This is a genomic window from Halomonas sp. LS-001 (assembly GCF_052983955.1).
Genome location: NZ_CM129816.1, coordinates 458,375 through 689,060, shown reverse-complemented (window position 1 = coordinate 689,060; position 230,686 = coordinate 458,375). Strand labels below are relative to the sequence as shown.

At 54.9% G+C, this 230,686-nt stretch carries 181 protein-coding genes, 2 tRNA genes, 6 rRNA genes and 1 pseudogene (2 of these 190 cut by a window edge); 88 read left to right on the top strand and 102 right to left on the bottom strand.

Annotated features, from left to right (window positions below; genetic code table 11):
* A protein-coding gene (locus ACU6TU_RS02975) for an efflux RND transporter permease subunit (protein WP_447143107.1) crosses the window boundary here: on the bottom strand, window positions 1-2,702 show its 5' portion. 418 nt of this gene lie to the left of the window's left edge; 2,702 of the gene's 3,120 nt are visible here — the first part of the coding sequence; the start codon lies at window positions 2,700-2,702; the stop codon falls past the left edge of the window.
* Window positions 2,699-3,940 carry an efflux RND transporter periplasmic adaptor subunit gene (locus ACU6TU_RS02970; RefSeq protein WP_447143106.1) on the bottom strand — a complete coding sequence of 414 codons (1,242 nt, stop codon included), beginning with the start codon at window positions 3,938-3,940 and terminating at the stop codon, window positions 2,699-2,701. Before ACU6TU_RS02970 ends, ACU6TU_RS02975 begins: the two co-directional genes overlap by 4 nt.
* A 126-nt stretch (window positions 3,941-4,066) precedes the next feature.
* Here ACU6TU_RS02970 and ACU6TU_RS02965 point away from each other — a divergent pair, with 126 nt between their 5' ends.
* The 4 genes from ACU6TU_RS02965 (at window position 4,067) to ACU6TU_RS02950 (ending at window position 10,248) form a co-directional block, all read left to right on the top strand.
* Window positions 4,067-5,854 carry an ABC transporter transmembrane domain-containing protein gene (locus ACU6TU_RS02965; RefSeq protein ID WP_447143105.1) on the top strand — a complete coding sequence of 596 codons (1,788 nt, stop codon included), beginning with the start codon at window positions 4,067-4,069 and terminating at the stop codon, window positions 5,852-5,854.
* Between the two features lie 97 nt (window positions 5,855-5,951).
* On the top strand, window positions 5,952-6,617 hold the full coding sequence (locus tag ACU6TU_RS02960) for an ABC transporter ATP-binding protein (protein ID WP_447143104.1): 666 nt from the start codon (window positions 5,952-5,954) through the stop codon (window positions 6,615-6,617).
* Window positions 6,614-9,103 (top strand): FtsX-like permease family protein, encoded by a 2,490-nt coding sequence (locus ACU6TU_RS02955; protein ID WP_447143103.1) that lies wholly within the window; start codon window positions 6,614-6,616, stop codon window positions 9,101-9,103. The genes ACU6TU_RS02960 and ACU6TU_RS02955 overlap by 4 nt, the downstream gene beginning before the upstream one ends.
* The gene (locus ACU6TU_RS02950) at window positions 9,100-10,248 is read left to right on the top strand and encodes a lipocalin-like domain-containing protein (protein ID WP_447143102.1); all 1,149 of its coding nucleotides are present in this window, start codon (window positions 9,100-9,102) and stop codon (window positions 10,246-10,248) included. The genes ACU6TU_RS02955 and ACU6TU_RS02950 overlap by 4 nt, the downstream gene beginning before the upstream one ends.
* 16 nt (window positions 10,249-10,264) lie before the next feature.
* Here ACU6TU_RS02950 and ACU6TU_RS02945 read toward each other — a convergent pair whose 3' ends face one another.
* From ACU6TU_RS02945 to ACU6TU_RS02915, 7 genes are all read right to left on the bottom strand, one after another.
* On the bottom strand, window positions 10,265-11,311 hold the full coding sequence (locus ACU6TU_RS02945) for a threonine aldolase family protein (RefSeq protein WP_447143101.1): 1,047 nt from the start codon (window positions 11,309-11,311) through the stop codon (window positions 10,265-10,267).
* 175 nt (window positions 11,312-11,486) lie between these two features.
* Complete coding sequence (locus ACU6TU_RS02940; RefSeq protein WP_447143100.1) at window positions 11,487-12,068, bottom strand: nucleoside deaminase; 582 nt, start codon at window positions 12,066-12,068, stop codon at window positions 11,487-11,489.
* A 101-nt stretch (window positions 12,069-12,169) separates the two neighbouring features.
* The gene (locus ACU6TU_RS02935; RefSeq protein ID WP_447143099.1) at window positions 12,170-13,336 is read right to left on the bottom strand and encodes an MFS transporter; all 1,167 of its coding nucleotides are present in this window, start codon (window positions 13,334-13,336) and stop codon (window positions 12,170-12,172) included.
* Window positions 13,337-13,525: 189 nt separating this feature from the next.
* Window positions 13,526-13,900, bottom strand: a complete 375-nt coding sequence (locus tag ACU6TU_RS02930; RefSeq protein WP_447143098.1) for a thiol-disulfide oxidoreductase DCC family protein — start codon at window positions 13,898-13,900, stop codon at window positions 13,526-13,528.
* Between the two features lie 10 nt (window positions 13,901-13,910).
* A complete protein-coding gene (locus tag ACU6TU_RS02925; RefSeq protein ID WP_447143097.1) occupies window positions 13,911-14,828 on the bottom strand; it encodes a cation diffusion facilitator family transporter in 918 nt (305 codons plus the stop codon).
* 87 nt (window positions 14,829-14,915) lie between these two features.
* Window positions 14,916-16,085: an alpha-hydroxy acid oxidase gene (locus ACU6TU_RS02920; protein ID WP_447143096.1), complete on the bottom strand. Its 1,170-nt coding sequence runs from the start codon at window positions 16,083-16,085 to the stop codon at window positions 14,916-14,918.
* A gap of 100 nt (window positions 16,086-16,185) precedes the next feature.
* The gene (locus ACU6TU_RS02915; protein WP_447143095.1) at window positions 16,186-17,151 is read right to left on the bottom strand and encodes a zinc-binding metallopeptidase family protein; all 966 of its coding nucleotides are present in this window, start codon (window positions 17,149-17,151) and stop codon (window positions 16,186-16,188) included.
* A 269-nt stretch (window positions 17,152-17,420) separates the two neighbouring features.
* Between ACU6TU_RS02915 and ACU6TU_RS02910 the strand changes: the two genes are divergently transcribed.
* Genes ACU6TU_RS02910 through ACU6TU_RS02895 form a run of 4 tightly spaced genes read left to right on the top strand, consistent with a single transcriptional unit; the run spans window position 17,421 to window position 21,829 of the window.
* Window positions 17,421-18,755 (top strand): diguanylate cyclase, encoded by a 1,335-nt coding sequence (locus tag ACU6TU_RS02910; RefSeq protein ID WP_447143094.1) that lies wholly within the window; start codon window positions 17,421-17,423, stop codon window positions 18,753-18,755.
* A 3-nt stretch (window positions 18,756-18,758) separates the two neighbouring features.
* Window positions 18,759-20,078: a sensor histidine kinase gene (locus ACU6TU_RS02905; protein ID WP_447143093.1), complete on the top strand. Its 1,320-nt coding sequence runs from the start codon at window positions 18,759-18,761 to the stop codon at window positions 20,076-20,078.
* A complete protein-coding gene (locus ACU6TU_RS02900; RefSeq protein WP_447143092.1) occupies window positions 20,078-21,388 on the top strand; it encodes a sensor histidine kinase in 1,311 nt (436 codons plus the stop codon). Before ACU6TU_RS02905 ends, ACU6TU_RS02900 begins: the two co-directional genes overlap by 1 nt.
* Before the next feature lie 3 nt (window positions 21,389-21,391).
* Window positions 21,392-21,829, top strand: a complete 438-nt coding sequence (locus ACU6TU_RS02895; protein WP_447143091.1) for a response regulator — start codon at window positions 21,392-21,394, stop codon at window positions 21,827-21,829.
* Window positions 21,830-21,910: 81 nt separating this feature from the next.
* On the opposite strand, the gene ACU6TU_RS02890 is transcribed toward ACU6TU_RS02895, so the two are convergent.
* From ACU6TU_RS02890 to ACU6TU_RS02880, 3 genes are all read right to left on the bottom strand, one after another.
* Window positions 21,911-22,825 carry a GGDEF domain-containing protein gene (locus ACU6TU_RS02890; RefSeq protein ID WP_447143090.1) on the bottom strand — a complete coding sequence of 305 codons (915 nt, stop codon included), beginning with the start codon at window positions 22,823-22,825 and terminating at the stop codon, window positions 21,911-21,913.
* A gap of 180 nt (window positions 22,826-23,005) precedes the next feature.
* The gene (locus tag ACU6TU_RS02885) at window positions 23,006-24,070 is read right to left on the bottom strand and encodes a 2,3-butanediol dehydrogenase (protein WP_447143089.1); all 1,065 of its coding nucleotides are present in this window, start codon (window positions 24,068-24,070) and stop codon (window positions 23,006-23,008) included.
* A gap of 18 nt (window positions 24,071-24,088) precedes the next feature.
* Complete coding sequence (locus tag ACU6TU_RS02880; protein WP_447143088.1) at window positions 24,089-25,903, bottom strand: NAD(P)-binding domain-containing protein; 1,815 nt, start codon at window positions 25,901-25,903, stop codon at window positions 24,089-24,091.
* A gap of 357 nt (window positions 25,904-26,260) precedes the next feature.
* On the opposite strand from ACU6TU_RS02880, the gene ACU6TU_RS02875 reads away from it, so the two are divergent.
* Both ACU6TU_RS02875 and ACU6TU_RS02870 read left to right on the top strand, forming a co-directional pair.
* Window positions 26,261-28,246 carry a sigma-54-dependent Fis family transcriptional regulator gene (locus tag ACU6TU_RS02875; protein ID WP_447143087.1) on the top strand — a complete coding sequence of 662 codons (1,986 nt, stop codon included), beginning with the start codon at window positions 26,261-26,263 and terminating at the stop codon, window positions 28,244-28,246.
* 25 nt (window positions 28,247-28,271) lie between these two features.
* Window positions 28,272-28,421 (top strand): annotated as a pseudogene (locus ACU6TU_RS02870) (IS30 family transposase); the annotation flags it as partial.
* A gap of 33 nt (window positions 28,422-28,454) precedes the next feature.
* Here the strand turns inward: ACU6TU_RS02870 and tnpC are convergent.
* The 8 genes from tnpC to ACU6TU_RS02830 form a co-directional block, all read right to left on the bottom strand.
* Window positions 28,455-30,059, bottom strand: coding sequence for an IS66 family transposase (gene tnpC, locus ACU6TU_RS02865; RefSeq protein ID WP_447143086.1), 1,605 nt, complete (start codon window positions 30,057-30,059; stop codon window positions 28,455-28,457).
* A gap of 44 nt (window positions 30,060-30,103) precedes the next feature.
* Window positions 30,104-30,460 (bottom strand): IS66 family insertion sequence element accessory protein TnpB, encoded by a 357-nt coding sequence (gene tnpB, locus ACU6TU_RS02860; RefSeq protein ID WP_447143085.1) that lies wholly within the window; start codon window positions 30,458-30,460, stop codon window positions 30,104-30,106.
* Window positions 30,457-30,669 (bottom strand): hypothetical protein, encoded by a 213-nt coding sequence (locus ACU6TU_RS02855; RefSeq protein ID WP_447143084.1) that lies wholly within the window; start codon window positions 30,667-30,669, stop codon window positions 30,457-30,459. Before ACU6TU_RS02855 ends, tnpB begins: the two co-directional genes overlap by 4 nt.
* A gap of 193 nt (window positions 30,670-30,862) precedes the next feature.
* The gene (locus ACU6TU_RS02850) at window positions 30,863-35,407 is read right to left on the bottom strand and encodes a BspA family leucine-rich repeat surface protein (RefSeq protein ID WP_447143083.1); all 4,545 of its coding nucleotides are present in this window, start codon (window positions 35,405-35,407) and stop codon (window positions 30,863-30,865) included.
* A gap of 316 nt (window positions 35,408-35,723) precedes the next feature.
* Window positions 35,724-37,406, bottom strand: coding sequence for a dihydroxy-acid dehydratase (gene ilvD, locus ACU6TU_RS02845; RefSeq protein ID WP_447143082.1), 1,683 nt, complete (start codon window positions 37,404-37,406; stop codon window positions 35,724-35,726).
* Window positions 37,407-37,584: 178 nt separating this feature from the next.
* Entirely contained in the window at window positions 37,585-37,839 is a 255-nt protein-coding gene (locus ACU6TU_RS02840) for a DUF1127 domain-containing protein (protein ID WP_447143081.1), read from the bottom strand.
* Entirely contained in the window at window positions 37,817-38,527 is a 711-nt protein-coding gene (locus ACU6TU_RS02835) for an anti-sigma factor (protein ID WP_447143080.1), read from the bottom strand. Before ACU6TU_RS02835 ends, ACU6TU_RS02840 begins: the two co-directional genes overlap by 23 nt.
* The gene (locus ACU6TU_RS02830) at window positions 38,506-39,069 is read right to left on the bottom strand and encodes an RNA polymerase sigma factor (RefSeq protein WP_447143079.1); all 564 of its coding nucleotides are present in this window, start codon (window positions 39,067-39,069) and stop codon (window positions 38,506-38,508) included. Before ACU6TU_RS02830 ends, ACU6TU_RS02835 begins: the two co-directional genes overlap by 22 nt.
* Window positions 39,070-39,315: 246 nt before the next feature.
* On the opposite strand from ACU6TU_RS02830, the gene ACU6TU_RS02825 reads away from it, so the two are divergent.
* Window positions 39,316-39,864, top strand: coding sequence for a fasciclin domain-containing protein (locus ACU6TU_RS02825; protein ID WP_447143078.1), 549 nt, complete (start codon window positions 39,316-39,318; stop codon window positions 39,862-39,864).
* Window positions 39,865-39,910: 46 nt separating this feature from the next.
* Here ACU6TU_RS02825 and ACU6TU_RS02820 read toward each other — a convergent pair whose 3' ends face one another.
* On the bottom strand, window positions 39,911-40,525 hold the full coding sequence (locus tag ACU6TU_RS02820; protein WP_447143077.1) for a DNA-3-methyladenine glycosylase I: 615 nt from the start codon (window positions 40,523-40,525) through the stop codon (window positions 39,911-39,913).
* A gap of 91 nt (window positions 40,526-40,616) precedes the next feature.
* On the opposite strand from ACU6TU_RS02820, the gene ACU6TU_RS02815 reads away from it, so the two are divergent.
* Entirely contained in the window at window positions 40,617-41,066 is a 450-nt protein-coding gene (locus tag ACU6TU_RS02815; protein ID WP_447143076.1) for an N-acetyltransferase family protein, read from the top strand.
* Between the two features lie 241 nt (window positions 41,067-41,307).
* Here the strand turns inward: ACU6TU_RS02815 and ACU6TU_RS02810 are convergent, their stop codons facing one another.
* Window positions 41,308-41,928: a TetR family transcriptional regulator gene (locus tag ACU6TU_RS02810; RefSeq protein ID WP_447143075.1), complete on the bottom strand. Its 621-nt coding sequence runs from the start codon at window positions 41,926-41,928 to the stop codon at window positions 41,308-41,310.
* A gap of 260 nt (window positions 41,929-42,188) precedes the next feature.
* Between ACU6TU_RS02810 and ACU6TU_RS02805 the strand changes: the two genes are divergently transcribed.
* From ACU6TU_RS02805 to ACU6TU_RS02765, 9 genes are all read left to right on the top strand, one after another.
* Complete coding sequence (locus ACU6TU_RS02805) at window positions 42,189-43,286, top strand: efflux RND transporter periplasmic adaptor subunit (RefSeq protein ID WP_447143074.1); 1,098 nt, start codon at window positions 42,189-42,191, stop codon at window positions 43,284-43,286.
* A 1-nt stretch (window position 43,287) separates the two neighbouring features.
* On the top strand, window positions 43,288-46,335 hold the full coding sequence (locus tag ACU6TU_RS02800; RefSeq protein WP_447143073.1) for an efflux RND transporter permease subunit: 3,048 nt from the start codon (window positions 43,288-43,290) through the stop codon (window positions 46,333-46,335).
* A 128-nt stretch (window positions 46,336-46,463) separates the two neighbouring features.
* On the top strand, window positions 46,464-50,081 hold the full coding sequence (gene recC, locus ACU6TU_RS02795) for an exodeoxyribonuclease V subunit gamma (RefSeq protein WP_447143072.1): 3,618 nt from the start codon (window positions 46,464-46,466) through the stop codon (window positions 50,079-50,081).
* 102 nt (window positions 50,082-50,183) lie between these two features.
* Window positions 50,184-50,474, top strand: coding sequence for a hypothetical protein (locus ACU6TU_RS02790; RefSeq protein WP_447143071.1), 291 nt, complete (start codon window positions 50,184-50,186; stop codon window positions 50,472-50,474).
* 3 nt (window positions 50,475-50,477) lie between these two features.
* A complete protein-coding gene (locus tag ACU6TU_RS02785; protein ID WP_447143070.1) occupies window positions 50,478-50,765 on the top strand; it encodes a type II toxin-antitoxin system RelE family toxin in 288 nt (95 codons plus the stop codon).
* 81 nt (window positions 50,766-50,846) lie between these two features.
* A complete protein-coding gene (locus ACU6TU_RS02780; protein WP_447143069.1) occupies window positions 50,847-51,155 on the top strand; it encodes a nucleotidyltransferase domain-containing protein in 309 nt (102 codons plus the stop codon).
* Window positions 51,152-54,859, top strand: coding sequence for an exodeoxyribonuclease V subunit beta (gene recB / locus ACU6TU_RS02775; protein WP_447143068.1), 3,708 nt, complete (start codon window positions 51,152-51,154; stop codon window positions 54,857-54,859). The genes ACU6TU_RS02780 and recB overlap by 4 nt, the downstream gene beginning before the upstream one ends.
* Window positions 54,856-57,165 carry an exodeoxyribonuclease V subunit alpha gene (gene recD / locus ACU6TU_RS02770; RefSeq protein WP_447143067.1) on the top strand — a complete coding sequence of 770 codons (2,310 nt, stop codon included), beginning with the start codon at window positions 54,856-54,858 and terminating at the stop codon, window positions 57,163-57,165. The genes recB and recD overlap by 4 nt, the downstream gene beginning before the upstream one ends.
* Complete coding sequence (locus ACU6TU_RS02765; protein ID WP_447143066.1) at window positions 57,149-57,493, top strand: hypothetical protein; 345 nt, start codon at window positions 57,149-57,151, stop codon at window positions 57,491-57,493. Before recD ends, ACU6TU_RS02765 begins: the two co-directional genes overlap by 17 nt.
* 77 nt (window positions 57,494-57,570) lie before the next feature.
* Here the strand turns inward: ACU6TU_RS02765 and ACU6TU_RS02760 are convergent, their stop codons facing one another.
* The 3 genes from ACU6TU_RS02760 to ACU6TU_RS02750 form a co-directional block, all read right to left on the bottom strand.
* Window positions 57,571-59,502, bottom strand: a complete 1,932-nt coding sequence (locus ACU6TU_RS02760) for a UvrD-helicase domain-containing protein (protein ID WP_447143065.1) — start codon at window positions 59,500-59,502, stop codon at window positions 57,571-57,573.
* A gap of 9 nt (window positions 59,503-59,511) precedes the next feature.
* Window positions 59,512-61,674: an ATP-dependent nuclease gene (locus tag ACU6TU_RS02755; protein WP_447143064.1), complete on the bottom strand. Its 2,163-nt coding sequence runs from the start codon at window positions 61,672-61,674 to the stop codon at window positions 59,512-59,514.
* 166 nt (window positions 61,675-61,840) lie between these two features.
* Entirely contained in the window at window positions 61,841-62,161 is a 321-nt protein-coding gene (locus ACU6TU_RS02750; RefSeq protein WP_447143063.1) for a DUF427 domain-containing protein, read from the bottom strand.
* 242 nt (window positions 62,162-62,403) lie between these two features.
* On the opposite strand from ACU6TU_RS02750, the gene ACU6TU_RS02745 reads away from it, so the two are divergent.
* The 4 genes from ACU6TU_RS02745 to ACU6TU_RS02730 all read left to right on the top strand — a co-directional run bounded on the left by ACU6TU_RS02745 (window position 62,404) and on the right by ACU6TU_RS02730 (window position 63,887).
* Window positions 62,404-62,649, top strand: a complete 246-nt coding sequence (locus tag ACU6TU_RS02745; protein ID WP_447143062.1) for a type II toxin-antitoxin system CcdA family antitoxin — start codon at window positions 62,404-62,406, stop codon at window positions 62,647-62,649.
* On the top strand, window positions 62,649-62,966 hold the full coding sequence (locus ACU6TU_RS02740) for a CcdB family protein (RefSeq protein ID WP_447143061.1): 318 nt from the start codon (window positions 62,649-62,651) through the stop codon (window positions 62,964-62,966). The genes ACU6TU_RS02745 and ACU6TU_RS02740 overlap by 1 nt, the downstream gene beginning before the upstream one ends.
* A 419-nt stretch (window positions 62,967-63,385) precedes the next feature.
* Window positions 63,386-63,607, top strand: a complete 222-nt coding sequence (locus ACU6TU_RS02735) for a TA system antitoxin ParD family protein (protein ID WP_447143060.1) — start codon at window positions 63,386-63,388, stop codon at window positions 63,605-63,607.
* The gene (locus tag ACU6TU_RS02730; protein ID WP_447143059.1) at window positions 63,600-63,887 is read left to right on the top strand and encodes a type II toxin-antitoxin system RelE/ParE family toxin; all 288 of its coding nucleotides are present in this window, start codon (window positions 63,600-63,602) and stop codon (window positions 63,885-63,887) included. Before ACU6TU_RS02735 ends, ACU6TU_RS02730 begins: the two co-directional genes overlap by 8 nt.
* A 212-nt stretch (window positions 63,888-64,099) precedes the next feature.
* Here the strand turns inward: ACU6TU_RS02730 and ACU6TU_RS02725 are convergent, their stop codons facing one another.
* The 5 genes from ACU6TU_RS02725 to ACU6TU_RS02705 form a co-directional block, all read right to left on the bottom strand.
* Entirely contained in the window at window positions 64,100-64,384 is a 285-nt protein-coding gene (locus tag ACU6TU_RS02725) for a type II toxin-antitoxin system RelE family toxin (RefSeq protein ID WP_447143058.1), read from the bottom strand.
* A complete protein-coding gene (locus ACU6TU_RS02720) occupies window positions 64,374-64,625 on the bottom strand; it encodes a type II toxin-antitoxin system Phd/YefM family antitoxin (RefSeq protein ID WP_008984295.1) in 252 nt (83 codons plus the stop codon). The genes ACU6TU_RS02725 and ACU6TU_RS02720 overlap by 11 nt, the downstream gene beginning before the upstream one ends.
* A gap of 217 nt (window positions 64,626-64,842) precedes the next feature.
* Window positions 64,843-65,190, bottom strand: coding sequence for a DUF3024 domain-containing protein (locus ACU6TU_RS02715; protein WP_447143057.1), 348 nt, complete (start codon window positions 65,188-65,190; stop codon window positions 64,843-64,845).
* A 183-nt stretch (window positions 65,191-65,373) separates the two neighbouring features.
* Window positions 65,374-65,868, bottom strand: coding sequence for a hypothetical protein (locus tag ACU6TU_RS02710; protein WP_447143056.1), 495 nt, complete (start codon window positions 65,866-65,868; stop codon window positions 65,374-65,376).
* A gap of 213 nt (window positions 65,869-66,081) precedes the next feature.
* Window positions 66,082-66,633: a hypothetical protein gene (locus tag ACU6TU_RS02705; RefSeq protein WP_447143055.1), complete on the bottom strand. Its 552-nt coding sequence runs from the start codon at window positions 66,631-66,633 to the stop codon at window positions 66,082-66,084.
* A gap of 297 nt (window positions 66,634-66,930) precedes the next feature.
* Here ACU6TU_RS02705 and ACU6TU_RS02700 point away from each other — a divergent pair, with 297 nt between their 5' ends.
* Window positions 66,931-67,986, top strand: coding sequence for a nucleoside monophosphate kinase (locus tag ACU6TU_RS02700; protein ID WP_447143054.1), 1,056 nt, complete (start codon window positions 66,931-66,933; stop codon window positions 67,984-67,986).
* A 56-nt stretch (window positions 67,987-68,042) separates the two neighbouring features.
* Here ACU6TU_RS02700 and ACU6TU_RS02695 read toward each other — a convergent pair whose 3' ends face one another.
* Both ACU6TU_RS02695 and ACU6TU_RS02690 read right to left on the bottom strand, forming a co-directional pair.
* Window positions 68,043-68,378, bottom strand: coding sequence for a zinc ribbon domain-containing protein YjdM (locus ACU6TU_RS02695; protein ID WP_447143053.1), 336 nt, complete (start codon window positions 68,376-68,378; stop codon window positions 68,043-68,045).
* Between the two features lie 134 nt (window positions 68,379-68,512).
* Complete coding sequence (locus tag ACU6TU_RS02690; RefSeq protein ID WP_447143052.1) at window positions 68,513-68,740, bottom strand: hypothetical protein; 228 nt, start codon at window positions 68,738-68,740, stop codon at window positions 68,513-68,515.
* A 338-nt stretch (window positions 68,741-69,078) separates the two neighbouring features.
* On the opposite strand from ACU6TU_RS02690, the gene ACU6TU_RS02685 reads away from it, so the two are divergent.
* The gene (locus ACU6TU_RS02685) at window positions 69,079-70,515 is read left to right on the top strand and encodes an alanine/glycine:cation symporter family protein (protein ID WP_447143051.1); all 1,437 of its coding nucleotides are present in this window, start codon (window positions 69,079-69,081) and stop codon (window positions 70,513-70,515) included.
* Window positions 70,516-70,595: 80 nt separating this feature from the next.
* Here the strand turns inward: ACU6TU_RS02685 and ACU6TU_RS02680 are convergent, their stop codons facing one another.
* The 4 genes from ACU6TU_RS02680 to trpB form a co-directional block, all read right to left on the bottom strand.
* Entirely contained in the window at window positions 70,596-71,273 is a 678-nt protein-coding gene (locus tag ACU6TU_RS02680) for a hypothetical protein (RefSeq protein ID WP_447143050.1), read from the bottom strand.
* 45 nt (window positions 71,274-71,318) lie between these two features.
* On the bottom strand, window positions 71,319-71,885 hold the full coding sequence (locus tag ACU6TU_RS02675) for a pyridoxamine 5'-phosphate oxidase family protein (RefSeq protein WP_447143049.1): 567 nt from the start codon (window positions 71,883-71,885) through the stop codon (window positions 71,319-71,321).
* A gap of 70 nt (window positions 71,886-71,955) precedes the next feature.
* Entirely contained in the window at window positions 71,956-72,792 is an 837-nt protein-coding gene (gene trpA / locus ACU6TU_RS02670; RefSeq protein WP_447143048.1) for a tryptophan synthase subunit alpha, read from the bottom strand.
* Between the two features lie 14 nt (window positions 72,793-72,806).
* Window positions 72,807-74,036 (bottom strand): tryptophan synthase subunit beta, encoded by a 1,230-nt coding sequence (gene trpB, locus ACU6TU_RS02665; RefSeq protein ID WP_447143047.1) that lies wholly within the window; start codon window positions 74,034-74,036, stop codon window positions 72,807-72,809.
* A 149-nt stretch (window positions 74,037-74,185) separates the two neighbouring features.
* Between trpB and ACU6TU_RS02660 the strand changes: the two genes are divergently transcribed.
* Window positions 74,186-75,079 carry a LysR family transcriptional regulator gene (locus tag ACU6TU_RS02660; protein WP_447143046.1) on the top strand — a complete coding sequence of 298 codons (894 nt, stop codon included), beginning with the start codon at window positions 74,186-74,188 and terminating at the stop codon, window positions 75,077-75,079.
* A gap of 31 nt (window positions 75,080-75,110) precedes the next feature.
* Here ACU6TU_RS02660 and ACU6TU_RS02655 read toward each other — a convergent pair whose 3' ends face one another.
* Window positions 75,111-75,713, bottom strand: a complete 603-nt coding sequence (locus tag ACU6TU_RS02655) for a glutathione S-transferase N-terminal domain-containing protein (RefSeq protein ID WP_447143045.1) — start codon at window positions 75,711-75,713, stop codon at window positions 75,111-75,113.
* The gene (locus ACU6TU_RS02650; protein ID WP_447143044.1) at window positions 75,713-76,927 is read right to left on the bottom strand and encodes a YbfB/YjiJ family MFS transporter; all 1,215 of its coding nucleotides are present in this window, start codon (window positions 76,925-76,927) and stop codon (window positions 75,713-75,715) included. The genes ACU6TU_RS02655 and ACU6TU_RS02650 overlap by 1 nt, the downstream gene beginning before the upstream one ends.
* A gap of 121 nt (window positions 76,928-77,048) precedes the next feature.
* Between ACU6TU_RS02650 and ACU6TU_RS02645 the strand changes: the two genes are divergently transcribed.
* On the top strand, window positions 77,049-77,276 hold the full coding sequence (locus ACU6TU_RS02645) for a LysR substrate-binding domain-containing protein (protein ID WP_447143043.1): 228 nt from the start codon (window positions 77,049-77,051) through the stop codon (window positions 77,274-77,276).
* Window positions 77,277-77,299: 23 nt separating this feature from the next.
* Here the strand turns inward: ACU6TU_RS02645 and ACU6TU_RS02640 are convergent, their stop codons facing one another.
* A complete protein-coding gene (locus tag ACU6TU_RS02640) occupies window positions 77,300-77,929 on the bottom strand; it encodes an SDR family oxidoreductase (RefSeq protein WP_447143042.1) in 630 nt (209 codons plus the stop codon).
* Between the two features lie 211 nt (window positions 77,930-78,140).
* Between ACU6TU_RS02640 and ACU6TU_RS02635 the strand changes: the two genes are divergently transcribed.
* Entirely contained in the window at window positions 78,141-79,073 is a 933-nt protein-coding gene (locus ACU6TU_RS02635; RefSeq protein WP_447143041.1) for a glycerophosphodiester phosphodiesterase family protein, read from the top strand.
* A 67-nt stretch (window positions 79,074-79,140) separates the two neighbouring features.
* Window positions 79,141-79,695 (top strand): gamma-glutamylcyclotransferase family protein, encoded by a 555-nt coding sequence (locus tag ACU6TU_RS02630; protein ID WP_447143040.1) that lies wholly within the window; start codon window positions 79,141-79,143, stop codon window positions 79,693-79,695.
* Here ACU6TU_RS02630 and ACU6TU_RS02625 read toward each other — a convergent pair.
* A complete protein-coding gene (locus ACU6TU_RS02625; protein WP_447143039.1) occupies window positions 79,666-79,986 on the bottom strand; it encodes a hypothetical protein in 321 nt (106 codons plus the stop codon). The two genes, ACU6TU_RS02630 and ACU6TU_RS02625, sit on opposite strands and share 30 nt — an antisense overlap.
* A 257-nt stretch (window positions 79,987-80,243) precedes the next feature.
* Between ACU6TU_RS02625 and ACU6TU_RS02620 the strand changes: the two genes are divergently transcribed.
* Entirely contained in the window at window positions 80,244-81,011 is a 768-nt protein-coding gene (locus ACU6TU_RS02620) for a class I SAM-dependent methyltransferase (protein ID WP_447143038.1), read from the top strand.
* Between the two features lie 67 nt (window positions 81,012-81,078).
* Here ACU6TU_RS02620 and ACU6TU_RS02615 read toward each other — a convergent pair whose 3' ends face one another.
* Window positions 81,079-82,140, bottom strand: coding sequence for an NAD(P)-dependent alcohol dehydrogenase (locus tag ACU6TU_RS02615; RefSeq protein WP_447143037.1), 1,062 nt, complete (start codon window positions 82,138-82,140; stop codon window positions 81,079-81,081).
* Window positions 82,141-82,384: 244 nt separating this feature from the next.
* On the opposite strand from ACU6TU_RS02615, the gene ACU6TU_RS02610 reads away from it, so the two are divergent.
* Together ACU6TU_RS02610 and ACU6TU_RS02605 are read left to right on the top strand one after the other, a co-directional pair.
* Window positions 82,385-83,329 (top strand): AraC family transcriptional regulator N-terminal domain-containing protein, encoded by a 945-nt coding sequence (locus ACU6TU_RS02610; protein ID WP_447143036.1) that lies wholly within the window; start codon window positions 82,385-82,387, stop codon window positions 83,327-83,329.
* Between the two features lie 4 nt (window positions 83,330-83,333).
* Entirely contained in the window at window positions 83,334-83,546 is a 213-nt protein-coding gene (locus tag ACU6TU_RS02605) for a DUF3820 family protein (protein ID WP_447143035.1), read from the top strand.
* Here ACU6TU_RS02605 and ACU6TU_RS02600 read toward each other — a convergent pair.
* Window positions 83,543-84,832 (bottom strand): ArgE/DapE family deacylase, encoded by a 1,290-nt coding sequence (locus ACU6TU_RS02600; RefSeq protein WP_447143034.1) that lies wholly within the window; start codon window positions 84,830-84,832, stop codon window positions 83,543-83,545. The genes ACU6TU_RS02605 and ACU6TU_RS02600 overlap by 4 nt on opposite strands.
* 358 nt (window positions 84,833-85,190) lie before the next feature.
* On the bottom strand, window positions 85,191-86,129 hold the full coding sequence (locus ACU6TU_RS02595; RefSeq protein WP_447143033.1) for a LysR family transcriptional regulator: 939 nt from the start codon (window positions 86,127-86,129) through the stop codon (window positions 85,191-85,193).
* A gap of 122 nt (window positions 86,130-86,251) precedes the next feature.
* Here ACU6TU_RS02595 and ACU6TU_RS02590 point away from each other — a divergent pair, with 122 nt between their 5' ends.
* The 8 genes from ACU6TU_RS02590 (at window position 86,252) to ACU6TU_RS02555 (ending at window position 96,263) form a co-directional block, all read left to right on the top strand.
* Window positions 86,252-87,514: a Zn-dependent hydrolase gene (locus ACU6TU_RS02590; RefSeq protein ID WP_447143032.1), complete on the top strand. Its 1,263-nt coding sequence runs from the start codon at window positions 86,252-86,254 to the stop codon at window positions 87,512-87,514.
* 107 nt (window positions 87,515-87,621) lie between these two features.
* Window positions 87,622-89,175 (top strand): ABC transporter substrate-binding protein, encoded by a 1,554-nt coding sequence (locus ACU6TU_RS02585; protein WP_447143031.1) that lies wholly within the window; start codon window positions 87,622-87,624, stop codon window positions 89,173-89,175.
* Between the two features lie 63 nt (window positions 89,176-89,238).
* Window positions 89,239-90,216 (top strand): ABC transporter permease, encoded by a 978-nt coding sequence (locus tag ACU6TU_RS02580; RefSeq protein ID WP_447143030.1) that lies wholly within the window; start codon window positions 89,239-89,241, stop codon window positions 90,214-90,216.
* Complete coding sequence (locus tag ACU6TU_RS02575) at window positions 90,213-91,049, top strand: ABC transporter permease (protein ID WP_447143029.1); 837 nt, start codon at window positions 90,213-90,215, stop codon at window positions 91,047-91,049. Before ACU6TU_RS02580 ends, ACU6TU_RS02575 begins: the two co-directional genes overlap by 4 nt.
* A gap of 14 nt (window positions 91,050-91,063) precedes the next feature.
* On the top strand, window positions 91,064-92,692 hold the full coding sequence (locus ACU6TU_RS02570) for an ABC transporter ATP-binding protein (RefSeq protein ID WP_447143028.1): 1,629 nt from the start codon (window positions 91,064-91,066) through the stop codon (window positions 92,690-92,692).
* A gap of 44 nt (window positions 92,693-92,736) precedes the next feature.
* Window positions 92,737-94,161 carry an FAD-binding oxidoreductase gene (locus ACU6TU_RS02565; protein ID WP_447143027.1) on the top strand — a complete coding sequence of 475 codons (1,425 nt, stop codon included), beginning with the start codon at window positions 92,737-92,739 and terminating at the stop codon, window positions 94,159-94,161.
* Window positions 94,158-95,099, top strand: a complete 942-nt coding sequence (locus ACU6TU_RS02560; protein ID WP_447143026.1) for a DMT family transporter — start codon at window positions 94,158-94,160, stop codon at window positions 95,097-95,099. Before ACU6TU_RS02565 ends, ACU6TU_RS02560 begins: the two co-directional genes overlap by 4 nt.
* A gap of 45 nt (window positions 95,100-95,144) precedes the next feature.
* The gene (locus ACU6TU_RS02555; RefSeq protein ID WP_447143025.1) at window positions 95,145-96,263 is read left to right on the top strand and encodes a pyridoxal phosphate-dependent aminotransferase; all 1,119 of its coding nucleotides are present in this window, start codon (window positions 95,145-95,147) and stop codon (window positions 96,261-96,263) included.
* Between the two features lie 13 nt (window positions 96,264-96,276).
* On the opposite strand, the gene ACU6TU_RS02550 is transcribed toward ACU6TU_RS02555, so the two are convergent.
* The 7 genes from ACU6TU_RS02550 to ACU6TU_RS02520 form a co-directional block, all read right to left on the bottom strand.
* Window positions 96,277-98,949, bottom strand: a complete 2,673-nt coding sequence (locus ACU6TU_RS02550; protein ID WP_447143024.1) for an AAA family ATPase — start codon at window positions 98,947-98,949, stop codon at window positions 96,277-96,279.
* Entirely contained in the window at window positions 98,949-100,100 is a 1,152-nt protein-coding gene (locus ACU6TU_RS02545) for a metallophosphoesterase family protein (RefSeq protein WP_447143023.1), read from the bottom strand. Before ACU6TU_RS02545 ends, ACU6TU_RS02550 begins: the two co-directional genes overlap by 1 nt.
* A gap of 46 nt (window positions 100,101-100,146) precedes the next feature.
* Complete coding sequence (gene nfsA, locus ACU6TU_RS02540; RefSeq protein ID WP_447143022.1) at window positions 100,147-100,881, bottom strand: oxygen-insensitive NADPH nitroreductase; 735 nt, start codon at window positions 100,879-100,881, stop codon at window positions 100,147-100,149.
* Between the two features lie 43 nt (window positions 100,882-100,924).
* A complete protein-coding gene (locus tag ACU6TU_RS02535; protein WP_447143021.1) occupies window positions 100,925-102,709 on the bottom strand; it encodes a GGDEF domain-containing protein in 1,785 nt (594 codons plus the stop codon).
* 293 nt (window positions 102,710-103,002) lie between these two features.
* Window positions 103,003-103,440, bottom strand: a complete 438-nt coding sequence (gene trxC, locus ACU6TU_RS02530) for a thioredoxin TrxC (RefSeq protein ID WP_447143020.1) — start codon at window positions 103,438-103,440, stop codon at window positions 103,003-103,005.
* A gap of 87 nt (window positions 103,441-103,527) precedes the next feature.
* Window positions 103,528-105,927: a putative inorganic carbon transporter subunit DabA gene (locus ACU6TU_RS02525; protein ID WP_447143019.1), complete on the bottom strand. Its 2,400-nt coding sequence runs from the start codon at window positions 105,925-105,927 to the stop codon at window positions 103,528-103,530.
* Window positions 105,924-107,522, bottom strand: coding sequence for an NADH-quinone oxidoreductase subunit L (locus ACU6TU_RS02520; RefSeq protein WP_447143018.1), 1,599 nt, complete (start codon window positions 107,520-107,522; stop codon window positions 105,924-105,926). The genes ACU6TU_RS02525 and ACU6TU_RS02520 overlap by 4 nt, the downstream gene beginning before the upstream one ends.
* A 206-nt stretch (window positions 107,523-107,728) precedes the next feature.
* On the opposite strand from ACU6TU_RS02520, the gene ACU6TU_RS02515 reads away from it, so the two are divergent.
* Window positions 107,729-108,637 (top strand): LysR substrate-binding domain-containing protein, encoded by a 909-nt coding sequence (locus ACU6TU_RS02515; protein WP_447143017.1) that lies wholly within the window; start codon window positions 107,729-107,731, stop codon window positions 108,635-108,637.
* A gap of 473 nt (window positions 108,638-109,110) precedes the next feature.
* On the top strand, window positions 109,111-112,185 hold the full coding sequence (locus tag ACU6TU_RS02510) for an EAL domain-containing protein (RefSeq protein WP_447143016.1): 3,075 nt from the start codon (window positions 109,111-109,113) through the stop codon (window positions 112,183-112,185).
* Window positions 112,186-112,239: 54 nt separating this feature from the next.
* Here the strand turns inward: ACU6TU_RS02510 and ACU6TU_RS02505 are convergent, their stop codons facing one another.
* The 4 genes from ACU6TU_RS02505 to ACU6TU_RS02490 all read right to left on the bottom strand — a co-directional run bounded on the left by ACU6TU_RS02505 (window position 112,240) and on the right by ACU6TU_RS02490 (window position 117,915).
* On the bottom strand, window positions 112,240-112,683 hold the full coding sequence (locus tag ACU6TU_RS02505; protein ID WP_447143015.1) for a response regulator: 444 nt from the start codon (window positions 112,681-112,683) through the stop codon (window positions 112,240-112,242).
* Between the two features lie 185 nt (window positions 112,684-112,868).
* Window positions 112,869-112,984, bottom strand: a 5S ribosomal RNA gene (gene rrf / locus ACU6TU_RS02500).
* 147 nt (window positions 112,985-113,131) lie between these two features.
* Window positions 113,132-116,022: ribosomal RNA gene (locus tag ACU6TU_RS02495) — 23S ribosomal RNA — on the bottom strand.
* A 360-nt stretch (window positions 116,023-116,382) separates the two neighbouring features.
* A 16S ribosomal RNA gene (locus tag ACU6TU_RS02490) occupies window positions 116,383-117,915 on the bottom strand.
* The 16S, 23S and 5S rRNA genes sit together here, the layout of an rRNA operon.
* A 642-nt stretch (window positions 117,916-118,557) precedes the next feature.
* Here ACU6TU_RS02490 and ACU6TU_RS02485 point away from each other — a divergent pair.
* Genes ACU6TU_RS02485 through ACU6TU_RS02475 form a run of 3 tightly spaced genes read left to right on the top strand, consistent with a single transcriptional unit; the run spans window position 118,558 to window position 122,595 of the window.
* Window positions 118,558-119,328: a GntR family transcriptional regulator gene (locus tag ACU6TU_RS02485; RefSeq protein WP_447143014.1), complete on the top strand. Its 771-nt coding sequence runs from the start codon at window positions 118,558-118,560 to the stop codon at window positions 119,326-119,328.
* Window positions 119,325-121,220: a sensor histidine kinase gene (locus ACU6TU_RS02480; RefSeq protein WP_447143013.1), complete on the top strand. Its 1,896-nt coding sequence runs from the start codon at window positions 119,325-119,327 to the stop codon at window positions 121,218-121,220. The genes ACU6TU_RS02485 and ACU6TU_RS02480 overlap by 4 nt, the downstream gene beginning before the upstream one ends.
* Window positions 121,213-122,595: a sigma-54-dependent transcriptional regulator gene (locus ACU6TU_RS02475; protein WP_447143012.1), complete on the top strand. Its 1,383-nt coding sequence runs from the start codon at window positions 121,213-121,215 to the stop codon at window positions 122,593-122,595. Before ACU6TU_RS02480 ends, ACU6TU_RS02475 begins: the two co-directional genes overlap by 8 nt.
* On the opposite strand, the gene ACU6TU_RS02470 is transcribed toward ACU6TU_RS02475, so the two are convergent.
* From ACU6TU_RS02470 to ACU6TU_RS02460, 3 genes are all read right to left on the bottom strand, one after another.
* Window positions 122,571-123,242 carry a metal-dependent hydrolase gene (locus tag ACU6TU_RS02470; RefSeq protein ID WP_447143011.1) on the bottom strand — a complete coding sequence of 224 codons (672 nt, stop codon included), beginning with the start codon at window positions 123,240-123,242 and terminating at the stop codon, window positions 122,571-122,573. The two genes, ACU6TU_RS02475 and ACU6TU_RS02470, sit on opposite strands and share 25 nt — an antisense overlap.
* 129 nt (window positions 123,243-123,371) lie before the next feature.
* Window positions 123,372-123,917 carry a gamma carbonic anhydrase family protein gene (locus ACU6TU_RS02465; protein ID WP_447143010.1) on the bottom strand — a complete coding sequence of 182 codons (546 nt, stop codon included), beginning with the start codon at window positions 123,915-123,917 and terminating at the stop codon, window positions 123,372-123,374.
* 40 nt (window positions 123,918-123,957) lie between these two features.
* A complete protein-coding gene (locus ACU6TU_RS02460) occupies window positions 123,958-125,298 on the bottom strand; it encodes a sodium-dependent transporter (protein WP_447143009.1) in 1,341 nt (446 codons plus the stop codon).
* Between the two features lie 150 nt (window positions 125,299-125,448).
* Between ACU6TU_RS02460 and prlC the strand changes: the two genes are divergently transcribed.
* The 5 genes from prlC to ACU6TU_RS02435 all read left to right on the top strand — a co-directional run bounded on the left by prlC (window position 125,449) and on the right by ACU6TU_RS02435 (window position 133,364).
* A complete protein-coding gene (gene prlC, locus ACU6TU_RS02455) occupies window positions 125,449-127,497 on the top strand; it encodes an oligopeptidase A (protein WP_447143008.1) in 2,049 nt (682 codons plus the stop codon).
* A gap of 53 nt (window positions 127,498-127,550) precedes the next feature.
* A complete protein-coding gene (locus tag ACU6TU_RS02450; RefSeq protein WP_447143007.1) occupies window positions 127,551-127,802 on the top strand; it encodes a YheV family putative zinc ribbon protein in 252 nt (83 codons plus the stop codon).
* 126 nt (window positions 127,803-127,928) lie between these two features.
* A complete protein-coding gene (locus ACU6TU_RS02445) occupies window positions 127,929-129,701 on the top strand; it encodes a Na/Pi cotransporter family protein (RefSeq protein WP_447143006.1) in 1,773 nt (590 codons plus the stop codon).
* 376 nt (window positions 129,702-130,077) lie between these two features.
* Entirely contained in the window at window positions 130,078-131,058 is a 981-nt protein-coding gene (locus tag ACU6TU_RS02440; RefSeq protein ID WP_447144165.1) for a TAXI family TRAP transporter solute-binding subunit, read from the top strand.
* Between the two features lie 107 nt (window positions 131,059-131,165).
* Window positions 131,166-133,364: a TRAP transporter permease gene (locus tag ACU6TU_RS02435; protein WP_447143005.1), complete on the top strand. Its 2,199-nt coding sequence runs from the start codon at window positions 131,166-131,168 to the stop codon at window positions 133,362-133,364.
* A 157-nt stretch (window positions 133,365-133,521) separates the two neighbouring features.
* On the opposite strand, the gene metF is transcribed toward ACU6TU_RS02435, so the two are convergent.
* Entirely contained in the window at window positions 133,522-134,364 is an 843-nt protein-coding gene (metF, locus tag ACU6TU_RS02430) for a methylenetetrahydrofolate reductase [NAD(P)H] (RefSeq protein ID WP_447143004.1), read from the bottom strand.
* A 156-nt stretch (window positions 134,365-134,520) separates the two neighbouring features.
* Here metF and ACU6TU_RS02425 point away from each other — a divergent pair, with 156 nt between their 5' ends.
* Window positions 134,521-135,459 carry an AEC family transporter gene (locus tag ACU6TU_RS02425; protein WP_447143003.1) on the top strand — a complete coding sequence of 313 codons (939 nt, stop codon included), beginning with the start codon at window positions 134,521-134,523 and terminating at the stop codon, window positions 135,457-135,459.
* Window positions 135,460-135,471: 12 nt separating this feature from the next.
* Here ACU6TU_RS02425 and ACU6TU_RS02420 read toward each other — a convergent pair whose 3' ends face one another.
* The 3 genes from ACU6TU_RS02420 to metK all read right to left on the bottom strand — a co-directional run bounded on the left by ACU6TU_RS02420 (window position 135,472) and on the right by metK (window position 140,462).
* Window positions 135,472-137,112, bottom strand: coding sequence for a GMC family oxidoreductase (locus ACU6TU_RS02420; protein ID WP_447143002.1), 1,641 nt, complete (start codon window positions 137,110-137,112; stop codon window positions 135,472-135,474).
* Between the two features lie 276 nt (window positions 137,113-137,388).
* Complete coding sequence (gene ligB / locus ACU6TU_RS02415; RefSeq protein ID WP_447143001.1) at window positions 137,389-139,080, bottom strand: NAD-dependent DNA ligase LigB; 1,692 nt, start codon at window positions 139,078-139,080, stop codon at window positions 137,389-137,391.
* A 161-nt stretch (window positions 139,081-139,241) separates the two neighbouring features.
* A complete protein-coding gene (gene metK / locus ACU6TU_RS02410; protein WP_447144164.1) occupies window positions 139,242-140,462 on the bottom strand; it encodes a methionine adenosyltransferase in 1,221 nt (406 codons plus the stop codon).
* 274 nt (window positions 140,463-140,736) lie between these two features.
* Here metK and tkt point away from each other — a divergent pair, with 274 nt between their 5' ends.
* The 9 genes from tkt (at window position 140,737) to ACU6TU_RS02365 (ending at window position 149,436) form a co-directional block, all read left to right on the top strand.
* Complete coding sequence (gene tkt / locus ACU6TU_RS02405) at window positions 140,737-142,734, top strand: transketolase (RefSeq protein WP_447143000.1); 1,998 nt, start codon at window positions 140,737-140,739, stop codon at window positions 142,732-142,734.
* Window positions 142,735-142,745: 11 nt separating this feature from the next.
* Window positions 142,746-143,099, top strand: a complete 354-nt coding sequence (locus ACU6TU_RS02400) for a CidA/LrgA family protein (RefSeq protein WP_447142999.1) — start codon at window positions 142,746-142,748, stop codon at window positions 143,097-143,099.
* Entirely contained in the window at window positions 143,089-143,802 is a 714-nt protein-coding gene (locus ACU6TU_RS02395; RefSeq protein ID WP_447142998.1) for an LrgB family protein, read from the top strand. Before ACU6TU_RS02400 ends, ACU6TU_RS02395 begins: the two co-directional genes overlap by 11 nt.
* Window positions 143,803-143,835: 33 nt before the next feature.
* Window positions 143,836-144,876, top strand: coding sequence for a type I glyceraldehyde-3-phosphate dehydrogenase (locus tag ACU6TU_RS02390; protein WP_447142997.1), 1,041 nt, complete (start codon window positions 143,836-143,838; stop codon window positions 144,874-144,876).
* A 50-nt stretch (window positions 144,877-144,926) separates the two neighbouring features.
* Window positions 144,927-146,096 (top strand): phosphoglycerate kinase, encoded by a 1,170-nt coding sequence (locus ACU6TU_RS02385; protein WP_447142996.1) that lies wholly within the window; start codon window positions 144,927-144,929, stop codon window positions 146,094-146,096.
* 71 nt (window positions 146,097-146,167) lie between these two features.
* The gene (gene fba / locus ACU6TU_RS02380) at window positions 146,168-147,232 is read left to right on the top strand and encodes a class II fructose-bisphosphate aldolase (protein WP_447142995.1); all 1,065 of its coding nucleotides are present in this window, start codon (window positions 146,168-146,170) and stop codon (window positions 147,230-147,232) included.
* A gap of 173 nt (window positions 147,233-147,405) precedes the next feature.
* A complete protein-coding gene (locus ACU6TU_RS02375; RefSeq protein ID WP_447142994.1) occupies window positions 147,406-148,107 on the top strand; it encodes an HAD-IA family hydrolase in 702 nt (233 codons plus the stop codon).
* Between the two features lie 2 nt (window positions 148,108-148,109).
* The gene (locus ACU6TU_RS02370; protein ID WP_447142993.1) at window positions 148,110-148,484 is read left to right on the top strand and encodes a translation initiation factor Sui1; all 375 of its coding nucleotides are present in this window, start codon (window positions 148,110-148,112) and stop codon (window positions 148,482-148,484) included.
* A 40-nt stretch (window positions 148,485-148,524) separates the two neighbouring features.
* A complete protein-coding gene (locus ACU6TU_RS02365; RefSeq protein WP_447142992.1) occupies window positions 148,525-149,436 on the top strand; it encodes a nuclease-related domain-containing protein in 912 nt (303 codons plus the stop codon).
* 9 nt (window positions 149,437-149,445) lie between these two features.
* On the opposite strand, the gene ACU6TU_RS02360 is transcribed toward ACU6TU_RS02365, so the two are convergent.
* The 5 genes from ACU6TU_RS02360 to tyrS all read right to left on the bottom strand — a co-directional run bounded on the left by ACU6TU_RS02360 (window position 149,446) and on the right by tyrS (window position 157,608).
* Window positions 149,446-150,780 carry a deoxyguanosinetriphosphate triphosphohydrolase gene (locus ACU6TU_RS02360; protein WP_447142991.1) on the bottom strand — a complete coding sequence of 445 codons (1,335 nt, stop codon included), beginning with the start codon at window positions 150,778-150,780 and terminating at the stop codon, window positions 149,446-149,448.
* Between the two features lie 104 nt (window positions 150,781-150,884).
* Window positions 150,885-151,000, bottom strand: a 5S ribosomal RNA gene (rrf, locus tag ACU6TU_RS02355).
* 165 nt (window positions 151,001-151,165) lie between these two features.
* Window positions 151,166-154,056, bottom strand: a 23S ribosomal RNA gene (locus ACU6TU_RS02350).
* Between the two features lie 360 nt (window positions 154,057-154,416).
* A 16S ribosomal RNA gene (locus tag ACU6TU_RS02345) occupies window positions 154,417-155,949 on the bottom strand.
* 459 nt (window positions 155,950-156,408) lie between these two features.
* A complete protein-coding gene (tyrS, locus tag ACU6TU_RS02340) occupies window positions 156,409-157,608 on the bottom strand; it encodes a tyrosine--tRNA ligase (RefSeq protein WP_447142990.1) in 1,200 nt (399 codons plus the stop codon).
* Window positions 157,609-157,789: 181 nt separating this feature from the next.
* On the opposite strand from tyrS, the gene ACU6TU_RS02335 reads away from it, so the two are divergent.
* The gene (locus ACU6TU_RS02335; protein ID WP_447142989.1) at window positions 157,790-158,965 is read left to right on the top strand and encodes an anhydro-N-acetylmuramic acid kinase; all 1,176 of its coding nucleotides are present in this window, start codon (window positions 157,790-157,792) and stop codon (window positions 158,963-158,965) included.
* A 22-nt stretch (window positions 158,966-158,987) separates the two neighbouring features.
* On the opposite strand, the gene ACU6TU_RS02330 is transcribed toward ACU6TU_RS02335, so the two are convergent.
* Both ACU6TU_RS02330 and ACU6TU_RS02325 read right to left on the bottom strand, forming a co-directional pair.
* Window positions 158,988-160,145 (bottom strand): PilT/PilU family type 4a pilus ATPase, encoded by a 1,158-nt coding sequence (locus tag ACU6TU_RS02330; protein WP_447142988.1) that lies wholly within the window; start codon window positions 160,143-160,145, stop codon window positions 158,988-158,990.
* Between the two features lie 92 nt (window positions 160,146-160,237).
* Window positions 160,238-161,275: a type IV pilus twitching motility protein PilT gene (locus tag ACU6TU_RS02325; protein ID WP_447142987.1), complete on the bottom strand. Its 1,038-nt coding sequence runs from the start codon at window positions 161,273-161,275 to the stop codon at window positions 160,238-160,240.
* A 33-nt stretch (window positions 161,276-161,308) separates the two neighbouring features.
* On the opposite strand from ACU6TU_RS02325, the gene ACU6TU_RS02320 reads away from it, so the two are divergent.
* From ACU6TU_RS02320 to ACU6TU_RS02295, 6 genes are read left to right on the top strand one after another with little or no spacing between them, the layout of a single operon-like run.
* The gene (locus ACU6TU_RS02320; RefSeq protein WP_447142986.1) at window positions 161,309-162,013 is read left to right on the top strand and encodes a YggS family pyridoxal phosphate-dependent enzyme; all 705 of its coding nucleotides are present in this window, start codon (window positions 161,309-161,311) and stop codon (window positions 162,011-162,013) included.
* Window positions 162,014-162,071: 58 nt separating this feature from the next.
* Window positions 162,072-162,899, top strand: coding sequence for a pyrroline-5-carboxylate reductase (proC, locus tag ACU6TU_RS02315; protein WP_447142985.1), 828 nt, complete (start codon window positions 162,072-162,074; stop codon window positions 162,897-162,899).
* Window positions 162,900-162,938: 39 nt separating this feature from the next.
* Window positions 162,939-163,532: a YggT family protein gene (locus ACU6TU_RS02310; protein ID WP_447142984.1), complete on the top strand. Its 594-nt coding sequence runs from the start codon at window positions 162,939-162,941 to the stop codon at window positions 163,530-163,532.
* A gap of 30 nt (window positions 163,533-163,562) precedes the next feature.
* Window positions 163,563-164,777 carry a homoserine O-succinyltransferase MetX gene (gene metX / locus ACU6TU_RS02305; protein WP_447142983.1) on the top strand — a complete coding sequence of 405 codons (1,215 nt, stop codon included), beginning with the start codon at window positions 163,563-163,565 and terminating at the stop codon, window positions 164,775-164,777.
* On the top strand, window positions 164,777-165,373 hold the full coding sequence (metW, locus tag ACU6TU_RS02300) for a methionine biosynthesis protein MetW (protein WP_447144163.1): 597 nt from the start codon (window positions 164,777-164,779) through the stop codon (window positions 165,371-165,373). The genes metX and metW overlap by 1 nt, the downstream gene beginning before the upstream one ends.
* Window positions 165,374-165,392: 19 nt before the next feature.
* Window positions 165,393-165,887, top strand: coding sequence for a DUF4426 domain-containing protein (locus ACU6TU_RS02295; protein WP_447142982.1), 495 nt, complete (start codon window positions 165,393-165,395; stop codon window positions 165,885-165,887).
* On the opposite strand, the gene sfsA is transcribed toward ACU6TU_RS02295, so the two are convergent.
* Window positions 165,884-166,633: a DNA/RNA nuclease SfsA gene (gene sfsA / locus ACU6TU_RS02290; protein ID WP_447142981.1), complete on the bottom strand. Its 750-nt coding sequence runs from the start codon at window positions 166,631-166,633 to the stop codon at window positions 165,884-165,886. The two genes, ACU6TU_RS02295 and sfsA, sit on opposite strands and share 4 nt — an antisense overlap.
* Window positions 166,630-167,790 carry a pyridoxal phosphate-dependent aminotransferase gene (locus tag ACU6TU_RS02285; RefSeq protein ID WP_447142980.1) on the bottom strand — a complete coding sequence of 387 codons (1,161 nt, stop codon included), beginning with the start codon at window positions 167,788-167,790 and terminating at the stop codon, window positions 166,630-166,632. Before ACU6TU_RS02285 ends, sfsA begins: the two co-directional genes overlap by 4 nt.
* Before the next feature lie 242 nt (window positions 167,791-168,032).
* On the opposite strand from ACU6TU_RS02285, the gene dksA reads away from it, so the two are divergent.
* The 11 genes from dksA (at window position 168,033) to ACU6TU_RS02230 (ending at window position 180,605) form a co-directional block, all read left to right on the top strand.
* Window positions 168,033-168,470, top strand: a complete 438-nt coding sequence (gene dksA / locus ACU6TU_RS02280) for an RNA polymerase-binding protein DksA (RefSeq protein WP_447142979.1) — start codon at window positions 168,033-168,035, stop codon at window positions 168,468-168,470.
* Between the two features lie 102 nt (window positions 168,471-168,572).
* Window positions 168,573-169,463 (top strand): tRNA glutamyl-Q(34) synthetase GluQRS, encoded by an 891-nt coding sequence (gene gluQRS / locus ACU6TU_RS02275; protein ID WP_447142978.1) that lies wholly within the window; start codon window positions 168,573-168,575, stop codon window positions 169,461-169,463.
* Window positions 169,464-169,484: 21 nt separating this feature from the next.
* A complete protein-coding gene (locus tag ACU6TU_RS02270) occupies window positions 169,485-169,661 on the top strand; it encodes a hypothetical protein (RefSeq protein WP_198518317.1) in 177 nt (58 codons plus the stop codon).
* The gene (locus ACU6TU_RS02265; protein ID WP_447142977.1) at window positions 169,651-172,617 is read left to right on the top strand and encodes an ATP-binding protein; all 2,967 of its coding nucleotides are present in this window, start codon (window positions 169,651-169,653) and stop codon (window positions 172,615-172,617) included. The genes ACU6TU_RS02270 and ACU6TU_RS02265 overlap by 11 nt, the downstream gene beginning before the upstream one ends.
* Window positions 172,595-173,989: a sigma-54-dependent transcriptional regulator gene (locus ACU6TU_RS02260; protein WP_447142976.1), complete on the top strand. Its 1,395-nt coding sequence runs from the start codon at window positions 172,595-172,597 to the stop codon at window positions 173,987-173,989. The genes ACU6TU_RS02265 and ACU6TU_RS02260 overlap by 23 nt, the downstream gene beginning before the upstream one ends.
* Before the next feature lie 1,066 nt (window positions 173,990-175,055).
* A complete protein-coding gene (pcnB, locus tag ACU6TU_RS02255; RefSeq protein WP_447142975.1) occupies window positions 175,056-176,405 on the top strand; it encodes a polynucleotide adenylyltransferase PcnB in 1,350 nt (449 codons plus the stop codon).
* Entirely contained in the window at window positions 176,398-176,913 is a 516-nt protein-coding gene (gene folK, locus ACU6TU_RS02250; RefSeq protein ID WP_447142974.1) for a 2-amino-4-hydroxy-6-hydroxymethyldihydropteridine diphosphokinase, read from the top strand. Before pcnB ends, folK begins: the two co-directional genes overlap by 8 nt.
* A gap of 140 nt (window positions 176,914-177,053) precedes the next feature.
* Entirely contained in the window at window positions 177,054-177,845 is a 792-nt protein-coding gene (gene panB, locus ACU6TU_RS02245; protein ID WP_447142973.1) for a 3-methyl-2-oxobutanoate hydroxymethyltransferase, read from the top strand.
* A 46-nt stretch (window positions 177,846-177,891) separates the two neighbouring features.
* Window positions 177,892-178,794 carry a pantoate--beta-alanine ligase gene (gene panC / locus ACU6TU_RS02240; RefSeq protein WP_447142972.1) on the top strand — a complete coding sequence of 301 codons (903 nt, stop codon included), beginning with the start codon at window positions 177,892-177,894 and terminating at the stop codon, window positions 178,792-178,794.
* 14 nt (window positions 178,795-178,808) lie between these two features.
* Entirely contained in the window at window positions 178,809-179,189 is a 381-nt protein-coding gene (gene panD, locus ACU6TU_RS02235) for an aspartate 1-decarboxylase (protein ID WP_066316103.1), read from the top strand.
* Window positions 179,190-179,426: 237 nt separating this feature from the next.
* Window positions 179,427-180,605, top strand: coding sequence for an acetyl-CoA C-acetyltransferase (locus ACU6TU_RS02230; RefSeq protein WP_447142971.1), 1,179 nt, complete (start codon window positions 179,427-179,429; stop codon window positions 180,603-180,605).
* 343 nt (window positions 180,606-180,948) lie between these two features.
* On the opposite strand, the gene ACU6TU_RS02225 is transcribed toward ACU6TU_RS02230, so the two are convergent.
* The 16 genes from ACU6TU_RS02225 to rlmE all read right to left on the bottom strand — a co-directional run bounded on the left by ACU6TU_RS02225 (window position 180,949) and on the right by rlmE (window position 197,202).
* The gene (locus ACU6TU_RS02225; RefSeq protein WP_447142970.1) at window positions 180,949-182,118 is read right to left on the bottom strand and encodes an MFS transporter; all 1,170 of its coding nucleotides are present in this window, start codon (window positions 182,116-182,118) and stop codon (window positions 180,949-180,951) included.
* A gap of 69 nt (window positions 182,119-182,187) precedes the next feature.
* On the bottom strand, window positions 182,188-182,406 hold the full coding sequence (locus tag ACU6TU_RS02220) for a DUF2970 domain-containing protein (RefSeq protein ID WP_447142969.1): 219 nt from the start codon (window positions 182,404-182,406) through the stop codon (window positions 182,188-182,190).
* A gap of 125 nt (window positions 182,407-182,531) precedes the next feature.
* Window positions 182,532-184,697, bottom strand: a complete 2,166-nt coding sequence (gene pnp / locus ACU6TU_RS02215; protein WP_447142968.1) for a polyribonucleotide nucleotidyltransferase — start codon at window positions 184,695-184,697, stop codon at window positions 182,532-182,534.
* A gap of 193 nt (window positions 184,698-184,890) precedes the next feature.
* Window positions 184,891-185,160 (bottom strand): 30S ribosomal protein S15, encoded by a 270-nt coding sequence (gene rpsO, locus ACU6TU_RS02210; protein ID WP_100819140.1) that lies wholly within the window; start codon window positions 185,158-185,160, stop codon window positions 184,891-184,893.
* Window positions 185,161-185,262: 102 nt separating this feature from the next.
* Complete coding sequence (truB, locus tag ACU6TU_RS02205) at window positions 185,263-186,180, bottom strand: tRNA pseudouridine(55) synthase TruB (RefSeq protein ID WP_447142967.1); 918 nt, start codon at window positions 186,178-186,180, stop codon at window positions 185,263-185,265.
* Window positions 186,180-186,635 (bottom strand): 30S ribosome-binding factor RbfA, encoded by a 456-nt coding sequence (rbfA, locus tag ACU6TU_RS02200; RefSeq protein ID WP_447142966.1) that lies wholly within the window; start codon window positions 186,633-186,635, stop codon window positions 186,180-186,182. Before rbfA ends, truB begins: the two co-directional genes overlap by 1 nt.
* A gap of 18 nt (window positions 186,636-186,653) precedes the next feature.
* Window positions 186,654-189,236 (bottom strand): translation initiation factor IF-2, encoded by a 2,583-nt coding sequence (infB, locus tag ACU6TU_RS02195; protein WP_447142965.1) that lies wholly within the window; start codon window positions 189,234-189,236, stop codon window positions 186,654-186,656.
* A gap of 27 nt (window positions 189,237-189,263) precedes the next feature.
* Complete coding sequence (gene nusA / locus ACU6TU_RS02190; protein WP_447142964.1) at window positions 189,264-190,778, bottom strand: transcription termination factor NusA; 1,515 nt, start codon at window positions 190,776-190,778, stop codon at window positions 189,264-189,266.
* Between the two features lie 69 nt (window positions 190,779-190,847).
* Window positions 190,848-191,309: a ribosome maturation factor RimP gene (rimP, locus tag ACU6TU_RS02185; protein WP_447142963.1), complete on the bottom strand. Its 462-nt coding sequence runs from the start codon at window positions 191,307-191,309 to the stop codon at window positions 190,848-190,850.
* A gap of 283 nt (window positions 191,310-191,592) precedes the next feature.
* Window positions 191,593-191,669, bottom strand: a tRNA-Met gene (locus tag ACU6TU_RS02180).
* A gap of 120 nt (window positions 191,670-191,789) precedes the next feature.
* Window positions 191,790-191,876 (bottom strand) — tRNA-Leu (locus tag ACU6TU_RS02175).
* Window positions 191,877-191,905: 29 nt separating this feature from the next.
* Window positions 191,906-192,274 (bottom strand): preprotein translocase subunit SecG, encoded by a 369-nt coding sequence (secG, locus tag ACU6TU_RS02170; RefSeq protein WP_447142962.1) that lies wholly within the window; start codon window positions 192,272-192,274, stop codon window positions 191,906-191,908.
* 4 nt (window positions 192,275-192,278) lie between these two features.
* Window positions 192,279-193,028: a triose-phosphate isomerase gene (tpiA, locus tag ACU6TU_RS02165; protein ID WP_447142961.1), complete on the bottom strand. Its 750-nt coding sequence runs from the start codon at window positions 193,026-193,028 to the stop codon at window positions 192,279-192,281.
* A gap of 162 nt (window positions 193,029-193,190) precedes the next feature.
* Entirely contained in the window at window positions 193,191-194,084 is an 894-nt protein-coding gene (gene folP / locus ACU6TU_RS02160) for a dihydropteroate synthase (protein ID WP_447142960.1), read from the bottom strand.
* Between the two features lie 144 nt (window positions 194,085-194,228).
* On the bottom strand, window positions 194,229-196,274 hold the full coding sequence (ftsH, locus tag ACU6TU_RS02155; RefSeq protein WP_447142959.1) for an ATP-dependent zinc metalloprotease FtsH: 2,046 nt from the start codon (window positions 196,272-196,274) through the stop codon (window positions 194,229-194,231).
* 280 nt (window positions 196,275-196,554) lie between these two features.
* Complete coding sequence (gene rlmE, locus ACU6TU_RS02150; protein ID WP_447142958.1) at window positions 196,555-197,202, bottom strand: 23S rRNA (uridine(2552)-2'-O)-methyltransferase RlmE; 648 nt, start codon at window positions 197,200-197,202, stop codon at window positions 196,555-196,557.
* Window positions 197,203-197,302: 100 nt separating this feature from the next.
* Here rlmE and yhbY point away from each other — a divergent pair, with 100 nt between their 5' ends.
* Complete coding sequence (gene yhbY, locus ACU6TU_RS02145) at window positions 197,303-197,641, top strand: ribosome assembly RNA-binding protein YhbY (protein WP_447142957.1); 339 nt, start codon at window positions 197,303-197,305, stop codon at window positions 197,639-197,641.
* A gap of 79 nt (window positions 197,642-197,720) precedes the next feature.
* Here yhbY and greA read toward each other — a convergent pair whose 3' ends face one another.
* The 7 genes from greA to grpE all read right to left on the bottom strand — a co-directional run bounded on the left by greA (window position 197,721) and on the right by grpE (window position 207,872).
* Entirely contained in the window at window positions 197,721-198,197 is a 477-nt protein-coding gene (gene greA, locus ACU6TU_RS02140) for a transcription elongation factor GreA (RefSeq protein WP_447142956.1), read from the bottom strand.
* A complete protein-coding gene (gene carB / locus ACU6TU_RS02135) occupies window positions 198,194-201,424 on the bottom strand; it encodes a carbamoyl-phosphate synthase large subunit (protein WP_447142955.1) in 3,231 nt (1,076 codons plus the stop codon). The genes greA and carB overlap by 4 nt, the downstream gene beginning before the upstream one ends.
* Window positions 201,425-201,495: 71 nt before the next feature.
* Window positions 201,496-202,653: a glutamine-hydrolyzing carbamoyl-phosphate synthase small subunit gene (carA, locus tag ACU6TU_RS02130; RefSeq protein WP_447144162.1), complete on the bottom strand. Its 1,158-nt coding sequence runs from the start codon at window positions 202,651-202,653 to the stop codon at window positions 201,496-201,498.
* A gap of 324 nt (window positions 202,654-202,977) precedes the next feature.
* On the bottom strand, window positions 202,978-203,784 hold the full coding sequence (gene dapB / locus ACU6TU_RS02125; protein WP_447142954.1) for a 4-hydroxy-tetrahydrodipicolinate reductase: 807 nt from the start codon (window positions 203,782-203,784) through the stop codon (window positions 202,978-202,980).
* Between the two features lie 107 nt (window positions 203,785-203,891).
* Window positions 203,892-205,034 carry a molecular chaperone DnaJ gene (dnaJ, locus tag ACU6TU_RS02120; protein ID WP_447142953.1) on the bottom strand — a complete coding sequence of 381 codons (1,143 nt, stop codon included), beginning with the start codon at window positions 205,032-205,034 and terminating at the stop codon, window positions 203,892-203,894.
* 127 nt (window positions 205,035-205,161) lie between these two features.
* A complete protein-coding gene (gene dnaK / locus ACU6TU_RS02115; RefSeq protein WP_447142952.1) occupies window positions 205,162-207,096 on the bottom strand; it encodes a molecular chaperone DnaK in 1,935 nt (644 codons plus the stop codon).
* Window positions 207,097-207,239: 143 nt separating this feature from the next.
* Entirely contained in the window at window positions 207,240-207,872 is a 633-nt protein-coding gene (grpE, locus tag ACU6TU_RS02110) for a nucleotide exchange factor GrpE (RefSeq protein ID WP_100819121.1), read from the bottom strand.
* 196 nt (window positions 207,873-208,068) lie between these two features.
* On the opposite strand from grpE, the gene recN reads away from it, so the two are divergent.
* The gene (recN, locus tag ACU6TU_RS02105) at window positions 208,069-209,742 is read left to right on the top strand and encodes a DNA repair protein RecN (RefSeq protein ID WP_447142951.1); all 1,674 of its coding nucleotides are present in this window, start codon (window positions 208,069-208,071) and stop codon (window positions 209,740-209,742) included.
* 110 nt (window positions 209,743-209,852) lie between these two features.
* Here the strand turns inward: recN and ilvN are convergent, their stop codons facing one another.
* From ilvN to rluD, 5 genes are all read right to left on the bottom strand, one after another.
* Window positions 209,853-210,344 carry an acetolactate synthase small subunit gene (gene ilvN / locus ACU6TU_RS02100; protein WP_447142950.1) on the bottom strand — a complete coding sequence of 164 codons (492 nt, stop codon included), beginning with the start codon at window positions 210,342-210,344 and terminating at the stop codon, window positions 209,853-209,855.
* On the bottom strand, window positions 210,344-212,068 hold the full coding sequence (locus tag ACU6TU_RS02095) for an acetolactate synthase 3 large subunit (RefSeq protein ID WP_447142949.1): 1,725 nt from the start codon (window positions 212,066-212,068) through the stop codon (window positions 210,344-210,346). The genes ilvN and ACU6TU_RS02095 overlap by 1 nt, the downstream gene beginning before the upstream one ends.
* Window positions 212,069-212,567: 499 nt before the next feature.
* On the bottom strand, window positions 212,568-215,174 hold the full coding sequence (gene clpB, locus ACU6TU_RS02090; RefSeq protein WP_447142948.1) for an ATP-dependent chaperone ClpB: 2,607 nt from the start codon (window positions 215,172-215,174) through the stop codon (window positions 212,568-212,570).
* Between the two features lie 145 nt (window positions 215,175-215,319).
* Window positions 215,320-216,075: a peptidoglycan editing factor PgeF gene (gene pgeF, locus ACU6TU_RS02085; RefSeq protein WP_447142947.1), complete on the bottom strand. Its 756-nt coding sequence runs from the start codon at window positions 216,073-216,075 to the stop codon at window positions 215,320-215,322.
* 10 nt (window positions 216,076-216,085) lie between these two features.
* Window positions 216,086-217,045, bottom strand: a complete 960-nt coding sequence (gene rluD, locus ACU6TU_RS02080; RefSeq protein WP_447142946.1) for a 23S rRNA pseudouridine(1911/1915/1917) synthase RluD — start codon at window positions 217,043-217,045, stop codon at window positions 216,086-216,088.
* A 147-nt stretch (window positions 217,046-217,192) separates the two neighbouring features.
* On the opposite strand from rluD, the gene ACU6TU_RS02075 reads away from it, so the two are divergent.
* From ACU6TU_RS02075 to ACU6TU_RS02065, 3 genes are all read left to right on the top strand, one after another.
* Window positions 217,193-217,990, top strand: coding sequence for an outer membrane protein assembly factor BamD (locus ACU6TU_RS02075; RefSeq protein WP_447142945.1), 798 nt, complete (start codon window positions 217,193-217,195; stop codon window positions 217,988-217,990).
* Window positions 217,991-218,268: 278 nt separating this feature from the next.
* Window positions 218,269-220,053 carry a methyl-accepting chemotaxis protein gene (locus tag ACU6TU_RS02070; protein WP_447142944.1) on the top strand — a complete coding sequence of 595 codons (1,785 nt, stop codon included), beginning with the start codon at window positions 218,269-218,271 and terminating at the stop codon, window positions 220,051-220,053.
* 131 nt (window positions 220,054-220,184) lie between these two features.
* Window positions 220,185-222,323 (top strand): putative bifunctional diguanylate cyclase/phosphodiesterase, encoded by a 2,139-nt coding sequence (locus ACU6TU_RS02065; RefSeq protein WP_447142943.1) that lies wholly within the window; start codon window positions 220,185-220,187, stop codon window positions 222,321-222,323.
* Between the two features lie 14 nt (window positions 222,324-222,337).
* Here ACU6TU_RS02065 and ACU6TU_RS02060 read toward each other — a convergent pair whose 3' ends face one another.
* Window positions 222,338-223,987 carry an NAD+ synthase gene (locus tag ACU6TU_RS02060; protein ID WP_447142942.1) on the bottom strand — a complete coding sequence of 550 codons (1,650 nt, stop codon included), beginning with the start codon at window positions 223,985-223,987 and terminating at the stop codon, window positions 222,338-222,340.
* Window positions 223,988-224,100: 113 nt separating this feature from the next.
* Between ACU6TU_RS02060 and ACU6TU_RS02055 the strand changes: the two genes are divergently transcribed.
* Both ACU6TU_RS02055 and ACU6TU_RS02050 read left to right on the top strand, forming a co-directional pair.
* Window positions 224,101-224,406, top strand: coding sequence for a PP0621 family protein (locus tag ACU6TU_RS02055; RefSeq protein WP_447142941.1), 306 nt, complete (start codon window positions 224,101-224,103; stop codon window positions 224,404-224,406).
* 174 nt (window positions 224,407-224,580) lie between these two features.
* Window positions 224,581-225,093: a GspH/FimT family pseudopilin gene (locus ACU6TU_RS02050; RefSeq protein WP_447142940.1), complete on the top strand. Its 513-nt coding sequence runs from the start codon at window positions 224,581-224,583 to the stop codon at window positions 225,091-225,093.
* On the opposite strand, the gene ACU6TU_RS02045 is transcribed toward ACU6TU_RS02050, so the two are convergent.
* The 3 genes from ACU6TU_RS02045 to trxB all read right to left on the bottom strand — a co-directional run bounded on the left by ACU6TU_RS02045 (window position 225,090) and on the right by trxB (window position 229,954).
* Window positions 225,090-227,867, bottom strand: coding sequence for an ATP-binding protein (locus ACU6TU_RS02045; protein ID WP_447142939.1), 2,778 nt, complete (start codon window positions 227,865-227,867; stop codon window positions 225,090-225,092). The genes ACU6TU_RS02050 and ACU6TU_RS02045 overlap by 4 nt on opposite strands.
* Entirely contained in the window at window positions 227,867-228,667 is an 801-nt protein-coding gene (locus ACU6TU_RS02040; protein ID WP_447142938.1) for a response regulator transcription factor, read from the bottom strand. The genes ACU6TU_RS02045 and ACU6TU_RS02040 overlap by 1 nt, the downstream gene beginning before the upstream one ends.
* 336 nt (window positions 228,668-229,003) lie before the next feature.
* On the bottom strand, window positions 229,004-229,954 hold the full coding sequence (gene trxB, locus ACU6TU_RS02035) for a thioredoxin-disulfide reductase (protein ID WP_447142937.1): 951 nt from the start codon (window positions 229,952-229,954) through the stop codon (window positions 229,004-229,006).
* 242 nt (window positions 229,955-230,196) lie between these two features.
* Between trxB and acnA the strand changes: the two genes are divergently transcribed.
* On the top strand, window positions 230,197-230,686 hold the 5' end (the start) of the coding sequence (gene acnA / locus ACU6TU_RS02030) for an aconitate hydratase AcnA (RefSeq protein WP_447142936.1). It continues 2,246 nt past the right edge of the window; 490 of the gene's 2,736 nt are visible here — the first part of the coding sequence; its start codon is at window positions 230,197-230,199; its stop codon lies off the right edge, out of view.

The window sequence follows — 230,686 nt, the reverse complement described above, 5'->3', positions numbered from 1 at the left end:
ATCGCCATCACAATCAACGGTAGAGTCCAGGAGGCAAATACCCAGGTCAGCACGCCGTACATCAGGCCCAGGCCAATCACCAGTCCGGTGCGCATATCAGCCAGGGTTTCACGCTGGTCCGCCGCACGGCCTTCAAAACTGGCTTGCAGAAAATACTCACGCTCCAGCTGGGGAATCAGCTCAGCAGAAAGGCTATCCAACACTTGCTCAGCGGATGTGGCCTGGCTATTGATCTCTGCGGTGACTTCCACGGCAAGCTGGCCTTCCGCATGTCGCAGGGTTTCAAACCCCTGACGATGAGAAAAATCCACCACCTGGGAAAGCGGCACCTGACGCCCATCCGCCAGCGTTATCGCCAGCTGTGACAGCGTCGACAACCGTTCCCTTTGATACCTTGGCAACTGCACCCGAACTTCAATTTCTTCGGCGCCCGCCTGATGAATCTGCACGATCTGGCCATCAAACGCCCTGCGTAACTGACGCCCCAGGTCCTCGGTGGTCAACCCCAGCGCTTCACCGTAAGCGTTTACCTGATAGATCAGCTGTTCGCGACCCCAGGGCATATCATCTTCCGTACTGAGCACACCGGGCAACCCCGCCATTGCCTGGCTCAGACGATCAGCGGCGTCTCTCAGACCCAGCGCATCATCGCCAGTCAGGCGGACGTTGACATCTTTACCCGGCGGGCCAGCGACACGCTCAGTGATGTTCAGGCTATCCAGCCCGGCAGGTGTCTGAATGCGCTCACGCCAGGCGCTGATAAAGGCCGCGTTACGCACGTCACGCACATCCGGAGAAATCATCTCGACCATCAGCGAGCCTACTCCATCCCCCGTGCGGGCAGCAGCCCCGCCGGATTGCGTGGCCCCATAGTGCGCCACTGCAACACGCACCAGGCCACCTCCCATGGCCTCGTCGGTGTCTGTCAGGGTAGTTTGCAGGTGATCCACAAAGGTTGTGACGTCAGACTCTTCAGTGCCTGCCACAAAACTCGCATTCGCGTAGATAATGCTGGATTCCGGCGAGGGGAAAAAGTTGAACCCCATCCGCCCACCGGCTAGCAGCCCAGCCGTCACCAGGGCAACCGCCAACGCTGCTGTCAGGGTGACACCGCGGTAGCGCAGCGTCAGCCGCGAAAAGCGCCGGAAAGGGCCTTCGCGGAAACGGTCGAAACGCGCTTCAAAGCCAGCGCGAAGTTTGCCGATACCGCGTACCCTGCGCGACGTTTTAGTGTGCGGCAGAAAAGCATTGCGCAAATGGGCAGGCAGCACGATAAAACATTCCAGCAACGAGGCAATCAGCACACAAATCATGATGACCGGAATATCCCCCAGGATATTGCCAATGATGCCCCCCACCATCAATAACGGCATAAAAGCCGCCACTGTGGTCAGCGATGATGCCACAACCGGCCATAGCATTCGTCGTGCAGCGCCAGCCGAGGCCAGCCGTGGGTCTTCTCCCATGCGGTAGTGGGCATCCGCGTCCTCGCCCACCACAATGGCATCATCAACAATCACCCCAAGCGCCATGATCAGCGCAAACAGGGAAAGCATGTTGATCGAACCGCCAATCAGCCAGAACACGCCTAACGACGCCATAAAGGCAGTGGGAATGCCTACCGCGACCCAGAACGCCACCTGGGCCGGCAGGAAGAAATACAGCAGCACCACCACCAACAGCAGGCCGCCAACACCATTGACCAGCAGCAACGAGATACGCTCGTCAATCAGCTGCCAGGATTCATCAAAGACTTCCAGTTCGACGCCCGGAGGCAAGGTCGGACGCACGTCTGCCAGCCAGGCTTCCAGGGTTTTGGCGGCCTGCAGCGAATCGCCGCTTTCCGCCCGCTGAAGAATCAATTCAGACGCCGGTTGACCGCGATAACTCAGCTCGACCTGGCCATCACGCGGCTCCTGTCGAATGATCGCAATATCCCCCAGGCGCAGCTGCAGGCGGTCGCTGCTCAGCACATTAAGGTCTTCAAACCCCAGCACATCCCGGCGCTGCTCAAGCGAGCGCAGTTCGCGGGTGCTGTCCTGCTGGCCCAGCAACCCGGCGGGCAAATCACGCGACATGCCCTGCACTCGGCTGGCAATGTCACCCAGCGATATTCCCAGGGTCTGCAGGCGCTCCATCGGCACTTCAATGCTGATCTGCTGAGCAGGCAGGCCGTTGATCTGGACACGGTCAATGCCGGTCATCAGCAGTTCATCTTCAAAGCGGCGGGTAATCTGACGCAGTTCCTGGGGGGCAAAATCACCATGTACCAACAGACGGGCCACCGGCTCATAGCGTGCCACACGAGACACTTCCGGGGCTTCAGCATCGGCAGGCAGGTTGGTGAAGGTATCCACCTGCTGACGCACATCGTCCAGCACCAGTATCGGGTCACTGCCTTCATCAAACTCAAGGGTGATACTGGAGATTCCCTGTGCCGAGGTAGACGTCATGCGCTTGAGGCTATCCAGGCTGCGCAGCCGCTGCTCCAGCGGGTTGGTAATACCCTGCTCAATGTCCTCAGCCGAGGCACCGCTCCAGACGACGCGAACGTTGACAATATCCAGCGCGAAAGTAGGGAAAAACTGGATATTCATGCGCGCAATACCCAGTGCGCCGCCCAGCAGCATAACCAGCATGACAAGGTTGGCGGCCACCTTGTGATGGACAAAAAAGCCAATCAGGCCATTACGCTGGGTCATTGGCTGACCTCGTTGTCGGCCGGTGGATTGGTGATTTCAACCTGCAGCCCGTCAACCGCGTTGGGTAGATGAGTCGCCATCACCTGATCGCCGTCGTTCAGCGTTTCCGCCCGCACCAGCAGCCAGCGCTCGCCTTCTTGCTGGCGAACTTCACCCAGCCGCTCGATACGTAAGCGTTCCAAACGATTATCGCGATTAATCCGATAGATCAGATCAGCACCGTGCAGGGCGGAATAGGGCACGGCGAGAACATCGTCTACGGCGGGGCGAGACAGCCGGAGCGTCACCATGGCCCCCGGGCGCAGCTCACCAGCTTCAAGCGCAAAAATCGCTTCAATGCCCGAGGGATCGCTTTCGCCCGCCAGGCGGTCAAGCCTGAAACGCTGATTGCCGGTTTCGTCTACTGCCATTAATGCCTTACCCGCGGCTAGCTGAGTTTCCATTTCCTGCTGGTAACGCGCGGGCAAACGGGCACGGATCTCAAGCCCTTCTGCTGGGTACAAGGATAACAAGGCGGCCTGTGCGGATACTTCATCACCCGGGGCCACCTGTACGCGCGTTACCCGACCCGCAAAAGGCGCCTGAAACCGCCCGCGCTGCAAGTCACGCTGAGCATTATCAAGTACCACTTGAGCACGGGCCAGACGCGCCTCCAGGCTGGCCAGCCGCGACGGAAATTCGGCAATTGCGCTTTCCCGGCTGGAAACATTCAGCTGGGCCCGGGCCACCGCATCCCGCGCGGTATCAACATCGGCCTGAGAGGTCAGATTGCGCCCTGCCAGCGAGCGGCTACGTTCAAGTTGCCGATTGGCACTGGCCAGAATGTCGCGCTCTTGCGTTAACACCCGGCGGTTGTTCTCATGGCGTATCCGCTCGTTTTCCAGCTGAGCGTCCAGGTCGGCCACCTCCGCCTCGGCCTGACGAACCGGTGACATCAGGTCGCGCTCATCAAGAGTGAGCAGTAGGTCGCCCTCTGCCACTTGCTGGCCATCGCTGACCGGGCGGGTCGCCACTCGAGCCGCAATAGGCGCTACCAGATGCACCATATCCGGTGCGACCACTTCGCCATACAACGGCAGTAGCGGAACATGTTCGCCAAGGGAAACCGCCAATGCCTCGACCGGCCAGCTGCGTTCCTGAGCCTCAACAGGAACCGGCTCAGGACGGGTCAGGCGCAGCGCCATAAAGCCAGCAACACCAAGGGCAAGAATCAATACGGGGATTAAGCGTTTAAGCATAAGGATATCTATGTATAGAATAAGGCAGCCCCATCTTAACGCATGCCAGCGTTGTAGGTCCTTATCTCGTGTGGAAAGTTCTATCATACAACCTGCGTCATACCCGCCCAGTCCAACAGGTGCCTCATGAATCAACGCCCCAACCATCGTGTACTGTTCCGGTTACTTCGCCTGTTGCGCCCTTATCGCTGGCGGCTGGTGCTGGCCGGGCTGGCGTTGTTGCTGGCTTCCGGCAGCGTGCTGGCACTTGGCAACGGGTTACGTCTGGTGATTGATAACGGTTTTCTTGCTGAAGACTCACAGGCACTGGCAAAAACCCTCGGCCTGATGCTTGGCGTAGTCAGCCTTCTGGCCATGGCGTCGGCGCTACGTTATTACCAGGTTTCCTGGATTGGTGAGCGCCTGGCTGCGGATCTGCGACAACAGGTATTCGACCACCTGCTGACGCTGGAACCGAGCTTTTTTGAAAGCGCCAGCCAAGGCCGCGCAGCAGGCGAAATTGCCTCGCGCCTGACCGCCGACACCAGCGTACTGCAAAGCCTGTTTGGCTCCTCCATCTCACTGGCGTTGCGTAATCTGGTGATGCTGACAGGGGCGGTGGTGCTGATGCTGATCACCCAGCCCTGGCTTTCCGCCATGGTGCTGATTGGCATTCCCACCACCCTGCTGCCGATTGTCTGGTATGGGCGCCGAGTGCGGCGGCTGTCGCGTGCCAGCCAGGACCGTGTGGCCGAACTTGGCCGCTATGCGGAAGAAGCGCTGCGCGGCCTTCAGACACTTCAGGCGTTTTCCCATGAAGCGCAGGATAAACGCCATTATGGCCAACGCGTCGAACAGGCCTTTGGCAGCGCTGTCGCGCGAACTCGCCAGCGCGCCTGGCTGACCGGGGTTGCGCTGCTGGTGGTGTTCAGCGCCGTGGGGTTAATGCTCTGGCAAGGTGGCCAGGCGGTGTTGGCTGGCACCTTGAGCCCTGGTGAGCTGTCTGCCTTTATCTTCTACGCCCTGCTAGCGGCCGGTGCCGTGGCGACGCTGGCGGAAGTCGCGGGGGATGTGCAGCGCGCGGCCGGTGCTGCCGAACGGCTGTTGGAACTGTTAGATACCCAGCCAACCATTCAGTCTCCCGCCCAGCCACAACCGCTGCCAAGCCCAGTGCGTGGTGATATCGCGTTAACCGCGGTTTGCTTCACCTACCCGGGGCGCACGGCACCGGCGCTAAACGGTCTGGATCTGACGATTCGGGCGGGGGAACGCCTGGCCGTCGTGGGGCCATCCGGGGCAGGCAAAAGCACCTTACTGGGGTTGTTGTTGCGTTTTTATGATCCGGGTGCGGGTGCAATCACCCTCGACGGTGTGGATATCCGAAAGCTTGACCTGGCCAGCCTGCGCAACACCATGGGCGTGGTCGCCCAGTCGCCTGTCTTGTTCAGCGGCTCGGTGGCCGACAACCTGCGCTATGGCGACCCCTCGGCCAGCATTGAGGCGTTGCGCGACGCGGCCCGTAACGCCAACGCACTGGATTTTATTGATGCGATGCCTGAGGGCTTTGATACACCGCTTGGCCCCGGCGGTATCCAGCTCTCCGGCGGCCAGCGCCAGCGTCTGGCAATTGCCCGAGCGCTGCTCAAAGACCCCGCCGTTTTGCTGCTGGATGAGGCCACCAGTGCGCTGGATGCCGAAAGCGAGCGTCTGGTTCAGCGCGCCCTCGACCGCTTGATGCAAGGGCGCACCAGCATTGTGATTGCCCACCGCCTGGCCACGGTGGTCAACGCTGACCGCTTGCTAGTGCTTCAGGAAGGGCGTCTGGTGTCCTCAGGCACTCACACTGAGCTGCTCGCAAGTAATGCACTTTATCGCCACCTGGCAGCGCTGCAGTTTGGTGCCGAAGCCTCGGAAACAACACTCGCTGAGACCTGACGGCCAAAAAATCAAACTTAATCACTACAAACTACCCACCAGCGTATAATTTACGTACAATATTTGTATCGTTTTCTTTTTCCTTCAGGAGCCATGCATGCTAACCCTGCACAATGTTCATAAAGTGTTCAGCACGCCGCAGGGGCAATTGACGGTACTGAATGGCATTGACCTTGAACTGGGTGAAGGTGAAAGCCTGGCATTGATGGGCGAGTCGGGCAGTGGCAAATCCACCCTGCTACATCTGGCGGCAGGGCTGGATGTGCCGGACCAGGGCACCATCAGTATTGCCGGGCGACCACTTTCCGAGCTTAACGAGACAGCGCGGGCAGAGTTACGCTGCCATCAGCTGGGGCTGGTGTTTCAGCAGTTTCATCTGGTGCCGAGCCTGAATGTTATCGACAATCTACGCTTACAGGCCCGGCTGGCCCAGCGCGAATCATCAGAGTGGACCGCGCACCTGATCGAACGCCTGGGGCTTGGCGGAAAGGAAAACGTTTACCCCGAACAGCTTTCCGGTGGCCAACAGCAACGCCTGGCCATTGGCCGCGCGCTTGCCGTGCGCCCTCGCCTGCTGCTCGCCGATGAGCCTACCGGCAACCTCGACGAACACAGCGCGGATACTGTGCTTGCACTACTGCTGGATCTGGTGGCCGAAACCCGCTGTGCCCTGTTGATGGTGACGCACAGTGCCCGGGTCGCGGCACCCCTTGACCGGCAACTGCGTCTGCAACGCGGTCACCTGCAGAGTAAACCGGCATGATCTGGCGCGTGCTACTCACCCTGCTGGGCCATTACCGTCGCCATCCTGGCCAGTTGGCCATGCTGCTGCTGGGTCTGTGGGTCGCCAGCGCCCTGTGGAGCAGTGTGCAGGCGGTGAACGCAACGGCCAAGGACAGTTACGCCCGTGCCAATGCGCTGTTCAGCGCCGACGTTGACCAGCTCACCCGCCGTGATGGCGCACCCCTGACCCGTGAAGACTACCTCACCCTGCGGCGGGCAGGCCTACCCGTATCCCCCCTTCTGGAAGGTCAACTGTCCGTTGGCGAGCAGCGTCTAACCGTCATCGGCATGGATGCGTTCAGCCTGCCCAGCGACAACCTGCTGGGTGAAAGCAGCGTCGATAATTCACTGACGGCCTTTCTGAGCCCACCCTGGCAAACCCGGCTGGCACCCGACACCTTAACGGCCTTTGGGCTTTCTTCCACACAAGCCACAGGGGCACAACCTGCGTTGAAGGATGGACGCAGGCTGCCGCCACTGGCGTTAAACCCGGACTTACCGCCGGATACCCTGGTGATGGATATTGCCGCAGCCGCGCAGCTGTTGGGCAGTGGCAGACAGATAAGCCAGCTGATCACTCCACCAGAGGCTCTGGTCAGCGCCCCGGACGGTTACCGCTTGACCCGGGCAGCGGCCATTGCATCCCCAGGCCAGCTGACTGACAGCTTTCATCTTAATCTCACGGCGCTGGCGCTACTGTCTCTTGTCGTGGGGCTGTTTATTGTCCAGGCGGCACTGGGCCTGGCCATGGAGCAGCGCATGGCTACGCTGCGCACGCTGCGGGCACTGGGTGTTCCCGCCAAAGTTCTGGTGACGGCGATTGGCTTGGAGTTATTGCTGCTGGGGATGCTGGGCGCAGGGCTAGGGCTGGTCAGCGGCCTGTGGCTGGCTGGTCTGCTACTGCCTGATGTTGCGGCAACGCTGGCATCGCTTTATCAGGCCGATGTCAATCGCCACCTGGCGCTACCCTGGCATTACTGGCTTGGCAGTATCGGCGTAACGCTGGGCGGTTTGTTGCTGGCAGGAAGCAGCACCCTGTGGCGGGCGGCACGCCTTAACATTCTGGCCCTCGGCCAATCTCAGGCCTGGCGACAAAGCTATCAGCGCCAGCTAAAGCACATGCGACAGGCCAGCCTGGTAGTGGCGTTACTGGCGGCGGGTTTGTTGGTATGGCTCGGTCTTCAGCCACCGGGGGAAGGCCTTCTCGGCAGCTTTGCGCTGGTCGCGACACTGCTGTTACTCAGCGCCCTGACCTTGCCTCCGCTGCTCAACGGCCTGTTGCACCTTGCGCAGAAAGGCCTGGCCAAACGCCCGCTGGCGCACTGGGCGGTGGCAGATTGTCAGCTACAGCTGCCGCGGTTATCGCTGGCCATGATGGCACTGCTGATTGCCCTGGCCACCAACCTGGGGGTAAGCAGTATGGTCGGCGGGTTTCGCCTGACCTTTCTGGATTGGCTGGACCAGCGTCTGGCCGCTCCGCTTTACGTTAACGCCTCGCCAGCAACGCTTGCTCCTCTGCTTGATTGGCTGGAGGCTCACCCCGAGGTGGCAACCACCTTGCCCACGGCAAACGGAAATGCCCTGCTGACGCAGCACAACGCCCAGGCAGGACAGGCACGTGAAGTGGCACTTTTTGGCATCGCGCCAGCCCCCTTTCTTACCGCCCAATGGCCGCTGCTGGAAAGTGCTGACGGGCAGGCCAACGCCTGGGCCGCTTTTTCTTCCGGCAGCGTATTTATCAACGAGCAACTAGCTGTATCTGCACAACTGGCACCGGGCGATCGGGTGTCACTGGAAGGTCCATACGGGCTGGTCGATACCACCATCGCGGCGATTTATCCGGATTACGGCAACCCCAGTGGTCAACTGCTGATGCCAACAGCACGGTTACTTAGCGAGTTTGACGGTGAACTGGCGTCTATTGGCCTTGCCACCCGTGAAACGACCGACTCAGCGGCCTTTCGAGAGGCTCTGACTGAACGCTTTGACCTGAGCCCACAAGCCATTATCGACCAGCAATCCGTCAAACAGCTGGCCACCCGGATATTCGAGCGCACTTTTAGCATCACCCGCGCGCTGAATGTATTGACGCTGGGCGTAGCCGCGCTGGCACTGCTGGCCACCTTGCTGGCTCAGGCCCGCGAGCGCCAACGGCAGGTGGCACCGCTATGGGCCATGGGGGTTAACCGGCGCACCCTGGCCTGGATTCCCCTGTATCAACTCGGCGGCATGGCGCTGTTAACCGCCATGGTGGCCATGCCACTTGGCATCGCCATCACCTGGGTGCTGGTCGCCAAAATCAACGTCGCCGCCTTTGGCTGGCAGCTGCCGTTAACCCTGTTTCCCTGGAGCTTTGTCATCACCCTGGCAACCGCCGTGGGGGTTGCCTTGCTGGCCGCAGCGCTACCAGCCATCAAACTATGGCGCACCTCACCCCGCGCCGTTCTTAACGAGGCAGGCGCATGACATCGCTTTATCGAAGGCTATTATTCACAGCCGCTGGCATGGTGCTATTATCCGGCTGTCAGGAGCCTCAGGACAGCAGCGCACCGCAAGGGTTTGCCGGCCTTGGCGCCGATGCCCAGAACTATGCCGAGGCCAGCGCCACGACGCCGCTGACTTTCCCCGCTGACCACGGCCCTCATCCGGATTACCGGATTGAATGGTGGTATCTCACGGCAAATCTTGAGGATGAACAGGGAACGCCGCTGGGCCTGCAGTGGACGCTCTTTCGTCAGGCGCTGATGCCTCCCGAGGAACGCCCCGACCCTGCCCCCTGGGCAATCGATCAGGTCTGGATGGCGCATATGGGGATATCCCAGGGTGCTACCCACGTCGCTGCCGAACGCTTTGCGCGCAGCCACAGCGCCTTTGACGACGGCCAAGCAGGAGTTGTAGCGGCACCCTTTGAGGCCTGGATTGACGACTGGACATTGCATACCCCGGCGAATCGCTCGCCCGCTGACAACTTCACTACCTTTGAGTTGAAGGCTTATCAGGGCGAAGGTGAACAGCGCAGCGGGTATCACCTGCATCTGCAGGCTGAGGGCCCGCTAGTGCTCCATGGGGAAAACGGTTTCAACGCCAAAACGGTGCAGGGCCAGGGGTCTCATTACTACAGTCAGCCATTTTTACGCATTACCGGGCAGGTCACTCTGGCGGGAGAAACGCGGAATGTCAGCGGGCAGGGCTGGCTGGACCGCGAATGGAGCAGCCAGCTGCTATCCGCCGAACAAAGCGGTTGGGACTGGTTTTCGCTGCACCTCAACGATGGCCGCAAGCTGATGGCCTACCAGCTAAGAGGTGGCGGTGAGCAAGGCGGTGACTATACCTTTGCTCACCTGATCCAGGCAGATGGCAGCACCCAGCTGAAAGGTGCTGGGAAAGTGACATTAACGCCGCAGGCAACCGATACCGTTGCAGGGCGCGAGGTACCCACACGCTGGACGATGCACCTACCGGAAGGCAACCTGCACCTGGAGATTCAGGCGCGCCACCCTGACCGCTGGATGTCGACCTCCGTGCCTTACTGGGAGGGCGACGTGGTGGTTCGCCATGCCGACTCCCAGGCCACCATGGGAGTTGGCTATCTGGAAATGACCGGCTATTAGGTCCGTTGACAGGCAACTAGGCGTTCAAGGTTTCGCGAATATCGCTTAATAGCTGATCAAGGAGTTCTGTGGTCGTATTCCAGGCACAGACGAAACGTGCCCCTCCCGCCCCAATAAAGGTGTAGAACGTCCACCCTTTGGCTCTGAGCGCATCAATGGCGGTGAGAGGAAGCTCCACAAAGACACTGTTCGCCCGTACGGGAAACATGAGAGAAACGCCTGGCAGGTCACGCAAACCATCGGCCAGGTAACGCGCCATGGCATTCGCGTGTTGAGCGTTGCTCAGCCAGGCGCCACTTTCAATCAAACCTAGCCAAGGGGCAGCGACAAAGCGCATTTTGGACGCCAGCTGCCCGGCCTGCTTGCAACGGTAGGCAAAATCTTCCGCCAGATCGCGGTTAAAAAATAGAATCGCCTCGCCAAACGCCAGGCCGTTTTTAGTGCCCGAAAAACACAGCACATCGACGCCCACCTTCCAGGTCAACTCTGCCGGCGACATATCCAGCCCCGCGCAGGCATTGGCAAAACGTGCGCCATCCATATGCACGCGCAGGTCATGCTTATCGGCCACGGCACGAATGGCAAGCAACTCTTCACGAGAGTAAACCGTCCCGACCTCAGTAGCCTGGGTCAGCGATACCACCTTGGGTTTGGGGTAATGGATATCACTGCGTCTTGTGACCAGAGATTCAATACCTTCGGGTGTGAGCTTGCCGTTCGCCCCAGGGGATGTCAGCAGCTTGGCACCGTTGGAGAAAAACTCTGGCCCGCCGCATTCATCGGTTTCGATATGGGCCAGTTCGTGACAGATCACACTGTGGTAGCTGCGCCCCATGGCGGATAGCACAAGTGAGTTGGCTGCGGTGCCGTTAAAAACAAAAAACACGTCGCAGTCGTAATCAAACATCTCTCGGAAGCGGTCGGCAGCGCGCGCAGTCCAGCGGTCGTTACCGTAGGCAAGGTCATCATCCTGGTTCGCTTCAAGCAAATACTCCATCGCCTCGGGGCAGATACCTGAGGTATTATCACTGGCTAAAAAACGCGGGGTACACTCCGAAGACATAGCGATATTCCTTTATAAACAGATCATTGTTTTAGCATCGGCTGGGTGCCACCGTTACCAAAACGCCAAGCGAGATTGTCACTTGGCGTTAAATCAGTCTATCGCTATTCAGGCACCTACGTCACCCAAGCCCTTTAAACAGCAAGGCGGCAGAGCTCTGCGAACGTTACACGATCTACCTTGCCCGCACACCTTGCCAGTCTTCACGTTCCAGCGCTGGGTTCTCTGCTCGAAAGCCTGCGTAGAGCGCCACCCCTTGCTCATCTTCCAGAAGTTCGACGTGTACGCCCTTTTCACGCAGCAACGCTTCCGTTCCGGAGGCGTTGGTTACATCGCCGATCACCACGCGTGACACCCCACGCATATATAACAGCGTGGCACAGACCTCACAGGGGCTTAGTGAGGTGAACAGTGTGGTCTGAGCAAAGTTAACCCGCCCGGCATCCCGCATGGCGGATGTTTCGCCATGGTTATAGGGGTGGCTTTCCTGAACCAGCGTATTATGCCCTTTGCCCACAATCCGGCGTGTTTCATTATCAATAATGACAGCCCCAATCGGGCAGCCGCCCTCATTGGCACTTTTCTGCGCCAGTATCACCGCCATACGCATCAGATCGGCATCAGTCAGGCGCTGCGCAAAACCATCGTCCATTAACGCATCAAGATGCTCAGTCGGCATATAAGCAACCGCTTTTAATGCCGCCTCATTCATCATCGTTGTCGTGTTTAATAAAACGCCGTCCGGTGTCGCGGCCATAAGCTACCCCCTTTTGGTGATCTGTCATTTTGGCGGATCATCTTCAAGAATCTGATAAAGCGAATCTGATAAAACTAAAAAATCATAGCGTCAGCAAGGCATTATGACGCCTGGGCCAGACGCGTGCGGTGCTGCCACATCAGTAATACCAGTGGCAAAAGAGATAGCGGTATCAACCAGAGATTCAGAGCGGCCCAACCAAAAGCACTCACCAGAGGGCCTGACATTAGCGCGGTTAAGGCAACGGTGCCAAATACACAGAACTCGTTAGCCGCCTGCGTACGGGCTTTTTCTACCGGTTGGTAGCTTTCGGTCAACAACCCCGTTGCGGGCAGGAAGGTGAAGTTCCACCCTAAGCCAAGCAGGATCAGCGAGATATTAAACCCTGCGAGGCCCGCCTCAAACTGGGCGGCGAAAGCGCTTCCAATCAGCAATAAACATCCCGCCGCAATAACCCGTTTGGCACCCAAGCGCGCACTTAAATGCCCGGTAAAAAATGACGGTAGAAACATGGCAACCACATGCCACTGAATCGTCATGGACACATGATCAAAGTGATGCCCGGCACCCGCCATGGCCAAGGGTGTTGCCGTCATGGCCAGGTTCATCACACCGTACCCCACCATGGCAGTCACCACGGCGATAATAAACGCGGGCTGTTTGAGTATTTCACCCAGTGGTCGAGGTACGCCGTCGGCATGCGTGGCACGTAACGTCGGCAATCGGGTGACGCTAAGTATGATCAACGCCAGACAATATAAAGCCGCCAGCCCGATAAAACTGCCTAAAAAAGGCACATCCCCCACTTCGCGGCTGATACGCGCAAGCCAAGGGCCAGCAAAGGCGGCAATCACACCGCCTCCCATCACCAGGCCAATGGCCTTATCACGCAATGGGGCAGGCGCCGCCTCAATCGCCGCAAAACGATAAAGCTGACCAAAGCCAATACCGACCCCAATCAGCCAGGTGGCCAGGAGAAACAATCCAAAGTGCGACAACACCAGCGCCTGAGCCGCCAGCAGCGCCCCCGCAAGCCCAATGAGATTGCCCAGCAGAAAGCCACGCTTACGCCCCAGGCGCCCCATGATCAACGACGCCGGAATCGTCGCGCACATCAGGCCCAGCCACTGGGTGGCCACCGGCGCGGTTGACCAGGTAGCACTGGGCGCCAGCGCAGCACCAATCAGCGGAGAAATCGCTATCAGCAGGATATTGCCACACACTAATAGTGCCTGGCACAACGACAACAGCATCACGGTGACGGGCATACATCGGCCTCTGTTTTCTCTATGAAAGGAGAAATACCTGATTGCAGGTTGTTGTTTTACAAAACGCCTACATAAACATCAGCACGTTTTAAAATAATTTAGCATCTTAAATTATTCACCAGATCGTTTATCGCCCTGTATCGACGCTACGCGTTCGGAGTGACTCTGCGGTGAAGAAGATAAGAAAGCTTACTCTGGCAGTCTCCCCTCCCGCTTTAGTCGCCGCCTTACCCAGTGATCATAGGCGTAGCGCAAGGTGTGCCGGATACCCGGCAGGCCAATTACCCAGGCCAGCGGTTTCAGGCGGGGAACCCGGCGCATCAAGGCGATATAGGCAGGGATGCCTTCCTTTATCTCGCCGTTGGCTTCTTCAATATGCAGTGACATCAGTGCGGCTTGCGGGTCAATGCCTTTGCGGCTCAGCTCGTCGTAGTGTTCGTTCAGGTCGCACCAGATAACGTCACGCCCCGTTTCTCCTGCCCAACGTTCATAGCGAGCCCGGTCTCGTCGGCAGCCTGGGCAGGCACCGTCGTAATAGACCTTCAGGCGAGGTAAATCGGGCATAATCAACTCCTCAGGAAATATCCTGGTGGCCGTAGAGCCTGGCGTCCTGGTGCGCACGGTCAACATGTTCAAATTCCAGGCTGGAATGGCCAATACCAAAATGTGCTTTTAGCTGCGTTTTAATATCCGTCTTGATGCCTTCCAGATTTCGCCAGCTCGCCTCACTGATAACCACATGACAATCAAGCGCCGCCTCATGTTCCTGCATCTGCCATAAATGAACATGGTGAACATCTTCCACGCCATCCAAGCAACGCATCAACTCAATCACCGCCTGACCGTCAATCTCGGGCGGCGAACCCAGCATCAGGGTTCGAATCGGCCCGCTAATTTCACTCAGTGCCAGATAGAGGATGTAGAGCGCAATGCCGATAGTAATGGCTGGGTCAACCCAGCGCAGATCAAAAAGCAGAATCAGGCTACCGCCGATAATGACAGCAATCGAGGCAAAGGCATCCGACAGGTTATGCAGGAAAAGCGCTCGAATGTTGACGCTGTTTTTCTGCATCGACCAGGTCAGCCAGGCCGTCAAGGCATCTATCAGCAGCGCAACACCACCGATAATGACGATGGGCCAGCCCTGAATCGCCGGCGGGTCGACCATACGCATCACCCCTTCGACCATCAAATAAGCACCCATCAGAATCAGCGTGGTGTAGTTGATCAGCGCAGCGACGATCTCGATACGGCCATAGCCGAAGGTCATCTGCGCATCCGGCGGGCGTCGCGCAATTTTACGTGCGGCAAAGGCAATGACCAGCGCGGCCATATCAGAAAAGTTATGCAGCGCATCGGCGATAAGCGCCAGACTACCCGACATTATGCCACCGACAACCTGAGCAACGGTCAGAAGCCCGTTCGCCCAGATGGCAATGCTTACACGGCGGTCCCCCGAGTGGGGGTCCAGATGAGGGTGATCGTGTTCCATTAAATACCTGACGAGTGGTTAACATTAAGCCGCGTTAACGCGGCTTACCATCATGATGGTAAGCCGCTTGTTACTGTTGGCGCAGGGTTACAGCTTAACGGTAGGGTCGCCAAAGCCCTGGGGCACATAGAGATTATGCTCGCCCAGGTTTTTTACATCGGTTTCGCCACAAAGCCCCATGGTGACATCCAGCTCTTTATGAATGATTTCCAGCGCCTTGGTGACGCCCGCTTCCCCGGCAGCGCCCAGGCCATAGGTGAAGGCGCGGCCAATGTAAGTGCCTTTGGCCCCTAGCGCGAGCGCTTTCAGCACGTCCTGGCCGGAGCGAATCCCGGAATCCAGATGCACTTCAACGTCATTGCCAACGGCATCCATAATGGCTGGCAACATGCGAATAGAGCTGACCGCACCGTCCAGCTGGCGTCCGCCGTGGTTAGACACAATGATCGCATCCGCACCAACTTCCACCGCGCGCTTGGCGTCGATTGGGTCCATGATGCCCTTGACGATCAGCTTGCCGCCCCACCATTCCTTGAACTGCGCAATGCGCTTCCAGTCCAGGGAGACATCAAAGGCCTCTGATGTCCAGGTCGACAGTGACGACGGATCGGTCACCCCTTTGGCATGGCCGACAATATTGCCAAACGAACGGCGCTTGGTTTTCAGCATTTCAAGCCCCCAGGGGATCTTGGTGGCCATATTGGCAATCGAACGAGCCGTCAGCTTGGGCGGTGCAGACAGCCCATTCTTGATGTCTTTATGTCGCTGGCCCAACAGCTGCAAATCAACAGTCACGACAATCGCCGAACAATTGACCGCCTTGGCGCGCTCAAGCAGTCGGCGCATGAAATCGTCATCCTTGAGCGTATAAACCTGGAACCAGAACGGCTGGGTGGTGTGCTCAGCCACATCTTCAATGGAGCAGATCGACATGGTGGAAAGCGTGAACGGAACGCCAAATTTCTCGGCAGCTCTCGCCGCCTTGATCTCACCGTCAGCGGATTGCATGCCGGTCAACCCTACCGGCGCCAGCGCCACCGGCATGGCCACGTCTTCACCAATCATCTGGCTGCGCGTGGTACGCCCTGACATATCCACGGCGACACGCTGTTTGAGATGGATATGCTGGAAGTCGCTGGTATTCTCGCGAAAGGTCTGCTCTGTCCAGCTACCGGATTCTGCGTAGTCGTAGAACATCTTGGGCGTACGGCGTACATAGTGACGTCGCAGATCTTCAATATTGGTGTAGACCGGCATGATTCGCTCCTGTTAATCATAATTCATGAAGTATATCCCACACCCAATGGCTCATGAATCGTAAGTTGGGCGACGTCTACCATTGGCTAGGTGCTAGCCGTTAAAGCCCGATAGCGCCACGCCTTAGCCAGTCATGCACAAACGCCAACTTATGCCGCGCATGATTGGAAAGCACAAACGGATAAATATCCGATAACCCCATGGAACGATTTACATGATTGATGCCAACGGTCAAGGATGCGGCAATCGACACCAGCCGGTCAGTATCGGGTTCGGAATAGGGATGCCAATTGGTGTCGGGGATCTGCGGCGATGTCAGCCCCGTGGCAACAAAGCTGTCAGCGATATCCGTCAGGTGCAGCAGATGGGCAACAGTCTCCGCCCAGTCCTCATGCGGGTGAGCCGACGCATAACTGGTGAGGTAATACTGATTCCAGCCACTCGGCGGGCCGTTTTCGTAGTGATGACGCAACGCTGCCTGGTAGTCGATTCGCTCGTCACCAAACATGGCGCGAAACGCATCCAGAAAATCTTCACGCAGGCTTAACCGCCACCACAGCATATGGGCAATTTCATGGCGCATATGGCCCATCATGGTGCGATAAGGCTCGTCCAGCGCCTCGCGACGCGTAGTCACCAGTACAGGGTCTACTTCCGCCACACTGATGGTTACCACACCTTCAGCATGGCCCATGGGCACCGGTGTCGGCCCCTCAGCCAGAAGATGAAAAACGGGCGGCGCACCGGGGTCTTCAGGACGAAACCAGTGCCAGTTGCCCAGATTATCCAGCACCCAACGCTTGGCCATCTCGGTCTGTGCCCAATTCGGAATGGCATTGTGAATCGATGGGTCCGGCGCCAGCGCCGTCATCGCACAGGCGCGGCAGAACTCACCTTCTTTTGGGGCTATCCAGTTACAGCCAATACGTTCCCGATTGGCACAAAACGGTGGCATGGGCAGAAAAGCACGCGCCTGAGGATCATAGGCAACGGGCGCGCCATCTCCCGTGGCAAGGTTATCGAACCAGAGCATACCGGTTCCTAACGGGTTGTCAAAAACGCGCATGTGAGGCATCCGTAAAAAACATGAATTTTCATGATGTGCGGTCAATTCAATTTGTACAAGCGCTTTTCCCTGCTCGGTGTGCGTTTCTCTCGAGTAGCGGCGAATAGCATGACAAAAGATTCCATTTAAACGCTTGCCGCCTGGTCATCCTTTCGAATAACGCCTGATACAACTAGCGGATCAAACGTTTCTTTATGTTAATATTAGTTTCCATTGCAGTTGTCATATCATTACCCAGGGTTAACACGACTTAACCCAAGGATATTTTTATGCAGTCACTTGCCATTGTTCTGGTAGAAGACGACGAAGGCGATGCAGGGTTGATCCGCTATCGCCTGAAATTCAGTGGCAACGACCATCAACTGACATGGGTTAAAAGCCTGGCGGCGCTGGGTGAGCATCTTGAACGTACTGAGAATGCGGCTGATGTCATTCTGCTAGACCTCAACCTGCCCGACTCGACAGGACTGGAAACGGTTTCCCGCTGTAAAGCGTTGGTTCGCGACATTCCTATCGTGGTGTTAACCGGCCATGACGATATGAAGTTTTCGCTGAAAGCGCTGGAAGCCGGTGCTCAGGATTACCTGATCAAGCATAAGCTTGAAGACGCCGACCTCCTGCGCGCCATTCGCTATGCGATAGAGCGTCATCAGCTGGAACGTCGCCTGCAACAATCAGAAGAGTTGATGACCGCTGCGATCGAAGGCGGCAACCTCAGCATATGGGAATGGAACCTTAAGTCCGACCGCTATTTTAATAGTGAACGCCTGCTGGAAAACCTGGGGTTCCGAGTGGACGATCCCGACTGCCCAACACTGGCCTCACAGTGGATGGACAGAATTCACCCTGACGACAGGCCTGCCCTTCAGCAAGCGCTTGAGCAACATTTACAAAAAGGGGCCAAACGTTATCAAAGCGAGTTTCGCTTCCAACATAAAAAAGGCCACTGGATCTGGCAGTTTGCTTCCGGTCATGTGGTTAGTCGTGATGTTGAAGGCAATCCTGAACGTATGGTGGGCATTCAACAGGATATTTCTGAACGTAAGGCGATGGAAGAGCAGCTACGTGATCTCGCCATGCACGACCCTCTCACCGGGTTGCTCAACCGACGCAGTTTTATGGAAACAATGGATCGGGAATATGGCCGAGGCAAGCGCAATGAGGATCACGTCGTAGGCATTCTGATGCTTGATATTGACCATTTCAAGCAGGTCAATGACACCTATGGCCATTCCATTGGCGACGACATTCTCCAGGTATTCGCTACCACCATTAGCGATAACCTGCGTGAAACAGATGTGTTTAGCCGTCTTGGTGGTGAAGAGTTTGCCATCTTGCTACCGGATACCGACCCCGAAGGGGCCATGCATGTGGCTGAAAAGCTCCGCGCATGCGTTGCCGCCATTCAAGTACCGATAAATGGCGAGCAAATCAGCATCACGACCAGCATCGGCGTGGATCAATTACAACCCAGTGACAAGCGGCCCGATGGTGCATTAATTCGCGCTGACGCTGCGTTGTACATGGCCAAACAAAGTGGTCGTAATCGTGTTTGCCATCAGCACTTGGAAGCCGATGGGGCCCCCGCCGCAGTGGCTAATTAAGCGATGTTAGAGTCATTGTGGCACGCATTGGAACAGCAATACGCTAGTAGCCTCTGGCTAATAGCAGGCCTGATAGCGGCCTTGCTGCTGACAAATTTATTACTGTTGATTTTCTGTCTACGTAAGTCACGCTTATTCAAGCGTTTCGGTTCTTTATTCTACTTTTCTTCCAGCGCCAAAAAAGCACAAGCACATGCCGACGACGCGATTGCGCAGACCCGCAAACACGCGGCACTGCTGCCTGGTATGTTGTACCAGTACTGGCTTCATCCAGACGGACGATCCACCTTTCCCTATGCGAGCCGAGGCATTGAAGACATCTATGGGGTAACGCCGGAACAGGTCAAAGACGATGCCAGCGTCGTCTTCTCAGTCATTGACCACGAGGATTTTGATCACGTTGCCGCCACTGTTCATCAATCCGCAGAAACGCTGACCACCTGGCATGCCACTTATCGAGTCAATCATCCCCGCGGCCATCAGCTTTGGGTAGAGGGTATCGCCACACCCGAGCGGCTGGAAGATGGCAGCACTGTCTGGCATGGCTATCTGCGCGACGTCAGTGAGGAATACTCCACTCAACTCCAGCTGGAGCAATACCGTATCTCGCTGGAGCGCTCCAACAAGGAATTTGAACACTTCGCCTATGCAGCTTCCCACGATTTACGCCAGCCACTGCGCATGGTGACAAGCTACGCCCAGCTGCTGGAACGCCATCTGGGCAACGAACTGGATGAAGAGGCTAACGTGATGCTGCACTACATGCGTGATGGAGCGACGCGCATGGATAACATGCTGCTCTCACTGCTTGATTACTCCCGCGTGGGTCGCAAAGGTCAGCCCATGCAGCAAATGTCGCTCAAAATGGCCATTGACGAAGCGCGACATTTTCTTCGCCCCGCCATCGAAGACGCCAATGCGCAGCTAACTATCGATAAAGAGTGGCCTGAGATATATGCCAGCCCGGACGAAATGACCCGGCTGTTCCAGAACCTGATCTGCAATGCCCTCAAATATCGGGCACCGGATCGCGCCGTGGATGTTGGCCTGCACATTGCCCCGCTTTCGGATCAAGACGCCTGGCAAATCACCGTCAGCGATAACGGGATCGGTATTGCCCCCGACCAGATTAAACGCCTGTTCAAGGTCTTCCAGCGCCTACATACTCACGACCAGTACGACGGTACCGGCGTAGGCTTGGCCATCTGCCGCAAGATCGTTGAGCGTCATGGCGGTGAGATCAGGGCGGAATCCGATGGCGAAGGCCGAGGCAGCCGCTTTGTCTTCACTCTTCCCAAGCTGATTCAACAGGGTAGCAGTTGATGCGCTACTGGAAGCGGTTTTGGCAAGCCTTGACGGCCATTCTCAGCCTATCGATTGTCTCCCTCAGCTGGGCCGCTTCACTGGATTTCGATACGTTTTTCGAAGAACACTCTACGCCGATGTGGATGATTGCGGTCGACAGCGGCGAAATTCTCCGCGCAAACGCCGCCGCGAAATCGTTTTATGGTTTTGAACGTCTGGAAGGCAGGAATATCAACGAGATAAATATGCTCTCGGCGCAGCAGATCAATGCAGAAATCAAACGTACGGCCGAGACAGAGCGCAATCACCTGTATTTTCGCCACCGGCTAGCCGATGGTTCCGTCAAGGTCATGGGGGTCTATACCGACCGTTTTAACGTCAATGGACGCAATGTACTGATCTCATCACTTTATGATACCAGCGACTTTGAAAGCTCTGCCGAACGTCATTATATCGAACGCGTTGAAGAACAGGTCGATTTGCAAACCGAACAGCTTCAGGCCTCCCGCCAACGCATCTTCTGGCTGGCCGCGATCGCAACCTTATTACAGCTCGGCGTTATTAGCGTACTTATCATCATCCTGCTACGCCTGCACCATTCACAACGCGAAAATCGTCACTTGATTGATGAGCTGTCATTTCGTAACCAAGAACTACAGCGTTTAAACCATGTCATGGCACATCATTTTCAGGAACCCAGCCGACGGCTGGTAAGTTTTGCCCAGCAACTAAAACGCCAGGAAGGTGACTTCTGCAATGAAACCACCCGAACCGCCGTGGGCTTTATCGATAGCCAGGCACGCCGACTAAGTAATCTTGTCAATGATGTTCAGCATTACCTGAGCCTGGATAGTATCGAGCCAAGCATGCAGAACCTTAGCTCTAATGCCTTGATTGAAGAGGTTTACCGTTCGGCGCCTCAGCTAAAGGATGCCTACAAGGCCGATGTTCTGGAAATTTCTCCTTCACTACCTGACGTGCACGCCGACCCACGTCAACTTAAGATGATTTTCCGCGTGTTATTGCATAACGCCTGGCTTTACCGTCATGAAAGCCGTTCCCTGAAAGTACGTATTTCCGCCCGCTGCATTCATGACCGGGTAAAGTTCTGGGTTGAGGATAATGGCAGCGGTATTGCACCGGAATACCGTGCCCAGGTCACGGATATGTTTTCTCGCCTGATGCCCAACAATGAGCAGTATCCAGGAACTGGCATGGGGCTGGCTCTGGTGGTGAAAGCGCTACGTAGTGTCAACGGTCAAATGTCTATCGAAGATGGGCTGCAAGGCGGCACCGCCATCATTTTTGACTTACCCGCAACGAGGTAATGTATGCCGGATGAAACGAATCAATTCGTTGTATTGCTGATAGAAGACGAACCTGCTGACGTACATTTGACTCGCATGGCTTTCAAAGAGGGGCGCCTGCCAATAGAAGTACATGATGTCGGCGACGGCGTGGAAGCGTTAGCTTTCCTGCAGCAAGAAGGTAAATACCAGGACGCTCCGAAGCCTGACTTGATCCTGCTTGATCTCAATATGCCCCGAATGGATGGCAAGACCTTTCTCGAACGCTTCAAGCAGCTTGATAAAATCAGCCGTATTCCAGTGGTTGTACTGACCACCTCTGAAGCTGAAAGCGACATTCTGGAATCTTATGACCTGGGTGCTTGTGGCTTTATCGTCAAACCCGTGGATATCGACCAGTTCATCAACTCCATACAGGCATTGGAAGATTACTGGTTGACGCTGGTTGAACGCCCCCAATGACACACACCAGGTCATAACCGAACTAAACCGACGAAATAAAGAGTGAGGAGTGAGGAGTGAACCAAGTGTTTATACAGGCACTTACGCTTTACACACTCGATTACGCCCTCCCTCTTTGGCCTGGTATAACGCACGGTCAGCACGCTTGACCAGGTTCTCCGCATCTTCGCTATCACACTGGCATTGCGCCACGCCAGCAGAAAAACTAACCGTTAACCGCTCATCCGCAAAGCGCTTGGTATTTACCTTATGACGTAGCCGGTCCAGTGTCTCAAAGGCATCATCCAGATTGATACCAGGCATCACCAGAAGAAACTCCTCGCCTCCAAGCCGTGCCAGGGTGTCAGTCTCACGCACCGAATCATTCAGAAGTGTGCACATTTCCACTAGCACGCTATCACCCGCGCCATGCCCATAGGTATCATTAATTGCCTTGAAGTGATCAATATCAAAAATTGCTATACACAAAGGCGTCGTATATCGCTCACACCGCTTGCGTTCTTTTTGAAGATATTTCAACCCTGCCCAGCGATTTAACAACCCGGTCATCTCGTCATGATGGGCAAGATACTTCAGACGTTTTTCTAACGTTTTACGCTGAGTAATATCATTAACATAAGTCACCTTGTAAGGCTTTTCGTCTTTCCCGTATATCAAGGTGGCGTAGGCGAGAATAGTCAGATAGCTGCCATCCCGGTGGCGAACCTGCCATTCCTGACTAAGTTCATGATTTTCAGAACCTTGCATGAACTTATCGTGCAAGGCAGACAGTACCTCGCGATTGGCATCGGTTGTCACCATGCTGAAATGCTGCCCGAGCAGTTCTTTTTCACTGTAACCGTAAAAACTGCAATAGGCTTTATTGACCATCACGAAATGCCCGATTCTATCTGTCACACAGATACCAATCGGAGCCGCGTGAATCATCCGGCTCATATTGTCGTCAGCAGGGGAAAAGTCCGCATTCCGGGCTGTTTTTTGTGTTTGTTTACTCATTACAGACTCGTTTCCCTGAAGACAACCAAAACTCACGTTAGCATATATAACCCTAGCACAAACAATCTTAAAGAAATTTAAGATCTGTTAGGTATTCAGCGCTCAATTATCACCATTCAATGGTCGAAAAAAGGCCACTCAAAAGAGTGGCCCAAAGCTCGTGCAGCGAGTCTTCTTGCTTTACGGCGTCACTATAATCTTCACTTGCGCCTTGTCATTAAGCAGCGCTTCAAACCCTTGATCGACTATCTCCTTCAGCGGGATGCGCTGGGTCACCATATCCTCAGCGCGGAAGTATCCTTTTTGCATTAATGCCATCACTGCCGGATAGATATGCCGATAGGCAATAATGCCTTTCATGGTGCGTTCCTGAATGACCAGATCATTCGGCTGGAAACTGGCCTCTCTCTCCCAGATGCTAACCACCACGGTTTCACCACCGGCGTGGGTACTATGCAATGCTTGATTTAGCACTGCCGGAATACCGGTCACTTCGAAGGCTACATCCACGCCGCCATTGCTGAGTGATTGTAGCCTGGCAACGGCATCCTCCTGCTCGGGGTCGATGACCACAGCGCCCAGCGCTTCCGCCTTGGCTTTGCGCGAGGAAGATATTTCCACCGCGTATATCTGCGCGGCACCGGCCGCTTTCAGCGCTTCAATGGTCATCAGGCCAATCGGCCCTGCACCGAACACAGCAGCGCTATCGCCCGCTTTCAGGCAACTCTGGCGCACCGCATGCAGCCCCACGGCGGCAGGCTCGACCAAAGCGCCCTGTTCAAAGCTCAGGTCATCCGGCAACACATGCACCATGTGCTCGCCCATTACGGTGAACTCGGAAAACCCGCCACCACCGCCGGAAAGACCGTGAAAACCCAACAACGGCGTCAGGTTATAGCGATCCATCAAATAAGCGCCATCCTTATTGGGAGAAAGAATCGGCTCGATGGCCACGCGGTCACCAACCTTGACGCGGGTGACCTTATCCCCCACTTCAACCACTTCACCGGCAAACTCATGCCCCATGATAATCGGTGCTTTGTCACCGCTAATTGGGTGTGGCTCATCCACCGGAATAAAAATCGGCCCCGCAGCATACTCATGCAAGTCGCTGCCGCAAATACCACACGCCGCCACCTTGACCTTGACTTCATGGGGGTCGCGGATGCCTGGAACCTCGACGGACTCAACGCGAAGATCTCTGGCAGCGTACCAAACGGCTGCCTGCATGCTGGTTTGACTCATATCAATATTTCCTCACTGTTACGCTGTGTGATGGACGGGCTGAAGGCCATAGACAGGGGTATCAATCCCTTCCATCCGCGCCTTCAGCTGCAGGGCCAGGTAATGCGAGTAATGGCGAGACTGATGCAGGTTGCCTCCGTGGAACCACAGCGCCTCCTGCTGGGTCGGCTTCCACATATTGCGTAACTCGCCTTCCCAGGGGCCGGGGTCTTTCGTCGTGTCGGAGCCCATTCCCCAGCATTTACCCACTTTGTCAGCCACGTCCTGGGAAATCAGGCGTGCCGCCCAGCCGTTCATGGAGCCATATCCAGTGGCATAGACAATCAGGTCAGCCTCCAGCTCGCTGCCATCGCTCAGGGTAATCGAGTGCGGGTTGATACGCTCAATACCCACGCCGCTGCGCAGCTTGATATCACCGCTGGCGACCAGATCACAGGCACCTACATCAATATAGTAGCCTGAACCACGGCGCAGATATTTCAGAAACAGGCCGGAGTCGTCATCGCCAAAATCAAGCATAAAGCCGGCATTTTCGAGCTTTTGATAAAACTCGGCATCGCGTTTACGCACCGTATCAAAAGCCGGGCGCTGAAAGTCCGGCAGCACCTTGTAGGGGATCGAAGCAAACAGCAGGTCCGCCTTCTCATGGGTCAGGCCGCTTTCTACGGCTTCTTCAGAATACAGCGGCCCCAACACCTCCTCCATCAAGGAGTCAGACTTGACGATATGCGTCGATGAGCGCTGCACCATGGTCACATCGGCACCGTGTTCCCAAAGCGCAGCGCAAATATCATGGGCCGAGTTGTTGGCCCCAATGATCACGCATTTCTTGCCTTGATAAGCATCCGGCCCCGGGTGCTGGCTGGAATGCTGCTGTTCGCCTTCAAAGGTCTCGGCCCCTGGAAAATGAGGCACATTCGGCATCCCTGACATTCCCGTAGCCATCACCAGCTGCTGGGGGCGAAGCGTAATTTCCTCGCCATCACGGTTAACCTTGACGACCCATTCACCTGCCGCTTCATCGTAATGCGCACCCTGGCACTCCGTGGAACTCCAGTAATTCAGCTCCATCACCTTGGTGTACATTTCCAGCCAGTCGCCCAACTTGTCCTTGGGTGTAAATACCGGCCAGTTTTCAGGGAAGGGAATATACGGAAGGTGGTCGTACCAGACTGGATCGTGCAGGCAGAGTGACTTGTAACGATTGCGCCAGGAGTCGCCTGCTCGTGGGTTGCGTTCGATGATGATAGTGGGAATATCCATCTGCTTGAGGCGTGCCCCCAAGCCTATACCGCCTTGGCCGCCGCCGATCACCACACAATAGGGCTGGCGGGTATAGCCTAACTCGGCCTCTTCACGCGCGCGGCCTTCCTGCCAGGTTTCACGCTGTTTATTGGCGCCATGCTCAGCCCCTTTCGGGCGATCGTGCTTGCGCGGCTCAGGGAAGTCATTTAGCGCCTGCATGGTGGTCAGTAACGTCCAGCATTTGCCATCTTTCAGGCGCAGATAACCTTTGCCCGTCGCCACGGCGGTTTTGAAACTCACCCAGCCTTCGCAAATTGTGTCGTTTTGGGTCGCCTCACCTTCCAGCTGCCAGGCGGAGGGTTGCGTATGGGCGAGCGTTGCTTCCAGCATGGCTTGTATTTTTTCCCGACCTTCACTGGTTTTCAAATTCCAGGTAAAGGTCAGAAAATCCCGCCAATAGCACTCATCTGCAAAAAGGGCGGCAACGCGGGGAATATCTTCTGCCTGAAGGGCATTGTCGAATTCGCTTAACCACGCACGAACCGTTTCAGTGGCATCTTGTTGTGTTATGGATTGTTGTTGAGACATTGGGCGTACTCCAGTGGAATATTATTGTTGTTTGGGAAAAACGTTATTTGGCAAAGCGCTGTTAAAAATGCGTCGTGTGAAACCACACCATGCACTAAGCAGCTAGCGTGCCAACTCACTAATAAAACAAGTAACCCATTGAAAAATTAACGTTTAACTTCCCTTCACCCAGTTCTCCAACTCCCCTGCAGTAGTGAACACCTGTCAAACTGTTTACACCCAGCTGTTACAGGTGTAACTCCCCGACTAACGGCGTAACGCCTGTCCGTTGACTCCTGCGCTAGAGCGCATAGGCTGATCGGATACCAATAACAACAAATGCCACCCACTGCAGTGAGCTTTCCGAGGCAAACGTCTATGCATACGCCCATGCCAGCTCGTCTTCATGCTGAACAACGCCAGCATATAGAACACATCTTTCAGCTTGGCGAAGGGTTAGCGACTTCCAATGCGCCCGCTCAATCTACTATTCGCCGTTCATGGCTACGCTGCCTGAATGAATACCGCCTGGACCCTACCCAGCCGCGCCCGGCACGTGTGGTGCCTCAGCAAACCCTGATTGAGCATCGTGAATCGGTTGATGAACTCTTGCATGTGGCGCGCGCAGGGGTAGAACAGCTTTATGGTCAGGTCGCCCAGCTCGGCTATGCCCTGCTGCTCACCGACCACCGTGGCATTACCGTCGAGTTCCGCGGCGACCCGAATCAAGATACACAGCTACGTCAGGCAGGCCTTTACCTGGGCGCGGACTGGGATGAACGCTTTGCGGGCACCTGTGCAGTAGGCACCTGCCTGCACGACCGCCAGGCGATTATCTGTCACCGCCAGGAACACTTTGATGCTTCGCATATTTCGCTGACCTGCACGGCCGCACCCATCACCGATCCTCAGAATAATGTGATGGCCGTGCTGGATATATCCAGCCTGCACTCCCCCACCCAGCATGAAAGTCAGAACTTCAGCCTGTCGCTGGTGACGCTTTATGCAAGAATGATCGAAGATGCCTACTTTCTGCAGTGTTATCGTGACTGCCTGATCCTTCGTCTGGACACCTCAAGAGAGTTTGTTCACGTCAACGGGCGCGGGCTGATCGCCATTGAAGAAGATGGCCAGGTGATTGCCGCCAATGCAGTAGGGCGCGAACTGATACAACGTCACCAGCAGCGCTGGCCGCCCTGGTCGGCGGGCCAACCTTCGATGCTGGAAGCCTTGTTTGAATGCGATATCAGCGATGTGCTCAGTATTAACAGTGCTACCCATGATCAGGTGCGTGCCTTTCGTGCCCGTGCCGACGACACCATTCACTTTATCAGCCTGCTGGAACCACGCCGCCCACGCCCCCTTCAGCCATTAAAGAGCGCACAAGCTGAGCTGCCTGAACCATTAGCCCGCCTGGGGGATGACGACCCAGCCATCCGCAAGGTGCAGAAACTGGCCGAACGGCTACGTAATGAAAGCAGCGTCAATGTCCTCATCAGCGGGGAAACCGGCACCGGCAAAGAAGTCGTTGCTCGTGCTCTGCATGACAGTGGCCAACGCGCTCATGGCCCCTTTATCGCCGTTAATTGCGCTGCCATTCCCGAAGCGCTGATTGAAAGTGAGCTATTTGGTTACGAAGCCGGCGCTTTTACCGGCGGGCGGGCTAAGGGTATGCGTGGATTGATTCCGCAAGCCCATGGCGGCACTCTGTTTCTGGATGAAATTGGCGATATGCCGCTGGCGTTACAGACCCGCCTGCTCAGAGTACTGGCAGAAAGAGAAGTCATGCCGCTAGGTGCCAATGCACCTATTCCTATTGATGTTCGCGTGATTACCGCCACCCACCGCGACATTGATGCCATGATCCAACAAGGCAGCTTTCGTGAAGACCTTTACTACCGTCTAAACGGTGCACAATTGCGCCTTCCCGCCCTGCGTGAACGTGCTGACAAACGCTACGTTATCCGCCAGATTTTCGATGAACTCGCCGCTGAACGCCCCCATGAAACACCACCGCGCCTGCGTGCCGACGCCATCAGCGCCCTGCTCGCCTACGCCTGGCCAGGCAATATCCGCCAGCTGAAAAACGCCCTGGGGTTTGCATTAGCCACCGCTGAAAATGCGGAAATCACCGTTAACGACTTGCCGGAACAATGCCTGAGCCAACGCATCACCCAGCAAATGGCGTTTCAAGAAGAAACCATAGCGGCTAGCGAACAAGCGCCAGATGCCGAGCTGACTGCACTGCTGCGCGAACATCAATGGAACATCAGCGCCGTAGCCCGTGTACTTAAGGTTTCCCGCCCCACCATTTACCGGCGTATGCAACGCTTAGGGGTGACACCACCCAACTGGCATGGATAACAACAAGCGGTGGATTGCACAGAGCCTAATACGGCAGTATTTCCTTAAGGGAGCGAACTTCGAAAAGATCAGAGATGCCGAGGTGCGATGAGAGGTCAACAAGTTAAATGACCGACCTAGAAAACGTCTCGGCTATAGAACACCGGCACAGATGCTTTTGGTTGAATATTCGTAAGCGATCCAGTAACGACATCTAGGCAGGCACTTTTCAAGCAGGTAACGTTTCCTTCCAGTGCCAGGGGAGCAGCGTACTGAGTTCATCATCATTGAGCGTGGGCAGCGTTTCGAAGACGTACTGCAGGTAGTCATAAGGCGAGAGGCCGTTGGCTTTGGCTGTTTCGATCAGGCTGTAGATTGCCGCGCTCGCTTGCGCTCCGCTTGGCGTGTGGCTGAACAGCCAGTTCTTGCGGCCGACCACGAAGGGGCGGATGGCATTTTCGGCCGGATTGTTATCCAGCAGGATGCGACCATCATCAAGGAAGCGGGTCAAGCGCGGCCACTGGCCATCCAGGTAATACAGGGCTTTCCCTAGCGTGCTTTTGGGCAACACCTGAGCTAAGGACTTATCGAGCCAGGTACGCAGTTGGGTGATCAAGGGTCGGCTCTGTTTGTCGCGTAGCGCCTGACGCGCCTCCGGCTCCAGTGACCGGGCCTGTTTTTCAACGCCATAGAGTTTGCTGATCTGGTTCAGCGCCCACCCGGCCTTGCCGGTTTTATTCTTCGGCTGCGCTTTCTGAGCCTCGATGAACTTGCGGCGAGCATGCGCCCAACACCCGGCATGAGTGATGCCATTACGCCGCACGACTTCGGCATAACCTTCATAGCCGTCGGTGACCAGGCAGCCGTTGTAATCACCCAACAGGCGTAGGGGCACGCGCCCGGCACGGCTGGGGTCATAGTCGAACAGCACTACCTGTTGTTCAGGTGGCCCACCGCGTTGCACCCACATGTAGGAGTTGGCACTGGCCTTACGGCCTTCTTCCTGATTGACCTGCAGGGTGGTCTCATCCATGTGGATCAGCGGGGCGTTCAACAGTTGCTTACGTAACGTCTCTATCAGCGGTAAGAGGCGCTCGCCTGTCTGCACCATCCAGCGCGCCAGCGTGTTGCGCGGCAGATGGGCACCGTGGCGGGTAAATATCTGGCTCTGCCGGTAAAGCGGCAAGGCATCCTGGTATTTGGCCGTGGCCACGTACGCCAACAAGGTAGCACTGGCATTGCTTTTGGGCAGGAGTTTGGCCGGTGCCGGGGCGGTCTTGACGTTTTCTTCGCAGGTTGGGCAGGCATATTTACGCCGCACATGACGGATCACTTCCACCCGGGCGGGTACCACGTGAAGCTCTTCACTGACCTCTTCACCGATGACCTTAAGCTCGGTACCGTCCTCAGTGCAGCAACGTTCGGTGTCGCCCAGCTCATGAACCACCTCGACGCGAGGCAGTTCAGGCGGCAAGGCGACACGTCCGCCGCGGGTACGCTTTTTGGCCGTGGCCGTGGCATTATCGGCCGATATGTCATCAAGAGTGGCGTCCTGCGCCTGAGCATCATTAGCTTCCGCGCCGTCTTCATCGACGATGAGTTCGGCCTCATTGATCAGCAGATCTCCCTGCTGGATGCCGTACTTTTCTGTGGAAGGGCCGAACGTGCGTTCCAGCGCCAGTCGGAACTGCTCATAAAGGGACTGCTTCGTCGCTTCCCACTGCGCCTCTTTTTTCTCCATCAGGCGATGAAGTTGAGCGTTCTCATCTTGCAGCGCCTGTATTTGGCGCTGCAGTTGAGAGACGTTTTGGGCGGGGGAAGCGGTGTTTTTCATGCGTTAAAGTGTATCAAAAAGCCCGTTGAAAGTAGAGCAAAAAATCAGCCAACACGCTGAAAATCCAGTGCTTTATGAGGCTGCATGACGTTCAGGTCATAGCCGTCCAGTAACCAGTTGAGTTCTTGTCCGCTAAGTGTCACGGACTCTCCTTCCAGGTGCGTTGGCCACTTGAATCGCTCACGCTCCAGGCGCTTATACCAGACCACAAAGCCATTACGCTCCCAGAACAGGAGTTTAATTTTGTCTCGCTGGCGATTACCAAAGACAAACAGCGCCTTATCAAACGGGTTCAGTTCCATTGCCTCCTGAACCAGCAACGCCAGGCCATCCATCTGCTTGCGCATATCGACGGGCTCGCGGCAAAGGTATACGGTCAGGTCAGTACTGGGGCGGATCATGGCGTCACTGCCACTTGCACAAACCGGGCAGGACGATGACGAGGTGGCACCGGCAAACCGCGTACGTTCAAGCGTTTTTCCCAGAGCAACAGATCGGCTAAGGTGAGTCCCTGTTGTGTCGCGTACTCGCTGAGGGGAGTCTCCCGAACAGAGGCGTGATAAAGATGCCCGAGCCAAAACGCCTGCATGGCATTGAGTTCTTGGACCATGAGGATCTCCTGGATAAAGAAAGCCTCAGTGTGATCAGCAAAACTCAGGTTGAGAAGATGTGGTTAGTGGCGCGCTTACGAATATTCAGGGGCCTTGAATACCTCTAGTATAAAAAACCCGAAAGTTGGATTAAGTCTCCAACTTTCGGGTGCAGTTCAACTTATAAATGAGGCTTTACGGCTAACAGAAATCTCAGATAAGCCAGTCACTCCATGCATCAGGATAGAAATCCTCATCCAGATTATTCGCAAAATCTTCTGGAAGAGCATTCAGGGATGGCGTATTCCAGGCGGAAAGGTCCTGATTAAACGTGCCCGCGTCCAAGAACATTCGGTTCATGTCGACAACACTTGAGGTATCCCAGCCACCAATATCCTGATCAAAGACCGGTGCTTCATTGAACATGCTCGTCATATCCGTGACATTCGAGGTATTCCAGCTTCCGATATCCTGATTGAACATCTCAGCCAAAGAGAACATAAATCGCATGTTTTCCACGCTGGACGTATCCCAGTTACCAATATCCTGATTGAAGACCGTGTTAGAGAAAAACATGGCGCTCATATCAACCACACTGGAGGTATCCCAGCCGCCAATATCCTGATTAAAGGATTCCGATCTGGAGAACATGGATCGCATGTTTTCGACATTCGGCGTATCCCAATCCCCAATATACTGGTTAAAGGCAGTCGTTCTTATAAACATGGCCTCCATATCAATCACACTGGAGGTGTCCCAGCCGCCAATATCCTGATCAAAGGCATCGTTGGCAGAGAACATATAGTCCATCGCAGTTACATTGGACGTATCCCAGTCGCTGATATCCTGGTTAAAACTGTCGGCATTCCAGAACATGCTGCCCATATCGGTCACATTCGAAGTATTCCAACCGCCAATCGCCTGATCAAAGGCACTGGCATCCCGGAACATGGCGTCCATACTGACAACATTGGACGTATCCCAGTAGCCAATGTCGCCGTTGAAATCGCTTGCTGTAAACAGTGACGACATATCCGTTATTTGCGACGTGTTTATATTATTTTCCGAGTCTGCAAACGTATAGACAACGCCTTCACTTTCGATGGCATAGCTTCCGTCTTCGACCGCTTCACGTATCTGCTGCTCGGTAACCACCAAAAAATCATCTGATAACGGCTCATAAGTCGGCTGGGCTGCTGCATTTGTGGCATTTCCGGCACTGTCGGTCGCGGTCAGACGAACCGCCGGAAGCGGTGCATTGGCCAAAACGGCATCGACGCCGATTTGCGTGAGCACCACATCTTCACCCTCAAAGCTATAATAACCATTGTCATTGGAACCGGGGGTAAAGCCCACGTTGCCATCGGTAGCTGTCAGGGTACCATCTTCAGCGTCATCGGCAGCAAAGGTTGCCACTGTTACACCTGGCACAACCTCACTTTCGGCAAGGTCGGTGACGGCGGTTACCTGAAGGCTCGGTGGGGTATCATCAGAACCTGCACCAAAATCAAACACCGGCGTACCACTGACACTCAATGAAAGCCCTTCACTGTCAGTTGCCGTCAGCTCAATTGGGGGTAATGGTTCACTGGCCGAAAGAGCATTCAGACCGACCTGCGTTAGTACCACATTCATTCCAGAAAACGCGTAATAACCATCATTATTGGTACCAGCAGTAAAATCGACCTGCCCATTTGCTACTGAAAGCGCACCTTCCTCAGCATCATTGGCGGTAAAGCTCGCCACAACCGTTCCGACGTCAGCGTCACCGACTGATATATCGACAAGCGCTGTGATATCCAGCACCGGAGCCGTATTTTCGGGTTCGGGCACAAACTCAATCAGAGAATCACCTTCCACTACATAGCTTGTCGTACCCAGGAATTCGCCGTTAACCGTCAAGCCTTGTACTTGAACGCTGAAGTCATCAGCATTTTCTTCGCTCACAGTAAAGTCAAATTCAAGCGTGCCATTTTCAGCACCATTGGCGGCGGATATCGAGTAACTGGCTGTGGTTTGCCCCCCCAGAGTGCTGCTAGATGACGATAGTGACAAGGCACCGCCACCCTGCAATGAAACGTCTTCCAGCGTAGCCACCGAGGAGAACACCAGCTCAAAATTGATGCTATTGCTATCTGATATCCACCCTTCACCTAATGGCAGTTCCAGGCGCAGTTGGTATGGCTCTGGCTCTGGCTCTGGCTCTGGCTCTGGCTCTGGTTCTGGTTCTGGCTCTGGTTCTGGCTCTGGTTCTGGCTCTGGCTCTGGCTCTGGTTCTGGCTCTGGTTCTGGTTCTGGTTCTGGCTCTGGTTCTGGCTCTGGCTCTGGCTCTGGCTCTGGTTCTGGTTCTGGTTCTGGTTCTGGCTCTGGTTCTGGCTCTGGTTCTGGCTCTGGTTCTGGCTCTGGCTCTGGCTCTGGCTCTGGCTCTGGCTCTGGCTCTGGTTCTGGTTCTGGTTCTGGCTCTGGTTCTGGCTCTGGATTCAACCAGACATCCCAGGCATCTGGATAGAATTCTTCATTTAAGTTATTGGCAAAATTTAGTGGCAGTTCATCAATTGAACCGGTATTCCATACAGATAGATCCTGGCTAAAAGAATCAGCATCAGCAAACATACTATCCATAAGTGTGACATTGGAAGTATCCCAGCCACTTATATCCTGATTAAAGGAATTGGCTCGAGTGAACATCCCACTCATATTCGTAACGTTTAAGGTATCCCAGCCGCTTATGTCTTGGTCAAAGGCATAAGCTTCGTAGAACATGGCAGTCATATCTACAACGTTGGACGTATCCCAGTCACCTATACTCTGATTAAACACATCGGCATTTCGGAACATCCACCACATATTCGTGACGCTAGAGGTATCCCAGCCACCAATATCCTGATTAAAAGCATCTGCATCTCGGAACATGCTACGCATATCCGTAACGCTAGAGGTATCCCAGCCACCAACATCCTGATTAAAGACATTCGCGTTTTGGAACATGCTACGCATATCCGTAACGCTAGAGGTATCCCAGCCACCAACATCCTGGTTAAAGACATTCGCGTTTTGGAACATGCTACGCATGTCCGTAACGTTAGAGGTATCCCAGCTGCCAATATCCTGATTAAAGGCATCCGCATCGCGGAAAATACTCTGCATATCCGTAACATTCGAGGTATCCCAACTGCCGATATCCTGATTAAAGGAATCAGCACCGGTAAACATGGCACCCATACTCGTAACGTTTGAGGTATCCCAGCCACCAATGTCCTGATCAAAAGAAACAGCACCTCTGAACATCGTGGCCATATCTGTGACGCTTGACGTATCCCAGTAACTTATATCTTCGTTAAAAGAATTATCGCCATAAGTAAAGCCGTTAAACAAATCTGACATATCCGTCACTTGCGACGTGTCTATATTGTATTCTGAATTTCCAAAAGTATAGGTTATACCTTCATCTTCAATGGCGTAGCTACCATCGGCCACTGCATCACGCAACTGCTGCTCCGTCACCATCAGATAAGTATTCGATATTGTTTGATACGTCGGCGTGCCGGTAGCATTAGACGAATGTCCGTCACTATCTGTTGCCGTCAGTTCGACAGTGGGCAGTGACTCACTGGCCATAACGGCATCAACACCCGCCTGTGTCAGCACCACATCTTCACCGTCAAAGGCGTAATAGCCAGCATCATTGGTGCCAGAAGTAAAGTCGACCCGCCCATCCGCCACTGTCAATGATCCATCTTCAGCATCGCTTGCGGTAAAGCGTGCCACCACCGTGCCAACCTCAGCCTCACTGACTGTAATACCAGTGACGGCAGTCACATTAAGAGTTGGAGAAGTGTTTTCGGGTTCGGGTTCGGGTTCGGGTTCGGGTTCGGGTTCGGGTTCGGGTTCGGGTTCGGGTTCGGGTTCGGGTTCGGGTTCGGGTTCGGGTTCGGGTTCGGGTTCGGGTTCGGGTTCGGGTTCGGGTTCGGGTTCGGGTTCGGGTTCGGGTTCGGGTTCGGGTTCGGGTTCGGGTTCGGGTTCGGGTTCGGGTTCGGGTTCGTTTAAGGTTTGAATAGTGCTTTCCAGTGCATCCCTGTCATCTGCGGATGCAGACTGCGAAAGTATAAAGGCCAGAGAAGACAACGTTAATGCACCACTGTTCAACTGCTCGGCCCAGTAAGCAGCACCCTCCGCCTCAGGGTCACGGTTAAACAGATTGTTATAAAGCGCTGCAATCTGCGCATCAGTATCAATACTGCCATACTGTTCAATATATTCATCCGAATTACCAAAGGCATCAATAATACTACCCAGCTCTCCCTCTGCGGATTGCATGGCATCCAACCAGAATGCTCTACCTTCTTCGTCCGCTGCTCGCCCGTAATAACCGGCATACAGGGTATCAATCAGCTCGCCATAAGTTTGATCAAATGCACCTTCAAGGCGCTGAGTAGCGCTAGCCTGATCCTCACCCTCAGCTGCATCCGCAATAAAGCGTGCTACCTGCACGATACTCGCCCCTTCTTCCACCTGAGCTGCCCAGTAAGCCCTTCCCTCAGGGTCAGCATTGCGGCCAAACAAATTTTGATAAAGACTATCAATTTGTTGCTGAATGCTCTGAGTGGCATCAAATTCAGGAGATTGTGTAAAGGCTTGGCTAACTGCTTCGAAACCATTGACCTCAACCTGTTCAGCCCAATAAAGCAATCCTTCCCAGTCAGCGGGACGGTTATAGACAGTAAGATAAAGCGTTTGGATATCGGTATACGTAGACATAAAAACCCTGTTGTTTTTATTATAGCGAGGATAAAAAACGCTACATGGAAAGCTCACCACCTTCTAATTAATAAAGACAAATGTAAGATTTTGCAAATTAGATAAATAACATGACCTAAAGAACGATGACGCCTGCAGCCATTAACCAACCTATTTATTTTTAATTAAAATAACTCAAAATCATTGATAAATTAATGACTTACAATAAAAAACCGCCCGAAGGCGGCTATATGATCAATAGGCTAAAAACAACCTGTAAGTAATAGCTTACAAAAATAAGCCATTAAAATTACATGGATTGCGCGTTTCTCCCATATCACTCACCATCTGTTACCGCGCCGGTGCTCGCAGAACTGACGAGTTTGGCATATTTGGCCAGCACGCCCTTGGCGTAGCGGGGTGCTGGCTGCTGCCAGGCAGCTCGGCGGCGCATCATTTCTTCATCACTGATATCCACATCAATGGTGTCAGCTTCTGCATCAATGGTAATGGCATCACCGTCTTCCACCAACGCCAGCGGGCCTCCTTCAAAGGCTTCCGGTGACACATGCCCCACCACGAACCCGTGGCTGCCGCCGGAAAAACGGCCGTCGGTAATCAGCGCGACATCGTTACCCAGGCCACGGCCCATAATTGCTGAAGTAGGCGTCAGCATTTCACGCATACCGGGGCCGCCTTTCGGGCCTTCATAACGGATCACGACGACATCACCCGCTACCACGGTGCCATCGTTGATTCGTGCTTGTGCTTCTTCTTCCGAGCCAAACACCCGCGCCGAGCCGCTAAAGCGTGTGCCTTCCTTGCCGGTAATCTTGGCCACGGCACCTTCCGGCGCCAGGTTACCAAACAGGATGCGCAGGTGGCTTTCGGCCTTAAGCGGGTTGCCCAGCGGTGCGATAATCTGTTGATCCATCGGGTAAGGCTCAACGTCAGCGAGGTTTTCCGCCAGCGTCTTGCCCGTCACCGTCAGGCATTCGCCGTTGAGCAGACCAGCATCGAGCAGAATTTTCATCAGCGGCTGAATGCCACCGATCGCCACCAGCTCACTCATCATGTAGTGACCGCTGGGGCGCAGGTCAGCCAGTACCGGCACACGCTTACCGATTTCGGTAAAGTCGGCCAGGGTCAGGTCGACGCCAATGGTGCGCGCCATGCCAATCAGGTGGAGCACTGCGTTAGTGGAACCACCGAGAGCGATGACGATAGTAATCGCATTTTCGAAGGCAGCGCGGGTCATGATATCGGAGGGTTTGATATCCTTGGCCAACAATTCCAGCACCGCTTCACCGGCGGCTTTACAGTCGTCGCGCTTATCCTGGGAAATGGCATTCTGCGCAGAGCTGCCCGGCAGGCTCATGCCCAGCGCTTCAATCGCAGAGGCCATGGTGTTGGCGGTGTACATACCGCCGCAGGAGCCCGGGCCTGGAATTGCGGTTTCTTCAATATTTTTCAGTTCGATCAGGTCGATATCGCCACGCGAATGCGCCCCCATGGCCTCGAACACCGAGACAATATCGGTATGCCCCTTGCCAGGCATGATGGTGCCGCCGTAAACAAACACGCTGGGGCGGTTCAGTCGCGCCAGGCCCATCACGCAGCCCGGCATGTTTTTATCGCAGCCGCCGATGGCCACAAGGCCATCAAAGCCTTCACAGCCCGCCACGGTTTCGATGGAATCCGCGATAACTTCGCGCGACACCAACGAGTACTTCATGCCCTCGGTGCCATTGGCAATACCATCAGAAATGGTGATGGTATTGAAAATCACGCCCTTACCGCCTGCCGCATCGGCACCGTCACGGGCGAATTCCGCCAGCTCACCGATATGGCTATTACATGGCGTCACCATGCTCCATGTGGAGGCAACGCCTACCTGGGGCTTGGTGAAATCATCATCATTAAACCCCACCGCCCGTAACATGGCGCGGCTGGCCGCTTTGCCGGGGCCATCTACCACCTGGGCAGAATGGCGGCGGGAATGATTTGTCGACTCGGTCATGGGGGTATTCCTCTTTACTTGACTAACTTAGCTTGGATCACGGTATCCGCATAGCTTGGGGGTGGTGAGACATTGACGCAAGAAGATATCATAATGGTCAGGTGCGTCTCGCGCATTCTCCCAGAGGCATCAGGACATCACCGCGAGATCGCACCGGCATTATTCCCCTTGCCATTGGTTATTTATCTTTTGTCTGCGAATGCTGCCAAAACCCTCTATGCGCCTCTTTTTTCGCCTGAGCACGAGTGATGCCGATATCTTCCAGCAGCCGATCATCAAGCGACAGTAACTGGCGGCAGCTGTGACGACGCTGAAGATAGTGGCACAACTGGCAGAGAGGCGGGGGTAGAGTAAACGCCGCCGCTGGCAGCGCTTCTCTACGCAGGAGAACACCCTCTGATAAGAAGGGGCTATAAACTGAAGGTACTGCCACGTACCAGCGTCAGACGGCCATGATCAATAATAGGACCGGTCGGTTGGCCGTCAGGTGCGCCGCCTTCAGGCTCGACACTAACGGCCAGGTCTGCATTGAATAGCTGCGCACGCAACGCGTCACTGGGTTGCAGACGCTGGCTACCCTGTGCGGGGAGCAGGCCGAGCGAAACAGGCGTGCCATTGTCGATCAGCCACAGCTCGCCGGTCTGGTTCTGGCCAACCTGAGAAGGCTGAACCGCCTGAACAATCAGCTCACCTTGCTCGGTTGCGCTAATAATCCAGCCGGGGGTGCGTGATTCATCCTGAACCACAAACACCGCCTCTCCCTGAGGAAGAGTACTCAATTCAGCTTGCTGCCAAAGCGCCCCAAGCACGATGGCTATCGCCCCAAAGCTGGCAGCCACGGCCTGCCATGCCCCCAAACGCTGCCACCATGGCAAAGGCAAGGAACCGGTCGCTTGGGCAATCCGCCGCCAGACCTCTTTAGGGGGCGTTTTGGGGTCCAGTCGTTCATTGAACAGTTGCAGGTGCTCTCGCCAGCTATCCACGTCATTCTGCAGATCATGGCTAACCGCCAGCAAGGCTTCAAAGCGCGCTTTCTGATCGCGATTCAGCACCCCCAGCACATATTCACCCGCCGCGAGATGGCGTTCTTCTGGGTTAGTTAAGTCCCACTGGTCAGACATGCCTTCAACCTCTCAAGTCCTCGACGAATCCAGCTTTTCACGCTGCCCAGTGGCTGAGCAAGAGTGTGGGCAAGTTCACTGTGTGTAAGCCCCTGAAAATAAGCCATTTCCATTAACTGTCGCTGTTGACTGCTCAGTGTGTCCAAGCAATCGTTCAGCTTGCCATTCTGCTGGGTATTGATGCTGTCGTCTTCAGGATCGTCGGTGCTTAACAGAGCGTCCAGCAGCGGTTCGTCTGTTGTCGCATCTTGTGGTTTCTGGCGCCGCAGCCAGTCAATGCCGATATTGCGCGTGAGCCTTGAAAGCCAGGTCATCGGCTTTGCGCGTGTGGCGTCATACTGGTCAGCGACATACCAGACCCTGATGAACACCTGCTGCAGGCAATCCTGTGCGGCACCCTCGTCTCTTACTATACGCAGCAACTGCGCATATAGATGCGCGCAAGAGGCATGATACAGACGTTCCAATGCGTGATGCTCCCCATTAGCACAACCGGCGAGCTGATCGATCAGATACTGTTGGCGCTGTGTGGTATCTAGCATTCAGGCATCTCTACGGTAGGTCGAGGTGTCAGTTTTCGCGAATGCCGCGTTGAAGGCAACCGTAGCGCGGCTCGGTTTGTAAAAACGGTTCATAAAAACAGTTTGTAAAAAACAGCTCGTAAAAACGGTTGTGAAAAAAGATTTGAAAAAAGGGTTTGAAAATTTGCATCCAGTCGGTCGGTACGCACGTAAGTATCAATGAGCCTCGATTAATGAGGTCATAATGACAATCCAGGAGATACTCCAATGAAAAAACTACTTACTGCCAGCCTGTGTGCGACCGCCCTATGGACCGGTATTGCTGTTGCCGATCATGGCCCAACCACAGTGGGCGGCGCCAGCATGCTGCCTGAGCGCAATATCATTGAAAATGCCGTTAACTCTGGCGATCATACAACGCTAGTGGCAGCGGTTCAGGCGGCTGGGCTAGTCGACGTTCTGCAGGGTGAAGGCCCCTTTACTGTCTTCGCACCGACGGATGATGCTTTTGCGGCACTGCCAGCAGGCACCGTTGAGACCCTTTTACAGCCTGAAAACCTGGAACAGCTACAAACGATCCTGACCTACCACGTCGTACCCGGCAACCTGAACAGGGATGCACTGTGGGAAGAGGTCATGGAAAAAGAAGGCACCGTCGCGTTCAAGACCGTACAGGGCGAGCACCTGACCGTGACGCGCAATGGCAACAACCTGATGGTCATGGACGCCCAAGGTAATGGCGCCAATATCACAGTCGTTGATGTCGCACAGGAAAACGGCGTCATCCACGTCGTGGACCGCGTACTGATGCCCTGATCCCTAACGCCGATTTTTAAGCGTTGTCAGGTATTAACCCACCGCCTCATTGCAGGCGGTGGGGACGTTTAAAGACCCGCCGCGCCTGTTCAACCCGTTCGCGCGAAAGACAGGTCAGCGAGTGATCATTAACCAGCCCCATGGCCTGCATAAAAGCAAACACCGTTGTCGGCCCGACGAATTTCCAGCCGCGCCTTTTCAATTCTTTGGCAAGCGCTACCGATTCAGGTGACGTTGTCTGGGTTTCCGGCTCAGCCAAATTGCTAGCGTCTGGTTCATAGCTCCACAGAAACGCCGCCAGTGATCCTTCCTGCTCAATCATTGCCAGCGCCCGCTGGGCATTATTAATGACCGCTTCGATTTTGCCACGATGACGAATAATACCGGCATCCTGCAGCAGACGTTGCACGTCCTCTTCACTAAACCGGGCGACCTGATGAAAATCAAAGTGATGAAAGGCGGCACGAAAATTCTCGCGCTTATTAAGAATGGTGCGCCAACTCAAGCCTGACTGAAAACTCTCCAGGCAAAGCTTTTCAAAAAGCCGCTGATCCTCCGCCACCGGAAAGCCCCACTCATTATCATGGTAGGGTAGAAATTCCGGCGCGCCGCCGCACCACTGGCAGCGCGGATGCCCATCGGGGGCAATAAAGTCAGGCATGGAAACACCTCCGTTTATGTGGCATTACTGTACTCCAATGCCAATTCGTTTAAAGCATTGCAACACAACCCAACGACCAGGAGGCTCATCCATGCCCACCATCCGCCCCGCAACCCTTAACGACCTTGATGCGTTAACCCAGCTATTAGACGGCTATCGTCAGTTTTATAAGCAGCCGAGTGATGTTGATGCGGCGCGTGATTTTCTGCGCCAGCGATTCGGGCAGGCAGATTCACGCATTCTGGTGAGTGAGAATGAGGAAGGCACACTGACCGGCTTTGTGCAGCTTTTTCCGGGCTTATCGACCGTGGGCTTGAATACCCGCTGGACACTAAACGATCTTTTCGTCCTGCCGGATTGTCGTGATAAAGGCACAGGCAGAGCACTAATGGAAGCAGCCAGCCAGCTTGCCCGCGAACATGGCGTAGCGCGGCTGATGCTGATGACGCAGGTAGAAAACGAGCGCGCCCAGCACCTTTATGAATCCCTGGGCTGGCAGCGCAACACCGCTTTTTACGGTTATTTGCTGGATATTAAATAACTTAGAGCATTTGAGGGAGCTTTAGCTTGAGATGGTTAAGGCGCTGTTGCTTGGCTATAAACCAGTGCGTCTGCGCCGCCATCGCCCGATAAATCGGCCTTCTACCGTAAAACGCCGCCACAATATTTGTAGGGTGGCTTCGCGAAGCAAGCCACCAGATGCTGATTCTAAAGATCGAACCACGGCGTCAGAATCATCTTTCGACATTTTCCGCTTACTGTTTTCCACTAACGATTTTCCACTAACGGCTTTCTACTAACAGGCCGCGTATCAGGGTTTCTCCGATGCTGCTGCATTCATCTGCCAGAGAGTATTGCTGCGGGTCTTTAAGCCAGTCAAAGCAGATACCGATCATAAAGCTGTGGAACTGTCGGCGGGCACTGGCGGGCGTCAGGTCCGTACGCAGGTGCCCGGCTTGCCGCGCCTTTTCAAACAGTTTTTCCACCTGTTCTTCGGCATGTTCCGAAAGCTGCGTGATCATACAGATGCGCGGGTGATCATCTTCCAGCTTTTCGCAGCGGTGCAGCACAATCGTGGCGGCACGTTGCAAAGGAAGATTATGGCAGATGGCCCCCAGCGCATTATTGGCAATATCACGGAGACACTGACTGGGCGTATCCCCCAGGCGCTGCACGCTGTCATCGACAATTTCATCAAGCGGGATACGCACACGTTCCAGCAGCGCATCGAATACCGCTGTCTTATCTTCAAAGTGCCAGTAAATCGCCCCACGGGTCACACCCGCGGCAGCGGCGATATGAGCCAACGTGGTGCGCGACACCCCTTGAGCAAGAAACTGGATTTCTGCAGCATCGAGGATAGCCTCGCGGGTACGTTCAGCCTCAGCTTTGCGGCGCGACATAGTAACTCCTGACAGGAAAATACGCTGAATCAGCAAATGATGAATGCGGCTTGTAAATAGTATCTGTAAATAGTGCTTATAAAATAACGCATGGCGGATGTGGCCAATTCACCGATAGCGTATTAGTATACATCAATACTGACATTCATGAATGTCAGTGAAAGAATTGAAAGAGACGTTATATATCAAACCGTTTATATCAGACTTTTCGTATCCACTTTCATGTCCGTGTGTTGATCCATGCCGCCAAGGAGTTTGCCGTGCGCAACCCTGTGATTCGATTACTTCCAGCGCTGCTGGCCTTGTTGCTGGTATCGGGTAATACCTATGCCGAAAATCACAATGAACCGCCTCCTCGGCCGGTGAAACTGATGACGCTGGAAGCCTCTGCCGCTGGGCTGCAACGCCAGTTTCCGGCACGGGTTGCCGCGACGACTCGCAGCAACCTGTCGTTTCGCATGCCGGGAGAACTCCTGGAACTCAACGTCAGCCCAGGTGAGCGGGTAACACAGGGCACCCTCATTGCGCGGATCGACGATCGTAATGTCCGTAGCGAGCTGGACAGTGCCCGTTCACGCCTGGAACTGGCACGGGCAACCCATGAACGCATGCGCTATACCCTGGAACGCGGCGCAATCAGCCAGGCACGCTTTGATGAATCAGAGGCTGAACTTCGCGCTTCGCGGGCCACGTTTGAGCAGGCTGAAGAACAGCTGGAAAACACCCGGCTGCGCGCGCCTTACGATGGAGTGATTGCCCAGGTGCCGGTGGATAACCGCCAGATTGTACAGGTAAAAGAAGTTGTTGCTGTCATCCAACAGCCGGGGCAACTTGATGTCGTCTTCCATCTTCCCCAGCAGATTGTGCAGCAGATACCGCGTAGTGACGGCGAGTCATCGTTTGAAAAAGACATCATCTTTGAGGTGCGCTTTGGCAACAGTGAAACGTCCTACCAGGCAGAGCTTGCCTCTTACACCACGCAGGCCAGCGCCCAAAGCCTGGCTTATGAGGTCACACTGCGGCTGCCGCAACCTGACAACATCACCCTTCTTGATGGTATGAGCGCCACCGTCCAGCTTGATCTGGGTCAGCTATTCCCCGCCTCTGAAAACCCTGTCTGGCATTTACCAACCGAAGCTATCAGCTACCCTGGTGACAACCCGGAACAGGCCGTGGTGTGGCGTTTTCAAGCTCCGGACCGCCTGGAAGCCGTGCCGATTGAAGTCGGGCGCTTAACCTCCAAAGGGCTGGAAATAATCGGTGCACTCGCCGCAGGTGACCGCCTTGTCGCCGCGGGTGCCCATCGCATCAGCCCCGATATGCGCGTTATGCCATGGAAAAAGGAACAGGGGCTCTAGGATGGTTGATTATTTCTTGCGTCACCGAGCCGCCAGCTATCTGATGACCATGGTGCTGCTGATAGGCGGTGCCTTCGCGTTCACTGGCATGGGGCAGCTGGAATTTCCCGAGTTCACCATCCGCAATGCCATGGTGGTCACGCAATACCCCGGCGCGACGCCCGAAGAGGTAGAGCAGGAAGTGACCTCAACGCTGGAAGAAGCCATTCAGGGCATGCCCGCGATCAAGCGCATCAGCTCGATCAGTTCTGACGGGTTATCGCAGATCGTCATCGAGCTGCAAAGCACGGTGCAAAACGAAGAGCTTCAGCAGCTATGGGATTCATTACGCCGCAAAGTCGGCGATGCCCAGGCTGGCTTGCCACCCGGCGCCAGCCAGTCGCGGGTTAATGACGATTTTGGCGATGTGTTCGGCCTAATGGTCAACCTGACCGGTGACGGTTACGGCATGGCTGATTTAAAAGGTCATGCCGAGTTTCTAAAGCGTGAGCTCGCCCTGGTTGATGGGGTGGAAAAGGTATCGCTGGCTGGCGTGAGAGCCGAGCGTATTTTCATTGAAGTCGACCGCGAGCAACTGCGCGCCCTGAACATCCCGCTGGCCTCTCTTCAGCAACTGCTGGCAACGCAGAATGCCGTCGTGGATTCAGGGCACCTGAAGCAGGATGGCCAGCGTTTTCGAATCACCCCGTCAGGCAGTTCCGCCAATATCGAAGACCTGCGTGCGCTGATCATCAGTGAAGGCAATGGCGAGCTGGTTCGGCTGAGCGATATTGCCGATATTTCCCGAGGTTTGACCGAGCAGCCACAGCTTCTTTACCGCGATATGGGACGGCCCGCCATTTCCCTGGGCATCTCATTTGAAAGCGGCGTTAACGTGGTCGAGGTCGGCGCGCGCCTGAAACAGCGCCTGGAGGCACTGGAAGCACGCACACCGCTGGGTATGGAACTCAACATCGTTTACGACCAGCCAACCGTGGTGGATGAGGCCGTCTCCGGGTTTCTGGTCAGCCTGATCCAGGCGGTCGCCATCGTGATTGTGGTGCTGATGCTGTTTATGGGTTGGCGCAGCGGCCTGTTGATGGGGTTTATTCTGCTGATCACCATTATCGGCACCTTCATGCTGATGCGTATTCACGGCTTGCAGCTGGAAAAAATCTCACTGGGCGCACTGATTATTGCCCTGGGCATGCTGGTCGATAACGCCATTGTGGTCACGGAAGGCATGCTGGTTGGGCTCAAGCGCGGCCAGAGTATTCGTGACTCGGCACACCAGGTAATTCGGCAGAACGCCTGGCCATTGCTGGCCGCCACCCTGATTGCTGTAGCCGCCTTCGCCCCGATTGGCCTGTCACCGGACACCACCGGTGAATTTATCGGCTCGCTGTTTTACGTCCTGCTTTATTCCCTGCTGCTGAGCTGGCTGACGGCGCTGACGCTAACGCCCTTCTACTTCAAGCTGCTGTTTCGCAACGTCTCCCCCAGCCGCACAGACGAAGATCCTTACCAGGGGATTGTGTACCGCACCTTTAGCCGCGTGATTATCGCGGGGATTCGCCTGCGCTGGCTGACCCTGGCGCTGGTAATCGCCATTCTGGCAGTCGCGGTTGTCGGCTTTGGCTCGGTCAAGAATGCGTTTTTCCCGGCCTCCAATACGCCTATCTTCTTTGTTGATTACCGCACGCCGGAAGGTACCGACATTCTGGAAACCGAGAGGCGGGTGGCGCAGCTCGAAGAGGCGGTCATGGAGATGGAAGGCATCCGCCATCTCACCACCGTCATCGGCGGCGGGGCCCAGCGCTTCACCCTGACCTATGCACCGGAAGAACGCTACGCCAGCTACTCACAGCTGATTATCGAAACTAACGATAAAGCAACCCAGCAGGCACGTATGGCGGACGTGGAAGCCGTACTAAAACGCGATCACAGTGATATCGATTACAAGATTGCCCCGCTGGAAGTCGGCCCGGCTCCCAAAGCCAAGCTGGAAGCGCGGCTTTACGGCAGTGACCCGGTCGTGCTGCGCCAGCTCGGCGATCAAGTGGCGGCGCTGTTCAATGATACGCCCAACATGGTCAGTGTGCGCACCAACTGGCGTAACCGCGTTCAGGCAATCGTACCGATATTTGCGGAAGATACCGCGAGACGTCTCGGCGTCACCCGCGACAACCTCGCGGCCACCCTGGCGCTAAGTACCAGTGGCAGCCAGGTGGGTATCTATCGCGACGGTAGCGACCTGATTCCGATTGTCGCCAGAACGATACCCGCGCAACGCAACGATATCGACAACATCGGCTCGCTGAACGTATGGAGCGCTGAACAAGGGCGCTACATCACTGCCGATCAGGTCATACGCGATGTCACCACCCAGGTGGCCGACCCGCTGATCATGCGCCGCGACCGTGAACGCATGCTGGCCGTGTATGGCGAGCCGGACCCGCTCAGCGGCGTCACGGCGGCCAGCGTGCTGGCCCAGGTTCGGCCCCAGGTCGAAGCGCTCGATCTGCCGCCTGGCTACCGGCTTGAGTGGGGCGGTGAATTCGAAACCGCCGGTGAAGCGCAAAGCGGCCTGTTCTCCTCGCTGCCGCTTGGGCTGGTGATGATGTTTATCATCACGGTCGTGCTGTTCAACAACTTCCGCCAGCCACTGGCCATCTGGTTTCTGGTGCCACTGACCATTGTCGGGGTGGTTGCCGCCCTGCTGATCACCGGCCTGCCCTTCTCGTTCATGGCGCTGCTCGGCACGCTGAGCCTGATCGGTATGGTGATCAAGAATGCCATTGTGCTGGTGGAAGAAATCAATGTGCAGCTACCCCAGTACAAGGACCGCTACCATGCCGTGGTGCGGGCGGCCGTCAGCCGTGTCCGGCCGGTTTCCATGGCCGCGCTGACCACCATGCTGGGTCTACTGCCGCTGATCAGCGATGCCTTCTTTGCCAGCATGGCCGTCGCCCTGATCGGCGGGCTCGGTGTCGCCACGCTACTCACCCTGATCGTACTGCCGGTCATCTACTGCGTGCTCTACCGGATCAAGATTCACGCCGATACCTAGCCACGCAGCATACGCTTTAACGCCGCCGTCGCCTTAACAGGCCACGGCGGCGTTTTTTTATGGATGTTTCTTATCCGAATCTTTATGGCACCATAGCGCTATATCTTTCCGTGAAGGAACACCGCCACATGCCTGCCAGTTCCCAGCTCTCGTCAACAATGCCTTCATCAACCGCGCTCTCAACAACGCAGCTGACGCCCGGTTTTATGGTGGTGCACGCCAATCGCCTGGAGGATTTGCGCGAGCTGGCGGTGGAATGGATGCGCCTGCACCCCTTGGGGCCGCTGGAAAACGAGACCATTCTGGTGCAGAGCAACGGGATCGGGCAGTGGCTGAAACTCGCGTTGGCGGAAGACCCGGAAAACGGCGGTGCAGGCATTGCCGCCGCGCTGGATGTCATGCTGCCTGCGCGCTTTCTCTGGCAGGCCTACCGCACGGTACTAACGCATATTGACCAAGACGGCGACGCCGTACCGGAAACCTCGCCCTTTGATAAATCGCGCCTGGTTTGGCGGCTGCTACGCCTGCTGCCCACCCTGGCCGGGCAGGATATCTTCGCCCCGCTGGCACAGTTTCTGGAAGTCGACCGCGACCAGCGCAAGCACTATCAGCTGGCTGAACGGCTGGCGGATCTGTTCGACCAGTATCAGGTCTACCGCGCTGACTGGCTGGACGCCTGGGCCAACGGCGACGACGTACTGATTACCGCCAAAGGCGAAGCCCGCCCGCTGGAAGCACACCAGCGCTGGCAGCCTGCACTTTGGCGCATTCTGCGTGAAGACGTTGCTGCCACCCAGGGCGATGCAGGCCTCAACAGCAGCCGCGCCCAGGTTCATCAGCGCTTTTTACACGCGGCTGAGCAGCTCGAAGGCCAGGCCTGCCCGCCGGGCCTGCCCCGGCGGCTGATTATTTTCGGTATCTCATCGCTGCCCCAACAAACCCTGGAAGCCCTGGCGGCGCTCTCGCGCTGCTGCCAGATCGTGCTGTGCGTGCATAACCCCTGCCAGTTCTTCTGGGCGGATATCATCGAGCATAAAGACCTACTGCGCGCCAGCCGCTACCGCCAGCGGCGCAAAACCGGCATGCCGGAAGCGCTGGATGTACTCGGCACCGGCGACGCCGATGACGCCCTGCACCTGCACGCCCAGCCGCTGCTGGCCGCCTGGGGCAAGCAGGGCCGCGATTACCTGCGCCTGCTGGATGAGCATGACGACACCGGCGGTTACCAGACGCTATTCGAGCAGCAGGCGCTGCGCATTGATATGTTCGAGCCGTTTAGCGGCCCTGAACGCCACTGCCTGCTCAGCCAGCTGCAGGATGACATTCGCGAGCTGCGCCCGGTCGCGGAAACCCAGGATCACTGGCCAGCGGTGTCTGCCGATGATGATTCCATCGTCTTTCATATCGCCCACGGCCCCCAGCGGGAAGTCGAGATTCTCCACGACCAGCTGCTGGCGGCGTTCAGCGCCGACCCCAACCTGCGCCCCCGGGATATCATCGTCATGGTGCCGGATATTGACCGCTACGCACCGCATATCGAAGCCGTGTTTGGCCAGCTCGCCAGCGACGATCCGCGCCATATTCCCTACACGCTTTCCGACCAGGCCAGCCGCCACCGCCTGCCGCTGATGATTGCCCTGGAAAAGCTGCTGCGCCTGCCGGAGCTGCGTCTTTCGGTCAGCGACCTGCTGGACCTGCTCGACGTGCCCGCCCTGCGCCAGCGCTTCGGGCTTGCCGAGCGCGACCTGCCGGTGCTGGAACGCTGGATGGAAGGCGCGGGCATCCGCTGGGGCCTGAATGCTAAGCAGCGCCAGCGCCTGGAGCTGCCCGGCGGGCTCAGCCAGAACACCTGGGCCTTTGGCCTGCGCCGACTGCTGCTGGGCTACAGCGTGGGCGATGGCGAGGCCTGGCAGGGCATCGAGCCATTTGATGACATCGGCGGGCTGGAAGCGGGCCTTGCCGGGCCGCTGGCCACCCTGCTGGAAAAACTCGAAGCCACCTGGGAAGTTTTCTGCCAACCCACCGATGCCGCCAGTTGGGTAGCACGCCTGCGAGCGCTGCTGGAAACCTTCTTCCTGACCGAAGATGCTCAGGAAAGCATCATGCTCACCAAGCTCGAAAACGGCCTGCAACAGATACTCGAAAGCAGCCGTGAAGCCGAACTGAGTGCCCCCCTGCCGCTTTCCCTGGTACGCGAACATTGGCTCGCGCAGATTGACGAACACAGCCTTTCCCAGCGCTTTCTGGCCGGTGCGGTCAATTTCGCCACCCTGATGCCGATGCGCGCCATTCCGTTCAAGCGCGTATGCCTGCTGGGCATGAACGACGGCGAATACCCGCGCTCCCAGCCGCCGCTGGATTTCGACCTGATGGGCAGCGATTACCGCCCCGGCGACCGCTCGCGCCGGGAAGACGACCGCTACCTGTTTCTGGAAGCGCTGCTCTCCGCCCGCGACCAGCTGTATATCAGCTGGATGGGCAACAGCCAGATCGATAACTCGCCGCTACCGCCCTCCGTGCTGGTCGGCCAGCTGCGTGACCACTTGGCGGCAGGCTGGCATATCGAGAATGCCACGCCGCTGCTTGAGGCGCTAACCACCGAGCACCCGCTGCAGCCGTTTAGCCGTCAGTATTTCCAGAGTGTCAGCGACACCAGTCGGCTATTCACATATGCCCACGAATGGCGCGACGTTCACGAACCGCGTACTTCACGGGAAGCCCAAACCGCACTTCCTGCGTCGGAAAACGCCCCAACCAGTCTCACCCTTGGCCAGCTGGGCAGCTTTCTGCGAGAACCCGCGCGCACCTTCTTCAACACCCGGCTAGGGGTCTATTTCGAACAAGAAGCGATTGCCGAACTGGACGAAGAACCCTTCGCGCTGGATGGCCTGCAAAACTGGCAGCTGCAAAACCGCCTGATTGCCGCGCAGCGCCACGCCGTCGATAACGGCCAGCCACGCATGAACGCCCTGCACGATGCGCTTGAACGCTTTCAGGGCCAAGGCGTATTAGCGATGGGCGCCTTTGGTGAGCGCATGCGTAACGACCTGGCCGAGCCCATGGAAGCCCTGTTCACTGCCTACGAAGACGCACTGGCCGCCTGGCCCCACGCCCAGGATGCCCCCAGCGCCGTTCACCTCGAACATAACGGCATCACACTGGAAGACTGGCTAAATGAACTCCGCCAGGATGACGACGGCCACCGCTGCCGCCTGCTGTTGCTCAGCAGCAGCCTGATCAAGAAGGGCAAGTACCAGTGGCATCACCTGCTGCGCCACTGGGTCGCCCACCTGGCGGGCAACCTCAGCGGCCCGATGACCACACAACTACTTTCCAAGGCGGGCAATGTCACTCTGGAGCCACTGGATGCCGATACCGCCCGCACGCACCTGGAAACCCAGCTAAACCTCTGGCAGCAAGGCCTCCTGACCCCGCTACCGCTGGCAGCACAGGCCGCCTTTGCCTGGCTGACCAAGCTCGGCACACCGGAAATCGCCCTGGAAAAAGGCCGCGAAAGCGACGCCTACGCCGCCGCCGAAAAGGTCTATGAAGACGGCTACCGCTACACCGGCGAAGCCTCCCAAAGCGCCTACCTAAGCCACCAATGGCCGCGCTTTGAACGGCTGTTTTTCGACCGCACCGAGGCACTTCATGACGGCCAGCCACACACCTTCGCCACCCTGACAGACGCCCTCTACGCCCCGCTGTTCAAGGCGGTAAAAAAGCCGGATGGTAAAAAGCAATGACGCACCAACAGGCCCTAAGCGGTGAGCCTTGCTTAACCGGCCACCACTGCATAGAATTATGTGTATAATTAAACGTAATTCAATACATACCAGAGGGTAGCCATGGCCATCTTACTTGAACGTCCAGAAGACGCGGTCTCAGCAACCGTCATGGCGCGTACCTTCAGCGCCCGGCTCAAAGAAATATCATCACGTTCGACGGATAGGCTCGTGGTTTTCAAGGATAACCAGCCTGCCGCTGTACTGATGAACGTCCAAGCCTATCAGGACCTCGTTGATGAGCTTGAAGACCTGCGTATCGAAGCTATCGCCCGAGACCGACTAGCGAGCTACCAGGCAGGTCAGGCCATTTCGCACGATGACATGCGCTCTCTCTTTAATCAGAACGATTGAGCCATGGTCTGGCATCTGCTCTATCACCCTGATATTCAAAAAGATCTAATCAGGTTAGGCTCCGCCGCAGCAAATCGCATCCTTGATGTTATTGAAGAGAGAATCCGCGATGGTGAGCCTGACAAGCTTGGTAAACCCCTTCGAGGCGCTCTGGCCGGCTGCAGACGGATGCGCACTGGAAATACGAGGATCATCTATAAAGTTGATGGATCCGCTATCCAGGTGCTAATCATTGCGGTGGGAGCTCGGCGGGATGAAGAAGTGTACGAACTTGCCAATCGGCGTGTATAACCACTCGAATTTGTTTCTTGTCGGGGTGCTAAGCTTTCAACAAGGTCTTTAATAACGCCACTCAGGCAAGGAGCGTCTTCCATGCGTCTCACTCAAGCACAGCGCGACATCATTTTTTCAGGCGTACGCGAGTTTGCAGGGGCCCTGGTAGACATCCATGTGTTTGGCTCCCGTCTGGATGATTCAAAGCGCGGCGGTGATGTTGATTTATTGCTGATGGCCCCAGCAGCCATTCCGCTGTTGACTTGCGCCGAGCTTAAAATGGCACTGGAAGAACGTCTTCAGCTACCCGTGGATATTCTGACCTATATATCGGGGTCAGAACCCACGCCTTTCCAGGCAATCGCGCTGGCCCAGTCAAAGCAGATCAACACAGAGAAAGCCCAATGAGCCAGGCTGACACACCCACCCCACTCAACCCGCTTACGCTGCCGCTCCACGGTAGCCGCCTGATTGAAGCCAGTGCGGGCACGGGCAAAACTTTCACCATCGCGCTTTTATACGTGCGCCTGGTGCTGGGTGGCCAGCATAGCGAAGACGATACGGCCTTTGTGCGCCCGCTGACGCCGCCGGAAATTCTCGTGGTCACCTTCACCAACGCTGCCACTCAGGAGTTGCGTGAGCGCATCCGCCACCGCCTGGTAGAAGCCGCCGCCGTGTTCAGAGCCAGCGATGAGGCCGCTGCCGACTTTCTGCTGCTTCAGCTACGCGACCAGTACGAACCTGCCACCTGGCCCGCCTGCGCCCGCCGCCTGGAGCTAGCCGCTGAATGGATGGACGAAGCCGCGGTTTCCACCATTCACAGCTGGTGCTACCGCATGCTGCGCGAACACGCCTTTGATAGCGGCAGCCTGTTCTCGCTCAACCTGGAAAACGACCAGCGCGACCTAGAGCAGGAAGTGGTGCGCGATTACTGGCGCACCTTCTACTACCCGCTGAACGCCGACGCCCTGGGCAGCATTACCCGCTACTGGAAATCGCCGGACGACCTTCACGGCGAAGTGCGCAAGCTACTCCATGAAAGCGACGCCCTGGGCAACCCACGCCCTGCGCCTTCGGACACCTTAAGCGCCGCCGAAGCCGAACGCAGCGCCACGCTTGCCACGCTGAAAGCGCCCTGGCCCGCCTGGCTGGATGAACTGGTGCCCGCGCTGGAAGACGCCGCCAAGCGCAAAGCCTTTAAAGGCCAAAGCTTCAACGCCAAAAGCCGCGCCAACTGGCTGGGGGCACTGCGGGAATGGAGCGAGAGCGACCTGGAACGCCCCGCGCTGACGCCCGCCGCCTGGAAACGCCTGACGCCAGACGGCATGGCCGAAATATGGAAAGACGGCGCGCCGCCGTGCCCCGCGGTCTGGGAAGCCCTGGCAGAACTCCCTGCCGCCCTTGACGCCCTGCCGGAGCCGCGTAACGACCTGCTGATTCACGCCGTGCAGTGGTGCAAGGTGCGCCTGGAACGCGAGCAGGAACGCCGCGCCGAAATGGGCCCCAATGAACTGCTCACCCATCTGGACCGCGCCCTGCAAGGCCCCAACAAAGAGGCCCTGGCCGCGCAGATACTGCGCCAGTTTCCCGTCGCGCTGATTGACGAATTTCAGGACACCGACCCAATTCAGTACCGTATTTTCAACGCGGTCTATGACGTCGCCCACCCGCGCCGCGATGCCGCCATGCTGCTGATCGGCGACCCCAAACAGGCCATTTACGCCTTTCGTGGCGCGGATATTTTCACCTACCTGCAGGCCAGAAAGCACACCGCCGGACGCCACGTGACGCTGGGCACCAACTTCCGTTCCAGCCGCGCCATGGTCGAGGCGGTAAACCACTGCTTCCACTACGCCGACCAGCACCCGGCCGGGGCCTTTCTGTTCCGCGAGGCAGGCGGCGACAACCCGCTGCCGTTTCTCTCGGTGAAGGCCAAAGGCCGCGACGAACAGCTGGTCCACCAGGGCCAGCCGCTGCCCGCCATGACCCTGTGGCCAATGGAAAGTGACGAGCCGCTTTCCAAAACCGCCTATCAACCGGAAATGGCCGAACGCTGCGCCTCTTACATGGCCGAACTGCTCAACGCAGGCCAGCAGGCTGAAAGCGGTTTTCACCAGGATGGCAGCCTGACGCCGCTCAAGCCCTCGGACATGGCCGTGCTGGTCAATGGCCTGCAGGAAGCCCGCGCCATACGCCTGGCGCTGGCCAACCGTGGGGTGAAAAGTGTCTATCTTTCCGACCATGACAAGGTATTCAGCTCGCCGGTGGCCCCCCAGGTGGAACGCTGGCTGCGCGCCTGCGCCGAGCCACTGGCCAGCTCCCGTCAGGCCGAAGCCCACCTGCGCGCGGCCCTGGCCACGCCGCTGCTGGGGCTGAGCCTTGCTGAGCTTGACCACCTGCAGCAAAACGAGCTGGCCTGGGAAGCACGGGTCGAACAGTTCAGCCACTACCATCGCCTATGGCAGCGCCAGGGTGTGCTGCCACTGGTACGTCGCCTGATGGTCGATTTTGATATTCCCGCTCGCCTGCTGGCGAAGTTCGAAGACGGTGAGCGCTTACTTACTGACCTTCTGCACCTGGGCGAATTGCTGCAGCAGGCCAGCGCCGAGCTTGACGGCGAACACGCGCTGATCCGCTTTCTGTTTGACGCCATCGCCGACCCGGAAAGCCACGGCGACAGCCACAAACTGCGCCTGGAAAGCGATGCCGATCTGGTCAAGGTAGTGACCATCCACAAATCCAAGGGGCTTGAGTACCCGCTGGTATTTCTGCCCTTTATCGGCAACCATCGCCCGGTCAAGAAAGACGACGTACCGCTGCGCTGGCACGATGGCGAAGGCCACCTGCAGCTCAGCCTGAACGCCGACGACGACACCCTGGCCACCGCCGACCGCGAACGCCTGGGCGAAGACCTGCGCAAGCTTTACGTCGCCCTGACCCGCGCCCGCCACGCCACCTGGCTGGGGCTTGCTCCACTCAACGGGCTGGAAAACAGCGCCCTGGGCTACCTGATCAACGGCGGCCAGCCCATCGCCCCCGCCGCACTGACCAAGGCGCTGGAAGCGCTGGCAGAAGGCAGTGACATCTGCATCAGTGAACCGCCAGCCCCCACGGCGCTTCGCCTTGCCGCCCTGACGCCGTCAACCGAGCTGGGCCACGCTCGCACGCCAGCGCGCCCCGCCAAGGAACACTGGTGGATTGCCAGTTACTCGGCGCTGCGCCTTTCCGGCACCCTCACCGCCCCCATGGCCACGCCGCTGGAACCCACCACCGCTCAGGAAGCCACGGCCTTTGAAGTGCTGGATGAACCCCAGGAGCTGTCTCAAGAACCATCTCAACCAGAGACTTTCCACCTGCATAAGTTTCCCAGGGGGCCAGGGCCGGGGACATTTTTACATGGGCTTTTGGAATGGGCAGGCAGGCAAGGGTTTGCCACCACCGCTGACGATGCTGAAACCCTCAACGACATGCTCTGGCGGCGGGTGCAGCTGCGCGGCTGGCAGGCATGGCAGGAACCGCTGGCAGGCTGGCTTTCCACGTTGTTGACCACACCGCTACCGCTGGCCGCGCCGAGCCAGCAAAGCGTTGCGCTGACAGAACTTCAAAGCTATCAGGTGGAGCTGGAGTTCTGGCTGGCCGCCAAACGGGTCGACACCCAGGCCATTGACGCCCTGGTTAGCAAGCACTTACTGCCAGGCATTGAGCGCCCCGCGCTGGATGCCGACACCCTCAACGGCATGCTCAAAGGCTTTATTGATCTGGCGTTTGAGCACCAGGGGCGCTTTTACGTGCTGGACTGGAAATCCAACTATTTAGGGCCGAACGACAGCGCCTACGAACCCGACACCCTGCGCCACGCCCTGCTCGCCAAACGCTATGACCTGCAGGCCGCGCTTTACCTGCTGGCCATGCACCGGCTGTTAAAAGCGCGCCTGCCGGATTACGACCCGCACCAGCATCTGGGCGGCTCGATGACCGTGTTTCTGCGTGGCAGCCGCAGCGCCGGGCGCGGGGTATTTTCAGAGCCCGCCCCGGTGGAATTGATTGAAGCACTGGACCGCCTGTTCAGCGGCGCCCCCCATGCCCACACGCCCGAGGAGGCCACCGCATGAGCCGCCATCACGAATCCCATACGCTCGATCTGTTTGCTGCTGACACAGAGAGTGATGACTTGCCGCCTGCATCGACCTCTGAATCTTGCGCAGATCACCCCGCACTGAAAAGCACCGCTGAGCTACTGGCTCTGTGCGAACGCTGGGTTGCGCGGGGTTGGCTGCGGGATCTGGACCGCGCCCTGGTACGTTTTCTAGCCAGTGAGGCCCCGGATGCCCCCGTGCTGTTGCTGCTGGCCGCCGCGCTTGCCAGCCACCAGCTCGGCCGTGGCCATGTGTGCCTGGACCTGAACGCCACGCTAAGCGCGCCGGATTTTGCCCTTTCGCTGCCGCCGGAAGGCGACGATTTAAGCGACCCGCCGCCGCTGCCCAGCGAGGTGCTGGCCACGCTCACGCTCAAAGAATGGCAAGCCGCCCTGCACCACCCGCTACTGGTCAGTGATGGCCCCGGCAATTCGCCACTGGTGGTCGTGAATGCTCACTCAGGCTCAGGCGATAAGCAGCAAGCCAGCACTGGCACGCGGCTTTACCTGCGCCGCTACTGGCAATACGAACAGACCCTGCACCAGCAAATCGCCACGCGCCTGGAAGTAACGGCTGACGAGGCTCACCCCAGCCTGCTCCCTCAAGCGCTGAACGTTCTGTTTGAAGACCGCATGTTTGAAAACAGTAAGTCGGAAAACGCCAGCACCCTGAACTGGCAGAAAACCGCCTGCGCCCTGGCTTCCCGCAGCCGCTTTGGCATTATTACCGGCGGCCCCGGCACCGGCAAAACCACCACCGTGGTGCGCCTGTTGGCCCTGCTGCAAACCCTGCAGCTGGCCCATTCGCCCAGCCAGCCGCTGCGCATTCGCCTGGCCGCCCCCACCGGCAAAGCCGCTGCCCGCCTGAATGAATCCATCGCCGGGCAGGTGAATAGCCTGCCCCTGGCACAGTTAGAAAAACTCTTAACGAATTGCGTTATGAGCGAAGGCGAGGCAAGCGAAAAAGCGCCAATTGCGATTCCTACGGAAGTGACCACCCTGCACCGCCTGCTGGGCGCCCGCCCCGACACCCGGCATTTTCGCCACAGCGCCGCTAACCCGCTGGCGCTGGATGTGCTGGTGATCGACGAAGCGTCCATGGTGGATATCGAGATGATGGCCGCCGTGCTGCGCGCCCTGCCCGCCAATGCCCAGTGCGTGCTGCTGGGGGATAAAGACCAGCTGGCCTCGGTGGAAGCGGGCTCAGTGCTGGGTGACCTGTGCCGCCGCGCCGAAGCCGCCCACTACACCCCGGCCACCGCCCAATGGCTTGCAAGCGCCACCGGCCAACCCCTGCCCGATGCCTATATCGATGCTGAAGGCCAGCCGCTGGACCAGGCGATCAGCATGCTGCGGGTCAGCCACCGTTTTAACGAACACAGCGGCATTGGCCAGTTGTCCCAGGCAATTAATCAGCCCAGCCACGCTCAGAGTGATCAGGAAAAACACCAGGCCGTTAGCCGTGTGCTGCGCCACGGCTACCCGGACTTACACCACCTGACACTTTTTGAGGATGCCGCCCTGGATAAGCTGGTGATTCACGGAAGCCCAGAGGCATTTCCCAACGGCGGTGAAAGCCGCACCAGCCACAGCGGTGCGCCCATCGCCCCACCCACGGGCTACCGCCATTACCTGAAAACGCTGAACGCCCAGCGCCCGCGTGGGGAATCCTTCGAGGACAACCCAGCCGCGTTCGATACCTGGGCCTTTGAGGTGCTAAGCGCCTACAGCCACTTCCAGCTGCTATGCGCCCTGCGCAAAGGCCCCTGGGGAGTAGAAGGCCTGAACCTGCGCATCGCCAAGACCCTGCGCGGGGAAAAGCTGCTTTATGGCAGTGATTTCACGCTGGAGAAAGGCTGGTATGAAGGCCGCCCGGTACTGGTGACCCAGAACGACTACGGCCTGAAACTGATGAACGGCGATATCGGTATCACCCTGGCCGTGCCGGACCCCCGCTCTAGTTCAGGCACGCCGGGTAAAACGCTCTTGCGCGTTGCCTTCCCGACAAGCGATCCGGAAAAACCCATCCGCTGGGTGCTGCCCTCGCGCCTGCACGCGGTGGAAACCGTGTTCGCGATGACGGTACACAAATCCCAGGGCTCGGAATTCCTGCACACCGCCCTGCTGCTACCGCCCACCATCAACCCGATCCTCACCCGCGAGCTGGTCTACACCGGCATTACCCGCGCCCGCGACTGGCTCACGCTGGTAGAAGCCAAACGCGGGGTGCTGAATGAGGCGGTGACGAGAGAGGTTATGAGAGTGAGTGGGATGGGAAGATAGAGTTAAACTAAATGTTAAAGACATTCCCAACCAGAGAAAAAATGTAATTGAATATGTTGCCAATAGATTAGGAGGAGTGCATTACGATAGTGCTTATCATACAAAAGATCAAAGCCGCCAAAATGAACTTCGACTGCTATCCCAAGCTTACGACTGGGGACACCAAGCAATAAAGCATGGAGCTATTGTTGCAACGTCTATTTGCGCCATTGAGCTTGCCACATGCTCTTTAATCATCGAACTTTATTTCCAACTTCTCGATATCGAACAGAAGCGCAGAGAGCGTCTACTGGCTGACAAAACGCTTAACCAATTCAATAAAACCTAGAGAAAAGGTCTTAAGGAGAGTAGTAAAATATTAAAATAATGCACCTAAGTCGCAGCCCCGGATTATTACGCTAATGATTACTCTTCAAACACAATAATTTCATCTTCCCGAGCAAATCTTTTTTCAATGAGGTTGCTCTTTACCTTGGTCACATCAGATGTATAAATTACATGGACGAGACTACTCTTGGCCCGAGTGGATGTAACGTAAAACAATCTCCGGGTGCGATCCAATCCGGTTTCTTCGCCCTCATCCCGTTTCTTCTGGCTAGCTGGAGAAAGCTCCTTAGCGCCAAAATACTGCTCGTAGGAAAACAAGAAGCCTCCTGCTTCATCGTCATCCATCACAACCATAACACGCTCGAATTCGTTGCCCTTCACGCCTTGATGGGTTCGAAAAATTGATCTGTCATCTATGTAGTCCTTGTAGTTCCGAATCTGGAAAAAATCAGTCTCCAAGGCTTCAGCCCAAGCAGCAATCTCGCTGTCATCCTGCTCGTCAGGTTCTGGTTCAATATCTGGCCTATGCTCCACTTCGTCTGACAACGACTGAGTCCCACTTTCTTCCAGATCGGGCACAAACGACTGCAATTTTTCCGGAATTCTCAGTAGCTTATGCTCAGAGAGCACTTCGAGCACTGCGCGAAAGCTGACCCTACTATTTGAAACGACATTTCTAAATGCATGTTCCGCTGCTCTGGCAAGCGAGAGCGGATCGTCCTTATTCATGTCAAGCGCACCGCTCTCCAAGAGCGGCGATTTGCTTTCTCTCAAGATAGACATCAATTCGGCACGTTTTTCCTGCCTACTTACCTCAGCCAAGGGAAAAACAATGTCAGAGAAAAAGTTCAATTCGGCATTATCACCTTCAGAAATTCGATCTTTTATCTTGTTCGATTTTGAAAGCTTGTCCCAAAGATCATCAAAGCCAAGCCGGCGCCCAGCCATTTTATGTTCCAGAAGTAAGATAGCGGTTTCTTTGGATTGAGTATCTGTCCAGTCGGCGTCGCCAGTAACTTCTACCATAGCCTCGCGAATTTTTGCCTCGACTTCGTCTTTTCCTGAAACACTGTGCGGAAGCAAGAAATAGCGAATGCAACCATCGGCAGCTCCATCTCGAGCGTATTGTTTGCGTCCATCGTCTTCGTTACGGATCTGGTTACCCAAACCAACGATACGCCGCGCTGACCGATGGTTCATTTCCTTATCAAAAGTTGTCCAACCGTTCGGCTTAACCTTTCCCAGCTCGGGTTCCCCCCCGCCAAAGATTCGCTGCATCGTATCTCCAAATAAGCCGATGACAACTTTATCCGGCTTGGCATTTTGCAGATCAAAGAATGCGCTCACTACATCTTTGTTAGTATCCTGGCTTTCATCGATGAATATGAAAGGGAACTTGTTTACGATGACTTCGGCCATCATCGGCTTGGTCGTCAAAAAATTGGAGAATATTTTTAAGACATCTGCGTGCGATAGCGCATTTTGGGAGGAGTTAACACCGTTTGGATCGTAAACGAACGAGCGTCGCTCCGCTAACCACTCGATTTTTTCCTTTAGGCGAGTGATCGCCTTCTTTCGAGCCTCTGATGCCTTTCCTGCCCGGCCTTTCCGTTCCTTTTCCTCAAGATCTTCTAAGTCAGAGGGGGTCTTATCCAAGTACCACTTCCGAATATCCTCGTTAAAGCCAGCAATTGCATGCCAGCAAAAGCTATGAATCGTCGAAACCGTAAACATAGGGTTCTGCTCAATCCGATCCTTTATTTCGTCTGCCGCGTTGTTCGTAAAAGTTACAACAGCAATTTGCTTTCTCTTACGATAAAAATCGTCAGAGTATTGATTTTTTAGGAAATTGAGAGCCTCTTTTAGGGAGTAGGTTTTTCCTGATCCCGCTCCTGCAAAGGTTATGAAGCTTTTTCCCGAGTCTATGTGCAGGCACACTTGAATACCTTCATCGACGCCATTGTCATGATCGAAAGGCTTAGTTTCCGCCAAGTAAAATTCTTCTGACATAAGTTCCCCCTATGCTTTCGGCAAAAGCTGAGCATCTAGCCACTTCAGGCCTTCACTCATATAGTCGGGGGGATTGAAACTATTTTCTTCCACATTCGCGAGATGAAACAGGCAGTTGAAAGCAAAGTCACCCTTCGTTAAACCTTGAACATACTTATAGAGCGAATCTGACAAAGATTTACTGCCATCTTCAAAGGCGATTTTTGCTGCTTTAATTGCACTTTTCTTTTGAAAATAATCGTCGCCAAAATTTGCCAAAATCAACGCATCTTCAAAGGTTCGGGATAAAACCTCCTGCCCTTCAATCGTTGATGGCTTCTGGTAGGCAACATAAAGCGGGGCACCGCCACTTGTTGTAGCGTGTTCTTCCTTTGGTAAGTCGACCAAATCATCCAACCCTTCTTTCTTTGGATGCCAATTCTTCAAGGTCTCGTTGCTTGTCTTTTGATCCGAGTTTTTTTGAGGAAAACAAGATTTCCCTTCGTTATTAACGGAGTCAAGATCCGTCAGTACCAAAGTCGCGACTCCAAGCTTCTCGACTAAATCTTTATATTTGTGCGTGTGCGCTCCGCTAACCTCAAGCATGGAGATATACCGACTCGACAAGTCAGAAAAGTTATTCGAAATGAACTCAGGTACCAAAAGGCGCTCGGCCTGACCCTCAACGAATATAACGCCATCGGCAAAGAAAATATCACAATGAGTGAGCTTCAAGTGTTTTCTTACAAACAGAAGCTCCTCCTTCGCCTCTGAAAAAAGCTCTGACATATTTACAACTGAGGTGTGGTCCATTGGTATCGACGCGCCTGCTTCGTCTCTTCGGAAGTAGCGGAGATCCTTAAAATCGATATCATTAATAATATGACTAGAGTGGGTGCTAATCACGAGCTGTGTCTGGAATTCAAATTTGTCTTCGCGAGTCGTCTTATCGCGTAAATCATTGTGATTCCTCAGCGTATCATAAGCTTTTGATATGAACACTCTTTGAACTTGAGCATGTAGATTGACTTCAGGCTCTTCGAGCAAAACTAGGTGGATAGGCTCTATCTGATCATCTAACTTATCTCCATAAGAAGCTGACTTTCCAACACGCATCCATTTATCACGAAACTCTAAAAGCCTGAAGGTTAAATATATAAGGTTTTGATAGCCAAGTCCTAAGTAACTTTCAGGGAGAAACTCTTCTTCCTTACTATCAAAGCGATATCGCACTGATGATGCTTTTTGTAATGCATCCGCACCGCTAATTCTCGCGGCAATTTCAACACTTGGATTTCCGCCGATGCCTGGGTACCCCATAACCTTCAGTTCTTCAAAGGGGTCCTTGAACTGCTTATTCAACCTGTCGGTGAATCCCATTTCCAGTTCCTGTTGCTGCTTCAAGACCTGAATATCTTCTGCCTCAGGAAAATCTTCTGGGTTCAAGATCCGATCATAATAGTCACGAAGCAACTTATTGAGCTTCTGCTTTTCCGAATATGGCCCTTTTTGATCTGTGTTATCTTCAGCACCTAGTCCACGCTGCTCAGATATAACGTCCACTCGTATTAAATTTTTCAAAGCTTCGGATTTGAGAGGCTGCAATATTTCATTCGCATTAGGCCCCGCCTCCTTACTCAAAATATGGTGCTTTTGCTTAATGAACTTACTGAAGTTCCGACCTTTCTCCAAAAAATCGCATAGATCTTTCGGCCATAGACTTATCTGCCCCTTGTGTTCGGACACTACATTTCTAGTCTCGACGAACTCACGGCACAGTTTAGAAATATCGGTGGCTTCGTAAGTTATTCGAACGGATAGAGCGCCACCGCTCCATTCCAAATCTGGAAGGATGTCACGAACCTTATATGCTTCACTCGCTTTTGCTGTAATCTCTATATCTAAACTCGGCAATAACCTGACTAGAGCGTCGGATAAGTCCTGCATTTTATCGCTAGCCGGGAATTCTTTTTCAATTTGTTCACCCAACTTTTGGATTTCTCTCCAATTGCGCTTCGATATATCTCGAACCTTCAAGTTATCCGGGCTTTTCAGGAATGTGTGCAACGCTCCAATACAGGACGTTTTTCCACTATTGTTAGCGCCAACAAGAACAGTTGTTTTATCATCAAGAACCAAAACCACATTGACCAGACGTCTGTAATTTTTCAAAGCGAAGGAGGAAATTTTCATTTATAAAAACCTTAAAGCTGTGAGCCAAAAACAAGGGCTATATTTAACCTTATGCATTACCGTCTAGACCCGAAAACGGCCACTTAAATGATGCCTTATAATGAAAAATTCGTATACCTTCTGAATTTTTCACGTCAATTAGCCCCTGTGGATAACTCAACTGCACTTATTCATCCGCCACCTGCACTGTGATGTCATACCTTGCAAACGCTACACTACCTGCTATCACTTCCATGCCTTCCATTGGTTGCTCATATCTCCAGGCGATATCCTGAATTTCGCCCAGCAAGAAAGTCACCGTATTCTCCTTAAACGGGCAATACGTGGTGGGTTCCGAAACACTGATTAAGTCCATACGCACATCTTCGCGAAGGAAGTAGTGGAGTAGCGGGTAGCCGCGTTCGCGGAGTTCTAAGGTGTTGGTCGAGCTGGCCAATAACATGCCGTTGGCATGCACCTGCATACGTTGGCGGCTGGGGTGAAGCATTATGCGGCATGGGCATCTCTGCGGTGTTATTTACTTTTATGATTTCAGCCTAGCAGCTAAGTAATCTGAATCCCATTTTTTTGGGGTAATGCTTTAGCCTATCTTCTTCGGGTATACCGCTTCTTCGGGGTCTGGCACCTGCGTATACACGCCCAACAATAGCGGTTGACTCAACGCTTGAATGCGCATTGTCGTGCGCATAAACTGAAGCGGTGCATTAAATATGCCTCCAAGAGACTCCGATGGCCGAACTCTACAACACAGCCGCACCCAAAAAAGCCGCTAACCTCTCGATTAATAGCGACTTACTGCATAAAACCCGCGAACTGAACATTAACCTGTCGGCTACCCTGGAACGCGCCCTCAAAGAAGAACTTTCCAAACGCGAGGCCGCTCAATGGGTCGAAGAAAATCGCACGGCTATCAAGGGCTACAATGATTTCGTCGAGCAACATGGATGCTTCGGCGAAGAGTTCAGGGAATTTTGATGGCACAGTTCGATGTGTACCCAAACCCAAGCAAAACCAGCAACGCGCACTACCCTTACCTTGTCGATATTCAAAGTAGCTTGCTGAGTGAGCTGGCAACTCGCCTCGTCATCCCTTTGGGAAGAAGTTCTGCCTTTGGTGGCGAAGCCATGCAGGGAATCACGCCAGTCATCAGCTTTGCCGATCAGGAGCTTTTACTTTTAACCCCGCAAATTTCCTCTGTGCAAGAAAAGCATCTCAAAAACCCGGTGGGCTCTCTCTCGCACTTCAAAAATCAGATTGTTCGCGCTGTGAACCTGTCTATTACTGGCTTTTAACTCATACATTCGGGTATGAGCGGTAATCCACCGTCTTGATGGTGTCACCCGGCTCGCCCGTCGGCGAGTCGGCGGCTTGCTTCGCGAAGCCGCCCTACAAGCCCATCGCATGCAATCGCGTTTGGTGCAGCAACGGCGTAGGGGGGATTCCCGGAGCCGCTTTCCCGTGCCAATAGCACCACCCAGGCGTGCAGGGCACACAAGGCAAATCTCCCGACAGACTCAGAAAAGCCCCCAAGGGGAAGCGGTGACGTAATCCACCGTTTCGATGGTGCCACCCAGCTCGCCTGGCGGCGAGTCGGCGGCTTGCTTCGCGAAGCCACCCTACAATACCGAGCTTGGGAAGCGTTTTTTGTTGCAATTTGCTTCATTTGTGGCGGATCGCTACAATTTGGAAAACTTCTTAAAGGACACCAACAATGGCTACTGGTAGCGTACGCTTGGATCAAGAGCTTATCGAAAAAGCCACGATTATGGCGAAGGCACTTAATCGAACGCCTCCCAAACAGATTGAGCATTGGGCAAAAATCGGTGAAATGATGGAAGACAACCCCGACCTCCCCTATGAGTTTGTCAAGCAGGCCATTATTTCACAAGCTGAGCGCGACGCCGGGAAGCTGGAGACCTACGATTTTGGCTAAAGCCACTCACGTCTTACAGTCCCCAACCTTTAAGAAAGCGGTAAAAAAGCTCAAAGCCCATCAGAAAAAAGACCTTGATGCAGCCGTCAAGGCGCTGATGGACGACCCGGCGCTTGGGGAGCAGAAAAAGGGAAACCTATCCTTTTTACGCGTGCATAAATTCAAGATGAACAAGCAACTGACGCTGCTTGGCTATAGCTTTGATGATGGCGCCCTCGTGCTCGAACTCCTCGCCTTGCGCTCCCACGAAAATTTTTATCGCGACATCAAGCAACGCTAGCAAGCCGCAACGCCAGTGATTATAGGCAGCAACGCAATAACACCCGGCAAAGCCCAGCAGCCGACAAACGTACGCCACCGAATAAGCCTTCTGTTGCAACTGCCGAACCAAGCGATACCTCACTTCAGTTTGCGGGCAAAGAAGGCGGTAGCTTTTTTTAATACGTCGTGCTGATTAACGCCCAGTTCCGGTTATGCCTGCTATGCATCATGTCACGTTCGCTTTTTGAGAGACGAGTAAACCTTGCCCTTTTCCCGCTTGCCTACGGCAAGTACATACACAAACAGCTCATCGTCAACAATCTCATAAGCTAACCGGTAACCAGCAGAGCGTAGTTTAATTTTGTAAACGGAGTCATAGCCACTTAACTTATCAGCAGGCACTCTGGGATTTTCCAACCGCTCTGCCAGCTTCTTCTTGAACTGGCTCCTGATCGGCGCACCAAGCTTTTCCCATTCCTTCAACGCAGCCGGAAGAAAACGCAGCTTATAAGTCATCCAACGACACCGTTATCGCCTGATCTTTGTCTCCACGACGCTCCTCAACCAGCTGTGCGAGTTCATAGTCGTCGATCATGTCCATCAGAGCCTCGTAGGTCTCCGCTGGAATCAGGTAAGCAGCTGGCTTGTTGTGATTTAGCACTGCGATAGGTGAACCACTAGCCTGGGAAAGCAAGGCTGAGGGGTTTTTCTTTAACTCTGAGATACTTACAGAAAAATCCGCTAATACCTGACGCATAAAAAACCTCTATTTAGATCTAAATTATGGTCATATATTAGTCCACATTATTGCCAGGCGCTACGAGCTTGTAGGCGTAACGTTTGCAGCATGCGCGCCCATGGAATGTAGCCAAAGGCGCAATGTAATGGGCATCGCTGCCCCCGGTGCCCCCGGTGCCACCGCGGCTCGCCTGGCGGCGAGTTGGTGGCTTGCTTCGCGAAGCCGCCCTACGCAACTACCCGAAAAAACAGCAATTTTTGTCAACGCTCACGATAGCAAAAAACTCTTCAATGGAGCGTGACTCAGGTTCTGGCGTATACAGATGCCATTTTAGGTCACTACGCATCCAGTAGATTTTCCAGCGTTGGGTTTTCTTCACGTAGGTAGCTTTTGCCACCAGCGTTTCCATGATTGTGGACGGATCACGAAAGTGTGGGCGAATCTCGACAATCTGCACGCTTTGGCCAGAAGCGCGAACGTCCAAATCCACCTTGGAACGAAGATGGGCTGGCGGTCGCTTCGCTTCCAGAAAAACCGAAGCGGCTCGTTCAATCTTTTTTGTTTCAAACTCACTCAATGCCATTTAAATCCCTTCTCACTAACATCCCGGTAGAGGAGTGATACGTCTCACCGTCATTCCTGCAATGATTTTCACAACAGCGGTGAAAGAGAGCTTGGCGAATTTGAACAATACAACATGACTCCTGCGAACGTTGGGGACGCGGTGGAAAAGTCATCAGGTGGGGGTGCGCTGGGAAGAGACACCTTACCCGAAGCTGATTTCTACTCGGGCTTTTGCCAAGCCAAACGCAACACCGCCTAGATCGCCGGAGATTTTCCAGTTTTTTAAACTGGTGATTTTCTGGATGAGTGCCCAAACGCCTTTACTGACACTTGAGATCCAGGGTTTCAGTGTATTAAGGACAAATTTCTTGGCTTGTTTAATCAACCCAGGGTCGGCAGGATTGGGGCCTGCGCCTTTGGTCAGCTGGTTGATGTGAAATTCCAGCATGGAAATCGCGGCTTCTGCTGAGGCCATGCAATCCAGCAGTTTGGAGACATCGCTCGACGCATTTTCCATGTTGTAGTTGTCGTTATCATGTATGCGGCGGCTTGTGCTTCTCAGCCTGGAGAGGCTATCAATGATTTCATTCAGGTAGCTTTCATCGATGCAGCCCTGCTCAATCAGAGAGTAAACGCTGCCCTCCCGCTCTAACTCCATGACAATATAGTCAATCGACGAAGCAATTATATTAGACATGTCACTACCTTCATCATGTGGTTACATCAGCAGAGCCTGATTCATTCAAGGTAACTCAAATCGCCGTTTCCAACCACATCAAATGACCCATGATTAAGTATTAGTGAATTTAATGAATTTCCCCTTCAAGCTAGTGTTTTCTTCCTACTTGAGCGCTGTTGAAAACCAAGGGTGAGCCTACGGGCTGACTCGGCGTTTGTATGAATGGGCCGTTTACTCCCGGACATTGACCTCAATGCCTTTGTGCTTGATGGCCGCCAGAAACTCGTACAGGGAGGTGTTATCAAAGGCGTTCATGGCGAAATCCAGCTTGAAGTAGTCGCCATCGTTGAGGATAAACATCATCCGTGACGCCGCTTTGCTTTTCGCGCCGCGCTGCCCGGATGACGGTTTTTCCATGGAATGGTCGTGTATACCGATATGGATTTTTTTGATGTCGCTGACTAGCAGCGCGTTTTCAATGGTTCGCCGACCCGAGATCCCTTTCACCCGTAACACCTTGTCCTTTAAGGACAGCTCATAGTCAGAAAGTGTCCTCACCAGCCATTTCAGGTAAACGTAGGCAAAGGCGACGAGCAGCATTGCGCCAACCGGAAGCCCTGCGTTGCGCGCCATGCCCTGCTCCATTCCAAAGAATTGCATGAGCCCCCAAATGGCAAACCCGACCATTACCGCGCCATAGGCAAGAAAAATGACGAGGATCATCGGCAGCCAGCGCGAAAATGATTTCAGGATCTGTTCTTGTGTATTGATTCTTACGTCCATGATAGCTCTCTAATCATCTGAAATAGTAAGTCAGTGGCGCTTCGCCGGTCAGTGTTATCAAGGTCAAAGCCCCACTTTGTTATGCCGCTGGGCGAGATTGGACTCTTGAATATATCAGCGTATTATTCTTATCAATATTTGTACCTTTAAAAACACAGGGTTTGCGAAAATTTTCTGGGTTGCGAAACGTCTCGCCGCCTGATTCACGAGAATATGGCGCTATTATGCGCTGCCTGTTCGGGGTCGCTTTTGTCAGCAAACGCTCCCTCGCATCCACCACTACCCTTGGGAGATACCATGACTGAAGCGACACCAGATACGACCAATACCGATGCCACCAACACCCTGTTTATCGAGATCCGCGGCGCCGGTTTGCCGGAAGTTGATGGCCTGTATGTACCTTCGACGGCGCCCCCGGCCAAATCGGAGTCCGGCACTGTTTCAAGCATAGGGTTCTGGAACGGCAAGATGGCCTGGGATCGCGCCGACGGCAAGGCCGCCAGAAGCCCTGCCATTTCCTATTCGAACAGTTACCGTTCCTGGCGCATCAGTCGTCTTGATGGCCATCTTGCTTATGAAATCACCTGCGAAGATACGCTGCCGCCCACGGATCGCCCCTGGAACGTCTACAAGATGGGCGTTGCTCCCGCGCCTGAGGTAGTCATCCATCATGTCGACCCGCGTGAGCCCTGCCCGGAACCCAATGTGGTTTATATCCTGGGTGGCCCAGGCGCGGGTAAGGGTACCATGTGTGAGCTGGCAGAGATTCAGCTAGGCTGGACACATCTGTCTACCGGCGATTTGTTACGCGCCGAGCAGCAGGCCGGTGGGCCGACAACCGACGTTATCAAGGAGTATATCGCCGCGGGTAAACTGGTGCCCAACGAGATCGTGGTGCGCTTGCTGAAAGAGGCCATGGAGCGGACCACTCGCACTACCGGCAAACGCAATTTCTTGATTGATGGCTTCCCGCGCTCGCTTTCCAACCTGGACGCCTGGTACACGGTATTTGGGCACGAGATGGAATTGCCCACCATGCTTTACCTTGAATGCCCTTATGAGGTTCTTGAACAGCGGATTCTGGGTCGCGCTCGCTACTCTGATAGGGCAGACGACAACGTCGAGGCAATGAAGCTGCGCTTTAATACCTTTAAAGAAGAAACCCTGCCGACCGTTGAACTCTTCAAGGGCAAAGGTAAATGTATCGAAATCGATACCAGCCAGGATCGCCAAGCGGTTTACCAACAGTTTCGTGAGCAGTTAGCGCCTTTTACGGACTCACAGCGACTGGAACAGCCTTTAACTAAGAAAGCAGAGATACTGCTGGGGTTGAAACCCTACCCGGCCTCTTGAGCCGCCCAGGTTTTTAGGTAACGCGGTGCGCTCTTTCTGAAAGAGCGCACATTGGCTCAGGCTTTTTTCACAAATGCAGCAGTAACCATCATATCGCCAACACCGTCGACCTTGCAGTCCAGCTGATGATCCTTGCTGTCCTGTAGCCGCTTGATCAACGCTTTGGTGCCGATTTTAAGCACCTGCGAGCTGCCTTTGACTTTCAGGTCTTTAATCAGCGTGACCTTATCGCCTTCCGTTAACAGGGTGCCGTTGGCATCTTTCACCGCCACGGTGTCTTCTGCCTCAACCTCGGCGGGGTTCCATTCGTGGCCACATTCCGGGCAAATGAACAGGCTTTGATCCTGATAGACAAATTCAGACTGACAGTTCGGGCAAGGTGGGCATGACATAAAAGGTGGCTTCTGTAATCAAATGAGCGGGCTATGATACTGGGCCTTGGCTTGTCTGGCGAATGCCGTTGGTGTCGATAAAACAGGCGCCGATGGAAGCGCCTGTGTTTAAGCATTATCGGGGGTGTCTTCTATCAGCCCAGGTACTCTTTGACCTTTTCAATCAGATCTTCCACCGAGAGGCCAAGCCCTTCCAGCATGGAAAGATCTATTCCGTGCCCTTCCAGCAGCCCAGTAACGCTATCGGCGTCCATTTCGGTCAACGCGGATAGGTCAATCCCGCTGTCGCTGATTTTTGAAACAAGCTCATCTGTGCCGCCAAAGGTATCGGCCACTTTGCCTAACATGTCACCCAATCCCATATCGTCTCTCCTTGTCCATGAACGGAAAATTAGTGGTGCTGTTTTAGTGTGCCACCCTGGCAAGCTAGATAAAAGAACGCTTATATTATTTGATCTTTTCCATCGATATTTTGTGATCTGGCATTGGGTTACTTTTTATCCGACCGCCCATATCGTAAAAAAATATATGACAATCAATTATTTGAATAAAAAGCCGTTAGTAGGAATTCTTACCTTTCAACCAAACATGGCGATATACTTTAGTGTGTGCACCGCTTATTAAAAAACAATAATGCGAGATGTGCTCTTGCCTGACACCTGTTTACGCACAATCTCAACGGACAGCTGGAGTTAAACAAATGGGATTAATCGAGAGTTTTTTCGGGTTGCTAGGCGACCTGACATGGGGGTGGGCACTGGTGCCCATGCTGGTCATTTTTGGGGTGTTCATCACCTTGATGACCGGATTTGTGCAATTCAGGTTCTTCAAACGTATGTTCGGTGTTCTCACCGGCGATAAGGAATCCTCTGACCCGAATAGCGTTAGCGCACGTGCGGCGCTGATGCTTTCCGTTGGTGGCCGCGTTGGCGGCGGGAATATAGCCGGTGTCGCTGTTGCGATTAGCCTGGGCGGCCCTGGGGCGGTGTTCTGGATGTGGGCCATAGCATTGATCGGCATGGCCACCAGTCTGGTGGAATGCTCCATTGCCCAGCTGTTCAAGCGTCGTCAGCCGGATGGGACCTTTCGCGGCGGGCCAGCGAATTCCATTATTCACGGGTTGGGAGCGGAATATAAATGGCTGGCGGTGTTTTATGCTTTCTGTCTGTTGACTGCCTTTGGCTTGGGGTTTAACGCCTTTCAGGGCAATACGGTAGCGGGTTCTGTCGAAAGCAGCCTGGGGATCAGCCGCTATATTACCGGCGGGCTATTAGCTGCCGTCACCGCGGTGATTGTGTTTGGCGGTATTCGTCGTATTGCCAGAATTTCCGAGATTGTCGTGCCATTCATGGCAGTGATTTACCTGCTGATGGCAGTCCTGATCATTGTTATGAACATCACTGAGATTCCTGGCGTCATCGCCAGTATCGTGTCCAATGCCTTCGGTTTTGAAGAAGCGGTAGGCGGCGGTATGGGCGCTGCCATTGCGAATGGTATTCGTCGCGGGCTCTTTTCCAACGAGGCGGGCCTGGGCTCAGCGCCCAACGTGGCAGCCGCTGCGGATGTGCGCCATCCGGTTAGCCAAGGGATCACTCAGTCGTTCTCAGTGTTCATTGATACCATGATCATCTGTTCCTGCACGGCGTTTGTGATTCTGCTCGGTGGCGTCTATGTGCCGGGTGCCGATGAGATTGATGGCGTGGTACTCACTCAGGAATCCATCGCGTTCCATCTCGGTGACTGGACGCAGTATCTGCTGTCATTCATGATTCTGCTGTTTTCTTTCAGCTCGATTATCTACAACTACTATCTCGGCGAGAATGCCGTCGCGGTCATGACGAAACACCCGATGGCCATTCAGGTCCTGCGGGTTGTTGTTATCGCGGTTGTCTTCCTGGGCGCTGCTGCACCCGGTGCAACCGCGGTGTTCTTCTTCTCAGACCCGATGATGGGCTTGCTGGCGTTAGTCAACCTGGTGGCGATCATGATGCTGTTGCCGATCTGCCTGCGTTTGATCAAGGATTTTCGCGCTCAGCTTGCCAAGGGCGTTCATCTTCCGGTGTTGAATTCAGAGCAATATGCGGATCTGGATATTGACCACTCAGCCTGGGCCCATCACCAGGAAGAAAAGAACTAAAGCGCTCCGCGTTAGCGTAAAGCCCCCGCTCACAGAAGTGAGCGGGGGCTTTTTTATGGCGGCTGTTTTTATGACCGTTTTTATGACTGTTCCTGATATCGGCTTTTGTCGACGGGTATATCGTCACGGTAAGTGACAATATCATCCGTCCCCATCAGCCCCAGTTCGATGCCGACGGTGTAAAAGCTGGTCACCGAGAACGGGTGGATCTCACTGGACGTATGCGCCACAGTAATGCCGCCGGATAGCTGATGACAGGCAGCCTTGGTAACTTCCTGTAGCAATGCAAAATCACGAAAGTAGTCTTTCAACGGGGGTTTACCCTTGGCGCGGCGCTGAAGGTTTTTCTCGCCAATATAGCGGTCAACCTGAGCTTCAAGGCGTTGTAGAGTGCCTGACCGATTGTGGTTCAAAATAGCGGCAAGCTGGGAATAGCGAACTTCCACAATCACATTATTTCTGTCGGCGTTCGGCGCATGGTAGTCGGCGATGCTTTCATCCAGGCAAACAAGCCCGCGTGACGCGCCTAACTCTGCTGCCACCAGGGGTGTAATGGCCGAGATACCTCGGGCTTCCAGCGGATCGCCTTGTATCACGATCAAAGGCGGTTGGGTGATTGGCTTCTGCTCCCAGTGCGCGTTGAGCCGTTGGACAATACGGGAAGCAACCGGCGCTGGGTCGCGGGTGTCAAAGCCACCCATGCCTTCGATGACAACGGGATGATGATGGCTCAGTGATAGCAGATGATCATGCTGCAAGGTAACGCGCCCCTTAGGCGTATGGATTGATTTTCAGGTACCCGGTTATGGTACCAGCCACTGCCCGGCCCAATCATCTATACGCTGGAACCTGGCGCGACGGTGGTATGACCCCAAATGCAGAGCGTCTATCGCCTGAACCTTCAGATGAAGAACCGCAAAGGCTGCTGGATCAGGCGTTTTGGTATACGCCAGAGAGTCTGCAATCGGCTGGCCGGGAGCCGAGCCTGTGCTGTAGGCGCTGCGAGAGTGCTCGGGAACTTTCTTCCATCGCTCGCGGACGTCATCACCGCTTAAAATGCTGACGTCTGCTTGTATACGGGTTTGTAGATGCGCGGACGCATCCCAGATATGTAGCGAAGCCTTTGGTGTGTTCGTCAATTCCAGGACCTTGGCTGAGTGAAGGTCGGTGTAGAACGTCAGTGTGGCGGCCTGCTTATCGGCTTCGCGCAGCACCACAGTTCTGGCCTGCGGCTCTCCCTGGGAGCTGACAGTGGCCAAAACCGGGTGACGCGCCGGGGCATGACGATCGTGCACGCCTCGGATCAGCCGCGACCAGAGATGTTCATGGAGTCGCGGCAGTTCTTCTGCCCAAGGGTGAGGGTTATGCATGCGCTGGTTCCTCGATAAAAGCTACTTCATAAAACAAAACCATGCATAGCTTAGCGCGTCAGCCAGGGAATTAGCCAACCAGCTCGCACGCTTCCCGACATGCCCGGATACCCTCGGCCAGCTCCCCCACCAAACCATGCACCCGCTCAATGGCTTCATCTGGCGTGCTGGCGGATTCAATGCAATCCACCAGCGCGGAGCCGACCACCACCGCATCGCTGTAGCGGCCAATCGTGGCGGCCTGTTCTGCCGTGCGAATACCAAAGCCTACCGCAATGGGAAGCGGTGTGTGTTCACGCAGGTTGGCCACCGCACTTTCCAGGCGTTCCGGCGTGGGGGCATTGCCACCGGTCACGCCCGCCACCGAGATGTAGTAGATAAAGCCGGAGGCGTTATTCAGCACCTTGGGTAGCCGTTTGGCATCCGTGGTGGGCGTTGCCAGGCGAATAAAATCAATGCCGTGGCGGGCCGCCGGTTGGCAGAGTTCTTCGTCGTGCTCCGGCGGCAGATCCACTACGATCAGACCGTCGACACCGGCACTGGCGGCATCGGCCAGGAAGCGTTCAACACCGTAACAGTAAATCGGGTTGTAGTAGCCCATCAGTACGATGGGTGTGGTGCGGTTGTGTTCGCGAAAACGGCGTACCATCTCCAGCGTTTTCGCCTGGGTCTGGCCGTTGCCCAGGGCACGCAGCGCGGCTTTCTGAATCGCGGGGCCATCGGCCATGGGGTCGCTGAACGGCATGCCAAGTTCGATGATGTCCACGCCTGCCGCCGGTAGACCATCCAGCAGGCGCGTTGAGGTTTCAGCGTCCGGGTCGCCAGCGGTCAGGTAGCTGACCAGTGCCGGGCGGTTTTGCTGTTTGAGCGTAGCAAAGCATTGATCAAGTCGGGTGGGGGAATTCATGGCAGCCTCCTGGTTCACGCGGATTGCGGGTTGATGGCGTATTTGTCACTGAGATGCTCGGCCACGCTTTTCATATCCTTATCGCCACGTCCGCTGAGGTTGATCACCATCAAGTGCTCACGCGGCAGCGTGGGCGCACGCTTGGCCACTTCGGCCAGGGCGTGGGCGGTTTCCAGAGCGGGGATGATCCCCTCCTGGCGGCAGCAGAGCTGAAACGCTTCCAGTGCTTCATCATCCGTGGCGGATACATACTCGACCCGCCCCTGCTCATGTAACCAGGCGTGCTCTGGCCCGATGCCGGGGTAATCCAGCCCGGCAGAAATCGAGTGGGCGTCGGTGATCTGACCATCTTCGTTTTGCAGTAAATAGGTGCGGTTGCCGTGCAAGACGCCAGGCGTGCCGCCGTTCAGGCTACAGGCATGCTGACCGCTCAGGATGCCTTTGCCGCCCGCTTCGACGCCTATCATCTGCACATCCGCGTCATCGATGAACGGATAAAACAGCCCCAGCGCATTGGAACCGCCGCCCACGCAGGCAATCAGCGAATCCGGCAGGCGGCCCTGCTTTTCGAGCATCTGCGTGCGCGTTTCATGGCCAATCACTGCCTGGAAATCGCGCACCATGGCGGGATACGGGTGCGGCCCGGCCACGGTGCCAATAATGTAAAAGGTGTCGTCAACGTTGGTGACCCAGTCGCGAAGGGCTTCGTTCATGGCATCTTTAAGCGTGCCGGTGCCGGAAGTGACAGGAATGATTTCCGCGCCAAGTAATTGCATACGAAACACATTGGTCTGTTGACGTTCGATATCCGTTTCGCCCATGTAGATCACACATGGCAGGCCAAAGCGTGCCGCTACCGTGGCGGTTGCCACGCCGTGCATGCCCGCACCGGTTTCGGCGATGATGCGCTTTTTGCCCATTTGCCTGGCCAACAGCACCTGGCCGATGCAGTTATTGATCTTGTGGGCGCCGGTGTGATTGAGCTCTTCGCGCTTGAAATAAATACTCGCCCCGCCAAAGTGTTCGGTCAGCCGCTCGGCGAAATAAAGCGGGCTGGGGCGGCCGACGTAATCACCCTGAAAATAGGCCAGCTGACGCTGGAATTCAGGGTCATTCTTGGCAGCGGTGTATTCGTCCTGCAGTTCCAGAATCAGCGGCATCAACGTTTCCGCGACAAAGCGGCCACCGAAGCTGCCGAACAGCCCGTTGGCATCGGGGAGAGATACGTTAAGTGGTTTGTTCATGACAACCTCGGTGTGCGTATTGAGTATGCGACGACAGTACGCCAGACGAGCGAAGATAAAAATCGATAAGATATCGTCAACATGTGAGTTAAAATCAACAGTACTGACGAAACAGCGATGCGTATCACACCACCGAGACAGGACAACCAATGCCTTTCAGCATGCCACCGTTAAGTGCCCTGCGTGCCTTTGAAGCCACTGCCCGGCTTGGCAGCGTAACGGCCGCTGCCGATGAGCTGAACGTTACCCACGGGGCGGTTAGCCGCCAGCTCAAGAGTCTGGATGCACATTTTGGCGTGGCGCTGTTTGCCAAAGCCGGTCGCGGGCTTGTGCTGACGCATCATGGCGAGCAGCTGCAAAGTGGTGTCGGTGAAGCATTCACCCGGCTACGGGATAGTTGCGCTTCCCTCAAGCATGACGTGGAAGAAGCGCCCTTTACCCTGGCCTGCCCAGGCAGCCTGCTGGCGCGCTGGCTGATCCCCCGGTTAGACCGTCTGCACCAGGATCTGCCAGAACTGAAACTTCAGGTGGTAGTGAGCGATACCGAACAGCCGAACCAACACAGCGATGTCAGCGCCAGCCTGGCGTTTTCCGAGCCGCCCTGGCCAACGGATGTGACGGTCATTGAACTCGCCCCCGAACAGATCTGCGCCGTGGTCAGCCCGCGCTTAGCGAGCCATTGCGAACCGGCCAACCCCGACTCACTGTTTGCCAACCCGCTGTTAGCCACCGCTTCCCGCCCCCAGGCGTGGCCACAATGGGCTAGCGCCCAAGGGCTTGAACCCTCGGCTCTGGAAACCGCCCTTCAGCAGGGCCAGAGCTTTGCCCATCTTTACTATCTGATAGAAGCGGCGTTGGCGGGGTTAGGCGTGGCGATTGCGCCCAGGTTACTGGTGGAAGATGACCTGAAAAGCGGACGTTTGGTGGCTCCCTGGGGCAGCATCGAAACGCCCGCCCGGCTGTGCCTTTGGCTACCCCAGAAAACCAGCGTGAGGCGCAGCGAGGCCCTCGCCAGCTGGCTCAGGAAGGAACTTAAAGGGTAAATGGCAATACCCATCGACGTAGCTTGGCTTGCTAACCAAAGGCTGTCTGCTGAAAACTCTCTCTGGAGGTCACCGCGGCATGCCATTCCCGTAACGCTGGGTACTCTTCTTTCCAGTTCACTTCCGGCAACCTGAAGACCAGGTAATCCAGCGCGACGGCGGTGGCGATTTCCCCGAGGGTGATCGACGGCGCTCGCTGGCTTTCGTGAAGCTCGTTGCTTAGCTGCTGTGTTATGCGCTGGATGGCGCGCTGACGTCGTTGGCCAAGCTCACTTTGATCAATCTCAGCGCCGTAATGTTTTCGCGCAATGACCGTGGTGAAGGCGGCGTCCATCAGGTTTTGCCCAAGCCCGGCCTGATGCAGCACCTCCGCCAACCGGGAAGCTGGCATCATCGGCTCGCGGGGGCTGATACCATCCAGGTAAACCGCGATCAGTACTGACTCACTGAGTGTTGTGCCATCGTCAGTCACCAGGGCAGGAATTCGACCGGCAGGATTGGCGGCCAGCAGGGCTTCGTCATCTGCCCAGGGGTCACACCAGTTCAGCGAGACGCTATCCGTCAGGCCTTTTTCCAGCAGGAGAATCCGCACCAGGCGGGCGTAGGGCGAGGTGGCGTTCAGGAAGAGCTGCATTATTGTCTCCGTTTCTGGTCAGAGAGAGGAACATGACGCTGCTGCAGACCACGGCTTAGCAGCACCAGCAAAAAGCCGCCTATCAACATCAAACTGCTAATGACAAACAGCGGCGAGTACGTGCCCCAGGTGACATACAGCGCTGACATGGCGTAGCCAGACAACGCCTGAGCCGCCGCAAAGGCAGCGGTTGCCTGGCCCCAGAGCTTTTTATGGGCGGCAGGGCCGACCAGTTCCGCAAGCCGCCCTGAGGTCAGCGCGACAATGCCAGGGATCATTGCCCCCACCACAAACGAGGAGACTGCCTGGCTGAGCACTGCGAGGGAGAATACCGGTAGCGCCACCGCCGCCGCCTTGGCCAGAAAGGCAATCGTCAGACCTCGATGCCACCCCACCCGCTGCGCCAGCACGCCTACCACCAACGGCCCGCACACGGCCCCCATGCCGAAGATGGCCCACTGCAAAGACGCGGCCTGATGGCCCAGCGCGTTTTCTCGGGCGAGGTAGTCGACCCAAAACACGGTATGGGGAACAAAGCCGACCGCATCTAACGCGTAAGCCCCCATCACCAGCAATACGGCAACGCTGACACCGGCATAGGCTGCCTTATCGCCTGGCTGGCCAGACACCGCCGGGCCAGGGGTTGGCGGTGACGCCAGGCGGGTAACACCCCGGTCGCATAAAAGCCCTGCCATCACACAAAGCAGCCCCAGGGTACTCCAGGTCGCCATCAGGCTGACCTCAAGCAGCCAGGGAACCACCGATGCCGACAGCAGCGCCCCCAGGCCAATCCCCGTAAACACAAGCGCCCCAACGCTGGGGCGCCTTTCAGGCGGCGTTGACGATAACGCCAGCGATGGCCCCACCACCATGAGGATTGCTCCGGCAATACCAGAGACCAGACGCCAGAAAAAGAATCCATTGAAACTGCCCTCTCCCGCGCAGAAAAAAAAGCTCAGAGCAATTGCCGAGAAGCAGGCTCCCATCACTGCGCGCACGGAAAAGCGCTCGCTAAGCGCGTGGGCAGACAGAGCACCAATCAGATAACCCAACAGGTTCGCCGCCCCCAGGTAAGCCCCCTGGCTGGCGCTGAACCAGCCTTCCTGGATCAGGGCGGGAAGTAACGGCGTATAGGCAAACCGGGCGATACCAATGCCTGCCAGGGTCGCCATCACCCCGGTACTCAGGGCGGGAAGATCGTTGCGGTTAATCATGTCGTGTCCTTGGCGGAGAGGATTACTCTTAGCCTACCCACAACGTAAATTTCTTAGAAACGATTTATAATGATAACGACTATCTTTTTTTAAGATAACGGTTATCTGAAGGGGGATGGGTATGCAATTGAAATCGCTGCGGCTGTTTATGGCCGTTGCCGGAATGGGCTACACGGTACTTCCCCGCGTCACGGTGGAGGCGCACCAGCATCGCTTTGGCATCTATTACCTGGCGCTACCTTCCGCCATTGCCAATATCGATACCTATTTTGTTACGCCGGAATCTGCCACCTGGTCACCCGCGCTGGCGCGTTTTGTTGATACGTTGCGCGGGGAAGTAGCGGCATAAGGCTAAATCGCTTACCAGCAATACTACTTAACCACCTCACCAATCGAACGCTTGCCATCCAGCAGCGGGTATACCTGATTAATGAGGTCGGGGTTTTGCACCACATGCAATAAGGCATAAGCGACGTTCGCCCGTGAGATCTGATTATCGCCTGCCTCATCCACGGAGCTGGCAAACTGGTGGCTGGCAGCCTCGTCGGTCAGCCGGCCCGGCTTAAGAATCACATGGGCAATATCGCTTTTGCTCAGATGGGCATCGGCCGCGAATTTAGCCGCCATGTAGGGGCGAAGTTTCTCCGGCGCCTGCATCGGGTCTTCCGCCCGCATGGCGCTAACCATGATATACCGGGAAAGCCCCTTCTGGCTGGCAATATCGGCAACGCGAATGGCACCGAAAAGATCAATCATCAGCGTTTTATCCGGCCCGGTATGTGGGCCCGAACCGGCAGTGAAGACAACCTGGTCGCAGCCTTCAAAGGCGTGTTCAAGCTCCCTTTCCAGGTCAGCAATCACGGTGTCAATGCCACGCTCGTTAAACCATGATGCCTGCGTTTCATTGCGGATCATCGCTTTAACAGGCGTGCCTGCCTTTTGCGCCAACTCACAAAACTGTTTGCCTATCTGCCCGTTGGCACCAATGACTAACGTGGTCATCGTATCTCCTTTTGAATAGCTGTTCTCTTTAGTTGCAGGCATTTTTAGGTAATTCAACCCAGCGTTTCTGCCGCCCACCCCATACATCATGTGTTCCCGATGCCGTGGTTGCCTTGATCTCGCAGGTAACCAGCGCTTTTCGTTGCGCATTTGGCATTGAGGCACGCAGGCATGTAAGATAATTGAACGTTCATTCAATTAAGGGTTTACCATGCAACGTCATCCGTTGATTACCGCGCTTTCACTGGGTCTTTTCGCTGGTGCTGCTTCGTCGTCTGTGCTGGCAGAGACACCTTTGGAGCAGCAGCTAAAGGATCTGGAATCCTTTCAGGTCATTGCCCACCGTGGCGCCAGTGGTCATGCGCCGGAAAGTACCATGGCGGCTTATACGCTGGCCCATGAATGGGGGGCGGATTATCTGGAGCTCGACGCTCAGCTCACGTCCGACGGTGAACTGGTGATATTTCATGATGACACCCTTGACCGCACGAGTGATGGCGAGGGCCACATCAATGACTACACACTGGAAGAACTGAAAGCGCTGGATACCGGCACATGGTTCAACGCTGCCAACGCCGATAAGGCAGACCCGGCGTTTGAAGGCGCGCAGATCCTCACGCTGGACGCGTTATTTGAGCGTTTTGGCCATGACACCCGCTACTATATTGAAGCCAAGTCACCGCAGTTAAATCCTGGTTTGGAAGAAGCCCTGGTCGAGGCCCTTGAAGAGCACGACATGATCGAGAGTGGCCGGGTACTGGTGCAGTCATTCGAGCAGGACAGCCTGCTCAAGGTGCATGAACTCAATGAGCACGTCCCGCTCATTCAACTGGTATGGTATTCCCCCAGCGAGACGGATAGCGACCGCTTGGCCGAGTGGACGGGTGTCACACCGGGGCCAGCAGATATCACTGATGCAGACTTTCAGGCTATCGCAGAGTACGCGTCAGGTATCGGCACAAACGTGACCTATGACGGCGACGATGTGAACAATGCGGCATTTATTCAAAAGGCTCAGAAAAATGGCTTGCCCGTGCACGTTTACACCCTGAACAATAAAGCCGACATGCAACGCTTGCTGGACTGGGGCATTAACGGTGTATTCACCGACTTCCCCGACCGGCTTATCGAGCTTGTCGAGTAGCCTTTTAACGTAAGCGTTGACTTTAACTTGCCTGCCAGATGCCCCACAATGCGATCCTTAGAAAACAATGTGGAACGTTTTCACTGCGCTGACTGGAGCTCTTATGCTGTGCTTTTCCTATGGATCGAATATGTCGTCGCTGCGTCTGGCAGCACGAATTCCGGCACGTTTTGTGACAACAGCGGTGCTGCCCGCATATCGGCTGGCGTTTCACCAGCACAGCGGTGATGGTTCAGGAAAATGCGACATTGTACCAGCCTCTGAACAGGCGGCAGTTTATGGCGTGGTGTGGGAGGTTGACGAACAGCACAAGCCTACGCTGGATGGCTTTGAAGGGCTGGGGCACGCCTATACGCAAACCTGGCTGACGGTTGAAGACCTGCACAGTGGCAAATGGCTGGAAGTACAGACGTATACCGGTTTGGTGACATGTCACCGGGTTCAGCCGTATACCTGGTACAAGCAGCATGTTGTAAACGGTGCCCGTGAGCACCGTTTACCCACGCCCTACCTCCGCGCTCTGGAACAGGTAACGGCCATTGACGATGCTGACAGCAGTCGCCATGACCGTGAAGTGGCGATTTATTCGGGGTTACTGACCGAAGCCGATACCCAGACTTAGCCCCTGCAAGCCGTCAAATGAGACCTTAAGCTCATCAGAAAACAGCGGATGCCCTTCTACAGCAAGTTCCATGCTGGCAGATGCCCCCTTGAAAGTGACATCAGCAGACACATTGGCTGAAGTATTAATCGGCGCCAGCCAATCGTAGTTCAGGCTGTCCACGCTGACAGCCGTCATGCCACGGTCATCCAGCTGTTGCTGCACTTCCTGTTTGATCGCGACACCGTAATAGAAATACAGGCCGACATAACCCAGCGCCAGAACGAAAACCAGTGAAAAGAGCTTGCCCATTGTGTTCCCTGCTATTGTGAACGTTTGCTATGGGCCGTCTGCCGTTTTCTCAGCCGACCACGAGCGCAGATAATGCCCGTGCTCACCGGCGCGCGCAAGACAGCAAAAATGAACCTCTTTTAACTTGATATCAAGACGTCCCACACCGCACCTTCCGCCCACTGCCATCATGGCAGCCCACCCGGTTGGTGTCGTTTATGCGCTATACTGTGGATCTTCACTTTTAATGACACTGATAACGACGCTAGGAAGCCACTATGTCTGATGCCCCCAATACTACGCCAGGGCAGGAATGGAAAGCCCGCCAATATGCTGAAAATGCAGGTTTCGTCTCGGCACTGGGCGGCAACGTCATGAAGCTTTTAGCCCCTCAGCCCGGCGAGCGCATTCTGGACCTTGGCTGTGGTGACGGCGTATTGGCGGAACACATGGCTCAACTCGGCGCTAACGTTCTGGGGGTTGATGCCTCATCAGATATGGTGGCTGCCGCACAAAAACGCGGCGTCACCGCTCAAGTCGTCGATGCCCACCAGCTCCCATTTGGTCATGAATTTGATGCCGTCTTCAGTAATGCGGCGCTGCACTGGATGCTGGAGCCACAGGCGGTATTAGCAGGCGTAAATCGCTCTCTGAAACCCGGTGGGCGTTTCGTTGCCGAGTTTGGCGGCCATGGTAATGTGGCGGCTATCTGCACCGCACTGATTGCCTCGCTGCAGTTTCGCGGGATCGGCGCGGATGAACGCCACCCCTGGTATTTCCCCACCCCGGAAGAATATACCCAACTGCTCCAGACCTCTGGCTTTCACGTTGATTCCATTGAGCTGATCCCTCGCCCGACCCCGCTACCCACGGGTATTACTGGCTGGCTCGAAACCTTTGCCAGCCCGTTTTTGCATGGTCTTGACGAAGATCTGCAAAACTCGATTATTGATAACACCATCAACCTGCTGACCCACAGTTTACGTGACAGCCACGGCAACTGGACCGCTGACTATGTCAGGCTGCGCGTGTCTGCCCACGTTTAGGCCCAACCACAAAAAAACCACCGCCTTTAACAGACAGTGGTTTTTACGGTTACGTGCTTAACGGGTTTTACGCGGCTGTGTTTTTCAGCGTCGCCATATCAATCACAAAGCGATAGCGCACATCGCCTTTTTCCATGCGCTCAAAGCCTTCATTGATATTATTGATATCCAGCATCTCGATATCGCAGGTGATGTTCTGCTCAGCGCACAGCTTGAGCAGGTCTTCCGTTTCAGCGATGCTGCCAATCAGTGAACCGGCTACCACGCGGCGCTTGAAGACAAGATTGAAGGCCTGAATAGCAGGTTCAATCGGCTCAAGCAGACCGACGATGATATGCGTGCCGTCATATTTCAACGAGGCCAGGTAGGGGTTCAGATCGTGCTGAACCGGAACGGTATCCAGCATGAAATCGAAGGTTTCTGTAACAGCATCCATTTGTGCTTGGTCGCTGGATACCACCACGTGGTCAGCCCCGTTACGCTTGGCTTCTTCTACCTTGGCATCAGAGCGGGTAAAGACGGTGACTTCCGCGCCCAGCGCTTTAGCCAGTTTCACGCCCATGTGGCCAAGGCCACCCATACCAATGACACCGACTTTGTGGCCTTTGCCCACACCGTGATGCTTCAGCGGTGAATACGTGGTCACGCCAGCACATAGAATCGGCGCCGCGGATGCCAGGTCAATGCCTTCAGGCATCTGCAGCACAAAGTGTTCGCTGACCACGATGGAGTCAGAGTAACCGCCCTGGGTCAGGGTGCCGTCCTGACGATCAGGGCTGCCGTACGTCATGGTGAACCCTTCCATGCAGTACTGCTCCACGCCATCCTTACAGGCGGAACAGGTACGGCAGGAATCCACCATGCAGCCCACGCCTACCAGGTCACCGGCCTTGAAACGCGAGACATCGCTACCCACAGCGGTAACACGCCCGACAATTTCGTGGCCTGGCACCAACGGGAACTGGGTCATGCCCCAGTCGTTTCGGGCAAAGTGCAAGTCACTGTGGCAAACACCGCAGTAGAGGATTTCAATGGCGACATCGTCAGGGCGTGGTTCGCGGCGGTCAAAGGTAAACGGCGCGAGTGGTTGATCTGCTGAAAACGCAGCGTAAGATTTTGCTTGGCTCATGGAAACTCCTGATTGAGACATTCCACAAAAGCAGAAAGCTGCAGAAGTGGAAAGTGTGCTTCCATTATTCGCTTCTCAGCATTAGATAGCGATGAGCGAAGCTACGTTTTTTTTGCTTATTTCTCCATTTATACGTAATAAAATAACAATAATGATCAAAAAAACGTCATAATTATTGGGAAACTTCATACTTTCAGAAACACCATGCTTTGAGCAAGCGTTTTCAAATGGAGGAACACCGCTAATGGCCAGCACCGCCTACGCAGGCAACGCACTTGCTGATCTCATCGCGCCACTGGTGCAGAGCGATGGTTTGAGTGCGTCTCGCTTACCCCGGGTATGTTTATTCCGCCTGGGGCGTCGTCAGGCACGTACGCCACTCATGTACGACCCCAGCCTGATTATCATTGCGCAAGGCCATAAGGTCGGCTATCTGGGTGACCGGGAGATTCATTACAATCCCGGTCATTATCTCGTGCAAACCTTGCCGCTCCCCTTCGAGTGTGAAACCCACGCGTCGCCTGATGCCCCGCTATTGGGGATTGCGGTGACATTAGACCCGGCACTACTCAGTGAAATGGTCACCGCCATGGGCGACACTGACATGACCCACCCAACGCCCAAGCCGATGGCATCAGTGGCAATGAACGAAGGAATGCAGGCGGCCATGCTGCGTCTGGCAAAGGCGCTGCACGACGACGTCGAATGTACGACCATGGGAAGTGCCCGTATCCGGGAGGTGGTGTTTGAAGCGCTGAAAGGCGAACAGGGGCCTGCCCTTCGGGCGCTGGTCAAAGGGCACGGCCACTACTCGCGCATTGTCCAGGTGCTCTCGAAACTTCACACCCACTTTGCCGATGATTTCAGCGTTGAACAGCTCGCCCAGCAGGCAACAATGAGCGTGTCGACGTTTCATCAGCACTTCAAGCAAATAACGCGGGCGTCTCCCGCTCAGTATTTAAAGCGGCTGCGCCTGATTAAAGCGCAGCAACTGCTTTTGCAAAACAGCCATAACGTCAATCAGACCGCATTGGCGGTCGGGTATCGCAGCGTGCCTCAGTTCAGCCGTGACTATAAACGCTATTTTGGCGAGTCGCCCCTGCAACACAGACGTCGCGAGCAGCTACTGACGGAACCGGCACCAGGACATCCAGGGTCTGTGCCATCCCTATCCTCAACCGTAAGATGAATTCATGCAGCCACAAGACCTTGAGAAACTGGTGACTCACACCATGCCGTTTGGTAAATATGCCGGCTGGATTATTGCTGACCTGCCTGGCCCCTACCTGAACTGGTTTGCTCGGGAGGGCTTTCCAAGCGGGGAAATTGGCCAACTTCTGCATTTAATGCACGAAATTGACCACAATGGCCTGAGTGATTTACTCGCTCCGCTGCGGAGGCCTTAAGCCGTGTTTTCGCCCCAGCGGCTCAAAAACAGGGCATAGGTTTTCAGGACATGGCGGATGGATTCAGTATCCACGCGCTCATCGACCCCGTGAATATTTTCGGCAACCGGGCCATAACAGGTGCCGTTGATGCCACCATGAATTTTGTAGGCGCGCAGGTCCGTGGTGCAGGTCAGGGGTTTGTGGATGGCAGCATCACCGGTCAGGTCCTGATGGCACTGCCCCAGAAGGCGAACGCCCGCATCTTCCAGGTCAACTTCCACCCCTTCTGAGCAGAAACCGTGAAATTCCACACTCAGATCGGAAATCCCGGTCAGTGTTTCTGCTTCGGCTTCCACGCAAGCCTTCACCCGAGCCTGCATCTCGTCTACCGCGATACCGGGGGGAAAGCCGATGCGCCCTTCAAGGCTGGCATAAGCCGGTACGCTGGACGCCCAGTCGCCACCCTGAATACGGCCAAGATTAAGGTTGAACGGCTTTTCGATATGCCCAAACAGTGGATGGCGCGGCGCGGCATTGATCTCGGCCTCCAGGGGCTTCAAGGCGTTGAATAAAGCCGTCACGGCTTCAATGGCATTGCTGCCAGCGCTGGTATCCAGCACATGGACAGGGACGCCATTCAGGCTGATACGAAACCACAGCACACCGGCTTGCCCAGTGATGATATGCGCGCCAAATGGCTCGGGGATCAACACAAAATCGCCGGTGTGACCGGCTTTTACACAGGCAAGAGCGCCGTGGCCGGTGCATTCTTCTTCAATCACGGTCTGCAACGTCAACGGATGTTGAATCTCTACGCCTGCCAGCCTCACGGCTTTAACGGCCATGCACATGGCAGCGATACCGGCCTTCATATCACCCGCGCCGCGCCCGTAAAGCCAACCGCTGTCATCGCGCCAGGGTTCCCATGGAGGGCGAGACCAGGTGTTGTTCGGCTCAGCGGGCACGACATCCAGGTGTCCATTGAAGACCAGATGTGGTCCAGGGTTTCCTTCATTCAACGATGCAATCACGTTATATCGGGATGCTTTATTCCCTGAGACGCTGTCAAGACGGTCATGCAGACCATCGTTATGAGAGGCAACAAAGGATAGCGCCGTCTCATTAAGCGGCACATGGGTGACATTGAAGTTCTCTTTTCGATACCACGCATCAATGACGGCCTGAGCACTCTGCTCCTGCCCGAGAACACTGTAAGCCCTTACCAGTTCCTCTGTTAAATCAAGGGTTTCATCGAATAGCGTGTCACAGCAGGCAAGAACACCCTGCTCCTTTTCTGTCAGCATACTGGTTGCTCCGTTGCCTTTTTCATAAGCCACTGGATCGCGTTTTCTCAGGATCACTTATCTAATGGTTTACATTTTTTTATGCGCTTGGCAAGGAAAAGTCGGGGCTGCCTTGGTATTTATTTAATTTATACAAAGAATAAAAAATTAAAAATGGCCTTATGCCAACCGGGGTGATACTTGTAATAAACATTGAATAAAAACATTAAAAATCACAAACACAGGGCGCTATCCTTTTTATCTAAGCTGCCCTGAATCAAAAAAACGTTTTATATAAAAAACGATACACAGCACGCGCCGGCAACGTTGATAAAAAAGACAACAGGTGAGCCGAGTGAACATCTTTTCAAAAATGACGTTATGGCAGCCGTTGCTCGATGGGCACTTCTGCCATGGCACGGTGCAGAAAATCAAAAAACACTTGCTCGGCCTGGGAAAAGCGCGAGTCCTGGTGCCATACCAAGTGCAGATCAATATTGGGAATGCCTTCATAGGGAGGCAGCGGCCACAGTTGACCGCTATCTATATCTTGCTGGACGGTATGTTCCGGCAAGCAGCCAATGCCCCAGCCACTGCGCACAAACCGCTGGATTTCTTCCAGACTGCTCGACGTGACGACCATTTCCCCCACCAGCCCAGCATTGGCACGAAACAGCGCGATGCCCGCCAAAGCCCCGGAAAGCTGCGCGCTTGTGAAGGAGACAAACGGCTCATTTCTGAGCGCCTCCAGCGCCAGATTCTGCTGGCCGAAGAAGCGATGCGCCCGGCCACAGAAAAACCGGTAGCGCTGATGCACCAGCAGCTGGCTGTTCAATCCTTCGACCGGATGCGGCAGCAGGCTGATGCCTACCGTGCCCATTTTCTGGGTAATCGACTGAACCACATCATGGCTCGACAGCACAGTGACTTCGCAGGTAATGCGCGGATGCTGGTGGTGAAAGCGTTGCAGCACTTCGTCCAGAAAACTGCAGTGAATGCCGCTGACCAGAAACAGAGTGATCTGTCCAGCCACTTCAGGCGAGGTGTCGCGCACATTAACGCTGAGACGCGCCACGTTGGCGTAAATTTCCAGCGCGTCGCGATACACAAGCTCCCCCGCTTCGGTCACCCGAAAACGATGGCTGCCACGCTCAACCAGACTTTGCCCGAGATGCGATTCAAGCCGCTTCAACGCCAGACTAACCGCAGGCTGGGAGAGATTAAGGCGCTGTGCCGCGCGGCTGATACTTTTTTCCTGAACGATACTGACAAAGGTGCGCAGCAGGTTCCAGTCAAGCGTGTCGTGTACAGACCTCATTTAAGCAGGCTCCCGAGGGCGGTAAAAACGTCAGCGGTGAATCCTTGCGAAGAGTACAGCAAGGCGGCGTAGCTGCCCATCACCCACCACCCGGTTTCTTGATCAGTAAAGGAGAAGGTTGCATGACGACCCACGCTAAAGAGGCGATCACTGCTGCGCAGATTAATGGCGAACGCCTTTGGTCATCACTGATGGAGATGGCGAATATCGGCCCCTCTCCGAATGGCGGAAGCCGTCGACTCACCTTGAGCGAGAAAGATCTGGCCGGTCGTCAACAGCTGCTCGACTGGGCGGAAGCACTCGGGTGCGAATGGAAAACCGACCAGGCGGGCAACATGTTTATATATCGCCCAGGGCGTGACAACAGCCTTTCTCCGGTGGCGGTTGGCAGCCATCTGGATACCCAGCCGCTAGGCGGGCGTTTTGATGGCGTGCTGGGCGTACTAGCGGGGCTGGAAATCTTTCGCACGCTGAACGATCAGGGCATTACCACCCACAGGCCACTGGTGCTGGTGAACTGGACAAACGAAGAAGGCAGCCGCTTTGCTCCCGCCATGGGTGGCAGTGGTGTTTACAGTGAACGCCTGTCGCTTGATGATTTTCGCGCGGCCACGGACCGGGACGGTATCTCACTGGGCGAAGCGCTTGATCAGTCCGGTTATAAAGGGTCGCTGACCCGTCACGAACTGCCATTGGCTGCTTATCTGGAACTGCATATTGAACAGGGGCCGATACTTGAGAAGAAAGCCCTGCCGGTCGGCATTGTCAGTGGCGTGCAAGGGTTACGCTGGTACGACATCACGTTTACCGGTGACTCTGCTCACGCGGGGCCAACACCGATGGAGTATCGCCATGATCCGCTGATGGCCGCGACGGCCTTTGTGGAAGCCATGCGCAAGAGCGTACTCGACGATGCCGAAGGCACCTCGCGTCTGACCATCGGCGATTTTCAGGTCGCCGAACCCTCGCGCAATGTGATTCCCGGAGCGGTCACCCTGCATGTCGACGTACGCCATACGGATGAAAACACCCTGCAAACCCTTGATGACACGCTGCGCGCCCATGTGCAGGCGGCCGCTGAGCGTGAAGGCGTCAATGTGGATGTCAGCGTGCTGTGGCATATGCCAGTCACCCGCTTCGACGACACCCTGGTGGAAGATCTTTGCGATGCGACAGACACCCTGGGGCACACGCCTTTCTGCATGATGAGTGGCGCCGGTCATGACGCCGTCAATATCAGCTATGTAACACCCACCGCGATGCTGTTCATTCCTTGCCGGGACGGCATCAGCCATAACGAACGTGAAGACGTACAACCCGAGCACTGCGCTATCGCAACACAGGTGCTGTGCGATGCGCTACTGCGCGCGGCGAACCGTGAGTAACGAGGCAGCATGGACGAATTCAATGCCTTAATCACCCGGCTCTGCGGAGCCATGTTTCCCATCAACAAACCATAAGTACGGGGAAAACCATGAATACGGGGAAAACCATGAAGAAAACCTTAACCCTTGCCATTGCGGCAGCTTCCATGACAGCCGCTTACAGCTGGGCAGATGAACCTCGCTCAGGCGGGGTGATTGATACCATCATTCAGCCTGAACCGCCCGGCATTATTGCCGGGGTTCATCAGAATGCGCCGGCCCAGACGGTCTCCGGCAACATCTTTGAAAGCCTGTTGCGCTATGACACCGACCTTAACCCCATGCCGCAGCTGGCCAGGGAATGGACGGTCAGCGAAGATGGTTTGACTTATACCTTCCATCTGCATGAAGACGCCACCTGGCACGACGGCGAGCCCTTCACCTCTGAAGACGTGGTGTTCTCCACCGATGTGTACCTGCGCGAGATGAACCCTCGCACCCGGACAATCCTCTCTCACGTGGAAAGCATTGAAGCGCCCGACGACCACACGGTCGTGTTTACCCTCAAAAACCCCTTCGGCCCTTTCCTGTTGGCCTTTGAAGCGGGCACCATGCCGATGATGCCCAAGCATATTTACGAAGGCACAGATTTCCGCAACAGCGAGGCGAACAACCATCCCATTGGCACCGGTCCGTTCAAGTTCGAAAAATGGGATCGTGGCCGCGTCATTCAGCTGGTCAAGAACGAAGACTATTACGAAGAAGGGCTGCCTTACCTGGATGGCATCAACTGGCACGTGATCCCAGATGCCTCATCACGCGCGGTGGCTTACGAGAACGGCACGGTGGATGTACTGCCTGCCAACTCGGTTGAAAACTTTGATATTCCACGCTTAAGCGACCTTGATAATACCTGCCGTACCGAGCAGGGCCATGAATACTTCAGCCCCTTCGCCATGCTGTGGATCAACAACCGCGAAGGCCCGATGGCGGATAAACGCTTCCGTCAGGCGGTGATGTACGCGCTGGATCGTGAGTTTGCCCGCGACGTGCTGTGGAATGGCCTGGGTAAAGTCCCGCTTTCAGCTTTCGGCTCGAACGCCAGCTTCCAGGATGACAGCCTGCCTCCGTATGACCACGATCCGGAACGCGCTCGTGAACTGCTGGATGAAATGGGCTACGACGGTGAAGAAGTGCGTTTGCTGCCGATTCCCTATGGCGAAACCTGGGTACGCTGGGCCGAAGCCGTCCAGCAGAACCTGCAGGAAGTGGGTATCAATGTCACCACACAGTCCACGGATGTGGGTGGCTGGAACCAGCGTCTTGCCGAGTGGGACTACGATCTCGCCTTTACCTACCTGTTCCAGTACGGCGACCCGGCCCTGGGTATTTCACGGACCTATATTTCCAGCAATATCGCCAAAGGTTCTCCGTGGAACAACGTAGAGGGTTATGAGAACGAGCGTGTCGATGAGCTTTTCGACATGGCGGCGACCGCCTATCCGGACGCAAAGCGTGAAGAGTATTACCACGAGGTTCAGGAAATTCTTCACGAAGAAGTCCCGGTTGGCTGGTTGCTGGAACTGGGTTTCCCAACCATCTATAGCTGCGATGTTAAAAATCTTGTCACCACAGGCATTGGCCTTAATGACGGGTTCAAAAACGCCTGGCTTGACCGGTAACACGACGTTGGGCGGCGCTTTGCCGCCCGACTCTCGCATCATGTCGCCACGGGAGTAGATGGCATGCTCTATGCCAGATTGATCATCACACGGCTTTTAAAAGCCGTCGTTGTTCTGTTCATGATCGTTATCTTGAATTTTTTCCTGATTCATATGGCCCCCGGTGACCCAGCGGCTGTCATGGCTGGTGAAGCGGGCGCTACCGATGCGGAATTCCTGAAACAGCTGCGCGAGCAGTTTGGTCTTGACCAACCGCTTTACGTACAGCTTTGGCAATACGTTTCCGGCATTGCCACTCTGGATTTTGGCTATTCCTACCGTCAGCAAATGCCGGTATTTGATGTCATCATGGAGCGGATGCCCGCGACACTGCTGCTCACCGGCACGGCCTTTGTCATGTCACTGGCACTGGGCATTCTGGCCGGTTCCATGGCAGCAGCACGAGCGAAAAAGCCTAGCGGCTCACTGATTATGGCACTGGCACTGGTTTTCTACGCCACACCGCTGTTCTGGGTAGCGCTGATGGCAGTCGTCCTGTTTTCGGTGCACCTTGAATGGCTGCCCGCTTACGGTTACTCCACCGTTGGCGGCGATTTCACCGGGTTTGCTCTGGTGCTGGATATTGGTATGCACCTGATTCTTCCCGCCACCACCCTGGCGCTGTTTTTCATGGCGATTTATACCCGCATGACGCGCACCTCAATGCTGGAAGCCAGTCAGCAGGATTTCGTCAAGACGGCACGAGCCAAAGGGCTGGCCCCCGGCGTGATTCAGCGACGCCATATTCTGCGCAACGCTCTGCTACCAATCATTACTCTGGCAGGCCTTCAGGCGGGCCAGATGGTGGGTGGCGCGATTCTCACCGAAACCGTCTTTGCCTGGCCGGGTATCGGCCGCCTGATGTTCGAGGCGCTGATGCAGCGTGACTATAACCTGCTGCTGGGGATCTTTTTCTTTTCTGCGGCCCTGGTGATTGCGTTCAACATTATTACCGACCTTGTTTATGGCCTGGTTGATCCGCGTATCAAGGAGTCATCATGAATTTCTTTGCCCGCTTCGCCCAGAACCGTGGCGCCCTGGTGGGGTTGATCATACTGATCATCATCATTCTGATGGCGATCACGGCCCCGTTGTTTTTTCCTGAATCGCCGTGGCGGATGGTCCAGCGCCCCTTCCTGACGCCCCTTGAAGTGGACGGTTTCCCGATGGGTACCGACACCATGGGTCGTAACGTTGCCGCAGGCCTGATGCATGGTGCCTGGGTATCGCTGTTGATTGGCCTGGTTTCGACCTCGGTGGCGCTGCTGATTGGCGTACCATTGGGCGCTATTGCTGGCTATTACGGTGGCCTGCTGGATGATGCGCTGATGCGTTTCACCGAGTTCTTCCAGACCATTCCCAACTTTGCCCTGGCCATTGTGCTGGTGGCCATCATGCAGCCCAGCGTGACCTCAATCGTGCTGGCCATTGCGCTGGTCAGCTGGCCACCGGTGGCGCGTCTGGTGCGGGCGGAGTTCATGTCGCTGCGCAACCGTGAGTATGTCGAAGCGGCGCGTCTGGTCGGCCAGGGTAATGCGACCATCATTCTGCGCCAGATTCTGCCTAACGCCATGTCGCCGATTATTGTACTGGCGTCTTTGATGGTGGCGACAGCCATCCTGCTGGAATCCTCTCTGTCCTTTCTGGGGCTCGGTGACCCGAACGTCATGTCATGGGGCTATATGATTGGCGCCGCGCGTACCGTTATTCGCCAGGCATGGTGGCTAAGTTTCTTCCCGGGGCTTGCCATTCTGCTCACCGTACTGGCCCTGAACCTGGTTGGCGAAGGCCTCGACGATGCGCTTAATCCGAAACTTAGCCGAGAACGCTCATGAATCAGGGGAACCGCATGACTTCAACCACCGATACCCCCTTGCTGAGCCTGCAGAACCTGACCATTGCGCTGCCCAAGGTGGCAGACCGCGCCTATGCCGTGGAAGACCTCAGTTACGATGTGCTGCGCGGCGAAATCCTCTGCGTCGTGGGTGAATCCGGCTCTGGCAAGTCCATGGCCGCCAACGCCGTCATGGGCCTTCTGCCCAAGGGCGTCCGAGCGGTAGGCGGCAAGGCCATGTTTGGGGGTCAGGACCTTTTGAGCATTACCGAAAAGCAGCATCGCCAACTGCGCGGCCTGCGTATCGGGATGATTTTTCAGGAGCCAATGACCGCCCTGAACCCGCTGATGCGCGTCGGTGCGCAGATCAGCGAGGTCTTCGAAGCCCATGGTCAGCTCAACAGGGCTGAACGCGGTGCCAAGGCATTGGAACTATTGAAAGAGGTCGGGCTGCCCGACCCGGAAAAAGCCATTCGTGCCTACCCCTTCCAGCTTTCCGGTGGCCAGCGCCAGCGGGTGATGATTGCCATGGCGCTGGCACTGGAGCCCGAACTGCTGATTGCCGACGAACCGACCACGGCACTGGATGTCACCACTCAGGCGCAGATACTCGACCTGATTATTGATCTGCAGAAACGTCACGATATGGCGGTGATGTTTATCACCCATGATTTCGGGGTAGTGGCTGAAATTGCCACTCGGGTCTGTGTGATGCGCGATGGCCAGATCATTGAGCTCGGTGACGCAAAGGAAGTACTGGACAACCCGCAGCATGAGTACACCCGCGCCCTGATTGAGGCGATTCCCAGCGATATCGTACCGGAAGCCCGTGGGGCGGAAACCGACACGCCGCTTTTGGATGTTAAAGGCCTCAACAAGGTCTTCCGCTCCAAGGGCGGCCTGTTCAAACCCGCCCGTGAAGTGCGTGCCCTGGACGACGTGTCGTTTTCATTGGTCAAAGGCGAAACTATTGGCATTGTCGGTGAGTCCGGCTCAGGAAAGTCCACCCTGGGGCGCTGCATTGTGCGCCTGGAAACCCCGGATAGCGGGACCATGAAGCTCTCCGGCACCGATTTCATGCAGCTCAAAGGGGAGTCGCTGCGCCGCGAACGCAAGCGCGTGCAGATGATTTTTCAGGACCCTTATGCGTCCCTCAACCCGCGCACCCGGGTAGGCATGGCGATTGCTCAAGGCCCGATGGCCAACGGGGTACCCAAGCAGAAAGCCCTGGCTCAGGCCGATGAGCTGCTGGAACTGGTGGGCCTGGCCAACACATCGGATCGTTTTCCACATGAATTCTCCGGCGGTCAGCGCCAGCGGATCGGCATTGCCCGCGCACTGGCACTGGAGCCGGAACTGATCGTGGCTGATGAAGCCGTTTCCGCGCTGGACGTGTCGATTCAGGCGCAGATTCTGAAGCTGCTGGAAGACCTCAAACAGAAGTTTTCGCTTTCACTTCTGTTCATCACCCATGATTTGCGGGTCGCCGCCCAGATCTGCGATCACATCATCGTGATGCAGAATGGCAAAATTGTGGAACAGGGCCCTGCCCGCGACGTTTTTCTGGCACCCCAGAAGGCGTATACCCGCGAGTTGCTGGAGGCGATCCCCGGCCGACCGGAAGCGACCGACACCGCATCATGACACTCCGCATCATGACTCTCCGTATCATAACAACGAGGCTCTGAATGGATGCATTATTAACCGAGATTATCGCCATCGTGGGCCAGCCACATCTTCTGCAAGGCGACGATGTTAACGCCCGGCGCGATGACTGGATGCGCAGCACGCCATGCCAGGCACGCGCCATTGTGCGTCCGGCTGATACCGAGCAGCTTTCACAGGTGATGGCCGCCTGCCATCGGGCACGCCAGCCGGTTGTCACCCATGGCGGGCTGACGGGGCTGGTGCGAGGTGGTGTCGCCAATCACAACGAACTGGCAATTTCGCTGGAGCGGATGAATCAGATTGAGGCCATTGATCCGATCAGTGGCACCTTGACCGTGCAGGCGGGCACTCCCCTTCAGCGCGTACAGGAAGCCGCCAGCGAGGCCGGGATGCAGTTCGCCCTGGACCTGGGGGCGCGCGGCTCCTGCACGATTGGCGGCAACATCGCCACCAACGCAGGCGGCGTCAGGGTCATCCGTTATGGCATGATGCGTGAGCAGGTGCTGGGGCTTGAAGCCGTTCTTGCCGATGGCTCCCAGGTCAGCTCGATGAATCACATGCTCAAGAACAATGCGGGTTACGATCTCAAGCAGCTGTTTATCGGCAGCGAAGGCACCCTGGGTATCGTCACGCGGGCGGTACTCAAACTGCAGCCCCAGCAACCGGCCATGCAGACGGCCATGGTGGCCTGTGCTACCTTCAGCGACCTGACCGCGCTGCTGCCCTATATCCGCCAGGCACTCGGCGAACAACTCGCGGCCTTTGAGGTTATGTGGCATAACCACTATGCACTGCTCACTGAAGAAAGCGGCCGCCACACGCCGCCATTAGCGACCGATGCGGCGTTTTATGTGCTGATCGAAACCCTGGGCAGCGACCAGACGGCCACCGCCCAGCGTTTTGAAAGCGTGATCGAAAGCGCCTTTGAAAACGGCCACATCAGCGATGCCGTGATTGCCAGCACCACCCATCAGCGTGAACGCTTATGGGCGATTCGCGAGGATATCGAAGGCCTTCTGCACGCCATGTCGCCACACTTCACCTTTGATGTCAGCCTGCCGATTCCAGAGATGGATCACTATGCCCGCACCCTTGAGCAACAGATTAACCAGCGCTGGCCCAAGGGCCGTGTGGTGGTGTTCGGCCATCTGGGGGATGGCAATCTGCATATTACTGTCACCCCTGGCCCCACTGATAATGACGCAGCACTCACAGGGGATAAACTTGCAGAAGATAAGCTTGCCGTAGAAGCCCTGGTCTATGGGCCGCTGGCTGCCATGGGGGGGTCTGTTTCGGCAGAACATGGTATTGGCCTGGATAAACGGGCCTATTTGCACCTGTCACGCACTCCCGCTGAGATTGCGCTGATGCGCACGCTGAAAGAGGCGCTCGACCCGCACGCCCTGCTCAATCGCGATAAGATTCTGGCGGACGAGACATCATGATCATAGCCAGCGTCTCGCGCTATCTGGCTCAACGACGCGATAGCGGGCAGCTATCCTCTATCGCGCTGATTGTGACCATCGGGCTATTCTGGGGCGGCAACTGGCCGGCGGTGCGTTTTATCCTGGCGGATGTTCCTCCGTTCACGCTGCGCGCCATTGGCTTCACTACGGGGGCCTTGTTGCTGCTCGGCTGGGCTCGCTGGCGACGTCTGCCGCTCAAGGTTTCACGCCAGGAGTTACCCTGGCTGGCCGTGACCGGCTTTTTCACCATACTCGGGTTCAACCTGGCCACCGCCTTTGGCCAGCTACGTATGCCTACGTCACAGGCGGCTATTATCGCGTTCAGCATGCCTTGCTGGGCGCTTTTGCTGGGCTGGCTCTTACTCGGTCAGCGCATCACCAAACGCCAGTGGCTGGGGCTTGCCTGCGGGCAGGCCGGGCTTCTGGTACTACTCGGGCCATCGGCGTTACAGGGCGGCAGCCAAGGGCTGATTGGTCCTGTGATCATGCTCGGTGCCGCACTTTCCTGGGCGCTGGGGACAGTATTGATCAAGCGGCGTGGCGGCTGGGAAAGTCATGCGGTGGTCGTCACAGGATGGCAGTTTGTCTTATGCGCGATTCCCATGATCATCATGATGACCGCCCTTGAACCCATGCCCCAACCCGCCACCTGGCAGACATCCACCTGGTTGGCACTCGGTTACCATCTGCTGTTTTCGATCACCCTGGCGCAGATGCTATGGTTTATGAACGTTAATCGGCTGAGTATTGCCCAGGCGACCATTTCCACCCTGATCATTCCGACCGTCGGCGTATCAAGCGCCATCCTGCTGCTGGGAGAACCTCTTAGCCCCAAGGTGTTTATCGCCTTGATTCTGACCCTGACGGCGGTGGCCATCGTGATGCTCAAGCGCGCGCCGGAAGCCACCACCCGTTGACCTAACGCTACCTTGCCCATCCGATATATTCTTAAGGAGGATAGAATGCCGACGTTTCCCAACCACCTTCGCCCAGACGGCCCTAACGGTGATGGCCCTACCAATCCGTTTCCCGGCGTGCGCGTGCTGGAACGCCGCCTGGGTCGAGAAATTCCTCATCAGCTGGGTTCCAACGAAGGGCTGGACATGCCCCACCGCGCCTTGCGTGAACACTTCGGCGACGCCATGGCAGCCCATGTGTACAGTTATGGCGATAGCGAAGCGCTGGGGATTCGTTCACGGCTGGCTGAGCAAAAGCAGATTCCCCTTGAGGCCATGCTGGTGGATGCCGGTGCCGATAGCCTGCTGGCGCTTTCCCTGCGCGCTTTGACCCAGCCGGGCGACAGCGTCATCAGCACCGCAGGCACTTATCCGACGTTTGCCTATTTTGCCCGCGGTCACGGCTGTCGTCTGGTGGAAGTGGCCTACCAGCAAGGCCCAGGGCTGCTGGCGCCGGACCTTGCGGCTCTCGCGCAGGCCGCGCAGCGTGAAAACGCACGACTGGTGTATCTCGCCAATCCGGACAACCCCAGCGGCCACGTGCACAGTGACGACGACGTGCTGGCCCTGCGGCGCGAGCTGCCAGAAGATTGCTGGCTCCTACTCGACGAGGCGTATCATGATTTCCGTGAGGATGCCGACGGCGCTTTCGGTCGCCGCGTGCTGCCCGGTGTTGTGCGAGCACGGACACTTTCCAAGGCCCATGGCCTGGCGGGCCTGCGGGTGGGTTACGCAATTGCCGAGCCGGACACGTTAGCGGTAATGATGAAAGTGCGCATTCACTACGCCGTCTCTACCCTGACACAGGCCGCCGCCGAGGTGGTGCTTGACCACCCGGACGAGGTTCAGGCCCACGTGAACGCCGTGCGCCAGCGGCGCGATAAGCTGGCCGCGCACCTCGCGGGGCTTGGGGCAGACGTGCTGCCCAGTGCAACCAATTTTGTCGGCCTGAGAATGCCAAGCGCCGAGCTGGCGGCGCAGGTACACCAGACGCTGCTGGAGGAAGGCAAGCTGATTTCCCGCCCTGCCGACCCGGCACTGGGGCATGTGCTGCGTATCACCGCGGTGGAAGATGCGCTGATTCCCGGCAGGCTGGCAGCGCTGGAAAACGCCTTGAAGGCATAACGATTGCGCGCTTTTAATTCACCGCCATTTTCAGCGCGGGCAGATCACGGGCGGCAACGCCAAGGTCATCCCAGTGCGACGGATGGCAGGTGAACAGAAGAATCTGGTGGCGTTCGGCGGCATCAAACAGCATGCGTTTCATCTGCTCCAGGCGTTGGTGATCACAGTGCACCAGGGCATCATCAAGAATGATCAGGGTCGGCCGACCCGCCTCGCGCAGCAGGTCAGCGTAGGCCAGGCGGCTGATCAGCCCCATCTGCTCGCGGGCACCAAAGCTTAGCGCCTCAAGCTCGCCCTGTTCATCGCGCTGGGTATTCTGGGCATCCGGGCGTATCAGTGCCTGCGGCAACAGGTTGTCATCAACACTCAGGGTGGCACCGGGGAAAATCAGCCGCAGGTAGTGATTCAGGTGCTTTTGCAGCGGTGCCTGTAGCTGGCGGGTCACTGCCTGACGCTCGCGTCGAAGCAGTGTCAGCAAAAGGTCCAGCGCCTCAGCCCGGCGTTCAAGCTCAGCCTTGCGCCGCTGCTGGTGCTCCAGCGCCTGGCGAGTGGTATCACGCGTTTCCTCAAGCCCCTGGGCGCCCAGGGTTTCCAGCCGCGTCTGCAGGCGGTCAATCTCGCTGGCGCGTTCCCGCGCCTGGGTTTCCAGCGTCTCGGCACTTTGCCTGAAACGCTTGATATCCTGTTCAAGAAACGCCGGGTTGGCGGCGTCGATCTCGCCTTGACGTGCGTCGATATCCGCATTAAGCCGCTGGGCATCGGCCTTGAGTTCCAGGAGCAGGTCCTGGGCGCTTTGTTCGCGCTGCTGGCGGTCCGGGGCATGTACCGCTGCATGGAGAGCTTCCCACTCGCGCTCAGCGGTTTCCAATGCCTGCTGGCCCAGTTTGAGTGCCAGTTGATGCTCATCATAAGCCTCGTTGGCCTGTTTCAGTTGCGCATCAGCGGCTTCCAGCGCGTGAGTCGCCTGGGCTTCCGTGGGCAGCGCAGCATTTTCCTGGGGCGCCGGGTGCTTCGCCAGATCTTGCACAATGATCTCGCGGCGTTTCTGGGCCAGCTGGTATTCACTGGCCAGGGTGTCCACCCCATCGGGCGCCAGATCTTTCAGCCGCAGGCGAACCTGCTCCCGCTGTTGGGCCAGCTCACGGGCGGTGCTGGCCTTGTGTTCCGCGCTGGCAAGATCTGCCACCTGCAGCTGTCCTAACAGAGCATCACGGTCCGCCTCCAGACGTTGCTGCTGGCGCAGCAAATCGTTCACGTCCTTTCCGCCGGGCTGAATGGTCAGCGTGCCCACGCCAGGAATCGTAAGCTCCGTCGTTTCCAGCAGCAGCTGCTCGCCGCTGCCCTCCAGGTGGCGCTCACCCAGCGCCAGATGCTGATCAGGCAGCAAAGCGTAGCTCAGCCGCGTGGCGAGCATCTCCTTTTGCGCCATAAGGTGGCCGCGCTGTTTTTCCAACTGCTGCAGCTCAGCAAGCACCTGGGTATCCACTGCCTGCGCCTGATGCTGTTCGCTCAGGGTTTGCCATTGCTGTTGGAGTTCACGGGCTTTTTCGAGCGCCTGGTTAACGCGTTGTGTGTCGCTATTGGCGGCTTTCAACTCATGTTGCAGGCGCTGATAGTCGGCGTGTTCCCTGGCCAGTTGCAACGTCTTACGGGCCTGTTCGTATGTCGTTTTCGCCTGCTCACGTTGTTGCTCAAGGGTGGCACTTTGCTCCTTACGCCGGGTGAGTTTTAGTTCCGCCTGATGTTTTTCCGCCTGACGGCTTTCCAACTGGGCCGCCTGCTGGGCAAATTCACGTAACTGCTGGCGATTAATCGCCTGGTTACGCTCGCAGTTTTCCAGGGCCTGGCGGGCCTGGGTCTGCTGCTGGCGCAGCTTATCAATGTCAGCGAATCGTGCTTCAGCGGCCTGGGCTTTTTCCCGCTGGGCTTCCCAGGGGCGGGCGGCATCGGTTTCCCGTTGCTGCGCCCGCAGCGCCCCCAGGTGGTCGACCTGATCACGGTAGCCCGCCACCTGTTCCTCCAGTGTGCTCAACTCAGCCGAGAGGTCGTCGCAGGCCTGCCGGGTGTCGCGCAACGCTCCGGTCGGCTTGCCGGTCTGGGTCAGCAGCAGGCTGCGTTGCTGTACTACCTGCTGAATCAGTTGGTCGCCGCCACTACTGATGATGTCTCCCAGCGCGTCCCCCAGGTGCTGACTCAGGGCGGATTGCAGGTGTTCACCGGCATGTTGGGCGGGTTCGCGAATATGCTGCCCGGCCCCCTGTTCTACCCATAGCAGGCCCGGCACGCCCCAATGCTCCGCCTTGCTGGCACCCCGGGCGGGCGTTTCGTAACCCAGCAACCGGGCCAGCTTATCTTCGGCTTCATCGCCCTGATAGCGTTCGCTACCCGCCTGCAGATCACAGCGTTTACGCTGCAGAAAGCGTTTGTGTAGCTGCCAGTGCTGGCCTTGCCAGTCAAAGGCGACGCTGACTTCCGGCGAGGCGGATGAATCGCCCCAGGGTTGCAGCTCCGTCAGGGTGCCGGATTTGTGGCGTTCAAAAAACGCCGCTCGAATAGCGCGCACCAGGGTGCTCTTGCCGGATTCATTCGGCCCGGTAAACAGGTTGATGCCCGGTGTCAGCTGGGTGATTTCAAAGGGCGTAAGAAACTGCTGAAACTCGCTGATCTGTAGACGCGTCAGTTGCATCACGCATCCTCCCGGTTCGCGGCCCGGTTCTGCAGTAAGCCAGCGAGAATGGCCAGCGCTTCGTTAGCCGTTTCGCGCTCGCTGTCGCTCTGCTGACGCGCCTGTAAATCGGCGATCACCTTGCCCACGTAACCATCGGCATGCAGCTCAGCAATATCTTCAGCGGTCGGCGTCAGGGCAAGCCCGGCGGTGTCTACCTGCAGGCTCCTGTGCTTACCGGCGGCAGCACTCAGGGCCTGCTCCAGACGCCGGTAACTGGCCAGGTCCAGATGGCCATCAAGGGTCAGGTCAAGCACCGACTTGGGTGGCAGCGCGTCCAGCTCGGCCAGCAGAGTCTCTACGTCCGAGGCCACCGCCATGCGTCTTTGCCATTGATGCCAGCCATGCTGGCCTATTACCACAGGCGTCACCTGTGGCTCGGCGCCAGCCTCTTCCAGAGTGACCAGCAGGGCTTGGCCGGCCGCGTGGTTGTGAACATTGCTGCGGAAACGATCCGCCTCCGGGGTGCCGCTGTACCAGCTGCGGGCGTCGATCTGTTTTAGGCCGTGCCAGTCGCCCAGCGCCAGGTAATCCAGCCGGGCACTGGCGGCTCGCTCAGCTGCAATCGGGTTGGGAGAATCAATACCCTCCGCCAACTGGCCGGTCACGCTACCATGGGCAAGGCCAATGCGCAGATAGCCTTCCGGTGTCGCGGCGTTATCAAACCAGGCGGTTAAGTCATCGTGCGTCTGGCGCTGGGTGAGTGGCGCAGGAAGAATGGCTGTGGCGATGGCGTCCATCACAAAGGGGGTTGCCGTGTGGAGAAGATGTACATTGGTGGGTATAGCACCAATACGTGATGCCCGTGCCCAGACACTTTCCGCAAGGGCGGCATCATGATTGCCTGGCAACATCAGCCACGGCCCTGAATAGGCGGACAGAGCCTGAAAGGTGCGGTGCAGGGTGCGCTCACTCAAGGTCTGGGCATCAAAGATATCTCCCGCTACCAGCACGGCATCCACCTGTTCCTCGGCCGCCAGTTTGGCCAGCCGCTCAACGGCCGCAAAACGCGCTTCAGATAACGCAACGGCGTCATCTGTCTCAAAGCGCGAATATTGCCGACCAATCTGCCAGTCAGCAGTATGCAAAAAACGGCGCAGGGAACGGGGCATGGCAGCCTCCTTGCTGAAAAATGGGCGTAACGAAAGAGGCGGTTGCTTACTTCATCTCGAACCCGCGCTTGACCAGAAAATCACGCATGTGGGGGCGCAGTTTGCTGTCAAATAGCGGCGCCAGATTCTGTGACCAGCGGGTTTCCTTGTTGCCGCCACCTTTGCGGGTCTGGTAGTAGTCCTGCATGCTGGTATCAAAGGCATCGACGGCCTCAGTATCCGCAGAATACGTATCTTCCTTGAGAATCGCCGATACCGGCAGGCGCGGTTTGACATCCGGCTGGTGGGCCGGGTAACCAATGCACATGCCAAACACCGGGAAAACATGGTCGGGCAACGCCAATAGCTCGCTGACCGGCTGCGGATTATTGCGAATGCCACCGATATAGCAGATACCCAGGCCTTCCGATTCGGCGGCGATGGCCACGTTCTGGGCCATCAGGGATACATCGACCGTCGCTACCAGCAGCTGTTCTGTCATGCCACGCACGACTCTGGCGCCTGCCGCTTCGGCGGCGTCTGTGGGGCGTTTCATGTCGGCGCAGAAGACCAGAAATGCGCCACTGCTGGCCACATAATTCTGACCACCGGCCAGTTCGGCAATCTTTTGCTGATTCTCAGAATTTTTAACGTGAATCACGCTATATGCCTGAACATGATTCGAGGTGGCCGCCGCCTGCCCCGCTTCTATCAGGGTGTTGAGAAGATCGGGGGAAACCGGCTGGTCGGTAAACTTGCGAATTGAGCGGTGGGATTTAAGCAGTTCAATCGTCGGGTTCATCGTGTCTCCTGAAAAGACGTCAGACAAAGGGTCGGCCCCTAGCCTAACGCCTTCCCGACGCATGCAAAAGATCCGACGATAGATAGCTATCGGCATTCTGCGACCAGATCACACAGCGGTCACGCCCGGAACGCTTGGCCTGATACAGGGCTTCATCCGCTCTCTGCAGCAGCGGCTCCGATGTCGTGGCGTGCTGTGGGTAAACCGCAACGCCACAGGAAAGGGTAATCCGCCCCAGCGATTTTTCATTAAAACAAAAGGATTTTTCGCGCAGTGTTTCGATCAGACTTGTCGCTCTTGAATAGGCATCATCGGCTGAAACACCGGGCAATAAGGCAACAAACTCTTCACCGCCTAACCGGCATACCACATCAATGCTACGGAAACTTTTCTTGAAAAACTGCGCCAGCTCAACCAGAACGGCGTCACCTGCGGCATGGCCAAAGGTATCGTTAACGTGCTTGAAATGGTCCAGGTCCAGCATCAATACCGCCAGCTGGGTTCCCTGCCGCTCGGCTTGCTGAATCTCATGATCCAGCAATGCATCCATATGGCGACGATTGCTCAAGCCGGTCAGCGAATCCTGCAGCGATAGCCCCTCAAGTTTGTGTACCAGGTTATCAAGCTCCGCTGTTCGCGAATTCACTTTTTCTTCAAGTGTTTGATTAGCCTGTTCGAGCTGCTGCTGAGTGCGACGATAATGCCACAGGGAAATGGCTGCAATTGTCAGTGAGAACCCTAGCGCACCAAAACTCAGCGGTACCGATCGCCAGGCAACAAATCCATGGGCAACCAGCATATCGGCAAATAACAGGGGAGCGAAAAACGTAAAGCTGATCACTAACAGGCGTTGTTCCAGGCCAAGTTGCTTAAAATAGATCAAGGCCAGGACTAACATCAGCGGTAACGTGATCGCCAGTAATAAATCAAACACGGGAAAAGTCAGCGATAAGCTGATAACACCACTGAAAACCAACCCGATGGCCACCACCACATAAGCCAGATGCAGCTTCCAGAGATGCGACACCCACCGGCGCGGCGTTCCTTTCAGCCAGGCGCTAAGCAGCAGCCCCATGGCCACCGGCAGGGTGTAATAACTGGCTGCCCTTAGAACATCCCATGCCAGGGCGGCGTCTACTATAAGCTGCCGGGCTGGCGTTTCTGCCAACAGCATCAAACCGGAGGTTGAAGCAAACAACGCAACCGCAGCAAAGCCACGTCGGTCTGGCCCCATCAGGGCAAAAATGGCAGCCAGAACCGCCAGTAACAGGCTAAAGGCACTCACCGCCATATCCTTCGCCGAGTTCCTCACTACCTGCTTCAATACGCCGATACGATCGGTCAGGTGAACTTCGCCCCAAAGACCAATATCCGTGTAGTAGGAAAACACGCGCACGGAGAGCTCCTGCCCGGCATATTCTTCTGGCAACTCGACCATATGCCAGGGCCAGCCAGCAAAATCGCCTTCTCCATTTTCGTCGAATTGACCGTACTGATAGATCAGTTCGTCACCCAGATAAATCTGCCCGATCAGGTCAATACTGGTGATAAAAAGAACAGGGTCGCGCCAGTCGCCAGCAGGTAACGTAGTGCGAAACCAGACGTGTTGCTGACCGTTACGGTTAGGTGGGTTGGAGGGAAAAGCGATTGACTCCCAGGCATCGGAATTATCAGTTAACCACTCGGGGCGGTTATCGGCGTCATGCGGCGAATCTCCCCACCGATACGTCCAGTCATCCAACGGCAGTGGTGCTGTGTTAGCGTACAAGGCACCTGACATCGCCAGCAGCAAGACAAACAAGACAAGCTGCAGGAGATTTTGGCGCATGTATGTACCTCATCAGATGAAGAAGATAACGTTTTTTAGCCACGTTTCAGCTACTTTCTCAACCACTTTCCCAGCTACTTTCTCAGCTGCTTTCCCGACTACCTTTTAACTACGTCTTTAGAGACTCACTTCTTTAGTGCTGAATTATCCCTGCGCAAAGATTAAGTTATATTAGAACAGTTGTGTCAAAAAGTTAATAAATACGACACAATATTAAAATTACTGCCCCTCAGACAATTAAACGCTAAATCCACTTTACATAAAACGTCATCCCCCATGCTGATTAAACATCATCATGCCAGATGAGGCGCCAACCATTGGCGCAGTTGAGCCTGCTGCGTAACGCCCGCCTGCCGAGCAACTTCGTGCCCCTTTTTGAATACAATCAAGGTCGGGATGCTACGCACGCTGAAGCGGCCAGCAAGCGTGGTTTCTGCTTCCGTATCGAGTTTCGCAAAACGTATCTTTGGCTCCAGCGTCTGCGCTGCCTGGGAGAAGATCGGCGTCATCATCTTGCAGGGCGCGCACCAGGATGCCCAGAAATCGACCACAACGGGCAACTCGCTACGTTCGATGACGGCATTGAAGTTGGCTTTCGTCAGGTTTATCGGTTCACCGCTAAACAGCGGCACTTTGCATTTGCCACATTTCGGGCCATCCGCTAACCGCGCCACGTTGACGCGGTTAATCGCATGACAGTGCGCACAGCCCAGCGTCACAGTATCGCCCATATCAACCTCTTTATATGTGTATTCCTGAAATGAATATAAGGCCGTTCACAGAGGTTAACAAGCTAATCCGGTATACAGGCGAGCCCTTTACCCCAGCAGCGGCTTCCAGCCTTCCTGTGTGTAAATCTCCAACCCGCTTTCCACAGGCCGGCAGAGCCACAACCAGCGGTTATTGACCAGCGCGGCCACCCCTTCCTGGCGGCTGAGAACGCCTTCAATGACATGACGCGGCGCATCGACCACCACGGTCAGGCGCAGGGGTTCGTGATACCACTGTTCGCCATCATGCAGCGACTGCTCCGGTAGCCCGATACGCAGTTGCGGGCAGTTGCCTTCGATCACGCCCAGGTGCCCACCAACGACGGAATGCAATAGCTTGTTGCCAGCGCCGTATAGTTGTGGCGATACGCAAGAGGCGTAGTACTGCAGATTAATCCAGTTGGATACCAGCATGGGGGCCGTCATCAGCGCTTCGAGTGTTTTGCCGTCAGCATCCTGAGCCGCATGGTACTCGTGCAGGAAGACACGCCCATCCATAGGCTTGCTACGTGTGACATGACGTGGTGCCAGCACCAGCGCGGCATTATTGGCCAGCCCCCATTCCGGGCGAGGCTGTGACCAGTCGGCTCCCCGTTGCGCCAGTTTGGTCAAACGCTGTGCATGGCTGTCGGCTTCAACGCCCAACGCCACTGCCCTCTCCTGTCGGGTGCCTTGAGCGGCCTCTTGAAGCGTGTGCTGAAACGCTTCAAGCGTTGCGTTCAATGCCTCAGGCAACGCCTCAGCGCCAAGAACTGTGACGGTATCCGTCAACGTGCAATGCTGGGCGGCGATTACATGGGTATCCTGCGGCAGCGTCATGCCTTCTGCGGCGAGGCCCAGGCGAACCTCCGGGTCATTCAACAGTTCTGCCGCCAGGCGCGCATTCAGCCCACCGCCCTGGCCACCACAGGCACCGCAGGCAAGCCCGGCATGATGAGGGTTGTTATCGCTTTGTGAGTCATGACCGACCAGCACTAACAGCGGAGCGATGCGGTCTTTAATACCCAGATTGACCATTATCCCGCGGGCGAGGGTAAGTTTTTCTGGGCCACTCAAAGGCTCACCGTCATAACGGTGATAGATTCCCTGGCTTTTGGGTACCTGATGGGGTGAGACGGTTTTTTTCAGGCTATCCTTGAGTAACTTCCAGCCCCAGGCAAGGCCAGTTGTCTCAACCAGGGTGAATGTGGAAAGCGCGGAATATTTGGCATGGCGCACACTCTGACGTGTAGCCTCCTGCTGGTAGCGCAAGCGATTTAATGCCTCATGAGGGCCGGTTTCTTCTGTATGGTAATTAGGTGTCAGAAGCCCTGGTGACCTGGGTAACGCTCGCTCAGGCCCGGCTTTTCCATAAGTTAGCGCCAGGCCAAAGAAACCCGCAACGCCGAGCGTTTCTACCTCGGGGGATACCGCTTCGATATGCCGCCGTATACGCTCAGAACGCACATCGATACAGAAGGCAGCCTGCACGCTCGGCAAGCCATCCCGCTGACGTTCTGGCGGCGTCCGCAGGAGACTAGCCAAACGCCGCTGATACCCCACCTCATAGGCGCGGTGCCAACACCACCTGGCCGTACTTAAGGGCAGCGAAGACGCTTGCCACTGTTGGCGCCAGAGGTCTTTCTGTGCAGGGCTTAGCTGAGAAACGCCCAGCCACTCCCAGGCCAGCAAAATCGCGGTGAGTGCCTGAATCCCGCCAGCCGCCTGAGCCTGGGGCGTATGCCAGGCCAGCCCCTGGCACCAGGAAGCCCAGCCATTCACACGTAAAAGCAAGGTATGCACCAGAGCTTCAAGCTCATCCGGCGCCAGACCCAGTGCTTCCACCAGTACACCGGTCGCAGGTTCAATCTCCTCCGGCAGGTTTTCCAGCGGTTCACGCAGAGCCAGTGGCCAGCGGCGATCAAAGCGAGTGAGCATTTTCCACTCACGGTACAGCGAGCCGCTGTGTGCCGTTTCCCAACGTTGCTGATGACGGTCAAAATAGCGCTGACAGGTTTCAGCCACCTGATCAAACACCCACTGCCCGGCGTTAGCCACGGCGTCAGCGTTAGCAGGCAATTCCCAGGCACTCAAATGATGCGGTTTGGCGGTTTCTTCCTGCTGCAGGAAGGCCAATAAAGCCTCTTCGCTGTAGTGTTTGCCGCTTGCTTCAATGGCATAGCCAAGGTCACCGCGCTGGATACGCCCCTGCTCCCATGCCTCACGGTAAAACGCTATGGGCATGGTCAGGTTGATACCGGCGCGCTGAGCCAGCTGATGTTCTGCCTGCTCGATGGGCAAATGCTTCATTCCCCACCAGGGGTTCACCGCAATCCATTGGTCCAATGGCCAAATAGGTGCCACCTTATCTGCGGCTTGCTGCAGAGCCTGCTGACAACAGGTGGATAAGCGCTTTTCAGATAACGTTTGGTCGCTGGCCGTTGCCGAGCTTGATGCAGGTGAACTCATGATGACTCTCCTTCAGCGTAAGCGGGAACAGGCAGTGGTTTTTTTTGCTGGTAGACACGCGGCATCAAATGGGCAAACCAATGTTGCAAACGTACATCGATATACAGACCGTAACTGAAGTGCTGGCGCCAACGCGTCACCTGGGGATGCTCAGGGCAAAGGGTAATAACGCTGACCAGGCTAACCAGCAGCGCAAGGATCAGCCCACCTAACACTCCTGTCAGCGGGTCAAACGCAGCCACTGGTTGCACAAGCGCGGGGGCCAGCAGGATATGCAGCAAGGCGTATAAAGGCACCAGCGCGACGGCCATCATAAAAAGCTTGATACGCTGATTAAGTGCCAGCCTGGCAGGCATACCCAACAAAGCGCCCCCTACCGCGATCACCAGCAGCGTACCCAGCACCGGGTGATGACTGACCAGCCCCGGCCAGATCATCAATATGATGGCCGCCAGCGCGGCACTGCCACCGGCCATCCATATCCGCTGATGAAGGCTTTCCAATACCAGACGTGAACTGCTGGACGCCTTTACCGTACGCCCACTGGCCAGGAAGGAATGTGCCTTATACAGGGAGTGAGCCAGCAGGTGCGCCAGGGCCAGGGTGTAAGCGCCGAGACCAATCTCGAACAGCATGAATCCCATCTGCGCGCAGGTCGACCAGGCCAGGGCGTGCTTGACCGAGGTCTGCGTCAGCATGGTCAGTACGGCCACCAGAGCAGTGGTACCTCCCACCAGAACCAACAGCACATGACCGAAGCTAATACCGTCAAACAGCGGGTAAAGACGCAGCCAGATAAAACCTCCCAGGTTAATCACACCTGCGTGCAGCAATGCCGAAACCGGCGTGGGGGCTTCCATCACTTTCATTAACCAGCCGTGCAATGGTAACTGGGCACATTTGCACAGCGCCGCCAGCGCCAGTGCCACTGAAGCCGCTTGCAACACCCAGCCGGTTTGCTCGGTTTGGGCAGACGCCAGCAACACCGGCAACTCAAAGCTGCCGTAGTGGTAGTAGAGCAAACCAATGGCCACGATCAGTGCCAGGTCGCCCAGACGGCTGACGATAAACTTCTGCCAGGCTGCCTGCTGTGCCTCGCGCCGTTCAGGGTAGAGAGTGAGCAGATGATGAAGCGCAATGCTGACACTGACCCAGGCAATCAGCATCACCAGCAGGTGGTGAGTGAAGACCAGCACCATGACGCTAGCCAGCACAATCAAGCACCAAGGCAGAAAACGCGCTTTGCCGCGATCGCCTTCCAGGTAACCATCGGCAAAACGCAGCAAAACAATGCCCAGAAAACTGATCAGCAGAGCCATCCACACCGATAAACCGTCCGGGTAGAGCCCCAGTGGCGAGGCTGCCTGCGGCAACCCGGTTGCCAAGCCGAATGAATCCATTACCAGCAACGCACCTATCAGCGCGCTGGCGATAAAGGCGGCCATCGGGGTCCATTGACCCACCTTCCAGCGGCGGCGTGCTTGTTGAGGAGATGTTCGGCGGGCGCTCCACCCGGCCAGCCCAAGCAGCGCTATGGGTAGCAGTAACCAGACAGTCAGAGTGGCAAATATCGCGCCTTGTAGCAGTGTTGGCATTACATCATTCCTCTGTTGGCCTAAGGACGTTATGAATGCCTGCTACTATGCCGAGCGACGTTTATTATAAAAAATAGTTTATAACGATGCTATTATTCTTTTTATAAGAACGAACTATAAAAACGAACTATAAGAACGAATCATGAGAACGAGCCGCCAACCAGTTTCGGCTCTCCAGGTGGACAGGGTGACGAGGTGTATGCGCGATGAAACTTAACTACCACCATCTGTATTATTTCTGGCAGGTGGCGAAGTCCGGTCACCTCACCCGCACTGCTGAAGCGTTACACGTCTCACAGTCATCGCTATCGCAGCAGATTCGGCTTCTGGAAGAGCGCCTTGGGCAGGCGCTCTTCGTGCGTGAAGGGCGGCGTCTGGTGCTTTCAGAAGCCGGACGGTTGGCCTTTGATTATGCCGATAACATCTTTCGCCAGGGGGAAGAACTTTCTGCCCTGTTTGCTGAAGGCGGTCATGCCCACCGCGAGGTAGTTCGCATCGGGGCGGTGGCGACGCTATCACGCAATTTTCAGGAAGGTTTCTTGCGTCCGCTGCTGGACCGCAGCGACCTTGAACTCAGCCTGCACAGCGGTAGCCTTGACGACCTGTTACGTCGGCTTTCCGCCCATCAGTTGGATGTGGTGCTGGCCAACCAGCCAGTACACGGTAATGAACAGCAACCCTGGCGCTCCCGCCGCCTGGCTCGTCAGTCGGTCAGCATGATCGGGGCGGCCCATCTGGCGCCACGTTTTCCTGACGGCTTACGCCACCACGGCCTGATTGTGCCTGGCGCTGATAATGCCATGCGTCACGCATTCGATCAGCTGTGTGAGTATCATCGCCTATCAGTCAATATTGTGGCCGAAGTCGACGACATGGCGCTGATGCGCCTGCTGACTCGCGACACGCATCATATTGCCATCATGCCGCCGGTTGTTGTTCGCGATGAGCTGCGCGCCGGCACCCTCAAGGATTTTGGTGGGCTGCCTGGCGTATTCGAGGAATTCTACGCGATCACCATCCGCCGTCAGTTCGAATCTCCCAGCATCCAGGCATTGCTTAACCAGTCCAGCGACACTCTTTTGGCGGCCGTGCACCAGCCGTCTGAAACATCCTGACCCAAACAGATAGCAGCCTGGAATGGCGCTGTCAGGTTGGCCGGGCTTTCGACCAAGAGGCATTTTTCTGCTTTTATATGTTACTTGGATTCATAAATGGACAAATATTGATCTAGCATCCAAACTAAATCCTTGTACAAACATAACAACCTCTGAAAAACATGTTAAACATTTATACTCGCGCTGATTACATTATCTGCATTTGCATGCTGACCTATAAACTCCGTTACACATTGATAAGCAGCTAATGGTTCAATTCGCCTGCAATTGGCGTACCATGACGATCTTTCTCCTTCAAGAAAGTAATCTTACCGCAGCATCAGGCATGGGCCTTTGCTCCGTTAAGACGATGATAGCTCAACAGCAGGAACCCGAGGGCAAGCAAAAAGGAGGTCTGATAGACCCGCGCCCTACTTTATTCGGAACCGACTAACCGGAACTGACCCGTATGACCGCGTTGTTGGGGGATTCCCGTGAAGCATCCTGAACTGCCTGCTAATGAAGCACAGCGATTAAAAGAGCTCTGGCGATATAGTCTGCACGACACAGAAAACGACCCCCTACTGGATGCCATTACACAACTGGTCGCCAGCTACTTTGATGTGCCTATTGTACTGGTGTCATTTCTTGATCAAGACTGCCAATGGTTCAAAAGCCGTTTCGGGCTGACCGAAGCCCAGACCCCACGCAATATTTCCTTTTGTGCTCATGCCATTCTTGAAGACCCGCCTATTATTGAAATCAGGGATGCTCGCCAGGATCCACGCTTTTGCGAAAATCCACTGGTCACTGGCCCACCCCATATTTGCTACTACGCGAGTGCCAAATTAACGACACCGTCCGGATTTCGTATTGGTACGCTGTGCATCATTGATTCCCAGCCTCGGGACTTTCCGGCAACGAAGTTGGAACAGCTCTCCGTGTTTGCCCAACAGGTTATGAATCACCTGGAGATGCAGCGGTTACAGCGCCTGCTCGACATTGTCGATAAATCCAAGGTCGGCCTTTGGGAGCTTGATGTGGGCTCCAACGCTACCTGGTGGAGTGATACAGCATTTGACCTGTTCGCTAGCGATGCAACTGCCAGTAACAGACGCACGCCAGCGGCAAGCCAGTACGAAGAGGCGTCACAGCAGAAGCTTGATCGCAAGCTGGCGCAATCGGCTGCGTCGGCACAGCCTTTCTCGACTCAACTCAAGTTAAAGCGCCCTGTTCATCTACCACCGGCCTGGGTCAATGTCACCGGCGTTGCGGTGACGACTAATAATGAAGTCACCCATCTCGCGGGCACCATACAGAACATCACACCCCTCAAGGAACAAGAGGCCCGCCTGGCACGCCACGCACGGATCGAACAGCTGATCAGTGGGCTTCAGGAAGAATTTATCCTCGATCGCCAGACCAACGATACTTTCAGGCATGCGCTAGAAAAACTGCTGAGGGCCACGGAAAGTGAAGCGGGCTTTATTGGGGAGGTTTGTTACCGTGAAGACAGCCAGCATCCTTATCTGAAAATGCACGCGCTCACCGATATATCGTGGGACAAAGGAACTTTTGATCGTTTTACGGCCGCTGCCCCCGCAGGAATGGAGTTTACGCGTCTGGACTCCCTGTTTGGACACGTTATTCTCCACAAGGAAACGGTGATTTCAAACTCACCAGCGACTGACCCACGAAAAGGGGGAATTCCCAGCGGACATCCACGCCTGGATAGTTTCATGGGGCTCCCGGTCTTCGACGACTATGGGGCAATATTGGCCGTTATTGGCTTAGCGAACCGTCAGCCGGGATACGATGCAGCCTTTGCCCTCGAACTTGCCCCCCTTCAGTATCGTATTGGCCAGCTGATCACAACGCTAAACCTGCGCAAAGAGCAGCAGCTCTCGCGTGAGCGTCTCGAAATGGCTGCCAAAGTGTTCGACAGTAGTCACAATGCCATTATGATTACTGACGAAGAGAACCGGATTCTCGACATTAACCCGGTTTTTGAAGCAGAAACCGGTTACAGCCGACAAGATGTACTCGGCATGAAAACCGATTTTTTAGCGGCAAAAGATCACCTTCCGCCCATCAATCAAAGCTTACGTAAAGCGCGTGATCACGGTGGCTATTGGGAAGGCGAAGTCCTTAACAAGCGAAAAGATGGTGAATTGTTACCCCAATACCTGTCAATCTCAGTGGTTCGCAACCAGCAGGGCAATATCACTCATCATGTCGTCGTATTCACCGACCTTAGACGTATTAAACAACACGACAAAGAACTCTATCGCATCAGCCATTTTGACCCATTAACGCATTTGCCTAACCGCATGCATCTATTGCAACTGATGCATGAAACCATTCGAAACAGTAAAGATGGCATTGGGTTAGTCATTTCAGTTATTGATCTGGATCGCTTCAATAACATCAATCAGTTACTTGGTTCAGAGGCTGGAGATGCCCTTCTGATTGAGATAAGCAGCCGACTATCCAACTTTGTTTCACCCGGTGAAACGGTCGCCCGTATGAGTGGCGATGAATTCGGACTAATTCTCAGACACGATGATCAGTTACTCGACCGTCTGGATCATCTACTTTCCAATCTTGTGACAACTCAGCCCTTATCCAACGGTAATATGTTGACCATTACTGGCAGTATGGGTGTCACGTTTTATCCGGATGACAATGCAGACCCCGATACGCTTCTTCGCCATGCAGATCAAGCCATGTATCGCGCTAAGGAAGAAGGTGGCAATCGCTACGTAATTTTTAACACCGATCATGAGCAGGAGCTGAAATCAGCTCAGCAGTTACGTAAAGATATCGCACACGGTTTGCAGCATGATGAATTTATGCTGGAGCTGCAACCTCAGGTCAACGCTAGCACACTTGAGCTTGTGGGAGCAGAAGCCTTGATTCGCTGGAACCATCCCGATGGACGGCGCATGCCTGATGATTTCCTCCCTCATATCGTTAACTCTTCTCTTGAGCACGATATTGATAAATGGGTTATTCAACAGGCGTTTAAGCTACTGGGTCAGTGGCAGCGTGAATCACTTGAGCTAAGTATCAGCGTTAATCTGACGCCTCAGACATTAGCGAATAAAACCCTGATTTCCATGCTTGATAGCAATCAGCAGCGTTATCCGGATGTTAATATGGGGCGTTTGCATGTGGAAATTCTGGAGTCCGCTGCTATTGAGGAGCTCCATATCGCTACCGATGTGATGAAAGCGTGTCAGGCTCGCGGAGTTCGTGTGGCACTGGATGACTTCGGTACCGGCTACTCATCGCTGACATATCTTAAAGGTCTGCCTGCTGATATCGTCAAGATTGATCGCAGTTTTGTTATGGATATGTTGAAAAACCCGGATGACCTGGCAATTGTCGAGAGCGTTATTTATCTGGCTAAACGCTTCAATAAAACAGTCGTTGCTGAAGGCGTTGAGACCGACGCACATATTGAGGCACTGTACCGCCTTGGCTGTGATGTACTACAAGGCTATGGCATTGCCAGACCGATGCCTCTTGATCAGTTTACAAAATGGCGATGTGACAGAATTGGCTAACGCTTTTATATTCTTCAAAGCCACAAGCCATCAATAAACGTCTATAACTTTTAACTACAGAAAGTGCTCAAGCATCCGGGTCAGCGTTTCAAGTTGCACGGGTTTAATCAGCACATCCTGCATGCCAGCTTCCAGGCAGAGACGGTGATCATCGGCAGAGGTATTAGCGGTGAATGCCAGCACGGGTAAAGTGCTGCCATTGCCTCTCAGTCGGCGTGTTGCTTCAATGCCATCCATCACAGGCATCTGCATATCCATTAACACCAGGTCGAAATCATACGCCTCAAGTGCTTCCAACGCTTCCTGCCCGTTATTAGCAATTCTGACCTGATGCCCTAGTCGGTCTAAAAGTTTACTCGCAATCATTTGATTCAGCACATCGTCTTCTACCAGTAAAATCGATGCAGATAGGGAAGATGTGTGTTTGGCTTTCGGAAATATATGCTTAGGCAGACAGGTAGCATCAGGCAACTGGCCAGCAAAATATCGTATTGACATAGCCCCCTCGTCACTCAGGATCAGGAAAAGCTTTTAAGCCGCATACCCGGCTGGGTAATTTACGATTATATTCTAAGGTATTTATATCGGTTCAACTGGCAACAATTGAAACCATAAATGCTGATGTGTTAAGCACTACAAAACAAAAAACCCAGCCGGATGGCTGGGTTTTTTGCGGTATAAGTGCCTGACGATGACCTACTCTCGCATGGGGAGACCCCACACTACCATCGGCGCTAAGCGGTTTCACTGCTGAGTTCGGCAAGGGATCAGGTGGTTCCCGCTCGCTATGGTCGTCAGGCGTAACTGGTTATATCAAGCTGATTTTCACGCGTTATCGCGAAGTACGTATTTTACATTGTTCGTGCTGATGCACTGTGATCGTCTCTTGCGTATCCGGTGCGCTTTCGCGCTCGTTGTCACTGCGACCAGACCCCTTGGGTGTTATAGGGTCAAGCCTCACGGGCCATTAGTACACGTTAGCTCAACGCCTTGCAGCGCTTCCACACCGTGCCTATCAACCAGCTGGTCTCGCTGGGCCCTTCAGGAGGCTCTAGGCCTCAGGGATGTCTCATCTTGAAGGGGGCTTCCCGCTTAGATGCTTTCAGCGGTTATCCCGTCCGCACTTAGCTACCCGGCAATGCCACTGGCGTGACAACCGGAACACCAGAGGTGCGTCCACTCCGGTCCTCTCGTACTAGGAGCAGCCCTTCTCAAACATCCAACGCCCACGGCAGATAGGGACCGAACTGTCTCACGACGTTCTAAACCCAGCTCGCGTACCACTTTAAATGGCGAACAGCCATACCCTTGGGACCGACTTCAGCCCCAGGATGTGATGAGCCGACATCGAGGTGCCAAACACCGCCGTCGATGTGAACTCTTGGGCGGTATCAGCCTGTTATCCCCGGAGTACCTTTTATCCGTTGAGCGATGGCCCTTCCATACAGAACCACCGGATCACTAGAACCTGCTTTCGCACCTGCTCGACGTGTCTGTCTCGCAGTCAAGCACCCTTATGCTCTTGCACTCATTGCACGATGTCCGACCGTGCTGAGGGTACCTTCGTGCTCCTCCGTTACTCTTTGGGAGGAGACCGCCCCAGTCAAACTACCCACCACACACTGTCCTCGATCCGGATAACGGACCTGAGTGAGAACGCCAATGATGCCAGGCTGGTATTTCAAGGTTGGCTCCGCCCGAACTGGCGTCCGGGTTTCCAAGCCTCCCAGCTATCCTACACAGGCAACATCAGCGTCCAGTGTGAAGCTATAGTAAAGGTTCACGGGGTCTTTCCGTCTAGCCGCGGGTACACCGCATCTTCACGGCGATTTCAATTTCACTGAGTCTCGGGTGGAGACAGCGTGGCCATCATTACGCCATTCGTGCAGGTCGGAACTTACCCGACAAGGAATTTCGCTACCTTAGGACCGTTATAGTTACGGCCGCCGTTTACCGGGGCTTCGATCAAGAGCTTCTCCGAAGATAACACCATCACTTAACCTTCCGGCACCGGGCAGGCGTCACACCCTATACGTCCGCTTGCGCGTTAGCAGAGTGCTGTGTTTTTACTAAACAGTTGCAGCCACCTGGTATCTTCGACCGGTTCGGGCTAGGAGAGCAAGTCTCTTCACCCTACGCCGGCGTGCCTTCTCCCGAAGTTACGGCACCATTTTGCCTAGTTCCTTCACCCGAGTTCTCTCAAGCGCCTTGGGATTCTCTCCCTGACCACCTGTGTCGGTTTGGGGTACGGTCGCACATGATCTGAAGCTTAGAGGCTTTTCCTGGAAGCGTGGCATCAATGACTTCCTGACCGTGGTCAGTTCGTTTCGTGTCTCGGCCTTGAAGTCTCCCGGATTTACCTGGGACACAAGCCTACTCACTTTCACCAGGACAACCAACGCCTGGCTCACCTAGCCTTCTCCGTCCCCCCATCGCAATCATGTCCGGTACGGGAATATTGACCCGTTTCCCATCGACTACGCCTTTCGGCCTCGCCTTAGGGGCCGACTCACTCTGCTCCGATTAGCGTCGAACAGAAACCCTTGGTCTTCCGGCGAGGGCGTTTTTCACGCCCTTTATCGTTACTCATGTCAGCATTCGCACTCGTGATACCTCCAGCAGACTTCTCAATCCACCTTCATTGGCTTACACGACGCTCCTCTACCGCTCATCCAGAGGATGAACCCGTAGCTTCGGTACCTGATTTAGCCCCGTTACATCTTCCGCGCAGGCCGACTCGACTAGTGAGCTATTACGCTTTCTTTAAAGGATGGCTGCTTCTAAGCCAACCTCCTAGCTGTCTGAGCCTTCCCACATCGTTTCCCACTTAATCAGGATTTCGGGACCTTAGCTGACGGTCTGGGTTGTTTCCCTTTTCACAACGGACGTTAGCACCCGCTGTGTGTCTCCCACGCGTCACTCACCGGTATTCGGAGTTTGCCTCGGGTTGGTAAGTCGGGATGACCCCCTAGCCGAAACAGTGCTCTACCCCCGGTGGTGCTACATGAGGCGCTACCTAAATAGCTTTCGAGGAGAACCAGCTATCTCCGAGCTTGATTAGCCTTTCACTCCGATCCACAAGTCATCCAAATCTTTTTCAACAGATCCTGGTTCGGGCCTCCAATTGATGTTACTCAATCTTCACCCTGCTCATGGATAGATCGCTCGGTTTCGGGTCTATACCCTGCGACTGGTGCGCCCAGTTAAGACTCGCTTTCGCTACGGCTCCCCTATACGGTTAACCTCGCCACAGAATATAAGTCGCTGACCCATTATACAAAAGGTACGCCGTCACGGAACAAGTCCGCTCCGACTGCTTGTACGCACACGGTTTCAGGGTCTATTTCACTCCCCTCTCCGGGGTTCTTTTCGCCTTTCCCTCACGGTACTGGTTCACTATCGGTCAGCCAGGAGTATTTAGCCTTGGAGGATGGTCCCCCCGTCTTCAGTCAAGGTTTCTCGTGCCCCGACCTACTCGATTTCACATGATCAGATTTTCGACTACGGGGCTATCACCCGCTATGGCCGCGCTTCCCAGCGCATTCGCCTAATCAGTCACATGCTTAAGGGCTGGTCCCCGTTCGCTCGCCGCTACTAGGGGAATCTCGGTTGATTTCTTTTCCTCAGGGTACTTAGATGTTTCAGTTCCCCTGGTTCGCCTCCTGTCACCTATGGATTCAGTGCAGGATACTCATCTTGTGATGAGTGGGTTTCCCCATTCAGAAATGCCCGGGTCACAGGTTGTTTGCCACCTCGCCGAGCCTTATCGCAGGCTTCCACGTCTTTCATCGCCTCTGGCTGCCTAGGCATCCACCGTGTGCGCTTCATTGCTTGACCCTATAACCCGAAGGAGTCTGGGGTTCGCAATGACAACGATTGCCGGATACGCTTGAGACGTATCACATAACAATTTATTACGTACATGGTTCTTTCACGTTCGTGATCCACAACAGCGTCATAAAGACGGTGATGGATCGCGTTCTTAAAAGAACCTTATCAGCTTGATATATTGTTAAAGAGCGACTGCCATAAGCAGTGATAAACGAATGCTTTTTCACGTTAAAAAGAAAAAGAAAAGTCTTTAAAAAAGGTCTTTTCTCTTTTTTCAATATGAAGAAATCGCTTATCACTGCGTATCAACAGCTATCTGATCAGGTAATTCATTGTGAGCGCTTACCGCGAGGATAATGCATCGTTTAAGGAGGTGATCCAGCCGCAGGTTCCCCTACGGCTACCTTGTTACGACTTCACCCCAGTCATGAACCACACCGTGGTGATCGCCCTCTTGCGTTAGGCTAACCACTTCTGGTGCAGTCCACTCCCATGGTGTGACGGGCGGTGTGTACAAGGCCCGGGAACGTATTCACCGTGACATTCTGATTCACGATTACTAGCGATTCCGACTTCACGGAGTCGAGTTGCAGACTCCGATCCGGACTGAGACCGGCTTTAAGGGATTCGCTCACTCTCGCGAGTTGGCAACCCTTTGTACCGGCCATTGTAGCACGTGTGTAGCCCTACTCGTAAGGGCCATGATGACTTGACGTCGTCCCCACCTTCCTCCGGTTTGTCACCGGCAGTCTCCTTAGAGTTCCCACCTTTACGTGCTGGCAAATAAGGACAAGGGTTGCGCTCGTTACGGGACTTAACCCAACATTTCACAACACGAGCTGACGACAGCCATGCAGCACCTGTCTTACAGTTCCCGAAGGCACACCAGAATCTCTTCCGGCTTCTGTAGATGTCAAGAGTAGGTAAGGTTCTTCGCGTTGCATCGAATTAAACCACATGCTCCACCGCTTGTGCGGGCCCCCGTCAATTCATTTGAGTTTTAACCTTGCGGCCGTACTCCCCAGGCGGTCGACTTATCGCGTTAACTTCGCCACAAAGTGCGCTAGGCACCCAACGGCTGGTCGACATCGTTTACGGCGTGGACTACCAGGGTATCTAATCCTGTTTGCTACCCACGCTTTCGCACCTCAGTGTCAGTGTCAGTCCAGAAGGCCGCCTTCGCCACTGGTATTCCTCCCGATCTCTACGCATTTCACCGCTACACCGGGAATTCTACCTTCCTCTCCTGCACTCTAGCTTGACAGTTCCGGATGCCGTTCCCAGGTTGAGCCCGGGGCTTTCACAACCGGCTTATCAAGCCACCTACGCGCGCTTTACGCCCAGTAATTCCGATTAACGCTTGCACCCTCCGTATTACCGCGGCTGCTGGCACGGAGTTAGCCGGTGCTTCTTCTGCGAGTGATGTCTTTCCTGCCGGGTATTAACCGACAGGCGTTCTTCCTCGCTGAAAGTGCTTTACAACCCGAGGGCCTTCTTCACACACGCGGCATGGCTGGATCAGGGTTGCCCCCATTGTCCAATATTCCCCACTGCTGCCTCCCGTAGGAGTTCGGGCCGTGTCTCAGTCCCGATGTGGCTGATCATCCTCTCAGACCAGCTACGGATCGTCGCCTTGGTGAGCCATTACCTCACCAACCAGCTAATCCGGCATAGGCTCATCCGATAGCGGGAGCCAAAGCCCCCTTTCTCCCGTAGGACGTATGCGGTATTAGCCTGAGTTTCCCCAGGTTATCCCCCACTACCGGGTAGATTCCTATGCATTACTCACCCGTCCGCCGCTCGTCAGCATCTAGCAAGCTAGATCTGTTACCGCTCGACTTGCATGTGTTAGGCCTGCCGCCAGCGTTCAATCTGAGCCATGATCAAACTCTTCAGTTTAAAATCATTGTGATTCTTACTTGTCACTCTAAAGCAACAAAAGCGAATCAAACTTGGCTCAAGGTTCAAACGAATTCATTTCAATTTACATTGTCATGACCGCTTGCCTTGATATTTGGTGATTTATCACCCTCATCGGCAAGCGCCCACATGAATTACCTGATCAAATTTTTAAAGAGCATTCGCGAGGTGGTGGTTAGACCGTGCCATTCGATGACCTGAATGACTTGCCTCAGCGAGGAAGGCATATTCTACGCATTCCTGTGTGTTTGTCAATGACTGATTTCGATGTTGATTCCGATTTCAGCGGGAGAAGAAAACGCAATGACTATTCGCTAACTTCTTGACAAACCGAAGGTTTTTACCTTCAACTTTCTTTTTAACACCGCGGACAACGCTGTGCGTCCCCTGCAGCGGATGCGTACTTTACGGTTTCGCCGCAGAGGATGCAAGGAGTTTTGTAAAAAAATTAGTCAGAAGACATCAGCGCCAGCTCTTATTTCAATCTTTACTTTTTCATGCTCGCATCAGCGCGTATAAATTGGTAAAACCAATTAGCCGCCATTTTCCTAATGGCCGATAAACACCCTCCAAATAAAGATAGCAGAACTTTACTTATTTCTGCCAATCAAGGAGCTAACGATGTCCTATGCACCTCTTCGTCAACCTCGATTGGCTGATGTCATCACCGAACGCCTCGAAGCCATGATACTTGAAGGCAGTTTGAAGCCCGGCCAACGCTTGCCGCCAGAGCGCGAATTAGCCGAACGCTTCGGTGTATCCCGCCCTTCCCTGCGCGAGGCGATTCAAAAACTGGCGGCCCGAGGTTTACTGACCAGTCGGCAAGGTGGAGGCACTTTTGTTAATGACGAACTCAATAGCGGCTATACCGACCCTCTGCTGGAAATGCTGACGCGCCACAAGGAATTCCACCTTGATCTCCTTGAGTTTCGCGATGCAATGGAAGGTATCTCTGCTTATTATGCCGCGCTACGCTCAACACCTGCCGATAAAGCCATTTTGATTCAGCGCTTTGAAGAACTCGACAACGGCTTTGCCGGCAAAAATCCTGCTGAGGAAGCCAAGCTTGATGCGGCCTTTCATCTGGCGATTGCCGAAGCCGCACATAATGTCTTGCTGCTCCATACCATTCGGGGCATTTTTCATCTGTTAGAGCAAAGTATTGTCGATAACCTGGCCTTCCTGTTTGCCAAACCGGATTCACGCAGCCAACTGATGCAACAGCATCGCGCCTTACTCGACGCCATTCTGGACGGTCGCGCAGAAGATGCCCGCAGCCGCGCACATGAACATCTGGTATTTGTTGAAGACGGTTTAATGGAGATGGCCAGAGCAGAAACCCGAGCACAGCGCGCTTTGCGTCGTGCTCAAGGAAATGTTTCCAACGCATGATGGGAATACCTCAACGTTCCTGGCGATGGCTGGCCTGGACCCTTCTGCCACTTGGACTACTGCTGAGTATGTGGCAAACATCGCAGGTTGCGCGCGAGCAGGCTTTATCCAATTTGCAGGAAGACGCGGAAAACGAGCTGCGTCTTTCAGCCGCCAACCTGAATGGCTATTTACTGCGTTACGACTATCTGCCTCAAATGCTGGCCACACGTGAAGGCGTCCAGCGCTTTCTTGCCTCACCCGATAGCCAGGACCCAATGCCACTTAACCTATTGCTTGACCGTTTTCGTTTTACGTCAGGCGTATCTGACGTTTACCTGATTGATGACAAAGGCGACACTATCGCTGCCAGCAACTGGCACCGCCCTAATACGTTTATCGGTCAGAATTACGCGTTTCGCAGCTATTATCAGGATGCAATAGCAGGAGGTCAGGGACGCTTTTATGGGCTCGGCGTTCAGTCACGCGAACGTGGCTACTATTTTTCGGCGCCGGTATACCTGGATGACACCTCACCCGATGCCCGTCCGGATGGCGTTATGGTCATCAAGGTCTTGCTCGATAGTGTCGAACAAAGCTGGGCCGAGCAGGAAGCAACACTGTTTGTCACAGACCGGGATGACATCATTTTCATGGCCAGTCAGCCGGAAATGCGTATGAACGCGCTTCACCCACTTTCCAGCGAGCAGCGTGAAGCCCTGCGCAATACACGGCGCTATGCGGTCGAACCGCTGGATGCCTCCGGGATCATCATAGAAGACAACCACACGGCTGATGCGCATATTGTCAGCTTTTCACGAGGCCCCATGCAGGGCGAACGTTATTTACGTCTGACGCGGCCAGTGCCTGAATTCGAATGGGACATTCATATTCTCAAACCGTTGGGGAGCGTCACTAGCGCTCAGTGGCTGGTAGCTCTGATGACGGGAGGGCTGTATGGCGTTGTTGCCTTAGCAGGCGGCATTGGCTGGCAGCGTTTACGCCTGCGACGCGAGCGCGAAACGTTTGCCGAGCGGGAACGACTCACCCTGGCTCGGGTTCGTGACGAACTGGAAGAAAGCGTTGAGCGCCGGACACGTGACCTGGTGGCTAGCAACCAACGCCTTTCTGGCGAAATTGAAGAACGCCGGCGCGCAGAAGAAAGCCTACGCCAGACCCAGGACGAATTGATCCAGGCGGCCAAACTGGCAGTTCTCGGGCAGTTGGCGGCAGGCATTAACCATGAACTTAACCAACCATTAGCAGCAATTCGTGCGTATGCGGAAAACGCCCGGCGATTTTTGGCCCTGTCACGCCTGGATCAGACCGATGCCAATCTAGAACAGATTGTCGAACTGACCCATCGAATGGCCGACATCAGCGCCCAGCTGCGTCAGTTCTCACGCAAGAGCAGCGAGCGTCAGGAAAATATCGCCGTACAGTCCTGCATTGAATATGCCCTGCGGCTGTTTCAAAGCCGCCTGCGGGATGGCCACGTTGAGGTCGTACAGCACTGGCCAGATGAAACACTCTGGGTCAAGGGCGACCTGGTGCGTCTGGAACAGGTCATCGTCAACCTGATCAGTAATGCCCTGCAGGCGATGATGGATACGCCCAACCCACGTCTTGTTGTGCACGTCGAAACCGATGAAAACGAGGTGCATATTCATATCATCGACAATGGACCCGGCATCAACAGTGCGGATATCAACCAGATCTTTGCGCCTTTTTACACCACCAAGGCACCGGGTAGCGGCTTAGGGCTGGGACTTTCCATTTCCTCTCGGATCATGGAGGATCTGGGCGGCAAATTACAGGCTCGAAACCTGGTTAACAGTGGCGCGCAGTTCAGCATTACATTACCGCTTATCCCGACGCCCGACATTGCTATGGAGGCTCCCTCTCATGCATGAACCGTCGACACTGCCGGTTATGGTCATTGACGACGAAGCACACTTGCGTATCACTGCCAGCCAAACGCTGGAGCTTGGTGGGTACACACCACAATGCTTTGAGTCCGCCGAACAGGCACTGGATGCACTGTCCTCCGACTTCCCCGGCGTTATTGTCAGCGATATCCGTATGCCCGGCATGGATGGCATGACGTTACTGCATACGTTGCGGGAACGTGACCCTACCCTGCCGATCATCCTTATCACTGGCCACGGTGATATTTCTACCGCTGTTGAAGCCATGCGCGCCGGTGCCTGGGATTTTCTGGAAAAACCCTTTGCTGGCGACCAGCTTCTTGACGTGGTCCGTCGCGGTCTCGAAAAACGCCAACTCAGCCTGGAGAACCTGCGTCTCAAAGCAGAACTGGAGGTTCAGCAGGCGGCACTCGGACCGCGCCTGGTGGGGCGCACCGAGATCATTTCGCGTCTTGCTGCCATGATCCAGCGGATTAGCCAGGTCGAAACGGATGTCTTACTGTTCGGGGAAACCGGAACCGGCAAAGATCTCGTTGCCCGGGCCATTCATGAACGTAGCCGCCGACGCCACCATCCCTTTATGGCTATCAACTGTGGGGCCGTTCCGGAAAACACCATCGAGTCCGAGCTTTTCGGTCACGAGAAGGGCGCGTTTACCGGCGCTGTCGAGCGCCGTATCGGCAAGTTTGAACACGCTAATGGTGGCACCGTTTTTCTTGATGAGATTGAGTCCATGCCATTGGCCCTGCAGGTCAAATTGCTGCGCGTGCTTCAGGAGCGCAGCATTGAGCGGCTCGGGGCCAATGATGTCATTAAACTGGATATTCGCGTCATTGCCGCCACCAAGATAGACCTGAAAGCTGCCGCAGAAAATGGTCAATTCCGTGAGGATCTTTACTACCGATTGAATGTGGTTACCTTACCGCTGCCCGCCCTGCGCGAGCGACGTGAGGATATTCCGTTATTATTCCAGCATTTTGCAGTCATCGCGGCTAACCGCAGTGGGCTGGAAGCACCTCCACCTGACAGCCACGCCATCGCTGCACTGTTAGCCCATGACTGGCCTGGCAATGTGCGTGAGCTGCGCAACCTGGCCGAACGCTATGTGTTGTTGGGCGCTGCGTTTGATTATCGCCTCACCGCGCTGTTGGAAGGCGATAACGCGGAGACTGAGGCAACGTCTCTGCCGCGCCAGGTGGAGTTGTTTGAAAAAAGCCTGATCAGCCAGTCGCTGGCTCGCCATCACGGACGGGTCACCCGCGTTTGTGAACATTTAGGCATTCCGCGCAAAACGCTTTACGACAAACTCAAAAAACATGCGTTACAAGCCGAAGACTATCGCCACAACAGCGAACCTTGATAAAGCAGTTCCTTGAAGTCTGCCCAGGGGGGTAGCCAGGGTAACAACGTCAGTGTGGCAATCAGCATCAACAGGCTGGCGAGCGGACGACGACTGTCTGCCAGTTTCAGCGCCGTGCCGAAAGAACGCTTCAGGCGCGCGCCTTCCAGGTCAACGCTGTAGATTTCATCCAGCAAAAGGTGGATGACAAAACCAATCGCGACCGCCACCCCATGTGACCAGGCAAGCCAGGCTGACTGCGCCAGCAAATGGAAGCTGATGGCCGCTGCAACCATGCCACATAACGCCCCTGCCAGCAGTGAATGCCAGACACCACGGTGAACCGTCAGACGCGCAAACAGGGCACTACCCAAAAAGCGCACGGCCAGATAGAGTCCGCCACACACCATCAACAAAATGCCCGGCGCTAACCAGGCCTGTAGCACAACAACGCCCAGCACTAGAGCGGGCACTGACAACAGATTAAAAATCAGGCGGATGGAACGAGAACGGTCAGCGTCAATGTCCGGCAGAATGCCGCCAAACGCTGTCAACGCAAATATAAGCAGTGCCTGAGACGGCGGCCACCACTCGGCTTGCCAACCAGCAAACGCCAGCAGGGCACCACCTATCGCGGCCACTGAGATATGTGTGCGGAAATTCGCCATGTCGTCTGGCACCCTAAAAGCTGTACAAAATAACAGACTTTATATCATCACAACATGGCTACATGAAAAAAATTAGACTAAAAAAAAGCCGCCTGACAGGAAGTTAGGCGGCTTTTCAGGATTAACCCGTTACGCGGTGGCGTCTGCCAGAAAGCGATCTTTCAACTTAACGTAATTACCTGCGGTATAAGCAAAGAAGGCGCGCTCTTTATCTTTCAGCGGCCTAAGTTGCCTGGCAGGATTACCGGCGTATACATAGCCACCTTCCAGCTGTTTGCCCGGCGTAACCACGGCGCCAGCGGCAATGATCACCTCATCTTCGACCACGGCACCGTCCATCACAATGGCCCCCATCCCCACCAGAATGCGGTTGCCAAGGGTGCAACCATGCAAAATCGCCTTGTGGCCAATGGTGACATCATCACCCACGGTGAGGGGGAACCCTTCAGGGTTATAGTCACTGGCATGGGTAATGTGCAGCACACTACCATCCTGCACGCTCACCCGGGCGCCAATACGAATACGGTGCATATCGCCACGGATGACCGTCATCGGCCAAACCGAGCAATCATCACCTAGCACCACGTCACCAATGACGGTACAAGCCGGATCAATGTACACCCGCTCGCCCAATTGCGGCGTGGTGCCCTGATACCCTCTCAAGGCGTTATTCATTATTGCCTCCTGATTTGTTTAAGCCAGCGACTGACAGCATTTAAAACAGCGCGCTCAACAGTACGACAAAGGTCAGTGGAATGGCTATCCAGCGCACGACATTGAGCCACACATAAAACCCTCTCCCATGACTCCCCAGCGCCTGTTTGGCTTTTTCCTGAGGCATCACCCAGGCGGCAAATATAGCGATCAGAATTCCCCCAAGCGGCAGGAAAATATCCGGCGGAATACTGCTCACCAGCTCGAATACATTACGCCCGAAAAGGGGGCGGAAATCTGCCAGGGTCGAAAACGACAGCGCTGACAGCAGCCCCATCAACCAGACGCCGAACGCAATCAGCGCAGTGGCTTTGCCGCGCCCCAGACCGGTGCTTTGCAAGGTGGCAACCATGGGTTCTGCCAGATTGATGGCCGACGTCCAGGTGGCCAGCAATAACAGCAAAAAGAAAATACTTAGCCACACAGCCCCCCACGGCAAACCGGAAAACGCAATCGGCAAGGTCACAAACATCAGCCCTGGGCCTTGTGTTGGGTCCAGACCTTGAGCAAACACTACCGCAAAGATCGCAATCCCGGCCAGCAGCGCCACGCTGATATCCAACAACGCCACCGCACCGGCTGCCTTGGGAAGGCTTTGCTCATCCGGCATATAGGCCCCATACGCCATCAATGCACAGGCACCGACAGCCAAAGTGAAAAAGGCGTGCCCCATGGCATGCAGGATGACGGTCGGAGTGATCAACGCCATTGAAGGTTTAAACAGCCAGACCAGCGCCGGAAGGAAGCCATCGGTTGTGCTGGCGTAAATCGCCAACGCAATCAGTAGCACGTAGAGCAGTGGCATCAACAGGTTGTTCAGCCGCTCAAGCCCTTTGGCTACGCCAGCAGCCACCACACTCATGGTCATAAACAAAAACAGCGTGTGGTTGAAAACCAGCAACCCCGGGTTAGCCAGAAACGCATCAAAGCCTGCGCCGATTTCCTGCGCCGATGCACCGCTGAATTGGCCATTGATAGAAGCGACCAGAAACTCTATCGACCAACCGGACACCACCGAATAGAACGACAGGATACAGAACACCGTCACCGCACCAAACGCACCCAACCAACGCCAATGGGTCGATCTGCCACTTTCTACCGCCAACACCCTTAGCGCCTGTATCGGCCCCCGGCGTCCGGCTCGACCAATCATGATTTCTGCCATCATAACCGGCAGCCCCAGAAACAGGACAAACAGAATGTAGACAAGCAGAAAGGCAGCGCCTCCGTTTTCACCCGCAATATACGGGAATCGCCAGATATTCCCCAGCCCCACTGCCGCGCCGGTTACCGCAAGAATAAAGGCGCGCCTGGAACTCCAGCGCTCTAGCGTCTCACTCATGACCTGCCCCATTGACAAAAGCTGTTTAAAAAACGCGACGAGCGTCGTGATACCTCGGTTTAACACTAGCGCGAGGATTGAAACCGCGTTAGCGCGCCCGCACTCTATAGGAAAGATGTATTATCCCGCAATTTTCCCATCGAGGTCAGCATGCCCCACAACCCGCTGCTTGAAGAACATACCCTGCCGCCGTTTGACGAGATACGTCATGAACACGTGGTTCCTGCCGTTGATACATTGCTTGAAGAAAGCCGTGCTGCGATCGAAACACTGGCAGAGCAGGCGCAGACGACTCCCCCCACCTGGGCGTCGTTTGCTGCCCCACTGGAAGCCGTTAACGAACGCTTTTCTAACGTCTGGTCGCCGATTTCCCACCTGAATGGCACCATGAATACGCCGGAGCTGCGTGAAGCGTATGAAGCCTGCCTCGGCAAGCTTTCTGACTTCAGCACCTGGGTTGGTCAACATGAAGGCCTGTTTAACGCCTGGAAAGCTCTCAAGGAAGGTTCTGCCTGGGCATCACTTGATGCGGCCCAACAGCGCACCGTCGAGAACACGCTGCGCGATTTTCGTCTCGCCGGGGTGGATCTGCCTGCCGAGCAAAAAAGCCGCTATGGTGAAATCAAGGCGCGGCTTTCGACCCTGACCAACCAGTATTCCAACAATGTGCTGGATGCGACTCAGGCATGGCACAAGGACATCGACAACGCAGAGTTACTGGCGGGTGTGCCTGAAAGCGCCTTGGCCACACTGAAAGCTACGGCTGAAGCCAAAGGTGTTGAAGGTTATCGCATTACCCTTGATTTCCCCAATTTCTACCCGGTTCTGAGCTACGCTGACGACCGCGCCTTGCGCGAAGAGGTCTATACCGCCTTTGTTACCCGCGCCTCGGACCAGGGCCCAGATGCTGGCAAGTTTGATAATGCGGCGATCATGGAGGAGATTCTGACCTTGCGCAGTGAGCTTGCCGCTCTGCTGGGCTTTGATACTTACGCGGATTACTCACTGGCCACCAAAATGGCCGAATCCCCGGATCAGGCACTCGATTTTTTAAATGACCTGGCACGCCGCGCCGTTCCTCAGGCACGCGAAGAGTTCGCTGAGCTTTCCGATTTCGCCCGGCAAACGCTGGGGATGGAGGCTCTCCAACCCTGGGACGTGGGATACGCCAGTGAAAAACTGCGGGAAGCGCGCCATTCAATTTCCGAAGAACAGTTGCGCCCCTACTTTCCGGCCCCCCATGTGGTTGATGGCCTGTTCCGCGTGGTAGAGCGTCTGTATGGCGTGCGTTTTGAAGAAGACACGCAGATACCTCGCTATCATCAGGATGTGCGTTACTTTCATATCACCGAAGACGGTGCCCCGATTGCCGGTTTCTATCTCGACTTGTATGCCCGGGAAGGTAAGCAGGGTGGTGCCTGGATGGCGGATTGCAGGTCGCGCCATCAAACAGCCGATGGCCTGCAGCTGCCTGTCGCTTTCCTGACCTGCAACTTCACGCCGCCAGTCGGCGATAAGCCCGCTCTGCTGACACATGATGAGGTCATCACGCTATTCCACGAGTTTGGCCACGGGCTTCATCACATGTTGACCCGCCAGACAATTGCCGATATTTCAGGTATCAATGGTGTCGCCTGGGATGCGGTAGAACTGCCCAGCCAGTTTATGGAAAACTATTGCTGGGAGCGCGAAGGGTTGGACTTCCTGGCGCGCCATGTGGATACCGGTGAACCCTTATCCGCCGAGCTGCTTGAGCGGCTGCAGGCGGCCAAAAACTTCCAGTCGGCAATGGGAATGGCGCGTCAGCTGGAGTTTTCCGTGTTTGATCTGCGCCTGCATTCACAGGCATCCGCACCGGATGCATCACAGATCCAGGCAATGCTAGATGACGTGCGCGAGCAGACGGCGGTTGTCCCAATCGTGCCCTTTAACCGTTTCCAGAATAGCTTCGGGCATATCTTCGCGGGCGGCTATGCGGCAGGCTATTACAGCTACAAATGGGCTGAAGTATTGTCGGCCGATGCCTGGAGCGCTTTCGAGGAACAAGGCATTTTTGACCCAGTGACCGGCCAGCGCTTCCGCCAGCACATTCTTGAACAGGGTGGTGCCCGCGATGCGGCTGAGCTGTTCCGTGAATTCCGTGGCCGCGAACCCAGTGTCGAGCCGCTATTGCGCCACAGCGGCATTCGCGCGGCCTGAGAACCTCATCCCACCAATCGCGTGGCATGCCAGTGCCACGCGAGGAGTTTATTATGTCAACGGTAAGACGCTTTATTGCAGGGGTTACCTGCCCGCGCTGTGCTGAGATGGACCGTATACGCGCCTGGGAGCAAAACGGTATTCGTTATCGGGAATGTGTGAGCTGCGATTTTTTTGAACAGCTACCCATTGAAGATGAAACGGCAGCCGAATTACAAACCCGCGTTAATACGCCGCGCGAGGAACAGAAACAGCAGGAGATACAGACAGTGCGCATTCTCGATCCGGGCCGCTCTTCGAAATAAGGGCTTTTCGAAGCGATACGCTCTTCGAAACAGTACGCTCTTAAAAACAAAAGACGCTTCAAAACAAGACGCTCTTCGCAGTAAGGTAAGAAAGCCCTTTTAAGTATCACCTTTAAGGAAACTGCGATGCTGCTCGCTGCTCAGCGTAGCGCCTGGCGCAAGCATGCCCATGACCACCCCGCGCTAACAACCCGGCTGGTCATTGTCGGCCTTATTGCGGCCACTGCCATTTTAATGTCTCACCTGGACCTTGCCACGCTAGCGGCAGGTCTGGGACTTTTCCTATGGGGCATGGGATATCTGGAAAGTGGCATCAAGCGGCTTTCCGGCGGCAAGCTGGAACGCTGGTTACAGCGTGCCACACAGACAAAATCCCGCGCGGTCCTGTTCGGTGCTGTCACGACGGCAACCGTGCAATCCAGCTCCTTGATGACATTGCTGACCATGTCATTTGTCAGCGCAGGACTTGTCACGCTGCCCGCCGGCATTGCCCTGCTGTTTGGTGCCAACCTTGGCACCACTACCGGTGCCTGGCTGATGGCCACCTTTGGTCTGTCGTTTGATCTCGCTCGCTACGCCATGCCGTTTCTTGCTGCGGGGCTTCTGGGCGTGCGTCTGCTTTCCAAAACTTATCATGGCTATGCCCATTTATTGATGGGCATCGGGCTACTGTTTCTGGGCATCGACTTTATGAAACTCGGCTTCAGTGCCTGGCAGGATGGGCTTTCGTTGGCCGGATTTGCTGGTATCCAGTTCTGGCACTGGCCCTTGTATGTGCTGTTTGGCGTCATGGCGACGGTGGTCATGCAATCCAGTCATGCCACCCTGCTGATCACGCTTGCCGCTCTGGCGAGCGGGCAGCTGCCTTATCTGCCTGCACTGGCAGTGGCCATCGGTGCGAATGTAGGCACCACTGTCACCGCCTTACTGGGTGCGCTTGGCGCCAGCATTGCCGCTAAACGGCTCGCCGGTGCCCATGTGGTGTTCAATCTGTTCACCGCCGCCGTCGCCCTGCTATTACTGATGCCCCTGGCTTGGCTGGTAGATTACGCTAGTACGTTTATTGGCATTGAGGCAGATGCTTGGCCGCTGAAACTAGCGTTGTTTCACACCCTGTTCAATGTGCTTGGCATTGTGTTGATGCTGCCTTTTATTACTGTCCTGGCAAACTGGCTTGAACGCCTTATCCCATCTGAAGTCAAGCGCAGCGAGGCTGAAGCCCGCTATCTTGATGCCTCAGCGCTGCAACATTCAGACACCGCGTTGAATGCGATTGGACTGGAATGCCAACGGCTTGAAAGGCGCGCCTACCAACTACTTTGCAATGCGTTGCTGTTGCACAGCGCAGATGTGCTGGGTCATCCACCTTCACCGGAAAAAGTCACGAAACCGATCGATATCCATCACTGGCCAGCCGTCAACGAACGCTACCATGAGCGTATCAAACCATTGTTGAGCGAAATTCTGGCGTTTTATGCCCGCCTTGAAGCGCCGCTGACTGATGCACAGAAGGCCTATCTGGAAACGCGCTTGCAACAGATCTTCCGGCTGGTGGAAGCAGTACGTTTTGGCGAAGTGCTGCAACGCAGCCTGTTACGCCATGCAGTCCCTCATAGCCCATTGAAGGAGGGACACGATGCATTACGCTTAGCCCTGGCTCAGGCTCTGAACTACCTCAGTCAGCGGCCTGAGGGTGAGGCCGTGAGCATCACGACACTGGTTGGTCCACTCGATGATACCCGCCGATTCTGGCAACAGGAAACGGCTCAACGTCTGCGCCAGCAACGCCTTGCTCCTCCCCTGGCGTTAACATTGATGAACGATTTTCATCAGGCCAGCCGGTTGATTGATGCGCTAACACCGGCACAAACTGATGACGGGGCTCATCGCGCGGTCTAGCGGAAGCCTATCTGCCTTCCTCTTTCTCTTCCTCTTATTCTTATTCTTATTCTTATTCTTACTCTTCATTTTTCCTTCTTTAAACATCCTTACGTACAAGTGTGCGTAAATCCGCACATCTTAAACAACATTACGTGCGGAATTGTTAACACTTCCCCCTCCCGCGCCATAGACCAAAGTTGAAAACAAAAAATATAATCTATTGTTTATTAAGAATAAAACTAATCATGGCACAGTAATCGCTACTTCTTAAATGCAAAAAATATCTGAGTGGTAACAACACTGATGTTATCGCCTCTGAAGATGGGGCGATTATGTCATTTCACATCTAATAACAGTTTCAGGAATTCTCGCCATGCGCATGAAAAAAACCGCAATGAAAACCGCAATGCCAACCGCCGCTGCTTTACTGGCTGGCATGACGCTACTTGCCGCAGGTAACGCTCAGGCTGACCGTTCCGCGTGGCCAGATAACTTTACCGTCGGCACAGCAAGCCAAGGCGGCACCTATTACGTGTACGGTTCCGGCTGGGCCAACTTCATTGCTGATGAGCTTGGAATTTCTGGTGGTGGCGAAGTCACCGGTGGCCCGACTCAGAATCTCGCGCTGGTTCACGGTGGCGATGTAGCTTTCGGCCTGACCACGATGGGTCCGGCGTCCGACGCCATCAGCGGTAAAAGCCCACTGGCACCGGGGCTTGAAATGGATAACGTCTGTGCCATGTTCCCAATGTATGAAACGCCCTTCTCGATCACTGCGCTAAGCTCGTCCGGCATTGAATCCATTGAAGATATTCCGGACGGTGCGCGCATCGGCTTTGGTCCGGCTGCCTCAACCTCCGATACTTACTTTCCTGCCATGCTGGAAACCCTTGGCGTAGAATTTGATCGTCGTAACGGTGGTTGGTCTGACCTTGGCGGCCAGCTTCAGGATGGCCTGCTGGACGTCATTGCCTTTGCAGCAGGCATCCCGATTCCTGCCGTCAGCCAGCTGGAAGTTCAGACCGACGTTAATATCATCGAATTCACCGACGCCGAGGTCGACACCATCCTGGAGAACTTCCCGGTAGCAGAGTTCATGATCCCCGCGAGCACTTATGAAACGCTGGAAGAAGATGCCCGCGCCGTTTCCATGTGGAACTTCGCCATTGCCGGTTGTGACCTGCCGGAAGATTTCGTCTACGAAGTGACCAAAGTCACCATGGAAAATAACGACCGCCTGCGCTCCGTACACCGCAGCGCCGTCACTAGCATTCCGGAAAACATCGACAAGAATACCGTGCTGCCTTTCCACCCGGGTGCAGCTCGCTGGTACCAGGAAAACGGCTACGAGATTGCTGAAGACATGATCAAGTAAGCCTCAAGTACCATCGGCCTGCCCCGCTCCGGCACACCTGCCGGGCGGGGCAGGTTTCGCATGTACCTCCCCCTTTTTCTATTGGCAATGCATGAGGGTGGCCTCTTATGAGTCACAAATCTGACCCCAATCCTGACGATCGTCAGGATGATACTTACGACTCGGACGCTTCGCCCATCGTTGTGGAAGGCGTTGATGAAGACATCGTCGAAAACAACCGTCGTCTGTTTAGTGGCTGGCAGTTCTGGTTATTTGCTGCCATGGCAGTGGCCTATTCTGCCTTTCACCTGATTTCGCTGAATATTTATCCGATGGAGACATGGTCCTACCGGATCGTCCACATCGCTGGTGCCTTGATTCTGGGTTACGGCCTGTATGCCGGAAGCAATTTTGCACAAAGTGAGCATGAAGCATCTCCCGTTGCCCTCAGGTGGCTCAGCTATGTATTGCTGATTCCTGCGCTTTACGCGCTCCTGCAGGTCTTCATGATGCAGCAGACGCTGTCAGGCGGCGCCATGCGTATCGACCCGATGGTGGAGTCCTGGCATTACGGTTACCCGCTGATGCTGACGACGGCGGTGGCCATTGTGCTTTCCTGGGTTTACCGGCAGGAACGTCATCGTTTCAACCCGGCCGACCTGGTACTGATGGTGTGCGCCCTTGCCAGCGCGGGTTATCTGCTGATGGCGTTTAACACCAACATGCGGATGTCGACAGGTACTTCCTTTGCACCGGAGGGTATCTCATGGGCCGCGGTGGCGGGGTCGTTACTGATCCTTGAGCTGACGCGTCGCGTGGCAGGCCTGGCGTTGGTAGTTATCTCCGTTATTTTCCTGCTTTATGTGTTTGCTGGCCCCTACCTACCCGGTTTTCTGGGCTATCCTGGTCTGTCCATTAACCGTTTCTTCAGCCAGGTATACACTGATACCGGTATTCTCGGCCCCACCACGGCGGTGTCGTCTACCTATATCATTCTGTTCATTATCTTCGCGGCGTTCCTGCAAGCGTCCAAGGTCGGCGACTATTTCGTCAACTTTGCCTTTGCTGCCGCTGGCCGCACCCGTGGTGGCCCCGCCAAGGTGTCAATCTTTGCATCCGGGCTGATGGGCATGATCAACGGCACTTCTGCCGGGAACGTGGTTTCCACCGGTTCGCTGACCATTCCGTTAATGAAAAAAGTCGGCTACCCGGGACGTAGTGCGGGGGCCATTGAAGCAGCAGCCTCTACCGGCGGGCAGATCATGCCACCCATCATGGGGGCAGGTGCCTTTATCATGGCGGAAATTACCGGCATTCCGTATACCGAGATTGCCGTTGCCGCCATCATTCCGGCCATTCTTTACTTCCTGTCTGTCTATTGCATGGTCGATTTTGAAGCGGCCCGCAAAGGCATGCGCGGTATGCGCGAAGATGAAATTCCCAAATTCCGCAAATTGATCAAGCAGGTCTATCTGTTTGCCCCCATCATCATTCTGATTGTCGCCCTGTTCATGGGCTACTCGGTGATTCGTGCGGGCACCCTGGCCACCGCCTCGGCCGCCGTGGTGAGCTGGCTTTCACCGAACAAGATGGGACCTGTGGCTATCCTGCGCGCCTTGCAGCTCGCGGGCATCATGTCGATCCAGATCATTGCCGTTTGTGCCTGCGCGGGTTTGATTGTGGGGGTTATTTCGCTGACCGGTGTCGGCGCGCGCTTTTCCTCACTGCTGTTGGGCCTGGCGGGCGTCAGCCAGCTACTGGCGCTGTTCTTCGCAATGCTCATCAGCATTCTGCTGGGAATGGGGATGCCCACCACGGCAGCATATGCCGTGGCCGCGTCAGTCGTCGCACCGGGTCTGATCAATATCGGCATCGAGCCGTTAATCGCACACTTCTTTGTGTTCTACTTCGCGGTGGTATCGGCGATCACGCCACCCGTGGCATTGGCATCTTACGCGGCAGCGGGTATTTCCGGCGATAACGCCATGGGAACTTCCGTCGCCTCGTTCAAGATCGGTCTGGCAGCTTTCATCGTGCCGTTCATGTTCTTCTATAGCCCGGCCATGTTGATGGAAGGCTCCACCATGCAGATTATGCGTGTCGCTATTACCGCCACGCTGGGCATTATTCTGCTTTCGGGCATGGTGCAGGCCTGGTTCTTCGGGCCGGTTAAAACATGGCAACGTGTCGTCATGCTGATCGGAGCGCTCTTCATGATCTACGGCGGTATCTATTCCGATATTGCCGGGCTTGCCATCGGCATTGCCCTGTTCATGATGCAGCGTAAGCTATATGGCAACGGTAAAGCTGCCGCTTCAACCGGCTAACAACACCACGTAGCTTTGCTGAAAGGCTCTTGGACATAACCCCCGCCTCTTGCGAGTGCGGGGTTTTTAATGGCCGGTTTTTAATAGCTGGTTTTAATAACAAGTATCAATAGCAAGGCATCAAATGAGCGCCATTTCAGGAAGCGGATAACACCGCTCAGCCGGTCAGGTTATCAACGATTTTCAGTACCGGTGCTGACTGGTTCAGCGTATAGAAATGCAGGCCTGGCGCGCCACCATCAAGAAGACGCTCACAAAGACGCGTGACCACATCGCTGCCAAATTCAGCAATCGACTCACTATCATCGCCATAGCTTTCCAGTTGCTTGCGAATCCAACGCGGAATTTCCGCCCCACACGCATCAGAGAAACGCGCCAGCTTGGTATAGTTGGTGATCGGCATGATGCCGGGAATGATCGGTTGCGTGACACCCAGCGCACGCGCCTTATCAACAAAGTGGAAGTAGGCGTCTGCGGTGAAAAAATACTGGGTGATGGCCATATTCGCCCCCGCTTTCATCTTGCGGGCAAAGTTTTCCACATCCCTATCGAGATCAGGTGCCTGTGGATGAGACTCTGGATAGGCCGCCACGGCAATCTCAAAGTGGTCACCGGTTTCATCCCGAATAAACTCGACAAGCTCATTGGCATAGCGCAACTCACCGACACTGGCCATGCCTGAAGGCATATCGCCACGCAGCGCCACCAGGCTATCAATACCTTCTTCACGGTATTCATTCAGCAAATCACGCAGCTGCGCCTTTTCACTGCCGATGCAGGACAAGTGCGGTGCAGTGGTAATTCCGCTGTTGCCAACCTCGCGTACGACTTCCCGGGTGCGCGCTTGCGTTGAACCGCCTGCACCATACGTCACGGAAAAGAATCGTGGATGACGCGTCGCCAGCTGATCACGGGCTTGCATAACCTTTTCACGACCCGCATCGGTGTTGGGCGGAAAAAATTCAAAGCTGATACCGAGGGGATGTTCCTGGCGGCTCATGGTATTCCTCATGGTCAGTCAATTTGGCTTGCCGATGTATGGGCGCTGTCTGGAATGCTATTCTCGCTGTTGCAACGGGTCTCGGCTAATGAAAGATTCCACACATCAACGTTAATCCGGCTCATGTTAATGCCCGGACACTCAGGAAAATGATTCATGGATCACCTTGCTGCCAGTGCCTTGACCGGCCCTTTGTTGATGCTGCTCTCGTTTGTCGGGCTTGGCTGGATCGCCGCACAGTGGCTACGCATTGACCCGCGCCCGATTGCCACCCTGCTGGTTTATCTGATTGCACCGTTTACGTTTTTCCGTGCGCTAATGAACGGCGGGCCCACACCAGACTATCTGTTACTGACCCTCGTGCTGTTTATGACCAGCAGCGCCATTGCCGTGCTGGTCAGCGCCACCACGCGGCATCGCTTTGGTGCCCAGGAAGGCGCTCTGCTGGCATTTTCCTCAGGAACGGGTAATACCGGGTATTTTGGCCTGCCTGTGGCCTTGATCCTCCTGCCACCCGAAGGCATCACGCTGTACCTGTTCTGTATTCTGGGGATCACGCTGTATGAATTTACCGTGGGGTTTTATATCAGCGCTCGCGGGCAGTTCTCGGTACGCCAGAGCCTTGTCAAGATTGCTCGCCTACCGCTGATATACGCCTTTTTGGCAGCGTTACTACTGACGCAGCTGAATATCACACTTCCCCCGGCCTTGATGACATCACTGGATGTTTTTCCTGCCACCTACACCTTGCTGGGCATGATGATTATCGGCATGACGCTCAGTAGCGTCACCCTGGCCGCCTGGGACACACGCTTTATTGCAGCCTGTGTCGCACTGCGTTACGGGGTGTGGCCACTGGCTACCCTGGGGATTGTGCTGGCCTTGCAGCAGTGGATGAATATTCCGGCACCGCTTGCCATGGCCATTCTGCTACTGGGTGTGGTGCCCATGGCCGCCAACGTGGTGGTAGTCGCCATGGAACTGGGGATTCAGCCACAGAAAGGCGCGCTCGCGGTGTTGGTCACCACACTGATGGCGCCGTTTCTGATTCCTTTATATCTGGGGGTGATGCTAAAAATGACCGGGCTGGTTTAGGGATAGGCTCGTTCAGGGATAGGCTTGTTCAAACACGTCTGCACCACTGTGGCGGTGTTCCGGGCAGTCTGCGCTGACGCTCAACATCATATCGGCCACGTTTTCCGCGATCATCATGGTTGGCGCATTCGTGTTTCCGGCGATGATTGCAGGCATGATCGAGGCATCAACGACACGCAACCCCTGAACGCCCCTCACGCGCGCCTGCGGATCCACAACGGAGACCGCGTCCCGCCCCATCCGGCAGGTCCCGACCGGATGATAGATTGTCTCGGAGAGTGTTCTGATGTATTCGATCAATTCCTCGTCCGACTGAAGGGACTCGCCTGGTTCGATTTCGGCCTTGATCCGCGTAGATAATGCCGGTGCAGCCATGATGCGGCGGGCGATTTTCAGGCCCTTCAGCATAACGGCAACGTCATCAGGATGACTCAGATAATTGGCTTCAATCCGCGCAGATGCCAATGGGTCGGCACTGTTTAGCCGTATACGACCCCGGCTTTTCGGAAACAGAGCGCATACGTGCATCGTGACACCATAGCCCCATAAGACCTCCCGCCAATGGTTGCGTAAATACGCCGGGATAAAATGGAACTGTAGATCGGGGCGCTCCTGGGATGGATCGGATTTCACAAAGCCACCGGCTTCCGCCACATTCGATGTAAATTCCCCCGAGCTTTGTGTCGCCAGGCGCCAGGCTGCCTTGATGGCCCGCGGTATAAAGCTGGGCGCAATACCCAGGGGCTCACTCTCCTTTGTGGAAGACATGACGGCAATATTAAGATGATCCGCTAGGTTCTCGCCAACCTCTGCCGCATTGTGCAGCAGCGGGATACTATGACGTGCCAGTTCTTCTGCTGGCCCAATGCCTGAAAGCATCAATAGCTTTGGCGAATTCACAGCACCACCTGACAGAATCACCTCACCGCCCGCATTTAACCGCAACTCCCGATCATGCAGTTGCACACCCGTAGCTCGATGCCCCTCGAATAACACTCGCTCAACCTGCGCGCCCGTCTCAATCGTAAGGTTCGGCCGGTTTCGTACCGGGTCAAGAAAAGCACGGGCGGCGCTAAAACGTTTACCGTTACGTTGAGTCACCTGATACAGGCCAACACCCTCCTGGCTCTCGCCATTGAAATCAGGGTTTTCAGGAAACTCACATTCCACCCCCGCCTGAACAAAGGCGCGGCTCATCGGGTTGACTTCGCGTAGGTTACTGACTGACAGGGGGCCTTCGGTATTATGGTGCATACCTGAAAGGGCCGTGTTGCCTTCCATCCGTAAAAACAACGCTCGCACGCGCTCCCAGCTCCATGCCGGCCCAGCGGCGGCAGCCCACCCATCGTAATCAGCGGAGTGCCCACGCGCGTAAATCATCGCGTTAACCGAGCTGGAACCGCCCAGCACCTTACCGCGCGGCCAATATAGCCGCCGACCGTTCAGCGCAGGCTCGGGTGCCGTTTTATAGGCCCAGTTGAGCTTTTTGGTGTGTGCCAGCAGCGCCATCCCAGGCAGCGGCATATGAATAAAAGGATTTCTGTCGCCCGAGCCAGCCTCAACAAGGCACACCCGCGTGTTTCGGTCAGCCGACAGACGGTTGGCAAGAACACAACCGGCGGACCCCGCACCGACGATGATATAATCGAACATGAGTTATCTCAGAAGCCCTTTGATAAGGCTTCAATCTGCTCACCCCTTTGACTTAGCATCACCTCAACAAAAGCGAGCAAGTTGACTTCTTCCATGATTATTTCTCCATTAAATACGCGATATCGACTATTTCATTGTCAGATTAGCGAAGTGACGTTTTTAGCACTAATTCTTAAAGCCTGTTGAGAGACTCTAGGCTATCAGACCCGTCTTTGAAGCAAACTCGCCTGCAATTTAATCATTCTTAATTAAAATTGCATTTTCAGACCTTTACCCTCAGTCCAAGACATCAAACCCTGCCACGCCTGCGCGTTGGAGAGCTTCCGCCATTCGCTGGAGTTCGGGGTGGTTGAAAAAGGCGTGGAGTGCTTCGCTGCGTACAGGGCCAATGCCGGGTAGTGCTTGCCATTCTGCGACACTCAGCGCTGCAAGGGTTGTCCAGTTGCCTGTCGCCTTTTCGTGCCCGGTGGGCGCACCGAGTGCTTCCAGCCAGGTGGCAAAGGGTTGCGTTTTTACGTTTTCAAACTGGGCCAGGAGTTGGGTAGCGGTGGTGTCACCGATGCCGGGCACTTGCGTCAATGCGCTTTCGGTCAACCACAACCAATCAAGCAACCCGGTGACAGCACCGGCGTTAAGTAGCGCTTGCCAGGTACTTTCCCCGATACCGCGCAATTCCAGTGTCTTCCCTAGCCAGTCCAAACGGGCCAGCAGTTGATCCTGACAGCCGGGGAGCGCGCTTTGCAGTTGCAGGCAGCTTAGCCCGTGATAGGCCTGTTCATCCGGCACCTGCAGGGTTTGGCGCTCAGGCGCTGACCAGACAACACTGGCCAGCTGTGGAATTGTCAGCCCACCCAGCGTTACCGCAACGTGGTCACCCGCTCGCACATCCAGCGCTTGCCAACGCGCCAGCGAACCCAGCGAGACGCGGCTGATTCTGCGCCCTTCAAGCGTCACCGGGTGCAAGTGAATCAGCGGTGTTATCCGCCCTGTCCGGCCGATACGAAAGGCAACACCGCGCACTTCAGCGAGTACCTGCCGGGCCGGGTATTTCCAGGCAACGGCCCAATCAGGGGGTTCATCACTCCAGTGCTGGCCCTCCAAACGTTCGCCCTGTTTAAGCACGATGCCATCGGTGGCAAACGGCAACGGCTGATGAAACCAGCGCTCTCGCCAACCGTCTGCCTGGGCGTAATCGTTCACTGAGTGCGTGTAATCCGCGGTGTTAAAACCCAGCTCAGTGAGCCTGGCCAGCTTCTCCGGCATGGTCGACGGGCCATCCGGCCATCCCCATACAAATAGCCCGATACGTGACAGGGTTTCTGTGTCTGGCGCTGCCTGTGCCATGGCTCCGGCAACGGTACTGCGTGCCCGACGGTGGCCGTCCTGCGCCTGCCTGTAATCATTCACCTGCCAGTAGAGTTCGCCCTGCAACACCGCCGTTATCGGCAGCGGCAATGAGTCAGGAATGGCGGCAATCCGCTGTGCCTGCGCGCTCCAGTCATGCCCGTTCTGACCGTCCCCTCGGCTTATGGCGGCAACTAGCTGGCCATCAACATATTCAAGGGTGACGGCAACGCCATCGACTTTCGGTTGAATCCAGAGGTCATGCCGACGACTCACCCAGCGTTTGATATCAGCCGCGTCGCGCTTTTCGAGGCCGCGTTGGGCAAAGGGATGCGTGCGTATTTCATCTCCTTCAGCAAGCGATCTTTCTCGGCGATGAGGCTGGGTGATGCCTGCACAGGCACGCCATGTTTCCAGCCGGGCTACGGCCTGGTCGTAGAGTTCATCGGCAACCAGCGAGGTGCCTTCATGATAGTAGGCGGCGTCCCAGAGGTTGATCTGTTCGCTTAGCCCCTGAATATCGGCGTTAAGGGCCGCTGCGGGTTTATTCGGGCAGCCTTCCCCCTGGGCAGTGGGTGCCATAAGCACCAGCCAGATCGGCAGGCTTTTTATCCATCGACACATCCCTGTGATCTCCTTTTTTGGTCTTTGCTCCGCTTCCTGCGGCCATCTGTTCTTGCGCTATCTGTTCTTGCATTTTAAGCATAGACAAAAAAACGCCCCGCGGTATCGTTCTCTCTCCACGAGGCGTTTTAGCATCAGACATCAAACGTCAGGGATGGCTCTTATACGCCTGCCGCCTGACGCAAGGCATCGGCTTTATCGGTTTTTTCCCACGGGAAAGCAGTAAAGGTTTCGGTTTGCTCTTCCCCAGTGCTATCTACCCAGTGATAGCTGTGTTCAAACGGCTCGCGGCCAAAATGCCCGTAGGCGGCTGTCAGCTGATACATGGGATGCAGCAGGTCAAGCATTTTGGTGATCGCGAAGGGACGCAGATCAAAATGCTCACGCACCAGTTTGACGATGTCGGCGTCGGGAATATGGCCAGTGCCGAAGGTATCAATCGCCACCGAGGTCGGCTCGGCAACGCCAATCGCGTAAGAGACCTGGATTTCACATTTATCCGCCAAGCCAGCTGCCACAACGTTTTTGGCCACGTAACGGCCTGCATAGGCGGCGCTGCGATCAACTTTGGAAGGGTCTTTGCCGGAGAAGGCACCGCCACCGTGGCGTGCCATGCCGCCGTAGGTATCGACAATGATCTTGCGACCTGTCAGACCACAGTCCCCCACCGGGCCGCCAATCACGAAGGTGCCGGTCGGATTGATATGAAACTGGGTATTGTCATCCAGCCATTCATTGGGAATGACCTGTTCGATGATTTCGCGTTTCACCATGGTGCGCAGCGCTTCCTGATCAATCTCAGGGTCGTGCTGGGTCGAAAGCACCACGGCCTCCACGCCACTGGGTTTGCCATCGGCGTCGTAGCGGAACGTCACCTGGCTTTTGGCATCCGGGCGCAGCCACGGTAACAGCCCTTGCTTACGCAGCTCCGCCTGACGTTCAACCAGACGATGCGAGTAATGAATCGGGGCAGGCATCAGCGAGGCGGTTTCGTTGGTGGCATAACCAAACATCAGGCCCTGGTCACCCGCTCCCTGGTCTTCTGGCTTGGCACGGTCAACGCCTTGGGCAATATCGACACTCTGCTTGCCGATCAGGTTGACGACACCACAGGTAGCCCCGTCAAACCCGACATCAGACGATGTGTAGCCAATCTCGGTAATCACTTGACGTACCAGTGCTTCCAGGTCGACCCAGGCACTGGTGGTAATCTCACCGGCAATAATCGCCACGCCCGTTTTGACCATGGTTTCGCAGGCAACACGTGCCTGTTTATCACGGGCGATGATAGCATCCAGCACGGCATCAGAAATCTGATCGGCAATTTTATCGGGATGCCCTTCGGAAACGGACTCGGAAGTAAACAGGGAATATTCGCTCATCGCGCTTTTGACCTTCTGTGTGACGGCTGTCGCTCGTAGCATCAGCAGGAAATCATGGCAGGAGGCCCTGCCTACCTATATAGGAAGTGGCCATGCCAATTCGGGGGGCAGAGTTTACACCCTGTTGGCGGCGCTTCACAGACTCTTGCATCGATATTGACCGACATTGCACCGCAGCATAAATTTAATCCCTGAATAGCCACATTATTTGCCGCCGCTGACGAAGTCAGCGACAATACGCGTTTTACTATCGTTTTCAGGCGAGGAGCCCCCCATGCCGTCCCGTTTCGAGTTGGCCAATGCCATTCGCGCCCTTTCCATGGATGCTGTTCAGAAGGCCAAATCCGGCCATCCTGGCGCGCCCATGGGCATGGCAGATATTGCCGAGGTGCTATGGAATGACTACCTCAAGCATAACCCCGAAGACCCCAAATGGGCTGACCGTGACCGTTTTATTCTTTCCAACGGCCACGGTTCAATGCTGCTCTACTCTCTGCTGCACCTAAGCGGTTATGAACTGAGCCTTGAGCAACTGCGCAATTTCCGCCAGTTGCACTCGCCGACCGCTGGCCATCCGGAATTCGGCTATGCACCGGGGATCGAAACTACCACCGGCCCGCTCGGCCAGGGGTTTGCCAACGCAGTGGGCATGGCACTTGCCGAGAAAACGCTAGGTGCTCAGTTCAACCGCCCAGGCCACACCATTGTTGATCACCGTACCTGGTGTTTTCTCGGTGACGGCTGCTTGATGGAAGGCATCTCCCATGAAGTGGCGTCTCTCGCGGGCACTCAGAAGCTCGGCAAGCTGACCGCTATCTACGATGACAACGGCATTTCCATCGATGGTGAAGTCGATGGCTGGTTTACCGACGATACGGCCAAACGCTTTGAAGCCTATGGCTGGCATGTGGTGCCAAACGTTGATGGCCATAAGCCTGAAGAAATCAGGGCTGCCATCGAACTTGCCCAGCAGCATGACGATAAGCCTAGCCTGATCATCTGCAAAACCATCATTGGCTTTGGCTCTCCCAACAAGCAGGGCAAGGAAGAAGCCCATGGCGCACCGTTAGGCGATGATGAAGTGGCCGCAGCGCGTGAACAGCTGGGCTGGCCCCATGCACCTTTCCATATCCCCGAGCCTGTCTATACGGCCTGGGATGCTCGCGATGCTGGCAAAAAACATCAGCAGGCGTGGGAAGAGAAGATGCGCCGTTACGAAGAGGCCTTCCCTGCCGAAGCGCAGGAATTCAACCGTCGCCTGAAAGGTCGTCTCCCGCCGGAGCTTTCCAGCGAGGCCTTCATCCAGCAGAGTCAGGAAAAAAGCGAAAACATCGCCACGCGTAAGGCATCACTGAATGTCCTCAACGTTCTGGGGCCTCAGATGCCCGAACTGCTGGGTGGCAGTGCAGACCTGGCACCCTCCAACCTGACATTCTGGAACGGCGCCAAAGCCATCACGCCGGATGATGCCAGCGGCAACTACCTGCATTATGGGGTGCGTGAGTTCGGCATGGGCGCGATCATGAACGGTATCGCTCTCCACGGTGGTTTCGTGCCATATGGCGCGACCTTCCTGATCTTTATGGAATACATGCGCAATTCCGTGCGTATGGCCGCTCTGATGGGGCTTCATACCACCTATGTCTTTACGCATGATTCCATTGGCCTGGGGGAAGATGGGCCTACCCATCAGCCTATCGAGCAGCTCACCAGCCTGCGCACCACGCCTAACCTGAACACCTGGCGCCCTTGTGATGCAACGGAAACAGCCGCCTCCTGGGATGCGGCACTGAAACGCCGTTCCGGGCCAACGGCACTGGTGCTCTCACGCCAGAACCTGCCTAACCAGCCTCGCACCACAACCCAGCTGGCGGATATTCAGCGCGGCGGCTATATCCTCAAGGATAGTGATGCCACCCCCGAGCTGATCCTGATTGCCACCGGTTCCGAAGTCGCTTTGGCAATGGACGCGGCAGCTGAGCTGGAAAAACAGGGTAAAGCCGTGCGTGTGGTTTCCATGCCGTCCACCTACCGCTTCAACGGCCAGGATGCTAAATACCGTGAGCAGGTACTTCCTGCCAGCATCACCAAACGGATCGCCATCGAAGCGGGCCATGCTGACTACTGGTACAAGTACGTAGGGCTGGAAGGCTGTGTTATCGGCATGACCACTTATGGTGAATCAGCGCCTGCTGGCGACCTGTTCAAGCATTTTGGTTTTACGGTCGAAAACATCATCGAACAGGCCAATCGTCTGATCGAGCAAGCCTGATAGGTAATCCTGTGGCAGCGTTAGGTGGTTTTCTGTGGCTTATCAGTTACTGGCTGATCGGGGAGGTAATCGTTTACTTCACCGCGATTCCCGTCTCTTCTGGCGTGCTGGGCATGTTGCTGCTGAGCATTACACTGGCGCTACGCGGCGGGGTGCCTGATACCCTCGCCGCGGCCGCTCAGCCGCTGATTGCCCTACTGGCCATGCTAATCATGCCCGGCGTTGTCGGGGTTTTCTTTATTGCCGGTGAGTTCGGTGGGCAATGGATTGCCATCGCCATCGGCCTGGTCTTGGGCACTTTTCTGAGTGTGTTCACGACGCTCTGGTTAATGCGCCGCCTGATGCGGGGTGAGCATGCTAAGTAATGCCTTGATTGAACAGCTTACGGCAACGCCTTTCTTTGCAGTGGCGCTCACCATCGCAGCCTACTTGATGGGCCTGGCGATTTTCAGGTGGCTCAGGCAACCTACTTGGTTACCTGCGGTTTTGGTCGCCGCCCTGTTGTTAGCCAGTTTTCTACTGATCAGCGGCCTTGATTACTCGACCTACCAACAGGGGGCAAACTGGCTTTCTCTCCTGCTTGGCCCTGCCACGGTGGCACTCGGTATGCCGCTGTATCAGCAGCTTCCACGTATTCGTGAGCTATGGCGCCCGCTGGCGGTATGCCTGCCGGTCTGCGCCAGCCTCGCTGTCGTGTACGCACTGGGCATCGCCTGGTTGCTGGGTGCCTCCGATCTGGTGCTTGCCTCATTGGCAGCCAAATCCGTTACGGCGCCCATTGCGATTGGTATTACCGAACAATTTGGCGGTTCTATTGCGCTGCTGCTGGGCGGACTGTTAATCACTGGCGTGATGTCGATTGCGTTTGTCAGCCTTAGCGCCCGGTTCATGGGAATTACCGATGAACGTCTGATCGGTTTTGCACTCGGGCTTAACGGCCATGCCATCGGCACGGTCAGGGCGTTTGAGATAGGCCCCACAGCAGGTGCTTTCGCCTCACTCGGCATGAGCTTAACAGGGATTTTTACGGCGCTACTGCTACCGCTGGCCTGGCGTCTGGTCAGCTAACCATCATCTTCAGCGTCTGCATTAAGGAGACATATGGCCGCGACGGCTCCGACTTACCGCATTGCCATTAACGGCTATGGCCGCATTGGCCAATGTGTTCTGCGTGCATTGGTGGAGCGCCAGTCACCGGGTATCCAGGTTGTGGCCATCAATGAGCTCTCTGATCTGGATACCATTGCTTATCTGACCCGTTTCGACACGACCCATGGGCGCTTCCCTACCCAGGTAGAAAGCAAGGCGGATCATCTGATTATCAATCATCAGTCCATTCGCGTTCTGAATGAACCTGACCCGGCAAACCTTCCCTGGGATGCACTCGATATTGACCTGGTGCTTGAATGTTCGGGCAGCTTCAAAGATCGTGCCACCGCAGAAAAACACCTGGCAGCAGGCGCTAAACGGCTACTGTTTTCTCAACCCGCCGAAAACACCATGGATGCCACTATTGTATGGGGCATCAATCAGGACATGCTGACGTCCCATCAGCGCATTCTTTCAGCGGCCTCCTGCACCACCAATTGCCTACTGCCGTTGCTAACCGTCATGGATGAGGCGTTAGGCGTGGAGCACGGCGTCACGACCACGGTGCATTCAGCCATGAATGATCAACCGGTGATCGACGCCTATCACCAGACAGACCTGCGCCTGACCCGCTCGGGCATGCACTCGATTGTGCCAGTCGATACGGGGCTGGCATTAGGCATCAGCCGTTTGATGCCTAAGCTAACCGGGCGTTTTGAGTGTTTACACCTGCGTGTGCCGACCATTAATGTTTCTGCCATGGATATTGCCATTACGGTTTCCCGTGACACCTGCGTGCAGGAAGTCAATAACCTGTTACAAGTCGCCAGCCAGACCCACTTGCACGGCGTATTGGGTTACACCGAAACCCCGATGGCCTCAGTGGATTTTAACCATGACCCTCACTCCGGCATTCTGGATGCCACACAGACTCGGGTGGCGGGCACTCGGCTGATCAAACTACTCTGCTGGTTTGATAATGAATGGGGGTTTGCCAACCGCATGCTGGATATCAGCGAACGGCTGGCAACGCTGACGCAGTCTGCAAAATGACGCTAACCCAATTTTATTAATAAACGGTATCAACACGAGGACAGCTTCACATGAACGTGCAGAAAATGACTGACTTGCCACTCAAAGGGCAACGTGTCCTGATTCGTGAAGACCTGAACGTACCTATCAAGAACGCGAGCGTTTCCAGCGACGCCCGCCTGCGCGCGGCTCTGCCGACGATCCAGGCTGCCGCCGATGCAGGCGCCAAAGTGTTGCTGATGAGCCACCTGGGCCGCCCGACCGAAGGCGAGCCAGCGGAAGAGTTTTCATTGGCCCCCGTGGCAGAGCGCCTTCAACAGCTGCTTGGCCGCCCTGTCACTTTGGTCAAGCATTATCTGGAAGGCGGGCCCGAGCTCAACGATGGCGATATCGCCTTGCTCGAGAATGTCCGCTTCAACAAGGGCGAGAAAAAGGATGACGAAGCGCTGGCAAAACAGTATGCCGCGCTCTGCGATATTTTCGTCATGGACGCGTTTGGCACAGCTCACCGTGCCCAGGCTTCCACGCATGGTGTTGCGCGCTTTGCACCGACAGCATGTGCCGGGCCGCTATTAGCCAACGAGCTTGAAGCGCTGGAAAAAGCCCTTGCTCATCCCAGGCGCCCGATGACCGCCATTGTCGGCGGGTCAAAAGTATCCACCAAGCTGGATGTCCTCAATTCCCTTTCAGAGAAGTGCGATCAGCTTATTGTTGGGGGTGGCATTGCCAACACCTTTATTGCTGCAGCAGGCTATAATGTAGGCAAATCACTGCATGAAGCCGATCTGATCGGTCAGGCCAAAGCCCTGATGGAAAAAGTCGCGATTCCGCTGCCGACTGATGTCGTGGTGGCAACAGAGTTTTCGGAATCCGCCGAGGCGGTTGTCAAACCGGTTGACCAGGTGGCAGACAATGAAATGATTCTGGATATTGGCCCTGAGTCTGCCGCACAGCTAGCAGGCTTGCTGAAAGAGGCAGGCACCATTTTATGGAATGGCCCGGTTGGCGTGTTCGAGATCGATCAGTTTGGCAAGGGCACTCAGGTCATCGCTGAAGCCATCGCGGATAGCCAGGCATTTTCGATTGCGGGAGGCGGTGATACGTTAGCGGCTATCGACAAATATGCGATTGCTGAACGCGTGTCTTACATCTCAACAGGTGGCGGTGCTTTCCTGGAATACGTTGAAGGCAAGGTTCTGCCCGCTGTGGCCGCCCTGGAAGCCGCTGCATCTGGCGCATAACCGGTCAGTTTCATTAATACAGACACATTCACAACAACGATACGTTTTTTCTATTTTCACAAGGTGACTTTATGGCTCTCGTTAGCATGCGTCAGATGCTGGATCATGCCGCTGAATTCGGTTATGGCATTCCGGCTTACAACGTCAACAACCTGGAACAGATGCGCGCAATCATGGAAGCGGCTGACAAGACCGACTCTCCTGTTATCGTCCAGGCATCTGCTGGCGCGCGAAAATATGCGGGCGCTCCGTTTCTGCGTCACCTGATTCTAGCCGCTGTGGAAGAGTTTCCACATATTCCCGTGGCCATGCATCAGGATCACGGCACCAGCCCCGCCGTTTGTCAGCGCTCGATTCAACTTGGCTTTTCATCCGTCATGATGGATGGCTCGCTGGGTGAAGATGGCAAGACGCCTATGGACTATGCCTACAACGTTGATGTTACGCGTCGCACGGTCGAAATGGCCCATGCCTGCGGCGTTTCCGTCGAAGGTGAACTGGGTTGTCTGGGCAGCCTGGAAACTGGCATGGCCGGTGAAGAAGATGGCATCGGGGCAGAAGGCAAGCTGGATATGGAACAGTTGCTGACTGACCCAGAAGAAGCTGCTGAATTTGTTAAAGCCACTCACGTGGATGCATTAGCCATTGCTATCGGTACCAGCCACGGCGCTTACAAATTCACCCGCCCGCCCACAGGCGACACCTTATCGATCCAGCGTATCAAGGAAATCCACGCGCGCATTCCTGATACTCACCTGGTCATGCACGGTTCCTCTTCTGTGCCTCAGGAATGGCTGGAAGTTATCAATCGCTACGGCGGTGAGATCCCGGAAACCTATGGTGTACCCGTGGAAGAAATCATCCAGGGTATCAAGCATGGTGTACGCAAGGTCAATATTGACACCGATCTGCGCTTGGCCTCTACCGGTGCTGTGCGTCGTTTCCTGGCCGAAAACCCGTCAGAGTTTGACCCACGCAAATTCCTGAAAGAAACCGTTAGTGCCATGCGCGACCTGTGTATTGATCGCTACGAAGCGTTCGGCACAGCCGGTAATGCCAGCAAAATCAAACCTATCAGCCTCGAAGATATGTTCAAGCGCTATGAAAGTGGCGAACTGTCTCCTAAAGTAAAATAAAGGCACGGGGTATTGTTAGCCAAGGCAGCCTGCGGGGCTGCCTTTTTTATTCCTGCGACGAACCTGATGAAAATTGATAGAACAGTGTTCGATAACATCGTAGAATAATGGATATCGTAGGATTTTGGTTTCTGTATCAGGTAGCCGCGCTTTGAACAGTGCAAGGATGGACAATGTTTTTGCCTCTTCTGCTATTTGATTGCGATGGCACTCTTGTCGACAGCGAACCTCTTCTGGCAGAAGAGATGGCTATCGGCCTAAATGCAGTAGGTTTGCCTTTTGCAGTCTCAGACTATATGGGTGAGTTTCGTGGCGCCCGTTTTAGACGTATTGTTGCTGAGCTTCAGCAGCGCCATGGCGTAGTCGCTCCAGATCAGCTGGAAATCATGGAAAGCGCCATGCGTAGCAACCTGGCACTGCGTCTTGCCAACGAGCTGACTACCATTGCAGGTGCCCGCGAGGCATTACAGCAGCTGGGCGACTATCCCCGTGCCGTGGTTTCCAACGGGCCGGAAAAAAAGATTCGTAATGCCCTGCACACGACAGAACTGGATGCCTACTTTAACGATCATTTATTTAGTGGGTATACCGCTAACTGCTGGAAGCCCGAACCGGGTTTACATCTGTATGCAGCTCACAGCATGGGGTTTCCCGCCCATGACTGCATTGCGATTGATGATGCTCTGGTTGGCGTCAAGGCAGCACTTGATGCCGGGATGACGGTGATTCATCTCAATCGCTTTCCCGAGGCTGAAACAACGCCGTCTGATGCGATAATGATCAACAGTATGCATCAACTGCCAGATACCATCCGTCAATTGACCCGTGAGCGTTGGCACCACCCCGCTACATTCAAATGTTATAAAGGAGCCTAGGCATGGCATCATTGCGTGATCAGCTAGGCGGGCTTGTCTATTCTACGGAGCAAGGCAACACCTGCCCCGATTGCCGTGAAGCACTGGATCAATGCCGTTGCGACGACATCGCCGAACAGGCACGTATTGCGTCACTCGATGGCATTGTGCGTATTCGCCGCGAAACGAGCGGTCGCAAAGGTAAGGGCGTTACCACCCTGACCGGCATTCCGCTGCCTGACAATGATCTCAAGGCACTCGCCAAACAGCTGAAAAAACGCTGTGGCACCGGCGGGGCAGTAAAAAATGGCGTGATTGAAATTCAGGGTGATCATCGTGAAACGCTTAAACAAGCGCTTATTGAGCATGGTTACCAAGCAAAACTTGCCGGCGGTTAAACCCACCTGACTTAACTACCGGCTTATCAAGGCACTCGTTATGGTTTGGCTGGAATACCTGCTACCGCTTATTTTTCTTTTCCCGATGGCCGCCATGGGTGGCATTGTACTGGCGTTGCGCAGCCTTTATGACGCTCGTGTGAATTCTCCTTTTAACACCCACCCGCTGCGTACTCCCGGCCAGGCGTTGCGTGACCGTCTTAATCAGGCGTTTTCGAGCCTCTTCCTTCATGGCACTCTAGGGCCACTTATTAGCTTATCGCCGCTGGTTTACGGCATGGGCAGAATGCTTTTTGTCGATCGCCAGGACTGGATAGAGTGGGCATTATACGGCCTGTTCAGTACGCTATTAGTGCTGGTTTTTTCTCTGTTACTGGTACGTGACTACCAGCGCATCCGTCGTCTGAAGCTAGGACTTGCATGTGAGCTTGCCGTTGGGCAGGAGCTGGAAAATCTGATCCGGCCCGACGCACATCCTTATTATATTTTTCATGATGTGCCAACGGATAACTTTACAATCGACCATGTTGTAATCACACCACATGGTATTTTTGTGGTTGAAACCCGTGCACGCACCAAAGCCATTGGTAGCGATGGTGGTGAACTGGCTCAGGTATTTGTTGAGCCTGAACGTTTACGTTTCCCTCACTGGCAGGAACGGCGCCCCCTGTACAAAACACGTCAGGCAGCGCAGTGGCTAACACAATGGCTGGAGCAAGGCTGTGGCGTCAGTGTGCCAGTACGTGGCATTCTGGTCCTGCCTGGGTGGGACGTTGATACCTCGGAAGCCGCCGACGATATTCTCGTGGTCAGCGGCGAACAACTGGCTCAACAACTGACAGAATTAACAGAGGGCAATTTCAGCGAAGCCGTTCACGATCAGGTTATCTATCTACTACTTGAGCGTGCGAAACTGATGGAGTACAAGCACCTTCGCCAGCCTTCCGTCTAGCACGCGGCGTTACCCCTGACCTTTCAGCTTGCCACCCATTTCCTGGGCCAGGTCAACGGCAAAGTGGTCTGTCATGCCGCCGATAAAATCCAGCATACGGCGATAGCTCGCATACAATGGCCAATCCCGCTGCGGAGTGTTTTCACCAATCAAGGCCAGCACACGTTGATGTTTGAAAGACAGATGCCCAGTGTGATGTAACTCATGGGCAGCTCCAATAAAGGCTTCAAGCAGAATTCCCAGCGTTGTGTAGGCGCCAATTTCAAGCTTGGCTTTACGCTCGTTCTGAAAGATCCTCTCACGCGCTAATTGCTTGGCGGCACGCACCCCCCAACCCAGATCCGGATGGCACAGTTCCAGCAGATCATTTTCCAGCTGGCCGGCAAGCAACGCTTGCTCATGCTGCACAAACACGGCACCGACGTCATTAACCGCTCGTTCCATGGCAGCACCGCGCAGCAATGCAATGCGACGACGCTGAGAGACGCCTCTTGCCTGCATTTCCAGATACTCAGCAGGTATTTCACCGGCAATATGCTGCAGGATATCGCTTACTTCGTTGTAATGCAGAATCCCCATTTCAAGGCCGTCTTCAAGGTCCAGCAGGGCATAGCAAATATCATCAGCCGCTTCGACCAGCCACGCCAGTGGGTGCCGACACCAGCGATCTTCGCCTTGCGACAGCAACCCTAGCGATTCAGCGACTTCTCGCAATATGGTTAACTCGGATTGATAGGCGCCAAATTTCCCGTCCTGAGTTCGATGCGCCACGCTCCAGGGGTATTTCAGCAAGGTTCCCAGCGTCGCAGCGGTCATCCGCATTCCACCTTGAAACTGGTTATATTCGATTTGCGTTATCACCCGAAAACCTTGGGCATTGCCTTCATAGGTCAGTAAGTCATCACGCTCTGCAGCAGTTAAGCCATCAAGCAATCCACTGTTCTGGGCCCGCTGAAACCAGTCGCGTATAGCGTATTCGCCAGCATGGCCAAACGGTGGATTACCAATGTCATGCCCCAGGCAAGCCGTTTGAATAATGACCCCCAGGTCAGCGGGTGAGATCCAGGCAGGCAGGCGATCATTCAAAAGTTCCCCAACACTCATCCCCAGAGAGCGGCCGACACAGCCAACTTCCAGCGAATGCGTCAAACGGGTATGAATATGATCGTTCTCGGTTAAAGGGTGTACCTGAGTCTTACGCCCTAAACGGCGAAATGATCCTGAAAAAACAATCCGGTCGTGGTCCTTGTGAAAAGGACTACGCCCGATTTCGCGGCCATTGCCAAGACGCTTATCATGCAGTCGTTGTGGGGAAAGCAGCTTTTCCCAGCGCATTGATGTCATGTCACTCCTCCTAGGGTCTGCATTTTGACACAAAAAGCTGGCGATTTTCGTCTACCCCAAAACAAAAAACCCAGCCGGATGGCTGGGTTTTTTGCGGTATAAGTGCCTGACGATGACCTACTCTCGCATGGGGAGACCCCACACTACCATCGGCGCTAAGCGGTTTCACTGCTGAGTTCGGCAAGGGATCAGGTGGTTCCCGCTCGCTATGGTCGTCAGGCGTAACTGGTCTATATCAAGCTGATGCGCAGGCTATTGATGACCTGCGCTGTACGTGTTCTTAAATTGTCCGCGCTTTTACTTATGCACTGTGATCGTCTCTTGCGTATCCGGCTTTGCTCTTTCGAGCATCGTTATCACTGCGACCAGACCCCTTGGGTGTTATAGGGTCAAGCCTCACGGGCCATTAGTACACGTTAGCTCAACGCCTTGCAGCGCTTCCACACCGTGCCTATCAACCAGCTGGTCTCGCTGGGCCCTTCAGGAGGCTCTAGGCCTCAGGGATGTCTCATCTTGAAGGGGGCTTCCCGCTTAGATGCTTTCAGCGGTTATCCCGTCCGCACTTAGCTACCCGGCAATGCCACTGGCGTGACAACCGGAACACCAGAGGTGCGTCCACTCCGGTCCTCTCGTACTAGGAGCAGCCCTTCTCAAACATCCAACGCCCACGGCAGATAGGGACCGAACTGTCTCACGACGTTCTAAACCCAGCTCGCGTACCACTTTAAATGGCGAACAGCCATACCCTTGGGACCGACTTCAGCCCCAGGATGTGATGAGCCGACATCGAGGTGCCAAACACCGCCGTCGATGTGAACTCTTGGGCGGTATCAGCCTGTTATCCCCGGAGTACCTTTTATCCGTTGAGCGATGGCCCTTCCATACAGAACCACCGGATCACTAGAACCTGCTTTCGCACCTGCTCGACGTGTCTGTCTCGCAGTCAAGCACCCTTATGCTCTTGCACTCATTGCACGATGTCCGACCGTGCTGAGGGTACCTTCGTGCTCCTCCGTTACTCTTTGGGAGGAGACCGCCCCAGTCAAACTACCCACCACACACTGTCCTCGATCCGGATAACGGACCTGAGTGAGAACGCCAATGATGCCAGGCTGGTATTTCAAGGTTGGCTCCGCCCGAACTGGCGTCCGGGTTTCCAAGCCTCCCAGCTATCCTACACAGGCAACATCAGCGTCCAGTGTGAAGCTATAGTAAAGGTTCACGGGGTCTTTCCGTCTAGCCGCGGGTACACCGCATCTTCACGGCGATTTCAATTTCACTGAGTCTCGGGTGGAGACAGCGTGGCCATCATTACGCCATTCGTGCAGGTCGGAACTTACCCGACAAGGAATTTCGCTACCTTAGGACCGTTATAGTTACGGCCGCCGTTTACCGGGGCTTCGATCAAGAGCTTCTCCGAAGATAACACCATCACTTAACCTTCCGGCACCGGGCAGGCGTCACACCCTATACGTCCGCTTGCGCGTTAGCAGAGTGCTGTGTTTTTACTAAACAGTTGCAGCCACCTGGTATCTTCGACCGGTTCGGGCTAGGAGAGCAAGTCTCTTCACCCTACGCCGGCGTGCCTTCTCCCGAAGTTACGGCACCATTTTGCCTAGTTCCTTCACCCGAGTTCTCTCAAGCGCCTTGGGATTCTCTCCCTGACCACCTGTGTCGGTTTGGGGTACGGTCGCACATGATCTGAAGCTTAGAGGCTTTTCCTGGAAGCGTGGCATCAATGACTTCCTGACCGTGGTCAGTTCGTTTCGTGTCTCGGCCTTGAAGTCTCCCGGATTTACCTGGGACACAAGCCTACTCACTTTCACCAGGACAACCAACGCCTGGCTCACCTAGCCTTCTCCGTCCCCCCATCGCAATCATGTCCGGTACGGGAATATTGACCCGTTTCCCATCGACTACGCCTTTCGGCCTCGCCTTAGGGGCCGACTCACTCTGCTCCGATTAGCGTCGAACAGAAACCCTTGGTCTTCCGGCGAGGGCGTTTTTCACGCCCTTTATCGTTACTCATGTCAGCATTCGCACTCGTGATACCTCCAGCAGACTTCTCAATCCACCTTCATTGGCTTACACGACGCTCCTCTACCGCTCATCCAGAGGATGAACCCGTAGCTTCGGTACCTGATTTAGCCCCGTTACATCTTCCGCGCAGGCCGACTCGACTAGTGAGCTATTACGCTTTCTTTAAAGGATGGCTGCTTCTAAGCCAACCTCCTAGCTGTCTGAGCCTTCCCACATCGTTTCCCACTTAATCAGGATTTCGGGACCTTAGCTGACGGTCTGGGTTGTTTCCCTTTTCACAACGGACGTTAGCACCCGCTGTGTGTCTCCCACGCGTCACTCACCGGTATTCGGAGTTTGCCTCGGGTTGGTAAGTCGGGATGACCCCCTAGCCGAAACAGTGCTCTACCCCCGGTGGTGCTACATGAGGCGCTACCTAAATAGCTTTCGAGGAGAACCAGCTATCTCCGAGCTTGATTAGCCTTTCACTCCGATCCACAAGTCATCCAAATCTTTTTCAACAGATCCTGGTTCGGGCCTCCAATTGATGTTACTCAATCTTCACCCTGCTCATGGATAGATCGCTCGGTTTCGGGTCTATACCCTGCGACTGGTGCGCCCAGTTAAGACTCGCTTTCGCTACGGCTCCCCTATACGGTTAACCTCGCCACAGAATATAAGTCGCTGACCCATTATACAAAAGGTACGCCGTCACGGAACAAGTCCGCTCCGACTGCTTGTACGCACACGGTTTCAGGGTCTATTTCACTCCCCTCTCCGGGGTTCTTTTCGCCTTTCCCTCACGGTACTGGTTCACTATCGGTCAGCCAGGAGTATTTAGCCTTGGAGGATGGTCCCCCCGTCTTCAGTCAAGGTTTCTCGTGCCCCGACCTACTCGATTTCACATGATCAGATTTTCGACTACGGGGCTATCACCCGCTATGGCCGCGCTTCCCAGCGCATTCGCCTAATCAGTCACATGCTTAAGGGCTGGTCCCCGTTCGCTCGCCGCTACTAGGGGAATCTCGGTTGATTTCTTTTCCTCAGGGTACTTAGATGTTTCAGTTCCCCTGGTTCGCCTCCTGTCACCTATGGATTCAGTGCAGGATACTCATCTTGTGATGAGTGGGTTTCCCCATTCAGAAATGCCCGGGTCACAGGTTGTTTGCCACCTCGCCGAGCCTTATCGCAGGCTTCCACGTCTTTCATCGCCTCTGGCTGCCTAGGCATCCACCGTGTGCGCTTCATTGCTTGACCCTATAACCCGAAGGAGTCTGGGGTTCGCAATGACAACGATTGCCGGATACGCTTGAGACGTATCACATAACAATTTATTACGTACATGGTTCTTTCACGTTCGTGATCCACAACAGCGTCATAAAGACGGTGATGGATCGCGTTCTTAAAAGAACCTTATCAGCTTGATATATTGTTAAAGAGCGACTGCCATAAGCAGTGATAAACGAATGCTTTTTCACGTTAAAAAGAAAAAGAAAAGTCTTTAAAAAAGGTCTTTTCTCTTTTTTCAATATGAAGAAATCGCTTATCACTGCGTATCAACAGCTATCTGATCAGGTAATTCATTGTGAGCGCTTACCGCGAGGATAATGCATCGTTTAAGGAGGTGATCCAGCCGCAGGTTCCCCTACGGCTACCTTGTTACGACTTCACCCCAGTCATGAACCACACCGTGGTGATCGCCCTCTTGCGTTAGGCTAACCACTTCTGGTGCAGTCCACTCCCATGGTGTGACGGGCGGTGTGTACAAGGCCCGGGAACGTATTCACCGTGACATTCTGATTCACGATTACTAGCGATTCCGACTTCACGGAGTCGAGTTGCAGACTCCGATCCGGACTGAGACCGGCTTTAAGGGATTCGCTCACTCTCGCGAGTTGGCAACCCTTTGTACCGGCCATTGTAGCACGTGTGTAGCCCTACTCGTAAGGGCCATGATGACTTGACGTCGTCCCCACCTTCCTCCGGTTTGTCACCGGCAGTCTCCTTAGAGTTCCCACCTTTACGTGCTGGCAAATAAGGACAAGGGTTGCGCTCGTTACGGGACTTAACCCAACATTTCACAACACGAGCTGACGACAGCCATGCAGCACCTGTCTTACAGTTCCCGAAGGCACACCAGAATCTCTTCCGGCTTCTGTAGATGTCAAGAGTAGGTAAGGTTCTTCGCGTTGCATCGAATTAAACCACATGCTCCACCGCTTGTGCGGGCCCCCGTCAATTCATTTGAGTTTTAACCTTGCGGCCGTACTCCCCAGGCGGTCGACTTATCGCGTTAACTTCGCCACAAAGTGCGCTAGGCACCCAACGGCTGGTCGACATCGTTTACGGCGTGGACTACCAGGGTATCTAATCCTGTTTGCTACCCACGCTTTCGCACCTCAGTGTCAGTGTCAGTCCAGAAGGCCGCCTTCGCCACTGGTATTCCTCCCGATCTCTACGCATTTCACCGCTACACCGGGAATTCTACCTTCCTCTCCTGCACTCTAGCTTGACAGTTCCGGATGCCGTTCCCAGGTTGAGCCCGGGGCTTTCACAACCGGCTTATCAAGCCACCTACGCGCGCTTTACGCCCAGTAATTCCGATTAACGCTTGCACCCTCCGTATTACCGCGGCTGCTGGCACGGAGTTAGCCGGTGCTTCTTCTGCGAGTGATGTCTTTCCTGCCGGGTATTAACCGACAGGCGTTCTTCCTCGCTGAAAGTGCTTTACAACCCGAGGGCCTTCTTCACACACGCGGCATGGCTGGATCAGGGTTGCCCCCATTGTCCAATATTCCCCACTGCTGCCTCCCGTAGGAGTTCGGGCCGTGTCTCAGTCCCGATGTGGCTGATCATCCTCTCAGACCAGCTACGGATCGTCGCCTTGGTGAGCCATTACCTCACCAACCAGCTAATCCGGCATAGGCTCATCCGATAGCGGGAGCCAAAGCCCCCTTTCTCCCGTAGGACGTATGCGGTATTAGCCTGAGTTTCCCCAGGTTATCCCCCACTACCGGGTAGATTCCTATGCATTACTCACCCGTCCGCCGCTCGTCAGCATCTAGCAAGCTAGATCTGTTACCGCTCGACTTGCATGTGTTAGGCCTGCCGCCAGCGTTCAATCTGAGCCATGATCAAACTCTTCAGTTTAAAATCATTGTGATTCTTACTTGTCACTCTAAAGCAACAAAAGCGAATCAAACTTGGCTCAAGGTTCAAACGAATTCATTTCAATTTACATTGTCATGACCGCTTGCCTTGATATTTGGTGATTTATCACCCTCATCGGCAAGCGCCCACATGAATTACCTGATCAAATTTTTAAAGAGCATCCGCGAGGTGGTTATTAAACCGTGCCATTCGATGACCTGAATGACTTGCCTCAGCGAGGAAGACATATTCTACGCATTCCTGTGTGTTTGTCAATGACTGATTTCGATTTCAGCGGGAGAAGAAAACGCAATGACTATTCGCCAACTTCTTGACAAACCGAAGGTTTTTACCTTCAACTTTCTTTTTAACACCGCGGACAACGCTGTGCGTCCCCTGCAGCGGATGCGTACTTTACGGTTTCGCCGCAGAGGATGCAAGAGGTTTTGTAAAAAAAGTTCAAATAAGCGTCACACGGGCGTAACGTTTTTTCCCAGCCTGAATAACGTAGGCCTGATTCGTTGCCAGCATCGTATCCTGAGCAACGACATCACCGTCTACTTTTACACTGCCGTTTTTCAACATGTCTTTGGCTTGAGCACTGTTCTTGGTCAGGCCGGAACGATTAAGCACGGCGGCTATCGGTGCCTGTTCGTTACCTTCGAAATCCACTTCTACTTCAGGAAGGTCTTCAGGTAGCTCACCATCAGCCAACTGGTTACCCGCTGACTTGTGGGCATTGGCAGCGGCTTCATCACCGTGATAGCGGGCAATCAACTCGCGAGCCAACTCCATTTTTACGTCACGCGGGTTTGCCCCCTGCTCAACGTTTTGCTTGAGCGCATCAATCTCTTCGTTGGACTTAAGGGACAGCAGTTCAAAATAGCGCCATATCAAACTGTCCGGCATGGAGACGAGTTTATTGAACATCGCTCCGGGCGCTTCATCAACGCCGACATAGTTGCCCAACGATTTGGACATCTTTTGCACGCCGTCCAGACCTTCCAGTAGCGGCATGGTAATGACGACCTGCGGCTCCTGGCCGAAGTGCTTTTGAATTTCGCGCCCCATCAACAGATTGAACTTCTGATCCGTCCCACCCAGTTCGATATCTGCTTCGAGCGCCACCGAGTCGTAGCCTTGCACTAACGGGTAAAGGAACTCGTGAATGGCAATCGATTGATTGGCTTTGTAACGCTTCTCAAAATCATCACGCTCAAGCATGCGGGCAACCGTGCTTTGTGCTGCCAGCTCAATCATCTTGGCCGCGCTTAGCTCTCCGAACCATTCAGCATTAAAGCGCACCTCGGTTTTTTCCGGGTCGAGGATTTTAAATACCTGCTCTTTATAGGTCTCGGCGTTGGCTTTTACATCAGCTTCAGTGAGCGGCTTACGCGTTACGTTTTTACCCGTGGGGTCGCCAATTCGTCCTGTAAAATCACCAATCAGGAAAATAACGGTATGACCGAGATCCTGGAACTGACGCATCTTGGTCAACAGCACACTATGCCCAAGATGCAAATCAGGCGCGGTGGGATCAAACCCTGCTTTTATACGCAGCTTGCGGCCAGAAGCCAGTTTCTGTTTCAGTTCATCTTCCACCAGAATTTCATGCGTGCCACGCGACAGTAATGCCAGCGCCTGATCCACCTCGCTCATCGCCTCATCTCTCCGTTAGACTCAAACCGCCCTATCGTGGGCATTAGAATGGTAAATATGGCGCGATGTTATCATGATCATTCTACGGGGTTGAGCCTTTGAAGGCGGATCACAGCAATTCACCTGTGATAATGTCGCAATCGGCTTGGAAACATGATCGACGGAACCACAGGAATGGCCCATGCAAGATTCTTTACAACACGCTTCACCGCATTCGCCTGAAAGCGTTTCTGGTTACACGGCGCAGCGCTATATCGGATTAATGTCGGGCACTAGCCTGGATGGCATTGACGCAGCCATGATCGAAATAGTGCCCGAGACTCGCCCCCGTTTAGTGGCAACTCAGGCCATCGAGATTCCTATTGCATTACGTGAACAGCTGCTAACGCTTTGCCATAGCGATCACGCGTTGTTTTCTCAGCTGGCAGCAGCTGAGCAGGCGTTTAGCACGCTACAGGCCGAGGCGGTGATGGCGTTATTAACGCGTACAGATACTCGCGCAGAAGACATCAGCGCGATTGGCAGTCATGGCCAAACCATTGAGCATGCCCCTGGAGGCCACACTGGCGGTCCAGCGTATACATTGCAGCTCGACAACCCCAGCCTTCTGGCGGAGTTAACCGGCTGCACGGTTGTTGCCGATTTTCGTCGCCGTGACCTGGCCGCAGGAGGCCAGGCAGCGCCGCTTGCCCCGGCGTTTCATCAGGCACTTTTCCGGGACGAACATCAGTCACGCGTGGTACTTAACCTGGGTGGGTTTGCCAATATCACTTGGCTACCCGCGGGGGGTGACACACCACAGGGCTTCGATACTGGCCCGGCCAATGTGCTTTTAGATGCCTGGTACCAACGCCATCATGAACAGGCGCTGTTTGACCGTGATGGTGACTGGGCAGCTGACGGCAAGGTGGATCACGCGCTGCTTGAGCGCTTATTGAGCGAGCCATTTTTTCACCAGCCACCTCCGCGCAGCACTGGACGTGAGCTGTTTCATTTGCCATGGCTGGAACGTTATCTGAGTGGCCATGAAGAGGCTCAGAACATTCAGGCAACGCTGGCAGAACTAACGGCCCGTAGCGTTGCAGAAGGCATTCAGCAGCTGACTCAGCACCAGGCATTTCACCTGATTGTGGCTGGCGGGGGTGCCTATAATGCCGATTTATGTCAACGCATTAATAACCACCTGCCTGAAGCAACGCTAACCACACCGGATGACTGGGGCTGGCCAGCCGACTGGATTGAGGCTGGTGCCTTTGCCTGGCTGGCCTATCGCCGTCTGCATAACTTACCCGGCAACCTGCCAAGTGTGACGGGCGCCTCAGGAACTCGCATATTAGGCGGCATCTACGCACCCTGAAACACCCTTTAAGCGCTTTGACTCAGTAATCATCTCCATCACGCAACGCCAACCCGCTGGGCACTTTGCTGTCCAGCCCAGCGTCTGCCTGACGGTTGGCACCGCCAAACTTCATCATCATGCGCAGGTCATTGGCAGAATCTGCATGCGCCAGGGCGACATCGGCACTAATGGCGCCACTATTGAACAGGTCAAAAAGCGCCTGATCAAACGTCTGCATGCCATCGTCACGGGATTTTGCCATCGTCTCCTTCAGCGCCCCTACCTCACCTTTGCTGATCAGGTCCGCTATACGTGGCGAGCGCAGCATGATTTCCACCGCGGGTGATCGCCCTCCCACAGTGTTTGGAAGCAACTGCTGTGCCACGACGGCTCGCAGGTTCAACGACAAATCCATCCAGATCTGTTCGTGACGTTCATGAGGAAAGAAGTGAATAATGCGATCCAATGCCTGATTCGCGTTATTAGCATGCAGCGTCGCCAGGCACAAATGCCCCGTTTCAGCAAATGTTAGCGCGTGCTCCATGGTTTCACGGGTGCGAATCTCGCCGATCAGAATCACGTCAGGTGCCTGGCGCAGCGTGTTTTTCAAGGCAACTTCAAAAGATTCCGTATCAATCCCCACCTCGCGCTGATTGATGATCGCCCGTTTGTGAGGGTGAAGATACTCGATAGGGTCCTCAACACTGATAATGTGGCCACCGGTGGTTTCGTTGCGCTGCTGAATCATGGAAGCCAGGGTGGTGGACTTCCCCGTTCCGGTGCCACCGACCACCAATACCAAACCGCGCTTTTCCTGGGCCAGCGCGGCCAGCATGGCAGGCATCGCCAATTGCTCAAGCGACGGAATATCATGGCTGATACGTCGCACAACCATCGCCAGCTGGTTGCGCTGCTGAAAGGCGCTCACCCTGAAACGCCCTTTGCCCTGAAGGCTCAGCGCAAAGTTTGCTTCGTGCTCCTCCTTAAAGCGGGCTCGTAATCCTTCAGGCACCGTATGGGTAACCAGCTCAGTCACCTGGTGCCCGGTCAACCCTTGCTTACCAAGCGGCGTTAGTCCATCCGGCGTTTTCAGACTTGGAGGTGCCCCCACAGAAATCAGCAGGTCAGAGGCTTGCTGCTCGACCATGATGGCCAATAGCTGGTGCAACCACTCGGTAGGCGTCACGCTATCACTCATCAACCCCTCCTTTCTGGCTCATGACGGTTGTCAGTGCCCGTGCTTTAAGACTATTGCTTAAAGACTATTGTTTAAGGACTATTGCTTGAAGACTATTTAAAGGAAAGTTCGCCCTTGGCACGCGCCTGAGCATCGTCCTGGCTGATCAACCCTGCTTGTGCCAGCTGTTTCAGCGACGCATCAAGCGTCTGCATGCCCAGCCCACCGCTGGTTTGCATGGCAGAATAAATTTGCGCGACTTTATCTTCACGAATAAGGTTACGCACTGCTGAGGTGGCAATCAGGATTTCATGAGCCGCCACGCGCCCGCCACCCTGGCGTTTAAGCAAGGTTTGCGACACCACGGCCTGTAACGACTCCGAAAGCATCGAACGTACCATGGATTTTTCTTCGCCAGGAAAGACATCCACAATACGGTCAATGGTTTTCGCCGCCGAGGTCGTATGCAGAGTCCCGAATACCAGATGCCCGGTTTCTGCTGCGGTCAGCGCCAGGCGAATGGTTTCAAGATCACGTAACTCCCCCACCAGAATAACGTCCGGGTCTTCCCTCAAGGCGCTGCGCAAGGCATCGGCAAAGCTGTGGGTGTCGCGGTGGACTTCGCGCTGATTGATCAAGCAGCGTTTGCTGGTGTGCACGAACTCTACCGGATCTTCAATGGTTAAAATGTGCTCGTAACGGTGATTGTTTACATAGTCGACCATCGCCGCCAGCGTCGTGCTTTTACCTGAGCCTGTGGGTCCGGTGACCAGCACCAGGCCGCGCGGCAGCATGGCAAGACGTTCGAACACTTCACCTAGCCCCAAAGCCTCCATCGACAGAACTTCGCTGGGAATGGTGCGAAACACCGCTCCAGCGCCGCGAGAATGATTAAAAGCGTTGACCCTGAATCGCGCCACACCCGGCACCTCGAAGGAAAAATCGACTTCTAGGTGCTCTTCATAGTCACGCCGCTGTCGATCGCCCATAATATCGTAAATCAAGGCGCGCACTTCCTTATTGTCCATGGCGGGCACATTGAGTCGGCGAATATCGCCATCAACGCGTATCATGGGCGGAAGGCCTGCCGATAGATGCAGGTCTGAGGCATTCTGCTTTGCTGAGAATGCCAGCAGTTCGGTAATATCCATCATTCTTTCCCAGCTGCGGTAAGGTATTCGAGTATGACAGACAATGCGCTTTCTGAGTCACTCGCCCGTGCGCGCCATCGCCTGGAGCAGGCGCTCGTCGCCGCTGACCGGCCAGCCACTGATGCGACACTGCTGGCCGTCAGCAAAACCAAGCCCGCCAGCATGATTCGCGAGGCCTGGGCGGCAGGGCAACGAGCATTTGGAGAGAACTATCTGCAAGAGGCACTTGATAAGCAAGCGGAACTGGCGGATCTGAGCGATATTGAGTGGCATTTTATCGGGCCGCTACAGTCGAACAAGACGCGAGCGGTTGCGGAACACTTTGCCTGGGTGCATAGCGTTGACCGGCTGAAAATTGCCAAACGCCTCAGTGAGCAACGCCCCACTGAGAGCGCCCCCCTTAACGTCTGCCTGCAGGTTAATATCAGCGGCGAAGAAACAAAATCTGGTGTATTGCCGGAAGCATTGAGCGAATTAGCGTCTGAGGTCGCCCGTCTGCCCCATCTTCGGCTACGTGGTTTGATGGCAATTCCAGCGCCAGCCGACACGCTGGAAGCGCAACGCCAGCCACTCGCGGCGTTGCGGGAAGCGTTTGAACGCCTCAAAAGCGACCTGCCTGATGCGCCATTGGATACCCTTTCAATGGGCATGAGCGATGACCTCGAAGCGGCAATTCTTGAAGGCGCGACCCAGGTACGATTAGGCACCGCTATTTTTGGTGCTCGACAGACACGCTAACGCTAGCCAGAACATGACAGACGTTTTAACTCCTACATTTTTTATCAAGGGATTTTTCATGGCGACTAACATCACTTTCATCGGCGCAGGCAACATGGCAAGCGCCATCATCGGTGGCCTGATCGACAGCGGCATTGCCACCAGCAATATTACCGCCACCTCACCCACCGAGGATATGCTGCGCCCGGTCTCCGAGCGCTTTGGCATAAATACCCAGACGGATAATAATGCAGCCATTCGCAATGCCGATGTGGTGGTGCTCGCCGTCAAGCCGCAAATCATGCGTGACGTGTGTCAGGCCATGCAGGACACCACGCAAGAGCACCGGCCATTGATTATTTCCATTGCGGCAGGCCTGGATGCCGATACCATTGATGAATGGCTGGGTGGCGGTAACGCCGTTGTTCGCTGCATGCCTAACACGCCATCCCTGGTGGGTTACGGTGCCAGCGGGCTGTTCGCCAACCCGGTTGTGACGTCAGAACAGCGCGACACCGCCACCCAGTTGATGGAAGCTGTCGGGATTGTCGAATGGGTTGAAGACGAAGCCCTTCTGGATGCTGTGACAGCTGTCTCCGGCAGCGCTCCGGCGTATTTTTTCCTGATGTTTGAAGCCATGGAAGAAGCCGCCGTCAAGCTTGGCTTACCGGCTGACAGCGCGCGCCGCCTGGCCATTCAGACCGCGTTGGGCGCAGCCACCATGGCGCAGCGTAGCGAACATGACCCCGCGACGCTGAAGCAAAATGTCATGTCACCCGGCGGCACGACCGAACGCGCTATCCAGCACATGGAGGACGCCGAGCTGCGTAAAACGATCGCTGACGCCATGCAGGCCTGCGCCAAGCGTGCCCAGGAAATGGCCAAAGAACTTAGCGCAACGTCTTAATGACCGCACAACCACCACCCTGACAACGGAGATTCTTCTATGGGTAACACCTTGGGCAGCGCCGGGCTGATGCTGGTCAACTCAGTGATCAATATCTACCTGTTCATCCTGATGCTGCGCTTTTTGCTGCAGGCTTCACGCGCGGATTACTACAATCCGCTGAGTCAATCCGTGGTCAAGATCACCCAGCCAGTCGTGGGCCTTTTCCAAGGCTTTCTTGGCCCGGTAGCCGGACGCTTTGATCTGGCCACCCTGGCAGCTGGCTTTATACTCAAAGTCGTCAGCATGGTGATTATTTTCATGGTCATCGGCGTTGGCATACCGCCCATTATCGGACTGCTGATTGGCGGGGTTGCCGCTGTGGCGAACGCCATCCTGAAGATCTATTTCTTCGCTCTGATCGTGATGATTATTCTTAGCTGGGTGGCGCCCAATGCCAATCACCCAGGCGCGATGCTTGTCATGCAGCTGGTTGAGCCAATCATGGCCCCTGTTCGTAAGGTCATTCCGCCGCTGGGCATGATCGACCTGTCACCGATTGTGGTGTTTATTGCCATTAATCTGCTGGATGGGCTTGTGGTTGGCTCTTTGGTTCGAGCTGCCGGCATTTCCGGTGCCCTGGTCGGTTTGTGATTCATTTATACAATGAGGATGACGCCATCCATGCCTGATTCGCAACGCCTTGCGACTGACCCACTCCCCGCAGACTCGGTGGGTCTTATTACCCCACAGGTCGCGCATTTTGATACGCCACTAGCCCTGGCGTGCGGAAAAATGCTGCCAGATTTCGATTTGGTGTATGAAACCTACGGCACCTTGAACGCTGAGCGCAGCAATGCCGTACTGATTTGCCATGCCCTCTCCGGCCATCATCATGCGGCGGGCTATCATAACCTCGAAGAGCGTAAACCCGGCTGGTGGGATGATCATATTGGCCCTGGGAAATCGATTGATACCAATCATTTTTTTGTTGTTTCCCTGAATAATCTCGGCGGCTGCCACGGCAGCACCGGGCCGCTCAGCCATAACAAGGAAACCGGCCGCCTGTGGGGGCCCGACTTCCCGATGATGACGGTGAGTGACTGGGTAAACAGTCAAGCACGCCTGGCCGACCATCTGGGCATCAAGCGCTGGGCAGCCGCGGTAGGGGGGAGCCTTGGCGGCATGCAGGTACTCCAATGGAGCACCGCTTACCCGGAGCGCATCGCTAATGCCGTTGTTATTGCCGCGACGCCACGCCTTTCAGCCCAAAACATTGCCTTCAACGAAGTGGCGCGTCAGGCCATTCGCTCAGACCCGGACTTTCACGATGGCTGGTATAGCGAACACCAGACCGTGCCCAAGCGTGGCTTAAAGCTTGCACGGATGGTCGGGCATATCACTTACCTGTCGGAAGATGCCATGGGCAGCAAATTTGGGCGGGACCTGCGCAGTAATGATCTTAATTTTGGTTTTGGCGTCGAGTTTCAGGTGGAGTCCTATCTGCGCTATCAGGGCGATACGTTCTCGACCACCTTTGATGCCAACACCTATCTGCTGATGACCAAAGCGCTGGATTATTTCGACCCGGCCGAACGTCATAATGGCAACTTGGCCGAAGCACTGTCTCCTGCCCAGTGTCCATTTCTGGTGGTAAGTTTCAGCAGTGACTGGCGCTTTCCGCCTTCCCGCTCGCGGGAACTGGTCGATGCGTTGATCCATGCTGGCAAGCCGGTCAGTTATGCCAATATTGTCTCGCCCTTTGGCCACGATGCCTTCCTGCTACCGGATGAACGCTATAACGCCATTTTCAGTGCTTTCATGACACGTGCTGCCAGGCAAGAAGGACTGCTTGCCTCCCCCACCCAATCGCAGGCCAAACAGGAGGTGACAGTGTGATGCGTGCTGATCTGGAAATTATTTACGACTGGGTCTCTGAAAACACCCACGTGCTCGACCTGGCCTGTGGCGACGGGGTGTTACTTGAGGCCCTGGCGGCGCATAAAAACGTCAGTGGTTACGGGCTGGAAATCGACCCGGCCGGTATCACCCGTTGTGTCGAGCGCGGCGTCAGCGTCATTGAGCACAACCTTGATGACGGGTTAAGCAGTTTCAGTGATAACAGCTATGACCTGGTGATCATGACCCAGGCACTGCAAGCCCTTCGCCGACCTGACAAAATGCTCGATGAAATGCTGCGTGTGGCAGAGGAAGGCATTATCACCTTCCCCAATTTTGCCTACTGGCGCCACCGTGTTCATCTTGGCCTACGCGGTTATATGCCTGTATCCAAGTCGCTGCCTTACGACTGGTACAACACGCCCAACATCCACCTTTCCACCTTCAATGACTTTGAACACCTTTGCCGCAAAAAAGGTCTGATGATTGTCGACCGCGCGGTAGGCGTTGGCGATCACCGAGGCCACTGGACCTCGCGTTTATGGCCTAATCTGTTTGGAGAAATTGCCATTTTTCGCGTTCGTCGCCGTCCTTGATCACGGGAGAAGCATTCGCATGTTTAACACATTATTAAAGGCAGGCTTTTTAAACGCATCGCGTTTTTCGCGCACCTTGCTGGGCAGTTTATTGGCTGCAGGCATAAGCCTGGGCGCTACCAGCGCCTGTGCAGAGCAATACACCCAGGTGGGCGACTACCAGATTCACTACAGCACCATCAGCACCGATTTCCTCACCCCGGAAGTGGCGATGGCCTACAATATCCAGCGCAGCGTGGCGCTTGGGCTGGTGAACATCAGCGTACGTGAAGAACAGGAAGACGGCAGCACCGCTCCTGTTAATGCCAGCGTCGAAGGCAGCGTAGGCGACCTCTCGGGTAGCCGAGAATCCTTGCGCTTTCGCACCGTTCGTGAGGACAATGCCATCTACCACCTCGCCACTTTCAGCTTGCGCCATGACGAACCCATGCGATTTGAGCTGGATGTGCGCTACGACCGCAATGCCTCCCCCGAGCCTGTCAGCTTCGTAGAACGCTTTTATATCGACCGTTAACCCACTGAGAGTGCACAGCGCCGAAACAACAATGCCCGCGCCAGCGAAACGCTGGCGGGCATTCCATTATGGCGCTCAAACACCGCGCCATAGGCGAGCACCTCAACGCCCTGCTCTATCGCAGTTTCAAGCGCTGCCGCATACGCCGGATCAATATGTGCTGCTGCAGCCACATCATTGATACCCTCATGCGCGACACAAAACAGCAACACCGCACGTTCCCCCTGCATGGCGAGTCGTGTCAGGGTGCCCAGGTGTTTTAGCCCACGGGCGCTAACCGCGTCAGGAAAGTAGCCGTGGCCATCGTCTTCCTTGAGTGTCACCTGTTTGACTTCCACCCAGGTCGGCTTGCCATGCGTGTCTTCAAGCATGAAATCAAGCCGTGCATCGTCGACTTTTACCTCCCGACGCAGCCTCGCATACCCGGCCAGTGGCTCAATACGTTGCTGTTCAAGCGCGACTTCAACCATGCGATTTGCCCGCCCGGTATGCACTGACGCTAGAGCGGAAACCCCTTCGGCCTGGGGCAGTTCAATCAACTCCCAGGTCCAGGCCAGTTTGCGCGCCGGGTTATCACTTGGGGATAGCCAGACGCGTGCCCCCGGGACATTTACGGCTTTCATCGAACCGGTATTGGGACAATGGGCCACCACTTCACGTCCATCATCGAGCATGACATCTGCCAGAAAGCGTTTATAGCGCCGCAGCAAGGTGCCGGCCACCAATGGCGGATAGTGCAGGCTCACAAACGACTCACAAAGCGCGATAGGCGCGCAACGGCCTCTTCCAGACGCGCGACATCGGTGGTGAACGCAATCCGCACGAAGTGCTCGCCGCCTTGCACGGCAAAATCGATACCGGGCGTGATGGCAACGTTTTCCTCGACCAGTAGGTGCTCACAGAACGCCTGGCTGTCGTGACTATAACGGGAAATATCCAGCCATAAATAAAACGCCCCCTGGGGTGGCATATCCGGCGCTAGCCCCAGGGTTTCCAGGCCTCCCAGCAGCACATCCCGGCGCTCTTTCAAGGTTTGTCGGCGGTGTTCAAGAATATCGCGACACTCAGGCGTAAAAGCCGCCAAGGCGGCATGCTGAGCAGGCGTTGAAGCTGCCAGGAAGATATTCTGGGCCAGGCGTGTCAATGGTTCTACAGCGTCTTCTGGTGCCACCAGCCAACCCAGCCGCCAACCGGTCATGCCAAAATATTTCGAAAAACTGTTCACCACAAAGGCATCATCACTGATCGATAACGCAGAAAGCGGCGCATCGTCATAATTCAGGCCTTGATAAATCTCATCCACCACCAGGGCACCGCCACGTTGACGCACCGCCTGCTGAACGCCTTCAAGGGCCATTGCGCTAAGCGTGTGCCCGGTGGGGTTGGAAGGTGATGCCAGCATCGCCAGCCGCGTGGTCGGCGTCCAGTTAGCGGCTATCAGGTCTGCATTCAACTGCCAGCCGCTTTCGCGCCCAACCGGAACCGCATCCACGTCAGCACCGGCCAACGCCATGAAATGGCGATTACACGGATAATTCGGGTCCGCCATCAACACACGATCCCCCGTTTCCACCAGTAGCTGGCTGGCCAACAGCAGCGCACCGGAGGCGCCTGGCGTGACCAGAATGCGCGAGGGGTCGACCTGTGCCTGAAAGTGACGCGCATAGTACTGTGCGATTGCCTCGCGCAGTGCTGGCAGCCCCGCTGCTGGGGTGTAACGGGTTTGCCCTGAGGCCAGCGCTGCTTGCCCCGCAGCTATCACCGGTTCCGGTGAAGGAAAGTCAGGCTCACCGACTTCCAGGTGAATCACGTCATGCCCCTGGGCCTCTCGCGCCTGCGCCATTTCCAGAAGGTGCATCACTCGAAAAGGGGCAACTTGCGCAACGCGCGAATTCCACTCCATGCTGACTCCTCGGTTATTGATCGCGATATACTTGACGGTATAGAGAACTTACCGATATACAGAACTTGCCAATATACAGATAGCGACGCTATTAGTGGGTAAACCATCGTATAAAAGAAGCTATTATGCTTGCAAACCGCTTGTTTTTCAGCTAAACAAGCACCCCTTTAGCACGCGATTATTACCTCGCGGATGGTTGATCAGCCGTCATTTTGGTAGTCATTTATGTAAGGGGCAGCCCCATGCCGGTAGCGGAAAAAAAAGCGGAAGCGTCCAAATCTTTCACACCGTATGAGTCAAAAGCGGGTGAAGAATACATGAACGAACAGCAGCTGGAACACTTTCGTCAGCTGTTGCTGGACTGGAAGCAGGATCTCATGGAAGAGGTGGATCGCACGGTGCGCCACCTGCAGGAAGATGCCAACAACTACGCCGACCCTGCTGACCGGGCGACCCAGGAAGAAGGGTTCAGCCTGGAACTGCGCACTCGGGATAGAGAGCGTAAGTTGCTGAAAAAAATTCACGAGACGCTCGACAAGATTGATGAAGATGATTACGGATTCTGTGAAGCCTGTGGCGTAGAAATCGGCATTCGTCGCCTTGAAGCGCGACCAACCGCTACGCTATGCGTCGATTGCAAAACCCTTGCTGAGCTCAAGGAAAAACAGCTCGGCGGTTAGCAAGGGACGACGTAAGCACTGAGAGACTGGCGGGCACCCTTGTATGGTGCCCGTTTTTGTATGCCCTTCGGCGACCAGGCAAGCAATCACCAAGATATGTCCATGCAATCAAACTACTTCTATCGCGGACGCTTTGCGCCAACGCCGTCCGGGCCCTTGCACCTTGGGTCGCTGGTCGCAGCGCTGGGCAGCTATCTGGACGCACGCGCCGCACAGGGCGAATGGCTGCTGCGTATCGAAGACATTGACCCGCCCCGCTGCCCGCCGGGTGCCGCTGACACCATCCTGCGCCAGCTTGAGGCCTTTGGCCTGCACTGGGATGGTGACGTATGCTGGCAGCATCGTCGTCATACGGCTTACACGCAGGCACTGGAAACATTAAAAACAGCTGGGCTAGCCTACCCCTGCAGCTGTTCGCGCAAACAATGGCGTGACTATGCCGTCTATCCTGGCTGGTGCCGGAACGGCGTGACGGATAGCAATCAACCCGTGGCCTGGCGTTTACGCACTGACCTGGGCCCGCGCCCGATTACTTGGCAGGACCGTTTATTTGGTCAGCAAACGCTCGACCCAGCCGATTACGGGGATGTCGTCCTGCAACGCAAGGATGGATTATGGGCCTACCAGCTGGCGGTGGTGGTTGACGACGCCGACCAGGGCATTACCGATGTGGTGCGGGGCATCGACCTGCTGGATAATACGCCCTGGCAACGTCAGCTTCAGCGCGCTCTGGGTTACCCTGAGCCTGATTATCTGCACTTGCCCCTGGTTGTCACTGCGCAAGGTCAGAAACTTTCCAAACAGAACCTGGCTCCCCCGTTGGCTGACGATGTTGATGCCATTCGCCAACAACTCTTTAATGCGTTGCAGCTGCTCGACCAGTCGCCACCTGAGGCGCTCGCCAGCACACCGGTCAACGAGCAGCTGACGTGGGCCATTGAACACTGGCGTGTCACCACCCTGAAGGCTGAACCTAACCGCTATATTTTTTGACGGTTTTTTCAAGGAGTCGCCGTGTACGTTTATCGCATTGTGCTGTTCCTGGTATTTGGCGGCTATCTGCTGTCGCCTCTTTTGATGAATGGCTGGGGCAATCCGGACGTCGCCTGGTATCGGCCCTTTCTGATCTGGGGAAGCCTGATTGCTTTGACCATCTGGCTGGAACAGAAAAGGAAGCTTGATGAACGTTGAGTCAGTCACCCTTGATACCCGTCTTTTGCTGATACTGGGCACTGGATACCTGGCCCTGCTTTTCGCCTGTGGGGTGGCGGCTGAACGTAAGTGGGTGCCGGTACGCTTTTTGCGTCACCCAGTGGTTTACACCCTGGCACTGGGGGTTTATGCGAGCGCCTGGGCGTTTTACGGCAGCGTTGAGCTGGCGGCGAATGCAGGCTTTGGCTATCTCGCCTATTACCTTGGCGCTGCCGGTGCTTTTTTGCTTGCCCCGGTACTGCTGGTGCCCATCCAGCGCATTACCCGCACTTATCAGCTCGCTTCGCTGGCGGATCTGTTCGCTTTTCGTTTCCGCTCACGCTGGGCAGGCACCTTGGTCACACTGGTCAGCCTGCTGGCGGTGCTACCCTTGCTGGGTATACAGGTAAAAACCCTGGGTGACGGGGTCGATATACTCACTGGAGGTCACCAAGGGCCAGCGGTCGCCCTGGTTTTTTGTCTGATCATTGCTGCCTTTGCGGTATTTTTTGGCGCACGTCATAGTCATCTTCATCCCCATCATGACACCCTGCTGGCCACGATTGCATTGGAGTCCATCGTCAAACTGGTCGCCATACTGGTACTCGGCGGCGTCGCCCTGTGGGGCGTTTTCGACGGCCCGCAACAGGTGCAGGAATGGTTAGCCACTGACGGGCAAGCGTTACAACAACAGACCCCGAAACTGGAAGCCGCGCAATGGCGAACCTTTCTGCTGCTGTTTTTCTCTGCGGCCTTCTTAATGCCGCATCTCTTTCATATTATCTTTGCAGAAGGGTTATCGCGGCAAACGCTGCTTCAGGCCAGCTGGACGTTACCCCTCTTCCTGTTGCTCATGGCGCTACCGGTGCCGCTTATCTGGTGGGCCGTACAGGCACAGTCCAACCAACCGATTGAGCTGTCTGCCTACGCTATTTATCTGCTGAGCGACCATCCCTGGGTGCAGGCACTGGCCTTTATTGGCGGGCTGGCAGCCGCCAGCGGCACCATGATCATCATTGCGCTGGCTCTGTCAGGCATGGTGCTCAACCATATGGTGCTGGTCGCCAGGCCGCCAGAAGCCCGCACTGACTTATACGGCTGGCTGCGCTGGTTGCGTCGCGCCTTGATCATTGGCGTAATTATCGGTGGCTGGCTGTTCTATCGTAGCGTCAGCCACCAACCGGACCTTTCCAGCCTGGGCCTGGCCGCCTTTGTTGGCATGGCGCAGTGCTTACCCGGCATGCTCGCGCTACTGTATTGGCCAGGCGCCAACCGTAACGGCATGGTGACGGGGCTCCTCGCGGGGGTGGCGATCTGGTTGTGGGGGTTATGGGTACCGCTGTTTATTGAGCTACCGCTGCCAAGCCTTCCCTTTGCCCCACTGATTCCCCCAGAAGCCCCCCTGTGGTATCAGATCACCCTGTTATCGCTATCGGTCAATATTGTGTTGTTGATCTGCATCTCGCTTTTCAGCCACACATCGGAAGGGGAAAAATCCGCTGCCGAAGCCTGCTCGGTCGATGCCGTGATTCGCTCAAAGCGCCTGCCACTGGAAGCGGTAACGGTCGCAGACTTCACCTTGCATCTTGCCCAGGCCCTTGGCGATGAAGCCGCCAGCCGTGAGGTCAACCGCGCGCTAAAAGCCCTCAACCTGGAGCACCAGGAGCGCCGCCCCTATGCCTTAAGACGTTTACGTGACCGCATTCAAGCCAACCTGTCAGGGCTAATGGGGCCATCGGTCGCCCGCGACATTGTCGACCGCTACCTGCCGTACCGCCACGATGATGCTCCCGTCACCGATGATATTCATTTCGTGGAAAGCCGTCTTGAAGCCTATCGTTCACGCTTGACCGGGCTTGCCCGTGAGCTGGATGGTCTTCGCCGTCACCACCGTCAGACACTGGCGTATCTGCCCGTCGGGTTGTGCGTGTTCGGTGATGACGACGAACTGCTGATGTGGAACCACGCGCTGGCCCACTTATCGGGCATTGATGGCGATAGCGTCATCGGTTCACGTTTGGATAGCCTGCCAATGCCCTGGTCAGCGCTGCTGGAAAAAGCCCTGCATAGTGATGACACACCGCTCTACAAACAGCCAGCCCACCTTGATGGCCATGACTATTTTCTGACATTACACACCGCCGAGTTGAGCGGTTATGATAGCCGTGGTGGTAGCGTGGTTCTGATTGAAGATCACAGTGAAATGAAACGCCTGGAAGACGAACTGGTTCACGCCGCCCGGCTTGCTTCTATTGGCCAGTTAGCCGCGGGGGTCGCCCATGAGATCGGTAACCCGATCACCGGCATTTCTTCATTGGCGCAAAATTTACGCTATGACACGGATGACCCCGCCCTGCTTGAGACCGCCGAACACATTCAGCTTCTGACTCAGCGGGTCACCAAAATCGTTAATTCGCTGGTTGGATTTGCTCATGGCGGCAGGCAGGCGCTTCCGCTACCTTCTGCCCCGGTCAGCCTGTCGGTCATTAGCGACGATGCTCTGCACTTGATTCATCTGGCGCGCACCGGCGACGATGCTGCCATTTCCAACACATGTCCGCCGGATATTATCGTCAGAGGGGATGCCCAGCGACTCACGCAGGTTATCGTCAATCTGTTGAGCAATGCCCGTGACGCCTGCTCACCCGACGGAGAGATTCACATTGAAGCTGGCATCACTGGCCAACAAGCCTGGTGGCAGGTCCGCGATAACGGCAGCGGCATTGAGCCATCCGTGCGCGACCGCCTGTTCGAACCGTTCACTACCACCAAGCCAGCCGGCAAAGGCACGGGGTTAGGCCTATCTCTTGCCTACCAGATTATTACCGAGCATCAGGGTAAGATTGATGTTTCATCGCCACCGCATGCTCATGCTTGCGGCACAGCCATCACGATATGGCTGCCACTTTACCAACAGGATGATGTGAAGCCTCATGCCCAGGATTCTGATTGTTGAAGATGAAGCCATCATACGCAGCGCGCTCAAGCGCTTGCTGGAACGACACGATTATGACGTCGTAGAAGCAGGCAGCGTCGAAGAATGTCACGACCTTGAACTGCTTGATTTCAGTCTGATCATCAGCGACCTGCGCTTGCCTGGAGAGGCCGGAACGGCAATGATCGAGCGTTCCTCTCCCGTGCCGGTTCTGATCATGACAAGCTATGCCAGCATGCGCTCAGCCATCGATTCCCTGAAGTTAGGGGCTGTCGATTATATTGCCAAACCGTTTGATCACGGCGAACTGCTCGAAACCGTCTCTCGTATCCTGCATCAGCAATCCATACGCAGCAGCCCGGCGCCGGATGTGACCGATGAGGTCGGTGGCCGCCAGACCATGATTGGCAATTGCGATGCCATGCAGCAGGTATACACACGCATTCGTAAAACCGCCCCGGCAGATGTCACGGTGCTGATCCAGGGAGAGTCCGGTACCGGAAAAGAGTTGGTGGCTCGCGCCATTCATCAGCAGAGCAAGCGGGCATCGGCATCGCTGATCTGCGTCAACTGCGCCGCCATTCCTGAAACACTGATTGAATCCGAACTGTTTGGGCATGAAAAAGGCGCGTTTACCGGCGCCAGTGCGGCTCGCACTGGCCTTGTGGAAGCCGCAGATGGCGGCACCCTGTTTCTGGATGAAATCGGCGAACTGCCACTCGACGCTCAGGCACGCTTACTACGCGTACTGCAGGAAGGTGAGATTCGCAAAATCGGCTCGGTCGAAACCCGCCATGTGAATGTCCGTCTGATCGCAGCGACTCATCGGGACCTTCGCACCCTTTCCAAAAGCGGCGAATTCCGTCTTGATCTCTACTACCGCCTGAACGTGATGCAGATTGAACTGCCACCGCTACGCGAGCGCCAGGAAGATGTATTAAAAATCGCCGACATCTTATTGGATAAAGCCTGTCAACGGCATGGCCGTGAAGGTTTGCGGCTATCTCGGGCGGCCCGCCAGGATTTACGAGACTACCCCTGGCCAGGCAATGTCCGCGAGCTTGAGAATGCCCTCGAGCGCGGGGTCATTCTGGCGGAAGGTCATTTGATACACCCCGATGACCTCGGTCTGGCTCCCTACGCACCCCGAACCGCCACCTCGTCTTCATCGTCTCAGCCCTCAAAAAGCATTCAGGAAGAGGATAACAGTGAGCATGCCCCAGAAAACGACCTGTCTCTTGAGGACTACTTCCAGCATTTTGTACTGGAACATCAGGATCAGATGAGTGAAACCGAGCTGGCTCAGAAGCTCGGCATCAGTCGTAAGAGTTTATGGGAGCGCCGTCAGCGACTAGGAATCCCGCGTAAAAAAGCCCCACGTCGCCCCGAATAGCATTAGGCAGCGCTTCATCCAGCAGTGTCTGTCGATAGCGGCCTTTGACCAAGGTCTACTACACCGAAATCATCAAGTACTATCGCCAAAACAGCATGCACCAAGGTGTTACCTCACCACACAAAGAGCGCACAAAAATTGCTTCCAGCAGGTAACACACTGTTCTTCCAACGCTTCCCCACTGACACAGAAATAACACAACCACATGATTTTATTAGAATTTAAATTTATTGGCACAGCAAGTGCAATATATACGGGTAAGAAAAACAACTTATTTCAAATACGGGCAGTGTGGTTAACATCAAAAACAACAACAAAATTCGACACCACACCAACTTGAGCCAAAATAAAAACAACAGCGGCCAAGCATGAGATCACTGCAGTAAACAAAAATAATAGGCAGTATTCTCGACTCGCAATACTCATATGAGTCAACAAGAACAAGAAATGCACGCGAGCAGCCCTACTAGACGCGATGTACGTCGCCAACGATAACAACAACAAATCAGGCCATACGTACAACCCGACGCCAACAAAAACAAAAAGTCGGGTGAAGAAGATCGCGGTTGGATTATTGTTTTGAATACGAGGCGGTTGAAACTGACTGCGTTGCGTATTCAGGGCGATTTGCCATCATGAAAAAGAATAGCAGCACGGATGCTGACACTACTTGCTTAACAGGGGAGGCCGAAAGGTCTCCCCTTTCTATGTCTGCTCAAACCATGTCTGCTCAAACCATGTCTGGTCGAACTAGGTTGGTTCGAACTATTTTGGGCCAAACCATGGTTGATCCAACCGCCTGTCTTCCAAGGCATGCTACGCTTCTTGACATTCTATCGAGCTCTCACACTTTGCAAGCCAGAGGGCGTCGGCTACACTCAATGACTTTCACACACAAGCCTGATTGACGACATCTGGCATCGACGTGCTGTCGTAGATAAGTACGGCACATAAACACTGTCCAGAACATCGCTTATGATGCTCACCTGGATGAGCGATGCCATTCGCAACAATGAACAGCATGTCGGCAGGCTAAGCCCGTTTCCTGAAACACCCGGGAGTACATTTGAAATCGCTGTATGACACCCAAGCGCCTCCACGCGGCGCCTCGACAGCGCGAATCATTCCTCGCGCTGAACACCCAGTGTCACGCCAACATATTAGCGATGCGGCCCTTAAAGTGCTGTATCGCCTGGATGGCGCGGGGTTCGAGGCTTACCTGGTGGGTGGCTGCATTCGTGATGCCCTGCTGGGCAAGATGCCCAAGGATTTTGATGTTGCCACCAATGCAACCCCCGAGCAGGTGCGCGAGCTGTTCCGCAACTCACGTCTGATCGGTCGTCGGTTTCGCATTGTTCACGTGCGTTTCGGGCGTGAGGTCATTGAAGTCACCACCTTTCGGGGCAAACCCCAGGATGAGCACGGACAACACCTCGCCCAGCAGTCAGATGATGGCTTGTTATTAAGGGACAATGTGTGGGGCAACATCGAGGAAGACGCCTTACGCCGCGACTTCACCGTCAATGCCCTTTATTACAGCATCGCGGATTTCAGCATTCATGACTTTGCCAATGGCATCCAGGATATTGAAGCCCGTAAGCTGCGCCTGATTGGCGATCCGGCAACCCGTTACCGTGAAGACCCTGTTCGTATGCTGCGAGCCGTGCGCTTTGCTTCCAAACTTGACTTCACACTTGATGACAGCACGGAAGCCCCGATTTACGAGCTTGCACCGCTGCTATTGCAGATCCCTCCTGCCCGCCTGTTTGATGAAGTGCTCAAATTATTTATGGCTGGCCACGGGCTGATGACATTTCGTATGCTCAGCCATTATGACCTTTTCGGCATGTTGTTCCCGGAGTCCGAAGAAGCCATGGCGGATGCGGCGTGGGCCGAGCAGATGATTGAAATGGCGCTGACCAACACGGATAAACGTATTGCGGAAGGTCGTCCGGTTACCCCTGCCTTTTTGCTGGCAGCCTTTTTATGGGCACCGGTCGTGCACCGCCAGCAGCAGCTTGAAAACGATGGCATGCCACCCATCCCGGCCCTTCAGGCAGCAACCCAGCAAGTCATCTCGCGCCAGCTACAGCACACCTCGATTCCGAAACGATTTGGCATGCCAATGCGCGATATATGGGAGCTTCAGGCGCGTCTTTCTCAACGGGCGGGCAAACGGGCATTCCAGACACGCGAACACCCACGCTTCAGAGCCGCGTATGATTTGCTGTTGTTGCGTGAACAGGCCGGAGAAATACCCAGTGGCCTGGGCGACTGGTGGACGGCGTTTCAGGATGGAGATGAACACGAGCAGCGTCGTTTGTTGCAGAAAGCCGGTAGCGATCCGGCAGGGCAAGGCCCCAGCGGCAAGAAAAAACGTAAACGCAGACGGCGCAAGTCACAAGCCGATGCCTGATCTCGGCGCAGCGCCATCGATGGCTGTCGTCTCTCGGGCCTATATCGGGCTGGGCAGTAACCTGGATCAGCCTGTCGAGCATATTCGTCAGGCGCTTATCGAGCTGGATCAGCTGCCCTTGACACAGGTGACGCACACCTCGTCACTGTTCAGCAGCTCTCCGGTAGGCCCACAGGATCAGGATGATTTCATCAATGCGGTGGCGGCGTTAGAAACGCGGCTATCGCCGTTGGCATTGCTGGATCAGCTGCAGGCTCTGGAACAGCGTCATCGCCGTAAGCGCGCCAGGCACTGGGGCCCGCGCACGCTTGATCTTGATCTGTTACTGTTTGATCAATGCACGCTGTCTCATCCGCGTTTGCGCATACCTCACCCTGAGATCTGTGCGAGACGTTTTGTCCTCTGCCCACTCATCGAAGTCGCGCCGCATTTGACCTTGTCCGACCACTCGCTACAACACTGGTTAGCTGCCCTGCCAGAGAGTGATATCGTCACGCCTGTCCGCTAACCTGACATTATCGATCAACATCGACAGCCATGACATATTTAGGTAACAATTGCGGGTTTCGTCATCATGACGCCTGATTCGGCGTTATCCATCGATCGACGCCTTGCGTCGGCTGAATGAAAAAAACACGAGAGCATGCCATGAAAACCGTCACCCTGAGCACACTGCAAGCGTTCAAAAACGCTGGCGAGACGTTCAGCTGTCTGACCGCTTACGACGCCACCTTTGCCCACGCTGCCAGCCAGGCGGGTATTGAAGTGCTACTGGTCGGCGACTCGCTGGGCATGGTGTTACAAGGGCACCCGAGCACCCTTCCCGTGACACTCGACGACATCTGTTACCACACTCGCTGCGCGTCGCGCGGCAAGGGCGCCAGCCTTCTTATGGTCGACTTGCCGTTTATGAGCAACGCGACTACCGAGCGGCTGCTGGAAGATTCTGCCGCCTTGATGCGTGCGGGTGCTGAGCTGGTGAAAGTGGAAGGCGAAGCCTGGATGGCCGATGGCATACGCGAACTGACCCGTCGCGGCGTTCCCGTCTGCGCCCACCTTGGCCTGACCCCGCAGACCGTCTATCAGAAAGGCGGCTACAAGGTGCAGGGCAAAGAGGCGGCTCACGCTGAGAAAATCCTGGAAGATGCCAAAACACTGGTTAACGCCGGTGCGTCGGTGATTCTGCTGGAATGCGTTCCCGCCTCTCTTGGCAAGGCCATTACGGAAGCGCTTGATGTTCCCGTTATCGGCATTGGCGCAGGGCCGGATACCGACGGGCAGATTCTCGTCATGCACGACATTCTGGGGGTCACCCATGGCCGCACACCGCGCTTCGTCAAGAACTTCATGGCCGACGCAGACAGTATTCAAAGCGCTTTTGAACGTTACCATCAGGATGTTAAACAACGCGTCTTCCCTGCTCCTGAGCACTGTTTTTAAGAGCGATTTTTAAGAGCGGTTTTTAAGAGCAATTTACGGAGTTGATATGCGGACTTTGCGCGACATACCGGCGTTACGTCACGCCCTGGCTGAGTATCGTCAGCGGGGGCAACGAATTGCCCTGGCGCCCACCATGGGCAACCTGCACGCGGGGCATGTATCCTTGATTGAGCAGGCTCGTCAGCATGCCGATGTGGTGGTATCCAGCCTGTTCGTCAACCCTATGCAGTTTGGCCCCGGAGAAGATCTCGACGCCTATCCGCGCACCCTTGAAGCTGACCAGCAAGCGCTGGAAGCGGCCGGATGCGATGTTCTATTTGCCCCACTGACCGAAACACTTTACCCACGCGGCACCCAGCAACAGACCTGCGTTCATGTCCCGGTGATCAGTGAGGGGTTATGCGGTGGTTCTCGGCCGGGTCATTTTGATGGCGTGTCTACGGTGGTCAGCATGCTATTCCACCTTATCCAGCCGGATGTCGCGCTATTCGGTGAAAAAGACTATCAACAGCTCGCCGTGATTCGCAAGATGGTCGCGGACCTGCATATGCCGGTCGAGATTATCGGCGTCCCCATCGTGCGTGCTGACGATGGCCTGGCGCTGTCGTCACGCAATGGGTATTTGAGCCCGGCAGAACGTGCCAAGGCACCAATGCTTTATCAGACGCTGTGTGAAATGCGCCAGTCGCTTGAAGCGGGTGCCTGTGACGTCGATTATCAACAGCAGGTACTACAACAGGGGCGAAAGGCCCTGTATGATGCCGGTTTTGAACCCGATTACATTGAGCTTCGCGATCGCACTCTTGGCCCTGTTGAGCCCGCTACCCGTGAAGCCGTCCTGCTGGCTGCCGCTCGGCTTGGTCCAACGCGACTGATCGATAACCTTGGCGTCACGCTGACGACGTCAACAGACACTTCCGCTGACGCTGATATGGCGACAGCTAGGTAACAGAGGAAATCCTCATGCATACCATTATGCTTAAAGCCAAGCTCCATATGGCACGCGTCACCCATGCGGTATTGAACTACGAAGGTTCCTGCGCTATCGATGGCGATCTGCTGGATATGGCAGGCATTCGTGAAAACGAACAGATCCAGATTTATAACGTGGAAAATGGCGAGCGCTTCACCACTTATGCCATTCGCGGTGAAGAAGGCTCCCGACTGATTTCCATCAATGGTGCGGCCGCCCACCTGGCAAGCCCAGGCCACCGCATTATTATCTGCAGCTATGCACACTACTCCGAAGCCGAGCTGGACAACCATCAGCCAGCGCTGGTGTATCTTCAGGAAGGCAACCACGTCAGCCACACCAGCAATGCCATTCCGGTTCAGTTAGCCTAGTCAGTTCACATCCATAGTTGGTGAACCGGATGTGACGTTTGCCATCTTTATCAAGCTGACTGTCTTTTTCTGACTATCTTTTTGATTAGCGGGCCGTTTTCACGGTCCGTTTTTATTTGCGCCAAAAAGTGTATTGCCGCGTCGCACAAGATTCACCTATGCTAGATGAGCCGCTAAATAATAATTGCCGATAAGGCATCCAGGCATGCCTGATTCACGCTATCCAGGAGTTCTAATATGCAAGATGTGGTCATTGTCGCAGCTCGCCGCACCGCCGTCGGTGCATTCGGTGGATCACTCGCTGGTATTCCCGCCAGCGATCTCGGGGCGCTGGTCATCAAGGACATTCTCAGCACTACCGGTGTAGCACCCGATCAAATTGATGAAGTATTACTGGGCCAGGTGCTTACCGCTGGCGTTGGCCAGAACCCGGCGCGCCAGGCAGCCATCAAGGGTGGCCTGCCTGATGCTGTTCCTGCCATGACGATCAACAAAGTCTGTGGCTCCGGCCTCAAGGCTCTTCACCTGGCGACCCAGGCAATCCGTTGCGGCGACGCCAGCGTCATTCTGGCAGGTGGACAAGAAAACATGTCCGCGTCTCCTCACGTATTACCTAACTCGCGTAACGGCCAACGCATGGGTGACTGGAAGGCGATTGATTCCATGGTTCACGATGGCCTGTGGGATGCTTTCAATAACTACCACATGGGTATTACCGCAGAAAATCTGGCGGAAAAATACAGCATTACCCGTGAAGCCATGGATGAATTCGCTGCGGCCTCACAGCAGAAAGCCGCTCAAGCCATCAGAGACGGCAAATTCAAAGGCCAGATCGTGCCTGTCGAAATTCCTCAGCGTAAAGGCGACCCGATCGTATTTGATACCGATGAGAACCCGCGCGAAGTCAGCGCTGAAAAACTCGGCGGCATGCGCCCTGCTTTCAAAAAAGACGGCACCGTAACAGCTGGCAATGCCTCATCATTGAACGACGGCGCGGCCGTGGTAATGCTTTGCTCAGCAGAAAAAGCCAAAGAACTTGGCCTGGAACCGTTGGCCCGCATTGCGGCTTACTCCAACGCTGGTGTTGATCCCGCTATCATGGGAATTGGCCCAGCACCGGCGACGCGTCGCTGCCTGGAAAAAGCTGGCTGGAGCCTTGATGACCTGGACCTGGTAGAAGCCAACGAAGCGTTTGCCGCCCAGGCGCTTTCCGTCAACAAGGAGCTTGGCTGGGATGTCAGCAAGGTCAACGTCAATGGTGGTGCGATTGCCCTGGGCCACCCAATCGGCGCTTCCGGCTGCCGCATTTTTGTCAGTCTGCTGCATGAAATGATCGCGCGTGACGCGAAAAAAGGTCTCGCTACGCTGTGCATCGGTGGCGGCCAGGGTGTGGCACTGGCTATCGAGCGCCCGTAACGCCTGTTAATCAGCGCAATGAAACATCTGCCCCCGCTATGATAGCGGGGGCATTTTTATGGGCGTCTGTTTAGGGTCTGTTGACGTTTCATCGCGAACCGCGTTGCCGCATCAAAATGTGCCAGACAAGGCGCGGAACGCCGTTAAGGGTGGTTCCCTTCTCAAGTTTCGCAACGCAGTATGGTGCATTTTGAGGCGCAACCCGAAGGGCTGGGTCAGTTTTTATCCGCTGCGGCGTTAGTCGTCGTTCATTTGGAGTTACCAAACGTCTCTCCTCCTGCCTTGCCCCGAATAAAAACTGACACCAGCGCGGCCGTGAATGAAACGTCAACAGACCCTAATGCTAGCGAGGTTTTTCACTCAAAATCTGCGAAGGCGTGCGCCACACCAGTAACGCTCCAAGCAGAAACAGCCCAGAAGCAGCCCACATGGCAACAGGCAAGCTGGTACCATCGACAACACGCCCACCTATCATCGCGCCCAGGCCAATCGACATATTGAACGTAAAGGCCATCAGGGCGGTGGCGGCTTCCGTATTGGGGGCGGTGCGTAAAATCCAGGTTTGAATACTCACCGATACGCTACCGAATATCGCCCCCCATACCATCAGTAACATGATGCCACTGGTTGGCTGGACGCCCAGCAACGGGAAAGCGGCCACCACCAGTAACAAGATACTGGGGATGGCCAATACGTCGCGATAAGGGTGTCGCCCGGCAAAGATACCCGCCACGATATTACCCAGAATACCTGCCGCACCATAAAGCAATAACAAGCTGCCCACATGACGCTGAGCAATACCACTGATTTCCTGCAGGATCGGACTAATAAAGGTATATGCCGCAAAATGCCCCACGACCACAAACCCTGTGGTTAACACCGCAACCCGCACACCGCGATTACTGAACTGCTTTATTAGCACATCAAGACGGACAGCTTCACGCGGGGGTAGCGGAGGTAACCCGTACCATAGGGCAACAGCGGTTAGCAGGCTCAGCCCACCCAAGGCACCAAAGGCGACACGCCAGTGACTCATATCGCCCAATAGCGTACCCAGTGGCACCCCTAGCACCGAGGCCGCTGCAACGCCGCCAAAAATAACCGTCATCGCTTTAGGCACCTGAGCTTCCGGCACCAGACGTGGTGCAATACTGCCGGCAATGGCCCAGAAGCCGCCGATACTGATGCCTACCAGTACGCGGGCAGCGAGCAACAATCCAAAGTTGCTGGCCATCGCTGACAAGGCGCTACCAATGACCATCACTACCATCATCAGCGTTAACATCACGCGCCTATCCAGGCGACCTACCGCGACAGGCAACAATGGTGCTGAGAAGGCCGCCACAACACCAGGCACCGTCACCATCAACCCCGCCATTCCTGGTGTAACGTCCATCGATGATGCGACCTGAGACAACAGCCCGATGGGCAGCTCCGCCGCCGTTACCAGTAAAAAAATACCGGTCATCACGGCCACCACCGCCCACCAACGCGGCGTTTGCTCCTGCTCCATAGCTTTTTCTGCTCTTTTTAGAGGGGTTACGGGTTAAAGGATATCGAGGGTGCTGAGTGAGCGGGACTGTTATCGTGAAGCGACGTTAGCCACGACCACCAGGACCAGAATGAAAATCACTGCAAAAATCAAGGCGGTGATGATGTAAGGCACCGCGCTATGTTGATCATTGTCGCGCTCTAAATTGTCGCGTTTCTGAACCCCAAACATCGCCGCGAGCACACTGCCTACCACCTGACGAAAACTGGGTTTGCTCGGAGGAGTTGCTTTATTATCATTTTTCGACATTTCTATCTCCAAATTCCAAGTACATCAGCCAAAAACGCCGGACATCCCTTTCGCACCTTTTTTTAAAATGAAACCGCCCCCGCAGCGAGACGCTGAGGGGGCGGTGACTACGTTCATATCGCTAGTCAGTCAGCGACCTCTGCCTCTGTTTCAGCAGTAAACGCCGCTTTTTCTTCTTCGGTAATTTCCTTGATGGTGAGTTTGACGCGATTGCGGTTGTCGATATCAAGCACCTTGACGACGACATCATCACCTTCGTTGAGGAAATCACGAACGTTATTGACACGCTCTGGCACGATTTGCGAGATGTGAACCAGACCGTCAGTACCCGGCATGATATTGACGAAAGCGCCAAAGTCAGCGATCCGTACGACTTTACCCATGTACAGTTTGCCAATTTCCGCTTCCGCAGTAATTGCTAACACCGTATCAATGGCTTTCTTGGCCGCTGCTTTATCCTGAGCATAGATGCGAACATTGCCGTCATCATCCAGATCAATCGACGCGCCGGTGTCGTCGCAAATCTTGCGGATGGTCGCACCACCTTTGCCGATAACATCACGAATCTTGTCAGGAGCGATTTTAATCGTCGCCATGGAAGGTGCATTATCGGAAACGTCTGAACGGCTCTGACCGATGACATCGTTCATCTGACCAAGAATGCTCAGGCGGGCCTTGTTCGCCTGCTGCAGAGCCGTTTCCATGATTTCTTCGTTAATGCCTTCGATCTTGATGTCCATCTGCAGAGCGGTTACGCCCTCTTCAGAACCGGCCACTTTGAAATCCATATCGCCAAGATGATCTTCATCACCAAGGATATCGGTCAAAACGGCAAAGCCGTCCTCATCCTTGACCAGACCCATGGCAATACCGGCCACCGGCGCTTTAAGCGGTACACCGGCATCCATCAGTGCCAGTGAGGCACCACAGACGGAAGCCATGGAGCTGGAGCCGTTGGATTCGGTAATTTCTGATACCACACGAATGGTATAGGGGAAGGCATCTTCGCCAGGCAGCATGGCTTCAACACCACGACGCGCCAGACGGCCATGGCCTATCTCGCGGCGCTTGGGGCCACCCATGAATCCGGCTTCGCCGACACAGTAGGGAGGGAAGTTGTAGTGCAGCATGAAGCGGTCTTTGCGCTCGCCTTCCAGTGATTCGATCAGCTGGGAATCACGTAGCGTACCTAGTGTCGCAATCACAATCGCCTGGGTTTCGCCCCGCGTAAAGATAGCAGAACCGTGGGTTTTAGGCAGCGTACCGACACTGATATCCAACGGACGCACCGTATGGTTATCACGGCCATCAATACGCGCTTCACCTTTGATGACACGCGAGCGGACGACGCGTTTTTCAAGGCCTGCAAACGCACCTTTCACATCATCCTTGCTAAACTTATCGTTTGCGTCTTCACCTTCAGCAGCGGCCAACTGGGCAACCGCTTCATCTTTCAGGGCTGACAAGACATCCTGGCGCTGCATTTTATCGGTAATGCGGTAAGCATCGCCGACCTTGCCTTCAAAGGCATCAGCAATAGCGGTTTTCAGCGCGACATTTTCGGCGGCAGGCTGCCAATCCCAACGCGGCTTGCCCGCCTCAGCAACTAGCTCATTAATCGCCTGAATAGCGACCTGCATTTCCTGGTGACCGTATAGAACCGCCCCCAGCATTTCATCTTCAAGCAGTTCTTTCGCTTCAGATTCGACCATCAGCACGGCTTTTTCAGTACCCGCGACCACCATGTCCAACTCAGAGGTTGCCAGCTCTTCTACCGTCGGGTTGAGGAAATAGCCTTTTTCCTCATTAAAACCGACGCGTGCCGCACCAATCGGGCCATTAAAAGGCACCCCACAGATCGACAATGCGGCAGATGTGCCAATCAGGGCAGCGATATCCGGATCGTGGTTACGATCCGTAGACAATACGGTACAGATCACCTGGACTTCATTCATGAAGCCTTTGGGGAATAACGGACGGATAGGACGGTCGATCAGGCGCGACGTCAGGGTTTCCTTTTCCGTCGGGCGGCCTTCACGTTTAAAGAAGCCACCGGGAATCTTGCCTACCGCATAGGTTTTTTCCTGGTAAAACACCGCTAACGGAAAAAATGGCTGATTCGGATTCGCCTCTTTCTTGGCGACCACCGTACACAACACAACGGTGTCATCCATTGTGACCATAACAGCGCCAGTGGCCTGGCGAGCAATACGCCCTGTTTCGAGCGTGACGGTGCTACGACCGTATTGAAACGTTTTCTTTACCGGATTCACGGCGACTTCCTTTAACATTAAATATCTACTTGTCTTTTCTGGGGTCATTTTGACTCGCCACCATTCTAGGCGTTGACACGCCATAGGGCTACCACAAACCTGATATGGCTTATTTTGGCGCAGCAAAAAAAACGGGCAGCTCACAAGGAGCTGCCCGTTCCTATCACCATAGAAAAGCGGGATTTCGCGATGCGTGCGAAATACGCGTTTCTTAGCGACGCAGACCCAGACGCTGGATCAGCGACTGATAGCGTTCAAAATCTTTACGCTTGAGGTAGTCCAGCAGTTTACGGCGCTGGTTTACCATGCGAATCAGACCACGACGTGAGTGGTGGTCCTGCTTATTGGTTTTGAAGTGATCCTGCAGGCCGTTGATGTTGGTGCTCAACAGGGCTACCTGAACTTCAGGGGAACCTGTGTCGTTGTCACCGCGACCGTATTCGCTAACAATCTGGGCTTTTTGTTCAGCCGTTAATGCCATGTCTATCTCCAGTAAGCAATATGCCTAATGTGTGAATGGGTGAGACCACGCATATTTGCAGTCCCAGTCTTACGTTTACTGTCTTGCGTTGATCACCCCGGCTTACGCGGCGACCGTGCTCAAAAGCCGCTTGGGTGCCACTTCATGGTCACTTTTCACCACCCCCAGACCGATGAATACGGAGGCATGATACAACCGTACCAGCGTATCCGGCGTGAAGGCTTGCGCATCCAGCTGCGCTGACTGGCCATGGCTCAGGCGCCAATAGGCATCATCATCAACAGCTTGCGCAGGCAGATGATCCACCAGCACATCAACCGGCATGAGCTCGGATTCTCTGGCAGCTTGATCGTTCAGACGCTCAAGCGCATCGAGAGTCCACATACCCGTCGCGTCAAACGGGCCGGTTTTCGATCGTCGCAGCGCGCTGATATGCGCGCCGCAACCTAGCATGAGGCCAATGTCCTCAGCCAGTGTACGTATGTACGTCCCTTTACTGCAGCTTACTTCCAGCTCAAAAGCCGTATCGTCCAATGACAGCAGGCGCGCATCATACACGTTTATGCGCCTGGCTGCACGTTCCACGTGCTTGCCTTCACGAGCGAGCTCGTAAAGTTTTTTGCCCTGATGCTTGAGTGCTGAATACATCGGCGGTACCTGATCAATCTCACCGCGAAAGCGGGATAGCACCGTTTCAATATCCTGCGCCGTAAAACGCGGCACTTCACGTCGTTCCATGACCGCACCTTCGGCATCGCCGGTATCGGTGATAACGCCCAATTCAACCCGAGTGCGATACCCCTTGTCGGCTTCAAGCAAGTGCGCAGAAAACTTGGTCGCTTCGCCCAGGCAGATCGGCAAAAGGCCGGTGGCCATCGGGTCCAGCGTTCCCGTATGGCCGGCTTTCTGGGCATCAAACAGACGGCGCACCCGTTGCAGCGCATGGTTGCTGGACATGCCTTTAGGCTTATCCAGCAACAGCACGCCATCAACCAGCAAACCACGACGGCGACGCGCCATCAGCGCACATCCCTGTCATTGCCTGGCTCGCTGTTACCTGCCTCACTGGCATTCGCCTCACTGCTTGCCTCACTATCCAATTCATCATCTTGACGCTCGCGGTCACTGGCCACGGCCTCTTCGATCAATGAGGATAGGTGCTGCCCCCGCACCACACTTTCATCGTAATGAAAACGCAGCTCGGGCACATGACGTAACTTGATGCGTTTAGCAACCTGGCTTCTCAAAAAACCACCGGCACGCTTAAGCACCTGCAGGTTTTCCTTGATACGCTCAGGATCCTGTTCACCCAACAGAGTGACATAGATATCGGCGTAGCCCAGATCCCGGCTAACGGTCACACCGCTCACCGTCACCATGCCCAGACGCGGGTCTTTCACTTCACGCTGAATCAGTACCGCCAGCTCCTTCTGGAGCTGGTCGGCTACTCGGTCGGTACGCTTGAACTCGCGCATAGTACACTCCCGGCGAACTTAGAGGGTGCGTTCGACTTTAACCTGGTCAAAGACCTCGATCTTGTCGCCCACTTGAACATCGTTGTAGTTTTTCACCCCGATGCCGCACTCTACGCCATTACGTACTTCCTGCACGTCATCCTTGTAGCGACGCAGTGATTCAAGCTCGCCTTCGTAAATCACCACGTTCTCACGGAGTACGCGAATACGCTTGTTACGGAAGACACTGCCTTCAACCACCATACAACCTGCCACTGCACCAATCTTCGGCGCACGGAAGACGTCGCGGACTTCAGCCACACCAACGATTTCTTCTTTCCATTCAGGCGCAAGCTTACCGCTCATGGCCTGTTTGACTTCGTCAATCAGCTGGTAAATAACGCTGTAGTAGCGCAGGTCCAAGCCTTCACGTTCGATGATTTCGCGGGCTGCCGCATCCGCACGAACGTTAAAACCAACCACAATCGCCTCGGAGGCCAGCGCCAGGTTGGCATCGGTGCCGGTGATACCGCCAACACCGGAAGAAACCACTGCTACCTGAACTTCTTCAGTAGACAGCTCTTCCAAGGCGCCCTTGATCGCTTCCAGCGACCCCTGTACGTCGGCTTTCATGACGATGTTGACCTTGGCGATTTCGTCCTGGCCCATCTGGCTGAACATGTTCTCCAGCTTGGCCTTCTGCTGACGTGCCAGGCGTACTTCACGGTATTTTCCCTGACGGAAGTTAGCCACTTCACGGGCTTTTTTCTCATCCGCCACCGCCATGAACTCTTCACCCGCTTCCGGCGTGCCGTCGAGGCCCTGAATTTCAACCGGCTGGGAGGGGCCTGCGGTGTCTACCTGCTTGCCCAGTTCGTTGGTCAGTGCACGGACGCGGCCGTAATGCAGGCCGGCCAGCACGATATCCCCTTTTTTCAGGGTACCGTTCTGTACCAGTACAGTTGCCACCGGACCGCGGCCTTTATCCAGGCGCGACTCGACCACAACCCCTTTACCCGGCGCTTCAGGCACGGCTTTCAGCTCCAGCACTTCAGATACCAGCTGGATGGCTTCCAGCAGTTCTTCAATACCTTCACCAGTGTGAGCCGACACATGCACAAACTGCGTGTCGCCGCCCCACTCTTCAGAGATAACGCCGTGCTGAGACAGTTCGTTTTTAATACGATCAAGATCAATGCCGTCTTTATCGATCTTGTTTACCGCCACAACCATAGGCACTTCAGCTGCTTTGGAGTGCTCAATCGCTTCAACGGTCTGCGGCATGACACCGTCGTCTGCCGCAACGACCAGAATAACCACGTCCGTTGCCTTGGCACCGCGAGCACGCATGGCCGTAAATGCCGCGTGACCGGGCGTATCCAGGAAGGTAACACCACCGTGGTTATCTTCCACGTGATAGGCACCGATGTGCTGGGTGATACCGCCCGCTTCGCCAGTAGCGACTTTGGCGCGACGGATATAATCCAGCAGCGATGTTTTACCATGGTCGACGTGGCCCATGACGGTCACGACGGGCGAACGGGTAATTTCCTCACCTTCGTAAGAAATGCTATCCAGCATTTCCGTTTCCAGAGCGTCATCTTTGACCAGACGCGCCTTGTGGCCCATTTCTTCCACAACGATGGCCGCAGTATCCTGGTCGATCGTCTGGTTGATGGTCACGGCTGCGCCCATGTTGAACATGGCCTTGATCACTTCATTGGCCTTGATCGACATCTTGTCGGCCAGCTCCGCCACACTGATTGACTCAGGAATGGAGACTTCGCGAACAATCGGCTGCGTTGGCTTCTGGAAGGCATGCTTACCATTACCGCTCTGATTACCGCTACTACGACGACCACCGCGACGCTCAGACCGCTTGGCCTTCTTCGCACCACCGCCACGCTTACGCTCTTCGCGATCGCTGCGATCATCTTCCTGATCGTGGCGGCCTTTCTTCTTGGCAGCGGCCTTTTTCGGAGGCGCGGTACGACGATCGGCACGACCTTCCTTAGGCGGTGCCGGCGGCATTTCTTCTGAAGCAGGCTCGCTGGTTCCAAGCTCAGGAACAGAAATATTTAGCTCGGTCGGGACGTCAGCCTGTTTGGCTTTCGATTCGGCAGCTTTCGATTCTGCGGCCTTTGCTTCCTGCTCACGTGCCTTTTTGCTTTCAGCTTCAGCTGCCTTACGTTTCTCTTCGGCGGCCTGACGCTCCTGCATATCGCGTGCGTCCTGAACCTTGCGCTCAGCTTCCGCTTCAGCCATATCACCGACCAGCTGACGAGGACCGCTATGCTTAGGTTCAGGCGCTTTCGGCTTGTCGTCCTCAGCACGCTTAACGTAGGTTTTTTTCTTGCGAACCTGTACTTCAATAGTCTTACCGCGATCGCCTGTCTTGATCTTGCTACGCGTTTTACGCGTCAGGGTGATGCGGTTCTTGCTCGCGTCATTGTCGCCGCCATGGCTTTTCTTCAAATAGCTTAATAACGTCTGCTTATCCTCTTCGGAAACCACATCGTTATCAGCGCTATGAGATAGCCCGGCTTCTTTCATCTGCTCTAACAAGCGGGGCACTTCACGGCCCACTTTCGCTGCAAAATCTTTTACTGTCATATCTGACATAGTGACCCTCCTCAGCCCGTGTCCTGTTTACTGTGTGTTCGAATCAGATGCGGCATCGTCTTCGAACCAGGGCGCACGGGCAGTCATGATCAGTGCCGCTGCGCGCGCTTCGTCCAATTCCTCGATATCGATCAGATCATCGACAGACTGCTCAGCGAGATCTTCCATGGTGACAATGCCACGGCTGGCCAGAATAAAGGCCAGATGGCGCTCCATACCTTCCATCTCAAGCAAATCATCTGCCGGCTGAGCACCGTCGAGAGCTTCTTCCGAGGCAATGGCCATCGTCAGCAGCTCGTCTTTTGCTCTTGCACGCAACGCTTCAACCAACGCTTCATCGAATTCTTCGATTTCAAGCATTTCATCAAGCGGCACGTAGGCAACTTCTTCCAGGGTGGTAAATCCTTCTTCTACCAACAGGCGGGCAACGTCTTCATCCACTTCAAGGTGCTGGATAAAGGTGTCTACCAGACTATCGATTTCCTGCTCACGTTTTTCGTCAGCTTCGGACTCGGTCATGACGTTGATACGCCAGCCCGTCAGCTCTGACGCAAGACGCACGTTCTGGCCACTCCGGCCAATCGCTTGAGCCAGGTTGTCTGCCGCAACCGCCACATCCATGGCGTGGGCATCTTCATCAACCAGAATCGACGCCACATCGGCAGGTGCCATGGCATTGATGACCAGTTGAGCGGGATTGTCATCCCACAGAACGATATCCACCCGCTCGTTCTGAAGCTCGGAAGACACCGCCTGAACACGCGAACCACGCATCCCTACACAAGCGCCTACCGGATCGATACGGCGATCATTGGTTTTTACCGCAATCTTGGCGCGTGAACCGGGATCACGGGCAGCCCCTTTGATCTCGATCAGCTGCTCGGCAATTTCCGGCACTTCGATCTTGAACAGCTCGGTAATTAACTCAGGGCAGGTACGCGACAGTAACAGCTGGGCACCACGGGCATCAGCGTCAACCTTTACCAGCAATGCTCTCACCCGTTCATTCATGCGGTAACGCTCGCCATGAATCATTTCATTGCGCGGCAGAAATGCTTCGGCGTTATCGCCCAGATCAATAATCAGGCCATCGCGGGTGGTTTTCTTGACAATACCCGCCACCAGTTCGCCTTCACGGTCTGCGTACTGGCGAACCACTTCCGCCCGCTCAGCTTCGCGTACTTTCTGGACGATGACCTGCTTGGCTGTTTGTGCCGCAATACGACCAAATTCAGCATTTTCAATCTGCTTTTCAACCACATCGCCCAGTTGCAAAGGCGGATCGCGCTGTTCAGCAATGCTTTCCTTGATTTCGTAATCCGGGGTTTCGAATTCGTCATCCTCGACCACTGTCCAGTATCGGAACGTCAGGTAATCACCGGTGCGACGATCAATGTGGACACGAACGTTCGCTTCTTCCCTGTCGAATCGCTTGCGTGACGCGCTGGCCAAGGCGGCTTCCACCGCTTCAAAGATGACATCACGGGGGACGCCTTTCTCGTTGGAGATCGCGTCAACGACCATTAAAATTTCTTTACTCATGCGCTTGCCTCGCCAGAAAACCTGTCCTTATGTGCAAAAGTCCGGCACTCCGCCGGTCGCGTCACCCGATCAATCACCGAACTGAGGAACAATGGTTGCCTGATCAATACTTTCGATCGGGAAGCAGAATTCTTCTCCATCCATATGCAGCAGCACTTCATCCTCTTCAACGCCCGCAATAAGGCCGCTGAACTTGCGCCGCCCATCAAAAGGTATCCGCAGTTTAATCGCCACGTGATGGCCAATAAAACGGGTAAAATGATCAAGCGTATAGAGAGGACGTGCCATTCCCGGAGAAGATACTTCCAGGCGATACTCGCCAGGAATCGGATCTTCCACGTCCAGAACAGCACTGACTTGGCGGCTGATATCGGCACAGTCGTCGACGCTGACGCCACTTTCGCGCTCAATGTAAATGACCAACCGCGATTGCTTGCCCTGGGATAGATGGTCAATACCCCACAGTTCAAAACCCATCGCAGTGACAACAGGCTCAACTAGCGCGTGAAGCGCCGCATGTTTTGTGGCCACAGACAAAGCTCCTATAGCCGTTGCATCAGGCACCTGGCCAGGAGTCGAAAGAAAAGCTAGGTGGCTGATTGGCGTTACCCGGAAACGTGCCACCACTTATGTGGAAGGCATCAGTTAGTGAGATTTTTACTCGTATCAAACGCTGTAAAATCAAACGTTCTGCTAACAAAAAGCCCCTTCACAGGAAGGGGCTTTTTTAAGAAACCTGTAGTACCATCAAGTGTCACATTCGATAATATTAGTCAGCACAATATTTCACGAAATTGTTTTACATCACTTGAAATGGTAGCGGGGACCGGATTTGAACCGATGACCTTCGGGTTATGAGCCCGACGAGCTACCAGACTGCTCCACCCCGCATCAATCTAGGTGGACGATAATAGACGCTTTGAACAACTTCGTCAAGGCCTATTTTTTTCGTCCCAGGTGCCAATCCTGCTTCAACAGGTTACAAATCATCTTATTTGTTAACCTGTCAATTGGTGCCGAAGGCGGGACTTGAACCCGCACGACCATACGGTCACTACCCCCTCAAGATAGCGTGTCTACCAATTCCACCACTTCGGCATCAGGGGAGGCCATCAAAAAACGGTGCGTTACTCTGCACCACTCTCCTCTAGCACTGGCGCAGTATTATCCACACTTGTGGAGGTGTCGTCAAGCGAAGGAGTGTCATTACGTTGCTGGATCAACTGAGCATCAGGAATTCCCATTTCAGGTGCCTGACCTGCCTGAGTCGCGAAGTACGCCAGCGTCAGTGACGTTGCAAAAAAACCTGCCGCCAGAATGCCGGTAAAACGGGCCAGAAAATTACCGCTACCACGTGACCCAAACACCGTCTGGGAAGCCCCGCCACCAAACGATGCCCCCGCCTCTGCGCCTTTCCCCTGCTGCAGCAGGATCAGCACGACAAGAGCGATCGCGATAACGACATGAACCATCAAAATTGCCACTTGAACTTGCATAAGTTTATCCTGCTGACTGACAAATAGCGTAAAAGTCGTCGACCTTGAGCGAAGCACCACCCACCAGGCCGCCGTCGATGTCTGGCTGAGCTAAAAGCTCAGCCGCATTATTGGCATTCATACTGCCACCGTAAAGCAAACGCAACTGCGCCGCTAACTGGGTATCAAAGCCTGCCTGATAGGCACGAATCTTACCCATGACGTCCTGAGCCTGTTCCGGCGACGCGGTGCGCCCCGTACCGATCGCCCAGACAGGCTCGTAAGCAATCACGACCTGTTGGCGTTGAGCGGGCTCAAGACGCGCCATCACGTGCCCTACCTGGCGCAGCACAACATTCATGGTGTCACCACGGTCGCGCTCTTCAAGTGTTTCACCCACGCACAGCACCGGTACCAGCCCGACACTTAATGCTGCGAGGGTACGATCATAAACGTGGTCGTCGGTTTCACGGTAGAGCTGCCGACGCTCGGAATGCCCGATCAAAACGTAGGTAACGCCGAACTCTTTAAGCATCTGACCACTGACTTCACCAGTATGGGCGCCAGAGTGCACAGGGTTGAGCGTTTGAGCACCCAATGTTAGCGGCGTGCCTTGAAATGCATGACGCGCCGCATCCAGGTAAGGAAAAGGCGGTATAACCGTAATATCAAGCGCTTCAGGCAGGTCCGCCTGAGTGAAGCGCTCGCCAAACTGACGAATCAGCTCAGCGGAGCCGTTCATTTTCCAGTTACCGGCAATCAAAGGCGTTCGCATCGAATTCCCTCACTTAAAGTGGTGCGAAATGGTATAGGAGCTGTGGCGGCAAAACAACCGCTGTCAATCTATCGCAATGACTTTGTCTACTTAAGACGTGGCCAGCGTCGACAAGCTCTAACCCACTATCGTGTGTTTAACAGCGCCGTTTTCACGTTATTTCTAGCGGTGACTGCTGCCTTCCTGCAGCACTGCCCAAGTCATATTGACGGCATCCACGCTGGCAGCCACATCATGAACGCGCAGAATTTTCGCGCCACGCTCCACCGCCAGAGCCGTTAGCGCCAGGCCACCAGGCAAACGCTCTTCTACCGGCCGCCCTAGCACTTTGCCTATCATGCTTTTACGTGAGGTTCCCACCAACAACGGACACCCGAGCGACTGTAAACGCTCCATATACTTGAGCAGGCGTAAATTATGCTCGACCGTTTTGCCAAAACCAAACCCAGGGTCAAGCAACAAACGGCTCTGGCGCAACCCCGCCGCTTCACAAACCTCAATACGACGGGCCAGATATTCGGCGACCTCATCTTCAATGGGACGCTCATAGTGAGGCGACTGCTGCATGGTCTGCGGCTCCCCCTGACGATGCATCAAGCACACCGGCAAGGCACTGGCAGCGGCGGCAGACAAAGCGCCTTCAAGTTCCAGCGCACGCACATCATTGATCATGCCAGCCCCCAGCGCTGTCACTTCACGCATCACACTGGCACGACTGGTATCCACGGACACCAGCGCATCCAGATTCCGCACCAGCGCCTCCACCACAGGCGCCACTCGATCAAGCTCTTCCTGCTCGGAAACAGGGGCGGCTCCGGGGCGCGTGGATTCTCCGCCCACATCAATAATAGAAGCACCTTCAGCCAGCATTTGCTCAGCATGCTGCAAAGCTGCATCCCAGCCGACATGCTGACCACCATCGGAAAAGGAATCGGGCGTGACGTTAAGAATCCCCATCACATGCGGAAAAGACAGATCCAGCAGATGGCGACCGCAGCGTAAACGATCAACCTCAGCGGGAATATTACTCTCAATCGATGAAGCGTTTGAAGTCATGCAGCAGCCTGATTTAGTAAATATTGAAACAGCCAATCAAGGCATAGTATCTCAAGGCATGGTATCTCAAGGCATAGTATCTCAAGGCGTAGTATCAAAAAAGGCGCCCCACATCGGGGGCGCCTTCTTTCGTCAGCCGGAAGCTCAGGGTCCGGCAGGGCCGCCCAGCGGATCAGAAGGACGCCGACGCGGCTCGTCCTCATCGTCTTCACCGCTGCCCTCGTCACCTTTGACGTCGCCGCCACCACTGTTTCCACCATCACCACTGTCACCAGCCGTATTGGAAGCATCTTCCTGTGATTTTCCAGTCGGGCTTTCCTCCATCGCCGGCGAACCACCGCCAGAGGAATCCCCTTCATTCCAATCTTCAGGGGGTTTCGGCGTACGACCTGCCATAATATCTTTAAGCTGGCTGGCATCGATAGTTTCATATTTCATCAATGCATCGGCCATAGCGTCCAGCTTGTCGCGATTATCTTCGAGAATCTGCTGCGCCTGCTTATAGCAGCCATCAATAATCTTGCGCACTTCTTTATCCAGACGCGTCGTGGTGTCGCCGGACTTCATTTTAGCGCCGCCCTGACTGGAACCGAGAAACTGATGCGATTCGTCCTCGTCATACAGGATAGGCCCCATTTCATCCGACAGCCCCCACTTGGCTACCATATTGTGGGCAAGCTCAGTTGCACGCTTGATATCGTTGGATGCACCGGTAGTAACCCCATTAGGGCCAAGTGTCATTTCCTCGGCAATACGGCCGCCAAACAGAGAACATATCTGACTGAGAATCTGTTGGCGCGACAGACTATAGCGATCTTCCTCAGGCAGGAACATCGTCACACCAAGGGCGCGCCCACGAGGAATAATGGTTACCTTGTAAACAGGGTCATGCTCAGGCATCACCAGACCGATAATCGCATGCCCTGATTCATGATAAGCCGTGTTCAGCTTTTCCTTGTTGGTCATGACCATGGATTTGCGCTCTGCGCCCATCATGATCTTATCCTTGGCCTGATCAAGCTCTTCCATACTGACCAGACGCTTGTTGCCACGCGCTGCAAACAGTGCAGCCTCATTGACCAGGTTCGCAAGGTCAGCACCAGAGAAGCCAGGCGTGCCGCGCGCAATCAGCTGCGGTTTGACATCTTCAGCCAGCGGCACTTTGCGAAGGTGCACTCCCAGAATATGTTCGCGACCGCGAATGTCCGGCAGACCAACGGTTACCTGGCGGTCGAAGCGGCCTGGGCGCATTAAGGCTGGGTCAAGCACGTCAGGACGGTTGGTTGCCGCAATGACGATAATGCCTTCGTTAGCCTCAAAGCCATCCATTTCCACCAGCAACTGGTTAAGCGTCTGCTCACGCTCATCATTACCGCCGCCCATGCCAGCACCGCGCGAACGGCCTACCGCATCGATTTCATCGATAAAGATAATGCACGGCGCCTGCTTTTTGGCCTGCTCAAACATGTCACGTACACGGGAAGCACCAACACCGACGAACATTTCGACGAAGTCTGAACCCGAGATAGAGAAGAACGGTACCTTAGCTTCACCGGCGATGGACTTGGCCAGCAGTGTTTTACCCGTCCCTGGCGGCCCTACCATCAACACGCCACGGGGAATGGTGCCGCCCAGGCGCTGAAACTTGGTAGGATCACGTAAGAAATCCACCAGCTCTTCGACTTCTTCCTTCGCCTCATCACAGCCTGCGACATCAGCAAAGGTCGTCTTGATCTGATCCTGGGATAACAACTTGGCTTTTGACTTACCAAAGCTCATCGGGCCGCCTTTACCACCACCGGCACCGCCCTGCATCTGACGCATGAAGAACATGAAAATAGCCAGAATCAGCAGAATCGGGAAACTGGCGATCAGCAGGCGTGTCCAGATACTTTGCTGTTCAGGCGCTTTACCGACAACCGTTACATCGTTGACCAGCAGATCGTCCATTAGCTTGGGATCTTCTGCTGCCGGACGAATTGTCTGAAAGCTTGAGCCGTCGGTTCGCTCACCATTGATGGTATAACCATCGATAGTGACGCTGCGGACCTGCTGATTTTGCACCTGCTCCACGAACTGCGAATAGTTCATGGTCTGCGGTGCCGTTTCGGTGCTGAAATTGTTGAACACCGTCAGCAGCACGGCTGCGATGACCAACCACAGAATCAGGTTCTTTGCCATATCGTTCAAGGGGCTACCCTCATTACAAGAATCTTTCGGTTAACACTCGTTACTGAGACAATACACCAGCAGCGAGCGTTCAACCATTGCCAAAGCGGATACGCCTTGGGCCATATGCATCAAACTTGATCAAAACGCGTCATTTTACAAGACATACTTTGACACAACTTAGACACAGTGTGCGACAACGTTTCTATTAATTGTCACGATAGTCGAGCGCTATGATCATAACGCGCTGCTTTCTTTGACATCTTGACATTGACAGAGATATCCCAATACTCGTCAACCATCATTTCTTAAACCCTTCAGCCAACAGATAGACTTCTCTGGAGCGCGCCCGAGAGGCATCGGGCTTACGTGTCACCACGCGCTGAAAATCATTGCGCAGCGCTTTCAGAAAGTCATCGAAACCCTCTCCCTGAAATACTTTAGCCAGAAAACGGCCACCTGGAGATAGGGTATCACGAGCCAGCTCCAGTGCCAGCTCAACAAGGTACATCGCCTGAGGCTGATCAATTGCCGCCATACCACTCATATTGGGGGCCATATCCGACATCACAAGGTCAACGGGACGATTACCCAGCCGATCAAGGATCATATTCAGCACACTTTCCTCGGTAAAATCGCCTTGAACAAAGTCAACGCCAGCCAGCGCGTCCATTTCAAGAATATCCGAGGCAATAACGATACCGCCACCTCCAACACGATCAGCGGCCACCTGGCTCCATCCTCCAGGCGCAGCACCCAGATCAATAACGGTCATCCCTGAGCGAAACAGTTTATCCTTTTCATCCATCGCCAGCAGCTTATAGCTGGCACGGGAACGATAACCGTCCTGCCAGCTTTGCTTGACGTAGGGGTCATCGAAATGCTCTTTCATCCAGCTAGCGCTGGACTTGCTCGACTGCTGCTTGCGATCTTTGGGCTTTTGCTGCATAAAAAAATCTGATGATAGAAGTCAGGATAGGTGCTTTCACCTTGCGGCATTTCACCGTAAGATGGAGCGTTAAGCGCAAACTGGGATACCGCACGATACCATGAGCTTGTCACAGGCACAAAAGAAAGCATTCCGCAGCATTGGCCATCACCTTAATCCGGTGGTGACCGTCTCTGAAAATGGCATTTCAGACAACTTGCTGGCCGAACTCGACCGCGCACTGCGCGACCATGAACTCATCAAGGTTAAGCTTGCGATTCCCGAACGTGAGGATCGCACTGACGTACTGGAAAGCATGCTGGGAGCACTGACCGGGAATGCTCAGGCTGAGCTGGTACAGACCATCGGCAAGATGGCGTTACTCTATCGCCGCAATCCGCAGGTCAACCCCAAGCTTTCCAACATCAGTCGCTTTGAAAACCATCATGGTCGGTTTTAACACCATCATGGTTTTCTGACATAGGCCACAAAAAACGCCCCATGACTGCTAATAGCCATGGGGCGTTTTTATATGACTATCAAAGGTGTTCGACGCCTTCTATTTCATACTCAACATCACCACCTGGGGTTTTGACCACCACGACATCCCCCTCTTCCTTTCCGATCAGGGCACGGGCGATAGGTGACGTCACAGAAATACGCCCCTGTTTAATATTGGCTTCGTCCTCACCCACGATGCGGTAGGTGACTCCCTCATCAGTGTCCAGATTGAGTAGTTCGACGGTCACACCGAAAATCACCTTGCCGGTTTTCGGCAGCTTGGTGACATCGATCACCTGGGCGCTGGAGAGTTTGCTCTCGATTTCCTGAATACGCCCTTCGATGAACCCTTGCTGTTCACGCGCCGCGTGATACTCAGCGTTCTCCTTAAGGTCACCGTGCTCACGCGCCTCGGCGATGGCAGCAATCACTTTAGGACGCGCCTCACCTTTTAAGTGATTGAGCTCTTCACGAAGGTTTTTTTCTCCCACAACCGTCATCGGGACCTTATTCATTGACTTGCTCCTGCGTGCAATTCCTGAAGACGCCGCACCGTAATCTCCCTACCGTACTCAAGCGCCATACAGACCGCATTAGCACCTGCCAAGGTGGTGGCATAAGGCACCTTGCGTGACAACGCTGTACGACGAATGACCGAGGAGTCGTTAATCGCTTGACGACCCTCGGTAGTATTGACGATGTAGGCTATCTCGTCGTTCTTAAGCAGATCGACGATATGCGGACGGCCTTCATAGACCTTGTTGACATGCGTAACACAAAGCCCGGCTGCCTCAAGCGCTGCAGCAGTGCCTTGCGTTGCACATAATGAAAAACCTAATGTTAGCAGAGAACGCGCCACTTCGATAATACCTTCCTTGTCTGGCTCGCGCACAGAAAGGAAGGCTTTGCGGTCGCCCTCCAGCGCCGGAATCGCTTCCCCAGCGCCCAGCTGTGCCTTGAAGAAGGCTTCTGCAAAGGTATCGCCTGACCCCATGACTTCGCCAGTAGACTTCATTTCAGGCGACAGAATCGGATCAACGCCCTGGAACTTGTTGAACGGGAAGACGGCTTCTTTCACGCTATAGAAATGCGGGATAATCTCACGCTCAAAGCCTTGCTCAGCCAGCGTCGTTCCTGCCATGCAGCGAGCGGCAATCTGTGCCAGCGAGGTGCCAATGCATTTGGACACAAAGGGTACGGTACGCGAAGCACGGGGATTGACCTCGATGACATAGATCTCGCCATCCTGCCACGCCAGCTGCACATTCATCAGGCCTTTCACGCCAAGCTCAACGGCCATTTTCTTGACCTGCTCGCGCATTTCATCCTGCACATCGGCAGGCAGTGAGTAAGGCGGTAGCGAACAGGCGGAATCACCTGAGTGCACACCTGCCTGCTCGACGTGCTGCATGATGCCGCCAATCACCACCTGCTGACCGTCAGAGACAGCATCGATATCGATCTCGATCGCCGCACTCAAGAAATGGTCAAGCAAGACGGGGGAATCGTTGGAGACCTTCACTGCATGGGTCATGTAGTTTTCAAGCTCGGAGGCATCGTAAACGATTTCCATCGCTCGCCCACCCAATACGTAGCTTGGGCGCACCACCAAGGGGTAGCCAATGGCCTCCGCCTTGGAAAACGCTTCTTCAAAGCTGCGGGCGGTCGCGTTGGGCGGCTGTTTCAGGCCCAACTTGTCGATCATTATCTGGAAGCGTTCACGGTCTTCGGCGCGATCAATAGCATCCGGCGTGGTACCGATAATCGGCACGCCTGCCGCTTCCAGCTCACGGGCAAGCTTCAACGGCGTTTGACCACCGAACTGCACAATGACGCCGACCGGCTTCTCTTTGTCAGCGATTTCCAGCACATCTTCCAGCGTAACCGGCTCGAAATAGAGACGATCCGAAGTGTCATAGTCGGTAGAAACCGTTTCCGGGTTGCAGTTGACCATGATGGTTTCATAGCCGTCATCGCGCATGGCGAAAGCCGCATGAACACAGCAGTAGTCAAACTCAATCCCCTGACCAATACGGTTGGGGCCACCGCCAAGTACCATAATTTTCTGACGATCCGACACCTGTGCTTCGCACTCCTCTTCGTAGGTGGAGTACATATAAGCGGTGTCAGAAGCAAATTCCGCGGCACAGGTGTCGACACGTTTATAAACCGGACGAATACCCGCGGCCTGGCGGGTTTTGCGGAACTCTTTTTCCGAAACGCCCAGCAGCTTGGCCAGACGCGCATCGCCGAAGCCTTTACGTTTAAGCTGGTAAAGCTCACGGGCAGTGAAGTCACCCAGGGAACGTTTGGCGACGGCATTTTCAGTAAGCACCAGATCTTCCAGCTGCACCAGGAACCAAGGGTCGATATTGGTGAGCGCAAACACCTCATCGACACTCATTCCAGCGCGCATGGCATCGGCTATATAGAAGATACGCTCGGCACCGGCGGCCTGGAGTTCACCCTGAATGATCGCCATGTTGTCTGGCGTGAAATCAGTGATGATCGGGTCGAGGCCATCGTTGCCGGTTTCCATGCCGCGCAGGGCTTTCTGCATGGATTCCTGGAAGGTACGGCCAATCGCCATGACTTCGCCCACTGACTTCATCTGAGTGGTCAGGCGGTCATTTGCCTGCGGAAACTTCTCGAAGGTAAAACGCGGAATCTTGGTGACGACATAATCAATTGACGGCTCAAACGACGCAGGCGTGCGGCCACCGGTAATATCGTTTTGCAGCTCATCCAGGGTGTAGCCCACCGCCAGCTTCGCGGCGATTTTGGCAATCGGGAAACCCGTGGCCTTGGAGGCCAGCGCCGACGAGCGCGATACACGCGGGTTCATCTCGATAACCACCAGACGGCCGGTTTCCGGGTCCATACCAAATTGCACGTTGGAGCCGCCGGTTTCCACACCAATCTCGCGCAGTACCGCGAGGCTGGCATCACGCATGATCTGGTACTCTTTATCGGTCAGCGTTTGCGCTGGCGCGACGGTAATCGAGTCACCGGTGTGAACGCCCATAGGGTCGAAGTTTTCAATCGCACAGACGATGATGCAGTTGTCGTTCTTGTCCCGCACGACTTCCATTTCGTACTCTTTCCAACCCAGCAGCGATTCATCAATCAGCAGCTCGTGGTTGTTGGAAAGCTCGAAACCGCGGGTACAGATTTCTTCGAACTCTTCCTTGTTGTACGCCACACCGCCGCCGGAGCCGCCCATGGTGTAAGAAGGACGAATAATGGTCGGAAAGCCTAGCTCCGCCTGAGTTTCCCAGGCTTCCTCCATAGTGTGCGCGACTTTCGCTTTCGGGCACTCCAAACCAATACGTTTCATGGCCTGATCGAACAGGTCGCGATCCTCCGCCATGTTAATCGCATCGGCGTTGGCACCGATCATTTCGACGCCGTACTTGTCCAGTACACCGTATTTTTCCAGATTCAGCGCGCAGTTCAGGGCTGTCTGGCCACCCATGGTGGGCAGAATGGCGTCGGGGCGCTCGGCCTCAATAATCTTTTCGACCGCCTGCCAGGTAATCGGCTCGATGTAGGTCGCATCAGCCATGGCCGGGTCGGTCATGATAGTGGCCGGGTTGGAGTTAACCAGAATAACCCGGAACCCTTCTTCACGCAGCGCTTTACACGCTTGGGCGCCGGAGTAGTCAAATTCGCAGGCCTGGCCGATGACAATCGGGCCAGCGCCAATGATAAGAATGCTGTTGATATCGGTACGCTTAGGCATAACGGTTCCCGCAAAATAGGTGACGATGAGCGACAAAAAACGGCGTTACATGACGGTAATAATGGGCGGCGTTAGCGACGCGCCTGCATCATGGCAATAAAGCGATCAAACAGCGGTGCCACATCGCGCGGACCGGGGCTGGCCTCCGGGTGACCCTGGAAGCTGAACGCCGGGCGGTCAGTACGCTCAATCCCTTGCAGCGTGCCATCAAACAGCGAACGATGCGTGGCGCGCACGTTGTCCGGCAGGCTCGCTTCATCGGCAGCAAAGCCGTGGTTCTGGCTGGTGATCATTACCGTGCCGGTGTCTAGATCCTGAACCGGGTGGTTGGCACCGTGGTGGCCATGGCTCATCTTGACGGTTTTGGCACCTGAGGCCAGCGCCAGCAACTGGTGACCCAGACAGATACCAAAGACTGGCGTATTGCTTTCCAGCACGTCCTGAATCGCCTTGATGGCGTAGTCACAAGGTTCCGGGTCGCCTGGGCCGTTAGCCAGAAAGACACCGTCCGGTTGCATGGCCAGTACATCAGCCGCCGGCGTTTGCGCTGGCACTACCGTCAATCGGCAGCCCCGCGCGGCCAGCATGCGCAGGATGTTAAATTTCACACCGAAATCGTAAGCCACCACGTGGTAAGAACCTTCGCCCTTTCCGTCAGGACCCGCGGTATCCGCATACCCTTCGCCCAGCGTCCACTCGCCTTGTGTCCATTCGTAAGCCTCTTTGCACGAGACCTCTTTGGCCAGATCCATGCCCTTCAGCCCAGGAAATGCCTTCGCTGCCGCCAGCGCCCGCTCAACGGCATCGTCGCCCTCTGCCTCTTCTCCTGCCAGAATCGCACCGTTCTGCGCGCCTTTGTCACGCAGAATGCGAGTTAAGCGACGCGTATCGATTTCGGCAATACCCAGCACATTCTGGCTTTTCAGGTAGTCAGAAAGGGTCTGCTCAGAGCGGAAGCTGCTTGCCATCAGCGGCAGATCGCGAATTACCAGCCCCGCCGCCGCAATGGAAGCTGACTCCACGTCTTCAGCGTTAATGCCGGTATTGCCAATATGAGGGTAGGTCAGCGTGACGATCTGGCGGGTGTAAGAAGGGTCGGTGAGAATTTCCTGGTAGCCGGTCATGGCCGTATTGAACACCACCTCGCCACTGGTTTTTCCTTCGGCACCGATGGCCGTCCCGTGGAAGACGCTCCCATCTTCAAGGGCTAATATTGCGGGTTTGCTCAATGCGGGGTTATTCAAGACAAGTCCTCCCATGCTGGTAGGCGCCGCAAGGCGCAGGCTCGGCAATCTGATAATGGTCTCTCTGGGCAACCATCAGGTCGTAAAAAAGCGGGACGAAGCCGATTAAAAATCGGTCTCATCCCGCTTGTTGTTCGTCACTCATGTGCTTCATGTTGCTGGCATCGCTGGATGTGGCCAACGCAACAAGCGCCGTTTTGCATGACACTTTGGCTGCCACGGGGGCAAAATTTTTTGAATATTACAGGATTCTAACGCCTACGGCCAGCCCTTATCACCGACTATCTTATCCTTACGGCTAATCCAGGCTTATTCAAACCCCAGCACATCCTGCATATCGTAGCGCCCATGGGGTTGTGACGAGACCCACCGCGCGGCACGCACCGCGCCTTTGGCAAAGGTCATGCGGCTGGAGGCTTTATGGGTAATTTCGATGCGCTCGCCTTCAGTGGCAAACATCACCGTGTGCTCACCCACGATATCGCCAGCCCGCACGGTGGCAAAACCGATCTCTTTATCGCTGCGCGGGCCGCACTGCCCTACCCGCTCAAACACGCCGTGCTCTTTTAGCGTACGACCGAGGCTTTCCGCGACCACTTCGCCCATTTTGATGGCGGTGCCGGAAGGCGCATCCACCTTATGACGATGATGAGCCTCAATCACTTCAATGTCATACCCTTCATCGCCTAGCGCCTTGGCCGCCGTTTCCAGCAGTTTCAGCGTCAGGTTCACGCCAACGCTCATGTTCGGTGCAAACACCATGGGCACGCGATCACGATAGCCATCCAGCTCGGCTAACTCGTCCTCACTCATACCGGTGGTACCGATCACCATGCGCTTACCATGCTCGGCACAGAACGCCAGATTCGCCAGCGTTACCTGGGGCGCCGTAAAGTCGATCAATACATCGAAGTCATCAACAATGGCAGCCAAGGAATCAACAGCGACCACACCGCGCTTACCAACGCCTGCCAGCTCACCAATGTCCGCCCCCGCCAGCGAGCTTCCCGGCTCAACGACCCCGCCTGCCAGCGAGGCATCTGCCTCTTGTTCAACCGCGTTGACTAGCGTGCGGCCCATACGGCCGGCCACGCCAACAATGGCAATTCGGGTCATGGAAACTCCTGTTATGTCCTTAAGGGGGAAATCAAAAAAGTAGTATACCAGAAAGCAAAACCCCCAATGACGCGAGCCATCGGGGGTGACAAAACCAGCCTGAAAACTTACGGCTTCATGTCTTCAAAGAACTTCTTCACGTTGTCGAAGAAGCCGGTTTTCTTCGGCGAGTGGCTGTGGCTGTTGCTGTCGTCAAAGCTTTTCTGCAGTTGACGGAGCAGATCCTTTTGCTCGTCATTGAGATTGACGGGCGTTTCCAGCACTACCTTGCACAGCAAATCACCAGGCGCACCGCCGCGAACTGGCTTAACGCCTTTACCCCGCAGGCGGAAGAGCTTGCCGGTTTGTGTTTCCGGCGGAATCTTCAGCTTGATGCGACCATCCAGGGTCGGCACTTCAAGCTCGCCGCCCAGCGACGCATCCACAAAGTTGATCGGCACATCGCATTGCAGATGCTTGCCATCACGCTGGAAGATATGGTGCGGTTTGATGGCAGCCTGAACGTACAGATCGCCAGGCGGCCCGCCGTTGATACCCGCTTCGCCTTCACCATTCAGGCGAATGCGATCACCGGTATCCACCCCCGCCGGAATCTTGACGGACAGCGTACGGGTTTCACGCACGCGACCTTCGCCATTACATTTGTGGCATGGCACTTTAATGTGCTGGCCACTGCCGTGACAGGTCGGGCAGGTCTGCTGAACGGCAAAGAACCCTTGTTGCATTCGTACCTGACCGTGGCCGTGGCAGGTCGGGCAGGTTTCCTTGCTGGAACCGGGTTCGGCACCGCCACCATCACAGCGGTCACATTCGATATGGCGCGGCACGCGAATATCAACTGTGGTGCCGGCTACAGCGCTTTCAAGGTCCAACTCAAGGTTGTAGCGCAGGTCGGAACCTCGTGCTGGCGCATTAGGCCCACGCCGACGACCACCGCCACCACCAAAAATATCGCCAAACACATCGCCGAAGATGTCGCTGAAATCTCCAGGGCCACCGCCACCAAAGCCGCCTCCGGCCTGGCCATCTACGCCAGCATGACCAAACTGGTCATAGGCACCACGTTTTTCGCCATCGGACAGCACTTCATAGGCTTCCGAGACTTCGCGGAATTTTTCTGCCGAGGTGGTATCGTCAGGGTTTCGATCGGGGTGATATTTCTGGGCCAGGCGGCGGTAGGCCTTTTTGATCTCTTTCTGATCGGCCCCTTTATCGACCCCCAGGACTTCATAGTAATCGCGCTTGGACATGGGTCCTACGCCTCCTGGTTAGCTACACATTCTGATTCGCTACGCGTTCATTCAAACGTTATAACCGGAAACAGCAACGCGGGAGTTGCCTCCCGCGTCACCACTTTCTTTAACAGAAAGAGGAAGTTTACTGCTTTTTCTGATCGTCGTTGACTTCTTCGTACTCGGCATCAACCACGTCTTCTTCCGGTTTGGCATTGGGGTCTTCAGCACCTTCACCTTCCGCTTGCTGAGCCGCTTCTGCCTGTTCGGCGTACATCTTCTGCGCTAGCTGACCAGAAGCTTCGGTCAGGGCATCCAGCTTCTTCTGGATGTTGTCCTTGTCATCCGTCTTCACGGCTTCTTCAAGCTCGGTGATGGCGGTCTCGATGGCCTGCTTCTCGTCGTCAGTTGCCTTATCACCGGCTTCTGACAGCGTTTTGCGGGTCGCGTGAATCATGCCATCTGACTGGTTGCGCAGCTGCACCAGCTCTTCGAACTTCTTATCTTCGTCCGCATGAGCTTCTGCATCGCGAACCATCTGTTCGATTTCATCATCGGTCAGACCGCTGGAAGCCTTGATGACAATCGATTGCTCTTTACCGGTGGCTTTGTCTTTCGCCGAAACGTTCAGGATACCGTTGGCATCCAGGTCGAAAGCCACTTCGATCTGCGGCACACCGCGCGGTGCCGGCGGAATATCGGCGAGGTCGAAGCGACCCAGCGATTTATTCTGCGACACTTGCTTGCGCTCCCCCTGAACAGCGTGAATGGTCACTGCTGTCTGGTTATCATCCGCTGTCGAGAAGGTTTGCGTCTTCTTCGTCGGGATGGTGGTGTTTTTCTCGATCAGGGGTGTCATGACACCACCCATGGTTTCGATACCCAGGGTCAGCGGCGTGACGTCCAGCAGCAGGACGTCTTTTACGTCACCGCCCAGCACACCACCCTGAATCGCAGCACCAACGGCAACGGCTTCATCCGGGTTAACGTCCTTGCGAGCTTCCTTACCGAAGAAGTCTGCCACTTTCTGCTGAACCTGCGGCATACGCGTCTGGCCACCGACCAGGATCACGTCATCCACTTCAGCAGCGGAGAGACCTGCGTCTTTCAAGGCCGTTTTGCACGGTTCCAGCGAACGCTGAACCAGGTCTTCTACCAGTGATTCCAGCTTGGCACGCGTCACTTTGACGTTCAGGTGCTTCGGCCCGGTGTTATCCGCCGTGATGTACGGCAGGTTAACGTCGGTCTGCTGAGCGCTGGACAGCTCGATCTTGGCTTTTTCTGCGGCTTCTTTCAGGCGCTGCATGGCCAAATTGTCGCCGGAAAGATCCATGCCACTATCTGCCTTGAACTGGTCAACCAGATAGTTGATCAGCGCCAGATCGAAATCTTCGCCGCCCAGGAAGGTGTCGCCGTTAGTGGCCAACACTTCAAACTGGGTTTCACCATCAACGTCTGCCACTTCGATAATGGAAATATCGAAAGTACCGCCACCCAGGTCGTATACAGCAATGGTTTTATCGCCGCGCGATTTATCCATGCCGTAAGCCAGTGCTGCTGCGGTCGGCTCGTTGATAATACGTTTTACTTCCAGACCCGCGATGCGGCCTGCATCTTTTGTGGCCTGACGCTGACTGTCATTAAAGTAAGCCGGTACGGTGATAACCGCATCGGTCACTTCTTCACCAAGATAGTCTTCGGCGGTTTTCTTCATCTTTTTCAGCACTTCCGCACTTACCTGCGGCGGTGCCATTTTTTTGCCTTTTACATCGACCCAGGCGTCGCCGTTATCGGCTTCGGTGATCTTGTAAGGCACCATCTTGATGTCTTTCTGAACGACGTCGTCTTTAAAACGACGGCCGATCAGACGCTTGATGGCGTACAGGGTGTTTTCCGGATTGGTCACCGCCTGGCGCTTGGCCGCCTGACCGACCAGCGTTTCGCCGTCGTCAGTGTAAGCGATGATGGACGGCGTGGTGCGGCCGCCTTCTGCGTTTTCAATAACCTTGGCGCTATCGCCGTCGAGCACTGCCACACAAGAGTTGGTGGTGCCCAGGTCAATACCAATAATGCGTCCCATAGTAAAAACCTCAAATTCGTGTTTGGAAACGGATGACAAAATGTCGTCTGAACAATGGCAGTTATTAGCGTTTTGCTAACTTCTGCGTGGTTGCTCTGTTATTTGGGGGCCTGTTGCAGCATTTCAAGGGTCTTTTATCCCTGTTATCCCGCTTTTTGGCTCACTACAACCATTGCCGGACGCACAAGGCGGCCGTTGAGCAGATAGCCCTTCTGCATCACATCCATCACAGTGTTGGGCTCCAACTCCGGGTTGGGAACCATCGTCATGGCTTCGTGTACTTGCGGGTCAAAGGGCTCACCATGAGGCTCAATCACTTCAACGCCGAACTTGTTCAACACATCGAGCTGCATTTTCAGCGTCATGGAAACACCTTCGCGATGCACCTCAGACGCTTCTTCCTGCATGGTTTCCAGCGCTTTTTCCAGGCTATCCACCACAGGAAGCAGTTCCTTGATGAATTTCTCCAGCGCGTACTTACGGGCTTTTTCGGCTTCCTGTTCGGCACGACGGCGTACGTTCTGTGCTTCAGCCGCTGCGCGTAGCGCCTGATCTTTGGCGTCGGCCAGACTTTGCTCCAGCTCTTCTACCTGCGCCGCCAGCACTTGAGCTTCCGGATTATCGTCGGCGGTGTCGATGGTATCGCCTTCGTCGTTAATCAGGTTTTCCAGCTCACCTTCGGCCAGGCGCTCTTCAGCTTCCTGCTCCGGCGCTTCGGATTCCTGCTCGTGGCGAGCCAATTCATCATCAAGTGGGGTTTGCGGTTCTTTCGCCATGGGGAACTCCTACAAAGCAAACATGGACTAATTTATCGGTTTGCTGGGTATATGGGGGCCATAGCGCTCAACTCAAGAGGGAAATTTGAAGAGATGGCATTGAAGCACATCATCAGCTACTGTATAAAACAACAATAATTGGATGTGTATCCAGTGATTCGTCACCGTTGATCTGCCTCAGCGCCAGGAGGAACCCATGCTGACCCAGTTAGCGATCCAGGACTTCGCCATTGTCGACCACCTTGAGCTGGAGCTCACTGGCGGCATGACCGCTATCACCGGTGAAACAGGTGCCGGCAAATCGATTCTGCTTGGGGCCTTGGGGTTGTGCCTGGGTGAACGGGCCGACGCAGGCAGTGTGCGTCACGGCTGTCAGCGTGCTGACCTCTCGGCGCGCTTTGACATTCATCACCTGCCGGCCGCACAAGCCTGGCTGGCTGAACGAGAGCTACCTGAGGATGAATGCCTGCTGCGCCGCGTTATCACGTCCAATGGTCGTTCCAAGGCATGGATTAACGGGCAACCGACGACGATTGCTGATCTTAAATCGCTGGGCGAACATCTGATTCAGATTCATGGCCAGCACGCTCATCAGGCCCTGCTGCGTGAAGAGACACATTTAGCGCTACTCGATGACTATGCGGGGTTAAATGCTGACGTTAGCCAGCTCACCGATACCTTCCGTGCCTGGCAACGCACTCGTCGGCGCTTGAAGGAACTGAGTGAAGCAGGCAGTGAAATAGAAGCCAAGCGTCAGCTGCTGCGTTATCAGGTTGAGGAGCTGGATCAACTGGCCCTTGAGGAAGATGAACTGCCGACTCTGGAAGAAGAACAGTTGCAGCTGGCCCACGCGGAGGAAATCCTGCGTGAAACCGAATTTGCTGCCGAGTGCTGCGCCAGCGATGAAGGCGGTGCGCTTTCTCTATTGCATCAGGCTCATCAACATTTAAGCGCACTGCCCGGCAGCGATAAAGGCGCCCTGGCCAACACGCTGAATATGCTTAATGAGGCCAGAATTCAGATTGAAGAAGCCTCCAGCGAACTGGCACGCCTTGCAGGGCACACGGAACTTGACCCTACCCGGCTGGCCTGGGTGGAAGATCGTCTGGGTGATATTCATCGCCTGGCGCGCAAGCATCACGTCACGCCGGAAGAGCTCCATGCGTTTCACCAGCAGCTAAGTGAATCACTCAGCCAGTTGGACACCAGCGATAACGACCTGGACGCGTTAAGTGAAAAAGCCAACACGCTGCGCGAACAATACCGCGAGCAGGCAAAAACCCTCAGCAAGGCGCGCCAGAAAGCCGCGACAAAACTTGGCAAGGAAGTTCAGCAGCAGCTGGCTTTTCTGGCCATGGGCAAGGCACATTTTGACGTGGCACTAGAGGCTCGTGAGACACCGGCCCCGGACGGCATTGACCGTGTTCAGTTTCTGATCAGCGCTAACCCTGGCCAGCCTGCCCGACCATTGGCCAAAGTGGCCTCCGGCGGCGAACTTTCAAGAATCAGTCTGGCCATCCAGGTGGTCGCCGCCAGGCACTCAACGATCCCCAGCCTGGTCTTTGATGAAGTGGATGTTGGTGTTTCTGGCGCCACAGCGGAAATCGTCGGCCAGCTGCTGCGTAAGCTGGGTAATGACGGCCAGGTAATGACCGTCACCCACTTACCCCAAGTGGCGGCCCAGGCACATCAGCACCTGCATATTGAAAAATGCGCCAAGCACAATACCACGCAGACCAATATGGCGCTTCTGGATGAGAGTGGTCGTATCAGTGAGCTGGCACGCATGCTCGGCGGCGTCAATCTTTCCGAGCAGACCCTGGCTCATGCGCGGGAAATGCTCAGCGCCAGCCAGCACCCGCCACACTAGATACCATCGTTCCTAACCGCCTAAAAAAACGCCCGAACCGTGATAACGATTCGGGCGCTTTCGTGGGTCAGCGCAAAAATGCACCACCTTTTTTTACTTTTACTCAACGCTTAAAGGGTAAGCACCTTGTCACCGCGGGCAATACCGGAAACCCCGGTGCGTGCTACTTCCAGAATACCGATGGGCGCCATCGCATGCAGGAAAGCATCCAGCTTGGCGGCATCTCCGGTAATCTGCACCGTGTAAAGGTTAGGCGTCACATCGACGACCTGGGCACGGAAGATATCGGCGGTACGCTTGACCTCATCACGTGCCGCCCCCAGGGCCTTCACCTTGACCAGCATCAGCTCGCGCTCGATATGGTTGCCTTCGGTGAGATCCACCAGTTTCACCACATCAATCAACTTGTTGAGGTGCTTGGTGATTTGCTCGATAACACGGTCATCACCAACCGTGGTTACCGTCAGACGCGACAACGATGGATCTTCCGTGGGAGCCACGTTAAGCGTTTCAATGTTGAAGTTACGCTGAGAAAACAGACCGACCACACGCGACAAAGCACCCGGTTCGTTTTCCATCAGAATCGAGATGATATGACGCATTAGGTACGCTCCGTTTTAGACAGTAACATGTCACGCATGGAACCCAGCGGAACCTGCATCGGATAGACGTGCTCATGAGGGTCTACCTTGACGTCCAGGAACACCAACTCATGCTTGTTGACAAAGGTCCGCTCCAGCGCTGCATCCAGTTCTTCGAGGGTATTCACCGTAATAGCGGTAAAGCCATACGCCTCAATCAACAGGTGGAAGTCCGGCAGTGACTCCATATAAGAATGCGCATGGCGAGATTTATAGTTCAAATCCTGCCACTGGCGTACCATCCCAAGCGATGCGTTATTGAGGTTAACGATTTTCACCCCAATACCGTACTGCTTACAGGTGGAAAGCTCCTGCATCATCATCTGGAAGCTGCCTTCACCGGTCACACATACAACGTCAGCATCCGGGAAGTTCTGCTTGATGCCCATGGCGGCCGGAAAACCAAACCCCATCGTGCCAAGACCACCGGAGGTGATCAGTCGATTGGGCTTTTCAAACTTGTAATACTGGGCCGCGAACATCTGATGCTGACCCACATCGGTGGTCACATAGGCTTCACCACGGGTCACACGGCACAGCGCCTCAACGACTTCCTGCGACTTCAATGCCTCCCCTGGCTTGGAAGGCTCATATAGCTTGCCTTCGCGCTCGGCGCGCCAGCCATCGATCTGTTGCCACCAGGCATTCAACGCCTCAGGGCTGGCAATGTCCTTACCTTGCACCAGGCTGATCATTTCATTGATCACACTGGATGCTGGTCCAACAATCGGTACATCCGCCCGTACGGTTTTGGACACGGAACTCGGGTCCACATCAACATGAATAATCTTGGCCGTTGGACAGAATTTCGACGTGTTGTTGGTCACCCGGTCATCAAAACGCGCCCCGATAGCAATGATCAGGTCAGCATGGTGCATGGCCATATTGGATTCATATGACCCGTGCATGCCAAGCCAACCCAGACATTGCCGATCGCCCTGCGGGTAAGCGCCAATGCCCATCAGGGTGGTGGTAATCGGGAAGCCGAGTTTTTTAACCAGATCGGTCAAGCCTTCGCTGGCCTTGCCAGTCACCACACCGCCGCCGGTATAGAATACCGGGCGCTTGGCTTTGAGCATTAACTCGACGGCTTTTTTGATCTGGCCGGTATGACCGCGCGTGACCGGGTTGTAAGAGCGCATCTTGACCTTTTTCGGGTAGACGTACTCATAACGCTCGGTAGGTGCTGTCATATCCTTGGGGATATCGACCACCACCGGCCCTGGGCGCCCTGTTGCTGCCAGATGGAAGGCTTTCTTCAATACGTCAGGAATTTCTGACGGGTGCCGAATCGCGAAACTGTGCTTCACGATCGGGCGGGTCACACCGATGATATCGGTTTCCTGGAAAGCGTCATCACCAATCAAATGGCTCATGACCTGGCCACACAGCACAACCATGGGAATAGAATCCATGTAAGCGGTGGCAATACCTGTCACGGCGTTAGTTGCCCCGGGACCCGAGGTCACCAGCACCACGCCGGGTTTTCCTGCTGCACGCGCATAACCGTCAGCGGCATGCGTTGCCGCCTGTTCATGGCGTACCAGGATATGTTTGACTTTATCCTGACGGAACAGCGCGTCATAAATATGCAGCGCGGCCCCTCCGGGATAACCATAAATATATTCAACGCCCTCATCCTGCAAGAAGCGGGCGATCATGTCTGCGCCGGAAAGCAATTCCACTGTGTATCTCCCCTGGAGGTCTCGAGTGCCATCAACAGGCCCTTGCCTGCCGTGTCGAGTGCGGCGGTATGCCGCTGCCGGTTACGCCGGCACCTGATGCCAAACCCTGGCAATAAGACCCGGTTGGGGTCTGCACTCTCATCGCAGCGGGTTGCTGCGTCGGGGCATTGGCCAGGTCGAGCGGTTAGCTCAAGCCCGGAAACCCTTCGGCGGGTAAAGGCATAAACCTACCCTTCGCGCGGGATGAGGGGATTACCCGTTGAGTCCGCGCCCGCAAATCAGGAACCCACAAGATTCTATCAGCACACACAGGCTGTCAACCTCTTAGCTCGACTCTTTCACTACCCTGCGACAAAAGAATCCATTTATCGTTGATATCCGTGTATTCAGGCATAAAAAATGCCCTACCAGCCGATGGCCAATAGGGCAGTTTTTTAAAACGTTAATCTGAGGCGAAAAACGTTAATGCATGGCTAAACGTTCACTCATGACTCACCATTCACGACTCAGCATTGAAGAGCAGCTTCCCATCCTGCGCGGTGACGTGAATCACGCTGCCGGGGGCAAACTTGCCAGCCAAAAGCGATTGCGCCAGCGGGTTTTCAATCCGACTCTGAATAGCCCGCTTGAGCGGACGCGCCCCAAACACCGGATCAAACCCGACCACGGCTAGCTGAGCCATGGCTTCATCACTCAGTTCAAGTCGCAGGTCGTGCTCAGCCAGGCGAGTCTGCAAGCGTGCCAGCTGAATACCGGCAATCGCCTGAATCTGTTCCTGCCCCAGCGCGTGGAACACCACAACTTCATCAATGCGGTTGATCAACTCAGGCCGGAAGTGATTCCCGACCACGTCCATGACCGCATTTTTCATCGCTTCATAGTCACTGTCCTTGTCAGAACTCACATCGCCGCCCATGCGCTGAATGATGTCGGAGCCCATGTTGGACGTCATGACGATTACCGTGTTGCGGAAATCCACCGTCCGCCCCTGGCCGTCGGTCAAACGCCCATCTTCCAACACCTGCAGCAGAATGTTGAACACATCCGGGTGAGCTTTTTCCACTTCATCCAGCAACAGCACCGAATACGGTTTACGGCGCACGGCTTCCGTCAGGTAACCGCCTTCTTCATAACCCACGTAACCCGGAGGGGCACCAATCAGGCGGGCAACGGAATGCTTCTCCATAAACTCCGACATGTCGATGCGTACCATGGCTTCTTCGGTATCAAACAGGAAGTTGGCCAAGGACTTGCACAACTCCGTCTTACCCACCCCGGTCGGGCCCAGAAACAGGAAAGAGCCGTTAGGCCGATTCGGGTCAGAAAGGCCCGCCCGTGAGCGGCGAACCGCATTCGACACCGCTTCAACGGCTTCATTCTGGCCAATGACTTTCTCGTGCAGCGCGTCTTCCATACGCAACAGTTTGTCACGCTCACCTTCCAGCATCTTGTTCACCGGAATGCCCGTCCAGCGTGAAACGACTTCGGCGATTTCTTCTTCGGTGACATTCGAGCGCAATAGCTGATGGCTGGCAGTGTCTGCCGCTTCACCTTCGTTGCTTTCGGCAATTTTCTTTTCCAGCTCGGGAATCTTGCCGTACTGAATCTCCGACATGCGCCCCAGGTCACCCTGGCGACGCGCCTGCTCAAGATCAATCCGCGCCTGTTCAAGGTCCGCCTTGAACTGCGCCGCTCCCTGAATGCTGGCTTTTTCCGCTTTCCAGATTTCATCCAGGTTCGCGTATTCACGTTCCAGCTCATGAATCAGGTTATCAAGAGCTTCCAGGCGTTTTTTCGACGCGTCATCGGTTTCTTTTTTGAGCGCCTCGCGCTCCATCTTGAGCTGAATCAGACGCCGATCAAGTCGGTCCATTTCTTCCGGCTTCGAGTCCAGCTCCATGCGAATCCGCGAAGCTGCTTCGTCAATCAGGTCGATGGCTTTATCCGGCAGCTGACGATCGGTGATATAGCGAGTCGAGAGCTTTGCCGCCGCAATAATCGCCGAATCGGTAATATCGACGCCATGGTGCACTTCGTAACGTTCTTTCAGGCCACGCAGAATCGCAACAGTGTCTTCTTCACTGGGCTCGTCCACCAGCACTTTCTGGAAGCGACGCTCCAACGCGGCGTCTTTTTCGATGTACTTGCGATACTCATCCAGCGTGGTCGCGCCAACGCAGTGCAGCTCGCCACGCGCCAATGCTGGCTTGAGCATATTGCCAGCATCCATGGCACCTTCTGCCTTACCGGCGCCGACCATGGTGTGAAGCTCATCGATAAACAGAATGACTTGCCCTTCTTCCTGGGAGAGTTCCTTAAGCACGGCTTTCAGCCGCTCTTCGAATTCCCCGCGGAATTTAGCGCCCGCAAGCAATGACCCCATATCCAACGAGAGCACGCGCTTGTCTTTCAGCCCTTCCGGCACTTCACCATCGACAATACGTTGCGCCAGCCCTTCAACAATGGCGGTTTTACCCACCCCTGGCTCACCAATCAACACGGGGTTATTTTTGGTACGGCGCTGCAACACCTGAATGGTGCGGCGGATTTCATCGTCACGGCCAATTACCGGGTCCAGCTTGCCGTCCAGGGCACGCTGGTTCAGATCCAGCGTGTACTTGTTGAGCGCTTCGCGCTGGTCTTCCGCGTTAGGGTCATCCACTGAATCCCCTCCGCGCAACTGATCAATCGCAGCCGTCAGGCTTTTGCGCGTCAATCCAGCCTCTTTCAATAGCTGAGTCAGCGCCTTGTTCATCTCAAGCGCCGCCAGTAGCACGAGCTCCGAGGCAATAAATTGATCCCCTCGGGTTTGTGCCTCGCGGTCGGTCAGGTTGAATAGCTTGATCAGCTCACGCGACGGCTGTACTTCGCCATCAAACTGGCTGACTTTGGGCAGATCGTCGAGTTGGCGGGTTAAGCCATCTCGCAAGCGGCTGGGGTCGCCCTCTGCTTTTTGTACCAACGCCTTGAGACCGGTGTCGCGGTTTTCCAGCATGGTAAACAGCAGGTGGACAGGCTCTAGCTGATTATGCCCACGACCGACAGCCAACGACTGAGCATCCGCAATGGCATTTTGTAACTTGGCAGTAAATTTATCGAATCGCATTCTATTCTCTCCCGGGATGGCGGTGCGTTTGGACGCATCGCGTGACCCTTTTATCTTGACTTATTAGAGAAAATGGTGACTGATACGCTACTTTTCAAGGGAGACTGACAAGTTTTGTTAACACAGATGAGGACTATTTTTCCCGTTAACGTAACCAGATAACACTGGCCATACGCCCTGTGCGGCCTTCATCGCGGCGGTAGGAATAAAAACGTGATTCACAGGCAGTGCAGAAATGGCCACCGCTTATATTATCAACCCCAAGAGCTTCCAGACGCAGCCTTGCGAGCTTGTAGATATCTGCCATGCGGTGCCCCATACGATAAGGACTGTGGTCAAACGCTTCTTCTGCTTGCGGCTGGACGGCGACGAACGCCTCGTAAACCTCAGGCCCCACTTCAAATTGTGCCGTTGAAATAGCGGGGCCCAGCCAGACCAGTAACTCTTCAGGCGGTGTGTTCATGGCAGCAACAGCGGCTTCTAACACACCTCCGGCCAACCCACGCCAGCCGGCATGCGCCAAGGCGACTCGCGAGCCTGCACGATCACAGAACATCACTGGCAGACAGTCAGCCGTCATGACCACACAGGCGTATTCAGATGTTGTTGCCACAGAGGCATCCGCTTCCGGTGAGTCTGCCCTGTACTCCTGTTGAACGCGGGCACCGTGGGTCTGGTTTAGCCACAGCAAAGGACGGTCATCGCCCACCTCTTTCTGCAACAACCGACGGCATAACGCCACATGATCAGGGTTGTCCCCCACATGGTCAGCGGGATTAAACGCAGCAAACTCTCCCTGACTTGGCCCCGCTTCTCGAGTGGTAACAAAGGCACCGACATTGGCAGGTGCTGGCCAGTCCGGGAGGATCAGCGACGGGCGAAGATCAATGGCATCACTCATGGCAGGCTCCTTAACGCATCGTTGCGTGATCTTCACGCAGGTAGTCCAGCAGCATCAGCAGGTCATCTGGCAGTGCCGCCCGAAAGCTCATTGAATCACCACTGCGCGGATGAACAAAGCTGAGCTTGCGGGCATGCAACGCCTGGCGGGGAAACTCACGCAGAATCTCTTTTAAAGAATCAGCAGCACCGGGCGGCAGTTTGGGTCGGCCGCCATAAAGCGGGTCGCCAATCAGCGGATACCGCGCATGGGCCATGTGAACGCGAATCTGGTGGGTGCGTCCGGTTTCCAACTGACAGCGCACATGGGTATGCGCACGAAAACGCTCGACCACGCGGTAATGAGTGACCGCTGGCTTGCCAGATGCGCTCACCGCCTGACGTTTGCGATCCTTGGGATGCCGACCAATCGGCGCATCCACCGTGGCACCGGAAACCGGCGTACCGATCACAACCGCATCGTACTGGCGTGATACCGTACGTGCCTGCAGCTGCTGAACCAGGGCCGCTTGTGCAGGCAAATTTTTAGCGACCATCATCAGTCCGGTTGTATCTTTATCCAGACGATGAACAATGCCCGCTCGCGGCACCTGCGCAAGTGTCGGTTCATGATGCAGCAATGCATTCAGAAGCGTACCGTCAGGATTACCGGCAGCCGGATGAACCACCATGTTCGCCGGTTTATTCACCACGATCACATCATCGTCTTCGAACACAATCTCCAACGGAATATCCTGAGCCTCAAAACGCCCTTCTTCTTCCAGCACCGCGCTAAGGCTTAACACTTCTTCACCATGCAGGCGGGTTTTTGGCTTTACCTTCTGGCCATCAACGGTTAACTCTCCCGCATTGATCCATGTTTTCAGGCGCTCTCGCGAATAGTCGTTGAACAGCTCAGCGGCCGCCTGGTCCAAGCGGGTACCGGCAAGCGAGGCCGGCACCCGCAAGGAATCTTCAATGGTGCGGGACATAACGGCTCCTTTCTTGTCACACTGACACAATACGTTTTACGCCTGCGTTTTATGCCAAGGTGATTTATAGTGGGACTTTAAAAATCTATTCTACCATGGCCGTCGATGCTTTTTAGCGTCCGCGGTTTGATTGTAACGAGGATAACCATGCGCGTTTTTTCTGCTGCTACCCGATTTGCAGCGCTTGCCTTAAGTCTCGCCTTTTTAGCGGGCTGTGCCAGTAACAATAATGAAGACGAAGGTGAATACGATTCGCTCGCTGAGCGTGAGCTGTATGAAAGCGCTCGGGATGCACTGGATCGCAACATACTGCCGACGGCCATTGATCGCCTTGAAGCGCTGGATACCCGTTTTCCTTTCGGTGTCCATGCCGAGCAGGCGCAGCTTGAGCTGATTTACGCCTATTATGAAAACAGCAACTGGGAAGAAGCTCGGGCGGCCGCGAGCCGCTTTATTCGTCTGCACCCGGACCACCCGGAAGTGGATTATGCCTACTACGTGCGTGGGCTTTCTGCCTGGCAGGCAGGTCGCTTCAGCCTTGAACGCTTACGCCTGATCGATATTTCCAAACGTGATGTGGGCGCTACCCGCGATGCCTACAACGATTTTCGCGAGCTGATTCAGCGGTTCCCCAATAGCGAACATGCCGCCGACGCCCAGCAGCGTATCGTTTACCTGCGGGAACTGCTGGCTCGTCACGAGCTCCACGTTGCTGATTACTATCTGCGCCGCGGTGCTTTTGTGGCGGCCGTTGAGCGCGGACGCTGGGTGGTTGAAAACTATCCGGCGTCCAATGCATCAGAAGATGCGCTCGCCGCCATGGTAGAAGGTTATATGGGCCTGGGCATGGATGACCGCGCCAACGAAGTGCTGGACGTACTCCGCGCCAACAACCCTAACTATGAACAACTTGACGGCAGTCGCTTTTCACCTAAGCATTTGTAACCTAGGTATTTATAATCTAAGCATTTGTAACCCCAATATGGCGGGGAAGCGGCAGTCGCCGTGATACCTGAGCACGATGAGACACTTGAACCACGCTACGGCGTGGTTTTTTTCTGCCTTAACACTGGATAGAAAAACATTACACTCTTGCACACCGCTAGCAGAATGTTACATAAAAATACACAAAAAGCATTACAAAGGTTATACAAGCGAAGAAAACCTCATTATTATTGTACTCACATTATAAATAGACACTTAACAGTACAAGGGGTACAAAAATGCGCTCACTAAATGGCCGATTATCAAAAATGACGATTGGGTCACGCCTTGGCCTGGGTTTTACCCTGCTACTGACGCTTCTGATCATCCTGACCTCGGCAGGTATCTGGCAGGTCAATCAGATTGATCGCAACTTGACCAGCATCAATGACATCAATGGAACCCAACAACGCTATGCTGTTGACTGGCGGGGTAGCGTTCATGACCGAGCCATCGCACTAAGGGATATCGTGCTGGCGCAGGATGCGTCTTCCGTGAGCGCTTTGAAAGCCCATATGCAGCAGCTTCAGGATGACTATAAAGCGGCCTCCCGTGGGATGCAGCAGGTGTTGTCCGAGCACCCCTCCACCACTCAGACGGCGCAGCTGCTTGAGCGCATTGATGCCCAGCAAACGACCACGCTGGCAGCGACCCAAAACGTTATACAAGCCTACGACACCGGACGCATTGAACAGGCTCGCGAGCAATTGCTGAACAATGCTGGCCCTGCCTATGCCGAATGGCTGAATCGAATCAACCAGTTTATCAACCATCAGGACGCCATCAACAACGCCACTACCGCCAGTGCCCGTGATACCGCCTCTGGTTTTCAGCTGCAAATGTTTAGCCTGACACTCCTCGCCGTGCTGGTGGGCGGAATCATTGCCTGGCTACTGACCCGCCAGTTACTAAAAGAACTGGGCGCAGAACCGCACGAGGTGAAAACTTTTGCTGATGCCGTTGGGCGCGGTGAGCTTACCACTCAAGCACGCCTGAAAGCAGACGACACCCACAGCATCATGGCGTCACAGGTTGCAATGGCTCGCCAACTGCAAGAGATAGTCAGCCAGGTGCGTCATTCTGCCGATGCTGTTGCAAGTAACAGCGAACAGATCGCGGAAGGCAATAATGACCTTTCTTCACGCACCGAGCAGCAGGCGAGCGCTCTGGCTGAAACAGCGTCAGCAATGGAGCAACTGAACAGTACCGTCAAACAGAATGCCGATAATGCCGCACAGGCAAGTAGCGAGGCGGCTAGCGCATCGAAGACAGCCACGCAGGGTGGCGAGGCGGTGCATCAGGTGGTCGCCACCATGAACGAACTGAACCACAGTTCGCGGGAAATCGCGGGTATTATTTCCACCATTGACGCAATCGCCTTCCAAACCAACATTCTGGCACTCAATGCGTCAGTAGAGGCGGCACGCGCTGGCGAGCATGGCCGTGGTTTTGCCGTTGTCGCCCAGGAAGTCCGCAATCTTGCACAACGAAGCGCAAAGGCAGCTCGTGAAATCAACGCGTTGATTTCCAGCAACCTGGAACGCGTGAATCATGGCAATGCCCGCGCCGAAGAGGCCAGCAAATTAACGGAAGAAACTGTTGCCGCCATCGCTCGTGTCACCCATATCATGCAGGAAATCAGCCATGCCAGTGCAGAACAGAGCGCAGGCGTTCAGGAAGTCGGCCAGGCGGTGACAGAAATGGATCAGGTAACACAACAAAACGCACAACTGGTGCAGGAAAGTGCCAAGTCAGCCAATCAACTGCGTGAGAACGCACACCGCTTACTTGACACCATGACACTGTTCAGCTTGCCGGAGGCAGACTCAATAGGCGTACATTCAACCAATGCACGCTTAACCAATACAAACACGCTTAGCAGAACATTATCTGGCACGACGGGGCAAAAAAGCCACTCGAAAGGGCGCTCAAACCATCAATCAGGCACGCAACATATCGCCCCCGCAGCGCATCAGAAATTTTCTGCACGGCACCAAACAGTTGATGAGTGGGAAAGTTTCTAAGCAATCAATGCTGTCAGGCCATAAATACTTGTAAAACCTAAACATCTTAAAGCGATACTGGCTAGCTGCCAGGGGGTGGCAGCTTCTAACATAAGCAAGCGCGTACATAGACGGACGCCAGCGAGGCAATCATGAAACCCTCTCGAAGCTTGTGGTTAGTTTTTCTACTTCCCATGGTTATCATGGTACTGCCCGCCGTCACCATGGGGCCTCTGACATGGCAGGTATTCAAAGAACAGTCTGAACGTAATTTCACTATGCAGCGAGCTGACCTGAGCACGCTTATGCAGATGGCCACACTTGAAGGTGAGCTCAGCGAGTTTCATCTCCAGGTCAACCAAGCGATACGTCAAACAGGTGGTAACGCTGCAGCTCTTGATCAGGACGCTATTGGCCAGCAACTTGACGCCATCGGTCAGCGCGTTAGCCGACTGGCGCAGTCGCCACTGGCTATTGATGTCGACCAGCTAAATGTAACCGAGTTACAGCCAATCTTTGATGATTACCAGCACTTCACGGTGATGGCCAGCCAAGCAATAGCCAATCAGGATAATGCGACGTCCTATCTTCAACAGGCGCAGCATCACTTCAACCGTTTTATTCTCTCGACTCAGAATAGGTCTACTGGCCTGATCCAACGCGCCAGCAAGCGCAATGAGCATGCTTATCAAAACCTACGCGGCTCCCTGTCATCCACGCTGGGCTTAGGCATTGGCGCGCTTCTGTTGCTGGCGCTCGCGGCTATGTTGGTCGCCTGGCGCATGAACAGACACCTGATCACACTTGGCAATGCACTCTTATCGCTATCGACCCCTCATCAGGAGGCACCAGCATTACTCGATGTGCAGGCGCTAAACCTCACTCATAGCGGGCCGCTCAAACATCTGGCTGATGCGCTTTTAACCTTTCGTGATACCGAATGTCAGCGCAGCCGTGCCGAAAAGCAGTTACATCAACTGGCCTATTATGATGAGCTGACCGATCTGCCCAACTGGCGCCTGATGCGTGAACATCTGCAACACTCACTTGAAACCAACCAGCAAACGCAGACTTACGGTGCGCTCATCTATATCGATATTGATAATTTCAAACGCATCAATGACAGTAGTGGCAACGGCGCAGGAGATACCCTTCTGCGCGAAATAACCCAACGCCTGTCGGCGCTTGGCGAAGACCGCTTTGTTCTGGGCCGCCTGGGCGGAGATGAGTTCATGGTAATAATTGATGCCCTTGGCGCTGATACTCATCACACTGCAGAGAATGCCGAACGGTTCGCCGAGAATATCCTCCAGGTACTAGAAGAGCCTTATTACCTTGATGGAAATATCACGGTTATTACTGCAAGCCTTGGCATCACGCTGTTTAATAACATTGACGAAAGCGTCGATTCACTCTTTCAGCAAGTTAATGCAGCCGCCCACGTCGCTAAACAGAACGGCCCCGGTAGCATTCGCTTCTTTGACCCGATTGTTCAGGCACAGATCGAAGAAAGCAGCGCGATGGAACGAGATCTACGTCTCGCCATCAAGCGTGAGGAGTTCGTGCTCGCCTACCAAACCCAAGTCAATAACCAGGGGCAAGTAACCGGGGTTGAAGCTCTGATCCGTTGGAAACACCCCAAGAACGGCATGATTTCTCCCGGACAGTTTATCCCACTGGCCGAAGAAAGCGGCCTGATCGTGCCAATCGGGCGCTGGGTCATTCAGACCGCCTGCGAGCAGCTCATCAACTGGCAGGCCAGTGCACATACTGCCGATTTGACGGTTGCAGTCAATGTCAGTGCCAATCAGTTTCAGCAAGCAAACTTTGTCGAAGAAGTGGCCACAGTGCTCAGGCGCACGCAAGCTCCCGCCCATAAACTCAAGCTGGAACTCACTGAAAGCATCGTACTGGTGAATGTCGAAGAGACCATCGCCCGAATGCATCAACTCAAGGCGCTGGGCGTTCGTTTTGCAATGGATGATTTCGGGACCGGCTATTCGTCGCTGCAATATCTGAAACGCCTGCCACTAAGCCAGATAAAGATTGATCAATCGTTTGTCCGCGACCTCGACCACAATGAGGATGACAGAGCGATTGTAAAAACCATTATTGCCATGGGAAACGCGCTGAATCTGGAGGTTATTGCCGAGGGCGTTGAAACACTCACCCACTGGCGCTACCTCAGCGAGCACCACTGCCATGCTTACCAGGGGTATTACTTTTGCAAACCGGTCTGCGCACAGGAGGTGGCTCGTCACTGCCGGCTACCACCTCCCGTCCTCGTATAAAGCCGTGCGCGTGGTTATTCCCCCGGTTGCCAGCCGTTAACAATCGGGTAGCGACGGTCACGCCCAAAGCCTCGCGGCGTGACCCGGACACCCACCGGCGCCTGACGGCGTTTGTATTCGCAGCGGTCTACCAGCTTGACGACCTTGTAGACATCATCCCGCTCAAAACCCGCTTCGATGATGGTTTCCGCACTCATATCGCCTTCGATATAACGCATCAGAATGGCATCCAGTGTGTCGTAGTCGGGCAGTGAATCGCTGTCTTGCTGATCGGGTGCCAGTTCAGCGCTTGGCGGGCGTTCGATTACCCGTTCCGGCACGGCTGGAGATTGCGTGTTGCGCCAGCGTGCCAGGCGATACACCCAGGTTTTATAAACATCCTTGAGTGCGTTGTAGCCGCCTACCATGTCGCCGTAGAGCGTTGCATAGCCGACCGCCATTTCGCTCTTATTGCCGGTCGTCAGCACCATCAGGCCTTTCTTGTTGGAAATCGCCATAAGCAGTACGCCACGGCAACGTGACTGAAGATTCTCTTCGGTAGTGTCACGCTCAGTGCCAGCAAAGCTTTCCGCCAACGTTGCCATAAAGGCATCCACCATGGGCTCAATCGGCATGACGTCATAATGCACACCGAGCATTTCTGCCTGTTCGGCGGCGTCCTGGCGGGAGATATCTGCCGTATAGTGATACGGCATCATTACCGCCTGCACCCGCTGAGGGCCAAGAGCATCAACGGCAATCGCCAGCGTCAGGGCAGAATCAATGCCACCGGAAAGCCCGATCACCACGCCGTCGAAACCGCTTTTGTTGACGTAGTCGCGCACCCCTGTCACCAGGGCGCAGTACAGACTTTCCTCGGGTTCAACGTCCGGCTCAATTTCGCCGGGCTGTGGCTCCCATACACTGGCGCTCTGCTCATTGGCTGCCTGCTGCAAGAATTGCACCGGCATCAGGCCTGCCTGCCAGTAAGGTGCCAGCACCCTGATCTGCCCGCTAGCATCAACACAGCCGGAGCCGCCATCGAATACCAGTTCATCCTGGCCACCAATGGTGTTGACGTAGACAATCGGCCGCTGGGCTTCCTGGGCTCGTTGCTCCAGTAAGCGCAGGCGTTCGCGGGGTTTATCCTGGTGATAAGGTGAGGCATTCAGGGTAATCAGCACCTCGGCACCCGCTTCACAGGCAGTTTTCACCGGCGTGCCTTCCCACAAGTCTTCACAGATCAAAAGCCCTAGCTTGACGCCCTTATGCTCGTAAACCAGAGGTTCAAGGCCCGGCGCAAAATAACGCTGCTCATCAAAAACCTGGTAGTTGGGCAGCGCCTGCTTGGCATACTCATTTTCCCATTGGCCGTTGTAGAGCACCCCCGCCAGGTTATAGCAGAGTCCTTCGCGCACACCTGGGTAGCCGATAATCACCAGCACATCACGGGACATTTTTTCTGCCATGACGGCGCGAGCCTCACGCAGTCGTGTTTCCATTGAGGGCCGCAGCAGCAAATCCTCCGGCGGATAACCGGATAAAAACAGCTCGGGGAAGACCACGATATCTGCACCATGCTCTATACGCGCCTCGCGCACGGCTTCGATGGCACGCGCAGCATTACCAGGAATATCCCCTACCAGGGGGTCTAGTTGGGCCATTACCAGCGTTAAGTCTTGCATGGGCGTTCAAATCTCTTGAGAATCAATTATTCATGGGGGCGTTTACTAAGCCTATTGTCACGCAAGCATCATCAACTGGCAAAGGTCGCGCTAATATCAAGGAGCCATAAAGGATGAATCTCTTGATCATTCGTTTAATTATCTTCGCCGTGCTTTTTTTTGCCGGCCTGAAGCTGTACGGCATGTACCGGCAATGGAAACTTGACCGCAAAGCACTGGAACAGCAGACCAATCGTCGCGATGGCGGCCAGATGGTGCGCTGTAAATGGTGTGATGTACACGTACCCGAAGACGAAGCATTACGTGACCAGCAGCAATGGTTCTGCTCCGACGCTCATCGCGACCGCTTTCTGCAGGAACAGCAGGACCTGAAACAGACCGAGGATGCCAAAGATTCCCAGGAAGACGATAAGCGTTGACCTTCGCCTCCTCTACAAACAAAACCACTAATTAAGAAATATCTTACAAAATTATCAGCATAAACTGACAACACACCGGCTGATGTCTTCTAGCTTGAAAGAAAGCACACAAGGAAGACATCAAATATAACGCCTGCGCACCAGACGTGGGTGTTATCTGCCGGGAGTCAGGTTATGCGTTGCACGTCACGAGGATTCACATTGCTGGAACTGCTGGTGGTCATTGCACTGGCCAGCCTGCTTATTATGTTAAGTCTGCCGAGTTTTACCGCCTTTGGTCAGCGCAACGCTCGTACGGCTGGCGTTAATCATCTTTACAGCACGCTCGCTTTTGCTCGTCAGCTAGCTATCAGTGAACAAACCAACGTGACGGTGTGTGCGGCCAATGACGCTCGTGACGCCTGTCTGAATACATGGAACGGTGAGCTGCTGGTCATCACTGGCGACACACCCACCGCGATTGAGCTCAATGATGTAGCACGCATCGTTCCCGCTTTACCGTCTATCGCAATTACCTATACGCGTGAAAATCAGCGCAGGCGTATCCGCTTTAATCCGCTGGGCTTCAGTAAGGGCTACAACGGGCGCTTTCACCTTTGCCCCAGCGGCGCTGAAACCGGCAGCACTCTGATTCTCAGCCAATATGGGCGATTGCGGCTGGATGAACAACCACACCGCTGCCTCTAGAGAATTTTCTTGATACTTTTAAAATCGCCTCTCTTGGCGTAGTCGCGAATACTCTCAATCAATGCTTGTTGACCAGGCTCTTCAGGGATAAATGCCTGGCACCACTCAAGAATGTCAGTGACGGCTCCCAGCTCTATCCAGTGGTCAAGCTTCTCTCGCTCTGCGGCTGAAAATCTCACTAATGTCCTTTCTTTCGGCATGCTTACCGGCTGTTGCTGCTGTTGCTGCCCTGGCTCATAAATATTGAGATTACATACTCGGGCGATTTCACGGCGTAAGTTAATCAGGTTAACGGGTTTGGTCACAAAGGCAGAAAAAAACAGCTCATCATCAAGCTCCGGAGATTTCAGCCCTTCCTTAAGAAGATTCCAGGTGGCGGACATCAATATCACAGGTGTCGCGTGGGCATAGGTTTTTATTTGACGAAGAACCTCCCCTCCCAGCTCGTTTCCTAACCAGTAATCAGTGATGACAAGATCCGGCTGGCTAACACCTTTTTCCAGAGCGGCAGCTACTTCACCTGCATTACTGAAAACCAACACATCAAACCCCAGGCTTTCAAGCTCAAGAGCCATCAGTTTCCGGATAGATTCAGCATCTTCAATCATCCAGGCAATCAAGCCTTCAGCATCGACGTCAGGCAGTATATGAGAAGGTGGTTTAATAAGTACGGCTGACGAGTCTTCCTCTTTTCCAAGCAACACAGGCAGTGAAAACGTGACCTGCGTACCTTGATTTTTCTGACTGCTGATATCCAACTTCCCTTGCATACGTTCAGTCAGCTCTTTAGCAATGGAAAGCCCCAAGCCCAAACCGCTTTTTTCACCTGACTCACGGGAGAAAGGTTCAAACATTACCTGCTGCATATCATTATCGATGCCACAGCCATTATCCACCAAATTAAAAACAAGTATGGATGATTGTTTGTCATCTCGAACCTTCCCTTTCACAGAGAAGTTAACCTGGCCATGGTGTGTATACTTCAATGCGTTTTCAATCAGGTTAATAAGTACTTCATGTAAAAACGTCTCATCACATAGAACGACAGGCGGTACACTCTCATCGACATCCATAATGAAGACGTTGCTATTAAGCTTTGCCAGCACTCTTGATTCATGATCTACGCCCACCAGGAAAGAATGTAAATACACATCCTTGACTCTTTCCCTGTCATCAGTAACACCACGCGCATAATCAATTAACCGGTCAATCAATCGGTGCATATGGGTGGCACTTTTAAAAATGACCTGACTCATTTCACCCGCTTTACCTGACTCCCCGCTGAGTAACTGTGCGTAGCCCATAATCGATGTCAGCGGAGATTTCAGATCGTGAGTGACCCGACCCAGAAAGCGGGTCTTTGCCTCGTTAGCTTTATGTGCTTCTTTCATCGCCTGACGTAGCTCATTGGTACGTTCGGTGACCGCACGCTCAAGTTTAACCCGCTGTTCTTTTTCCTGGTTCCTTAACCTGGCTGACAGTGCCAGGGCACGGTCTCGACGTTGAAAGGTGTAGATAAGCATAATACCTAACACCACCACAAATTTTGTCAGCAAAATTGATAGTGGCGTTGGCGCATAATAGGTAGCGTTGATCACAAACTCCAGGGTTGTAAAAACAAAAATCACCCACCAAAAAAAGAGCAACAGCAAAAGGTGGAACTGCCATGTCCTTTCAACGCTTAATGCTTTTACAAACATCACCAGCCATATGACCGAGCACACAAAACTGTAAGCGACACCTACATACTGAAAGTAATAGCTCTCAATAAAATGGGGTATAAAAGAAAGCAAAAGCATGCTAGCCCAGAGAACTTCTATTATCTGCATGACATTAGTTTTTTTCCACACCCCGAGGAGAAGTGCAGACACAGTGATAAAAATAACATCATTGAGCATCCAGGCCACATAGCCTTTATGTTCAAAGTGAACGGAGGCGTATGGAAGAGACCTATCCAGATAATCTGAAAGCCAGGGAGCAAGGCTGCTAAAATACTCAAATGCATTAACAATAATATAAAAACTAAAAAAACCCGATTTCTCTGCGTCAAGAAAAAGCGTTACCACCATCCATAAACCCAGCAGGAATGAACGCAGATCAAGCTGGATAATCATAACGATAAAGAGCGTTATAACAGAAGAAAAAAGCACCATATGGTAATAATAGCCGGTTGATTCCTGATTCAAAAAATCTTCCGGTATCCAGCTATGCATCGTAAAAGTTGATCGATTGCTTCCTTCAACTCTTATCACCAAAAGCATTTCTTCATCAGGTGCCAGCTCTATCGGAACAATAGGCTTATAATTTTCAACACTGCGACTTGATAAAGGCACATTTAACCCTGTTTGTATCTCCTCTTTGATGGTTAATGTATCCGGGTTCAATTGCCAAACAGTCACACCTTGCAGATACCAGGGGGAAATCTCTAACCAGCGTATCAACACTTGGTCCTGAGAGTTTTTTAACGGCAGTTTGAACCAACGAGTAGAGGACTTTCTCGGGCCAATCAAAATCTCGGCCAACTGGGTTGCTGGCTGCCAGTCGGAACGTTGCAATACACGAGTAAAATCGTTGTCATTTTCCTGAGACGAATGCCTGGCCTGCATCAATAAATAAAGATCAAATTTTTCGCCAAAGGACGAAAGATCAGCATATTGATGCGCTTTATCTTGAGCATAGCCATCTTCAGCATGTGCCATGAGCACAAGGCCAACCACCCCCAAAAGCAAGCACAACATGTTTTTAAAACCATGTTTAAACCGGCAGTTGATCATCACTCACCATTGGATTGCAACTGCCTGCTTCTAAACTTAGAGGGAGGCATACCAAAACGCTCTTTAAAAGCAGTAGAAAAGTTAGCATTACTACTAAAACCAACTTTTTCAGCAATTTCACTAATCGTAAAATGCGTATTAAAAAGCAGCCTTCGTGCTTCAACCATCCGCTCTTCACGTAGATATTCGTAAACGGTAACACCAGCACATTTCTTGAATGCCAAATTCAAGCGCTTGGAGTTAGTACCTACTAGCTTTGCAAGCTCCTGTAAACTCGGTGGTTCTTCTAAAGAGCGCATAAGATAGAGGCATGCACTATTGAAAAGAACAGCATCTACGTTATCGTTAGGCTTATATTCAAGCTCATATTTTTTCGCATCAAAATCAGCATGACTGTATACCACATTCTCTAACCGATTATCCTTTTTCAAGTGTACGGCTATACGCAACTTCACTTCATCGAAATTGTAAGGCTTTCCGATAAAGTCGACGCCCCCGGATAGAAACCCCTGAATACGCTGTTCCGTTTCGGAGTATGCTGACAGGAAAATAACCGGTATTGCCGCGGTTTCGAGCTTCTCCGCAAGATTTCTGCAAGCCGAATACCCATTACACTTAGGCATATCCAAGTCCATGAGTATCAGGTCCGGGATCAGCAGCTTCGCCTTGTGGATGCCATCCAGGCCATCTATTGCGTGATATAGCCGACAACCACGCTGCTGCAGGTAAGATGAAATCAGCATCCTGTCGGGTTCTGCATCATCAACAACGAGAATTTTTGTATTATGCAAGGCGTCCATACCCGAGATCCCATAGAAGAGAAAATTAACTAATGAGTATAGCTAATTTAAGGCAACTAGTTAAAGGCATAATACTTACGGTTTTTTCAAAAAAACCACGCAGGTAGCAAACATTTTAAAAATATTTCCTCACAGCAACATTTCCACCAAAAAAAACAGCTGTCGCTGAAATAAAATTAACTACTTTTTCACAGTTAATGAATTTAAATTATTTAGCCATCTCTTTAGCCAGGGGTATCAATGTAACGACTCGGTTATTTCAGCGCTGTCCTTACAACATTCATGGTATCGAGCGGATGAAACATCATCCGCTCGTCAACACTAAAAAGGCTGAGATTAGCTCAAGCCATCCAGATAACGTTCTGCATCCAATGCTGCCATGCAACCGCTTCCTGCCGACGTAATCGCCTGACGATAAACATGGTCCATCACATCACCACTGGCAAACACGCCGGGCACACTCGTCGCCGTGGCATTACCTTCAAGGCCGGATTTTACCTTGATGTAACCACCGTTCATTTCCAATTGGCCATCAAAAATACCGGTATTCGGGCTGTGGCCAATCGCAATAAACAGGCCTGGCGCATGGATATCCTTAGTGGATCCATCCTTTGTCGACTTAACCCGCACACCAGTGACGCCTGAGTTATCACCTAGCACTTCGTCAACTTCGTAAAACCATTCAACCGCCATATTACCGTTAGCGACTTTCTCAAATAACTTATCCTGCAGGATTTTCTCGGCCCGCAACGTATCGCGGCGATGCACCAGTGTCACTTTGGAAGCGATATTGGAGAGATAGAGCGCTTCTTCTACAGCAGTATTACCGCCGCCGACGACGACCACTTCCTGATTACGATAGAAGAAACCATCGCAGGTCGCACAGGCAGAAACCCCCTGCCCCATGAATTTCTGCTCGGACTCAAGCCCCAGATAGCGGGCACTCGCTCCTGTCGCCACAATCAGAGCATCACAGGTATACACGCCACTATCCCCCTTGAGGGTGAACGGTTTTTCGCCTAACGTGACCTCATGAATATGATCAAACAGCACCTCTGTGTTAAAACGCTCGGCATGCTGTTTCATTCTCTCCATCAGCTCAGGCCCCTGCACACCTTCGGCATCGCCGGGCCAGTTATCCACATCGGTAGTGGTCGTCAGCTGTCCGCCTGCCTGAATACCGGTAATCAGCAACGGTTTAAGGTTGGCGCGTGCCGCATAGACGGCTGCCGTGTATCCAGCAGGGCCGGAGCCGAGAATAATCAAGCGTTCGTGACGCGTTTGCATACAGTTACCTTCCAGTTCCAGCAGTTATCTTAAGACAATGAAGATTGAGACAATCGAGGTGCAGTCTGCCTGAGACATCAGCGTTCGCCAACGGCTGCGTTGATGGCATTTTTGTTCGCCATTAGGCGAAGCGCCCTTGAAAGCCGTTCACTACACACCCATTAGCTACTTGTCTACATTCATCAAGCACCTACATATGTGCTATTAATGTAGAGCTTAATTTTTTAAAGGAGCGCACTATAATGAGCCAGATCCCCAAGACGCTACAATCGCTTGAGGTGGATTCCAGAACGTATCATTACCACAGCCTCCCTCTCGCCGCTGATGCATTAGGCAACATCGATCGACTCCCCAAGACACTTAAAATTTTACTCGAAAACCAGCTACGCAATGCCGATGAGGAAAGTGTCTCTGCAGAGGATCTGCAGGCACTGGTGGATTGGCAGCAGGAAGGTAAATCCACCCGTGAAATCGGCTACCGCCCTGCGCGCGTGTTGATGCAGGACTTTACCGGGGTGCCCGGTGTCGTCGACCTGGCTTCCATGCGTGCAGCAGTGGAAAAACTGGGTGAAGATCCGGCATGCATCAATCCTCTTTCACCGGTTGACCTGGTCATTGATCACTCGGTCATGGTCGACAAGTTCGGTAATGCCCAGGCATTTCAGGATAATGTTGATATTGAGATGCAGCGCAACCGAGAGCGTTACGAGTTTTTGCGCTGGGGTCAAAAAG

Excerpts from the sequence above, each read along its gene's own strand:
- ACU6TU_RS02970 (WP_447143106.1), bottom strand. The coding sequence starts at position 3,940 with ATGCTTAAACGCTTAATCCCCGTATTGATTCTTGCCCTTGGTGTTGCT.
- ACU6TU_RS02965 (WP_447143105.1), top strand. The coding sequence starts at position 4,067 with ATGAATCAACGCCCCAACCATCGTGTACTGTTCCGGTTACTTCGCCTG.
- ACU6TU_RS02960 (WP_447143104.1), top strand. The coding sequence starts at position 5,952 with ATGCTAACCCTGCACAATGTTCATAAAGTGTTCAGCACGCCGCAGGGG.
- ACU6TU_RS02955 (WP_447143103.1), top strand. The coding sequence starts at position 6,614 with ATGATCTGGCGCGTGCTACTCACCCTGCTGGGCCATTACCGTCGCCAT.
- ACU6TU_RS02950 (WP_447143102.1), top strand. The coding sequence starts at position 9,100 with ATGACATCGCTTTATCGAAGGCTATTATTCACAGCCGCTGGCATGGTG.
- ACU6TU_RS02945 (WP_447143101.1), bottom strand. The coding sequence starts at position 11,311 with ATGTCTTCGGAGTGTACCCCGCGTTTTTTAGCCAGTGATAATACCTCA.
- ACU6TU_RS02940 (WP_447143100.1), bottom strand. The coding sequence starts at position 12,068 with ATGGCCGCGACACCGGACGGCGTTTTATTAAACACGACAACGATGATG.
- ACU6TU_RS02935 (WP_447143099.1), bottom strand. The coding sequence starts at position 13,336 with ATGCCCGTCACCGTGATGCTGTTGTCGTTGTGCCAGGCACTATTAGTG.
- ACU6TU_RS02930 (WP_447143098.1), bottom strand. The coding sequence starts at position 13,900 with ATGCCCGATTTACCTCGCCTGAAGGTCTATTACGACGGTGCCTGCCCA.
- ACU6TU_RS02925 (WP_447143097.1), bottom strand. The coding sequence starts at position 14,828 with ATGGAACACGATCACCCTCATCTGGACCCCCACTCGGGGGACCGCCGT.
- ACU6TU_RS02920 (WP_447143096.1), bottom strand. The coding sequence starts at position 16,085 with ATGCCGGTCTACACCAATATTGAAGATCTGCGACGTCACTATGTACGC.
- ACU6TU_RS02915 (WP_447143095.1), bottom strand. The coding sequence starts at position 17,151 with ATGCGCGTTTTTGACAACCCGTTAGGAACCGGTATGCTCTGGTTCGAT.
- ACU6TU_RS02910 (WP_447143094.1), top strand. The coding sequence starts at position 17,421 with ATGCAGTCACTTGCCATTGTTCTGGTAGAAGACGACGAAGGCGATGCA.
- ACU6TU_RS02905 (WP_447143093.1), top strand. The coding sequence starts at position 18,759 with ATGTTAGAGTCATTGTGGCACGCATTGGAACAGCAATACGCTAGTAGC.
- ACU6TU_RS02900 (WP_447143092.1), top strand. The coding sequence starts at position 20,078 with ATGCGCTACTGGAAGCGGTTTTGGCAAGCCTTGACGGCCATTCTCAGC.
- ACU6TU_RS02895 (WP_447143091.1), top strand. The coding sequence starts at position 21,392 with ATGCCGGATGAAACGAATCAATTCGTTGTATTGCTGATAGAAGACGAA.
- ACU6TU_RS02890 (WP_447143090.1), bottom strand. The coding sequence starts at position 22,825 with ATGAGTAAACAAACACAAAAAACAGCCCGGAATGCGGACTTTTCCCCT.
- ACU6TU_RS02885 (WP_447143089.1), bottom strand. The coding sequence starts at position 24,070 with ATGAGTCAAACCAGCATGCAGGCAGCCGTTTGGTACGCTGCCAGAGAT.
- ACU6TU_RS02880 (WP_447143088.1), bottom strand. The coding sequence starts at position 25,903 with ATGTCTCAACAACAATCCATAACACAACAAGATGCCACTGAAACGGTT.
- ACU6TU_RS02875 (WP_447143087.1), top strand. The coding sequence starts at position 26,261 with ATGCATACGCCCATGCCAGCTCGTCTTCATGCTGAACAACGCCAGCAT.
- tnpC (WP_447143086.1), bottom strand. The coding sequence starts at position 30,059 with ATGAAAAACACCGCTTCCCCCGCCCAAAACGTCTCTCAACTGCAGCGC.
- tnpB (WP_447143085.1), bottom strand. The coding sequence starts at position 30,460 with ATGATCCGCCCCAGTACTGACCTGACCGTATACCTTTGCCGCGAGCCC.
- ACU6TU_RS02855 (WP_447143084.1), bottom strand. The coding sequence starts at position 30,669 with ATGGTCCAAGAACTCAATGCCATGCAGGCGTTTTGGCTCGGGCATCTT.
- ACU6TU_RS02850 (WP_447143083.1), bottom strand. The coding sequence starts at position 35,407 with ATGTCTACGTATACCGATATCCAAACGCTTTATCTTACTGTCTATAAC.
- ilvD (WP_447143082.1), bottom strand. The coding sequence starts at position 37,406 with ATGACCGAGTCGACAAATCATTCCCGCCGCCATTCTGCCCAGGTGGTA.
- ACU6TU_RS02835 (WP_447143080.1), bottom strand. The coding sequence starts at position 38,527 with ATGTCTGACCAGTGGGACTTAACTAACCCAGAAGAACGCCATCTCGCG.
- ACU6TU_RS02830 (WP_447143079.1), bottom strand. The coding sequence starts at position 39,069 with ATGCTAGATACCACACAGCGCCAACAGTATCTGATCGATCAGCTCGCC.
- ACU6TU_RS02825 (WP_447143078.1), top strand. The coding sequence starts at position 39,316 with ATGAAAAAACTACTTACTGCCAGCCTGTGTGCGACCGCCCTATGGACC.
- ACU6TU_RS02820 (WP_447143077.1), bottom strand. The coding sequence starts at position 40,525 with ATGCCTGACTTTATTGCCCCCGATGGGCATCCGCGCTGCCAGTGGTGC.
- ACU6TU_RS02815 (WP_447143076.1), top strand. The coding sequence starts at position 40,617 with ATGCCCACCATCCGCCCCGCAACCCTTAACGACCTTGATGCGTTAACC.
- ACU6TU_RS02810 (WP_447143075.1), bottom strand. The coding sequence starts at position 41,928 with ATGTCGCGCCGCAAAGCTGAGGCTGAACGTACCCGCGAGGCTATCCTC.
- ACU6TU_RS02800 (WP_447143073.1), top strand. The coding sequence starts at position 43,288 with ATGGTTGATTATTTCTTGCGTCACCGAGCCGCCAGCTATCTGATGACC.
- recC (WP_447143072.1), top strand. The coding sequence starts at position 46,464 with ATGCCTGCCAGTTCCCAGCTCTCGTCAACAATGCCTTCATCAACCGCG.
- ACU6TU_RS02790 (WP_447143071.1), top strand. The coding sequence starts at position 50,184 with ATGGCCATCTTACTTGAACGTCCAGAAGACGCGGTCTCAGCAACCGTC.
- ACU6TU_RS02785 (WP_447143070.1), top strand. The coding sequence starts at position 50,478 with ATGGTCTGGCATCTGCTCTATCACCCTGATATTCAAAAAGATCTAATC.
- ACU6TU_RS02780 (WP_447143069.1), top strand. The coding sequence starts at position 50,847 with ATGCGTCTCACTCAAGCACAGCGCGACATCATTTTTTCAGGCGTACGC.
- recB (WP_447143068.1), top strand. The coding sequence starts at position 51,152 with ATGAGCCAGGCTGACACACCCACCCCACTCAACCCGCTTACGCTGCCG.
- recD (WP_447143067.1), top strand. The coding sequence starts at position 54,856 with ATGAGCCGCCATCACGAATCCCATACGCTCGATCTGTTTGCTGCTGAC.
- ACU6TU_RS02760 (WP_447143065.1), bottom strand. The coding sequence starts at position 59,502 with ATGTCAGAAGAATTTTACTTGGCGGAAACTAAGCCTTTCGATCATGAC.
- ACU6TU_RS02755 (WP_447143064.1), bottom strand. The coding sequence starts at position 61,674 with ATGAAAATTTCCTCCTTCGCTTTGAAAAATTACAGACGTCTGGTCAAT.
- ACU6TU_RS02750 (WP_447143063.1), bottom strand. The coding sequence starts at position 62,161 with ATGCTTCACCCCAGCCGCCAACGTATGCAGGTGCATGCCAACGGCATG.
- ACU6TU_RS02745 (WP_447143062.1), top strand. The coding sequence starts at position 62,404 with ATGGCCGAACTCTACAACACAGCCGCACCCAAAAAAGCCGCTAACCTC.
- ACU6TU_RS02740 (WP_447143061.1), top strand. The coding sequence starts at position 62,649 with ATGGCACAGTTCGATGTGTACCCAAACCCAAGCAAAACCAGCAACGCG.
- ACU6TU_RS02735 (WP_447143060.1), top strand. The coding sequence starts at position 63,386 with ATGGCTACTGGTAGCGTACGCTTGGATCAAGAGCTTATCGAAAAAGCC.
- ACU6TU_RS02725 (WP_447143058.1), bottom strand. The coding sequence starts at position 64,384 with ATGACTTATAAGCTGCGTTTTCTTCCGGCTGCGTTGAAGGAATGGGAA.
- ACU6TU_RS02720 (WP_008984295.1), bottom strand. The coding sequence starts at position 64,625 with ATGCGTCAGGTATTAGCGGATTTTTCTGTAAGTATCTCAGAGTTAAAG.
- ACU6TU_RS02715 (WP_447143057.1), bottom strand. The coding sequence starts at position 65,190 with ATGGCATTGAGTGAGTTTGAAACAAAAAAGATTGAACGAGCCGCTTCG.
- ACU6TU_RS02710 (WP_447143056.1), bottom strand. The coding sequence starts at position 65,868 with ATGTCTAATATAATTGCTTCGTCGATTGACTATATTGTCATGGAGTTA.
- ACU6TU_RS02705 (WP_447143055.1), bottom strand. The coding sequence starts at position 66,633 with ATGGACGTAAGAATCAATACACAAGAACAGATCCTGAAATCATTTTCG.
- ACU6TU_RS02700 (WP_447143054.1), top strand. The coding sequence starts at position 66,931 with ATGACTGAAGCGACACCAGATACGACCAATACCGATGCCACCAACACC.
- ACU6TU_RS02695 (WP_447143053.1), bottom strand. The coding sequence starts at position 68,378 with ATGTCATGCCCACCTTGCCCGAACTGTCAGTCTGAATTTGTCTATCAG.
- ACU6TU_RS02690 (WP_447143052.1), bottom strand. The coding sequence starts at position 68,740 with ATGGGATTGGGTGACATGTTAGGCAAAGTGGCCGATACCTTTGGCGGC.
- ACU6TU_RS02685 (WP_447143051.1), top strand. The coding sequence starts at position 69,079 with ATGGGATTAATCGAGAGTTTTTTCGGGTTGCTAGGCGACCTGACATGG.
- ACU6TU_RS02675 (WP_447143049.1), bottom strand. The coding sequence starts at position 71,885 with ATGCATAACCCTCACCCTTGGGCAGAAGAACTGCCGCGACTCCATGAA.
- trpA (WP_447143048.1), bottom strand. The coding sequence starts at position 72,792 with ATGAATTCCCCCACCCGACTTGATCAATGCTTTGCTACGCTCAAACAG.
- trpB (WP_447143047.1), bottom strand. The coding sequence starts at position 74,036 with ATGAACAAACCACTTAACGTATCTCTCCCCGATGCCAACGGGCTGTTC.
- ACU6TU_RS02660 (WP_447143046.1), top strand. The coding sequence starts at position 74,186 with ATGCCTTTCAGCATGCCACCGTTAAGTGCCCTGCGTGCCTTTGAAGCC.
- ACU6TU_RS02655 (WP_447143045.1), bottom strand. The coding sequence starts at position 75,713 with ATGCAGCTCTTCCTGAACGCCACCTCGCCCTACGCCCGCCTGGTGCGG.
- ACU6TU_RS02650 (WP_447143044.1), bottom strand. The coding sequence starts at position 76,927 with ATGATTAACCGCAACGATCTTCCCGCCCTGAGTACCGGGGTGATGGCG.
- ACU6TU_RS02645 (WP_447143043.1), top strand. The coding sequence starts at position 77,049 with ATGCAATTGAAATCGCTGCGGCTGTTTATGGCCGTTGCCGGAATGGGC.
- ACU6TU_RS02640 (WP_447143042.1), bottom strand. The coding sequence starts at position 77,929 with ATGACCACGTTAGTCATTGGTGCCAACGGGCAGATAGGCAAACAGTTT.
- ACU6TU_RS02635 (WP_447143041.1), top strand. The coding sequence starts at position 78,141 with ATGCAACGTCATCCGTTGATTACCGCGCTTTCACTGGGTCTTTTCGCT.
- ACU6TU_RS02630 (WP_447143040.1), top strand. The coding sequence starts at position 79,141 with ATGTGGAACGTTTTCACTGCGCTGACTGGAGCTCTTATGCTGTGCTTT.
- ACU6TU_RS02625 (WP_447143039.1), bottom strand. The coding sequence starts at position 79,986 with ATGGGCAAGCTCTTTTCACTGGTTTTCGTTCTGGCGCTGGGTTATGTC.
- ACU6TU_RS02620 (WP_447143038.1), top strand. The coding sequence starts at position 80,244 with ATGTCTGATGCCCCCAATACTACGCCAGGGCAGGAATGGAAAGCCCGC.
- ACU6TU_RS02615 (WP_447143037.1), bottom strand. The coding sequence starts at position 82,140 with ATGAGCCAAGCAAAATCTTACGCTGCGTTTTCAGCAGATCAACCACTC.
- ACU6TU_RS02610 (WP_447143036.1), top strand. The coding sequence starts at position 82,385 with ATGGCCAGCACCGCCTACGCAGGCAACGCACTTGCTGATCTCATCGCG.
- ACU6TU_RS02605 (WP_447143035.1), top strand. The coding sequence starts at position 83,334 with ATGCAGCCACAAGACCTTGAGAAACTGGTGACTCACACCATGCCGTTT.
- ACU6TU_RS02600 (WP_447143034.1), bottom strand. The coding sequence starts at position 84,832 with ATGCTGACAGAAAAGGAGCAGGGTGTTCTTGCCTGCTGTGACACGCTA.
- ACU6TU_RS02595 (WP_447143033.1), bottom strand. The coding sequence starts at position 86,129 with ATGAGGTCTGTACACGACACGCTTGACTGGAACCTGCTGCGCACCTTT.
- ACU6TU_RS02590 (WP_447143032.1), top strand. The coding sequence starts at position 86,252 with ATGACGACCCACGCTAAAGAGGCGATCACTGCTGCGCAGATTAATGGC.
- ACU6TU_RS02585 (WP_447143031.1), top strand. The coding sequence starts at position 87,622 with ATGAAGAAAACCTTAACCCTTGCCATTGCGGCAGCTTCCATGACAGCC.
- ACU6TU_RS02580 (WP_447143030.1), top strand. The coding sequence starts at position 89,239 with ATGCTCTATGCCAGATTGATCATCACACGGCTTTTAAAAGCCGTCGTT.
- ACU6TU_RS02575 (WP_447143029.1), top strand. The coding sequence starts at position 90,213 with ATGAATTTCTTTGCCCGCTTCGCCCAGAACCGTGGCGCCCTGGTGGGG.
- ACU6TU_RS02570 (WP_447143028.1), top strand. The coding sequence starts at position 91,064 with ATGACTTCAACCACCGATACCCCCTTGCTGAGCCTGCAGAACCTGACC.
- ACU6TU_RS02565 (WP_447143027.1), top strand. The coding sequence starts at position 92,737 with ATGGATGCATTATTAACCGAGATTATCGCCATCGTGGGCCAGCCACAT.
- ACU6TU_RS02560 (WP_447143026.1), top strand. The coding sequence starts at position 94,158 with ATGATCATAGCCAGCGTCTCGCGCTATCTGGCTCAACGACGCGATAGC.
- ACU6TU_RS02555 (WP_447143025.1), top strand. The coding sequence starts at position 95,145 with ATGCCGACGTTTCCCAACCACCTTCGCCCAGACGGCCCTAACGGTGAT.
- ACU6TU_RS02550 (WP_447143024.1), bottom strand. The coding sequence starts at position 98,949 with ATGCAACTGACGCGTCTACAGATCAGCGAGTTTCAGCAGTTTCTTACG.
- ACU6TU_RS02545 (WP_447143023.1), bottom strand. The coding sequence starts at position 100,100 with ATGCCCCGTTCCCTGCGCCGTTTTTTGCATACTGCTGACTGGCAGATT.
- nfsA (WP_447143022.1), bottom strand. The coding sequence starts at position 100,881 with ATGAACCCGACGATTGAACTGCTTAAATCCCACCGCTCAATTCGCAAG.
- ACU6TU_RS02535 (WP_447143021.1), bottom strand. The coding sequence starts at position 102,709 with ATGCGCCAAAATCTCCTGCAGCTTGTCTTGTTTGTCTTGCTGCTGGCG.
- trxC (WP_447143020.1), bottom strand. The coding sequence starts at position 103,440 with ATGGGCGATACTGTGACGCTGGGCTGTGCGCACTGTCATGCGATTAAC.
- ACU6TU_RS02525 (WP_447143019.1), bottom strand. The coding sequence starts at position 105,927 with ATGAGTTCACCTGCATCAAGCTCGGCAACGGCCAGCGACCAAACGTTA.
- ACU6TU_RS02520 (WP_447143018.1), bottom strand. The coding sequence starts at position 107,522 with ATGCCAACACTGCTACAAGGCGCGATATTTGCCACTCTGACTGTCTGG.
- ACU6TU_RS02515 (WP_447143017.1), top strand. The coding sequence starts at position 107,729 with ATGAAACTTAACTACCACCATCTGTATTATTTCTGGCAGGTGGCGAAG.
- ACU6TU_RS02505 (WP_447143015.1), bottom strand. The coding sequence starts at position 112,683 with ATGTCAATACGATATTTTGCTGGCCAGTTGCCTGATGCTACCTGTCTG.
- ACU6TU_RS02485 (WP_447143014.1), top strand. The coding sequence starts at position 118,558 with ATGTCCTATGCACCTCTTCGTCAACCTCGATTGGCTGATGTCATCACC.
- ACU6TU_RS02480 (WP_447143013.1), top strand. The coding sequence starts at position 119,325 with ATGATGGGAATACCTCAACGTTCCTGGCGATGGCTGGCCTGGACCCTT.
- ACU6TU_RS02475 (WP_447143012.1), top strand. The coding sequence starts at position 121,213 with ATGCATGAACCGTCGACACTGCCGGTTATGGTCATTGACGACGAAGCA.
- ACU6TU_RS02470 (WP_447143011.1), bottom strand. The coding sequence starts at position 123,242 with ATGGCGAATTTCCGCACACATATCTCAGTGGCCGCGATAGGTGGTGCC.
- ACU6TU_RS02465 (WP_447143010.1), bottom strand. The coding sequence starts at position 123,917 with ATGAATAACGCCTTGAGAGGGTATCAGGGCACCACGCCGCAATTGGGC.
- ACU6TU_RS02460 (WP_447143009.1), bottom strand. The coding sequence starts at position 125,298 with ATGAGTGAGACGCTAGAGCGCTGGAGTTCCAGGCGCGCCTTTATTCTT.
- prlC (WP_447143008.1), top strand. The coding sequence starts at position 125,449 with ATGCCCCACAACCCGCTGCTTGAAGAACATACCCTGCCGCCGTTTGAC.
- ACU6TU_RS02450 (WP_447143007.1), top strand. The coding sequence starts at position 127,551 with ATGTCAACGGTAAGACGCTTTATTGCAGGGGTTACCTGCCCGCGCTGT.
- ACU6TU_RS02445 (WP_447143006.1), top strand. The coding sequence starts at position 127,929 with ATGCTGCTCGCTGCTCAGCGTAGCGCCTGGCGCAAGCATGCCCATGAC.
- ACU6TU_RS02440 (WP_447144165.1), top strand. The coding sequence starts at position 130,078 with ATGAAAACCGCAATGCCAACCGCCGCTGCTTTACTGGCTGGCATGACG.
- ACU6TU_RS02435 (WP_447143005.1), top strand. The coding sequence starts at position 131,166 with ATGAGTCACAAATCTGACCCCAATCCTGACGATCGTCAGGATGATACT.
- metF (WP_447143004.1), bottom strand. The coding sequence starts at position 134,364 with ATGAGCCGCCAGGAACATCCCCTCGGTATCAGCTTTGAATTTTTTCCG.
- ACU6TU_RS02425 (WP_447143003.1), top strand. The coding sequence starts at position 134,521 with ATGGATCACCTTGCTGCCAGTGCCTTGACCGGCCCTTTGTTGATGCTG.
- ACU6TU_RS02420 (WP_447143002.1), bottom strand. The coding sequence starts at position 137,112 with ATGTTCGATTATATCATCGTCGGTGCGGGGTCCGCCGGTTGTGTTCTT.
- ligB (WP_447143001.1), bottom strand. The coding sequence starts at position 139,080 with ATGTGTCGATGGATAAAAAGCCTGCCGATCTGGCTGGTGCTTATGGCA.
- metK (WP_447144164.1), bottom strand. The coding sequence starts at position 140,462 with ATGAGCGAATATTCCCTGTTTACTTCCGAGTCCGTTTCCGAAGGGCAT.
- tkt (WP_447143000.1), top strand. The coding sequence starts at position 140,737 with ATGCCGTCCCGTTTCGAGTTGGCCAATGCCATTCGCGCCCTTTCCATG.
- ACU6TU_RS02395 (WP_447142998.1), top strand. The coding sequence starts at position 143,089 with ATGCTAAGTAATGCCTTGATTGAACAGCTTACGGCAACGCCTTTCTTT.
- ACU6TU_RS02390 (WP_447142997.1), top strand. The coding sequence starts at position 143,836 with ATGGCCGCGACGGCTCCGACTTACCGCATTGCCATTAACGGCTATGGC.
- ACU6TU_RS02385 (WP_447142996.1), top strand. The coding sequence starts at position 144,927 with ATGAACGTGCAGAAAATGACTGACTTGCCACTCAAAGGGCAACGTGTC.
- fba (WP_447142995.1), top strand. The coding sequence starts at position 146,168 with ATGGCTCTCGTTAGCATGCGTCAGATGCTGGATCATGCCGCTGAATTC.
- ACU6TU_RS02375 (WP_447142994.1), top strand. The coding sequence starts at position 147,406 with ATGTTTTTGCCTCTTCTGCTATTTGATTGCGATGGCACTCTTGTCGAC.
- ACU6TU_RS02370 (WP_447142993.1), top strand. The coding sequence starts at position 148,110 with ATGGCATCATTGCGTGATCAGCTAGGCGGGCTTGTCTATTCTACGGAG.
- ACU6TU_RS02365 (WP_447142992.1), top strand. The coding sequence starts at position 148,525 with ATGGTTTGGCTGGAATACCTGCTACCGCTTATTTTTCTTTTCCCGATG.
- ACU6TU_RS02360 (WP_447142991.1), bottom strand. The coding sequence starts at position 150,780 with ATGACATCAATGCGCTGGGAAAAGCTGCTTTCCCCACAACGACTGCAT.
- tyrS (WP_447142990.1), bottom strand. The coding sequence starts at position 157,608 with ATGAGCGAGGTGGATCAGGCGCTGGCATTACTGTCGCGTGGCACGCAT.
- ACU6TU_RS02335 (WP_447142989.1), top strand. The coding sequence starts at position 157,790 with ATGCAAGATTCTTTACAACACGCTTCACCGCATTCGCCTGAAAGCGTT.
- ACU6TU_RS02330 (WP_447142988.1), bottom strand. The coding sequence starts at position 160,145 with ATGAGTGATAGCGTGACGCCTACCGAGTGGTTGCACCAGCTATTGGCC.
- ACU6TU_RS02325 (WP_447142987.1), bottom strand. The coding sequence starts at position 161,275 with ATGGATATTACCGAACTGCTGGCATTCTCAGCAAAGCAGAATGCCTCA.
- ACU6TU_RS02320 (WP_447142986.1), top strand. The coding sequence starts at position 161,309 with ATGACAGACAATGCGCTTTCTGAGTCACTCGCCCGTGCGCGCCATCGC.
- proC (WP_447142985.1), top strand. The coding sequence starts at position 162,072 with ATGGCGACTAACATCACTTTCATCGGCGCAGGCAACATGGCAAGCGCC.
- ACU6TU_RS02310 (WP_447142984.1), top strand. The coding sequence starts at position 162,939 with ATGGGTAACACCTTGGGCAGCGCCGGGCTGATGCTGGTCAACTCAGTG.
- metX (WP_447142983.1), top strand. The coding sequence starts at position 163,563 with ATGCCTGATTCGCAACGCCTTGCGACTGACCCACTCCCCGCAGACTCG.
- metW (WP_447144163.1), top strand. The coding sequence starts at position 164,777 with ATGCGTGCTGATCTGGAAATTATTTACGACTGGGTCTCTGAAAACACC.
- ACU6TU_RS02295 (WP_447142982.1), top strand. The coding sequence starts at position 165,393 with ATGTTTAACACATTATTAAAGGCAGGCTTTTTAAACGCATCGCGTTTT.
- ACU6TU_RS02285 (WP_447142980.1), bottom strand. The coding sequence starts at position 167,790 with ATGGAGTGGAATTCGCGCGTTGCGCAAGTTGCCCCTTTTCGAGTGATG.
- dksA (WP_447142979.1), top strand. The coding sequence starts at position 168,033 with ATGCCGGTAGCGGAAAAAAAAGCGGAAGCGTCCAAATCTTTCACACCG.
- gluQRS (WP_447142978.1), top strand. The coding sequence starts at position 168,573 with ATGCAATCAAACTACTTCTATCGCGGACGCTTTGCGCCAACGCCGTCC.
- ACU6TU_RS02265 (WP_447142977.1), top strand. The coding sequence starts at position 169,651 with ATGAACGTTGAGTCAGTCACCCTTGATACCCGTCTTTTGCTGATACTG.
- ACU6TU_RS02260 (WP_447142976.1), top strand. The coding sequence starts at position 172,595 with ATGCCCAGGATTCTGATTGTTGAAGATGAAGCCATCATACGCAGCGCG.
- folK (WP_447142974.1), top strand. The coding sequence starts at position 176,398 with ATGCCTGATCTCGGCGCAGCGCCATCGATGGCTGTCGTCTCTCGGGCC.
- panB (WP_447142973.1), top strand. The coding sequence starts at position 177,054 with ATGAAAACCGTCACCCTGAGCACACTGCAAGCGTTCAAAAACGCTGGC.
- panC (WP_447142972.1), top strand. The coding sequence starts at position 177,892 with ATGCGGACTTTGCGCGACATACCGGCGTTACGTCACGCCCTGGCTGAG.
- panD (WP_066316103.1), top strand. The coding sequence starts at position 178,809 with ATGCATACCATTATGCTTAAAGCCAAGCTCCATATGGCACGCGTCACC.
- ACU6TU_RS02230 (WP_447142971.1), top strand. The coding sequence starts at position 179,427 with ATGCAAGATGTGGTCATTGTCGCAGCTCGCCGCACCGCCGTCGGTGCA.
- ACU6TU_RS02225 (WP_447142970.1), bottom strand. The coding sequence starts at position 182,118 with ATGGAGCAGGAGCAAACGCCGCGTTGGTGGGCGGTGGTGGCCGTGATG.
- ACU6TU_RS02220 (WP_447142969.1), bottom strand. The coding sequence starts at position 182,406 with ATGTCGAAAAATGATAATAAAGCAACTCCTCCGAGCAAACCCAGTTTT.
- pnp (WP_447142968.1), bottom strand. The coding sequence starts at position 184,697 with ATGTTAAAGGAAGTCGCCGTGAATCCGGTAAAGAAAACGTTTCAATAC.
- rpsO (WP_100819140.1), bottom strand. The coding sequence starts at position 185,160 with ATGGCATTAACGGCTGAACAAAAAGCCCAGATTGTTAGCGAATACGGT.
- truB (WP_447142967.1), bottom strand. The coding sequence starts at position 186,180 with ATGGCGCGTCGCCGTCGTGGTTTGCTGGTTGATGGCGTGCTGTTGCTG.
- rbfA (WP_447142966.1), bottom strand. The coding sequence starts at position 186,635 with ATGCGCGAGTTCAAGCGTACCGACCGAGTAGCCGACCAGCTCCAGAAG.
- infB (WP_447142965.1), bottom strand. The coding sequence starts at position 189,236 with ATGTCAGATATGACAGTAAAAGATTTTGCAGCGAAAGTGGGCCGTGAA.
- nusA (WP_447142964.1), bottom strand. The coding sequence starts at position 190,778 with ATGAGTAAAGAAATTTTAATGGTCGTTGACGCGATCTCCAACGAGAAA.
- secG (WP_447142962.1), bottom strand. The coding sequence starts at position 192,274 with ATGCAAGTTCAAGTGGCAATTTTGATGGTTCATGTCGTTATCGCGATC.
- tpiA (WP_447142961.1), bottom strand. The coding sequence starts at position 193,028 with ATGCGAACGCCTTTGATTGCCGGTAACTGGAAAATGAACGGCTCCGCT.
- folP (WP_447142960.1), bottom strand. The coding sequence starts at position 194,084 with ATGACTTCAAACGCTTCATCGATTGAGAGTAATATTCCCGCTGAGGTT.
- rlmE (WP_447142958.1), bottom strand. The coding sequence starts at position 197,202 with ATGCAGCAAAAGCCCAAAGATCGCAAGCAGCAGTCGAGCAAGTCCAGC.
- yhbY (WP_447142957.1), top strand. The coding sequence starts at position 197,303 with ATGAGCTTGTCACAGGCACAAAAGAAAGCATTCCGCAGCATTGGCCAT.
- greA (WP_447142956.1), bottom strand. The coding sequence starts at position 198,197 with ATGAATAAGGTCCCGATGACGGTTGTGGGAGAAAAAAACCTTCGTGAA.
- carB (WP_447142955.1), bottom strand. The coding sequence starts at position 201,424 with ATGCCTAAGCGTACCGATATCAACAGCATTCTTATCATTGGCGCTGGC.
- dapB (WP_447142954.1), bottom strand. The coding sequence starts at position 203,784 with ATGACCCGAATTGCCATTGTTGGCGTGGCCGGCCGTATGGGCCGCACG.
- dnaJ (WP_447142953.1), bottom strand. The coding sequence starts at position 205,034 with ATGTCCAAGCGCGATTACTATGAAGTCCTGGGGGTCGATAAAGGGGCC.
- dnaK (WP_447142952.1), bottom strand. The coding sequence starts at position 207,096 with ATGGGACGCATTATTGGTATTGACCTGGGCACCACCAACTCTTGTGTG.
- grpE (WP_100819121.1), bottom strand. The coding sequence starts at position 207,872 with ATGGCGAAAGAACCGCAAACCCCACTTGATGATGAATTGGCTCGCCAC.
- recN (WP_447142951.1), top strand. The coding sequence starts at position 208,069 with ATGCTGACCCAGTTAGCGATCCAGGACTTCGCCATTGTCGACCACCTT.
- ilvN (WP_447142950.1), bottom strand. The coding sequence starts at position 210,344 with ATGCGTCATATCATCTCGATTCTGATGGAAAACGAACCGGGTGCTTTG.
- clpB (WP_447142948.1), bottom strand. The coding sequence starts at position 215,174 with ATGCGATTCGATAAATTTACTGCCAAGTTACAAAATGCCATTGCGGAT.
- pgeF (WP_447142947.1), bottom strand. The coding sequence starts at position 216,075 with ATGAGTGATGCCATTGATCTTCGCCCGTCGCTGATCCTCCCGGACTGG.
- rluD (WP_447142946.1), bottom strand. The coding sequence starts at position 217,045 with ATGTCCCGCACCATTGAAGATTCCTTGCGGGTGCCGGCCTCGCTTGCC.
- ACU6TU_RS02075 (WP_447142945.1), top strand. The coding sequence starts at position 217,193 with ATGCGCGTTTTTTCTGCTGCTACCCGATTTGCAGCGCTTGCCTTAAGT.
- ACU6TU_RS02070 (WP_447142944.1), top strand. The coding sequence starts at position 218,269 with ATGCGCTCACTAAATGGCCGATTATCAAAAATGACGATTGGGTCACGC.
- ACU6TU_RS02065 (WP_447142943.1), top strand. The coding sequence starts at position 220,185 with ATGAAACCCTCTCGAAGCTTGTGGTTAGTTTTTCTACTTCCCATGGTT.
- ACU6TU_RS02060 (WP_447142942.1), bottom strand. The coding sequence starts at position 223,987 with ATGCAAGACTTAACGCTGGTAATGGCCCAACTAGACCCCCTGGTAGGG.
- ACU6TU_RS02055 (WP_447142941.1), top strand. The coding sequence starts at position 224,101 with ATGAATCTCTTGATCATTCGTTTAATTATCTTCGCCGTGCTTTTTTTT.
- ACU6TU_RS02050 (WP_447142940.1), top strand. The coding sequence starts at position 224,581 with ATGCGTTGCACGTCACGAGGATTCACATTGCTGGAACTGCTGGTGGTC.
- ACU6TU_RS02045 (WP_447142939.1), bottom strand. The coding sequence starts at position 227,867 with ATGATCAACTGCCGGTTTAAACATGGTTTTAAAAACATGTTGTGCTTG.
- ACU6TU_RS02040 (WP_447142938.1), bottom strand. The coding sequence starts at position 228,667 with ATGGACGCCTTGCATAATACAAAAATTCTCGTTGTTGATGATGCAGAA.
- trxB (WP_447142937.1), bottom strand. The coding sequence starts at position 229,954 with ATGCAAACGCGTCACGAACGCTTGATTATTCTCGGCTCCGGCCCTGCT.